General features: G+C 67.1%; 154 protein-coding genes, 1 tRNA gene, 8 pseudogenes and 1 riboswitch (1 of these 164 running past the window's edge). Of the genes and pseudogenes, 45 read left to right on the plus strand and 118 right to left on the minus strand.

The annotated features are described in order from the left end of the window. From tuf to secE, 13 genes are all read right to left on the minus strand, one after another. A protein-coding gene (gene tuf, locus EV657_RS06115; protein ID WP_113669937.1) for an elongation factor Tu crosses the window boundary here: on the minus strand, positions 1–751 show its 5' portion. Its footprint begins 425 nt before the window's first position; the window shows 751 of its 1,176 coding nt (coding positions 1–751); it begins with the start codon at positions 749–751; the stop codon falls past the left edge of the window. Between the two features lie 66 nt (positions 752–817). After that, positions 818–2,941, minus strand: a complete 2,124-nt coding sequence (gene fusA, locus EV657_RS06120; protein ID WP_113670825.1) for an elongation factor G — start codon at positions 2,939–2,941, stop codon at positions 818–820. A 28-nt stretch (positions 2,942–2,969) separates the two neighbouring features. Further along, the gene (rpsG, locus tag EV657_RS06125; RefSeq protein ID WP_075784657.1) at positions 2,970–3,440 is read right to left on the minus strand and encodes a 30S ribosomal protein S7; all 471 of its coding nucleotides are present in this window, start codon (positions 3,438–3,440) and stop codon (positions 2,970–2,972) included. Between the two features lie 12 nt (positions 3,441–3,452). Continuing rightward, positions 3,453–3,824: a 30S ribosomal protein S12 gene (gene rpsL, locus EV657_RS06130; RefSeq protein WP_042456862.1), complete on the minus strand. Its 372-nt coding sequence runs from the start codon at positions 3,822–3,824 to the stop codon at positions 3,453–3,455. A 277-nt stretch (positions 3,825–4,101) separates the two neighbouring features. Continuing rightward, positions 4,102–5,010 carry a DMT family transporter gene (locus tag EV657_RS06135; protein WP_113670826.1) on the minus strand — a complete coding sequence of 303 codons (909 nt, stop codon included), beginning with the start codon at positions 5,008–5,010 and terminating at the stop codon, positions 4,102–4,104. 264 nt (positions 5,011–5,274) lie between these two features. Continuing rightward, positions 5,275–9,522 (minus strand): DNA-directed RNA polymerase subunit beta', encoded by a 4,248-nt coding sequence (gene rpoC, locus EV657_RS06140; protein ID WP_134077408.1) that lies wholly within the window; start codon positions 9,520–9,522, stop codon positions 5,275–5,277. Positions 9,523–9,615: 93 nt separating this feature from the next. Next, the gene (gene rpoB, locus EV657_RS06145) at positions 9,616–13,752 is read right to left on the minus strand and encodes a DNA-directed RNA polymerase subunit beta (protein WP_134077409.1); all 4,137 of its coding nucleotides are present in this window, start codon (positions 13,750–13,752) and stop codon (positions 9,616–9,618) included. Positions 13,753–14,001: 249 nt separating this feature from the next. Further along, complete coding sequence (gene rplL / locus EV657_RS06150) at positions 14,002–14,382, minus strand: 50S ribosomal protein L7/L12 (RefSeq protein ID WP_075784653.1); 381 nt, start codon at positions 14,380–14,382, stop codon at positions 14,002–14,004. Positions 14,383–14,454: 72 nt separating this feature from the next. Then, complete coding sequence (rplJ, locus tag EV657_RS06155) at positions 14,455–14,973, minus strand: 50S ribosomal protein L10 (RefSeq protein WP_075784652.1); 519 nt, start codon at positions 14,971–14,973, stop codon at positions 14,455–14,457. A 266-nt stretch (positions 14,974–15,239) separates the two neighbouring features. Next, positions 15,240–15,938 (minus strand): 50S ribosomal protein L1, encoded by a 699-nt coding sequence (gene rplA / locus EV657_RS06160; protein ID WP_075784651.1) that lies wholly within the window; start codon positions 15,936–15,938, stop codon positions 15,240–15,242. Between the two features lie 5 nt (positions 15,939–15,943). After that, positions 15,944–16,396 carry a 50S ribosomal protein L11 gene (rplK, locus tag EV657_RS06165; protein WP_075784650.1) on the minus strand — a complete coding sequence of 151 codons (453 nt, stop codon included), beginning with the start codon at positions 16,394–16,396 and terminating at the stop codon, positions 15,944–15,946. A 104-nt stretch (positions 16,397–16,500) separates the two neighbouring features. After that, a complete protein-coding gene (gene nusG / locus EV657_RS06170; RefSeq protein ID WP_075784649.1) occupies positions 16,501–17,037 on the minus strand; it encodes a transcription termination/antitermination protein NusG in 537 nt (178 codons plus the stop codon). Positions 17,038–17,210: 173 nt separating this feature from the next. Continuing rightward, a complete protein-coding gene (gene secE / locus EV657_RS06175; RefSeq protein WP_075784648.1) occupies positions 17,211–17,402 on the minus strand; it encodes a preprotein translocase subunit SecE in 192 nt (63 codons plus the stop codon). A gap of 327 nt (positions 17,403–17,729) precedes the next feature. On the opposite strand from secE, the gene EV657_RS06180 reads away from it, so the two are divergent. After that, positions 17,730–19,880, plus strand: coding sequence for a methyl-accepting chemotaxis protein (locus EV657_RS06180; RefSeq protein WP_243837497.1), 2,151 nt, complete (start codon positions 17,730–17,732; stop codon positions 19,878–19,880). Positions 19,881–20,002: 122 nt separating this feature from the next. Here the strand turns inward: EV657_RS06180 and EV657_RS06185 are convergent. The 12 genes and pseudogenes from EV657_RS06185 to EV657_RS06240 form a co-directional block, all read right to left on the minus strand. Beyond that, a pseudogene (locus EV657_RS06185) lies at positions 20,003–21,469 on the minus strand (mannitol dehydrogenase family protein). Next, positions 21,469–22,241, minus strand: a pseudogene (locus tag EV657_RS06190) (L-iditol 2-dehydrogenase). Before EV657_RS06190 ends, EV657_RS06185 begins: the two co-directional pseudogenes overlap by 1 nt. Further along, positions 22,238–23,179 (minus strand): annotated as a pseudogene (locus tag EV657_RS06195) (ABC transporter ATP-binding protein); the annotation flags it as partial. The pseudogenes EV657_RS06190 and EV657_RS06195, both read right to left, overlap by 4 nt. Beyond that, positions 23,176–24,067: pseudogene (locus EV657_RS22135) on the minus strand (extracellular solute-binding protein); the annotation flags it as partial. The pseudogenes EV657_RS22135 and EV657_RS06195, both read right to left, overlap by 4 nt. 93 nt (positions 24,068–24,160) lie before the next feature. Next, positions 24,161–25,186, minus strand: coding sequence for a LacI family DNA-binding transcriptional regulator (locus tag EV657_RS06205; protein ID WP_134077411.1), 1,026 nt, complete (start codon positions 25,184–25,186; stop codon positions 24,161–24,163). Between the two features lie 190 nt (positions 25,187–25,376). Then, on the minus strand, positions 25,377–26,030 hold the full coding sequence (locus EV657_RS06210; protein ID WP_075784975.1) for a 3-oxoacid CoA-transferase subunit B: 654 nt from the start codon (positions 26,028–26,030) through the stop codon (positions 25,377–25,379). Further along, on the minus strand, positions 26,030–26,683 hold the full coding sequence (locus tag EV657_RS06215) for a CoA transferase subunit A (protein WP_075784974.1): 654 nt from the start codon (positions 26,681–26,683) through the stop codon (positions 26,030–26,032). The genes EV657_RS06210 and EV657_RS06215 overlap by 1 nt, the downstream gene beginning before the upstream one ends. Continuing rightward, positions 26,680–27,888 carry an acetate/propionate family kinase gene (locus EV657_RS06220; protein ID WP_134077412.1) on the minus strand — a complete coding sequence of 403 codons (1,209 nt, stop codon included), beginning with the start codon at positions 27,886–27,888 and terminating at the stop codon, positions 26,680–26,682. Before EV657_RS06220 ends, EV657_RS06215 begins: the two co-directional genes overlap by 4 nt. Before the next feature lie 4 nt (positions 27,889–27,892). Further along, entirely contained in the window at positions 27,893–29,302 is a 1,410-nt protein-coding gene (locus EV657_RS06225; RefSeq protein WP_075784972.1) for a bifunctional enoyl-CoA hydratase/phosphate acetyltransferase, read from the minus strand. Then, positions 29,299–31,833: a DUF3141 domain-containing protein gene (locus EV657_RS06230; RefSeq protein WP_243628161.1), complete on the minus strand. Its 2,535-nt coding sequence runs from the start codon at positions 31,831–31,833 to the stop codon at positions 29,299–29,301. Before EV657_RS06230 ends, EV657_RS06225 begins: the two co-directional genes overlap by 4 nt. A gap of 11 nt (positions 31,834–31,844) precedes the next feature. Then, positions 31,845–32,609, minus strand: coding sequence for an enoyl-ACP reductase FabI (fabI, locus tag EV657_RS06235; protein WP_075784970.1), 765 nt, complete (start codon positions 32,607–32,609; stop codon positions 31,845–31,847). A 175-nt stretch (positions 32,610–32,784) separates the two neighbouring features. Further along, complete coding sequence (locus tag EV657_RS06240) at positions 32,785–33,264, minus strand: autoinducer binding domain-containing protein (RefSeq protein ID WP_166673657.1); 480 nt, start codon at positions 33,262–33,264, stop codon at positions 32,785–32,787. A gap of 101 nt (positions 33,265–33,365) precedes the next feature. On the opposite strand from EV657_RS06240, the gene EV657_RS06245 reads away from it, so the two are divergent. From EV657_RS06245 to EV657_RS06265, 5 genes are all read left to right on the plus strand, one after another. Beyond that, on the plus strand, positions 33,366–33,977 hold the full coding sequence (locus EV657_RS06245) for a helix-turn-helix transcriptional regulator (protein ID WP_075784968.1): 612 nt from the start codon (positions 33,366–33,368) through the stop codon (positions 33,975–33,977). Between the two features lie 471 nt (positions 33,978–34,448). Then, positions 34,449–34,760: an H-NS histone family protein gene (locus tag EV657_RS06250; RefSeq protein WP_075784967.1), complete on the plus strand. Its 312-nt coding sequence runs from the start codon at positions 34,449–34,451 to the stop codon at positions 34,758–34,760. A gap of 183 nt (positions 34,761–34,943) precedes the next feature. Beyond that, positions 34,944–35,954: an NAD-dependent epimerase/dehydratase family protein gene (locus EV657_RS06255; protein ID WP_134077414.1), complete on the plus strand. Its 1,011-nt coding sequence runs from the start codon at positions 34,944–34,946 to the stop codon at positions 35,952–35,954. Positions 35,955–36,120: 166 nt separating this feature from the next. Beyond that, the gene (locus EV657_RS06260; protein WP_134077415.1) at positions 36,121–37,890 is read left to right on the plus strand and encodes a hypothetical protein; all 1,770 of its coding nucleotides are present in this window, start codon (positions 36,121–36,123) and stop codon (positions 37,888–37,890) included. Continuing rightward, positions 37,887–38,888, plus strand: coding sequence for a hypothetical protein (locus tag EV657_RS06265; protein ID WP_134077416.1), 1,002 nt, complete (start codon positions 37,887–37,889; stop codon positions 38,886–38,888). The genes EV657_RS06260 and EV657_RS06265 overlap by 4 nt, the downstream gene beginning before the upstream one ends. Positions 38,889–39,176: 288 nt before the next feature. Here the strand turns inward: EV657_RS06265 and EV657_RS06270 are convergent, their stop codons facing one another. Both EV657_RS06270 and EV657_RS06275 read right to left on the minus strand, forming a co-directional pair. Next, a complete protein-coding gene (locus EV657_RS06270) occupies positions 39,177–40,619 on the minus strand; it encodes an ArnT family glycosyltransferase (protein WP_113670834.1) in 1,443 nt (480 codons plus the stop codon). 218 nt (positions 40,620–40,837) lie between these two features. After that, positions 40,838–41,233: pseudogene (locus EV657_RS06275) on the minus strand (IS5 family transposase); the annotation flags it as partial. A 15-nt stretch (positions 41,234–41,248) separates the two neighbouring features. Between EV657_RS06275 and EV657_RS22680 the strand changes: the two are divergent. The 3 genes and pseudogenes from EV657_RS22680 to dusA form a co-directional block, all read left to right on the plus strand. Further along, positions 41,249–41,452 (plus strand): annotated as a pseudogene (locus EV657_RS22680) (hypothetical protein); the annotation flags it as partial. Continuing rightward, positions 41,440–41,926: pseudogene (locus EV657_RS06280) on the plus strand (integrase core domain-containing protein); the annotation flags it as partial. The pseudogenes EV657_RS22680 and EV657_RS06280, both read left to right, overlap by 13 nt. Before the next feature lie 192 nt (positions 41,927–42,118). Beyond that, positions 42,119–43,165 carry a tRNA dihydrouridine(20/20a) synthase DusA gene (gene dusA, locus EV657_RS06285; protein ID WP_113670835.1) on the plus strand — a complete coding sequence of 349 codons (1,047 nt, stop codon included), beginning with the start codon at positions 42,119–42,121 and terminating at the stop codon, positions 43,163–43,165. 723 nt (positions 43,166–43,888) lie between these two features. Here dusA and EV657_RS06290 read toward each other — a convergent pair. The 12 genes from EV657_RS06290 to EV657_RS06345 all read right to left on the minus strand — a co-directional run bounded on the left by EV657_RS06290 (position 43,889) and on the right by EV657_RS06345 (position 58,177). Then, positions 43,889–44,482 carry a class I SAM-dependent methyltransferase gene (locus EV657_RS06290; RefSeq protein ID WP_075784960.1) on the minus strand — a complete coding sequence of 198 codons (594 nt, stop codon included), beginning with the start codon at positions 44,480–44,482 and terminating at the stop codon, positions 43,889–43,891. A 15-nt stretch (positions 44,483–44,497) separates the two neighbouring features. Beyond that, positions 44,498–45,796: an HlyD family type I secretion periplasmic adaptor subunit gene (locus EV657_RS06295; RefSeq protein ID WP_075784959.1), complete on the minus strand. Its 1,299-nt coding sequence runs from the start codon at positions 45,794–45,796 to the stop codon at positions 44,498–44,500. Positions 45,797–45,806: 10 nt separating this feature from the next. Further along, positions 45,807–47,981, minus strand: coding sequence for a peptidase domain-containing ABC transporter (locus tag EV657_RS06300; RefSeq protein ID WP_134077417.1), 2,175 nt, complete (start codon positions 47,979–47,981; stop codon positions 45,807–45,809). A 97-nt stretch (positions 47,982–48,078) separates the two neighbouring features. Further along, the gene (locus EV657_RS06305) at positions 48,079–49,422 is read right to left on the minus strand and encodes an alanine/glycine:cation symporter family protein (protein ID WP_113670838.1); all 1,344 of its coding nucleotides are present in this window, start codon (positions 49,420–49,422) and stop codon (positions 48,079–48,081) included. A gap of 329 nt (positions 49,423–49,751) precedes the next feature. Next, entirely contained in the window at positions 49,752–50,675 is a 924-nt protein-coding gene (gene ubiV / locus EV657_RS06310) for a ubiquinone anaerobic biosynthesis protein UbiV (protein ID WP_243837500.1), read from the minus strand. A gap of 5 nt (positions 50,676–50,680) precedes the next feature. After that, entirely contained in the window at positions 50,681–51,679 is a 999-nt protein-coding gene (gene ubiU, locus EV657_RS06315) for a ubiquinone anaerobic biosynthesis protein UbiU (RefSeq protein ID WP_134077419.1), read from the minus strand. After that, the gene (gene ubiT / locus EV657_RS06320; protein WP_243837501.1) at positions 51,676–52,215 is read right to left on the minus strand and encodes a ubiquinone anaerobic biosynthesis accessory factor UbiT; all 540 of its coding nucleotides are present in this window, start codon (positions 52,213–52,215) and stop codon (positions 51,676–51,678) included. The genes ubiU and ubiT overlap by 4 nt, the downstream gene beginning before the upstream one ends. 199 nt (positions 52,216–52,414) lie before the next feature. Continuing rightward, positions 52,415–52,864 (minus strand): hypothetical protein, encoded by a 450-nt coding sequence (locus EV657_RS06325; protein WP_075784955.1) that lies wholly within the window; start codon positions 52,862–52,864, stop codon positions 52,415–52,417. A gap of 92 nt (positions 52,865–52,956) precedes the next feature. Continuing rightward, the gene (locus EV657_RS06330; RefSeq protein WP_134077420.1) at positions 52,957–53,505 is read right to left on the minus strand and encodes a mismatch-specific DNA-glycosylase; all 549 of its coding nucleotides are present in this window, start codon (positions 53,503–53,505) and stop codon (positions 52,957–52,959) included. A gap of 24 nt (positions 53,506–53,529) precedes the next feature. Further along, a complete protein-coding gene (gene rpoD, locus EV657_RS06335; RefSeq protein WP_075784953.1) occupies positions 53,530–55,518 on the minus strand; it encodes an RNA polymerase sigma factor RpoD in 1,989 nt (662 codons plus the stop codon). Positions 55,519–55,624: 106 nt separating this feature from the next. Next, entirely contained in the window at positions 55,625–57,598 is a 1,974-nt protein-coding gene (gene dnaG / locus EV657_RS06340) for a DNA primase (RefSeq protein ID WP_134077421.1), read from the minus strand. A gap of 99 nt (positions 57,599–57,697) precedes the next feature. Then, positions 57,698–58,177: a hypothetical protein gene (locus EV657_RS06345; RefSeq protein WP_075784951.1), complete on the minus strand. Its 480-nt coding sequence runs from the start codon at positions 58,175–58,177 to the stop codon at positions 57,698–57,700. A 239-nt stretch (positions 58,178–58,416) separates the two neighbouring features. Between EV657_RS06345 and EV657_RS06350 the strand changes: the two genes are divergently transcribed. Beyond that, positions 58,417–58,776 (plus strand): hypothetical protein, encoded by a 360-nt coding sequence (locus EV657_RS06350; protein ID WP_133260486.1) that lies wholly within the window; start codon positions 58,417–58,419, stop codon positions 58,774–58,776. 110 nt (positions 58,777–58,886) lie between these two features. On the opposite strand, the gene EV657_RS06355 is transcribed toward EV657_RS06350, so the two are convergent. Next, positions 58,887–59,474, minus strand: a complete 588-nt coding sequence (locus tag EV657_RS06355) for a TetR/AcrR family transcriptional regulator (protein ID WP_134077422.1) — start codon at positions 59,472–59,474, stop codon at positions 58,887–58,889. Positions 59,475–59,590: 116 nt separating this feature from the next. Here EV657_RS06355 and EV657_RS06360 point away from each other — a divergent pair, with 116 nt between their 5' ends. From EV657_RS06360 to EV657_RS06370, 3 genes are all read left to right on the plus strand, one after another. Next, positions 59,591–59,842 carry a hypothetical protein gene (locus EV657_RS06360; RefSeq protein ID WP_075784948.1) on the plus strand — a complete coding sequence of 84 codons (252 nt, stop codon included), beginning with the start codon at positions 59,591–59,593 and terminating at the stop codon, positions 59,840–59,842. Between the two features lie 94 nt (positions 59,843–59,936). After that, positions 59,937–61,223 carry a homoserine dehydrogenase gene (locus EV657_RS06365; protein WP_075784947.1) on the plus strand — a complete coding sequence of 429 codons (1,287 nt, stop codon included), beginning with the start codon at positions 59,937–59,939 and terminating at the stop codon, positions 61,221–61,223. Positions 61,224–61,406: 183 nt separating this feature from the next. Continuing rightward, complete coding sequence (locus EV657_RS06370; RefSeq protein WP_243628166.1) at positions 61,407–63,380, plus strand: glycosyltransferase family 2 protein; 1,974 nt, start codon at positions 61,407–61,409, stop codon at positions 63,378–63,380. Here EV657_RS06370 and EV657_RS06375 read toward each other — a convergent pair. Beyond that, positions 63,347–64,000 carry a GntR family transcriptional regulator gene (locus tag EV657_RS06375; protein ID WP_075784945.1) on the minus strand — a complete coding sequence of 218 codons (654 nt, stop codon included), beginning with the start codon at positions 63,998–64,000 and terminating at the stop codon, positions 63,347–63,349. The genes EV657_RS06370 and EV657_RS06375 overlap by 34 nt on opposite strands. Before the next feature lie 104 nt (positions 64,001–64,104). On the opposite strand from EV657_RS06375, the gene EV657_RS06380 reads away from it, so the two are divergent. From EV657_RS06380 to EV657_RS06390, 3 genes are all read left to right on the plus strand, one after another. Further along, the gene (locus EV657_RS06380) at positions 64,105–64,755 is read left to right on the plus strand and encodes a pyrimidine 5'-nucleotidase (protein WP_075784944.1); all 651 of its coding nucleotides are present in this window, start codon (positions 64,105–64,107) and stop codon (positions 64,753–64,755) included. Between the two features lie 94 nt (positions 64,756–64,849). Further along, positions 64,850–65,104 carry a hypothetical protein gene (locus EV657_RS06385; RefSeq protein ID WP_075784943.1) on the plus strand — a complete coding sequence of 85 codons (255 nt, stop codon included), beginning with the start codon at positions 64,850–64,852 and terminating at the stop codon, positions 65,102–65,104. A 73-nt stretch (positions 65,105–65,177) separates the two neighbouring features. Further along, the gene (locus EV657_RS06390) at positions 65,178–66,380 is read left to right on the plus strand and encodes a UbiH/UbiF family hydroxylase (RefSeq protein WP_134077423.1); all 1,203 of its coding nucleotides are present in this window, start codon (positions 65,178–65,180) and stop codon (positions 66,378–66,380) included. 13 nt (positions 66,381–66,393) lie between these two features. On the opposite strand, the gene EV657_RS06395 is transcribed toward EV657_RS06390, so the two are convergent. Continuing rightward, entirely contained in the window at positions 66,394–66,852 is a 459-nt protein-coding gene (locus EV657_RS06395) for an Lrp/AsnC family transcriptional regulator (protein WP_134077424.1), read from the minus strand. Further along, entirely contained in the window at positions 66,849–67,313 is a 465-nt protein-coding gene (locus tag EV657_RS06400; RefSeq protein WP_075784940.1) for an Lrp/AsnC family transcriptional regulator, read from the minus strand. The genes EV657_RS06395 and EV657_RS06400 overlap by 4 nt, the downstream gene beginning before the upstream one ends. Positions 67,314–67,439: 126 nt before the next feature. Here EV657_RS06400 and ilvC point away from each other — a divergent pair, with 126 nt between their 5' ends. Then, a complete protein-coding gene (gene ilvC / locus EV657_RS06405) occupies positions 67,440–68,462 on the plus strand; it encodes a ketol-acid reductoisomerase (RefSeq protein ID WP_075784939.1) in 1,023 nt (340 codons plus the stop codon). Positions 68,463–68,546: 84 nt separating this feature from the next. On the opposite strand, the gene EV657_RS06410 is transcribed toward ilvC, so the two are convergent. The 8 genes from EV657_RS06410 to EV657_RS06445 form a co-directional block, all read right to left on the minus strand. Further along, complete coding sequence (locus EV657_RS06410) at positions 68,547–68,738, minus strand: hypothetical protein (protein ID WP_113670844.1); 192 nt, start codon at positions 68,736–68,738, stop codon at positions 68,547–68,549. A gap of 119 nt (positions 68,739–68,857) precedes the next feature. Next, the gene (glmM, locus tag EV657_RS06415) at positions 68,858–70,231 is read right to left on the minus strand and encodes a phosphoglucosamine mutase (protein ID WP_134077425.1); all 1,374 of its coding nucleotides are present in this window, start codon (positions 70,229–70,231) and stop codon (positions 68,858–68,860) included. After that, entirely contained in the window at positions 70,224–71,243 is a 1,020-nt protein-coding gene (folP, locus tag EV657_RS06420; protein ID WP_075784936.1) for a dihydropteroate synthase, read from the minus strand. The genes glmM and folP overlap by 8 nt, the downstream gene beginning before the upstream one ends. 39 nt (positions 71,244–71,282) lie before the next feature. Beyond that, complete coding sequence (locus EV657_RS06425) at positions 71,283–72,233, minus strand: dihydroneopterin aldolase (RefSeq protein WP_134077426.1); 951 nt, start codon at positions 72,231–72,233, stop codon at positions 71,283–71,285. A 98-nt stretch (positions 72,234–72,331) separates the two neighbouring features. Then, positions 72,332–72,931 carry a cell wall hydrolase gene (locus EV657_RS06430; protein ID WP_243628167.1) on the minus strand — a complete coding sequence of 200 codons (600 nt, stop codon included), beginning with the start codon at positions 72,929–72,931 and terminating at the stop codon, positions 72,332–72,334. Positions 72,932–73,197: 266 nt separating this feature from the next. Continuing rightward, a complete protein-coding gene (locus EV657_RS06435; RefSeq protein WP_075784933.1) occupies positions 73,198–75,759 on the minus strand; it encodes a putative PEP-binding protein in 2,562 nt (853 codons plus the stop codon). Positions 75,760–75,833: 74 nt separating this feature from the next. After that, positions 75,834–77,996: a glycine--tRNA ligase subunit beta gene (gene glyS, locus EV657_RS06440; RefSeq protein ID WP_134077427.1), complete on the minus strand. Its 2,163-nt coding sequence runs from the start codon at positions 77,994–77,996 to the stop codon at positions 75,834–75,836. Positions 77,997–78,005: 9 nt separating this feature from the next. Continuing rightward, positions 78,006–78,950 (minus strand): glycine--tRNA ligase subunit alpha, encoded by a 945-nt coding sequence (locus EV657_RS06445; protein WP_075784931.1) that lies wholly within the window; start codon positions 78,948–78,950, stop codon positions 78,006–78,008. Positions 78,951–79,132: 182 nt separating this feature from the next. Here EV657_RS06445 and EV657_RS06450 point away from each other — a divergent pair, with 182 nt between their 5' ends. After that, complete coding sequence (locus EV657_RS06450) at positions 79,133–80,872, plus strand: serine protease (protein ID WP_134077428.1); 1,740 nt, start codon at positions 79,133–79,135, stop codon at positions 80,870–80,872. A 73-nt stretch (positions 80,873–80,945) separates the two neighbouring features. On the opposite strand, the gene EV657_RS06455 is transcribed toward EV657_RS06450, so the two are convergent. The 3 genes from EV657_RS06455 to metZ form a co-directional block, all read right to left on the minus strand. Then, positions 80,946–82,394 (minus strand): TrkH family potassium uptake protein, encoded by a 1,449-nt coding sequence (locus EV657_RS06455; RefSeq protein WP_081382059.1) that lies wholly within the window; start codon positions 82,392–82,394, stop codon positions 80,946–80,948. A 42-nt stretch (positions 82,395–82,436) separates the two neighbouring features. Continuing rightward, entirely contained in the window at positions 82,437–83,540 is a 1,104-nt protein-coding gene (gene folE2 / locus EV657_RS06460) for a GTP cyclohydrolase FolE2 (protein WP_113670850.1), read from the minus strand. A 112-nt stretch (positions 83,541–83,652) separates the two neighbouring features. Beyond that, positions 83,653–84,822, minus strand: coding sequence for an O-succinylhomoserine sulfhydrylase (metZ, locus tag EV657_RS06465; protein ID WP_134077429.1), 1,170 nt, complete (start codon positions 84,820–84,822; stop codon positions 83,653–83,655). A 47-nt stretch (positions 84,823–84,869) separates the two neighbouring features. Beyond that, positions 84,870–84,948, minus strand: a riboswitch (SAM riboswitch). A 118-nt stretch (positions 84,949–85,066) separates the two neighbouring features. Between metZ and EV657_RS06470 the strand changes: the two genes are divergently transcribed. Together EV657_RS06470 and EV657_RS06475 are read left to right on the plus strand one after the other, a co-directional pair. Further along, complete coding sequence (locus EV657_RS06470) at positions 85,067–86,011, plus strand: alpha/beta fold hydrolase (protein ID WP_166673658.1); 945 nt, start codon at positions 85,067–85,069, stop codon at positions 86,009–86,011. Positions 86,012–86,048: 37 nt separating this feature from the next. After that, positions 86,049–86,753, plus strand: coding sequence for a glutathione S-transferase N-terminal domain-containing protein (locus EV657_RS06475; RefSeq protein ID WP_113670852.1), 705 nt, complete (start codon positions 86,049–86,051; stop codon positions 86,751–86,753). Positions 86,754–86,824: 71 nt separating this feature from the next. Here EV657_RS06475 and EV657_RS06480 read toward each other — a convergent pair whose 3' ends face one another. The 3 genes from EV657_RS06480 to ftsY are packed head-to-tail and all read right to left on the minus strand — an operon-like array spanning position 86,825 to position 89,802. Further along, positions 86,825–87,436: an inner membrane-spanning protein YciB gene (locus EV657_RS06480; RefSeq protein ID WP_134077431.1), complete on the minus strand. Its 612-nt coding sequence runs from the start codon at positions 87,434–87,436 to the stop codon at positions 86,825–86,827. 5 nt (positions 87,437–87,441) lie between these two features. Then, the gene (locus EV657_RS06485; RefSeq protein ID WP_113670853.1) at positions 87,442–88,347 is read right to left on the minus strand and encodes an EamA family transporter; all 906 of its coding nucleotides are present in this window, start codon (positions 88,345–88,347) and stop codon (positions 87,442–87,444) included. 51 nt (positions 88,348–88,398) lie between these two features. After that, positions 88,399–89,802 (minus strand): signal recognition particle-docking protein FtsY, encoded by a 1,404-nt coding sequence (gene ftsY, locus EV657_RS06490; protein ID WP_208323239.1) that lies wholly within the window; start codon positions 89,800–89,802, stop codon positions 88,399–88,401. A 746-nt stretch (positions 89,803–90,548) separates the two neighbouring features. On the opposite strand from ftsY, the gene EV657_RS06495 reads away from it, so the two are divergent. Then, positions 90,549–90,971 carry a hypothetical protein gene (locus EV657_RS06495; RefSeq protein WP_134077433.1) on the plus strand — a complete coding sequence of 141 codons (423 nt, stop codon included), beginning with the start codon at positions 90,549–90,551 and terminating at the stop codon, positions 90,969–90,971. Between the two features lie 10 nt (positions 90,972–90,981). Here EV657_RS06495 and xseA read toward each other — a convergent pair whose 3' ends face one another. After that, positions 90,982–92,538: an exodeoxyribonuclease VII large subunit gene (xseA, locus tag EV657_RS06500; protein ID WP_134077434.1), complete on the minus strand. Its 1,557-nt coding sequence runs from the start codon at positions 92,536–92,538 to the stop codon at positions 90,982–90,984. A gap of 77 nt (positions 92,539–92,615) precedes the next feature. Next, positions 92,616–92,933, minus strand: a complete 318-nt coding sequence (locus EV657_RS06505) for a peptidoglycan-binding domain-containing protein (RefSeq protein ID WP_075784920.1) — start codon at positions 92,931–92,933, stop codon at positions 92,616–92,618. Positions 92,934–93,111: 178 nt separating this feature from the next. Here EV657_RS06505 and purD point away from each other — a divergent pair, with 178 nt between their 5' ends. Then, positions 93,112–94,374: a phosphoribosylamine--glycine ligase gene (purD, locus tag EV657_RS06510; protein WP_134077435.1), complete on the plus strand. Its 1,263-nt coding sequence runs from the start codon at positions 93,112–93,114 to the stop codon at positions 94,372–94,374. A gap of 10 nt (positions 94,375–94,384) precedes the next feature. Here the strand turns inward: purD and EV657_RS06515 are convergent, their stop codons facing one another. The 3 genes from EV657_RS06515 to EV657_RS06525 are packed head-to-tail and all read right to left on the minus strand — an operon-like array spanning position 94,385 to position 96,342. Further along, a complete protein-coding gene (locus tag EV657_RS06515; protein WP_134077436.1) occupies positions 94,385–95,281 on the minus strand; it encodes an EamA family transporter in 897 nt (298 codons plus the stop codon). A gap of 18 nt (positions 95,282–95,299) precedes the next feature. Next, positions 95,300–96,019, minus strand: coding sequence for an FG-GAP repeat domain-containing protein (locus EV657_RS06520; protein ID WP_243837502.1), 720 nt, complete (start codon positions 96,017–96,019; stop codon positions 95,300–95,302). Continuing rightward, entirely contained in the window at positions 96,019–96,342 is a 324-nt protein-coding gene (locus EV657_RS06525; RefSeq protein WP_134077437.1) for a 2Fe-2S iron-sulfur cluster-binding protein, read from the minus strand. Before EV657_RS06525 ends, EV657_RS06520 begins: the two co-directional genes overlap by 1 nt. A gap of 141 nt (positions 96,343–96,483) precedes the next feature. Between EV657_RS06525 and EV657_RS06530 the strand changes: the two genes are divergently transcribed. Further along, a complete protein-coding gene (locus EV657_RS06530) occupies positions 96,484–96,873 on the plus strand; it encodes an OB-fold nucleic acid binding domain-containing protein (protein ID WP_243837503.1) in 390 nt (129 codons plus the stop codon). Between the two features lie 71 nt (positions 96,874–96,944). Here EV657_RS06530 and EV657_RS06535 read toward each other — a convergent pair whose 3' ends face one another. The 7 genes from EV657_RS06535 to EV657_RS06565 all read right to left on the minus strand — a co-directional run bounded on the left by EV657_RS06535 (position 96,945) and on the right by EV657_RS06565 (position 103,644). Then, positions 96,945–98,423 (minus strand): Do family serine endopeptidase, encoded by a 1,479-nt coding sequence (locus tag EV657_RS06535; RefSeq protein WP_113670858.1) that lies wholly within the window; start codon positions 98,421–98,423, stop codon positions 96,945–96,947. 146 nt (positions 98,424–98,569) lie between these two features. After that, positions 98,570–98,764, minus strand: a complete 195-nt coding sequence (locus EV657_RS06540) for a DUF2065 domain-containing protein (RefSeq protein ID WP_075784913.1) — start codon at positions 98,762–98,764, stop codon at positions 98,570–98,572. A 2-nt stretch (positions 98,765–98,766) separates the two neighbouring features. Next, positions 98,767–99,675 carry a protease modulator HflC gene (gene hflC / locus EV657_RS06545; RefSeq protein WP_113670859.1) on the minus strand — a complete coding sequence of 303 codons (909 nt, stop codon included), beginning with the start codon at positions 99,673–99,675 and terminating at the stop codon, positions 98,767–98,769. Positions 99,676–99,678: 3 nt separating this feature from the next. Further along, positions 99,679–100,791 (minus strand): FtsH protease activity modulator HflK, encoded by a 1,113-nt coding sequence (gene hflK, locus EV657_RS06550; protein WP_113670860.1) that lies wholly within the window; start codon positions 100,789–100,791, stop codon positions 99,679–99,681. A gap of 81 nt (positions 100,792–100,872) precedes the next feature. Continuing rightward, positions 100,873–102,231 (minus strand): glutathione-disulfide reductase, encoded by a 1,359-nt coding sequence (gene gor, locus EV657_RS06555; RefSeq protein WP_134077438.1) that lies wholly within the window; start codon positions 102,229–102,231, stop codon positions 100,873–100,875. 10 nt (positions 102,232–102,241) lie between these two features. Continuing rightward, on the minus strand, positions 102,242–103,018 hold the full coding sequence (rpiA, locus tag EV657_RS06560; protein WP_134077439.1) for a ribose-5-phosphate isomerase RpiA: 777 nt from the start codon (positions 103,016–103,018) through the stop codon (positions 102,242–102,244). Positions 103,019–103,209: 191 nt separating this feature from the next. After that, positions 103,210–103,644 (minus strand): MarR family winged helix-turn-helix transcriptional regulator, encoded by a 435-nt coding sequence (locus tag EV657_RS06565; RefSeq protein WP_075784908.1) that lies wholly within the window; start codon positions 103,642–103,644, stop codon positions 103,210–103,212. Positions 103,645–103,720: 76 nt separating this feature from the next. Here EV657_RS06565 and EV657_RS06570 point away from each other — a divergent pair, with 76 nt between their 5' ends. Next, positions 103,721–104,191, plus strand: a complete 471-nt coding sequence (locus tag EV657_RS06570; RefSeq protein WP_113670863.1) for a hypothetical protein — start codon at positions 103,721–103,723, stop codon at positions 104,189–104,191. Positions 104,192–104,265: 74 nt separating this feature from the next. Next, complete coding sequence (locus EV657_RS06575) at positions 104,266–105,645, plus strand: L-serine ammonia-lyase (RefSeq protein ID WP_134077440.1); 1,380 nt, start codon at positions 104,266–104,268, stop codon at positions 105,643–105,645. A 33-nt stretch (positions 105,646–105,678) separates the two neighbouring features. On the opposite strand, the gene phaR is transcribed toward EV657_RS06575, so the two are convergent. From phaR to phaC, 3 genes are all read right to left on the minus strand, one after another. Beyond that, positions 105,679–106,224 carry a polyhydroxyalkanoate synthesis repressor PhaR gene (gene phaR / locus EV657_RS06580; protein WP_075784905.1) on the minus strand — a complete coding sequence of 182 codons (546 nt, stop codon included), beginning with the start codon at positions 106,222–106,224 and terminating at the stop codon, positions 105,679–105,681. A gap of 156 nt (positions 106,225–106,380) precedes the next feature. Next, entirely contained in the window at positions 106,381–106,842 is a 462-nt protein-coding gene (locus tag EV657_RS06585; protein ID WP_075784904.1) for a phasin family protein, read from the minus strand. Between the two features lie 128 nt (positions 106,843–106,970). After that, a complete protein-coding gene (gene phaC / locus EV657_RS06590) occupies positions 106,971–108,785 on the minus strand; it encodes a class I poly(R)-hydroxyalkanoic acid synthase (protein ID WP_425057247.1) in 1,815 nt (604 codons plus the stop codon). A gap of 96 nt (positions 108,786–108,881) precedes the next feature. Here phaC and phaZ point away from each other — a divergent pair, with 96 nt between their 5' ends. Beyond that, positions 108,882–110,150, plus strand: coding sequence for a polyhydroxyalkanoate depolymerase (phaZ, locus tag EV657_RS06595; protein WP_134077441.1), 1,269 nt, complete (start codon positions 108,882–108,884; stop codon positions 110,148–110,150). A gap of 76 nt (positions 110,151–110,226) precedes the next feature. Here phaZ and EV657_RS06600 read toward each other — a convergent pair whose 3' ends face one another. Then, positions 110,227–110,970 carry an alpha/beta fold hydrolase gene (locus EV657_RS06600; protein ID WP_113670867.1) on the minus strand — a complete coding sequence of 248 codons (744 nt, stop codon included), beginning with the start codon at positions 110,968–110,970 and terminating at the stop codon, positions 110,227–110,229. Positions 110,971–111,096: 126 nt separating this feature from the next. Between EV657_RS06600 and EV657_RS06605 the strand changes: the two genes are divergently transcribed. Continuing rightward, positions 111,097–112,203, plus strand: a complete 1,107-nt coding sequence (locus tag EV657_RS06605) for a pyridoxal phosphate-dependent aminotransferase (protein WP_134077442.1) — start codon at positions 111,097–111,099, stop codon at positions 112,201–112,203. A 46-nt stretch (positions 112,204–112,249) separates the two neighbouring features. Next, positions 112,250–112,420 (plus strand): hypothetical protein, encoded by a 171-nt coding sequence (locus EV657_RS21505; protein ID WP_166673659.1) that lies wholly within the window; start codon positions 112,250–112,252, stop codon positions 112,418–112,420. 4 nt (positions 112,421–112,424) lie between these two features. On the opposite strand, the gene EV657_RS06610 is transcribed toward EV657_RS21505, so the two are convergent. The 7 genes from EV657_RS06610 to EV657_RS06640 form a co-directional block, all read right to left on the minus strand. Continuing rightward, the gene (locus tag EV657_RS06610; protein WP_113670869.1) at positions 112,425–114,203 is read right to left on the minus strand and encodes an SLC13 family permease; all 1,779 of its coding nucleotides are present in this window, start codon (positions 114,201–114,203) and stop codon (positions 112,425–112,427) included. 174 nt (positions 114,204–114,377) lie between these two features. Then, on the minus strand, positions 114,378–115,190 hold the full coding sequence (locus tag EV657_RS06615) for a TIGR00282 family metallophosphoesterase (protein ID WP_113670870.1): 813 nt from the start codon (positions 115,188–115,190) through the stop codon (positions 114,378–114,380). A 42-nt stretch (positions 115,191–115,232) separates the two neighbouring features. After that, on the minus strand, positions 115,233–115,787 hold the full coding sequence (locus tag EV657_RS06620) for a 5-formyltetrahydrofolate cyclo-ligase (RefSeq protein ID WP_113670871.1): 555 nt from the start codon (positions 115,785–115,787) through the stop codon (positions 115,233–115,235). Further along, a complete protein-coding gene (gene mgtE, locus EV657_RS06625) occupies positions 115,784–117,169 on the minus strand; it encodes a magnesium transporter (protein ID WP_075784896.1) in 1,386 nt (461 codons plus the stop codon). The genes EV657_RS06620 and mgtE overlap by 4 nt, the downstream gene beginning before the upstream one ends. Before the next feature lie 152 nt (positions 117,170–117,321). Next, positions 117,322–118,662 (minus strand): 8-oxoguanine deaminase, encoded by a 1,341-nt coding sequence (locus EV657_RS06630; RefSeq protein WP_134077443.1) that lies wholly within the window; start codon positions 118,660–118,662, stop codon positions 117,322–117,324. A gap of 3 nt (positions 118,663–118,665) precedes the next feature. Next, complete coding sequence (hisN, locus tag EV657_RS06635; protein WP_134077444.1) at positions 118,666–119,463, minus strand: histidinol-phosphatase; 798 nt, start codon at positions 119,461–119,463, stop codon at positions 118,666–118,668. Positions 119,464–119,551: 88 nt separating this feature from the next. Beyond that, entirely contained in the window at positions 119,552–119,920 is a 369-nt protein-coding gene (locus EV657_RS06640) for a helix-turn-helix domain-containing protein (protein ID WP_075784893.1), read from the minus strand. A 334-nt stretch (positions 119,921–120,254) separates the two neighbouring features. On the opposite strand from EV657_RS06640, the gene EV657_RS06645 reads away from it, so the two are divergent. Beyond that, positions 120,255–121,217: an NADPH:quinone oxidoreductase family protein gene (locus EV657_RS06645; RefSeq protein ID WP_113670874.1), complete on the plus strand. Its 963-nt coding sequence runs from the start codon at positions 120,255–120,257 to the stop codon at positions 121,215–121,217. 8 nt (positions 121,218–121,225) lie between these two features. Here the strand turns inward: EV657_RS06645 and EV657_RS06650 are convergent, their stop codons facing one another. Then, complete coding sequence (locus EV657_RS06650; protein WP_075784891.1) at positions 121,226–122,080, minus strand: LysR family transcriptional regulator; 855 nt, start codon at positions 122,078–122,080, stop codon at positions 121,226–121,228. 124 nt (positions 122,081–122,204) lie between these two features. Here EV657_RS06650 and EV657_RS06655 point away from each other — a divergent pair, with 124 nt between their 5' ends. The 3 genes from EV657_RS06655 to EV657_RS06665 all read left to right on the plus strand — a co-directional run bounded on the left by EV657_RS06655 (position 122,205) and on the right by EV657_RS06665 (position 123,721). Then, positions 122,205–122,420 carry a DUF1127 domain-containing protein gene (locus EV657_RS06655; protein ID WP_075784890.1) on the plus strand — a complete coding sequence of 72 codons (216 nt, stop codon included), beginning with the start codon at positions 122,205–122,207 and terminating at the stop codon, positions 122,418–122,420. A gap of 152 nt (positions 122,421–122,572) precedes the next feature. After that, entirely contained in the window at positions 122,573–123,346 is a 774-nt protein-coding gene (locus EV657_RS06660; RefSeq protein ID WP_134077445.1) for a Bax inhibitor-1/YccA family protein, read from the plus strand. A 156-nt stretch (positions 123,347–123,502) separates the two neighbouring features. Continuing rightward, positions 123,503–123,721 (plus strand): hypothetical protein, encoded by a 219-nt coding sequence (locus tag EV657_RS06665; protein ID WP_075784888.1) that lies wholly within the window; start codon positions 123,503–123,505, stop codon positions 123,719–123,721. Positions 123,722–123,751: 30 nt separating this feature from the next. Here EV657_RS06665 and hypE read toward each other — a convergent pair whose 3' ends face one another. From hypE to EV657_RS06795, 26 genes are all read right to left on the minus strand, one after another. Further along, entirely contained in the window at positions 123,752–124,792 is a 1,041-nt protein-coding gene (gene hypE, locus EV657_RS06670) for a hydrogenase expression/formation protein HypE (RefSeq protein WP_075784887.1), read from the minus strand. Then, entirely contained in the window at positions 124,789–125,931 is a 1,143-nt protein-coding gene (gene hypD, locus EV657_RS06675; RefSeq protein WP_134077446.1) for a hydrogenase formation protein HypD, read from the minus strand. The genes hypE and hypD overlap by 4 nt, the downstream gene beginning before the upstream one ends. After that, positions 125,928–126,218 (minus strand): HypC/HybG/HupF family hydrogenase formation chaperone, encoded by a 291-nt coding sequence (gene hypC / locus EV657_RS06680; protein WP_075784885.1) that lies wholly within the window; start codon positions 126,216–126,218, stop codon positions 125,928–125,930. Before hypC ends, hypD begins: the two co-directional genes overlap by 4 nt. 1 nt (position 126,219) lies before the next feature. Next, positions 126,220–127,704: a sigma-54-dependent transcriptional regulator gene (locus tag EV657_RS06685; protein WP_113670878.1), complete on the minus strand. Its 1,485-nt coding sequence runs from the start codon at positions 127,702–127,704 to the stop codon at positions 126,220–126,222. After that, on the minus strand, positions 127,704–128,585 hold the full coding sequence (gene hypB / locus EV657_RS06690; RefSeq protein ID WP_134077447.1) for a hydrogenase nickel incorporation protein HypB: 882 nt from the start codon (positions 128,583–128,585) through the stop codon (positions 127,704–127,706). The genes EV657_RS06685 and hypB overlap by 1 nt, the downstream gene beginning before the upstream one ends. Continuing rightward, complete coding sequence (hypA, locus tag EV657_RS06695; RefSeq protein WP_075784882.1) at positions 128,585–128,926, minus strand: hydrogenase maturation nickel metallochaperone HypA; 342 nt, start codon at positions 128,924–128,926, stop codon at positions 128,585–128,587. Before hypA ends, hypB begins: the two co-directional genes overlap by 1 nt. After that, positions 128,919–129,803: a hydrogenase expression/formation protein HupK gene (locus tag EV657_RS06700; RefSeq protein ID WP_134077448.1), complete on the minus strand. Its 885-nt coding sequence runs from the start codon at positions 129,801–129,803 to the stop codon at positions 128,919–128,921. The genes hypA and EV657_RS06700 overlap by 8 nt, the downstream gene beginning before the upstream one ends. Beyond that, positions 129,800–130,618 (minus strand): [NiFe]-hydrogenase assembly chaperone HybE, encoded by an 819-nt coding sequence (hybE, locus tag EV657_RS06705; protein WP_113670880.1) that lies wholly within the window; start codon positions 130,616–130,618, stop codon positions 129,800–129,802. Before hybE ends, EV657_RS06700 begins: the two co-directional genes overlap by 4 nt. Then, positions 130,615–131,442, minus strand: coding sequence for a hydrogenase expression/formation protein (locus tag EV657_RS06710; RefSeq protein WP_113670881.1), 828 nt, complete (start codon positions 131,440–131,442; stop codon positions 130,615–130,617). Before EV657_RS06710 ends, hybE begins: the two co-directional genes overlap by 4 nt. Before the next feature lie 10 nt (positions 131,443–131,452). Next, entirely contained in the window at positions 131,453–131,830 is a 378-nt protein-coding gene (locus EV657_RS06715; RefSeq protein WP_166673660.1) for a thioredoxin domain-containing protein, read from the minus strand. Between the two features lie 5 nt (positions 131,831–131,835). Next, positions 131,836–132,147: a HypC/HybG/HupF family hydrogenase formation chaperone gene (locus EV657_RS06720; protein WP_113670883.1), complete on the minus strand. Its 312-nt coding sequence runs from the start codon at positions 132,145–132,147 to the stop codon at positions 131,836–131,838. Then, positions 132,147–132,788, minus strand: a complete 642-nt coding sequence (locus tag EV657_RS06725; protein WP_113670884.1) for a HyaD/HybD family hydrogenase maturation endopeptidase — start codon at positions 132,786–132,788, stop codon at positions 132,147–132,149. The genes EV657_RS06720 and EV657_RS06725 overlap by 1 nt, the downstream gene beginning before the upstream one ends. A 178-nt stretch (positions 132,789–132,966) precedes the next feature. Continuing rightward, complete coding sequence (gene cybH / locus EV657_RS06730; RefSeq protein WP_134077450.1) at positions 132,967–133,761, minus strand: Ni/Fe-hydrogenase, b-type cytochrome subunit; 795 nt, start codon at positions 133,759–133,761, stop codon at positions 132,967–132,969. A 10-nt stretch (positions 133,762–133,771) separates the two neighbouring features. Continuing rightward, the gene (locus tag EV657_RS06735; protein ID WP_113670885.1) at positions 133,772–134,353 is read right to left on the minus strand and encodes a HupE/UreJ family protein; all 582 of its coding nucleotides are present in this window, start codon (positions 134,351–134,353) and stop codon (positions 133,772–133,774) included. Positions 134,354–134,367: 14 nt separating this feature from the next. Then, positions 134,368–136,158, minus strand: a complete 1,791-nt coding sequence (locus EV657_RS06740) for a nickel-dependent hydrogenase large subunit (RefSeq protein ID WP_113670886.1) — start codon at positions 136,156–136,158, stop codon at positions 134,368–134,370. A gap of 3 nt (positions 136,159–136,161) precedes the next feature. Next, entirely contained in the window at positions 136,162–137,256 is a 1,095-nt protein-coding gene (locus EV657_RS06745; RefSeq protein ID WP_075784872.1) for a hydrogenase small subunit, read from the minus strand. 218 nt (positions 137,257–137,474) lie between these two features. Then, the gene (gene hypF / locus EV657_RS06750; RefSeq protein WP_134077451.1) at positions 137,475–139,706 is read right to left on the minus strand and encodes a carbamoyltransferase HypF; all 2,232 of its coding nucleotides are present in this window, start codon (positions 139,704–139,706) and stop codon (positions 137,475–137,477) included. 1 nt (position 139,707) lies between these two features. Beyond that, positions 139,708–141,135 carry a nickel-dependent hydrogenase large subunit gene (locus EV657_RS06755; RefSeq protein WP_134077452.1) on the minus strand — a complete coding sequence of 476 codons (1,428 nt, stop codon included), beginning with the start codon at positions 141,133–141,135 and terminating at the stop codon, positions 139,708–139,710. Next, positions 141,132–142,127 carry an NADH-quinone oxidoreductase subunit B family protein gene (locus EV657_RS06760; protein WP_075784869.1) on the minus strand — a complete coding sequence of 332 codons (996 nt, stop codon included), beginning with the start codon at positions 142,125–142,127 and terminating at the stop codon, positions 141,132–141,134. Before EV657_RS06760 ends, EV657_RS06755 begins: the two co-directional genes overlap by 4 nt. Then, positions 142,124–143,449, minus strand: coding sequence for a sensor histidine kinase (locus EV657_RS06765; protein WP_134077453.1), 1,326 nt, complete (start codon positions 143,447–143,449; stop codon positions 142,124–142,126). The genes EV657_RS06760 and EV657_RS06765 overlap by 4 nt, the downstream gene beginning before the upstream one ends. A gap of 47 nt (positions 143,450–143,496) precedes the next feature. Then, the gene (locus tag EV657_RS06770; RefSeq protein ID WP_134077454.1) at positions 143,497–144,783 is read right to left on the minus strand and encodes an amidohydrolase family protein; all 1,287 of its coding nucleotides are present in this window, start codon (positions 144,781–144,783) and stop codon (positions 143,497–143,499) included. Continuing rightward, positions 144,784–145,728 (minus strand): ABC transporter permease, encoded by a 945-nt coding sequence (locus tag EV657_RS06775; RefSeq protein WP_134077455.1) that lies wholly within the window; start codon positions 145,726–145,728, stop codon positions 144,784–144,786. Further along, complete coding sequence (locus tag EV657_RS06780; RefSeq protein ID WP_134077456.1) at positions 145,728–146,774, minus strand: ABC transporter permease; 1,047 nt, start codon at positions 146,772–146,774, stop codon at positions 145,728–145,730. The genes EV657_RS06775 and EV657_RS06780 overlap by 1 nt, the downstream gene beginning before the upstream one ends. Next, positions 146,764–148,293 (minus strand): ABC transporter ATP-binding protein, encoded by a 1,530-nt coding sequence (locus EV657_RS06785; protein WP_075784864.1) that lies wholly within the window; start codon positions 148,291–148,293, stop codon positions 146,764–146,766. Before EV657_RS06785 ends, EV657_RS06780 begins: the two co-directional genes overlap by 11 nt. After that, on the minus strand, positions 148,293–149,321 hold the full coding sequence (locus EV657_RS06790; RefSeq protein WP_113670893.1) for a BMP family protein: 1,029 nt from the start codon (positions 149,319–149,321) through the stop codon (positions 148,293–148,295). Before EV657_RS06790 ends, EV657_RS06785 begins: the two co-directional genes overlap by 1 nt. Positions 149,322–149,486: 165 nt before the next feature. Continuing rightward, positions 149,487–150,245: an SDR family NAD(P)-dependent oxidoreductase gene (locus EV657_RS06795; protein WP_134077457.1), complete on the minus strand. Its 759-nt coding sequence runs from the start codon at positions 150,243–150,245 to the stop codon at positions 149,487–149,489. A 280-nt stretch (positions 150,246–150,525) separates the two neighbouring features. Between EV657_RS06795 and EV657_RS06800 the strand changes: the two genes are divergently transcribed. From EV657_RS06800 to EV657_RS06850, 11 genes are all read left to right on the plus strand, one after another. Beyond that, positions 150,526–150,738, plus strand: a complete 213-nt coding sequence (locus EV657_RS06800) for a DUF1127 domain-containing protein (protein WP_113670895.1) — start codon at positions 150,526–150,528, stop codon at positions 150,736–150,738. Between the two features lie 115 nt (positions 150,739–150,853). Further along, positions 150,854–150,927, plus strand: a tRNA-Gly gene (locus tag EV657_RS06805). A 289-nt stretch (positions 150,928–151,216) separates the two neighbouring features. Then, a complete protein-coding gene (locus tag EV657_RS06810; protein WP_134077458.1) occupies positions 151,217–151,543 on the plus strand; it encodes a hypothetical protein in 327 nt (108 codons plus the stop codon). Between the two features lie 69 nt (positions 151,544–151,612). Continuing rightward, positions 151,613–152,965, plus strand: coding sequence for a sigma-54-dependent transcriptional regulator (locus EV657_RS06815; protein WP_134077459.1), 1,353 nt, complete (start codon positions 151,613–151,615; stop codon positions 152,963–152,965). A 3-nt stretch (positions 152,966–152,968) separates the two neighbouring features. Next, the gene (locus EV657_RS06820) at positions 152,969–154,921 is read left to right on the plus strand and encodes a sensor histidine kinase (protein ID WP_113670896.1); all 1,953 of its coding nucleotides are present in this window, start codon (positions 152,969–152,971) and stop codon (positions 154,919–154,921) included. 248 nt (positions 154,922–155,169) lie between these two features. Further along, on the plus strand, positions 155,170–156,891 hold the full coding sequence (locus EV657_RS06825) for an OFA family MFS transporter (RefSeq protein ID WP_113670897.1): 1,722 nt from the start codon (positions 155,170–155,172) through the stop codon (positions 156,889–156,891). Positions 156,892–157,102: 211 nt separating this feature from the next. After that, entirely contained in the window at positions 157,103–158,503 is a 1,401-nt protein-coding gene (hutW, locus tag EV657_RS06830; protein WP_134077460.1) for a heme anaerobic degradation radical SAM methyltransferase ChuW/HutW, read from the plus strand. A 168-nt stretch (positions 158,504–158,671) separates the two neighbouring features. Then, positions 158,672–159,187 carry an IS3 family transposase gene (locus EV657_RS06835; RefSeq protein WP_134077461.1) on the plus strand — a complete coding sequence of 172 codons (516 nt, stop codon included), beginning with the start codon at positions 158,672–158,674 and terminating at the stop codon, positions 159,185–159,187. 567 nt (positions 159,188–159,754) lie between these two features. Then, positions 159,755–160,408, plus strand: coding sequence for a cephalosporin hydroxylase family protein (locus EV657_RS06840; RefSeq protein WP_208323235.1), 654 nt, complete (start codon positions 159,755–159,757; stop codon positions 160,406–160,408). 2 nt (positions 160,409–160,410) lie between these two features. Continuing rightward, positions 160,411–161,097, plus strand: a complete 687-nt coding sequence (locus tag EV657_RS06845; RefSeq protein WP_134077463.1) for a formyltransferase family protein — start codon at positions 160,411–160,413, stop codon at positions 161,095–161,097. A gap of 114 nt (positions 161,098–161,211) precedes the next feature. Next, positions 161,212–162,492 (plus strand): glycosyltransferase family 2 protein, encoded by a 1,281-nt coding sequence (locus EV657_RS06850; RefSeq protein ID WP_134077464.1) that lies wholly within the window; start codon positions 161,212–161,214, stop codon positions 162,490–162,492. A 114-nt stretch (positions 162,493–162,606) separates the two neighbouring features. Here the strand turns inward: EV657_RS06850 and EV657_RS06855 are convergent, their stop codons facing one another. Both EV657_RS06855 and EV657_RS06860 read right to left on the minus strand, forming a co-directional pair. After that, positions 162,607–162,969 carry a hypothetical protein gene (locus tag EV657_RS06855; RefSeq protein ID WP_134077465.1) on the minus strand — a complete coding sequence of 121 codons (363 nt, stop codon included), beginning with the start codon at positions 162,967–162,969 and terminating at the stop codon, positions 162,607–162,609. Between the two features lie 35 nt (positions 162,970–163,004). Continuing rightward, positions 163,005–164,603: a tyrosinase family protein gene (locus EV657_RS06860; protein WP_134077466.1), complete on the minus strand. Its 1,599-nt coding sequence runs from the start codon at positions 164,601–164,603 to the stop codon at positions 163,005–163,007. Positions 164,604–164,969: 366 nt separating this feature from the next. On the opposite strand from EV657_RS06860, the gene EV657_RS06865 reads away from it, so the two are divergent. Together EV657_RS06865 and EV657_RS22685 are read left to right on the plus strand one after the other, a co-directional pair. Further along, a complete protein-coding gene (locus EV657_RS06865) occupies positions 164,970–165,407 on the plus strand; it encodes a hypothetical protein (RefSeq protein ID WP_134077467.1) in 438 nt (145 codons plus the stop codon). A 3-nt stretch (positions 165,408–165,410) separates the two neighbouring features. Beyond that, a complete protein-coding gene (locus EV657_RS22685) occupies positions 165,411–165,701 on the plus strand; it encodes a UvrD-helicase domain-containing protein (protein ID WP_425057249.1) in 291 nt (96 codons plus the stop codon). 155 nt (positions 165,702–165,856) lie between these two features. On the opposite strand, the gene cas2e is transcribed toward EV657_RS22685, so the two are convergent. The 9 genes and pseudogenes from cas2e to EV657_RS06910 form a co-directional block, all read right to left on the minus strand. Continuing rightward, complete coding sequence (gene cas2e, locus EV657_RS06870; protein ID WP_075784848.1) at positions 165,857–166,150, minus strand: type I-E CRISPR-associated endoribonuclease Cas2e; 294 nt, start codon at positions 166,148–166,150, stop codon at positions 165,857–165,859. Next, on the minus strand, positions 166,150–167,028 hold the full coding sequence (cas1e, locus tag EV657_RS06875) for a type I-E CRISPR-associated endonuclease Cas1e (RefSeq protein ID WP_134077468.1): 879 nt from the start codon (positions 167,026–167,028) through the stop codon (positions 166,150–166,152). Before cas1e ends, cas2e begins: the two co-directional genes overlap by 1 nt. Then, the gene (gene cas6e, locus EV657_RS06880; RefSeq protein ID WP_166673661.1) at positions 167,022–167,771 is read right to left on the minus strand and encodes a type I-E CRISPR-associated protein Cas6/Cse3/CasE; all 750 of its coding nucleotides are present in this window, start codon (positions 167,769–167,771) and stop codon (positions 167,022–167,024) included. The genes cas1e and cas6e overlap by 7 nt, the downstream gene beginning before the upstream one ends. After that, positions 167,768–168,457: a type I-E CRISPR-associated protein Cas5/CasD gene (gene cas5e / locus EV657_RS06885; RefSeq protein WP_134077469.1), complete on the minus strand. Its 690-nt coding sequence runs from the start codon at positions 168,455–168,457 to the stop codon at positions 167,768–167,770. Before cas5e ends, cas6e begins: the two co-directional genes overlap by 4 nt. Then, positions 168,454–169,590, minus strand: a complete 1,137-nt coding sequence (gene cas7e, locus EV657_RS06890; protein ID WP_134077470.1) for a type I-E CRISPR-associated protein Cas7/Cse4/CasC — start codon at positions 169,588–169,590, stop codon at positions 168,454–168,456. Before cas7e ends, cas5e begins: the two co-directional genes overlap by 4 nt. Further along, complete coding sequence (gene casB / locus EV657_RS06895) at positions 169,583–170,074, minus strand: type I-E CRISPR-associated protein Cse2/CasB (protein WP_134077471.1); 492 nt, start codon at positions 170,072–170,074, stop codon at positions 169,583–169,585. Before casB ends, cas7e begins: the two co-directional genes overlap by 8 nt. Continuing rightward, on the minus strand, positions 170,067–171,572 hold the full coding sequence (locus tag EV657_RS06900) for a hypothetical protein (protein ID WP_208323236.1): 1,506 nt from the start codon (positions 171,570–171,572) through the stop codon (positions 170,067–170,069). Before EV657_RS06900 ends, casB begins: the two co-directional genes overlap by 8 nt. Next, positions 171,562–174,099: a CRISPR-associated helicase Cas3' gene (gene cas3, locus EV657_RS06905; RefSeq protein WP_134077472.1), complete on the minus strand. Its 2,538-nt coding sequence runs from the start codon at positions 174,097–174,099 to the stop codon at positions 171,562–171,564. The genes EV657_RS06900 and cas3 overlap by 11 nt, the downstream gene beginning before the upstream one ends. A gap of 20 nt (positions 174,100–174,119) precedes the next feature. Next, positions 174,120–174,208: pseudogene (locus EV657_RS06910) on the minus strand (IS5/IS1182 family transposase); the annotation flags it as partial.

Below are 174,208 nucleotides of genomic sequence, written 5' to 3' on the forward strand. Positions count from 1 at the left end.
TCTTCTTGGTGTCGCGGATGCCGACGATTTCAAGCTCGTCGCCCACGTTCACAACGCCACGCTCGACACGGCCGGTCACAACCGTGCCACGGCCCGAGATCGAGAACACGTCCTCGATCGGCATCAGGAACGGCTGGTCGATCGGACGGTCCGGCGTCGGGATGTAGGCATCGACCGCAGCCATCAGTTCCTTGATCTTGGTCTCGCCGATTTCCGGATCGCGGCCTTCCATCGCCGCCAGCGCCGAGCCCGCAACGATCGGAATGTCATCGCCGGGGAAGTCGTAGGAGGACAGAAGTTCGCGCACTTCCATTTCCACGAGCTCCAGCAGCTCTTCGTCATCCACCTGGTCGACCTTGTTCAGGAACACCACCAGCGCGGGCACGCCCACCTGACGCGCCAGCAGGATGTGTTCGCGGGTCTGCGGCATCGGGCCGTCGGCCGCGTTCACCACCAGGATCGCGCCGTCCATCTGCGCAGCCCCCGTGATCATGTTCTTCACGTAGTCGGCGTGGCCGGGGCAGTCCACGTGCGCGTAGTGCCGCGCCTCGGTCTCGTATTCCACGTGCGCCGTCGAGATCGTGATCCCGCGCGCTTTCTCTTCCGGCGCCGCGTCGATCTGGTCGTAGGCCTTGAAGTCCCCGAAGTACTTCGTGATCGCAGCCGTCAGCGTCGTCTTCCCGTGGTCAACGTGGCCGATCGTGCCGATGTTAACGTGCGGTTTCGTCCGTTCGAACTTTGCCTTACCCATGGTGGCCTCCTCTAGTTCCTTGATGGCGGGCGCTGCCGAGGGGCGCGCGCCCGGCCCGTGTCACGTTCAGGCGTATTTCGCCTGGATCTCGTCGCTGATGTTCTGCGGGACCGGCTCGTAATGGTCGAACTGCATCGTGAACACGGCGCGGCCCGAGGACATCGAGCGCAGCGTGTTGATGTAGCCGAACATGTTGGCCAGCGGCACCATGGCGTTGATCACGTTGGCATTGCCGCGGGTATCCTGGCCCTGCACCATGCCGCGACGGCTGGTCAGGTCGCCGATGATCCCACCGGTATATTCCTCGGGCGTCACCACCTCGACCTTCATGATCGGCTCAAGCAGCCGGGCACCGGCCTTCTTGAGACCTTCGCGCATCCCTGCGCGGGTCGCGATTTCGAACGCCAGAACCGACGAGTCGACGTCGTGGAAGGCACCGTCGACAAGCGCGACCTTGAGGTCGATCACCGGGAAACCGGCCAGCGGGCCCGAATCCATGACCGACTTGATGCCCTTCTCGACGCCGGGGATGTATTCCTTCGGCACCGCACCGCCGACGATCCGGCTTTCGAACGAGTAGCCCTCGCCCGGTTCGGTCGGCATGATTTCCAGCTTGACGCGGGCGAACTGGCCCGTGCCGCCGGTCTGTTTCTTGTGCGTGTAGTCGACCTCGGCCTTGTGGCTGATGGTTTCGCGGTAGGCCACCTGCGGAGCGCCGATATTCGCCTCGACCTTGAACTCCCGCTTCATGCGGTCGACCAGGATGTCGAGGTGAAGTTCACCCATGCCCTTCATGATGGTCTGGCCGGACTCGATGTTGGTCTCGACGCGGAAGGACGGATCCTCGGCCGCGAGACGCTGCAGCGCCAGAGCCATCTTTTCCTGGTCGGCCTTCGATTTCGGCTCGACCGCGATCTCGATCACCGGATCGGGGAAGGTCATGGTTTCCAGAACCACCGGCTTGGAGACGTCGCAAAGCGTGTCGCCCGTGGTGGTTTCCTTCAGACCGGCCAGCGCGATGATGTCGCCCGCAAAGGCTTCATCGATTTCCTCGCGGTTGTTCGAGTGCATCATCATCATCCGACCGACGCGCTCTTTCTTGCCCTTGGTCGAGTTGAGGATCGACTCACCCTTCTTCATCACGCCGGAATAGATCCGGGTGAAGGTCAGCGAGCCGACAAAGGGGTCGTTCATGATCTTGAACGCCAACGCCGAGAAGGGCTCGTCATCGGCAGCATGACGGGCGATGTTGCGCTCTTCGGTCTCGTCATCGGGCAGGAAGCCCATATAGGCGGGCACGTCCAGCGGCGAGGGAAGATAGTCGATCACGGCGTTCAGCAGCGGCTGCACGCCCTTGTTCTTGAAGGCCGAGCCCGCGGTCACCGGCACGAAGGCCAGCGCCAGGGTGCCCTTGCGGATCAGCGCGTGTAGCGTTTCGGTGTCGGGCTCGTTGCCTTCCAGATAGGCCTCCATCGCGTCGTCGTCCTGTTCGACGGCGAGCTCGATGAGGTTCGAGCGCCATTCATCGGCCTCGTCCTTCAGCTCGGGACGGATCTCCTGACGGGTCCAAGACGCGCCCAGATCCTCGCCTTTCCAGGTCCATTCTTCCATCGTGACGAGGTCGATGATGCCTTCCAGCTTGTCCTCGGCGCCGATCGGCAGGGCGATCGGGCACGGGGTCGCGCCGGTGCGGTCCTTGATCATCTTCACGCAGTTGAAGAAGTCGGCACCGATCTTGTCCATCTTGTTGACGAAGACGATGCGCGGAACCTTGTAGCGGTCCGCCTGACGCCAGACGGTCTCGGTCTGCGGCTCGACGCCGGCATTGGCGTCGAGAAGGCAGATCGCACCGTCGAGCACGGCCAGCGAGCGTTCGACCTCGATGGTGAAGTCGACGTGGCCGGGGGTGTCGATGATGTTGAACCGGTACTTGGTGTCCGAGGTCCCTTCCGCGGACGGATCTTCCTGGCGCTGCCAGAAGGTCGTGGTCGCAGCCGAGGTGATGGTGATCCCCCGCTCTTGCTCCTGCTCCATCCAGTCCATGGTCGCGGCGCCGTCATGGACTTCGCCGAGCTTGTGGGACTTGCCGGTGTAAAAGAGGATGCGCTCGGTCGTCGTGGTCTTGCCCGCATCGATGTGGGCCATGATCCCGAAGTTCCGGTAGCGTTGAAGAGGATAAGCGCGGGCCATTGGAAGGGTCCTAGAGGCTAAAGGTCAGTTACCAGCGATAATGGCTGAACGCTTTGTTCGCGTCGGCCATCTTGTGGGTGTCTTCGCGTTTCTTGACGGCGGTGCCGCGGGACTGGACCGCGTCCATCAGTTCGCCGGCAAGCCGTTCTTCCATGGTGTTCTCGTTGCGCTTGCGGCTGGCATCGATCAGCCAGCGGATCGCAAGGGCCTCGCGGCGCTCGGGGCGCACTTCGACCGGAACCTGGTAGGTGGCACCGCCGACCCGGCGCGAGCGAACCTCGACGGCGGGTTTCACGTTGTCGAGCGCTTCGTGGAAGACCTCGACCGGAGCGCGTTTCAGGCGGGTCTCGACGCGGTCGAGCGCGCTGTAGACGATGCGTTCGGCGACCGATTTCTTGCCGTCGACCATCAGGTTGTTCATGAACTTCGTCAGCACGCGATCGCCAAACTTGGCGTCGGGCAGGATTTCGCGCTTCTCGGCAGCGTGACGGCGGGACATCTACGTCTCTCCTTACTTCGGACGCTTCGCGCCGTATTTCGAGCGGCGCTGCTTACGGTCTTTGACGCCCTGGGTGTCCAGCACACCGCGGAGGATGTGATAGCGGACACCGGGAAGGTCTTTCACCCGGCCGCCGCGGATCAGCACGACCGAGTGTTCCTGCAGGTTGTGGCTTTCGCCGGGGATGTAGCTGATGACCTCGAAGCCGTTGGTCAGACGCACTTTGGCGACTTTCCGCATGGCCGAGTTCGGCTTCTTCGGAGTGGTGGTGTAAACGCGCGTGCAGACGCCGCGTTTCTGCGGGCAGGCCTGCAGGTGCTGCGACTTCTGGCGTTTCACTTTCGGCTGCCGCGGCTTGCGGATCAGCTGTTGGATCGTCGGCATTCCGGTTCCCCGTATTGCAACCCGTTCAAATCTCGTCTTCGGTGCGCACCCGCCATTCTCAAACGGCAACGCGAAAACCGCATGCGTTCCCCTGTTCGCGGGAACGACGCGGTGTAGCTCCAGAGGATCGGGGCATGGGAGCCCGGATCATGACCACATCAGTTTCGGTATCAGGCGCGGCAGGTGGATCCACCAGCCCGAAGTGGGCGCGGTATAGGGCGAGTCGAACGGGGTGTCAACACCGCTTGGCCCGCCCGGGCCCCGCGCCCTGCCCCGGCTAGCGCATCCGAAGCGGTACCGGCCCCTGACGGATCGCCAGCCGCCGCTCGCGGTGGAAGGTGTAGACCCCCGTCGCGACCACGATCGAGGCACCGAGAATGGTGAGCCCCGACGGCCATTCGCCGAACACCGCCGCCCCCAGCAGCAGCGCCCAGAGAAGCGCGGTATAGCGGAATGGCGAGACCACGGCCACGTCGCCCACGCGCATCGCCGCGACCGAGGTGACATAGCCGAAGATCAGGAAAAGCGTCGCCCCGGTCAGCTGTGCCCAGGCCAGCGGCGCGATGGGCAGCCAGCGCGCGTCGCTGACGGCAAGCCCGGTCGCGGCGAACAGCATGACCCCCAGTGAGGCGGAGGTCGCGACCGCGGTCGAGGGCACCGCCCCCGACAGCCCTCGGGTCACGAGGTCGCGCAGCGTGACGCAGGCGACCGAGATCAGCGCATAGACCGAATAGAGGGTGAAGCCCTCGGTCCCCGGCCGGACGATCAGCAGGACGCCCGCGAATCCGACCAGGATCGCCAGCCAGCGCCGCCAGCCGACAGGGGCGCCCAGGAAGACCGCGCCCGCCAGCGTCACCGCCAGCGGGATCGCCTGGATGATGGCGGTCACATTGGCCAGCGGCGCGTGAAAGAGCGCGGTGATGTAGAAATAGGCCGCCCCGACCTCGGCCAGGGTCCGCAGCGCAATCCGGCCCTGATCGCGGCGCGGCAGGCGCAGCCTGAGGCCGCCCGTGGCCAGCCCGAAAACGATCAGAAGCGCCGAGGTGCCAAGCCCGCGCAGGAACACCGCCTGAAAGAACGGTACGCTGTCCGAAGCCGCCTTCATGCAGGCATCGTTGAAGGTGAAGGCGGCCATGCTGATCATCATCAGGACGGCGCCGCGCATGTTGTCGGAGAGGGTGGTCATGGAACTGCCTTAGCATCCCGGGCGCCCGGGCGAAGGTCTGTTTGCGGCATTCTCGACAAAGCGGCAAGAAACCTTTGTCGCCAATGCGCTATCCGCGCGGGACGGCCTGCCGAAAGACTGCCGAAAGCCGGTCTGGGGCCTGCACGGGGCCTGCACGGGGCCTGTCTGGGGCCTGTCTGGGGCCTGTCCCGGACGCGACCGGGGAAAGAAAAACGCCCCCGCCGGTACGGGCGGGGGCGTTCGATGGTCAGGCGGTCTGCCGGATTACTCTTCGCGGCTTTCCGGGGTCTCGACCAGACCCAGATCGTCGTCGTCCAGCGGGCCGAAGGGATCCATCGGCGCGGCCAGGGCGGCGGCTGCCACCGCATCGGCCTGACGTGCCTCGATCACCTTCTGGTCGCGCTCGGCCGCGATGCGGCGCACGCGCTGGCTGGCCCCGCCGGTGCCCGCCGGGATCAGCCGGCCGACGATGACGTTTTCCTTCAGGCCGACCAGCTTGTCGCGCTTGCCCTGAACGGCCGCCTCGGTCAGCACCCGCGTCGTTTCCTGGAACGAGGCCGCCGAGATGAAGGACCGGGTCTGCAGCGAGGCCTTGGTGATCCCCAGAAGGATCGGTTGGCCCTCGGCGGGACGTCCGCCGCGCGCCAGCACCTTGTCGTTGGCTTCGTCGAACTCGGACTTGTCGACATGTTCGCCCTTCAGAAGCGTCGTGTCGCCGGAGTCGGAGATCTCCCACTTCTGCAGCATCTGCCGGACAATGACCTCGATGTGCTTGTCGTTGATCTTCACGCCCTGCAGCCGGTAGACGTCCTGCACCTCGTCGATCATGTAGTTCGCCAGAGCCTCGACACCCATGATGGCGAGGATGTCATGCGGCGCCGGGTTGCCGTCCATGATGTAGTCGCCCTTCTGCACGAAGTCGCCTTCCTGCACCGGGATGTGCTTGCCCTTCGGCACCATGTACTCGACCGGCTGCAGCGTGTCGTCCGCAGGCTCGATCGTGATCCGCCGCTTGTTCTTGTAGTCGCGGCCGAACCGGACATAGCCGTCCACCTCGGCGATGATGGCGTGATCCTTCGGACGCCGCGCCTCGAACAGTTCCGCCACCCGCGGCAGACCGCCGGTGATGTCCTTGGTCTTGGCGCCCTCGCGCGGGATCCGCGCCACCACGTCACCGGCCCGGATGTCCTGCTGGTCCTCGACCGACAGAATGGCGTCGACCGACATCGGGTAGGTCACCGGGTTGCCCGCCTCGTTGCGCACGGGTTCGCCGGTTTCGGGATCGACGATGATGATCTCGGGCTTGAGCTCGTTGCCCTTGGGCGCGGTCCGCCAGTCCGACACGATCTTCTGGGTCATGCCGGTGGCATCGTCGGTGTCCTCGCGGACCGAGATCCCGGTCACGAGGTCCACGAACTTGGCGCGCCCGGCCTTCTCGGCGATGATCGGCAGGGTGTAGGGGTCCCATTCGAAGAGCTTGTCGCCCCGTTTCACCCGGGCCTCCTCGGCCACGAAGACCTTTGTGCCATAGCCCAGCTTGAAGCTCGCCCGCTCGACGTCGTTGTCGTCGACGATCGCCAGCTGCATGTTGCGGCCCATCACGATGTGTTCGCCCGCCGCATTGGTCAGCAAGTTCGGGTTGCGGAACTCGATCCGGCCCTCCTGGCTGGCCTCCTGGAAGGATTGCTGACCGCCCTGGGCGATGCCGCCGATGTGGAAGGTCCGCATCGTCAGCTGCGTGCCGGGCTCGCCGATCGACTGCGCGGCGATGATGCCGACAGCCTCGCCGATATTCACCTTGGTGCCGCGTGCCAAGTCACGGCCGTAGCAGGCCGCGCAGACGCCCTCTTCGGCCTCGCAGGTCAGCGGCGACCGGATCCGGACGGTGGCGACACCGGCCTTCTCGATCGCATCCGCCTTGCGTTCGTCGATCAGCTCGTTGCGGGTGACCAGCACCTCGTCGGTGCCGGGTTTCAGCACGTCATCAGCCGCGACACGGCCAAGCAGCCGCTCCGCCAGGGTCGCCACGACCTCGCCATCGTTGATCGCCGCCTCGCAGGTGATGGCGTTCTCGGTGCCGCAATCGTCGCTGCGCACGATGCAGTCCTGAGCGACGTCGACCAGACGCCGGGTCAGATACCCCGAGTTCGCCGTCTTCAGCGCGGTATCGGCCAGACCCTTCCGGGCACCGTGGGTCGAGTTGAAGTACTCGAGCACGGTCAGGCCTTCCTTGAAGTTCGAGATGATCGGCGTCTCGATGATCTCGCCCGAGGGCTTGGCCATCAGGCCGCGCATGCCGCCCAGCTGTTTCATCTGCGCGGGCGAGCCCCGGGCCCCCGAGTGGGACATCATGTAGACCGAGTTGGGTTCCATCTCGGCGCCCGCGTCATCGACGCGGACCGCAGAGATTTCCGCCATCATCGCGGTGGCCACCTCGTCGGAGCATTTCGACCAGGCATCGACGACCTTGTTGTACTTCTCACCCTGGGTGATCAGGCCGTCCATGTATTGCTGCTCGAACTCCTTGACCTGGTCGCGGACGCCCTCGACGATCTCCCACTTGGTATGCGGGATCACCATGTCGTCCTTGCCGAACGAGATCCCGGCCTTGAACGCCTCGCGGAAGCCCAGCCCCATGATCTGGTCGCAGAAGATGACCGACTCCTTCTGGCCGCAATAGCGGTAGACGGTGTCGATGACCTGCTGCACCTCTTTCTTGCGCAGCAGCCGGTTGACCAGCTCGAACGGCGCCTTGGCGTTCATCGGCAACAGCGCCCCCAGCCGGATCCGGCCGGGCGTGGTGTCGTACCGCTTGAAGACCTCGTTGCCATGCTCGTCGATCTGCTTGATCCGCGCCTTGACGCGGGCATGCAGATGCACCTCGCCCGCGTCCAGCGCATGCTGGACCTCGTCGACATCGGCGAAGGCCATGCCCTCGCCCTTCATGCCCTTGCGTTCCATCGTGATGTAGTAAAGCCCGAGGATCATGTCCTGGGACGGCACGATGATCGGCGCGCCGTTGGCGGGCGACAGCACGTTGTTGGTCGACATCATCAGGACCCGCGCTTCCAGCTGGGCCTCGAGGCTCAGCGGGACGTGCACGGCCATCTGGTCACCGTCGAAGTCGGCGTTGAAGGCCGAACAGACCAGCGGGTGCAGCTGGATCGCCTTGCCCTCGATCAGCGTGGGCTCGAACGCCTGGATACCCAGACGGTGCAGCGTCGGGGCCCGGTTCAACAGCACCGGGTGTTCGCGAATGACCTCGTCGAGGATATCCCAGACCTCGGGCCGTTCCTTCTCGACCAGCTTCTTGGCCTGCTTGACGGTCGAGGAAAGGCCCTTGGCCTCGAGCCGCGAATAGATGAACGGCTTGAACAGCTCGAGAGCCATCTTCTTCGGCAGCCCGCATTGGTGCAGCTTGAGTTCGGGACCGGTCACGATCACCGACCGGCCAGAGAAGTCGACCCGTTTCCCCAGAAGGTTCTGCCGGAACCGGCCCTGCTTGCCCTTCAGCATGTCGGACAGCGATTTCAGCGGCCGCTTGTTGGCGCCGGTGATGACCCGGCCGCGGCGGCCGTTGTCGAAGAGCGCATCGACCGCCTCTTGCAGCATCCGCTTTTCGTTCCGGACGATGATGTCGGGCGCGCGCAGCTCGATCAGCCGTTTCAGACGGTTGTTCCGGTTGATCACCCGACGGTAGAGGTCGTTCAGGTCCGAGGTCGCGAACCGGCCGCCATCGAGCGGCACCAGCGGCCGCAGTTCCGGCGGAATGACCGGAATGACCGTCAGCACCATCCATTCCGGACGGTTGCCGGATTCGATGAAGCTCTCGACAACCTTCAGACGCTTGATGATCTTCTTCGGCTTCAGTTCGCCGGTGGCTTCCTTCAGCTCCTCGCGCAGCTTCTCGGCCTCGGCCTCGAGGTCGATCTGAGACAGCATCTCGCGGATCGCCTCGGCCCCGATCCCGGCGGTGAAGGCATCGGTGCCGAACTGGTCCTGCGCGTCGAGATACTCTTCCTCGGTCAGCATCTGGCCGTAGCTCAGGTCGGTCAGACCGGGCTCGATCACCACATAGTTCTCGAAGTAAAGCACCCGTTCCAGATCGCGGAGCGTCATGTCCAGCATCAGGCCGATGCGGGAGGGCAGCGACTTCAGAAACCAGATATGCGCAACCGGGGCGGCCAGCTCGATATGGCCCATCCGTTCCCGGCGGACCTTCTGCAGCGTCACCTCGACGCCGCATTTCTCGCAGACGACGCCGCGATACTTCATGCGCTTGTACTTGCCGCAAAGGCACTCGTAGTCCTTGATCGGCCCGAAGATCCGCGCGCAGAAGAGACCGTCACGTTCGGGCTTGAACGTGCGGTAGTTGATGGTTTCGGGTTTCTTGATCTCGCCATAGGACCACGAAAGGATCCGTTCGGGCGAGGCCAGCGACACCTTGATCTCGTCGAACTGCTTGGGCGAGGCCAGCGGGTTGAACGGGTTGGTGGTCAGTTCCTGGTTCATATTGAAGTCCTCAAATCAGCGCAAAGAGATGGGCAAGGGCGCGATTTTTCGCAGAAAAATCGGGACGAATTTCCTGCGAAAATTCGGGCACCCTTATTCCTCATCCTCCAAGTCCAGGAGTTCCATGTTCAGCCCGAGGCCGCGGACTTCCTTCACCAGAACGTTGAAGGATTCCGGCACGCCGGCCTCGAAATTGTCCTCGCCCTTGACGATCGACTCGTAGACCTTGGTCCGGCCCGCCACGTCGTCCGACTTCACCGTCAGCATTTCCTGCAGGGTATAGGCGGCGCCATAGGCTTCGAGCGCCCAGACCTCCATCTCCCCGAACCGCTGACCGCCGAACTGCGCCTTTCCGCCCAGGGGCTGCTGGGTGACGAGGCTGTACGGACCGGTCGAGCGCGCGTGGATCTTGTCGTCGACCAGGTGGTGCAGCTTCAGCAGGTACTTGACGCCCACGGTAACTTTCCGGGCAAAGCGCTCGCCCGTCCGGCCATCGAAGAGTTCCGACTGGCCCGACGTGTCGAAGCCCGCGCGGGTCAGGGCGTCGTTGACGTCCTGTTCCTTGGCGCCGTCGAAGACCGGAGTCGCGATCGGAACGCCGCGGACCACTGTCGAGGCGGACTCGACCAGAGACCTCTCGTCCATGTCGCGCAGGATCTCCTCATAGGCCTCCTCGCCATAGGCAAGCCGCATCGCCTCGCGCACCGGGGTCAGATCGCCCGAGCGCTTGTACTCGCCAAGCGCGTCGTCGATCTTCAGCCCCAGACCGCGCGCGGCCCAGCCCATATGGGTCTCGAGGATCTGCCCCACGTTCATCCGCGACGGCACGCCGAGCGGGTTCAGTACCAGGTCGACGGGCGTGCCGTCGGCCAGGAAGGGCATGTCCTCCATCGGCACCACGCGGGAGACGACCCCCTTGTTGCCGTGCCGACCGGCCATCTTGTCGCCGGGCTGAAGCTTGCGTTTGACCGCGATGAAGACCTTGACCATCTTCATCACGCCCGGAGGCAGGTCGTCGCCGCGGCGGACCTTTTCGACCTTGTCCTCGAAGCGGTGCTCGAGCGCGCGTTTCTGGGCCTCGAACTGGGCGTTCAGCGCCTCGACCTGACCGGCATCGGCCTCGTCTTCCAGCGCCAGCTGCCACCATTGCCCCTTGGACAGGGTCTCGAGCAGCTCTTCGGTGATTTCCGAATTGGGCTTCACGCCCTTCGGACCCTTCACCGCGACCTTGCCGAGGATCATCGACTTCAGACGCGCGTAGATGTTGCGCTCGAGGATCGCCTGTTCGTCGTCCCGGTCGCGGGCCAGGCGTTCGACCTCTTCGCGCTCGATCTGCAGCGCACGCTCGTCCTTGTCGACGCCGTGCCGGTTGAACACCCGCACCTCGACGACAGTACCGTAATCGCCCGGCGGCAGACGCAGCGAGGTGTCGCGCACGTCCGAGGCCTTTTCGCCGAAGATCGCCCGCAGCAGTTTCTCTTCGGGCGTCATCGGGCTTTCGCCCTTCGGAGTGATCTTGCCGACAAGGATGTCGCCCGGCCCCACTTCGGCGCCGATATAGACGATGCCCGCCTCGTCGAGGTTGCGCAGGGCTTCCTCGCCGACGTTCGGGATGTCGCGGGTGATCTCTTCCGGCCCGAGCTTGGTGTCGCGGGCCGCGACCTCGAATTCCTCGATATGGATCGAGGTGAAGACGTCATCGCGCGCGATGCGTTCCGAGATCAGGATCGAGTCCTCGTAGTTGTAGCCGTTCCAGGGCATGAACGCGACGATCACGTTCTTGCCGAGCGCCAGTTCGCCCATGTCGGTCGAGGGACCGTCGGCGACGACCTCGCCCTTCAGGACGGTGTCGCCCACCTTCACCAGAGGCTTCTGGTTGATGCAGGTGTTCTGGTTCGACCGCTGGAACTTGCGCAGCCGGTAGATATCGACGCCCGGATCGCCGGGTTCAAGATCCTCGGTGGCCCGGATCACGATCCGCTGGGCATCGACCTGGTCGATGATCCCGCCGCGGCGCGCCATGATCGCGGCGCCCGAATCCTGCGCCACCACCTGCTCGATGCCGGTGCCCACGAAGGGCGCATCGGCCTGCAGAAGCGGCACCGCCTGACGCTGCATGTTCGCGCCCATCAGCGCGCGGTTGGCGTCGTCGTTTTCCAGGAACGGAATCAGCGAGGCCCCGACCGACACCAGCTGCTTCGGCGAAACGTCGATAAGGTCGACGCTTTCGCGCGGCGCCATGGTGTATTCGCCGGCCTGCCGGGTGTTCACCAGATCGTTGATGAACTTGCCCTCGCCATCGAGATTGGCGTTGGCCTGGGCCACGGTGTGCCGCATCTCTTCGGTCGCGGACATGTAGTGGACCTCATCGGTCACCTGCCCGTCGATCACCCGGCGATACGGGGTCTCAATGAAGCCGTACTTGTTCACCCGCGCATAGGTGGCAAGGCTGTTGATCAGACCGATGTTCGGCCCTTCCGGCGTCTCGATCGGGCACATCCGGCCATAATGGGTCGGGTGAACGTCGCGGACCTCGAAGCCCGCCCGCTCGCGGGTCAGACCGCCCGGCCCGAGCGCCGAGAGACGGCGCTTGTGGGTGACTTCCGACAGCGGGTTGGTCTGGTCCATGAACTGCGACAGCTGCGACGAGCCGAAGAACTCGCGCACGGCGGCAGCGGCCGGTTTGGCGTTGATCAGGTCCTGCGGCATCACCGTGTCGATTTCGACCGAGGACATCCGCTCCTTGATGGCGCGTTCCATCCGCAGCAGGCCGACGCGGTACTGGTTCTCCATCAGCTCGCCGACGGAGCGGACCCGGCGGTTGCCGAGGTGGTCGATGTCATCGACCTCGCCCTTGCCGTCGCGCAGTTCGACCAGCGCCTTGATGCAGGAAATGATGTCGTCGCGGCGCAGCGTCCGCTGGGTGTCGGGCGCGTCGAGATTCAGACGCATGTTCATCTTCACCCGGCCCACGGCCGACAGGTCGTAGCGTTCGGAGTCGAAGAAGAGCGACTCGAACAGCGTGGTCGCCGCCTCGACGGTCGGCGGCTCGCCCGGGCGCATGACGCGGTAGATGTCCATGAGCGCGGTGTCGCGGCCCATGTTCTTGTCCGCCGCCATGGTGTTGCGGATGTAGGGACCGACGTTGATGTTGTCGATGTCGAGCACCGGGATGTCGGTGATGCCCGCATCCAGCAGCTCTTTCAGCGTGCCGCCGGTGACGTCGCCGTCCTTGTCGACGGTCCAGGTCAGTTCGTCGCCGGCCTCGACATAGATCGCGCCGGTGTCTTCGTTGATGATGTCCTTGGCGACATAGCGGCCAACGATATGTTCGAACGGCACCATCAGTTCGGTGACCCGGGCCTCTTCGATCAACTTCTTGACCTGACGCGGCGTGACCTTGTCACCGGCCTTGCAGATCACCTCGCCGGTGTCGGCATCGACCAGGTCATAGGTCGGACGGGTGCCGCGCACGCGTTCGGGGAAGAACTTGGTGACCCAGCCGCGGTTGCGTTCCAGCCGGAACGTCACCGTGTCGTAATAGGCATCCATGATGCCTTCCTGATCGAGCCCCAGCGCGTAAAGCAGGGTCGTCACCGGCAGCTTCCGGCGACGGTCGATGCGCGCGAAGACGAGGTCCTTGGCGTCGAATTCGAAATCGAGCCAGGAGCCGCGATAGGGAATGATCCGGCAGGCGAACAGCAGCTTGCCCGAGGAATGGGTCTTGCCCTTGTCATGGTCGAAGAACACGCCCGGCGACCGGTGCATCTGGGACACGATCACCCGTTCGGTCCCGTTCACGATGAACGTGCCGTTGGCGGTCATGAGCGGCATGTCGCCCATGAACACGTCCTGCTCCTTGATGTCCTTCACCGACTTGGCGCCGGTATCCTCGTCGAAATCGAACACGATCAGGCGCAGCGTGACCTTCAGCGGGGCCGAAAAGGTCATGTCGCGCTGCTGGCATTCCTCGACGTCGTATTTCGGCCGCTCCAGCTCGTAGCGGACGAACTCAAGAACGGCGGTCTCGTTGAAATCCTTGATCGGGAAAACCGACTGGAACACCCCCTGGATGCCCTCGCCATCGGCGGGCGCGGGCCCCTCGCCGGAGTTCAGGAACAGGTCGTAGGAGGATTTCTGGACCTCGATGAGGTTCGGCATCTCCAGCACTTCGCGGATCTTGCCGTAATATTTGCGGAGTCGTTTCTGGCCAACGTAGCTCTGCGCCATCTGTGGTCTCGCCTTTCGTCTGTCGCGGGCGCATCCACCGTCGGGCCCCGGTGGCGCGCCGCTCGCGATGAGGGGGATAAGGTTCCATTCCTGCGGTCCGTCCCACCGGCCGCTCCCGAACCTCGAACCGCACCTTGGAAAGGGCTTTAGAAAGCAAGCCCTTTCCAAGACAGGTTCGGCTGGGCCCGGACAAACCGCCGGACCCAGCCAACATCTTTCAGGTCACGGGCGCTCGGCCCGCGATCCCGATCACTTGAGCTCGACTTCGGCGCCAGCCGCTTCGAGTTTGCCTTTGATGTCCTCGGCTTCGGCTTTGGAGACTTGCTCCTTGACGGCCTTGCCGCCGGCTTCGACCAGGTCCTTGGCTTCTTTCAGGCCAAGACCGGTGATCGCGCGGACTTCCTTGATGACGTTGATCTTGTTCGCGCCAGCCGATTTCAGGATGACGTCGAATTCGGTCTGCTCTTCGGCAGCGGCGGCTTCGCCACCGGCAGCCGGGCCGGCCATCATGACGGCGCCGCCGGCGGCGGGCTCGATGCCGTACTCGTCTTTCAGGATGGTTTTCAGTTCCTGGGCCTCGAGAAGCGTGAGGTTCACGATCTCTTCGGCAAGTTTCTTCAGATCAGCCATGTTCTGTTCCGTTCTTTCACATTGTCTGTTCCAACGCGAGGCATCTGCCCTTCACGCGGGATCACAAGTTGCTCAAGCGGCTTCCGCACGCTCCTCGATGGTCGAGAGGATGCTCGCGATGTTGGAAGCGGGCGCGCCAATCGCACCGGCGATGTTCGCGGCGGGTGCACCGATGCAGCCGACGATCGAGGCGATAAGCTCCTCGCGCGACGGCATTTCGGACACTGCCTTGACACCGGCCCGGTCCAGGGCCGTCTCGCCCATGGCACCGCCGAGGATCTCGAATTTCGAGTTGTCCTTGGCGAAGCCTTCCGCGACCTTGGCAGCAGCCACCGGGTCCTCGGAATAGGCAAGAACGGTCATGCCCGTCAGAAGAGTGGCCATGCTGGCGCAGGGCTTTCCTTCCAGGGCGATCTTGGCGAGCCTGTTCTTGGCGACGCGAACGGACCCACCCGCTTCGCGCATGCGTGCGCGCAGGTCCTGCATCTCGGCAACCGTGAGACCCGCGTAGTGGGCAACCACCACGACGCCAGAGCTTTCGAAGATCTGGCCGAGTTCGTCGACCACTTTCTCTTTCTGGGCTCTATCCACAGTTTCACTCCAATTTGGGGGTTTCCCCCCGGCTCTAGGTTTGCCGGCCTGACTGCCGGCTTTCGGGTCCGTATGGGTCCCGAGGCCAGGATCGCCCGAGGGTTTCCCCGCGGAAATCTGTCTCGTTTCCCCATCTCGGGAAGGACATTAAGCGAGGCTTGCGCCCTGCACCCTCCGTCTCGGACAGGACGGGGCGTTTCCGCCCCGCCATTCCCGGGCACGAGTCCCGGGAATTCTCGCGAAGATAGGAGTTAACCTATCTTAAATCAATTCCCGGTTGCCGAAGTCACGTCGACCGACACGCCCGGGCCCATGGTCGAACTGAGGCTGACCTTCTTCATGTAGGTGCCCTTGGCGCCGGCCGGCTTGGCCTTGACCACGGCATCGACGAAGGCGCGCACGTTCTCGGCCAGCTTGCCGGCGTCGAACGAGGTCTTGCCGATGCCGGCATGGATCACGCCCGCCTTCTCGACCCGGAACTGGACCTCACCGCCCTTGGCGGCCTGAACCGCCGTGGCAACGTCCATCGTCACGGTGCCGACCTTGGGGTTCGGCATCAGGTTGCGCGGGCCCAGGATCTTGCCGAGACGGCCGACGATCGGCATCATGTCCGGCGTGGCGATGCAGCGATCGAATTCGATCGTGCCGCCCTGGATGGTTTCCATCAGATCCTCGGCGCCGACGATATCGGCGCCCGCCGCCTTGGCTTCATCGGCCTTGGCGCCGCGGGCGAAGACCGCCACGCGCACGGTCTTGCCGGTGCCGTTCGGCAGGGTGACGACGCCACGGACCATCTGGTCGGCGTGACGCGGATCGACGCCGAGGTTCAGCGCGATTTCCAGCGTCTCGTCGAACTTGGCCGAGGCATTGTCCTTGACGAGGCTCACCGCCTCTTCGACCGACAGGTTGTCCTTGCCAGCGAAGGCTTCCCGCGCGGCGCGGACACGTTTCCCATGTTTCGCCATCGCGCTTACCCCTTCACCTCGATGCCCATCGAGCGGGCCGACCCCAGGATGATCTGCATCGCGCCCTCGACATCGCTGGCGTTCAGATCCTTCATCTTCGCCTCGGCGATCTCGCGCACCTGGGCCACGGTCACAGAGCCCGCGACCTCACGGCCGGGCTTTTCCGACCCTTTCGGACGGTTGCGCTTGCCGACCGGCTTTAGGCCCGCCGCCTTCTTGAGGAAGTAGGACGCCGGGGGCGTCTTGATGTCCATCGAGAAGGACTTGTCCTGGTAGTAGGTGATGACCGTCGGGCACGGGGCGCCGGGCTCCATGTCCTGGGTCTTGGCGTTGAACGCCTTGCAGAATTCCATGATGTTGATGCCGCGCTGACCGAGCGCGGGACCGACGGGCGGCGACGGGTTCGCCTGACCCGCCTTCACCTGAAGCTTGAGCTTCCCGATTACCTTCTTGGCCATCCGGCCATCTCCTTCTTGTCACCGCGCCGGTCCCTCGCGAGGGCGGCGCTTCGGTTTAGTGGTGCGGTCCGCGGGCGCGCCCGCTCGCCTCCCACAGATTCACGTCAGAGCTGCCCCTTGGACACCTGCGTGAATTCCAGCTCGACCGGGGTGGCCCGACCGAAGATCGACACCGTCACCTTGAGGCGCTGGTTGTCGTCGTCCACTTCCTCGACCATGCCCGAGAAGCCCTCGAACGGCCCGTCGGTCACACTTACGTTTTCGCCGATCTCGTAGGTGATCAGCGACCGCGGCTGGGCCTCGCCTTCTTCGACGCGGTTGAGGATCTGGTTCACCTCTTCGTCGCGCATCGGCATCGGCTTGCCCTGCGGCCCGAGGAACCCGGTCACCCGGTTGATCTGCGTCACCAGGTGATAGCCGCGGTCGGTCATCTCCATGCGCACCAGCACATAGCCGGGCATGAAGCGCCGCTCGGTCGTCACCTTCTTGCCGCGCCGGACCTCGATCACCTCTTCGGTCGGCACCAGGACTTCCTCGATCTCTTCCTCGAGACCGGCATCCGCCACGGCTTGCTTGATCTGTTCGGCAACCTTCTTCTCGAAGTTCGAGAGAACGCTCACCGAATACCACCGCTTCGCCATGTTGCCCCTTACCTCGTGTCCGACGGCCGTTCAGGCCGCGATGATCTTGCGTTGTCCGGAACAAAAAACAGCGCGCAACCCGAATCGATGCACGCCGGAGCCCAGAAAAGTAGCGATGCCCTACCGTTCCCACCGCCGGAATTCAAGCCCCGGGGAGATCGCGGCGCCGCATCTCAGCCGAAAAACCCAAGCAGAAGCTGCAATCCGCTTCGGATCAGCCAGTCGACAAAGAAGAAGAAGACCGCCGTCAGAGAGGCCATCACGAAGACCATGATGGTGGTCAGGAACACCTCGCGCCGGGTCGGCCAGACCACCTTCGAGATTTCCGAGCGGGTCTGCTGAATGAACTGGAGGGGGTTCGCCATGGGCCTGCGGGGTCCGTTCTGCCTGTCAACCGCGCCGAGATACGCGCTTGGGCGCCGCTTTGCAAGGGCAGCGCCCGCCGCGACCGCTGCCTGCCGCTTCCGCCTCTCCTGATCCCGGCCGCGGCGACCCGGCACACGGATCGAGGGCCGCGCCTTTCCTGGATCGGCAATCGCGTCGAGTTTTAGCCACTGCCTGTCCCGGGGTTCACCGGTTGTTCAGACACCGGGCGCAATGAACGGTTGAGATCACAAGGGGTCGGATTGGTGGAACATCCTTTCAGAACAGTATCCGGAAAGCTTCTTCTCGCGACTGGTGCGGCGGTGTCGGTGATTGTCGCCGGCTTTTCGGTCTACAGCGGCTGGCAATCCTCTCAGAGGGTCGACCGCGAGGTGATGGAGCTGGCCTCGGAAAAAGCCGCGCTCGTTGCCCAGAAGGTCGCCGTTCAGGTGACCGAGGCCACCTCGGCCGGCGCGGCGCTGGGCGGCGGGCTCGCGGGGTATCTGGGCACAGGCCATGCCGACCGGTCCGACATCATCGCGATGATCGAGGGCATTCCGGCCCAGTACGACAATATCTTCGGCGCCTGGATGGCCGGCATTCCCGGCGGCGGCACGAACGATCTGCTGACCGGCGAGGGCGGCATGAACGAGGACGGGGTGTTCGCGCCCTGGTGGCACAAGGGCGCGGATGGCGGGCTCGAATTCGCCACCTTCAACGTCGGTGCCGACGATGGATGGTTCAAGGTGCCGACCACGACCGGCAAGCCCAGCATCACCGAACCCTACATGGGCGAAGGCAACTTCATGATGACCAGCGTCGCGCTGCCCATCCGGGTCGGGGACGAGATCGTCGGCATCGCCGGTGTCGATATCGGGCTGGGCGATCTGACCGCGATGCTCGACGACCTGTCCGCGTTCGAGGGCGGGAAGAGCCTGCTGGTCAGCCAGGGCGGCAACTGGCTGACCGCCAGCGACCCGTCCAGGCTGAACAAGCCCTATGACGACACGGGCGCCGACGTCGTTTCAGCCGCACTTGCGGACGGCCGGATGCGCGTGATCCGCGACATGCCGGACCGGGCCACGCGGCTGGTCTATCCGTTCACGGCGCCAGGGATGAACACGACCTGGGCGGCGCTGGTCGACGTGCCGGCCGAAGTCTTCGCGGCCCCGGTGCGGGCCGAGATCGCCCGGACGATGGTCAGCGGCGCCCTGATCCTGGCGATGGCGCTGGGCACCATCTACCTTGCCTCGATGGCGATGGTGCGCCGCCCGCTGGCCCGGATGCTGGCGGCGGTCGACGAACTGGCCTCGGGCGATTATGCCAAACCCGTCCCGGGACGCGAGCGGGGCGACGAGATCGGCGCGATGGCGCGATCGGTCGAAGCGCTTCGCCAAGGGTTGCTGGACAAGGATGCGCTTGAAAAGGGCCAGGAACGGTCGAGGGCTGAACAGGCCAGCGTGGTCCAGAGCCTCGCGGCGGGGCTGAAAAGCCTGTCCGAAGGCGACCTGACGCGCTCGATCGAAGAGACCTTCGGGGCCGAATACGAACAGCTTCGTCAGGACTTCAACGCCACCATCGACACGCTGAACGCGCTGATGGGCGAGATCGTCGAGAACTCGACCGAGATCACCACCCGCGCCGAGGAAATCAGCGGCGCCTCGGACGACCTGTCCCGGCGGACCGAGAACCAGGCCGCCACCCTGGAAGAGACCGCCGCCGCCATGGACGAGATGACCGCCAGCGTGCGCGCCGCGGCCGATGGCGCGGCCCAGGTCGAGAACGTGGTGCGCGAGGCGCGCGGCAATGCCGAACAGTCGGGTCTGGTGGTCAAGGAAGCCATCGGCGCGATGTCCGAGATCAAGAAATCCTCCGACGGCATCAACCAGATCATCGGGGTGATCGACGACATCGCCTTCCAGACCAACCTTCTGGCGCTGAACGCGGGCGTCGAGGCGGCGCGGGCGGGCGAGGCGGGCCGGGGCTTTGCCGTTGTGGCCTCCGAGGTGCGGGCACTGGCCCAGCGGTCCTCCGAGGCCGCGAAAGAGATCAAGACGCTGATTTCGTCCAGTTCCGATCAGGTCGAATCCGGCGTGGCGCTGGTGAACCGGACCGGCGAGGCGCTGACCGACATCGTCGAGCGCGTCAGCAACATCGCTGAACTGATCGGCGACATCGCGACCGGCGCTCAGGAACAGTCGGTGGGCTTGGGCGAGATCAATGTCGGCATCAACGAGCTGGACAAGGTCACCCAGCAGAACGCCGCCATGGTCGAGGAGGCGAACGCCGCCGCGGTGACGATGAAGCAGGAGGCGGGCAATCTGCAAAGCCTCGTCGCCCGGTTCCGTCTGAAGGGCAGCGCCCCCGCCGTCGCTCGCCCGCGTAGCCCGTCGCCATCCGCCTATGCGGAAGCTGCGTCATCCGGCACGGGGAGCCAGCCGAAACGGGCCGTGAACGACGCTGGCTGGACGGACTTCTAGGCCGCCCTCCGCGACGCCCGGACAGAGGACCCATCGGCGGGCCCGGTGTCGCCGGAGCCGCCATCGCGTCCACTCCGCGCCCGGCCGCACGAGGACAGGCTTCGGTCCCTTCGCCGCGACGATCAGGCCGCCGCCGCCTGCCCCAGATAGGCCGTCAGGGTGGCACGGGTTCCCTCGGCCCAGAGGCGGCGCAGCCAGTCCGAAAAGGCCGGGGCTCGGGCGAGGCCCCCGTAGATCCGGGCCTGAGCCAGCCAGACGGCCGGGTCCTGCCGCGCGGCCAGCGCGGCCTCGGACAGGGACGGCCAGTGGGGGTCGTTGGGCCCGATGGCGCTGTCATCCTCGCGGGTTCCCGCGCACATCCGGGTCCAGAGCGCCTCGGTCAGGGCAAGCCCCTGCACCGAGCGACCCGCCGCCAGCCGTTCGCGCAACACCGGCAGCACGAAACCCGGATGCCGCGAAGACCCGTCGAAGGCGACGCGCCGGGTGGTGTCGTGGATCGCGGCATTGCCGAAGCGCCGCGCGATGAGGTCGAGACAGGCGGCCGGGGTCCTGCCGGGGACCGGCGCGACATGGGCCACGATTTCCTCGCTTTCGACCTTGCGAAAGAAGCCCGACAGGTCGGGGTCCTGCATGCAGGCGGCGATGGTCGGCAGGCTCAGCAATTCGCCCGCATTGGCCAGCACCCGATGGCCCGCATTCAGGATGCGGATCTTCGTCCGCTCATAGGCATGCACGTCGTCGGTCAGCGTGGCCCCCGCCTCTTCCCAAGGCGGCCGCCCGGCGCGGAAGCTGTCCTCGATCACCCATTGGCGGAAATTCTCATGCCTGACCGGGGTGCGATTCCCGATGCCGCGCGAGCAGACCAGGTCCAGTTCGCGCGGGCCGGTCGCGGGCACTAGGCAATCGACCATCGCATTGGGAAATGCTGATCTTTCGGTCGATCCAGTCCGCAAGATCCGGGTCCGACGGCCGGGCAAGCCCGACGACGGTCTGGCGCAGCATCGCGCCATTGTTCTGCAGGTTGTCGCAGCATTGCCCGGTGAAGGGCCCCTGCCCCGCCGCGCGGCGCACGCGGAGCGCCGCCACCATCGCGCCGAAAGCCGTCGCGGGACGGTCGGGATGGGCGGGATCGAGCCTGCCGCCCGCATCGGAGTAATAGCCGCCCTCGGTCACGGTCAGCGAGACGATGCGGATCGCGGCGTCGGACATGGCACGGATGAGAGCCCCATGGTCCTCCTCGACCGGCAGGAAATAGATCATCGCGCCCGTCACCTCGGCCAAGACGCCGTTCGGATCGAGATCTATCAAGGTCGTCAGACAGTCCTGCGCCAATAGCCGGTCGCGCATGTCCGCATCCTGCGGGCGCACCCCGCCCCGAGGATCGCCCAGTCGAGGGCCAGCCCTTGCTGCATCAGCCGGTGCAGATACCAGGCCTGATGCGCCCGGTGGAAATTGCCAAGGCCGATCTGCACGATGCCAGGGCGCAGCCGGGCGCGGTCATAGCGCGGCCGGGCGATCGCCTCGCGCAGATCGGAGAGGGAGCGCACGCTCAGCCGGATCGGGGACGTTTCGCCGGGAGCGTCGGCCATCAGCCCATCCAGTTCCCGCCATCGACATTACGGGTCTGGGCGACGATGTAGCCGGCCTCGCTGAAGGCCAGAGACACTGCCATTCCGGTCAGTTCCTCGGCCCGGCCCATGCGCCCGTAAGGCACCGCCGCGCCGACCTCGGCCTTCTTCTGGCCGGGCGCCTTGCCCTCGTGGCGCGCGAAGACGGCGTCGACCCCGTCCCAATGTTCGCCATCGACCACACCGGAGGCGATCGCGTTCACGTTGATGCCATGCCGGATCAGGTTCAGCCCGGCCGACTGGGTCAGGCTGATGACAGCGGCCTTGCTGGCGCAATAGACCGCGACCAGCGGTTCGCCGCGCCGTCCGGCCTGACTGGCCATGTCGATGATCCGGCCCCTGATCCCCGCCTCGATCATGTGGCGCGCGACCGCCTGCAGGGTGAAGAGCGTGCCCGCCACATTGACTGCAAAGGCCCGGGCGTAATCCCCGCGCGAGATCTCGGCGATGGGGGCGGCGGTGAAGAGGGCTTGCGTTGTTGATCAGGATGTCGATCCGGCCCAGCGCGGCCGCGGTTTTGGCGACGCCCGCCTCGATGCTGTCCTGCCGGGTCACGTCCATCCCCACGGCGATGGCGCCCTCGCTTAGTTGGGCGGCGGCGGCGCGGGCTCGACCGATGTCGAGATCGGCCAGCGCGACGCGCGTCCTCGCGCAGACAGGCACGGGCGAAGGCCGACCCGATGCCCCGCCCGGCGACGGTGATCAGCGCGGTCTTTCGCTCAAGCCGCCTCATCCGGTCCGAAGCCCCGCCGCGTCGAAGCGGTGCATCGCATCGGGCCGGGGCGTCATGTGGATACGGTCACCATGGTTGAAGCCGCCCTCGCCATCGGCGCGCACGGTAAAGGTTTCCGCCAGCCCGGTGCCATGGACATCGAACATGGTGTCCGAGCCCAGATGCTCCGACACGCCGACCGCGCCCGACCACTCGCCCCCGGATGTGGAAACAGCGATATGTTCGGGACGGACGCCCAGCGTCCGGGCCCCGACCCGGCGAGCCGCCTCGCCCTCGATGAAATTCATCCGCGGCGCGCCGATGAAGCCCGCGACGAAGAGGTTCCGCGGCGTGCGGTACAGTTCGAGCGGTCTGCCCACCTGTTCGATATGACCCGCGCGCAGCACCACGATCCTGTCGGCCTTGGTCATCGCATCGACCTGATCATGAGTCACGTAAACCTTCGTCGTGGTCAGCCTCTCGTGCAAGTCGCTGATCTCAAGGCGCTTGCCGACCCGCAGCGCCGCATCGAGATCGGATAACGGTGCGTCGAAGAAAAACGCCGCCGGTTCGCGCACGATGGCCCGGCCGATGGCGACGCGCTGGCGCTGACCGCCCGACAGTTGCCCCGGACGGCGGTCGAGAAAATGGGTGAGGTTCAGCACCGAGGCCGCAGCCTCGACCCGCCGCTCGATCTCGGCCCGGTTCATCTTCGCCATGCGCAGCGGAAAGGCGATTTTCTCGCGCACGCTCATATGCGGGTAAAGCGCATAGGACTGGAACACCATGGCAAGGCCGCGCCTGGCGGGCGGCACGTCGGTCGCGTCCTTGCTGTCGATGCGGATCTGGCCGCTGCTGACATCCTCGAGCCCCGCGATCAGGCGCAGCAATGTGGACTTGCCCCAGCCCGAAGGCCCGACGAAGACCGTGAACTCGCCATCCTCGATGGTCAGGTCCAGACCCAGTTGCCGCGCTTGCCCTTGCCCTCGCCGGGCGCAAGCGCAAAGTCCACATGATCGGCCACGGTCGACTCCGCAGGGTTCGTCACGAAAGAGGCCGCGACGGTCGCGTCGACCCACATCGCGCATTTGCCCCGCTTGAACAGCGACAGGTTCTCGTTGAAGCCGTTATTCGACGCACCCGGAGGCCCGGCCTCGTTCATCAGGTCCAGATAAAAGCTCAGCGTCTCCTTCCAGGCGCCGCTGTCGAACTGCGCCTTCCAGTCCTCGTCGAACCTGCGGGCGCCGAAGGAATTGCCTGTCGCCGTCAGAAGGGCCACGTTCTCGCCCCAGCCCGCCTTGCCGCGCAGGCAGATGCCGTAGACCTCGTTGTCCTTGTCGGTCGGCTGCAGCGCGGCCTCGGCCACGAAATCCCAGGGCGGCGCCTCGGGCATCGTCAGTCCGGCCTGCTCGAACAGGGCGGTGCGGTACATGATCATCAAGCTTTCGCCGTAGAAGGGCGCATAAAGTGTGCCGTCGTGCGAAAGCCCGTCGCGCATCGCGGGCAGGATGTCGTCGGCATCACAGGCGGCCGGCAGGTCGTCCAGCGGTACCAGCCAGCCATTCGCGCCCCCAGATCGGGGTTTCGTACATGCCGATGGTCATGATGTCGAACTGGCCGCCCTTTGCGGAGATGTCGGTCGTCACCCGCTGGCGCAGCACGTTTTCCTCAAGCGTCATCCATTCGATCTGATGGCCGGTCTTTTCGGCGAAGTCGCCGGTGAGCCCCTGCATGCGGATCATGTCGCCGTTATTGACGGTGGCGATCGTGATGACATCCGCCTGCGCGATGCCCGCTGCCGTCAGGTAACAGGCCATCCCCGCACGAAATGCGTGTTTCGCGTACATCCGTCTCCTCCCTGAATCTGGATGTGACGCAATAACGCTACAGGCGGCACTGCCGCTGCGCAGGTTTTTTTACGCGCGACTGGTTTTGGGATCTCAGGCCGAGTCCCGCATGACCAGCCGTCCCTCGAAAAGCGTCGCCTGCCCGGCCGACGCATCGCTTGCGATCCCGCGAAACAGCGTTTCGACCGCCAGCCTGGAAATCGCCTCGCAATCCTGCGCTACGGTGGTCAGCGGCGGGCAGGCATGGCGCAAGAACGGATGATCGTCCTGCCCCGCAACGCGCAGCGCGCAGCCGTCGCCATGCCCGACCCTCAGCCCCGCCTCGTAGCAGGCGGTCAGAAACCCGATGGCCAGCCGGTCGTTGCTGCAAAGAACGGTATCGGTCCGGACCCGCCCCTCGGCCAGCGCCCGCGCCCCGCCGTGCCGCCCGATTTCCTCGAAGTTCCAGCCCTCGCCCTTGACCCGGATGACATGGGGCGTCTGGCCGAGCCGCTCGATCGCCTGGAGGTAGCCCAGCCGCCGCTTGCAGGCATTGGGGTTCGAGGGGGTCTTCATCTCGAAAAGGCAGGGCGGCTCGCCGGTGCGGCACAGGTAGTTGACGATCAGCGTCGCGAATTGCGGGTTGTCCGACCCGACGAAGGTCAGACCCGCCACATCGACCATGCTGTCGAACAGCACCGTCGGGACATCGGCACAGAATTTCTCGATCGCGCGCAGGTTCGAGACCCGGCCCAGCGGCGCCAGCAGGACGCCCGCCGGCTTCAGCGCCCGCAGGCTGTCGAGGATGTCGTTTTCCAGCGCCGGATCATCATGGGCACCGTACAGCGCCGGCCGGTATCCGGCAGCAATGCAGCGCTGTTCAAGATCGCGCGCGATCTCGGCGAAGAAGGGATCGGCCAGACAGGGCACCACGATACCGAGATTCTTGGTCAGCTTGCGGTTCTGGTTCATCGCGAAGATGTTCGGGCGATAGTCATCCTTTTCCAGCGCGCCCTCGATCCGCACCCGGGTCGGGGGGCGCACGCTGGCCGGGTCATGAAAAAACTTCGAGACGGTGGGCCGCGACAGTCCGCTGGCCGCCGCGAATTCCTCCATGTTCCTGATCTTTCCGTCGCTCATCGGGCCCCGCAGCCGGAACGGACCCGCGCGACGCCCCCGGCCGCTGTCTTCCCAGATCGGTTTTTCTTGCCGCGCGGAAAGGTACAGGCCCATTCTGGCAGCACCGACAGACCCCACAGCGCCTATCTGTCGCCCGCCCCCCCTTTACGGGGACTCGCCGATCCGGTCTGTCAAAGCAGGATCCGGCCGGTCAGGCCAGGACCATTTCCGGCACCTCATCGGGCACGATCAGCCGGGCCGCAGTTGCCGCAACGATATCCTCGACCGCAACGCCCGGCCCCCGCTCGCGCAGGACAAGACCCTCGTCGGTGGGCTCGATCACCGCCATTTCGGTCACGATCAGGCTGACCCGGCGCAGCGCGGTCAGCGGCAGGGTGCATTCGGGCACGATCTTCGGATCGCCCTTGGCGGCATGGACCATCGCCACGATCACCCGGCGGGCGCCGGTGACCAGATCCATCGCGCCGCCCATGCCCGGCACCATCTTGCCCGGAACCATCCAGTTGGCCAGATGGCCCTTTTCGTCCACCTGCAGCCCGCCCAGCACGGTCATGTCCAGATGCCCGCCCCGGATCAGCCCGAAGCTCATCGCACTGTCGATCGAGGCGGCCCCCGGCACCGCGGTCACGAAACCGCCGCCCGCATCTGTGAGGTCGCGGTCCTCCATCCCGTCCGGCGGCCGCTGGCCCAACCCGATCACCCCGTTCTCGGCCTGAAAGAAAACACGCATGTCGTCGGGCACGAAATTCGCCACCATAGAGGGCAGGCCGATCCCCAGATTGACCAGCATCCCCTCGCGCACCTCCTGCGCCACGCGGCGGGCGATCACTTCCTTGGCGTCCATCAGATCAACCTTTCCAGAATATGGTCGACCAGCACCCCGGGCGTCTTGACCGCATCGGGCGGGATCATCCCCACGGGCATGATGTGATGCGGCTCGGCGATCACCGTGTCGGCGGCCATCGCCATCACCGGATTGAAATTATGCGCGGTCAGCGTGTATTCGAGATTGCCGACGTAATCGCATTGCCGCGCCCCGATCAGCGCGAAATCGCCCCGGATCGGCTTTTCCAGCAGATAGGTCTTGCCGTCGACCTCGACCGTCGGCTTGCCCTCGGCGACGACGGTGCCAAGCCCCGTGGCGGTCAGCACGCCGCCAAGCCCGACGCCGCCCGCGCGGATGCGTTCGACCAGCGTGCCCTGCGGCACCAGCTCGACCTCGAGATCGCCCGCGATCATCTGGCGCTGGGTTTCGGGGTTCAGGCCGATATGGCTGACGATGCACTTCGCCACCAGCCGGGCATCGATCAGCTTGCCGATGTCCTTGCCCGGCCGCGCTGTGTCGTTGGCGATCACGGTGAACCCGCCTACCCCACGTTCGACCAGCGCGTCGATCAGCCGGTGCGGCGAGCCCACCCCCATGAAGCCGCCGATCAGCAGCACCGCGCCCTCGGGGATCATCTCGGCGGCCTCGGCCGGTTTCAGCGCGCGCTTCATGCCGCGGCCTCCGCGCGCCGGGCCAGCATGTCGCGGGCCGCGCGGGCGATGACGATTTCCTCGTCGGTGGGAATGATCAGAATGCGCACCCGGCTGAAATCGGTCGAGATGATCCGTTCGCCCCGCATGTTGCGGGTCTCGTCCAGTTCCATCCCGATCCAGCCCATGCCCGCACAGACCTTTTCGCGGATCAGGGCCGAGTTCTCGCCGATGCCGCCGCAGAACACCATGGTGCTGATCCCGCCCAGCGCCGCAACCAGCCCTCCCAGTTCGCGGCGGATGCGGAAGACAAAATAGTCGATGGCCTGGCGCGCCTCTTCGGTGCCTGCGGCTTCCAGCGTGCGCATGTCGTTCGACAGGCCCGACAGGCCCAGAAGCCCCGACTTGCGGTACAGCTCGTCCTCGATCTCGGCCGGGGTCATGCCCTCGTTCATCAGCATGTAAAGCAGCACGCCCGGATCGAGCTGGCCGCAACGGGTGCCCATCGGCAGCCCGTCGAGCGCCGAGAAGCCCATGGTCGAGGCGATCGAGCGCCCCCCCATCAGCCCGCACATCGAGGCGCCGTTGCCCAGATGCGCGACCACGGTCCGGCCCATATGCAGATGCGGCGCGATCTGGTGCAGCGTTTCCGAGATGTACTGATAACTGAGCCCGTGGAACCCGTAGCGCCGCACGCCCTGGTCGTAATATTTGCGCGGGATCGCGAAAGTATCGTTGACCCAGGGGTGGTTGCGGTGGAAGGCGGTGTCGAAGCAGGCCAGTTGCACCGCCTCGGGGAACAGCTTCAGCGCCGCGCGCGCGCCCGCCAGATTGTGCGGCTGGTGCAGCGGCGCCAGCGGCTCGAACTGGGCAAGGCGGTCCATCACCGCCTGGGTCAGCTCGACCGGCTCGTCATAGTCGGGCCCGCCATGCACCACCCGGTGACCGACGGCGTCAAGCTTGGCCTGAGGGCGTTGTTCCTTCAGGAACTCGACCGCCCGGGCCAGGGCCGTGTCGTGATCGGGCACATGGTTGCGGCCGAATTCCTGGTCGATCAGCACGAACCCGTCCTGCCGCTTGGCCTTGATATGGGCGCGCTCGCCCGCTCCGATCCGCTCGATCGAGCCGACGATGCGCGGGTCGGGGTCCTCGACCGTGCCGTTCAGACGGAAAAAGCCGAATTTCAGCGAGGAGGACCCCGCATTCAGGGTCAGAACATGCGACATGGGTCTACTCCGCTGCCCGCCGGGCCGGCATCAGCCCGTGCAGCCGGGCATTGTGCAGCGTCGCCACGGCACAGGAGGCCAGCCGCGCCTTGTCGTCGTCCGACCGCGAATTGAGGATGATCGGCACGGTCGCCCCCATCACCACGCCCGCGCCCTCGGCGTGACTGATATAGGCCAGTTGCTTGGCCAGCATGTTGCCCGCATCGAGGTTCGGCACCACCAGCACCTCGGCCCGCCCCGCCACCTGCGAGGTGATGCCCTTGGTGCGCGCGGCCGCCAGATCGACCGCGTTGTCCATCGCCAGCGGCCCGTCGACCATGCCGCCCTTGATCTGGCCGCGCTCGGCCATCTTCGACAGAAGCGCCGCATCGAGCGACGAGGGAATGTCGGGGTTCACCGTCTCGACTGCGGACAGCACGCCGACCTTCGGCACCTCGATCCCGATGGAAATGGCCAAGTCGATGGCGTTCTGTACGATGTCGACCTTGGTGCGCAGATCGGGCGCGATGTTGATCGCGGCGTCGGTCACCAGCAGCGGATGCGGCACCCCCGGCACGTCCATCACGAAAACATGGGTGAAGCGCCGCCCGGCGCGCAGACCGTTCTCTTTGCGCAGCGCGGCCTTCAGCAGCACGTCGGTATGCAGATGCCCCTTCATCAGCGCCGCGGCCCGGCCGCCCGCCACCAGATCGACCGCAAGATGCGCGGCGCGGTCGTGATCCGTCGCCTCGACGATCTCGATCCCGGCCAGCGAGGCGCCGATCTCGGCCGCGGCCGCCGCGATCTTCGCGGGATCGCCGATCAGGATCGGCGCGATGATCGTGTGTCGCGCCCCCAGAAGCGCCCCGCCCAGCGAGCGCGCCTCTTCGGGGCAGACCACCGCCGTCGGCAGCGGCGCCAGCGGTTCGGCCTGCGCGATCAGCGCGTCGAAATGCCGGTGGCGCTCGATCACCAGACCGGGAATCTCCAGATCGTTGAACACAAGCTTCTTAGGCGGCGCCTTGACCTCGGCCTCGCCGTCCAGCACCAGCGCCCCGTCCGAACAGCGTTCGACCCGGGTTTCCAGAACGATCCGGTTCGGCGGGCGCTTCTCGACCACCCTCACCCGGGTCAGAAGCTCGTCCCCGGCATGAGCGCGTTCATGAAAGATCAGGCTCTGGCTCTGGTAAAGCGTTCCCGGACCGGGCAGGAGGTTGCCCAGCACCGCCGAGATCAGCGAGGCCTCCCACATCGCGGGCGCGACCGCCTCGGTCGCCCCGTCGCCGTCGCCATCGACCCGCCCCAGATGCATCGGGTTGTAGTTGCCAGAGGCGCTGGCGAAGACATAGAAGTCGTCTTCCGTGCAGATCCGGACGATCTCGGCGCTGTCACCCACCGAAATCTCGTCATAGGTGCGGTTTTCCGTAATCTTCATTCGGCCGTCTTTCCTTCTGCACCCGCCTTTGCCCGGCCCGAAGGCTTCGGGGTTTCGCTGACGCTGTCTTCGGGTCCGGGATGTTCGACCGCATCGCGGGTGGCCCGGGGGGCATCTGCGCCCGGAGGCGCCAGCGGGTCGTCGATGACATCGGCGGTCAGCGGCTTCAGGCCCAGCACAGACCGGAACCGTTGCAGCATTTCCAGCGTGTGCGGCGCCATCTCGTCGATGGGTCCCGGCACATATTGCACGACGCGCACCGCCAGCTCGCGTTCCTCGGGATCGCGCAGCAGCTTGGGCAGGGTTTCGATGGCGCCCTCGGGATCGTAGGTCGCGATCAGCGTCTGTTCGTGCAGGATGCGCGCCCGGCACTCGGCCGTCAGCGAGGCGAAGGGCTCGTCGCGGTTCAGCACCCGGGCCGAGCGTTCCAGCCGGTCGCGCCGCACCGACCCGCGGCTTTCGGCCAGCAGGATCAGCATGCGGATCACCGCCTCGACGAAGCCGCCCTGATCGACATGCGACAGCACCGTCTGCACGATCGGCAGGGCGCGCAGCTCGGCCGTCGACTTGCGGGTGCGCCGCAGCGCCTCGGGGGCACCGAAGGCCCGCGCCCAGGGCGTGTTCCAGAGCGCGAAGAAGCTCATCTCGTACCAGGCGTCGCGCATGTCGCGGCCGAAATCGATCCATTGTTCGGTCAGATCGGCGGCAAAGCGTTCGGCCCAGAGGAAGGGATTGTCGATGGCCGCCGGGTTGCGGTCGTCGCGCACCTTCTCGGCCGCGGTCGAGATCGGCGCGATCCAGGGGTTCATCGACGACATCATCGCCCGCTGCAGCCGCAGCGGATGCATCCGACGCGTGGCCTCGGCCGCCTGCGCGTTGACCGAGGCCCGGACGATCGGGCGGACCATCGCGTCATAGGCTTCGGACTGGATGTGACTCATCCGCGAGACCGCGGCAAAGGCCGCCTCTTCGTCGCGCCCGCCCGAGATCTTTTCCAGATCCGCGAAGGTCCGTTCGGCGAAGCTGACCAGGAACTTGCGGTTCTGACCCCGGCCTTCGGCGGCGTCGATCCTCATTTCGTAAAGACCGGGCGCCAGCGCCTCGATGGTCTTCAGCGTCGAGGACACCTCGGTATGTTCCTTCTTGGCGATCTTCGAGGACACGAAGATCCCCAGATGCCCGACCTCTTCATGCACCATATAGACGATGCGCTGGCCACGGATGCGGATCTCGTCGACCCCGGCATAGCCGTCGAGGATCCAGTTCAGCGCCTGCTGCGGCGGCGTGATGTTGTCGCCATGGCTGGTGAAGACGATGATCGGCGCCTGGATCATCTTGAGGTCGACCGGCCGGCCGGGTTCCAGCATCGCGGTGTTCTTGGTCAGCCGGTTGCCGACAAAAAGCTGTTCGACGACCCAGCGGATCTCGGGCTCGTTCAGCGTGAAGAAGCCGCCCCACCAGCGTTCGAATTCCAGAAAGCGCTGGCGCGCGCCGGGTTGGTCGATATCGCGGAAGATATCGTAATACTTGCGGAAATAGTTGCGGCTGGGGTTCAACAGCTCGAAATTCGTCACAAGGTTGGCGCCGTCGAAGCGGCCGCCCCCCAGATCGGACCACAGCATCGGCTGCACGGTGCCGCCGAGGATGCCGCCATTATAGCGCATCGGGTGCCGACCGACCTCGCCCGACCAGGTCGCGACCGGGGTGCCGTTCAGCACGATCGGCCCGGTCAGGTCGGGATTGGTCGCCGCCAGCAGAAGCGTCGCCCAGCCGCCCTGACAGTTGCCCATGACCACGGGCTTGGCGGCCTCGGGATGAAGCCGCGTCACCTCGCGCACGAATTCCGCCTCGGCCCGGCAGACATCGGCGATCGTCTGGCCCGGCTTCGGATCGCGCCCGAAGGCCACGAAATAGACCGGATGGCCCTCTTTCAGCGCCACACCGACCTGGCTGTCGGGCTTGAACCCGCCGATGCCGCCGCCATGGCCCGCGCGCGGGTCGATGATGATATAGGGCCGCTTGTCGTCCCACACCTCGATCCCGTCGCGCGGCAGGATCCGCAACAGCTGATAATTGCAGGGATGCGGCAGGTCGGCTCCGTCGATCACCACCTCGTAATCGTAGATCAGCACCGGCGGGCAGCCCGCCGCCTCGTGCTCGCGAAAGATGTCGCCGCGCTCGCGCAGCGTATCCATGGTCAGCACCCAGCGTTCGCCGGCATCGCGCAGATAGTCGCGATAAGAGGCGGCGAGGCTCGCGGGCGTCAGGTCGGTCCCCGAGCTTCGCGCCGCATCCATCAGCCGACGCATCTGCGCCAGCAGATCGCGCGCCCGGGTCGAATGGGTGTCGAGCATGCGGTTGCCGTGCCGCCCGGCCACCTCGCGCATCAGATCGGCGTTTTCCAGCGCGGCGCTGGCCACAGCCGTCATCAGCGCCAGCCGGTCCTGCGCCATCGCTCCCGAGCCCCCGATCAGGGCGTGCATCATCTCTGCGGCGTCGTCGGAGGAACTGCGTTCCACATGCATGTTCATGGTCGTCTCCTTCAGCCGATGATCGAATAGCCGCCGTCGATGGCGTGAACGCCCCCCGTCACGTTGGACGCCTCGCGGCTGGCGAGAAACGCGCAATAGGCTCCGACATCCTCGATCGTGGCCAGGTGATGGGTCGGCGCCCGCTCGGCCGCCGCATCGAGCAGTTCGTCGAATTCCGCGATCCCAGAGGCCGCGCGCGTCGCCAGCGGCCCGGGCGAGAGCGCATGCACAGAGATCCCCTTCGGCCCCAGTTCGGCGGCGGCATAGCGCACCGTCGATTCCAGCGCGGCCTTGACCGGCCCCATGACGTTATAGTGTTCGACCACGCGCGTCGCTCCGGCAAAGGACACGGTCATGCAGGTGCCCCCGGCGGGCATCAGCGCCTCCGCTCTCCGAATCATTCTAAGGAAAGAGTGTACCGAAATGTCCATCGCCAGCGAAAAGCCTTCGGCCGAACAGTCGACGACGCGGCCGTGCAGGTCATCGCGCGGGCAGAAGGCAATCGAATGCACCACCGTGTCGAGCCGCCCCCAGCGCGCCCCGATCTCGGCGAAGACGGCATCCATCTCGGCCTCGTTGCGCACATCGAGCGGCAGGAAAATCTCGGCGCCGATCTCCTCGGCCAGCGGCCGGACGAAAGGTTCTGCCTTCTCGTTAAGATAGGTGACCGCGATCCGGGCTCCCTGGGCGCGCAGCGCACGGGCGCAGCCCCAGGCGATGGACTTGTCGTTCGCGATCCCGACGATCAGTGCCGTCTGGCCTTCCAGTGAAAACATGCGTGCTCCCTAAACCGCTGCGGCCCTGCCCTTGCATCTGCAGCGTCTTTGCACCTGCAGCATAGCGCGCTTCGGATCTCTTTGCACCTGCAGCGTAAGCGGCGACGATGACAAAGCTGTGGCAGGGGGCGGAAAAGGCGCGGGCCGCACTGCGGCCTTCGCGAGCCGGGCGCTTTCAGGCGGCGGAACCGCCGAGCGCGCGGAGCGCCCGAAGCTCGGGGCCGTCCTCGCCCTCGATCCCGTCCAGCACCAGATGCAGGGTCTCGACCAGACGGACCATATGCTGCACCTCGGCCGCGCCGAACCGCCCCGACGCGCGCGAGAGCCCGGCCAGGCTGCGCGAGGTCGCGGGGCCGACCGAGACCGTCACGCCATTGGCCACGCCAAAGGACCGCGCGGCGGCGAACACGCCGACCGGGTCGTCAAGCGCGGGATCGTCCCAGTGGATGGCGCCGGTAGTGCAGAACCCCCAGCGGACCGACGGGTCGCTGACCACCAGCCCGTTCAGGTCGTAGTGATCGCACCACGCCTGCGGATAGGTCCGGTACATTACCAGCGGCCGGGTAAAGCGGATATGCAGCGCCACCACGAAACCGGTATCGCAGCCTTGCCGCAGCGCTTCCAGCAGTTCGGCGACCTTGTTTACCCTGTTCATTGACATCCGCCGCGCCCCGCAAACGCCCATGGAAATCCGGTGCCGCTCCTGCTACCAAAGCGCCGCATAGTTCAAGCCCTTCCCGACCAGATGTATAGCCGATGGATCTTCGCAAGAAACTGACCGACCGCCTCGCCACGCTTGCCCCTGCAGGGTTCTATGTCGGGCTGCGGCTCGGGTTCGCCTATCCCGCACAGGAAATCAACCGCCTGCCCGGAGACTGGACGGATCACTATGCGCGCAGCGGACTTATCGTGCAGGACCCCGTTTTTCGCTGGGTCTATGCGCGCACCGGCGTCGTGTCCTGGGCATCGCTGGCCCATGACGATCCTGCCGACGTCTTCGGGCAGGCGGCCGCCTTCGGACTGCGCTTTGGGGCCGTGGTCTCGGTGATGCGGCCGGGCGACTCGGGACGGCGCAGCTATGGCACCTTCGCCCGGTCGAATCGCGCCTTTGGCTCGACGGAAATGGCCGAACTTCTGGGCATCGTCACGCGCCTGCACGCGGCCGACTCCGGAGAACGGCCCCTGACCCGCGCCGAAACCGAGGCACTTCGGCTCCAGGCCGATGGCCTGCGCCTGAAGGAGATCTCGGCCGAGCTCGACATCTCGATGAGCGCGGTGAAGGCGCGGCTGGCCAATGCCAAGCGCAAGCTCGGCGCCGCCACCACCTCGCAGGCGACATCTCTGGCGCGCTGCCGCGGCGTGATCTGACGCCTGCGGCACGCCGCATTGTTCCGAATTTCGCAATCTTCCGGCGCCCCGACCTTTCCGGGCCGAGGCGCGCCACAGGACGCGGTGCCCGGCGCCTGGCAAGCCCGGTTCACCCCCAGAGGCTTGCAGATTTGCATCTGCGGCGCACCGGGCGCGTTCGTATTGCGGCCCGCTTTACTGAATTTCGCCCAACGACGGGCAGGAATGCGGAGGTCAATTCAATTCTTGCTGAGCGAGCCGGTTCCGCATGGTGGAACTTCGCATGTTCAATTAGTATATGTATCGCCGCAATCAATTTATTAATAGACGCCCGTGCACGAAAGCCCGCTTTTAAAGACGCCGAAAGCATGGCGCCGCTTAAAATGCGCTCCGGCCGCCATTTCGCTCTTGGCAAAGACAATTTCTCGGTACAAAGTCCCGCCATTGCAGACGACTAACAGTCGATCCCCACTCGATCGAAGGAAAACCGAGATGCCAAAAGACCTAGAAACCCTGACGCTGAAGGAGCTCAAGGAACTCCGCAAGGACGTCGATACCGCGATCTCTTCTTTTCACGAACGCGAGAAGGCAAAAGCCCGCGCAGTTCTTGAGGCAACCGCCAAGGAAATGGGTTTCTCTCTGGACGATATCCTGGGCAAGAAGGCGCGCCGGGTGAAACCCACGGCGAAATACCGCAATCCCGAAAATCCCGCCGAAACCTGGAGCGGTCGCGGACGCCGTCCGCGCTGGCTGGAAGAGGCTTTGTCGAACGGCGCAAGCCTCGAGGATTTCGCCATCGCCTGACCCCTCTCCCGGGGCCGGGCGCCACAGGGGAGGCGCCACCCCGGGACGTTCCTGATCTGCGCCTCCCGGGAACCGGTCCGGCGGGACGACCCCTGGCGGGCAAGACAAAACCCGCCCCCCCTTTTCCTTGCCCGTGCAGCGCTCTAGACAGGCGGCACAATCCTTGCACCGGGAAGGGCTCGCATGACCCGCGTCTTCATCACCGGCACGGCCGGATTCATCGGGTTCCACCTCGCCGATCTTCTGCTGTCAGAGGGCATGACCGTCCATGGCTATGACGGCATGACCGACTATTACGACGTGTCGCTCAAGCGCCGCCGCCTGGCGCAACTCGACGGCCGCGAAGGTTTCGCGATGACCGAGGCGATGCTCGAGGATGACGAGGCGCTGTCAAAGGCCGTCGACGGCTTTCGCCCCGACATCATCGTCCATCTCGCGGCCCAGGCCGGCGTCCGCTACAGCCTCGACAACCCGCGTGCCTATATCGATTCGAACCTCGTCGGCACCTTCAATGTGATGGAAGCCGCCCGGCGCCAGTCGGTCCGCCATCTGATGATGGCCTCCACCTCGTCGGTCTATGGCGCCAATACCCAGATGCCCTTCGCGGAAACCCAGAAGGCCGACCTGCCGCTGACGATCTATGCAGCCACGAAGAAGGCGACCGAGGCGATGGGCCATGCCTATGCGCATCTGCACGATCTGCCGACCACGATGTTCCGCTTCTTCACGGTCTACGGGCCCTGGGGTCGCCCCGACATGGCGCCGATCAAATTCGCCAGCCGCATCGTCCGGGGCGAGCCCATCGACATCTACAATCACGGCGACATGTATCGGGATTTCACCTATGTCACCGACCTGGTGCGCGGCATCCGCCTGTTGATGGATGCCGTCCCCGAACGGCCCGCCGATGGCTGCGTGCCCGAAGGCGACAGCCTGAGCCCGGTCGCCCCGTTCCGGGTGGTCAATATCGGCAATTCCGAAAAGGTGCGGCTGCTCGACTTTATCGACGCGCTCGAATCGGAGCTCGGAACGCCTGCGATCCGCAACTACATGGACATGCAGCCGGGGGACGTTCCGGCCACCTGGGCCGATGCCTCGCTGCTGCAACGCCTGACCGGGTATCGCCCGCAAACCCCCATGCCCGAGGGCGTCGCCCGGTTCGTTGCCTGGTTTCGGGCAAACGACGCCTCCTGAGGGACGCAATCCGCAGGAAAACAACGGAAAGCGGCACCGTCCCCGCCGTTGCCCCTTGCCGGGCGACGGCCTGCGTGGTTACGTGACAGGAGGAAGGGTTTCCTGCTTGGCGACAATCCCGTTTCGCGAATACTATTTGTTTAGAGCGGTTGCCTAAGACGACATCATGACCGCGTATTTTCAGATTGCTGCCCAGACGTTCCGCGCCCTTGCCTGCGCGGCCTTGGTGGCTGTTTCCCCGTCTGCAGTCTCGGGCCAGACCATTCCGCATCCAGGCGCCGTCCGGCTGGCGATCCAGAATGCCGACGCCCATGCCCCACGCGCGAAATCGGTGGTCGATCTGCAGGGGCTTCGCGCCTCGCAATCCGCGCTGTCGCGCGATGGCACCCGGGTTCGGCTGACCTCGCTCAATCCTAATGCCAACGGCTGGTTCCTGCTGGAAATCGACCGCCCCGGCCAGCGGAGCGAGGCTTATCACCTCGAAAATCCAGACCCGCTGACCCGCGATGTCGCGCTCAGCGACGATCCGGTTCCGGCGATCCTGCTGACCGAGAGCCAGACCCGGTACAAGTGCCGCCCCTGGACGGTGGCGACGCCCGAACTGTCCGACGCGCGCGCCTCGGGCCTGCCATTTGCGCCGATCTGCGACAGCCATCTTTACCTGCGCAACCCGGTGTCGGGCGCGCGCACCAATCTTGAACGGACGGCCGAATTCCTGCGCGACAATGTCTGGTTCGGGGAATCCCTCGTCGGCTTCGTCAAGGATACGCTTTACAAGGACCGCTATCTCGCCAGCGGCGAGGTTTTGACCGGCGCCGATCCGGGCGAGGTGAACCGCCTGCTCGGCCGGGCCGACCTGCGCGATTTTCCGGTCATGTATACGACCATGACCTTCGATCTTGTCGGCGCCAGCCCCGAACGCATGGAGATGGGCGCCTGGTATGCCGTGCGCGGCGCCCCCGGCATCTATGCCTCTGCCATGCAGCCGCGCATGATCAGCCCCGAAATCCTCGGGCACCGGGGCGAGACCAACGCGCTCGACGGGGTCGAGTCGCGGGCCGATGTCTATCTCGTGGCCTTCGACATGACGAATTTCGACATCGGCTACGAAACCGGAACCGAACATCCCCGGCTCGAATGGTCCTCGCGCCCCTCGCGTGGGGGCCAAAGCTGGAACCTGCCCGGCCCGGACGGGTTCAACACCGCGCGCCCGCTGGCAACGATGGGCATGGTCAATCCCGAAGAGGCCCGCCGGATCGCGGCCACCTTTACGGGTGGGTTCAAGCGCGACCATGGCGCCTTCCGGTTCGGGCCGATGGCCGGGTTCAACAACGGCCACCATTACGGCTTTATCGTGCACGGAACGGTGCTCAGCACGCTGCAGCCCGGGCTTTCGACGCTTTACGTGCTGGATGACGGCACCGTTCGCATGAAGACCTGGGCCGAGGCCGACGATGCGCTGCTGCCGCAGATCCGCTTTGCCCGGCAGAATGGCGTGCCGATCATCGAACGCGACCCCGCGACCGGAAACGGCATGGTCGGCCCGCTGGTCCGGCAATGGGGGGCGGGCAACTGGTCGGGCTCGGCCAATGCCGATCTCCGGACTCTTCGCGCCGGAGCCTGCATGAAGACCGCCGCAGGCCGCCAGTTCCTGATCTATGGCTGGTTCTCGACCGCGACGCCCTCGGCCATGGCCCGCACCTTCCAGGCCTATGGCTGCGATTATGCCATGCTGCTGGACATGAATGCCATCGAACACACCTATATGGCGCTTTACACGCCGGAAAAAGGTGGCGGCATCGACGCGCGCCATCTGGTCGCCGGCATGAGCCGGATCGACGAGAAAAGCCGCGACGGCCATGTCATTCCGCGCTTCATCGGCTTCCCGGACAACCGCGACTTCTTTTATCTGATGCGCAAGGAGCCGTTGCCATGACCCGCATTCTGGGCCTTCTCACGATCTGGCTCGCCCTTGCCGCAACGCCCGGCACCGCGCAAAGCCTGGCCGAGTCGAACGCCCAGCTCTTTCGCGAACTGCAATCGGTGCGCGGCGTCGACGGCGCCGCGATCGAGAGGATCCAGCAAATCTTCGCACGCTCGCGGGTTCTGGGGCAGGGCAATCCGGCGATCACCCGCCACGCCATGACCCGCGAAGAGTGCAACGCCCGCGCCGGCGGCAATGCGCTGGCCGCCTATGCCGACAAGCGGTTCGAACGGATCTGCGGCGCCAAATACATGGCTCCGCTTTACGATCCGCGGACCGAACGGCCCGAGGACGCGAAGGCCTGCATCGACCAGTTCGAATATCCCGATATTCCCTGCAGCTATCCGGTGGTCTGGGTGAAGGCCAAGGAAGCCGCCGAAATCTGCGCCGCCGAGGGCAAGCGACTGTGCGACGCGCATGAATGGGAAGGCGCCTGCGCCGGCGCGCTGGAGCCGCCGGACTACCGCTTCGACCTGGCGCGCGGCCAGTCGGACTCGGGGGCCGTCAACCGGATGCGCGCCGCGCATAACGCCAAATACCAAAGCTCCGCCAGCTGGAGCTATGGCCCTGCCTTCCGTACCGGGGTCTGTGCGCAGGACAGCGTGAAAAGCCCGACCTGCCCCGGCGGCGGGTTCGGCAATTGCGGGTCCAACACCTACCCGACCGGAAGCTTCAAGAGCTGCACCAGCCCGCTGAAGGTCTATGACATCAACGGCAACGCCGCCGAACACATGAACCTGCCGCTCGCCCCCGACCAGATGGCCAGCTCGGGCAGCACGCGGCTTGGTGTGACAGAGATGAAAGGGTCCTGGTTCATCTGGGACAAGTATCGCGCCCATCCCGACTGGTGCCGCTGGCGCGCGCCCTTCTGGCACGGCGCGCGGGTGATGAGCCCGGCAAGCCACGAGAATTACCACCTCGGCTTCCGCTGCTGCAAGACACTGGACTGATCGCCCCCGGCGCCGGCGGCGCTTGGGCCGCCAACCGCGCGGCACGGGCGGACGGCACATGAGATCAGCATGATGCCCGGGTGCGATCCCCCCCTCTCATGCGCGGACAGAAGCCTGTGCCCCCTGACTTCGGGATCTTGCCGCAAGGGTCTTGGTGCGCCCGACACTCCGGTCGCGCCGGTCGGCCTCCCCGCGAACCGTGCCGGAGACGCCTGCAGACCTGCGGATTTTCCAGTGTGCCGAAGCGAGAGGCACCGGCGCTGGTGGCACCGGCGCTCCCGCGACGCATCAGGGCCGCAGCACGAACATCACGTAGTCGGGGGCAAGGCGCTCGACGACTTGGGCCGCGCCAAAGATCTCGTTCAGCTCCGCAAAGGACGAGGACGAACAAATGCCCCGGATCGGCCGACCTGTCAGGGCGCGCAGCCTGGGCCCAAGGTCGTCCTTGTGAGCGAGATAAACGAACGGGCGTCCGTTCGAAGCATAGAATGACACGGCCCCTGGCGAGAAACGGGTCTTTCTGTCCCAGCCGCAGGCGACCAGTGTCTCGTCGTCCTGCAACTGCGCGCCCACGGTCGGCAGTACGGTCGATTGCGCGGCCTGGTCACGGGACGATTGCCCGGACAGCAGGATGGCGGGTTTCAGCGGCCCCAGCAGCAGCAGCGACATGATCCCGGTGACGATCCATTTCCGGCGCAAAGTGGCCTGCGACTGGAAGATCCAGACCGCCACGACTGCGCAGAACAGCGGCACGAGGTTCAGGGTATAGCGCGGATAGACCGGGCCACCGGCCAGGACGATGCTGGCGACATATCCCACCACCACGGCCGTGAAGCCAAAAAGCCGCGGGTCGCGCAAGAGCCAGGGCAGGACGAAAAGCCCGGCGATGGCACCGAGCCTCAGGAAAGGTTCGTCGCGGATCACGATCCCCCAGACATCCCCGAGACCGCGCATCCCGGAGGCGGCATCGGGGGAAAACCGGCCGATCAGTTCGTTGTCGACGGCCGATCGAATGGCCGCAGGGCCGTGCAACAGGATCTGCAAGAGCGGCCAGGCGGCCGCGAGGCACAGTGCCAGAAGACCCGCGGCCGGAAGGATCCGGGACCTCAGGCCGGGCAAGGCCACGCCCAGAAGCCGCGCGGCCAGCGCCGCCCCGGCGACGAAGACGGCCACGGCGGCAAGGGCGCCGGGCGATTTCTGCAAGGCACCAAGACCGACCGCCACCGCGGCCCACCACCAGTTCGACGGGCTCTGCACAGCGCGCCAGGCAAAAAGCAGGGCGAGCGTGACGAAGGCGGCCGACCCGGTCTCGAGCATGCCGGACATGGCATGGGACCAGAACTCGGTCGAACTGGCCAGCAGGATCACGGCGGCGGGCGCGGCATGGGGATGCGCGGGCGCGATGCTGCGCGCCAGAGAGGCCGTCGCGATCAGACAGACGACCGAAAAGATCCAGGACGGGATCCGGATCGCGACGGTTTCGTCGACCCCCGCGCCCAGAAAGACCGCGCCCATCCAGTATTGCAAAGGCGGCTTCTGGAAATTCGGAAGGTTCGAGGAATAGACGGTCGTCCAGTCTCCGAAGCGCAGAAAACCGCTCGTCCGGTCGAGGGTGAGAAATTCGTCAAAGCGGTAGAGCTGGCCGACCGGCAGTTGCGTGAGGTAGAAAAGTGCCAGACCCGAGATCAGGATCAGGCCAAGCTTCTGCGGATCGCGGAGCCAGGAGTTCATGAAATCCTCTTCTCTTCGGCCAGGAACGGATCGGGCGATGGGAGTACGGACAAGGACGGGTAGGCTGCCCGCAACGGGTCATGCCGGGTGATGGCGGAAAAGTCCATTCCGCAGTGGAGAGAGGCGCCGTCTCACCCACGCTGCGGGATTACCCTCCGCCATGCGCCGAAATCCGCGACAAGCGAGAAAATTCGCCCCAGGGTCAGGATCCACCCCCGGTAACTGACGGTTGCCGCGAGAGCGATGGCCGGGAGGAGGACCTTTGGGCAGCGGTCATAGCGGGTCGCTACGCGTCTTCACTCCTTGAGCCTGCCGACCATGATCTCGATCCGGTTGCGGCGCGTGTATCGGCGCTTATCGTATTTGACCGGGGTCTTGCGTTGCTTCCGGCCAGGGATGCAAGCGCGTATCCCTTTGTCTTGCAAAGCTTCTTGGAACCAATCGGCATCATGGCCGCGATCCCCGAGCAGCCAGTCGATTTTTGGGAGGCTGTTGAGCAACGCCCTTGCGCCGATGTAGTCACCGACCTGACCGGTGGTGACGAACAGGTCGAGCGGGCGCCCCTGGCTGTCGCAGATGACATGCCGTTTGGTATTCATGTGTCCACTTAACCTTCTTTCCATGCTAATTTGGGAAAGGCGGACCCCGCGACGGATGGAACAGCGAAAGCGACGAAACCCAAGGCTCGCGACGCGAAGACCAAGATCGCGCAAACCCGCATGAGCGTTCTGGAACTGGCAAAAGAACTCGGCAACGTCGCCGAAGCCTGTCGCCAGCGCGGCATGGACACCACCAGCTTCTACGAGTGGAAACGTCGGTTTCAACGCGGTGGGTCGCCGTCGCGCATCTACCCGACACAGACCGCGGCCAACGCGCGGAGGTTCCAGCGCGACCTCGAGCGCGCGGCCCCGATGAAGATCACCCGCGTGCTGACCGATAACGGCAAGGCCTTCACCGACCGGCTGTTCGGCCTGCGCAAGCGCAGCCCCACCGGACAGCACGAGTTCGACCGGCTAAGCGCGGACCTCGGCATCGAGCATCGTCTCGCGCCACCGATGCGGCCGCAGACCAACGGCAGGGTCGAGCGCTTCAACGGCCGGATCGAGGATGTCCTGCAGAGCCATCGCTTCCGGAGCGGCGAAGACCTGGAGCAGACCATCCTGCGCTACGTCCACCTCTACAACAGCCAGCTTCCACAATCAGCCCTGAAGGGTCGAACGCCCATCGACACCCTCAAGGACTGGCAACGTCAAAGGCCCGAGATGTTCAGGAAGCGCGTCTGCAATCACGCGGGATGTGACAGCTAAAGACAGTTGCGCCCTTGCGCTTGATGACAATCTGCGCCCTGTAACCTATGGTGCCGTCTTTCCGCGGCCGGGGGGTGATGGTGCCCATACAACCAGTCCTGCAAGAGTCGATTTTAGTCCGGCATTGTAGGACCGATCTCTGCAAACCGGGAAAAATAGAGCGGAACGAGGCGAGACGAAGGCAAACGAGCGATGGCGCAATACACAGAAAATAAAAGAAAATATAACGCTATCAACGCCGCCCGCCTTTCGGTCGCGCCGATGATGGACTGGACAGACCGACATTGCCGCTACTTCCACCGGCTGATGAGCCGCTCGGCCCTGCTTTATACCGAGATGGTGACGGCTCCCGCCCTGGTCCGGGGGGGCGCCCTGCATCTGCTGGACCACGCGCCAGCGGAACACCCGGTTGCCGTTCAGCTGGGCGGCTCGGACCCCGCGGAACTTGCCCGGGCCACGCGGCTGTGCTGCGAGGCCGGTTATGACGAGGTGAACCTGAATGTCGGCTGCCCCTCGGACAAGGTGCAGTCGGGCGCGTTTGGCGCCGTCCTGATGAAGACCCCCAGCCTTGTCGCTGAATGCGTTGCCGCAATGCGGGCGGCGGCGACGGTCGAGGTCACCGTCAAGTGCCGGATCGGAGTCGACGATCAGGACCCGCAAGAGGTGTTGCCGGCCTTTCTTCAGACGATCTCGGCCGCCGGAGCAACGCGGTTTACCATTCACGCGCGAAAGGCGTGGCTGCAGGGGCTCAGTCCGAAGGAAAACCGCGATGTGCCGCCACTTGACTACGATCTGGTGCACGAGATGAAACAGGCCTTCCCGGAATTGCACCTGTCGGTCAATGGCGGGATCGGCACACTGACCGAGGCCAAGGGATTTCTGGAAGACGGGCTCGACGGGGCGATGATCGGGCGCGCCGCCTATCACGATCCCGCCGGGATCCTGCTGGGCGCGGACGAAGAAATCTTTGGCCAGCCCGGACGCAAGACCGCGCGACAGGTGGCCGAAGAGATGCGTCCCTATATCGCGCGCCACCTGGGGGCCGGAGGCCGGTTGCACGCCGTCACCCGCCACATGCTGGGGCTTTTCGCCGGACGCCCCGGGGCGCGAACCTGGCGGCGTCTGCTGTCCGAAGGCGCGGCCGGACCGGGGGCGGGTCTCGACGTATTCGATGCGGCGCTTGAGGCGATGCCTCCGATGCCCGAGCCTCTGCCGGTGGATGCGGCACGGAACGCCTGACCGCTTGCTCGCCGGTCCTGGCTGTCGCAAGGCGCGCCGTCGGCGGTGCGGCGTACAGGGCTGACCGATGCCGACGCCGCCTCCGATGAGCGTCGTCTCTGTCACCCGCATCGCGCGCGAGCCGGAGCCAAGAAGCCTCTCGGGCCGCCCGCTGGACGTTTGCCCGTCTCTGTCAATGGGGAACGACCTTGTTACGGCCAACCCTATGGGGCGGCGTCAGCCGAGCCAGATCCTTCCGAAAGCCCCCCGCTCCGATGCCGAACCTTCATTGCCGGGCCAGAGGGCGCATGCGTCTCCGCTTTCTTTGAAGAGACCGACAAGCAAGCGGCGGGACAAGGGGCGCCCCGTCTCGACCATCCGGGTCGGCCAAGTCCGAAACTGAGGGCAAGATCGCATCGTTCCCGGCCCCCTCCCAAAGCAGCAGGATGCGCCCGGTTCCGCCGCGATCCAGCAGGTCCTGGAGCGTGGTAAAGGTTGCCCCTTTCCCGGAGCCGGGCCGTTTCCGGCGTCTGGCAATCCGCAGCCCGGGCCAGCTACCGCCGCCCCAGCCTGCGTGTATCGACCCGGCGGACTCTGCCTGGGTCTGGCCAATGCTCTGAATGCCTCGCCCAGCGTGGGGACCCTTCGCCGTCTGTCGCTTGATGCAGTCGTCCAACTGTACACCTTCGCCACGTTCTCCCGCGTGGCATAAGCAGGATTTCACCTCGCGTCGGGCCGAGGGCTTTAGGCGGGCCGCACCCCCCTGGCCCAAAGCGCAAACCGCCCGTCGGATTCGACCTGCACGTCGACGAAGCCCGCGCGCGTCATATGGGCACTGAGCGAGCCGATCGTGAACCCGGTCCGATGCGCCATGAAATCGTTCCCACCCTGGATCGAAGGCCTGTAGCCGTAAAGGATATCGATGGGCGAGATCGGCCCCGCAGCCGAGATATAGGCAGGCTCTTCGAGCAACCCCTGGGCCACCAGCATGGCGACGCGCTGCAGATCGGGCATCGTCATCAGCGCAAATCCGCCCGGCCGCAGCACCCGGCAGAACTCGGACAGCGCCAGCGGCACTTCATGGGCGCGCAAATGCTCGAGATTGTGGGACGACCAGACCGCGTCGACCGAGCCCTCGGCCAGCACCCGCATGTCAGTGATGCTGGCCACAATGTCGGGCATCACCGAGGGATCGATGTCCAGCCGAAGCTCGCGCCAGCCATCGGCCGGAAAGGCATCGGCCGGAAGCTTGGCGGGGTCGGCCATGCCGCAACCCACATGAAGTACGGTCTTGAGAGTGGCAGTCACGTCTTCCGGGTCGAGGGTGAGGGTGTCCATGAAGGAGCTCCGGTTTCAGGATCGGGGTTCGCGCAGGCTTTCGCTCAACCCGTTGAGAACCGGATCGAGGAAATAGGTCAGGAGGGTCCGGTGACCGGTGGCGATGTCGCTGGTCAGCGTCATGCCGGGCATCAGCCCGTCGGGCAAGGCGACGTCGCGGTCGAAGGCCACGCGCGCGGCATGGCGGGCCGGGCCGCCACCTGTCGGCACGCTGGAACTGGGCGCCACATCGGTCAGCCGCCCCGCGATCAGGCCATGGCGGCGCCAGGGAAAGGCATCCACCTTGATCCGCACCGGGTCACCGGGATGGACCAACCCCACATCACGGGACAGCAGCCCGATCTCGGCATGCATCGCACCGCTTGTGGGCGCGATCACCACCACCGGATCGGCGATGGTCATCAGCGAGCCCGGCCCCCCCTCGGCCACCGACAGCACGACACCGGCCTGCGGCGCGCGCAGATCGTAAAGCCGCGCGCGGTCGGTCGCCTGCGACAACTGGCGGTCGATCACCGCCAGCCGCGGCCGGAGCCCGGCCAGTTCCTCGAGACGGCTCTGGCGCAGGTCGCTGTCGAAGGCGGCAAGGCGGGCAGCGGCGGTTTCGCGTTCCTGGCGCAGGGACAGCAGCTGGGCCATGTTGTCCCGGCTGCTGGTCTCGGCATCGAGCCGCAGCAGCCGGGCCTGGTTGACCGCCAGGCGGGTGCCGCTTTGCCGCGCCAGCAGGGTTTCGTGCATGGTCTCGATCTCGCGCGCCGTCGCGACCGCCTCGGCCAGGGCAGGAACGCTTTCCAGCGCCGCGTCGATCCCGCCGTCGATCTGGGCAAGCGCCGTGACCAGCTGGTCGCGCTGGGCGGCCTCGGTTGCGGCGCGCTCGCTCTGGATCCGGGCCTGAAGGGCAAAGTCCTCGCCCTCACCCGTGACCGCGCGATTGTCGAGTTCGGCCTCGATCCGGGCGATCTGGGCCTCGATTGCCACGCGCTCGGCGGTCAGAACGGCAGCGTCGGTCGCAGGATCGCGCGCATCGAGCCGCGCCAGAAGCTGGCCCGGCTCGACCGCGTCGCCCGGGCGCACCAAAAGCCGGTCGAGCACCGCCGAGCCCAGAGGTTTCATCACCACAGGCGGATCGTCGGTCACGATGCGTCCCTCGGCAGTGACCACGACGTCGATCGGAACGAAAGCCGCCAGCGTGACCAGCGCGACCAGAAGCACAGCGGATCCGAACGGCCAGAGCCGCAGCAGCCAGGGCAGAGGTTCCTCGCGGACCTGTACCAACGGCGGCTGGAACGGAAGCGCGTCGCGCGCGACTTTGCTCATGGGCGGGCGCTCATGCCATATGCTCGGTCTGCTGGCGCCAGAGCATCGCATAGGTTTCGCAGCGCGACAGAAGGGTCTCGTGCGGAGCCATGTCGAGCAGTCGGCCCTGATCGAGCACTAGGATCTGATCTGCCCGGACCAGCGAGGACAGCCGGTGCGAGACCACGATCATGGTGCGGCCATGGGCGATGGCGGCGAGGTTGCGGTTGACCAATGCCTCGGATTCGGGGTCGAGCGCCGAGGTGGCCTCGTCCAGGATGAGGATACGCGGGTCGGCCAGCAGGGCGCGGGCGATGGCAATGCGCTGGCGCTGCCCGCCCGACAGGTTGGCGCCGCTTTCCTCGACCATGGTGTCGAAGCCCATCGGCAGGCGCCGGATGAATTCGTCGGCGCCCGCCAGCGTCGCCGCGCGCAGCACGGCCTCGAGCGGGGCACCGGGCACCGCGACCGCGATATTGTCGCGGATCGAGCCGCGAAACAGCAGGTTGTCCTGCAGCACGATGCCGACCTGACGGCGCAGCGACGACAGAGCGATGTTGCGGATATCGATGCCGTCGAAAAGGATCAGGCCCTGTTGCGGCGTCTCGATCCCCTGGATCAGCCGCGTCAGCGTGGTCTTTCCCGAGCCCGAGCGCCCGACGATGCCCACGACCTGCCCCGGCGCAACCGAAAGACTGACCCGGTCGAGCGCCGGGGTCGCGGCGCCGGGATAGGCAAAGCCCACCTCGCGCAGTTCGAGCGCCCCCGACAGCATCGGCTGCGCCAGCTGGGCGTCATCCTGCCGTTCGGGTGGGTGATCCATGATTTTGCGCAGCATGCGGATCGACAGCGCGGCCTCCTGCCATTCGTTGATCAGGCCCACGATCTGCACCAGCGGCCCCGAGACGCGACCAGACAGCAGCAGGATCGCGACCAGCGTGCCGACCGTGATCGTGCCCTGAAGCGCCAGCCCGACGCCGACCGCGACCACCGTGACCTGCATCATCCGTTCCAGAAGCCCGGTCAGGGTGCCGGTCAGCGCCGAGATCCGGCCCAGATCCCATTGCTTGCGCACAGACTGGGCAAGGCTGTCTTCCCACAACCGCTGGCGCGCGGGTTCCACCGCCAGCGACTTGACCGCGCGCATGTTGTGCAGCGTTTCGACCAACAACGCCTGACGTTCGGCCTCGACCCCGTAAAGCGCGTTCAGCCGGCTCTGCAGGATCGGCAGCATCAGCCCGATGCAGCCCGCGATGGCGATGGCGTAAAGCGCGATGATCAGCGTCAGCGTGCCCGACAAAAGCGCCAGCGTGGTCAGCAGAAGCGGCAGCAGGGCCGCATCCAGCATCGTCTGCAGAAGCCGCCCGGTCAGGAAATGGCGGATCTTGTCGGTCTGCTGGATGTTGCGGGTCATTACCCCGGCGGGCGTCGTCTCGAACACGGTCATCGGCAGGCGCAACAGATGGGCCACGCTTTGCGAGCCGATATCGGCATCGATCCGGCCGCCCGCGATCTGGCTGAGCCGCTGGCGCACATAGCCGAAGCCCGCATCGAAGAGTACCAGCAGCACATAGACCGCGGTCACCGACATCAGCGTGTACCAGGCCTGATGGGCGATCACCCGGTCGATCATCACCTGCAGCAGCAAGGGCAGCGAAAAGGCGATCAGGTTGCCGGTGACGACCGCCACGGCCACGCCGGCAAAAAGGCTGCGCTCGCGCCGAAGCGCGGGCAGGAACCAGCGCAGGCCGAAGGCCCGGGCCGCGTCGGCCTTGCCATCCGTTCGCCCGATCAGGATCAGTCGGCCGGTCCAGCGCAGTTCGAATTCCTCCCAGGGAACGCTGCGCACGCCATCGGCCTCGTGCCGTGGATCGAGCAGCGCCGCGGTGCGCGCCTTCTCGACCAGACCGGCATGGACCAGCACGATCCAGCGGCCCTGTTCGACCTCGGCCAGCACCGGCAGCCCCTGCCCCAGCCGCGAGGCCATGCGCCATCCGGCCTTGCCGATCAGGCGGCAGCGCAGGCCCTTGGCCGCGAACAGCGCCATCAGACCGGGCGCGAGGTCGTCCTGTCCCAGATCGGGCAGCTCGTCAGGGCTGAGGATGATGCCGTTATGGGCGGCGATCAGGAACGCGCCGCGCAGCGTCGACAGCTGCGGCGTATCGAGCGCGAGGGTTTCGGACAGTTGGGAATCGTGGACCGACATGCGCCATGTGTACGCAAGCCACCATTAACGGGCGGTTGTCGGGAAACGGCGCGGGACAGAACTCCCGGCGGGGGCGGACCCCGCCGGGAGCGACGGATCAGCCCGCCCGGTTGGCGCGCCAGTAGGCGCGGGACACGGCGAAGACGGTGCCGCTGAGCGCGATCAGCGCGATCAGGTTGGGAATGGCCATCAGGGCGTTCATGATGTCGGCCACGATCCAGATCACGCCCAGATTGGCGACCGCTCCGACGACCACGCCGGCCACCCAAAGCAGGCGGAACGGCAGGATCACCTTCGACCCGAACAGGTATTCGGCCGCCCGTTCGCCGTAATAGCTCCAGCCGAGGATGGTGGTGAAGGCGAAGACGATCAGCCCGAGGCTGACGATCAGTTCACCGCCCGGCAACCCGGTCTGGAAGGCCAGCGCCGACAGCGCGGCCCCGGTCTCGCCGCTGGTCCAGACCCCGGTGGTGATGATGACCAGAGCGGTCATCGAGCAGACAAGGATCGTGTCGATGAACGTGCCCAGCATCGCGACGTTGCCCTGGCGCACCGGATCGTCGGTCAGCGCCGCGGCATGGGCGATGGGCGCGGACCCGAGCCCCGCCTCGTTCGAGAAGACGCCGCGCGCCACCCCGAAGCGGATCGCGGCCATCACCGCCGCCCCGGCAAAGCCGCCGGTCGCTGCGGTGCCGGTGAAGGCATCCTCGAAGATCAGCGCCAGCGCGCCCGGCACGGCCTGGTAGTTGACGGCAAGAATGACCAGCGCGCCAAGGATGTACAGAACCGCCATCAGCGGCACCAGCCATTCGGCGACAGCCCCGATCCGCCGGACCCCGCCCACGATCACCACGAAGGTGACAACGGCCAGCGCGATCCCGGTCCACAGATGCGGGATGCCGAAGGTCGACTGGACCGCATCGGCCACCGAGTTGGCCTGCACCGTGTTGCCGATCCCGAAGGCGGCGATGGTGGCGAAGAAGGCGAAGATCCAGGCCAGCCAGGCAAAGCGCGGACCGAGCCCGTTCTTGATGTAATACATCGGCCCGCCGACATAGCGGCCATTGGCATCGACCTCGCGGTAATGCACGGCCAGCACCGCTTCGGCATATTTGGTGGCCATGCCGACCAGCGCGGTCAGCCACATCCAGAACACGGCGCCCGGACCGCCCAGGAAGATCGCGGTCGCAACGCCCGCGATGTTGCCGGTGCCGATCGTCGCCGAAAGCGCGGTGGTCAGCGCCTGAAACGGCGTGATCTCGCCTTCATGGCCTGCACCGCCCTTCTTGCGGCCCTCCAGCATCATCTTGAAGCCGTAGCCCAGCTTGCGCTGCGGCAGGAAACGAAGTCCCACGCACAGATAAAGCCCGGTGCCCAGCAGCAGCACCAGAACCGGCGGCCCCCAGACGAAAGAGTCGATCGAGTTGAGTATCTCCAACATTTACTTTTCCCTGTTAGTTGTCGGATGGTCCGCCACGGCCGGAACGGAGAGCGGGAATAGGGTCGGCCCCGGCGCGCTGACGCGGCCGGGGGACCGATCCGCAGGCGGCCGGCCGATCCGGTCGGCGAAAGGCACAAGACGCGGCGCGAAGCGGAAAAAGGGCGACCTCTGTCGGGCCCCGAGGCGGAGCCGGACAGCGGGACCGTCGCGACGACACGAACAGCCCCGCGGAGCGCAGGGCCATGACACGCGGCGCGGAAGGCGCTGGCGGGACAGAGGATAGCGTGGCAGAGCGCAGACCTGCGCTCCGCCGTCCGATCGTCATCGGCTCACGCCAGCTCGGCTGCCGCCCGGTCCGACCAGGTGTGGCCCGAGCGTCCGTGGTAGAAGCCGTTCACGAAGGGTGCCTCGATGCCAAGCTCGCGCAGTTTGGCATCGCCTTCGGCCGGGGCCATCCGGCCCTGCAGCACGTCGTCGAACAGGCGCGTCACCGCGATCATGTCGCAGGTATGGGGCATCACCCGGAAATGGGTCACGCCAATCGACTTCAGATCCTCGATATCCGGCATCAGATCGAGATAGCCATAGCTGAGCGTCTGGATGCCGTTGACCGTCAGGAAGGGCTTTTCGTCCATCGTCTTCAGCGTCATGCCGTCGAGATCCTCGCCGCAGACGAACTGGCAGTTGTCCTTGGTCCGGGCATGCGCCCGGGCATGGTAGCAGCGTGCCGACAGCGCCAGCGAGGCCCGGCCGAAGACCTGCACCTCAAGCCCGACGCCCAGCTCGGCCGCCTTCTCGCCCAGCTTGGCAACCGCGGCCCGCGGCAGCTCGGGCAGAAGCGCGAAATGGTTGGCGCCCTGCTCGTGCAGATAGGCCATCGTGTCTTCGTTATAGACGTTCAGCAGCGCGCCGATCCGGTGCGGCTTGTTCTTGAGGTACAGAAGTGCTGCGGTGTTGTTGACCTCGAGGTCGCGGCCCTCCTGCTCGGCCCATTCGCGCAGCAGGTTGCGTTCGCGCTTGATCACCACTTCCGAGAACGAGCAGAACACGACCTTCTTGCCCGCGCGTTCCAGCCGGTCGGCGACCTTGTCCAGATGGTGGTCGTCGAAGAACGGCGTCCGCTTGGAACAGATCACCTCGCCCAGATAGACGGTCGAGACCGGGCTTTCGTCGGCGATCCGGTTGTAGAAGTCGAGCTTCATCTCGGCGGGCCAGTGGAACAGGTTCGGGCCCAGCGTCAGTTCGGCAGCCATCGGGCTTACCTCCATTTCTTGGTCTTGAGCGCACCCTCGGTGTGTTTCTGACCCTCGGTCAGCGCCACCAGATCGGCCAGCTTGGGTTCCTGCCCCGCCATGATCGAATCGACGGCCTCGCGGAAGGCGGCGACCACTTTCTTGACATAGGCGCGGCTCCGCTGGCGGCCCTCGATCTTGAAGGCATGCACACCCGCATTGATCAGATCGGGCAGCATGGTCGAGGCGTTCAGGCTGATCGGCTCCTCGAAGGCATAATAGCCGTCATCGCGGGCATCGCATTTGTAGCGGCCCTTGCAGATCGTCGGATAGCCCGCGGTCTCGTCCGGCTTGAACCGGTCGATCATGTAATCGCCGAGGATCGTCGACATGCTGCCATCCTCGGCGCGTTCGTATTTCACGCAGGAGGCGGGCGAGCAGGCCCCGTCCATGTTGGTCGACTGGCCGGTGACGTAATTGGTCAGCGAGCAGCGGCCCTCGACCATCAGGCCATGGTTGCCGAAGATGAAGGTCTCGACCTCGCAGGGGATCTCTTCGACCAGGCCCTTGATCTCGGACACGGTCATGATCCGGGGCAGCACGATCCGCTTCACCCCGAATTCCTGCACGTAATACCGGATCGCCTCGGGGGACGAGGCCGCCGCCTGCACCGACAGGTGGATGCGCATCTGCGGATGGGTCTTCTGGATATAGGCCGCAACCGCGATATCGGCGACGATGCAGGCATCCGCGCCCAGCTTGGCCGACAGGTCGGCCGCGTCCTTCCACAGCTGCACATTGCCCGCGGGCGGGAAGGTGTTCAGCGTGATCAGCACCTTGGTGCCGCCGTCATGGGCGTATTTGATGGATTTCTCCATCTCTTCGGGGGTGAAGTTCAGCCCCACGAAGTTCCGCGCATTGGTGGCGTTCTGATAGCCGCAATAGACCGCATCGGCCCCGGCATCGACAGCCGAGCGCAGGGCGGCGGGCGTGCCCGCCGGGCAGATCAGTTCGGGTTTGATCATGAGTGCGACCCTTTCCGTTTCTGGGCGTTCTCGGCCGCCCGGCGCAGCATGTTCAGCGCCCCCCGGCCCGGCGCGCCGAACATGTCGGCCACGCTTTCGGCAATCGGATCTTCCACGTCGTCCAGCGCGTTCCGGAGGCAGACCACGGCCTCGGTGTCGCCGGTCACGATCAGATCGCGCGAGAAGAACAGCGCGTCGCCGTCCTGTTCGGTATCCATCAGCGTCAGCAGGTCGAGGAACTTGCCCGAGATCCGCGCGCAATGGGGCGGCAGGACGCGGCGCCGGTTCAGCGCCTTGAAGTCCAGCGCGTCCGGATCGGGCCGCAGGTACAGCATGAACGGCATGTCGACCGGGTCGATCAGGAAATAGGCGTGGCGGTGATGGCCCAGCCGGTCGAACATGTCCGGATTGTCGGCCGCGATCTTGGTGACGATACGCTTGAGGACCGGCTGCAGAAGAAATAGCGGCAGCGGCGGCAGGAAGGGAAACCCTCCGGGCGCGCCGGGCAGGCGTGGAGTTTGGGGTGCGGTTGTCATGGCTGGTCGATACCCGGATGTGGGAGAATCCGGATTGACTTAGGTCAAACCTGTCGCACTGTCCGGGGCACCAATTGCCGCAGGGATCGCGCGAACGCCTGTGCTGCAAGGCAAAGCGCCCGCCGGACCCGGCGGTTTCCGCTCTCACAACTGCGTGAAACGCACGGTTCGGACGGGGACATGCCCCTGCCCTGCGCGCTCAGTCCGGCACGTCGATCGGCGGGCGGCAGACCATATCGGCGTGGATCGTGCTGAAATTGGTTCCCACCTTGCGCACCCCCAGAAGCATCTGGCTGGACATGGCGTCGCCCCGTGCCTGAAGCTCGGGGCTGGGCATCACGGTGAAGACCGCCGAGGTCCGGCCGGGCCGGGTGGCGCTGGGACCGCGCGGGGTCACCAGATAGATCCGCCGGTCGGGGCTGGCGCGAAGCTGACTTTGCGCGAATTCGCCGGCCGCGCACCAGAGCTGGGCCCCGCCGTCGCCGGGCCTCGCCAGCACCTCGAATTCGCCGGGAGTGCCCGTCGGATCGACCCGGTTGCCATGGTCGGTCAGAATCGCGTGCGGCGCGCGGGTCGGTCCGCCTTGCGGAACGCAGGCAGCCAGGCTGGAGGCGGCGGCAAGAATGGCAAGGCAGGGCAGAAGGCGCATGGGGGTCATCTCCGTCCGGGCCGCGAAACTGGCATGCGGACCCGTTCTCCCTTGGATAGAACCGCGGCCCGGCCCCGGCAAGGGGGGTGCGATCACGGCTTCGGCACGGCTGCCATACCTGCGCCCCGGCCAGGCTGGCTATCAGGGTCCGCCCCCAGCGCCGCCCCGAAGTCCCGCCAGACGGCTTCGTCCCAGTATCGCGATGCAGCACCCGAGGTCGACGGCAGCACCCAGACCGGCAGCCCGTCATGATCGAACTGGCCATAGCCCAGCCGCTTGACCCCCAGAAAGACCTGCGCGGCGCGCTTGCCGTTGAAAGCCAGGCTGCGGGGCCGCCAGATCTCGACGAAGCGGGCCAGGCGGTCGGGGTCGTGGGCGGTGGCCGGGACGGCCGCGTCCATGCCCCAGGCGCCCTTGGCCAGATCGGTCAGCCCGATGCCCAGCGCCAGCAGCCGCGCCTCGCAGCCGACGGCCAGCGGTTCGGGCACCAGCCCCGCCCGGTAAAGCACGGGCCAGAAGCGGTTCCCCCGCCCGGCATAGTAAAGGCCCAGCTCTGCCGAGCGGGGCCCCGCGGCCATGCCGCAAAAGACGGTACGCAGATCGGGCGCGACATAATCGGGAAGGATGTCCTCCGATCCCATGGCCGCGCCCTCCCGGGGCGTCCGTTACTGGTCGAGGAAGCTTCTGAGCTTGCGCGACCGGCTGGGATGCTTGAGCTTTCTCAAAGCCTTGGCCTCGATCTGGCGGATCCGTTCGCGGGTCACGCTGAATTGCTGGCCGACCTCTTCCAGCGTGTGGTCGGTATTCATGCCGATGCCGAACCGCATCCGCAGCACCCGTTCCTCGCGCGGGGTCAGCGAGGCCAGAACCCGCGTCGTCGTCTCTTTCAGGTTCTCCTGAATGGCCGAATCGAGCGGCAGGACCGCGTTCTTGTCCTCGATGAAATCGCCAAGCTGGCTGTCTTCCTCGTCGCCGATGGGCGTTTCGAGAGAGATCGGCTCCTTGGCGATCTTCATCACCTTGCGGACCTTCTCCAGCGGCATCTGCAGCTTCTCGGCCAGCTCTTCCGGCGTCGGCTCGCGGCCGATCTCGTGCAGCATCTGGCGGCCGGTCCGGACCAGCTTGTTGATCGTCTCGATCATGTGCACCGGGATACGGATGGTGCGCGCCTGATCCGCGATGGACCGGGTGATCGCCTGCCGGATCCACCAGGTGGCATAGGTCGAGAACTTGTAGCCGCGGCGGTACTCGAACTTGTCGACCGCCTTCATCAGGCCGATATTGCCTTCCTGGATCAGGTCGAGGAATTGCAGCCCGCGGTTGGTGTATTTCTTGGCGATCGAGATCACCAGACGCAGGTTCGCCTCGACCATTTCCTTCTTGGCCTGGCGGGCTTCCTTCTCGCCCTTCTGGACCTGGCTCACGATGCGGCGGAATTCCTGGATGTCGACGCCGACATACTGGCCGACCTGGGCCATCTCGGCACGCAACTCGCTGACCTTGTGGCCCGATCGTTCGGTAAAGGCCGCCCAGCCGCGCCCGCCCTTGCGGGCCATGTGATCCATCCAGTTCGGGTCGAGCTCGTGGCCGCGATATTCGTCGATGAATTCGCGCCGGTTGATGCGGGCCTGGTCGGCCAGCTTCACCATGGCGCTGTCGATCGACATGATCTTGCGGTTGATCCCGTAAAGCTGGTCGATCAGCGCCTCGATCCGGTTGTTGTGCAGATGCAGCTCGTTGACCAGCAGCACGATCTCGGCGCGCAGCTTCTGGTATTCGGCCTCGTCCTTGTCGGAAAAGCGATGGGTCGTGCTCAGCGTGGCCTGGATCCGCTTGTCCTGGATCTCGGAAAGCTTGGAATAGTCCTCGGCGATCTGGTCGAGGGTTTCCAGCACGCGCGGTTTCAGCGCCGCCTCCATGGCCGCGAGGCTCATGTTGGCCTGTTCCTCGTCCTCGTCATCGTCGTCGCGGCGGATCGGGTTGCCGTCGGCGTCGAGTTCGGGGCTGTCTTCGTCCTTGCGGCTGTTGGGGTTCGCGGCCTCGACCTCGAGCCCGTCGACGACCGGCTCATCGCCCTCGTCCTCCTCGAGCGAGCGCCCGAAGGTGGCATCGAGGTCGATCACGTCACGCAGCAGGATATCTTCGTTCAGAAGCTCGTCGCGCCAGATGGTGATCGCCTGAAAGGTCAGCGGGCTTTCGCAAAGCCCCGCGATCATCGTGTTGCGGCCGGCCTCGATCCGCTTGGCGATGGCGATCTCGCCCTCGCGCGACAGCAGTTCGACCGAGCCCATCTCGCGAAGATACATCCGCACCGGATCGTCGGTGCGGTCCAGCGTTTCGGACGTACTGGTGGCCAGCGCAACCTCGCGCGAGGTGGAGGTCTCGACCACTTCGGTCGATTTCTCCTCGCCCTCTTCGGCCTCGTCTTCCTCGATGATGTTGATGCCCATCTCGGACAGCATCGACATCACATCCTCGATCTGTTCCGAAGACACCTGGTCGGGCGGCAGCACCTGGTTGAGCTGGTCATAGGTGATGTAGCCGCGCTCCTTGGCCTCGGCGATCATCTTCTTGACCGCAGCCTGGCTCATGTCGAGCGCGAGGTCGGCGTCCTGCTCGTCGGTCTTGCTGTCGTCCGTGTCCTTGGCGGCCATGAAGGTCTCCTTGCAGGATGGCTGATTCGTCCACCGGGTCAAACCGACTCAATAGCGCGAATCAACGGGAAGAACACCTGTGTACCCCCGATTCGTTGATAAAATCTCAACTTTCCGGGGCATTGCGGCGTGACGTTCTTCCTTTGCCATAGTCGATTCGGTCCAGAAGTTCGGCGAAGGCATCGCGTTCGTCCCGGTCCACATGCGCCCCGTTCGGGGCAAGCTCGAAGTCGGCCTCGTCCTCCTCCTCGGAGAGGCCGGCGCCGTGCCGCGCCCGGGCCGCCTGGCTCAGGCGCCAGGTCACCCCCTCGTCGGCAAAGCCTTCCAGGTCGCGCATGCCCTCCTCGATATCCCGTTCTGCCCCGCGAAGCCGGATCAGACGGTTGAACTCGTGCGAGATGCAAAGTGCGGCCTTTTCGGTGTCGCCCGGGGCATGAACCGGCGGCGCAATGCGCACATGGCTGAGCGAGAAGAGCTTTTCAAGGGGTTCGGGTCCGATGCGCCGTTCGACCGCGGCCAGCATGGCCTCGCGGTCGTCCTGCGGCGGCAGGCTCAGCAGCGCCTGTTGCAGCGCCGCATGGTCGGGCGCGGCGCAGACCAGCGCCTCGAGCTCGCCCGCGAATTGCGCGATCAACTCGGGATGGGTGATCAGCGCGGCCAGAATCACCGCCTCGCGCAGCTCTTCCTCGAAGCGCGGGATCGCCTGCACCAGCTCGGAACTTTTGGTGCTGGCAACAGGCCTTAGGCGCGGCTCGCGCGGCCAGCCGCCCTTGCGGAACCCGCCGCCGCTGCGCGCCGGACGGAACAGTTCCCAGCGCAGGCGCTTCAGATCTTCGGCGTAATGATGGCGCAGGGTCTGGTCGGGGATCCTGCCGATGGCGGCGGTAAGATCGCGTTCCAGCGCGGCGCGGCGTTCGGGGCTGTCGAAGACCCGGCCCTCGGTCGCCCGGTCCCAGAGGATCTGAACCATCGGCCGGGCCTCGTCGAGGATCTTGCGCATCGCCCCGGCGCCGCCCGCCCGGATCACCTCGTCGGGGTCCTGACCGGGCGGCAGGATCGCAAAGCGCAGCGCCTGCCCGGCCTCAAGCAGCGGCAGCGCCAGATCCATCACCCGCCGCGCCGCGCCGATCCCGGCCTTGTCGCCGTCGAGCGCGATCACCGGCTCGGGATGAATGCGCCACAACAGCCGCAGCTGATGCTCTGTGACGGCGGTGCCCAAAGGCGCCACGGCCGCACCGAACCCCGCCTCGGACAGCGCGATCACGTCCATATACCCCTCGGCCACGACCAGCGGCTGGCCCTTGCCCGCCGCCTCGCGCGCCCGGTCGAGGTTGAACAGCGTATGCCCCTTGTCGAAAAGCTCGGTCTGGGGCGAGTTCAGATATTTCGCATTGTCGTTCGGGTCCATCGCCCGGCCGCCGAAGGCGATGACCCGGCCGCGCCCGTCGCGGATTGGAAAGAGGATCCGGTTGCGGAAGACGTCATAGGGCTGACGCCCCTTGTCCGAGGGCCGCGCCAGACCGGCCGCGAGAATCAGGTCCGGGTCGAGCCCGCGCCCGGTCAGATGCGCCCACAGCCCCTGCCAGCCGGGTGGCGCAAAGCCGATCTCCCAGCGCGCCTGCGCCTCGGGACTCAGCCCGCGCCGCGCGAGATAAGCCCGCGCCTCGGCGCCCGCGCCGGTCTGCAACTGCATCCGGTAATGCCGCTGGGCAACCTCCATCACCTCCAGCAGGCGGGTCTGGCGGTCTGCCCTGACCTTGTCGGCGGGATCGCGCACCGGCATCGGCATCCCGGCCTCGCGGGCGAGGATCTCGACCGCCTCCATGAAGCCGACATTTTCGGTTTCCTGCACGAATTTGACCGCGTCGCCCTTCGCCTGGCAGCCGAAGCAGTAATAATAGCCCTTACGGTCGTCGACATGGAAACTGGCGGTCTTTTCCTGATGGAACGGGCACGGCGCCCAGAGATCGCCCTTGCCCTGGTTCGACTTCCGCGCGTCCCACATCACCTTGCGCCCCACCACCTGGGCGATGGAGGTCCGCGTCCGCAACTCGTCGAGGAATCCGGGGGGCAAGCTCATGCCGAACAATATCGGGCGCGGGGGGCGGCTGTCCATATCGGCCGGGCCTGCGGGCGGCAGCGAGTCGCCGCCAGACGCGGGACGGCGGCCGGTTTCGGCTCAGCCCCGCCCGGCCTTTTCCTGCAAAAGCGCGGTCAGGATCTCGGCCATCGCCTTGGCCTCGCCCGCCGAGGTCACGCCGCCCACGCCCACCCGGCGACCGAACCGCCACCAGACCCCCGGCGCCCAGGCGCGCGGCAGGGCCTCGGTCAGGCTCAGCGAAAACCCGTTCGAGGGCTTGAAGGCCAGCATGCCCCGGTCGAGCCCGGAAATCCGCTCGATCCGCGCCAGCTCGCGCCCGCGGTCGTCGAAAAGACCCTCGCGCGTCAGCACCAGCCGACGCGCCGTCGCCCGGCGCATCGCCTCGGCCAAAGCCAGCGCCCCCGCTCCCATCGCCAGCAGGAACGCACGGTATCCGATGCCAGCGGGCGGATGCACAAGCGCGATCTGCAACAGCAGCCCCGCCAGTGCCAGCAGCACGCCCAGACCGATCACCCGGCGCACGGCCGACACCCTGAGCGTTGCCAGTTCTTCCGTCATTTCCGCCCCTTTCGCCCCGCGCCAGACGCGGCCCGCATGAAATTCGTGCAGACGCGGCGATGCTGCCCTGTGATTCCGGCAGAGTATCGCGTAGGCTCGCCTCTTGTTGGGCGAGAGGGTCGGCGTCAACCCGCGACCGGACAGACGCGGCGAAAAAGCACCTTGCCCGAGGCGACGAAGTCGCCATCTTTGGGGGGAAGCCAATTCATTTTGGTGGACAGGATCAACACAGGTGGATCATGACTGACAAAACTTCGGAAAAGCCCGCGCAACTCCTGGAAGACCCGACTCCGTTCTCGAATCGGATGAACTGGCCTCTGCTCAGCGCGTCCAACTCGAAAACCGAGCTGAAAACGGACGATCCGACGCCGTTCTCCAGCCAGTTCAAGTGGCCGCTGCTGTCGGGCCGCAAGTCCCAGGTCGAGCTGACCACCGGGACGACCCCGCTTTCCGACATGATGAAATGGCCGCTGCTCAGCGACAAGGCGACCATGTTCGACACCGAGCTTCCCTCGGCCGAAGGTGGCAGCAAGGCCACCGGCGACAGCCCGGTCAGCAAGTTCATTCGCGGCATCATGACCGGCGAACCGCAGAAGTAAGCGGACCGGCCAAAGCCGTTTTTGGCGCGGAACCCGCCGGGATCTCCCGGCGGGTTTCGCGTTTTCGGCATTTGGGACGTTGGACGCCGCCGCACCGGACGGTCCGCGCGTCAGGCCGAGACGGCCTTCCGCACCATGCTCCAGTAAAGATCCTCGACCTCGGCGCGACTCAGCCGCCCCTCGTCGCGGTACCAGGTGGTGACCCCGGTCAGCATCGCGATCACCGCGAAGGCCGCATGCTTGCTGTCGGCCACATCGAACGCCCCCTCGGCCGCGCCCTGGCGCAGGATGTCCTCCAGCACGGTCTCGTAGCGGCGGCGAAGCGCCTCGATCGCCCGGAAATTCGCGGGATCGAGGTTCCGCAGTTCCATATAGGCGATGAAGACCGCATCGGGCCGGTCGAGGTGAAAGCGCACGTGAAAACGGGTGAAGGCCTCCAGCGCGTCGCGCGCGCCGACCCCCTTGGGCAGCGTCTCCCAGGCGGCCAGAAGCTCGTCGAGATGGCTTTTCATCAGCTCGAACAACAGCCCCTGCTTGTCGGGGATGTAGTTGTAAAGCGCGCCCGCCTGCACGCCCACCTCGGCCGCGATCCGGCGCATCGACACCGCGGCGTAGCCATGCCGGGCAAACAGCGCCTGCGCCGCCGCCCGCAACCGCGGGCCGGTGATTTCGGAATGGGACCCGGAGGTGCGTGCCATCACCCCAGAGTATCTGAACGCGCGTTCAGTTCAATCCCTGCCCCATCCGCGTCCTGCGCCGTCTTGCCGTCGCCCGGCCGCCCCGTCTATGGTGCGCGCGGTCAACGGAGGAGCCCATGGCGCGCCTGCCCCTATGCCTTGCCGCAGCGCTGCTGCCCGCGCTTGCCGCCTGCACCGATTTCCCCGAGATCGACGCGGCCGAACGCGCCGTGACGGGGCCGACCCTCGCCCCCGAAATCGCCCCGATCGACCCGCTTCTGGACCGGGCGCAGGCGGTTCGGGACCAGGCGCCGCCCGAACCCTCGCTGGAAGGCCGGGCCGCAGCGCTGAAGGCCCGCGCGGCCCGGCTGCGCGCCCGCGAGATCTGAGCCGACCCCGGGCGCGCCCCGGTCGCGTTGCATGCCCGGCGGCTTCGCGCTAACAACCCGCGAACCCTCAGCCTGTGATCCGGGAGCCGCCTTCATGACTACCCCCTTGCGTCTTGGCATCGCCGGTCTCGGCACGGTCGGAGCCGGCGTCCTCAAGATCGTCCAGTCCCGCGCCAATCTGCTGGCCCAGCGCGGCGGGCGGCCGGTGGTCGTCACGGCGGTTTCGGCCCGCAGCCGCGGCAAGGACCGCGGCGTCGATCTGTCGGGCTATGCCTGGGAGGACGATCCGGTGGCGCTGGCCCGGCGCGACGATGTCGATGTGCTGGTCGAGCTGATGGGCGGCTCGGATGGCCCCGCCAAGGCCGCGACCGAGGCCGCGCTGGCCGCGGGCAAGGACGTGGTGACCGCGAACAAGGCGATGCTGGCGATCCATGGCCAGACCCTGGCCGAGACCGCCGAGGCGGCGGGTCGGGTGATCCGGTTCGAGGCGGCCGTCGCGGGCGGCATCCCGGTCGTCAAGGCACTGACCGAGGGGCTTGCCGGCAACCAGATCGCCCGGATCATGGGGGTGATGAACGGCACCTGCAACTACATCCTGACCCGGATGGAACGCGAGGGCCTGCCCTATGAGACTGTCTTCGACGAGGCGCAGGCACTCGGCTATCTCGAGGCCGACCCGACGCTCGATGTGGGCGGCATCGATGCGGGTCACAAGCTGTCTCTGCTGACCGCCATCGCCTTCGGCACCCGGGTCGATTTCGACGCGGTCGAGCTGGAGGGGATCGAACGGATTTCCATCGTCGATATCCGCCACGCCGCCGATATGGGCTTCCGGATCAAGCTTCTGGGCGTCGCGCAGATGACCGGGCGCGGGCTCGAACAACGGATGTCGCCCTGCCTGGTGCCGGCGCAATCGCCGCTGGGTCAGCTTGAGGGCGCGACCAACATGGTGGTGCTGGAAGGCGATGCGGTCGGCCAGATCGTGCTGCGCGGCGCGGGCGCGGGCGAGGGTCCGACCGCCAGCGCGGTGATGTCGGACGTGATCGACATTGCCCGCGGCTACCGGGTCGCGACCTTCGGCCAGCCCGCCGCCGGGCTCGAAAGCGCCCGCCCGGCCCGGGCCACGGTCGCGGCGCCCTACTATCTGCGGATGGAACTGCAGGACAAGCCCGGCGCGCTTGCCAAGGTGGCGGCGGTGCTGGGCGAGGCCGGGGTCTCGATCAACCGCATGCGCCAGACCCGCCACAGCGAAACCACCGCCCCGGTTCTGGTCGTCACCCACAAGACCACCCGCGACGCGCTGGATCAGGCGCTGAAGGGCTTCGCCGCGACCGGCGTGGTGGTGGGCGACCCGGTCGCGATCCGGATCGAGGACGTCTGATCCGCCGGATCGTCTCGCCCGAAGCCGAGTCGCAGGGTCACACCCATTCGCTCGGTGCCGGGCGTGCGGGATGGTCACGAATTGTTTCCATCCACCCAAAAGTGACGTTGCGTCACCGGCAATTTACCGCCGATTAACCTTAACAGGGCATTAAGGCAGGGTTTCTCTCCAAACGGGAGCCCCATGCCGCAGGTCATTTCCCTGGCGTCGGCGCGCAGCCGCCGCGCGCCCACTCCCGAGTCCGTCGCCCCCGCCCGCCCGAGCGACCTGCGGCTGGGCGAGTTGCTGCTGGCCTCGGGCGCGCTGTCGCCCGAGGCGCTTGGCGGCGCGCTGGCCGGGCGGGCCCGGATGGAGATCCGGCTGGCCGATCTGCTGCTGGCCGAAGGTCTGGTACCGCCCGACGAGATCGACGCGACGCTGTGTCGGCTGCATGGCACCGGGCGCGCCGATTTTCAGTCCTGCCCGCCCGACCCCCGGCTGATCGACAGTCTCGGCCCGGCCCGCTGCCTGCGCGACGGGCTGCTGCCCTGGCGCCGGGTTGGCGGCGCCACGCTGATCGCCACCGCCCGGCCCGAACGGTTCGAGGATCACCGCGCCGACCTGCCCGCCGATCTGCAGCCCGCGGTGATGGTGATCTGCCGCGAGGGCGAATTGCAGGAGGCGCTGGCCGCGCGGCGCGCACCCGCTCTGGCGCGGGCGGCGGAAACCCGGGTCGGCGCCTGGGACAGCTGCCGGTTCTGGTATCGCGCAGGTCCGCGCGCCAGCGTGGTCCTGGGCCTCTCGGGCCTCGGGCTTGCAGCACTCATCTCGCCGCGGGCGGTGCTGACGCTGCTGACCCTCTGGACCGTGCTCTGGATGGTTCTGGGCACAGCGCTGAAGGCCGCGGCCGCGATCGCGCAGATCCGCGCCCTGCTGCGCGCCCGGCGCCATCCGCCGCCCCCCGAGCCGACCATCGCCCGGCTGCCCGCGGTGTCGATCCTGGTGCCGCTGTTTCGGGAAACCGAACTGGCGCCCAGGCTGATCGCCAGGCTCGCGCGGCTCGACTATCCCCGCGCGTTGCTCGACATCTGTCTTGTGACCGAGGCCGATGACAGTGCCACGCGCGGCATGCTCGACCGTACCCGCCTGCCGCCCTGGATGCGCTGCCTGACCGTGCCCAAGGGGCAGCTGAAAACCAAGCCGCGCGCGCTGAACTATGCGCTGGAATTCTGCCGCGGGTCGATCATCGGGGTCTACGACGCCGAGGACGCCCCCGCCCCCGACCAGATCCGCAGGATGGTCGCGCATTTCCACAGCCGCGGCCCCGAGGTCGCCTGCCTGCAAGGCGTGCTCGATTTCTACAACGCCCGGGCCAACTGGCTGGCGCGCTGTTTCACCGCCGAATATGCCGCCTGGTTCCGGGTGATTCTGCCCGGGCTTGCGCGGATGGGCGTACCGGTGCCGCTGGGCGGCACGACGCTGTTCTTCCGGCGCCCCGCGCTTGAAGCGCTGGGCGGCTGGGACGCCCATAACGTCACCGAGGATGCCGATCTGGGTATCCGTCTGGCCCGCCACGGCTACCGCACCGAATTTCTCGACAGCGTCACCGAGGAAGAGGCCAATTGCAGCGCCTGGCCCTGGGTGCGGCAACGGTCGCGCTGGCTCAAGGGCTATGCCATGACTTGGACGACCCACAGCCGCCGCCCCGGCCAGTTGCTGCGCCAGCTCGGCCCCTGGGGCACCTTCGGGATGCAGGTGATGTTCCTGGGCACACTCACGCAATTCGTCTTTGCGCCGCTCCTGTGGTCGTTCTGGCTGGTGCCGCTGGGGCTGCCGCATCCGCTGGCCGCGACGCTGACGCCGACCGGTCTTGCGGTCCTGTTCGCGCTTTTCATCGCCGCCGAGGTCATCAACCTGGCCATCGGTGCGCTGGGGCTGGCGCGGGCGGGCAAGCCCGGGCTCATCCCCTGGCTGCCGACGCTGCATCTTTACTTTCCGCTGGCCTCGATCGGGTCCTACAAGGCGCTCTGGGAAATGGCCGTGCGGCCGTTCTACTGGGACAAGACCCGGCATGGGCTGCATGAGGGCGAGACCCGCCGCGCCCCCGAAATCATCGCCGAGGCCCGGCCGCACAGCCCCGAGGATCAGCCCTCGGCCAGCATAGCATCGGCGTCGTGACGCAGCCGCGTTTCGAACGCGATCGAGATATGCCGCTTGAGCGCATCATAGGCGCCATCGCCGTCGCCCGCCTCGATGGCGCCGACGATGGCGTCATGCTCGGCCAGCGCATCGCGCCCCCGCCCCTCGACCGCCAGCGACGTCGTCGCCATCAGCGCCATGGTCCGATGCACCAGATCGAGCTGCTGCACCAGATAGCGGTTATGCGAGGCCAGATGGATCTGCTTGTGAAACCGCCGGTTCGCCCGTGCCAGCGCGGCGGGGTCGTTCAGAAGCTTGAAATCGTCCTCGACCATGCCGCGCAGCACCCGGGTTTCCTCGGCGGTGGCATGCCGCGCCGCCAGCCGCGCCGCCAGCCCCTCGAGTTCGGCCCGCACCACGTAAAGCTCGGCCATCTGATCATGGGTCAGCGAGGCCACGATCAGGCTGCGCCCGTCGCGCGACAGCAGCGACTGGGTCTCGAGCCGCTGCAGCGCCTCGCGGATCGGCGTGCGCGACACGCCGAAGCGTTCGGCAAGCTCGCTCTCGACAAGCCGGTCCCCGGGACGATAGACACCGACGTCGATCGCCTCGAGAATCAACTCGTAGGCATCCTTTTGTGCGGGTCTGACGTCCTTCATAACCATGGGCTCCTGCATACGATGGTAGACAATAGGACTCCGAGGCCTCGCAAATCAAGTCCTCCTCCTTGTGCCGATTGCCGCAGAGCCCTATCCAAAGGCGCATGATGCCTAAAGATTTCTCGAACCTGAGCGGCTGGGTCTTCGATCTGGACAACACATTGTATCCGCCCGAAGTCCGGTTGTTCGACCAGATCGAGGTCCGGATGACCGCCTTCGTCATGGAGACGCTGGGCGTGGCCGAGCCCGAGGCCAACCGTCTGCGCAAAAGCTACTGGGCCGAATTCGGGACGACTCTGGCCGGACTGATGGCGCTGCACGGGGTCGAGCCCGGCCCCTACATGACCCGCGTCCACGACATCTCGCTGGACCAGCTCACGCCCGACGCGGACCTGCGCGCGGGCATCGCCGCCCTGCCCGGGCGCAAGATCGTGCATACCAACGGCTCGGCCCCCTATGCCGAACGGGTCCTGGCGGCGCGCGGGCTCGATGGCGTCTTCGATGCGGTTTTCGGGGTCGAACATGCGGGCTATATTCCCAAACCCCGGCGCGAGGCCTTCGAAATCGTCGCGGCGCTTGGCGGCATCCTCCCGGGCGAGGCCGCGATTTTCGAGGACGACGCCCGCAACCTGGCCGAACCCTGCGCCATGGGCATGCGCACCGTGCATGTGGCCCCGGTCCGCGAGGACGCGGCCCATATCCACCACCATACCGACGACCTGACGGCCTTTCTCGGGCGCCTGTGCCGCCTTTAGTCGGCCTTGCCTTGAACACCGTTGTATGCGACGGGATGCCGCGTGGGGCGCCAGAGCGAGGCTCCCATATCGGGAGCATCAAAGGGAGAATCGCATGACTTCGGAAACGACCACCGAGCCCACGGAAACCCCGCGCTGGCTGCGCAGTTTCTATGCCATTCCGGTGATCGGCTGGATCGCCCGCGACTTGAACGAGGGCGACGAGGACAACGTCTGGTATCTGGTCGGCGGCGCGCTGTGCCTGTGGGTCCTCGCGATCCTGCAATGGGGCGTGCTGGGGCTGTATCTGCCCGCGGTCGTTGCCACCTGGGTGTGCCTCGGGATGCTGATCTGGATCAGCCGCGGCTGAGCCACGATCTCTTGGACCCCACCTCTTGGACCCCGGAGGCCGGCAGGCTATCTGAGGATCAGGAGGCACCCAGATGACGCGCATTTCCACCGATATCCTGATTTCCGGCGGCGGCGTCGCCGGACTGACCGCCGCGGCGCTGTTCGGCACCGAGGGCTATTCCGTGATCTGCGTGGACCCCGCGCCGCCGGTCACCGAGGAAACCGCCGAGGGCGCCGACCTGCGCAGCACGGCCTTCCTGCAACCCTCGCTTGCCGTGCTGAAGGCAGCCGGGCTCTGGGACCGGCTGGCCCCCTTCGCGACCGACCTGCAGGTGATGCGGATCGTCGATGCGGGTGGCAAGATCCCCTCGCCGCGCATCACCCGCGATTTCAACGCGACCGACGTGTCGGACCTGCCCTTCGGCTGGAACCTGCCGAACTGGCTCTTGCGGCGCGAGATGGTGCGGCGGCTCGAAGACCTGCCCAATGTCGATTTCCGCCCCGGCACCGCCACCACCGGGGTGCTGACCCGCGACGCGGAGGCGCTGGTCGATCTCAGCGACGGCACGAAGGTCTCGGCCCGGCTGCTGATCGGCGCCGACGGGCGCAATTCGCCCGTCCGCGAGGCGCTGGGGATCGGCGTGCGCACCATGCGCTATGGCCAGAAGGCGCTGGCCTTCGCCGTCACCCATTCCGAGCCCCATAGCAATGTCTCGACCGAGATCCACCGCTCGGGCGGACCGTTCACGCTGGTGCCGCTGCCCGATCGCGACGGCCGCCCCTGTTCGGCCATCGTCTGGATGGAACGCGGCCCCGAGGCGCTGCGCCTGGCCGCCCTGCCCGAGGCCGAGTTCAATGCCGAGATGACCGCGCGCTCGGGCGCGATCTACGGGCCGCTCCGGCTGGAAACCCGCCGCACCGTCTGGCCGATCATCAGCCAGGTCGCGCACCGCATGTCGGGCGAGCGGACCGCGCTGATCGCCGAGGCCGCCCATGTGATGCCGCCCATCGGCGCGCAGGGGCTGAACATGAGCCTCGCCGATCTGCGCGTGCTGCTGGATCTGTGCCGCGCCGCGCCGAACCGGATCGGCGAAGACCCGATGCTCGATCTCTATCACCGCCGCCGTCACCCCGAGGTGCTGGCCCGCGTGACCGGCATCGACCTGTTGAACCGCGCCTCGATGCAGTCCGCGCAACCGCTCCGCGACCTGCGCGCGGCGGGGGTGGCAAGCCTTTACGCGCTGAAACCGGTGCGCAGGACACTGATGCGGCTGGGCATGGGCGCGCGCGGCTGAGCGGCGAGCGCGCCTAGCCCAGCGGCCCGGGCAGGCGTTCCTCGCTGAGAATCACGTTGGCCTCGACATTTCCGACGCCGGGCAGGGTCATGATCCGGCGCCGCAGCACGCGCTCGAAATCGGGCAGGTCGCGGGCCACCACCTTCAGCCGGTAGTCGAACAGCCCCAGCACATGCTGCACCGTCTGCACTTCGGGGATCGCGGTCACCGCGCGTTCGAACTGTTCCAGCCCGACCCGCCCCTTGGTGGCCAGCTTGACGCCCAGAAACACGCTGACCGAAAAGCCCAGCGCCTCGGCATCCAGCACCGCCCGGCGCCCGGCGATGACACCCGACTCTTCCAGCCGCCGGATCCGCCGCCAGCAGGCCGGCTGGCTCAGCCCGAAGCGCCGCCCCAGCGCGCCCGCGCTTTGCGTCGCATCCTCGGCCAGCGCGCGCAGGATCTTGCGGTCGATCTCGTCCAGCTCGATCACAGCGGCAAAGCCTCGGCGCGCTTGATATCGGCCACATGCATCAGCGCCTCGATATCGGCGATATGCGGCAGGGTCAGGATGCGGGTGCGGTAGAGTTCCTGATAATGCGCCATGTCGCGCGCGAGGATGTTCAGCCGCACATCGACCCGGCCCAGAAAGGTCTGGATCTCGCGCACCTCGGGCACCTCGCGCGCCGCCGCGACGAATTCGTCGAAGGCGCGGGGATTGGTCTTGTCGAGCGAAAAGCGCAGGCTGACCTCGACCGAATAGCCCAGCGCCCGCCAGTCGATCACCGCCTGGATGGCCTTCAATGCCCCCTTGGCGCGCAGCTTTTCCAGCCGCCGCCAGCAGGTCGCGGTGGTCAGCCCGGCCCGATCCGCCAGATCGGCGGTCGAGAGTCCCGGCTCGGCCTGCAGATAGCGCAGCAGGCGGCGATCGGCATCGTCCAGTTGAATGATCATTGCGACTCTGCCAGGTCAGACGAATGCATTTTTCCGTTTCTGGCGAATTTCTTCAAGTAATGAAACCCGTCCCGTTCGGGATGCGCCTAAATTCGCGCCAACCGACCCTCATGAAGGACGAACGCGATGCGCGTGTATTACGACCGTGACTGCGACATCAACCTGATCAAGGACAAGAAGGTGGCGATCCTGGGCTACGGCTCCCAGGGCCATGCCCATGCGCTGAACCTGCGCGACTCGGGCGCCAAGAACGTCGTCGTCGCCCTGCGCGAAGGCTCGGCCTCGGCCAAGAAAGCCGAAGCCGAAGGCCTGGCCGTGATGGGCATCGCCGAAGCCGCCGCCTGGTGCGACCTGATCATGTTCACCATGCCCGACGAGCTGCAGGCCGAGACCTACAGGAAATACGTCCATGACAACCTGAAGGAAGGCGCCGCCATCGCCTTCGCCCACGGCCTGAACGTGCATTTCGGCCTGATCGAGCCGAAGCCCGGCGTCGACGTCATCATGATGGCCCCGAAGGGCCCCGGCCACACCGTGCGCGGCGAATACGTCAAGGGCGGCGGCGTGCCCTGCCTGGTGGCGGTCGCCAATGACGCGACCGGCAAGGCGCTGGAACTGGGGCTCAGCTACTGCTCGGCCATCGGCGGCGGCCGCTCGGGCATCATCGAGACGAGCTTCAAGGAAGAATGCGAAACCGACCTCTTCGGCGAACAGGCGGTCCTGTGCGGCGGCCTGGTCGAGCTGATCCGGATGGGCTTCGAGACCCTCGTCGAGGCGGGCTACGCCCCCGAGATGGCCTATTTCGAATGCCTGCACGAGGTGAAGCTGATCGTCGACCTGATCTATGAAGGCGGCATCGCCAACATGAACTACTCGATCTCGAACACCGCCGAATACGGCGAATACGTGTCGGGTCCGCGCATCCTGCCCTATGACGAGACCAAGGCGCGGATGAAGGCGGTTCTGAACGACATCCAGTCGGGCGTCTTCGTGCGCAACTGGATGCAGGAATGCGCCGTCGGCCAGCCCTCGTTCAAGGCCACCCGCCGCAACAACGACGCCCACCAGATCGAACAGGTCGGCGATAAACTGCGCGCCATGATGCCCTGGATCACCGCCGGCAAGATGGTCGACAAGTCGAAGAACTGAGCCCGTCCCTCTCGGATACGGCAAGAAGGGCCCCGGATTTCTCCGGGGCCCTTCGCGTTTCCCTGTCCCGACAGGCAGCCGGGGTCACGGCGCGCCCTTGCCGTCGCTCCGGGTGCTCGGCGCGTCCGCGGCCAGGGTGCTCTTGGGGGCATCCGGGTCGGCCTTGCGCGCCTCGGTCCGGCGCTTGCTGACCCAGGCGAAGACCACAACGGCGCACAGTGTACCGAGAGCGAGAGTTGCGATCAGGGACGTGGCGTCCATGGATGAAGCGTCCATACGGGCTCTCCTCGAAAACTGCGGGCGCATCTGATTGCGCCCACTTCCGAAGACCCAACGGTTCGGGGCTGAACGCGTTCCCTGCCGCTTTCTCCCTGGCGAACGGCCGCGCGGAAGGATCAGACCCCGGCCAGTCCCGCCGCGCCTTTCGCGGTCACCGCCTCGACCGCGTGCACCACTTCCTCGACAACGTCCGTCAGGAGCGTGTCATCCTCGCATTCGGCCATGACCCGGATCAGCGGCTCGGTCCCCGACTTGCGGATCAGAAGCCGCCCATGTCCGTTCAGCCGGTGCTCGGCCTCGGCGATGGCGGCCTTGACCGGCGCCGTGCCCAGCGGGTCGGCCCCGGCGGCATAGCGGACGTTCTTCAGCAATTGCGGCACCCGGTCGAAACGGCGCGCAAGATCCGAGGCCGGACGCCCGGTCTCGACCATCGCCGCGAGAAATTGCAGCCCCGCCAGCAGCCCGTCGCCGGTGGTGCAATAATCGGTCATCACGATGTGGCCCGACTGTTCGCCGCCAAGGTTCCAGCCGCCCTTGCGCATCGCCTCGACCACATAGCGATCGCCGACCGCAGTGCGTTCAAGCCGAAGCCCCTGCCCCGCCAGATGCCGCTCGAGCCCCAGATTGGACATCACCGTCGCGACCAGCGTGCCATCGCGCAGCCGCCCCTGCGCCGCCCAGCGTTCGGCGAACAACGCCATGATCTGGTCGCCGTCGGCGACGGCGCCGGTCTCGTCGATGATCATCACCCGGTCGGCATCGCCGTCGAGGCAGATCCCCAGATCGGCGCCATGGGCCACGACCGCAGCGGCCGCGGTATCGGGATGGGTCGAGCCGCATTTCTGGTTGATGTTGAACCCGTTCGGCTCGGTCCCCACGGGCACCACCTCGGCGCCCAGTTCCCACAGCACGGTCGGCGCCACCCGATAGGCCGCCCCGTTGGCGCAATCGACGACGACCTTCAGCCCGTCAAGCCGCAGCCCGCGCGGGAAGGTCGTCTTGAGAAATTCCGCATAGCGCCAGAGCCCGTCATCGATGCGCTTGGCGCTGCCGATATTGGCGGGCTGGCTCAGCGCGATCTCGCCTTGCAGGATCGCCTCGATATCGGCTTCGGCCTCGTCCGACAGCTTGAAACCCGAGGGGCCGAAGAACTTGATGCCGTTGTCTTCATGCGGGTTGTGGCTGGCCGAGATCATGATGCCCAGATCGGCCCGCATCGACTGGGTCAGAAAGCCCACGGCCGGCGTCGGCACCGGCCCCAGCAGCAGCACGTTCATGCCGGTCGAGGTCAGCCCGGCGGTCAGCGCGGTTTCCAGCATGTAGCCCGACCGGCGCGTGTCCTTGCCGATCACCACGCGGTGCCGGTTGAGCCCGTCGGTCCGGAAATAGCGCCCGGCCGCCTGGCCCAGCCGCAGCGCCATGTCGGGCGTCATCGGATGGCTGTTGGCGCGGCCGCGCACGCCGTCGGTGCCGAAGATCTGTCTACTCATGTCCCAGCTCCATGCCCTTGACCGCCGCGTCGAGCCGCATCGCCTGCCGCGTCTCGGCCGCGTCGTGCACCCGGAGGATCTGCACCCCCTGCCCGATGGCGGCCAGCGCCACCGCGACCGAGCCGGGTCCCCGCGCGGCCGCCAGCTCGGCGCCGCCGATGGTGCCGATGAACCGCTTGCGCGAGGCGCCCAGCAGCACCGGGCAGCCCAGTCCGTGAAAGAGGCTCAGCCCCCGCAGCAGCGCCAGATTATGGGCCAGCGTCTTGCCGAAGCCGATGCCGGGATCGACGACGATGCGCGAGGGCGGAATACCCGCCGCCAGCGCCGCCCGCACCCGCTCGACCAGAAAGTCGTAAACGTCGAGCAGCACGTGATCGTAATGCGGGTCCTTCTGCATGGTCGCAGGGTCGCCCTGGGCATGCATCAGGCAGACCGCCGCGCCCGCCCGCGCCGTCACCCCCGCCAGATCCGGATCGAAGCCCAGCGCCGCAACATCATTGACCATGTCGGCGCCTGCCGCCAGCGCCGCTTCGGCCACCGCGGCCTTGCGGGTGTCGATCGAGACCGGTCGCGCGACCCCGGCTGCGCGCAGGGCCGCGATGACGGGTGCGGTCCGCTCGATTTCCTCGGCGACCGGCACATCGGCCGCACCGGGCCGGGTCGACTCGCCGCCGATATCGAGAATGTCAGAATGTTCGGCCAGCGCGCGGCCATGGGCCAGTGCCGTCTCGGGCCGGTCGTGCTGCCCGCCATCGGAAAAGCTGTCAGGCGTGACATTGAGAATGCCCATCAGCCGCGGACGGTCCATGGTCAGCCCGGCGATGGCCGGGCGCGGCGCTGTCAGGGCGATGCGCCATTCCTCGGGGATTGCGCGCGCGGGCACCAGCCGCGGCGGCTCGGACCGGTCCAGAACCTCGGCCATCGCGAACCAGCCCCAGCCACCCGCCAGGGTCAGGGCGTCGGCGGGGCGGGCAGGATCGGTCTGGACGATAGGGCGAAAATAGCGTGTCATGGGCCGTTGATCTGCCAACGGGCGTCGCTTGGCAAGCCGTCAGATCCCGGTCGCGACCGCCGCGGGCGGGACATAGCGCACGTCAAGCCCGCGCGGGTCGTGTTCAGGCACATCCTCGCCGATCACCAGCATCTGTTCGGCATGAAGCCCCTCGGCAAACCACAAGGCCAGCGCCAGCGCGTCGCGCGGACTGGCCGAGGGGCTTTCGACCGCGTCGAGCACAATCTTCGAGGGCGCCCAGACGCTGATCTGGCGATGCTTCATTGCCCAGTCGATCTCGGTCCGGCTGCCGCGCACCACACAGCGCGGATCGCGCCCGGCCAGCACCCAGGCGTTCTGTTCGATGGCCAGCAGGTCGATCCGGCGTTGCGCAAGCGCCACCCCTGCGCGCGGCGCGGGCGCCTCGGCCGCGCCCACGCAAAGCACAAGCGGCCGTGGCCCAGCCTGCCAGCGGTCGAGCCAAAGGGGCAGATCGGGCGCGGCCAGCGCCTCATTGGTCAGATAGACGACCAGCGGCACCAGGGCCAGTTCCGGCTCGGGCGCAACGGGGACCGGACGCGGTTGATCGGGCGCGCGGTCGCGCACGATCTCGACGCCCAGCGCGCCCGGCCCGCGGTCGAGCTTTTCGATCCGCACGAAGGCCCGCATCGCCTGTGGCGCGGCAAGAATGCGCTCGGCGATCCGCCCGGCCAGCGTCTCAAGCAGGTTCAGCCGTTCCGAGGACAGCTCGGCCGCGATGGCATCGGCGATCAGGTCATAGGACAGCACCCGGTCGACGTCGTCCTCCAGCGGCGCGGGATTGGGCCGCACCTCGACCACGACGTTGAAGCGCACCCGCTGGGTCGAGCCGCGTTCGGCCTGAAAGGCGCCGATCTCGACCGCGACCACATGATCTCGCAGCGAGATCCGGTCGCGCGGCGGGCGCGCGGGGTCCATCGCTTCGGCCCGCGCGGACGGGTGGGCGAAGGCAAGGCGGATCTCATCGGTCATCGGGCTCTCCGGCAGGCTGCCCCTCGTCATAGGCGGAAACGGAGGGCTCGAACACCCCGGGGGCGTCTTCCTGCCAGACGGATGCGACGGCTCGGCGCTCAGTTCGCCGCAAGCGCGCCGGGCTGGCGATAGAACACATGCTGCCCGATCGAGGCCGTGCGGGCAAAGCGCCGCGCCCAGTTCGGATCGACGCTGTGATTGTGATAATGGGTCGCGCCGCCGGTCAGCACCCGCGGGCTGCCATCCAGCATCAGCCGCGCGACCTTGCCAAGCCGGGCATACAGCCGCTGGTCGGACACATGTTCGGCACGACCGTCGCAGGTATAGGAAAACTGGCAGCGGTTGCGCTGACCGGTGCCCTGATTGACCACGGCACAGACGTTGTCGGGATAAAGCGGCGAGGCCACGCGGTTCAGGATCACCTCGGCCACGGCGAACTGCCCCTTGACCGTCTCGCCCCGCGCCTCGAAGTAGAGCGCCTCGGTCAGGCATTTCCAAGGCGCAGCGCCATGGGCCTGCGGCAACGCGTCCAGCCATTTCGGGTCGTAGCGCACCGCCTCCCGGGCCTTCGAGGGCGCGGCCAGCCGCTTGATCCGGCGCTGGCCGACCCGCTGCAGACCGGCGCGTTCGGCCCCGAGAAGCCGGGCGAGATTGTCTCCCAAAACCGCCGTCGGATCGTTCGACTGCGATCCGGTCATCTCTGCCAGGACAGCCGACCCGGCCAATGTGAAAGCTGCGGCCGCCGCGAGACCCGCGACCCGAACGCTTACCCGACCCATTTGCCCCTCACCGCTGACCTACAGAACGCAGGACCTTGGTCGGCCCTGAGGCGGCCGTTTAAGTCAAAATGGCTCAAATGTCTATCAGGGGGGCTATTTTGCAACCCAGGGAAGATCGAATTTCGGCAGATACTTGCGCATGACACCTCGCCTGAAACCCGAAGAATGCCCCCTAACCCATTGATTCAATAACGCCCATGTTTTGGGCGGCGGGCTGCCCCCAAAGCCAGCTGCGCGGCGGCCAGTCGCGCAACCGGCACCCGGAACGGCGAGCACGAAACATAGTCGAATCCGGCGGTCCGGCAGAAGGCAATCGAATCTGCGTTGCCGCCATGTTCGCCGCAGATCGACAGCACGATTCCGGGCCGGGCCTTCCGGCCGCGTTCGGCGCCGATGCTCAGCAATTCGCCGACCCCTTCGGTATCGAGCACGTGGAACGGGTCCTCGGCAAACACGCCCTGCTTGACATAGGACCCCATGAAGCGCCCGGCATCGTCGCGCGACAGCCCATAGGTCATCTGCGTCAGATCGTTGGTGCCGAAGCTGAGGAAGGCCGCATGCTGGGCGATGTCGCCCGCCCGAAGCGCGGCCCTCGGCGTCTCGACCATCACGCCAAGACGAAAGGCGAAATCCACCCCCCGTTCGGTACGCACTGCGGCGGCCAGCGAGTCGATGCGGGTCTTGACCAGTTCGACCTCGCGCATCGCCGAAACCAGCGGGATCATGATCTCGGGCACGATGGACTGGCCCTTGCGCCGGGCCTCGATCGTGGCCTCGAAGATCGCCCTGGCCTGCATATCGTAGATCTCCGGCACGGCGATCCCAAGCCTGACCCCCCGCATCCCCAGCATCGGGTTGAATTCGGACAAGGCCTGAACCCGCCGGGTCACGTCGGACAGCGGCAGGTCCAGCGCTTCGGCCAGTTCCCGGATGCCCTCGCGCGATTGCGGCAAAAACTCGTGCAACGGCGGGTCGAACAGCCGGATGCAGACCGGAAGCCCCTGCATGATCTCGAAAAGCCGGATGAAATCGCTGCGCTGCATCGGCAGCAGGCGCTCCAGCACGGTGCCCCGGTCCTCAGGTCCGGCGGCAAAGATCATCTCATGCATGACCGTCAGTCGGTCATGTTCGAAAAACATATGTTCGGTGCGGCAAAGCCCGATCCCGTCCGCCCCGAACCGGCGCGCGGTCTCGGCATCGGCGGGGGTGTCGGCATTGGCACGGACGCCGATGTCGCAGGCCGCTTCGGCCCAGCCCATCAGCGCATGGAACGCATCGTCAAGCGCGGGCGGCAGCATCTTGGCCTCCCCCAGCAGCGCCTGCCCGTTGGTGCCGTCAAGCGTGACGACATCGCCCTCATGCAGCTTGCGCCCGTCCGAGGTGATCAGCACGCCGTCACGGCGGTTCAGCCGCATATCCGACACGCCGACGACGCAGGGAACACCCAGCCCGCGCGCGATCACCGCCGCGTGGCTGGTCATGCCGCCCCGTTCGGTCATCACGCCCGCCGCCACATGCATGCCGCGAATGTCTTCGGGCGTGGTCTCGCGCCGCACCAGAATGCAGGCCTCGCCCCGCGCCGCGCTGGCCTGCGCCGCGGCCGACCCGAACACAAGCCGTCCCACCGCCGCGCCGGGGCTGGCGGCGATGCCCTGCGCGATCACCGGCCGCCGCCCGGTCGGATCGACCTGGCTGTGCAGAAGTTCGCTGACCGCGCGCGGCTCGATCCGGGCCAGCGCCTCTTCACGGGCGATGATCCCCTCATCGGCCAGCATCACCGCGATCCGCACCGCGCTGCGGGCACTGCGCTGCACCCGCACCGCGTCCAGAACCCAGAGCCGCCCGGCCTCGATGGTGAATTCGATCTGCATCTCTTCGCGGAGATTGATCCGGCAGGTCTCGCCGAACCGTTTGAGCCGCGCGAAAAGATCGGGGCAGCGATCCTCCAGCGCCGGACCGCGCGGATCGCGGGTCAGAAACAGCGCCTGTTTCTGGCGGCTGACCGCATCGCGGCCCTGGCTTTGGCCCAGATACCGCCCGGTGATGCGCCGCTGTCCGGTGGTCCCGTCGACGAACTGGATCACCCCCGAGCCGCTTTCCTCGGGTCCGAGGCCCAGCGCCATCTGCTGCACCACAAGCCCCAGCCCGGCCTCGGCCGGTGCGCCCTTGGCCTGCCGCAAAAGCCGCGCCGTGGTCCCCTCCCAGGCCCGTGCCATGGATCGCAGGACTTCCTGCAACTGCCGCGCGGGATCCTGCGGAAACGGCTCTTCGGCCTCTTCGGCATAGGCCTCGAGGGCGGCGCGCAAGGTTTCGCCCGCATAGCCCTCGGCCTCGAAGAGATCGGGGTCGAGCCGCGCCACATGGACCGCATAGGCCTGGATGAAGCGCAGATACAGCGCGTTGGCCGCAGCCTCGCCATGGGTCTCGCACAGAGCCGTATGGCGTGCGTCGTTCATGCCGATATTGAGGATCGAGGCCGGTCCTCCCCAGTCGGGGTCCTGCGAGCTGGGCCGGACCGAAATCAGGGGCGCCGCGCCGAAAACCGCCAGAAGGGCCTCGGTATCGGGCATCTGGCCCAGCGCGATGCGGTGCACGGCCTCGAAGGACAGGGCGACGGTCCGCGGCACCGGCAGGTCGATGCGGATCAGGCGTTGCAGGCATTTCGCCCGCCCGCCATGGCGGTCCGCGGCGATGGCCGCGTCCGGCGTTATCTCGGTAAAGTCAACGATATCCGTGAGTTTCCGCACCGCAGCATCCTTCGCCCATGCTGCAGCATACGCCGATGGCGGAATCTGACAAGCAAAGCGTCACGCTGCGGCGTTCAGCCGTCGATGCGGGTCAGATCCGCCACGCTGCCGCAGGTCGCGCGGATGCGATGCAGCAGATTGAGCCGGTTGCGACGGATGATCTCATTGTCGGAATTGACCTGAACCGCCTCGAAGAAGGCGTCGATCGGAGCCCGAAGTGCGGCCATGGCGGCCATGGCTTTCGCGAAATCCTCGGCCTCCATCGCCGGGCCGATGGCCGCCTCGGCCGCGTCGAGCGCGTCGAACAGCGCGGCTTCGGCCGGGTCGTCGGCGAATTTCCGGTCGGCCCCGAACGAGTATTCGACCCTGTCCTTTTCCTCGGCCTGGGTCAGGATGTTGTTGGCGCGCTTGAAGCCCTGCACGAGGTTCTCGCCATCCTCGGTCGTCAGTACCGCGTTCAACGACTGCGCGCGATTCACCAGCAGCGTGAGGTCGTCGTTGCAGGGCATCGCAAGGCATGCGTCGATCACGTCGTGCCGAATGCCCTCCGCCCGCAGGTGCACCTTGAGACGATCGTGGAAGAAGGAGAGCAGGTCGGCGGACTTGGCTTGAGCTAGCCCCAAAAAATCGCCCTTATTTTTATTCAGCAGGGCTGCGAACAAAGCCGATTGAAACTCTGGACGTTCCTGATCGGTTGCTTCCATGATCATACGAGCTTGGAATATTGCAGTCACTGACGTGTTCAAAGCCACTCTAAGCCCATTCACCAGCACCAACCTGATCACCCCCAGCGCCGCACGGCGGAGCGCGAAGGGGTCCTTGGACCCGGTGGGTGTCTCGTCGATGGCCCAGAAGCCGGTCAGCGTGTCCAGCTTGTCGGCCAGCGCCACCGCGACCGACACCGGCGCGGTCGGGACCTCGTCGGACGGGCCAAGCGGCTTGTAATGCAGCGCACAGGCCTCGGCGACCTCGGCGGGCAGGCCCGCGGCCGCCGCGTAATAACGGCCCATCAGGCCCTGAAGCTCGGGGAATTCATAGACCATCTGCGAGGCCAGATCGAGCTTGGCGACCTTTGCGGCCTGCTCGGCCAGATCGGGATCGGCGCCCACCATCGGCGCGATCTCGCGGGCCAAGGCCGCGATCCGCGCGATCCGGTCGGCCTGGCTCCCAAGCGCGCTCTGGAAGGTCACATGGGTCAGCGCGTCGCGCCAGTCTTCCATGCCGGCCTTCGCCACGGCAAGGTCGTTGCCCCAGAAGAAGGCCGCGTCCGACAAGCGCGCGGATAGCACTTTTCCGTTGCCCTTGAGGATGGTTTCGCCGTTATCGGCGGTTTCCCGGTTCGCGACTGTCACAAATCGAACAATCCGCCCCGTCTTCGGATCCTTGACCGAGAAGAACTTCTGGTGCTCCTTCATCGAGGTCTGCAGCACCTCGGGCGGCAGGTCCAGGAAGGCCTCGCCGATGGCGCCCATCAGCACCACGGGCCATTCCACCAGCCCCGCGACCTCGGTCAGAAGGCCCTTGTCCTCGACCACCTCAAGACCTTGCGCAAAGGCCGCATTGGTGGCGTCATGCCAGATCTGTTCGGCGCGTTCGTCCTGGTCGAGCATCACCCTGGCGCGCTTGAGCCTGACCGCGTAATCCTCGAAGCCCGTCACCCGGAACGGCTCGGGCGCCATGAAGCGGTGGCCGCGGGTGGTATCGCCCGCGCGGATGCCGTCGATGTCGAGCGGCACCACCTCTGCCCCGGCCTCGGTCGTCAGCAGGCAAAGGATCGACTGCAGCGGCCGAACCCAGCGCAGGCTGCCCGCGCCCCAGCGCATGGATTTGGGCCAGGGGAAGCTGCGGATCACGCCCTCCAGCACCTCGGCCACGATCTCGGCCGCGTCCCGGCCGGGCTTGTCGATCACCGCGATCCAGACCTGACCCTTCTTGTCGTCGCGGGCCTCAAGCTGATCTTTCGTCAGCCCGGTCGAGCGCAGGAAGCCCTCAAGCGCCTTTTCCGGCGCATCGACGCGGGGGCCCTTGCGCTCTTCCTTCAGGTCGGGGCTGCGGGCCGAAAGCCCTTCGATGGCCAGCACCAGACGGCGCGGCGTCGACCAGGCGCGGGCATGGCCATAGGTCAGCCCCGCCTCGACCAGACCGTCGGTCACCCGCTGGCGCAGCGCCTCGCGTGCCCCGGCCTGCATGCGCGCCGGAATTTCCTCGGAGAAAAGTTCGATCAGAAGGTCGGGCATGGGGCGTCTCTAGTTCGCGGCCTCGGGCGCATTGCCCGTCCAGCCGCCGGCTTTCGTTTCGACGAAGGCGTCGGCGCAGCGCTTGGCCAGCGCCCGCACCCGCCCGATATAGGCCTGCCGCTCGGTGACCGAGATCACGCCGCGCGCGTCCAGCAGGTTGAAGAAATGGCTGGCCTTGATGCACTGGTCATAGGCCGGATGGACCATGACGATGCGCTTGCCGCTGCGCGGGTCCTCGGCCGGCTGATCGAGGATGCGGGCGCATTCGGCCTCGGCCGCCTCGAAGAACTGCAGAAGCTTGTCGGTGTCGGCCACGTCAAAGTTCCAGCGGCTGTATTCTTCCTCGGTCTGCCGGAACACGTCGCCATATTTCAGCGCGATCGGCGCATCGGGGTCGTTGAAGGGCATATCCATCACATGGTCGATGCCCAGCACATACATCGCCAGCCGCTCCAGCCCGTAGGTCAGCTCGCCCGAGACCGGATGGCAGTCATGGCCGCCGACCTGCTGGAAATAGGTGAACTGGCTGACTTCCATGCCGTCGCACCAGACCTCCCAGCCCAGCCCCCAGGCGCCCAGCGTCGGGCTTTCCCAGTCATCCTCGACGAAGCGGATGTCGTGATAGTCGAAATCGATGCCGATGGCGGCCAGCGATCCCAGATACAGTTCCTGCAGGTCCGGCGGGCTGGGTTTGATCAGCACCTGATACTGGTAGTAATGCTGCATCCGGTTGGGGTTCTCGCCATAGCGCCCGTCGGTCGGCCGCCGCGAGGGCTGGACATAGGCCGCCGCCCAGGGCCGCGTCCCGAGCGAGCGCAGCGTGGTCGCCGGATGGAAGGTGCCCGCGCCGACTTCCATGTCGTAAGGCTGCAGGATCGCGCAGCCCTTGGACGCCCAGTAGGTCTGGAGCCTGAGGATGATTTCCTGGAAACTGCGCGGTTTGCCGTCGCTCATGTCGCCCTAAATCCCCTGTGCCGGTGGATGACTGCGCCTCAATAGGCAAGCGATGCAACAGGGTCAATCAACCCGACACGAAAGGGGCTTGTTAGACGTGCATTAAACCCGGTTCCTGCTAGGGTCGCGACAGATTCGCCGCAGGGGCGATAGCAAAATACACGACAAGGTTTACAGGACTGATGAGAATTTTCGCAACGATCGCCTTCGTGCTGCTGGCGGCGCTGCCTGCCGCCGCGCAGGATCGCGCCTGGGTGCAGGTCGAGGCCCATCCGACGCTGGGCGAAGCCGAAGAGCGTGCCCGGGCCTATGCGGCCATCCTGCCCGATGTCGGGGCCTACCGTCTGAATTCGGGCTGGTACACCATTGCCGTGGGCCCCTTCTCCTCTGCCGTGGCCGAGGCCGAACTGGCGCGCTTCAAGGCTGGCGGGCTGGTGCCGACCGATACCTTCATCGCCGACGGCGCCAATTACGAACGGCGCGTCTGGCCGGTCGGCGCCGAGGCCGGCACGCCATCGACCGACGCCCCGGCGACCGAAGCGGCGGCCCCCGCCGCGGCCGAACCACAGCCGGTGGCGATGCCCGAGCTTCCCGACGAGACCCCGTTCGAGGCCCGCCAGTCCGAGGCGCGGCTCGACACCCAGGGCCGGATGGAGATCCAGACCGCGCTGAAATGGGAAGGGTTCTACACCTCGACCATCGACGCCGCCTTCGGCCCCGGCACGCGCAACGCCATGGCCAGTTGGCAGACCGCGCGGGGCTATGAGGCGACCGGCGTTCTGACCTCGCGCCAGCGGGCCGAACTGGTCGGCGGCTATCAGGCACAGATCGCGCGTCTGGGGATGACCCCGGTCGACGAGCCCGAGGCCGGCATTCGCCTCGAGATGCCGATGGGCCTGGTGCAGTTCGACCGCTACGAACCGCCCTTCGTGCATTACGCAAGCCGCGGCGACAGCGGGGTGAAGGCGCTTCTGATCAGCGAGCGGGGCGATCAGTCGACGCTTTACGGGCTTTACGACATCATGCAGACGCTGGAGATCGTGCCGCTGGAAGGCGCGCGCGAACGCAACTCGCAGAACTTCACCCTGACCGGACGCAACGACCGGCTGGAATCCTACAGCTACGCGGTGCTGACCGGCGGGATGATCAAGGGCTTTTCGCTGATCTGGACCCCGTCCGAGGATTCGCGGCTGATGCAGCGCGCGGTCGCGATGATGAAGGACAGCCTCGAATCCGTGCCGAACGTCGCCCTCGATGAGACGCTGGGCGAAGCCACGCCAGAGCAGCGCGCCGACATGCTGTCGGGGCTCGACGTGCGCAAGCCCGATGCGACCCATTCGGGGTTCTTCGTCGATCCCGAAGGCACGGTCCTGACCACGACCAACGGGCTCGACGCCTGCCGCCGGATCACCATCGGCCCGGAACTGGAAATGCGGCTGGCGGCGACCGACCCGGCCCAGGGCCTGGCCCTGCTGACTCCGACGCGGACGCTGGCCCCCATCGGCTTTGCGGAATTCGCGCCAGGCGTGCCGCGGCTGCGGTCGGACGTCGCGGTTGCGGGCTTTTCCTATGGCGAGGTGCTGGACCTGCCGGTGCTGACCTTCGGCGTGCTGGCCGATCTCAGGGGCCTCGGCGGCGAAGAGACGGTCGACCGGCTGGAAATCGACGCGCTGCCCGGCGACACCGGCGGCCCGGTGCTTGATGCGTCCGGCGCGGTTCTGGGCGTGCTTCTGGCCCCGGCCGGGGGCGCGCGCCAGTTGCCCGACTCGGTGCGTTACGCAGCCGATGCGGCGGCGGTGGGCGCGTTCCTGTCGGCCAACGGAGTCGATCCGCGGGCCTCGGCCGCGACCGGCGCGCTGCCGCCCGCCGTTCTGTCGCGCCGCGCGGCCGACATGACCGTTCCGGTGTCCTGCTGGAACTGAACCATTGCCCGGGGCGCTGACATCCGTCGGTGCCCCGGCCCGGCCCCTTCTGGCGCCCTTCCGGCCTGGCCGCTCAGGCCCGCCAGAACTGCACGGTGAAGATCGCGAAGACCACCAGCAGTTCCAGCCGCCCCACGAACATCGCCATCGACAGGATCCACTTGGCGATATCGTTCAGCCCCGCGAAATTGCCCGACGGCCCGATCTGATCGCCCAGCCCCGGCCCGATATTGCCCAGCGTCGTGGCGGCCCCCGACAGGGCCGTCGTTGCATCGAGCCCGGTGGCGCCCAGCAGGACCGACACGATGCCCAGCGCCACCACGAAATAGACGAAGAAGGACATGACCGAGGACAGAACGTCTTCGTCGACCCGCCGCCCGTCATAGCGCGGCTGGAAGATCCCGTGTGGCGCGTAGATCGACTTGATCTGCACCCGGATCGCCGAAAACAGCAACTGATAGCGGAAGATCTTGATCGAACAGGCGGTCGAGCCCGCACAGCCGCCGATCAGCCCGATGAAGAAGAACAGGATCACCGGCAGCGCCCCCCAAAGCTGGTAATCGGTGCTGGCGAACCCGGTGCCCGAGATGATCGAAGTGACGTTGAAGACGCCCTCGCGGAAGGCGTGTTCGTAATGGTCGCCATTGGCAAAGACCCGGAACGCGGCGATGATCAGCACGAAGGCCGCAATCACCGAGAGATAGGTCCAGATCTGGCTGTCGCGCAGGATCGGCCGCGCCTGCCCGGCCAGAAGCTGCACGTAGCGCACGAAGGGCAGGCTCGCCAGCACCATGAAGACCGAGGCCACGTATTCGGGCACCCCCTGATACAGCCCGAACGACGCGTCATGGGTCGAGAAGCCACCGGTCGACACCGTGGTCAGCGCATGGTTCAGCGCGTCGAAAAGCGGCATGCCCACGGCGGTGAAACACAGCATGCAGGCGATCGTCAGGAAGAGGTAGATCCCCGAGATCTGCGCCGCAATCTCGACCGCGCGCGGCAGCACCTTGCCGCCGGTCTCGAAGGCCTCGGACCGGAAGATCTGCATGCCGCCGACCTTGAGTTCGGGCAGGAAGACCATGGCAACCACGATAATCCCGATGCCCCCGAACCATTGCAGCATCGAGCGCCACATCAGCGTGCCCCGGGGGAGCGCGTCGAGCCCGGTGAAGACGGTGGCCCCGGTGGTGGTCAGCCCCGACATCGCCTCGAAGAAGGCATCGACCGGACGGGCCTCGGGCAGGCCCAGCACGAAGGGAAGGCCCGCGAAGACGGGCAGCGCCAGCCAGACCGCCGACGTCAGCAGAAAGGTCTGCCGGATCGACAGCCCGCCATCCGACCCGCTGGCGCAGGCCAGCGCCACCATCGCGCCGGTCAGCCCGGTCACCAGCGCCGATTCCAGAAAGGCGGACCAGTTGGGGTTGCCGTCCCAGAGATCGACCCCCATCGGGATCAGCATCGTGACACCGAGCACGGCCACGAGCAGACCGATCACATATCCGACAGGGCGCAGGTCCAGCATGAGCGCAGGCTTGGCGGCGCGGCCCCGGCCTGTCAAGCGCAGTCAGCGGGCGTGGATCAGGGTCGAGAACAGCTTGGGGTCGAGACTTTCGGCCGCAAAGGTTGGCCCCTCGGTGAGCACGCTGACCGCATCGTGGCTGTGCAGGCTTTCCTGATGGCTGGCGATCACCCGGAAATCGCCGATCCGCAGATCGGCCGACAGGGCTTCGGCAAAGAGCCGCGCCGCGTCCTCGACAAAGATCGGATTGGCGGCATTCAGCTCGGCAAAGGCCTGTTCGTCCTCGCGCTTGACCATCACCTGGGTCTCGGTCGGTACGGCGCTGCGGCACAGCTCGACCAGATCCTCGAACCAGAGGCAGTCGCCGCCGGGCTCGAGCGCCACCGAGATCCGTGCCACCGAGCGCTGGGAATGCGGCGTGGCCAGTTGCCCGCGTTCGCGCCGTGCATGTTCGGAAAGTTCAAGCGAGCAGGGGCAGGTCGAGCTGTAGACATAGTCCAGATGCATGATCTGACGGGTGTTTCCCGCCGTTTCGACCAGTTCGAGCCCGAAGTCGTAATATTGGAAACCGTCAAGCCCCGAGCGCAGCGAGCGCACAGACATCGGGAACGAGAAGCGCATCATGATGCGCGCGTCGAAGGCTTCGAGGTCGGTCTTGTAGCTGGCCAGCGCCGCCTCGATCACCTGAAAGCTGAAGGTTCGTTCGGCATGGGCATAGAAGCTCCGCATGATGCGGGACATGTTGATGCCCTTCTTCTCGGCCTCGAGGCTGACAGTGCCGGTGACCGCGGTTTCCAGCGTCAGATCGCCGTTGTCACGGGTATGGAACCGTATCGGCAGGCGGAAGTTGGAAATCCCGACATGCTGGATCGGACGCCGCGCGCCGCGGATCAGGCTCGCCGGACCGTTCTGCAGATCGGGCAGCGTCGCCTTGTAGGTGTCGTCGGCGACAAAAGCCTCGGGATAGGCGCGGCTCAGCGCCGGATAGTCCGAGACCGGCCGCCCGGGCAGAAGGCGGGCGAGCGCCGGATCGAGGGTCTCGATCTCGGCGTCAGAGGCCGATCCGGCCCAGTCGCGCAGCAGCGCAAGCGCGCGTTCGGCCTCGGCGCGGGTGGGCTCGCGGTCCAGGTCGCGGCTGAAAACGTTCATCGGGCTGTCCCCTTCTCGGCTTCGCCATGCCTTCAAGATGGGCGCGGAGGTCGGAAAGTCCATGACGATTTTCCAGATTTTGCAGGACCGCGCCCGCTGCCGGATATCCGGTTCAAAGCGTATCGAGCGCCGCGCGCAGATCGGCCAGCAGATCGGCCGGATCTTCCAGCCCGACGCTGAGCCGCAAGAGCCCCGGACCGATCCCCAGCACCGACCGCGTCTCTTCGGGCAGGTTCTGATGGGTCGTCGTCGCGGGATGGGTGATGATGCTCTTGGCATCGCCAAGATTGTTCGAGATGCGCCAGATATCGAGCGCGTTCAAGACCTTGAAAGCGGCCTCCTTGCCACCTGCGAGATCGAGCGCCAGCAGCGTCCCGCCCTCGGGGAAAAGCGCGTGCCCCGGATGGCTCGCGAGCCCCGGATAGATCACCCGGGCGAACCGAGGGTCGTCCTGCAGCGCTTCGGCGATCAGCCGCGCGCCCGCCGCCTGGGCGCGAACCCGAAGGTCGAGCGTTTCCAGACCCTTCAGCATGATCCAGGCGGTGAACGGGCTGATCGCGCCGCCCGAATGTTTCATGTAGGTCTGAACGGGCCCGCGGATCATCTCGCGCGGGCCGAGGATCGCGCCGCCCAGACAGCGCCCCTGCCCGTCGATATGCTTGGTCGCCGAATAGACCACCAGATCGGCGCCCTGCTCGAAGGCGCGCGAAAAGACCGGCGTCGCGAAGACGTTGTCGACGATCACCCTGGCTCCGGCCGCATGGGCAATTTCGGCCACCGCCGACAGGTCGACCACCTCGAGAACCGGGTTCGAGATCATCTCGAAGAAGACCGCCGCCGTGCCGGGCGTGACCGCGCGCCGCCAGGCCTCGAGATCGGTGCCGTCGACCAGCACCACCTCGACCCCGAAGCGGCCCAGCACCTCCTCGAGGATGTAAAGGCAGGACCCGAACAGCGCCCGGGCCGCCACCACCCGGTCGCCCGCCTTCAAAAGCGCCATCAACGCGCCGTTCACCGCCGCCATCCCCGAGGCGCAGGCAAAGGCATCCTCGGCGCCCTCGATCATCGCCAGCCGGTCCTCGAAGATCGCGACCGTCGGGTTGCCATAGCGGGCATAGATGAACTCGTCGCGCGCGGCTTTCTCGAACCGCGCCTCGGCGGCCTCGGCGCTGGGATAATCGAAGCCCTGGGTGAGGAAGATCGCCTCGGAAAGCTCTGCAAACTGGCTGCGGCGCGCGCCCTCGTGCACCGCCCGCGTGCGTTTCGTCCAGTCCCGGTCCATGGAGCGCGCCTCCTGCGCAAAACAAATCCCCGAATCGCCTCAGACGCCGGGGACAAGCTCCGACCTCTTTAGCGGAATGTTTAACGTGGCCCGCAATCCGGTGAACAAATCGCCACGTGAGGCATTGGGTAAGCGCTGCATGTCGGCACGTCAAGCATCGTCATGCACATGTAACAGCGGCTTCACGGGCTTGTTTCAAAGCTTTTCTATCGAACGGCCGCAAGAGATTTTCGGAGCGGTCGGGATGCCCCTCGTCCAGGTCAACGCCGCCGGAGAACGGCCCGAGCCCCAAGGCGGCGCGGCCGGACTCGGTCTGCTGCTCGACCGGGCGCTGGCCGGGCTGCCGCCCCGCGCGCCCGTTGCGGTGCTGATCCATGGGCTCAAATTCAGTCCGAGCGTCCCGGAGCTGAGCCCGCACCGGCACATCCTGGCCCTCGACCCCGACGAGCGCTGCTGGAAGGCGGTCTCCTGGCCGCGCGCGCTTGGCTTCACCGGTCAGAGCCGGTCCGAGGGCCTGTGCATCGCCTTCGGCTGGGAATCGGGCAGCAATGTCTGGCGCGCCTATGACGAGGCAGCGCGGGCGGGCGTGGCGCTGGCCCGGCTGATCGAGGCGATCCGGCTGCGCGCCCCCGACCGCCGGGTCGATCTTCTGGGCCATTCGCTGGGCGCGCGGGTGGCTTTGGCGGCCATGGCGGCGCTCGGTACAGAGGCGGTCGGCCATGCGGTGCTGATGGCGCCCGCCGAATTCGCGTCGCAGGCGCAGACCGCGCTGCGCTCGACGGCCGGGCGGCAGGCGCGGGTGCTGAACGTCACCAGCGGCGAGAACGACCTTTACGACTGGCTGCTGGAACGGTTCGTGGCGCGGCGCGGCGACGGCCCGACCCTGGGTCGGGGGCTGGGGACCGCGCAGGTCAACTGGGCGGATCTGCGGATCGACGATGCCCCGACGCTGGCGACCCTGGCGGGCCTCGGCCACAGGGTGGCACCGCCCGACCGGCGGATCTGCCACTGGAGCCCCTATGTGCGGCCCGGGATGCTGGCACTTTACGCCGCCCTGATCCGGGGCGACCTGCCCTACGAGCTGCTGCGAACCCGCTTGCCCGAAGCCCCCGTGGCCCGCTGGTCACGCCTTCTTGCGCTGCCTCGGGTCGAGTTGCCCTTGCCCTTCGCCGGGAACGCCCCATCCTGAGCGCAAAGCGGACCAGGAGACCCCCCAGGAGACCCCTATGACATCCGAGATCGAGCTTTACTACTGGCCCACCCCGAACGGCTGGAAGATCTCCATCGCGCTTGAGGAAATGGCGCTGCCCTATACCTTGCATCTCGTCGATATCGGCGCGGGCGACCAGTTCAAGCCCGACTTCCTGAAGATCGCGCCGAACAACCGGATGCCAGCGATCATCGACCCGGACGGACCCGATGGCGCGCCGGTCTCGATCTTCGAATCGGGCGCGATCCTGCAATATCTGGCGCGCAAGACCGGGCAGTTCTGCGGCCGGACCGAACGCGAGCGCATCGCGGTCGACCAGTGGCTGATGTGGCAGATGGGCGGGCTGGGGCCGATGGCGGGTCAGGCCCACCATTTCCTGAAATACGCGCCGAGCCTCGAGCCGCCGCAGGACCTGCCCTATGCCAAGGACCGCTACCGCAGCGAAGTGGCCCGGCTTTACGGCGTGCTCGACCGGCAGCTGGCAATCGCAGATTTCGTGGCCGGCGATTTCTTCTCGATCGCCGACATGGCGATCTGGCCCTGGGCCTCGAACTGGGAAGGCCAGCAGCAGACGCTGGACGACAAACCCAACATGGCGCGCTGGCTGGACCGCGTGGCCGCCCGGCCCGGGGTGCAGCGCGGTCGCGCGCTTGCCGCCGAGAAGCGGTCGGATCTCAGCACCGACCGCAAGGCCCAGGCGATGCTGTTCCGCAGAGGCTAGGCGGACCGGACTGACCGGAGCTGACGCCGGGACTGGACGAAAAATCTTCGCAGAAGATTTTTGGCCCCGGCTCAACCGTCGCGCTTGCCGTCCTCGAGACCATAGCGTTTGAAAAGCCGCCCCTGCGCCATGAAGAACGCAAAGATCGCGACGGTCAGTCCGAAGGTCTTGAAATTGACCCACATATCGGTCGACATCGTCCGCCAGATGACCTCGTTCAGCACCGCGAGCCCGACGAAGAACAGCATCAGCCGGCGGGTCAGGATCATCCAGCCCGCGCGTTCCAGCGGCACCGCTTCGTCCAGCACATATTGCAGATAGGACTTCCCGCGAAGAAGCCCCACCCCCAGCACCGCGGCAAAGAGCGTGTAGATCGCGGTCGGCTTCATCTTGAAGAACCGCTCGTCGTTCAGCCAGACCGTCAGCCCGCCGAACACCACGACCAGGACCGCCGTTGCGATCTGCATCTTCGAGACATGCCGCGTCAGGCCCCAGAGGATCGCCGTCGTGATCAAGAGAAGCGGAATGAACCCCGCCGTCGCCAGCACGAAGCCCTCGTATTCGGTGCCCGCGATGGTGAAGGTCCGGTCGCGCAGCCGCAGGTAGGCGACGAAGAAGGCCACGATCGGCCCCAGTTCCAGCGCCAGTTTCAGCCCTGCATTGATCTTGCGCTTTTCGGCCATCGGCCTCAGCCTCCCATCTCGACAATCACCGCCCCGGCCGCGATCAGCGTCATCAGCGCCAGCCGCCGCGGCCCCACCTTCTCGCCCAGGACCAGCCAGCCGATCAAGGCCGCAAACACGGTCGAGGTCTCGCGCAGCACGGCCGCCTCGCCCACCTTGTCGAGCCGGGTGGCCATCATCACCGCGCCGAAGCTCATGAAGGCCACAAGCCCGCCCGCCAGGCCCCGCAGCATCAGCGGTCCCGCCGCCGGCGGGTCGGGCATCTGCCGCCAGCGCATCAGCGCCAGCCAGGGCATCACCGTCAGACCGTCGATGAAGAAGAACCACGCGAGGAAGGTGAAGGGATCTGCCGTCGCCCGGATGCCGTAGGCGTCGAAGGTCGTGTAGGCCGCGACGAACCCGCCGGTCAGAACCGCCAGCGCCAGCGCAGGCTTCAGGGTCTCGCGATTCGTGGTCCAGTGCCGCAGGTTATAGATGGCCAGACCGTAGATCCCGGCCAGCAAGACCCCCACACCCAGCCATTGCATCGGCTGGAAGACCTCGCCGAACAGCGCCCAGGCGCCGATTACCGTGAACAGCGGCCCGGTGCCGCGCACCACCGGATAGACGACCGTATAGGCGCCCTTGGTATAGGTGTAGCCTTGGGCGATCTTGTAGGCCAGATGGATCGCAAAGGCGCCCGCGAAGATCGGCCACATATGGGGCTCGGGCCAGGGCACCACGAAAAGCGCCACCGGCGCGGCCATCGCCCCGTAGGAGAAGTCGATCGCGCCCCGCGACAGCCAGGGGTCGTGCCGCCCCTTCTGCAATGCCCCGAAAACCGCATGCAGCACCGCCGCCGACAGCGCCAGCACCAACGCCAGATCGTGCCCGGCCTCGGTTCCCTCGATGGCGGAAATCCAGTCGGTCATCGCCGCCAGCGCCTCCGCCGATCATCGCCGCGCCCGCGGTCGCGCCGGGGATCAGCCATCGAGACCCGCCAACGCGTTGGCGAAGTCCTCCGGTTCGAACGGCGCCAGATCGTCGATCTGCTCGCCCACGCCGATTGCATGGATCGGCAGGCCGAACTTGTCGGCCAGCGCCACCAGAACGCCGCCCTTGGCGGTGCCGTCAAGCTTGGTCATCACCAATCCCGAGACATCGGCAAGCTTCTGGAAGATCTCGACCTGGCTCAGCGCGTTCTGCCCCGTGGTCGCATCCAGCACCAGCAGCGTGTTATGCGGCGCGGTCTCGTCGCGCTTGCGGATCACCCGCACGATCTTGGCCAGTTCCTGCATCAGGTCCTGCCGGTTCTGCAGCCGCCCGGCGGTGTCGATCATCAGAAGGTCGGTGCCCTCGGCCTCGGCCCGGGCCATGGCGTCGAAGGCGAGGCTGGCCGGGTCGGCGCCCTGCGGCGCGGTCATCACCGGCACCCCCGCGCGCTGGCCCCAGACCTGAAGCTGTTCGACCGCCGCCGCGCGGAAAGTGTCGCCTGCGGCCACGATCACCGACTTGCCCGCGTCGCGGAACTGGCTGGCGAGCTTGCCGATGGTGGTGGTCTTGCCCGACCCGTTGACGCCGACCACCAGCACCACCTGCGGCTTCTTGGGATAAAGCGGCATCGGCCGCGCGACCGGCTCCATGATGCGGGTGATTTCCCGGGCCAGCAATTCCTTGATCTCGTCGACGGACAGCCGCTTGCCGAACCGGCCCTCGGCCATGTTGGCGGTCACCCGCAGCGCGGTATCGACCCCCATATCGGCCGAGATCAGAAGCTCTTCGAGGCTTTCCAGCATCGCATCGTCAAGCTCGCGGCGGATCACCGTCTTCTTCTGCTCGGTCCGCGAGAACATGCGCCCGAAGAAACCCCGGCGCGGGCCGCTCTCTTCGTCCTCCGGCGCGTCGCCGGTCTCGTGCCGGGCGTCGTCCGGCATCGCGTCGCGCGCGGCAAGGGGCGCCGCCCCCAGCTGGCCCGGCACCTCCGGCGGGCTGTCCGACGGGATCTCCTCCGGCGCGGCGGGCGGAACCTCCTCGGGCCAGCCGGGCAGTTCCTGCGGCGGCTCCGGCGGGATCTCGGACGGCCCCGGCGGGATGTTCAGAGGCTCGGGCTGCGGCTCCGGCCGGGACGGCGGGGTCGGTTCCGGCTCGCGCTCCGGTTCGGGCTCCGGTTCGGGCTCCGGCAGAGGGTCGGGCGCCGGAACCGGCTCTGGCTCGGGTTCCGGCGCGCGTTGGGGCTCGGGTTCAGGGTCCGTCTCAGGTTCCGGCGCGGGGGTCTCGGGCGGCAGGTCGGGGGACGGTGCGGGATCGGCCATCGTGAAGGCAGGCGCCTCGGCCGCACTGTCGATCCGGGCATCTTGCAGGGAGTCGGGTTCAGGCTCCGAAGGCATGCCAAAGGCAACCTCCGCGGTCTCGTCGGGTTCGGGCGCGCGGGCCATGGGCTCGTCCCTGCCCGGTTCCCGAGCCTCGGGCTCCGGCGCGCCCGTCTCGTCGGCCGCGACACTCGAGGGCTCCGGGATCTCCGGCGCGGACGCGGCGGGGTCGGACGCGCGCCCGGTCTCCGGCACGGTCTCCGGCGACGTCGCGGGCCGGGACAGGGCCTCGGCCGCGCCGAGGACCAGCGGGGCCGGGCGAACCGGCTCCTCTGCGGGTTCGGGCGCCTCGGGCTCGGCGGCCCATTCAGGTCTGGCCTGCCCGGCCTCCGGAGCTGGGGACAGCGGGTCCGTCGGATCGCCCGCAAGATCGACCGGTGCAGCCGCGCCGGACGTGGACGGGTCGAACGACGAAAGGTCGGACGAAGACGTCTCGGACGCGGAAGCATCCAGCTCTTCCTCGCGGCCGCCGTCGCGCACGATGTCTTCAAGCCCCTGCTCGATCTTCGAGGACGACTTGCCGAGCCGCTGCCTGAGCTTGCTGAAAAACGCCATGTCCCCTCCTGCCTGCCCCGTCCGGGGTCCAGATCTGACCTAAGCGGAAACGCCCCGATATGGAAGGGGGCGCGCCGGGTCCTATCTTTGACGCAGGGGCGCGCGGATGCCATGGCACCCGCAGACGCACCCGCGCCCCGGAGCGGGCAGGCTGGCGAAGGCCGGTGCGCTCTGGCAGACTGATACGGCCGACATCCCGGAGGACCCCGATGCGCCTTGCGCCTACCGCCCTGATCCTGGCAGCCACCCTGGCGGTTCCGGCCGCCGGGGCCCCGGCCGCGGACGCCGCCAAACCGATGTCGGCTACCGCCTTCGACCGCTATGCCACCGGCAAGACCCTGTTCTATGCCTCGGACGGCCATGCCTACGGGGCGGAACAATATCTCAGCGGGCGGCGGGTGATCTGGACCTTCCTCGATGGCGAGTGCTCGGAAGGGGTCTGGTACGAGTCCAACGGGCAGATCTGCTTTCGCTACGAGCACGACCCCGAAGACCCGCAATGCTGGAGCTTCTTCGAATCCGGCGGCGGGCTGATGGCGCGGTTCGAGAACGATCCCGCCCAGACCGAACTGGTCGAGGTCAACCAGAGCCGCGAACCGCTGATGTGCACCGGCCCGGACGTCGGCGCCTGAGCGCCCGGTCTCAGAGCAGCGAGCCCTGTTCGGGCGGCTCTTCGGCCTTGCGGGCGCGGCGCGGCGGACGGCCGCCGATGGCCAGACGCCCGTCCCGGAACTCGATCTCCAGCGCGCCTGCCTGTTCCGCCGAGGCCCGGGTGGTGACCACCTGGCCGCCCGACCGGATCACGGCGAAGCCCCGGCGCAGGGTGTCCTGATAGCTCAGTCCCGCGCGCATCCTCTCAAGCGCCTCAAGCCGCGCGCGGCGCCGGTCGAAATCGCTGGCAAGCGCTGCGCGAAGCCGCGCCTCAAGCCGGGCCAGTGCCTCCTGCCCCGAGACGGTGCGGCGGTCCAGAAGCTCCGGACGCCCCCGGCGGGACAGGGCCAAAACATCGGCGCGGCGCTGACGGACCAGCCGGTCGAGCGCAGGAGCGATGCGGGCGGCGCGATCCTCGGCGCGGCGGCGCTCGTCCGCGACCCGGCGGCGCAGCGCCGCGGGGCGCAGCACCGACGCGGCCTCGGACAGGCGCAGCCGCTCGCGCGCGACCCGAACCGACAGCGCCGCGGGCAGCCGGTCGGCCGCACGGTCCAGCCGCTGGGCCGCGAAACTCAGAAGCGTCTCGGGCCGGGGCAGCGCGCGGGCCAGATCCGCCAGCCGCTGGCGCCGCTGCGTCAACAGCCGCCCGAGTGCTGCCGAGCGCCGCGCCTCAAGGCCGTCGAGCGCGGCGATCAGATCGAGCCGCACCGGCACCGCCATCTCGGCCGCCGCCGTGGGCGTGGGCGCGCGCCGGTCGGCGGCATAGTCGATCAGCGTGGTGTCGGTCTCGTGGCCGACCGCCGAAATCAGCGGAATGTCCGACTCGGCCGCGGCGCGCACCACGATTTCCTCGTTGAAGCCCCAGAGATCCTCGAGGCTGCCGCCGCCGCGGGCCACGATCAGCAGATCGGGCCGCGGGATCGCGCCGCCCTCGGGCAGCGCGTTGAAGCCCTGAATGGCGCGGGCCACCTCGGAGGCGCAGGCCGCGCCCTGCACGGCGACGGGCCAGATCAGCACATGGCGCGGAAACCGGTCGCCGAGCCGGTGCAGGATGTCGCGGATCACCGCCCCCGAGGGCGAGGTCACGACCCCGATCACCCGCGGCAGATAGGGCAGCGCGCGCTTGCGCTCGGCCGCGAAAAGCCCCTCGGCCGCCAGCGCCGCCTTGCGCTTTTCCAGCATCGCCATCAGCGCGCCGACACCTGCGGGCGCGATGTCCTCGATCACCATCTGATAGCGCGACTGGCCGCCAAAGGTGGTCAGCCGCCCGGTGGCGATCACCTCCATGCCCTCTTCGGGCCGGGTCGCCAGGCGCTGCGCGGTGCCCTTCCAGATGACCGAGGCCAGCACGTTCCGGTCATCCTTGAGATCGAGATAGATATGCCCCGAGCGCGGCAGGCTGACCCGCCCGACCTCGCCGCGCACGCGCACATGCGAAAAGGCGCCCTCGACCGTGCGCTTCACCGCGCCGGAGATTTCCGACACGGTGTATTCCGGGGAATTGGGGGGCGGGCCGCCGGGGGCCTCGTCGTCGATGAGATCGGACATGGACCTTTCGTGCCGAAAATCCCCGGCGTGTTCAACTGTCCTTGTGTCCTTGTGCCTCTCCCGTCGCGCGGTGCAGCTTAGGCCGGCACCGGCCCCAGCGACAGCTCGCGCAGATAGACCGAGACACCGCGCGGCGTGTTCAGGTCGACCCGCATCGCGCCCCGCGTGGTCCAGGCCAGATAATCGGCGCCCTGCACCAGAGCCGCCTCGGTCGCCGGCCCGAAGGCGCCGTCGATCCGCGCCGCGTAAAGCCCGACCTCGCGCAGCTCGGCCTGAACCGCCGCGCGCTGGTCGGGGTCCAGCCGGCCGAACCCGGTTTCCAGCAGATCGGGGCGGTAGGCACCGGCCGTACGGCGGTGTGGCGCGGGGGCGAAGGCAATGGCGCGTCGGTTCATCGGATCACCTGGCATGGAGAAATCGGTCGAGAGATCGGTTAACAGAAGGTTTACTCCCCTCATTTGCCCCTGCCGCGGGGCATGGCTGGGGACAAACCAAGGCGATTTCGCGGTCGCTTGCCCGGGGCCGCCGCGCAGCCTACAAGGCGCCGGACGAGAGCTTGGCGAAAGGCGGCAGATGAACATCCTCATTCTCGGCGGCGGCGGGCGGGAACATGCGCTGGCCTGGGCGATCCTGCAGAACCCGAAATGCGACCGGCTGATCGTGGCGCCGGGCAATGCCGGGATCGCGGCAATCGCAGAATGCGCAGCGCTCGAAATCGAGGATGGCGGCGCGGTCGCGGCCTTCGCCGAGGAGAACGCGGTCGATTTCGTGGTAATCGGCCCCGAGGCGCCCTTGGCCGCGGGCGTGGCCGACAGGCTGGAGGCGGCGGGCCTTCTCTGCTTCGGGCCAAGCCAGGCGGCCGCGCAGCTCGAAAGCTCGAAAAGCTTCACCAAGGCCGTCTGCGATGCCTGCAACGCGCCGACCGCAAGCTATGGCCATTTCACCGATGCCGAGGCCGCGAAGGCCCATATCCGCGCCGCGGGCGCGCCCATCGTGGTCAAGGCCGACGGGCTGGCAGCCGGCAAGGGCGTGATCGTGGCCCAGACCCTGGCCGAGGCCGAGGCCGCCATCGACGACATGTTCGGCGGCGCCTTCGGCGGCGCGGGCGCCGAGGTGGTGATCGAGGAATTCATGGAGGGCGAGGAAGCCTCGTTCTTCGTCCTGTGCGACGGCACCGACGTGCTGGCCATCGGCACCGCGCAGGACCACAAGCGTGTGGGCGAGGGCGATACCGGCCCCAACACGGGCGGCATGGGCGCCTATTCCCCGGCCCCGGTCATGACCGAGGCGGTCTGCGCCAAGGCCCTGGAAGAGATCGTCAAGCCGACCGTGGCCGAGATGGCGCGGCGCGGTACACCCTACAAGGGCGTCCTCTATGCCGGGCTGATGGTCCGGGACGGCCAGCCCCGGCTGGTCGAATACAATGTCCGTTTTGGCGACCCGGAAGCCCAGGTGCTGATGATGCGGCTTGGCGGGCAGGCGCTCGACCTGATGCTGGCCTGCGCCGAGGGCCGTCTGGCCGAGGCCCGCGTCAACTGGGCCGACGACCATGCGATGACCGTGGTAATGGCGGCAAAGGGCTATCCCGGCGCCTATGAGAAGGGATCGGTCATCGGCGGGCTCGACGCCCTGCCCGCCGACAGCTTCCGGATGGTCTTCCATGCCGGCACCCGCACCGAGAACGGCAAGGTGACGGCGGCGGGGGGCCGGGTTTTGAACGTGACCGCGCGGGGGGCAAGCCTCGCCGAGGCGCGCGAGCGGGCCTATGCGATGATCGACCGGATCGACTGGCCCGAGGGGTTTTTCCGGCGCGACATCGGCTGGCGGGCGCTCTAGCGCCCCGCGCTCAGATCAGCAGCACCAGCATCAGGATCGACACCAGCAGAAGCGCCATGCCGAAGATCTCGGCCGCGCGCAGTTTTTCCTTGAAGACAAGCATCGAGGCGAGGATCGAGAAGATCAGCTCGACCTGGCCGAGGCTGCGGACATAGGCCGCGTTCTGCAGCGCGAAGGCGGTAAACCAGCCCGCGCTGCCCAGCACGCCCGCCACCCCCACCGGCAGCACAGATGTCCAGGTGCGGGCCACCCGGGCCAGCTCGCCCGGTTCGCGCCAGGCCATCCAGGCCGCCATGGCCAGGGTCTGCATTGCGGTCACGCAGCTCAGCGCCATCAGCGCCCGCAACAGCGGGTCGGCGTTGTCGACCTGCAGCGTCGCGCCGCGATAGCCGATGGCCGACAACCCGAACAGCCCGCCCGCCAGCAGCCCGAGCCCCAGCGCACGGTAGGAAACGCCCGCCCCGCGCCAGCCTCCCGGCGGGCGCGACAGCGCGATCACGCCCAGAACGCCGACCGCGATGGCCGCCATCCCCGGCGCCGAGACCGGCTCGCCCAGCAAAAGCGCCGAGAAGGCCGCAACCTGGATCGCCTCGGTCTTGGTGAAGGCCATCCCGACCGCGAATGACCGTTCCGAGAACAGCGCGACGGTCGCGAAGGTGGCGATGATCTGCGCCAGCCCGCCGGTCGCGGCATGGGCCCAGAAGGCGGGGGTCAGGCCGGGCAGCGCCTCGCCCCGGATCGCCAGCAGGGCGGCAAGCCCCGCCGCCGCCAGCGGCGCGGCGAAGACGAAACGGGAAAAGGTGGCCCCGGCGGTCGAAAGCCCAAGTCCCCTCAGCCGCTTTTGCAGCATGAAACGCACGGTCTGCACCGCCGCCGCCCCGAGGGTCACGATTACCCAAAGATCCACCTGGCTCTCCTCGTCGGCTCAGCGGCAGGCCGCCGCGGCGGCAAAGCCCGCCGGGCTGGCCGGATGCGGCAGCGCGCGGCGCGAGACCTGCCCGCCGCTCAGCCGCACCGCGATGACGCGCTGCCAGTCGGGATCGGCCAGCAGAAGCTCGGGCGTGCCGCCACAGGTCCGAAGGCCGCCCGAGATGACATCGTCGCCGATCCGGTGGTTGGTCAGCCCCTCGGCCACGGCCACCGGCACCAGACGCCCGGCCTCGAGCCGCCAGATCCGCAGCACCCGCGCCCGGTGCGGGCGGTCGACATAGGCAATCTCGACCCGGCCGTCGCCGTCGAGATCGGCCGCCCCGGCCGGGGCGAGCCAACGATAGGGCTGGCCGAGAAAGGGCGTCGCCGCGATCAGCCCGTCAGCGCCATAGACCGACAGACGCGCGCCCCGGGCGAGGTCGGTTTCGACCGCCAGAACCTCGGGAGCGCCATCGCCGTCGAGATCCGCGAGCCGGGGCGCCAGATCCTCGAAGACCCGGGTGTCGGGCAGGACGATCCGCCGGGTCCCGCCTTTCGACAGGCGCAGCACGAGGCTGCCCCATTCCAGACCGTCGCCCAGCACCCCGTGATCGTAGCGCGCTGTCGGGTCGGCATAGCGGGCCGCGGCGATCCGCGCCGAGGCCCCGTCGCGGGCGGAGGCAGGCAGGGCCCCCGCCAGCAGCAACGCGGCCACCAGCAGGGCCGCGCCGCGCATCAGATCTGCTTTTCGGGCATCTGCACGATCAGCCCGTCCAGGGCATCGGTGACCTTCAGCTGGCAGGTCAGGCGCGAGCGCTTGGGGTCGGTCGCATAGGCGAAGTCCAGCATGTCCGCCTCCATGTCCTCGATCGCCGGAAGCCGGTCGACCCAGTCGGGATGGACATAGGCATGGCAGGTCGAACAGGCGCAGGCGCCGCCGCAATCGGCGTCGATCCCGGGAATGCCGTTGTCGCGCGCGCCTTCCATCACGGTCAGCCCGCTGGCCACCTCGATGACATGCTCGGTGCCGTTATGTTCGATATAGGTGATCTTCGCCATCGCTGTCCCCTGCTCAAAGCCCTCTGTCGCGGCCGGGATAGTCGAGCCGTGCCGCTTTTTCCAGCGAAAGCGGAAAGGCTTGCGCGCACGCCCATATGTTCTATCTTTGTTCCTATGACCGCCCGACCCTACGACCCCGAAATGCCGCCCGCGCCGGACTGGCCCCGCCCGCCCCGGGCGATCCCGCACGGGCTGCTGGACCTGCCGCCCTCCGGGGCGCGGGTGACGGTGGCGGGGCTGGTGCTGGTGCGCCAGCGGCCGGGCACCGCCAAGGGCGTGATCTTCGTCACGCTGGAGGACGAAACCGGGGTCTGCAACGTGGTGGTCTGGGCCAAGGTGTTCGAGCGTTTCCGCCGGGCGGTGATCGCCGCGCGGCTGATGCGGGTAACGGGGCGCGTCCAGCGCGAGGCAGGCGTGACCCATGTGATCGCCGAGCATGTCGAGGACATCTCCGGGATGCTGGACGACCTGCTGCGCCCCGATCTGTACCGGGCGGGCGACCAGCCCTCCCAGGCCAGCCGCCCCGACTGATGCCGCAAAAGAAAGGGGCGCCCGTGCAAAGGCGCCCCCAGACGACCCGGAGGGGTCATATCCGAACCGGCCTATTCCCCGACCGACAGCGCCACGAAGCGCGGCTCGCCCTGACGGCGGACCAGCAGCAACAGCGACTTGCGCCCGGCATCGCGGGCCTCCTCGATCCGCTCTTGCAGATCGGCGGCGGTGGCCACCTTGCGTTGACCGGCCTCGGTGATGACATCGCCCGAACGGAGCCCCTTGGCATAGGCCTCGCCGGTTTCGTCGATATCGGTCACGGCCAGCCCGTCGGTCACGGTGCCGACACCCAGCTGGTCACGCAGCTCGTCGGTCAGCGGCACCAGCGTCATCCCGAGGACCTCGGCCGCTTCGGCTTCGGGCGCAGAGGGCGCGTCCGTGCCCGGGGCCGCCCCACCTTCGGCGGTCTCGCGCCGACCCAGCGTCACCAGCAAGGTCTGCGTCTTGCCCTGGCGGAAGACAATCACCCGCACCGCCTTGCCAACCGGCGCATTGCCCACCTGGCGCACCAGACCGTGGGTGTCCTGCACATCGATGCCGTCGAAGGACAGGATCACGTCACCCGACTGCATCCCGGCCTCGGCCGCCGGGCCTTCGGGCACATCGGTCACCACGGCGCCCCGCGCCTGATCGAGCCCCAGCGCCTCGGCCATGTCGGGGGTCACGTCCTGGATCCGCACGCCCAGCCAGCCGCGCCGGGTCTCGCCGAATTCCTTGAGCTGCGAGACCACATTGGCCACCACCTCGGAGGACATGGCAAACCCGATCCCGATCGAGCCGCCGGTGGGCGACAGGATCGCGGTGTTAACGCCGACGACCTCGCCCTCCATGTTGAAGAGCGGCCCGCCCGAATTGCCCTTGTTGATCGCGGCATCGGTCTGCAGGAAATCGTCATAGGTGCCGCTGAGCGCCCGGCCCCGGGCCGAGATGATCCCGGCCGAGACCGAGAACCCCTGCCCCAGCGGGTTGCCCATCGCCATCACCCAGTCGCCGACGCGCATCATCTCGCTTTTGCCGAAGGGCACGAAGGGCAGCGGCTTGTCGCTTTGCACCTTCAGAAGCGCGATGTCGGTATTGGGGTCGGTGCCGACCACCTTGGCCTCGAGCGTGCCGCCCTGAAAAAGCTCGATCTGGATCTCGTCGGCCTTCTCGATGACGTGGTTGTTGGTGACGATGTAGCCGTCTTCCGAAATCAGGAAGCCCGAGCCCAGCGCCTGGCTGCGTCGCGGCGGCATGTTGGGGCTGCCGTCGGGATTCATGAAATCGCGGAAGAAATCCTCGAAGGGCGAGCCCTCGGGCACCAGCGGATTCGACCCGGCATGGCCCTCGACGGTGGTCGAGGTGGTGATGTTGACCACCGCCGGGCTGACCTTGTCGGCAAGATCGGCAAAGCTCTCCGGCGCCGCGCGCGCCAGGGCCAGACTGGCCTGCGCCAGCAGCAGCGCCGCGCCCAGCAGCAGCGCCCAGACCGGACGCAGCCGTTCGGGCGACACGCCCCGGACCGAAAGGGAGATGGCCTGCGATGTCACCGATATGTCCTCCTGGAAGAAATGCCGACGGCCCCAGCGCAAGGGGCAGACGCTTGTGTCTTATGCGGCCTGGGGCGGCCTGCACGCAATACGGGTGCGGGTCCGCCCGCCTCAACAGGCCGTGAGCGGTCCCGGCCCCGAGTGTTTCATCCCCAGAGCGATCGGGCAAGCCAGACGATGGCGGTGCCCAGGGCCACCGCCCCCAGACCGATCGCCCGCCGCGTCTCGACCGGGATGCGGCGGATCAGCTCCAGCGCCTGTTCCAGACGCGAAGGGGCCAGTGCGAACACCAGCCCCTCGAAGACCAGGGCCATCCCAAGCCCCAGGACGATCATGTCCATCCTCAGTCGGACGCCGGAACCTGGGTCGGAGCCGGGGCGGCCGCGGGCCGGTTGGCCTGCTTGAGATACTCGAAGAACTCGCTGTCGGGCGACAGCACCATCGAGGCGTTCCCCTTGCCCAGCGCTTCCTTGTAGGCGTTGAGCGAGCGGTAGAATTCGAAGAATTCCTCGTCGGCGCCGAAGGCCTCGGCGAAGACCCGGTTCCGCTGGGCGTCGGCCTGACCGCGAATGATCTCGGATTCGCGCCGCGCGTCCGACACAAGCTCGACCACGGTCCGGTCGGATTGCGCCCGGATACGCTGCGCCGCCTCGTCGCCGCGGGCGATCTCGTCGGCGGCCTCGCGTTCGCGTTCGGCCCGCATCCGCGCGAAGGTCGCCTCGAGGTTCTGTTCCGGCAGGTCGGTACGCTTGAGCCGAACGTCCACGATCTCGAGCCCCAGCCCCTGCGCCTCCTCGGCGGCGGCGTTGCGGATCCGCATCATCAGCGCGGCCCGGTCGGAACTGAGAATGTCGTTGGACGAGACCGAGCCCAGCACCTCGCGGGTATTGGCGCGCAGCACGCTGTCGAGCCGGTCCTCGGCGGCACGGATGCCGCCCACGCCGACCGCCTGACGGAACCGGACCACATCGGCGATGCGGTACCGGGCGAAGGCGTCGACCACCAGGCGGCGGTCGTCCGAGGGCGTCACCTCCAGCGGGTCGATATCGCGGCTGAGGATGCGGTCGTCATATTTCACCACCTCCTGGATCAGCGGGACCTTGAAGGCGAGCCCGGGCTCGGCCTTGACCGCCCTGACCTGACCGAACTGCAGCACCAGTGCGCGTTCGCGTTCGTCGACGATGAAGACCGAGGACAGGGCCGTCGCCCCCACCAGGATCGCAAGAGGGATCAGGAATGCCGATTTCTTCATGGATCAGTTCCCCCCTCTGGCGGAATCGGTGCGGCGAAGATCGTTCAGGGGCAGGTAGGGAACCACGCCGCCCGTTCCGGTCAGGTCCTTGTCGAGCATGATCATGTCGACCTTGCCCAGCACCTCTTCCATGGTTTCCAGATAAAGCCGCTTGCGGGTGACCTCGGGCGCCTTGGTGTATTCGTCCAGAACGGCGCTGAAACGGCTGGCCTCGCCCTCGGCCTCGTTGACGACGCGGGCGCGATAGCCTTCGGCCTCTTCGAGGATCTGCGCCGCCTCGCCGCGCGCACCGGCGACGACGCGGTTGGCATAGGCATCGGCCTGTTTCTCGAGCCGGTCGCGTTCCTGTTCGGCGGCCTGCACCTCGCGGAAGCTGTCGATGACTTCCTTGGGCGGATCGGCCTTGTCGAAGTTGACGCGGACAACGTTCATGCCGGAATCGTAGCTGTCGAGCGTCTGCTGGATCAGGTCCGTCAGCCGCGAGGCAATCAGGCCGCGGTCGCGGTTCAGGATCGGCGCCAGTTCGGACTGGGCGATGATCTCGCGCATCGCCGATTCGGACACCGCACGGATGGTCTGGCGCGGGTCGCGCAGGTTGAACAGGAACTTCGCCGGATCGTTGATGTTCCACACCACCTGGAAGTCGATATCGACGATGTTCTCGTCGCCGGTCAGCATCAGCCCGGCATCGGCGCCGGCCCGGCCCACGCCCATGTCCTCGGTCTGTTCGCGGGTGACCGGGATCACCTCGGCGCTGACCACCGGCCAGGGCGCGAAGTTCAGACCCGGATTGCCGGTCTGCAGATAGCGGCCGAGGAAAAGCTCGACCGACTGTTCCTCGGGTTTCACGGTGTAGAACGACGCCCAGCCCCAGGCCACGCCCGCAGCCAGCACCGCAAGGGCGACGCCGCTTCGGGTCAGTTTCGGGCCGCCGCCGCGTCCGCCGCGCCCGCCCATCAGGACGCGCAGCTGTTCCTGGCCCCGGCGCATCAGCTCGTCGATTTCAGGGATCTGGGGCGGCTCGTCGCCCGGGCCGCGCCCTCCGCCGCCCCGGTTGCCTCCGCCGCCCTGTCCGGAGCCTCCGCTCCCCCAGGGACCGCCACTATTTCCAGCCATATGGGGTCTTACCTCTTGTCTTGCCCAATCTCGTTCTCGTGTTCGCGATGTCTGCTGTAACTGGTCACCGCGCGCCCGAATTCAACCCGTGCGGACCGGCGCCTTCAGCGTCACCAGCTCTTCGGCCATGGTCGGATGCACCGCGACCGTCCGGTCGAAGTCCTCTTTGGTGGCGCCCATCTTGATCGCCACCGCCGCCAGCTGGATCATTTCCGCCGCGTGATCGGCCACGATATGACAGCCCAGAACCTTGCGGCTGCCGGTCTCGACGATCAGTTTCATCATCACCCGGTCGGGTTGCCCGGCAAAGCCCGACTGCATCGGCCGGAAGGCGGTCGAATAGACCTCGATCGGGCCGTGGCTGCGCGCTTCTTCCTCGGTCATGCCGACCGCGCCGTATTCGGGCTGGGTGAAAACCGCGCCCGGCACCAGCTCGTGATCGGCACGGGTGGGGTTGGCCTTGAACACGGTCTCGACGAAGGCCGCGCCCTCGCGGATCGCGACCGGGGTCAGCGCGATCCGGTCGGTCACGTCGCCCACCGCATAGACCGAGGGCACCGAGCTTTGCGACCAGGCATCGACCTCGACCGCGCCGTTCTGCTTCAGCCGCACGCCCGCCTCTTCAAGCCCCATGCCGTCCGTATTGGGCCGCCGTCCGGTGGCGAACAGCACCGCGTCGAAGACCGCGTCGCGCCCGTCGGTGGCCTTGACCCAAAGCCCGTCCTCGACCCGGTCGATGCGCTGCACGTTGCAGCCCACGCGCAGGTCCACCCCCTGGGCGCACATCGCCCCGGCGATATGGCCGCGCGCCTCCTCGTCGAAGCCGCGCAGGATCTGCGCGCCGCGATAGAACTGCGTGACCTCGACCCCGAGTCCGTTGAGAATGCAGGCGAATTCGCAGGCGATATAGCCGCCGCCGACGATCAGGATGCGTTTCGGAAGGCTCTCGAACAGGAACACGTCATTCGAGGTGATCGCCAGATCGGATCCCGGAAATTCGGGCACGAAGGGCCGTCCGCCGGTCGCGATCAGGATATGGCGCGCGGTCTTCTCGATGCCATTGGCCAGCCGCACCGTATGCGGATCCGCCAGCACCGCGCGGCTGTCGAAGATCTCGACGCCCGCGCGCTCGAGATTGCCCCGGTAGACGCCTTCCAGCCGGGTCAGTTCGTCGTAGAGCCGCGCCCGGAAGACCGTCCAGTCGAACTCGCCCGCCTGCGCCTGCCAGCCATAGGCGCGCGCCTCTTCGAAGACGCGCGGATAGCCCGAGGCATAGACCATCAGTTTTTTCGGCACGCAGCCGCGGATCACGCAGGTGCCGCCCATCCGGTATTCCTCGGCCAGCCCGACCCGGGCGCCCGCCTCGGCCGCCGCCAGCCGCGCCGCGCGCACCCCGCCCGAGCCGCCGCCGATGACGAATAGATCGTAGTCGAAGCTCATGTCCCCTCCCTCAGAGATCGGCGAAGAGATTGTCGCTTTCGGCCAGCTCGACCCGGCCCTCCTCGCTGCCCTCGGCATCGCGCAGCTCGGCCCGTCCGTCGGGGTGGCCGATCACCACCGCGTCGCAGATGTCGATGAACAGCCCGTTCTCGACCACGCCCGGGATCTGGTTCAGCAGAAGCGCCAGCTGGCGCGGATTGCCGATCCGGCCCAGATGCAGGTCCAGAACCAGATTGCCCTCGTCGGTCCGGAACGGCGTCTCGCCCGCCATCCGAAGCGTGATATCGCGGCCCAGGACGTCAAGCCCTTCCAGCGCCTCGGCGATCAGCTTGCGGCTGGCCGTCCAGCCGAACCCGATGACCTCGACCGGCAGAGGAAATGCCCCGAGCTGGGCCACCGCCTTGGCGGGATCGGCGATCACCACCATCCGGTCGGACGCGGCCGCCACGATCTTTTCCTGCAGATGCGCGCCGCCGCCCCCCTTGATCAGGTTGAAGGCCGGATCGAATTCGTCGGCGCCGTCGATGGTCAGATCGAGCCAGCGCGCATCTTCAAGACTGACGACGTCGATGCCGACCTCGCGGGCCAGCGCCGCGGTCCGGCTCGAAGTCGGCACGGCGGTGATCGACAGCCCCTCGTTGCGGACCCGCGCGCCAAGGCTTTTCACCAGCCAGGCGGCGGTCGAGCCGGTGCCGAGCCCGACGCGCATGCCGTCCTCGACCAGATCGGCAGCGCGGCGCCCGGCGACGTATTTGGCCATTTCTATGGGGGAAAGCTCTGCGCCCATGGTCCCACTCCTCTTGCAGTCCCAGCCGTTATAGACGCCCACCGCCAGCGCGGCGAGGCCGAATTGCCCGACACGCTGGGCGGGTTGCGAGAGCGGGAAAGACAGGGAGAGGGTCGTCGGGGCCGCGGCCGTCCATTCCGGCGCCGACCGGACCCCGGGGACCAGACTGGCAGGGAAGACTTGCCGTCGGGTTACCGATCCGCGCGGAGCGCCGCGATCACCGCTTGCAACATCTCGGGAAACCGGGCGCGGTCGCCCGGGGAAAGGCGCGCCAGCGCGCGGGCATTGACCTCGGTCGCGGCCTCGGTCGCTGGCGCCTCCAGCGCGCGGGCCCGGGCGGTCAGCCGCACCCGGCGCGCGCGCCGGTCGGCCGCGTCGGGTTCTCGCATGATCAGCCCGTCGCGTTCCATCCGGTTCAGCGTGTTGGCCATGGTCGCCTGTTCCACATCCAGCCGTTCGACCAGGTCGCGCTGTGTCAGCCCGTCTTCGCGCCAGAGCTCCAGCAGCACCATGAACTGCCCCGGCATCAGGCCCAGAGGCGCGATCCGCCGGGTCAGCGCCGCCGCGAACAGCCGCGCCATGTGGTTGGCGAGATACCCCGCCGAGTCGTCCTTGTCGAAAACCATGGGCCGTTCTGGCATTGCATAGCCCGCTATTCAATGCCATATTGCATAGCAGGCTATCCATATAAGGGGAATCGTCATGGAACCGAAACCGACCGAAAGACTGCCTGCCCCAGGACTGCATGCCGCCGCCGGCACGCTGGGTCTTGTCCTCATCGCCGCCTTCTGGCTGTCGACGCTGGGCGCCGAGCTGTTCGGCACGCCCGCGCAGATCGCGGCGGTCAAAACCGCGATCCCCTACGGGCTTATTCTGCTGGTGCCCGCTCTGATCGCCGCCGGAGCGGGCGGAGCCCGGCTGGCGCAGCATCGTCGCGGCCCGCTTGTGGCCCGCAAGACCCGGCGGATGCGGATTGTCGCGATGAACGGCCTTCTGATCCTCGTGCCCTCGGCCCTGTTTCTGGCGCGCAAGGCAGCGGCGCAGGACTTCGACGCGGCCTTCGTCGTGATCCAACTGGCCGAGCTTGTCGCGGGCGCGGCCAACCTCATGCTTCTGGGCGCCAACCTGCGGGACGGCCTGGCGATGCGCGGTCTTCGCCCCGCTTTGCGCTGACTGCCCGCCGAAGGTCGCTTTCGGAATGGACTTGCGCCCGCCGCACGCCACCTTGAGCGGAAAGGGAGACGCGCATGTACCTGTCCGTTTTCGACATCTTCAAGATCGGCATCGGTCCCTCGTCGTCGCATACGATGGGGCCGATGGTGGCGGCCGCGCGGTTTCTGGAAACCCTGCGCGGATCGCCCTTTAACCCGGTGGGCCTCCGCGCCTCGCTGCACGGATCGCTGGCCTTCACCGGGGTCGGCCATGCCACCGACCGGGCGGTGATCCTTGGGCTCGACGGGGTCACGCCCGAGGCCTATGACGCCGCCGCCGCCGAAACCGCGCTGGCACGGATCCGGGCCACCGCCGAGGTGCGGCCCGACGGGCTGCCGCCTTTGCGCTTCGACCCGGCGACCGACCTTGTCTTCGATTACGACCGCCCCCTGCCCGGGCACGCCAACGGCATGACGCTTTCGGCCACCGACGCCCAGGGCGACGTTCTGGCGACCGAGACCTATTATTCGATCGGCGGCGGCTTCGTGCGCACCGAAGCCGAGCTTGCGGCGGGCGACCCGGCCGATCAGGGCGCCGAACGCCCGGTCCCCTACCCGTTCAGCAGCGCGGCCGAGATGCTTGAGATGGCGCGCGCCTCGGGCCGGTCCATTGCCGCGATGAAGCGCGCGAACGAACTGGCGCGAATGAGCCCTGCCGCGCTCGAGACCGGGCTTGCGCGGATCTGGTCGGCGATGTCGGACTGCATCGAGCGCGGGCTCGCCACCGATGGCGGCCTGCCGGGCGGGCTTGGCATTCGGCGCCGCGCCCATGCGATCCACAGCGCGCTGATGGCCGAGCGCGGCATGAACCTGACGCCGCCCCACACGATCAACGACTGGATGAGCGTCTATGCCATGGCCGTCAACGAAGAGAACGCCGCCGGCGGGCAGGTGGTGACGGCGCCCACCAACGGCGCGGCCGGGGTGGTGCCCGCCACGATCCGCTACTGGCTGAGCCATGTGCCCGCCGCACAGCCCTCGAAAATCGGGGATTTCCTGCTGACCGCCGCGGCCATCGGCGGGCTGATCAAGCATAACGCGTCGATCTCGGGGGCCGAATGCGGCTGTCAGGCCGAAGTGGGCTCAGCCTCGGCGATGGCGGCGGCGGGATTGGCGGCGGTGATGGGCGGCAGCCCCGAACAGGTCGAGAACGCGGCCGAGATTGCACTGGAACACCATCTGGGCATGACCTGCGACCCGGTGAAGGGGCTGGTGCAGGTGCCCTGTATCGAACGCAACGGGCTGGGCGCGATCAAGGCGGTTTCGGCGGCGTCGCTGGCGCTGCGCGGCGACGGACGGCATTTCGTGCCGCTCGACGCCTGCATCGAGACCATGCGCCAGACCGGCCGCGACATGAGCGAGAAGTACAAGGAAACCGCGCTGGGGGGGCTTGCGGTCAACGTGCCCAACTGCTGACCGGACGCAAAAGGCGCGCCCGGTCCCAATCGGCTATTCGTTCATCTTGGAGAGTTTCTGCTGCAATTCGGCAAGCTGGCGCTTGATCTCGTTCAGCTCATTCGGCCCGCCCTCGTCATCGTCCTCGCCAGGACCTGAACCGCCTGCCCAATTGCCGGTCATCGCCTTCAGAAACGCCTCCTGCTGGGCCTGAAGCGCCTCGAAGCCGGGCATTGCCATCGGATTGATGCGGCCGAAATTCTCGATCATCTTCGACTGGCCGTCGCGCAGCATCTCGAAGCTCGCAGCCAGGAATTGCGGCACCACGCTTTGCGCCGAGGTGGTGTAGCTGCGCACGAGATCGTTCAGCACGTTGATCGGCAGGACGCTTTCGCCCTTGCTTTCATGTTCGGCGATGATCTGCAGAAGGTATTGGCGCGTCAGGTCGTCGCCGCTTTTCAGATCGACGATCTTCACGTCCCGGCCCGACCGGATCACCTTGGCGATGTCCTCCAGCGTCACGTAATCGCTGGTTTCGGTGTTGTAGAGACGGCGGCTCGCATAGCGCTTGATCAGCAGCGGCTCTTTCGCGTCGGTCACGGACTGTCCTCCCCCCGGTGCCTGCAATGCCCATGTTGCAGCGCAGAGAGCTTAGGCGCGCCCGCAGCAAAAAGAAAGGGCGGGCACGCAGCGTGCCCGCCCTTCCGGAATTGGTCCGGCGACAGGGAGGAGTGGTCGGCCGGACGCTCCGGCCGATCAGGCCTTGTCGGCCGCCATGGTCGCGGTGGCCTTCTTGGCGGTCTTGGTCGCCGTCGCGGTGGCTTTCTTCATCGCCGAGGTCGCATCCTCGGAGAAGTCCTTGCCCGCGGCCAGCATCAGCTCGACGGTTTCCATCTGAACCTTCTTCGCCACTTCCGCGAAGGCGGCCATGTTCTCGGCAGCCATCTCGGCCGAGGACGACGCGAAGTCGGTCATGGCCTTGGTGTAATCGGTGGGCTCGTCCTTGACGGTGGTCATCTCGCCGACCTTGGACAGGGTGTCCTTGGTCCACTTGGCGGAAATCTCGGTCGATTTCTCGGCGGCCTCAAGCGCGACCTTCGACATCTTCTCGGCCAGGGCAGCCTGGGTCTTGAAGGCGTCCTGCATGGTGGTCGGGTCCATCGAGAACGCCGACATCATGTCCTGCATCATCTTGGTGAAATCTTGTGCGTCAGCCATGGGTCTCTCTCCTCTTACGGGCATCAAGCGCCCGAACTCTGCTGTGATCCAAGGATTAAGATACACGCTGCACTGCAGCATTTCAAGATGTTTATGCTGCACCGCAGCATTTCTGGCAAGCCCCTGATTCAGGGTGCCTTTTCACCCAGAACATAGGTTCCGGGGGCATCGCAGAGCGGCGCGCGCCCTCCGACTCCCGGATCTCGGGCGGGAATCTGCTTGCCCGAGCGGCGTTTCAGCCAGGCCTCCCAGCGCGGCCACCAGGACCCTTCCGTGAACTCGGCACTCTCGCGCCATGCCGCGGCCGCCAGATCCTTCATCGGGGCGTCGTTGACATAGTGGCCGTATTTCTTCTTGTCGGGCGGGTTCACGATGCCTGCGATATGCCCCGACTGCGACAGGATGAAGGTCTTGTTGGTCGACCCCATCTTGCGCACGCCCTCATAGCTTGACGCCCAGGCCGCGATATGGTCGGTCTCGCAGGCTACGGCGCAGAGCGGCAGCCGGACCTCCGAGATATGCACCCGCTCGCCGCAGATCTCGAACCCGTCGCTGGCGAACCGGTCCCCCTGACACAGCCCGCGCAGGTATTCGACCACCATCCGCGCCGGCAGATTGGTGGAATCCCCGTTCCAGTACAGCAGGTCGAAGGCGGGCGGAGCCTCGCCCATCATGTAATTGCGGATCGCGGGGCGGTAGATCAGGTCGTTCGAGCGCAGGAAGGAGAAGGTCCGCGACATGAAGAAACTGTCGAGAAATCCCTTCTGCGTCACCTCGCGCTCGATCCCGTCGACGAAATCGTTGTCGAGAAAGACCCCGACCTCGCCCTGGTCGGAAAAGTCGGTCAGCGTGGTGAAGAAGGTCGCCGACCGCACCGACGTATCGCCGCGCTTCTGCAGCAACGCCAGCGTCAGCGCCAGCGTCGTGCCCGCGATGCAATAGCCGACCGCGTTGACCTTGTCCTCGCCGGTGATCGCCTTCACCTCGGCGATCGCGGTCAGGTAGCCCTCCTCGACGTAGTCGTCCATGCCGACCTCGGCATAGCTGGCATCGGGATTGACCCAGGACACCACGAAGACGGTGTAGCCCTGCCCGACCAGCCAGCGGATCAACGATTTCGGCGGGGTCAGATCGAGGATGTAGAACTTGTTGATCCAGGGCGGGAAGATCAGAATCGGGGTGGCATAGACAGTCTCTGTCGTGGGCGCGTACTGGATCAGTTCCAGCATCCGGTTGCGGAACACGACCTTGCCCGGCGCGGTCGCCAGATTGCCGCCCACCTGAAAGGCCTCGCGATTGGCCAGCGTCACCAGAATTTCGCCGTCATTGGCCTCGATGTCGCGCACGAGGTTTTCCAGCCCGTCGACCAGCGACTGCCCGTCGGTCGCCACGGCGCGCTCCAGCGCCTCGGGATTGGTGCCGAGGAAATTCGCGGGCGACATCAGATCGACGATCTGCTGGGTGAAATATTCCAGCCGCTTGGCGTCGCGCGGCGCGAGCCCGTCGATATCCTTGACGGCGTTCGAGATCGCCTCGGCGCTCATCAGGTATTGCTGCTTGATGTAGTTGAAATAGGGGTGCGTCTGCCAGAGCGGATTGGAAAAGCGCGGGTCCTTCGGGGTGTTGTCGGTCGGCGCCTGCAGCTTGCCACGCGCCAGCGCCTCCTGCGCCTCGACGAAATGCTTCAGTGCCTTGCCCCAGTAGGACACCTGATGCTCGATCAGCTTCGACGGGTTCTGCATCATCTCGGCCATGTAGGCGGCGGCCGCCTTCATGTAGAGATCGTGCCCCGGCGCCTGCAGGTTCGGATCGATCCGCCGCTTTTTCGCCACCGCGGCGACCAGCCTTTCGGTCAGGTCCTCCATCTTGGCGATGTTCTCGTTCAGCCGTTCGAGATTGGTGGCCGACAGTTCAGCCTTCGTTGCATCTTCTTTTGTTGTCACGGCGTTGTTTCCCCCTTAACCTTCGCAGATGCAGCATGGGCGCCCAGCCGACCGTTGCGGCCGGCCCCCGATATACCATCGCAGATGGAGTGGCGAATGAAATTCATGACGACCTACGACCTGATGGAAACCGCGCGCAATACGAACCAGTGGTTCGGAGCTACCGCCCGCGCGCTGGGGTCCTATCCGGCCGTCGCCATGGTTCCCTCCCCGCTCTTCCGGATGGTGGCCGCCTGGGGCGAGGTCACCGAACGCACCTTCGCCCGCATGGTGGCAAAGCCCGACTGGAACATCAACACCGTGGTGGGTGCGGACGGGCGCGACCATATCGTTTCGGTCGAGAAATGCGTGACCCGGCCGTTCGGCGATCTGGTCCATTTCAAGGTGCATGGCCGCCCGCAGATGCGGCGCCGGGTGATGCTGGTGGCGCCGATGTCGGGACATTATGCCACCCTGCTGCGGTCGACCGTGGCAAGCCTTCTGCCCGATTGCGACGTCTACATCACCGACTGGCACAATGCCCGCGACATCCCGGTGTCGCAAGGCAAGTTCGATATCGAGGACTATACGCTTTATCTGGTCGATTTCCTCAAGCATCTCGGCCCCGACACCCATGTCATCGCGGTTTGCCAGCCCGCGCCCCTGGCGCTGGCCGCAACCGCCTATCTGGCCGGGGAAGACCCCGCGGCCCAGCCCCGCACACTGACCCTGATCGGCGGGCCGATCGACCCCGATGCGGCGGCCACCGACGTTACCGATTTCGGCCGCCGGGTGACCATGGGCCAGCTCGAACAACTCGTGATCCAGCGGGTCGGGTTCAAGTATGCGGGCGTCGGGCGGCTGGTCTATCCGGGCATGCTGCAGCTGGCCTCGTTCATGTCGATGAATGGCGACCGCCACACCCGCGCCTTCTCGGAACAGATCCTGCGCGCGGCCAAGGGCGAAGCGGGCGATCACGACAAGCACAACCGCTTTTATGACGAATATCTGGCGGTGATGGACATGACGGCCGAGTTCTATCTCTCGACGGTAGACCGGGTTTTCAAACGGCGCGAGATCGCGCGGAACGTCTTTTCGGTCGACGGGCGCAAGGTCGATATCGCGGCGATCACCGATGTCGCGGTCAAGACCGTCGAGGGCGCCAATGACGACATCTCGGCGCCCGGCCAGTGCATCGCGGCGCTCGACCTGCTGACCGGGCTGCCGGCGCACAAGAAGGCCAGCCATCTCGAAGCCGGGGCGGGCCATTACGGCATCTTCGCGGGCAAGAGCTGGCGCAACAACATCCGCCCGCTGGTGCTGGAATTCATCGACGCCAATTCGGGCGATCCGCAACCGGCGCGGGCCCATCTGAAATCGGTCTGACAAGGGGCCGCGCCCCGTGGGCGCGGGTATTTGGACCAAGAAGAAGACCCGAAGCGCCGATCCCGCGCGCGGACGGTCACGCAACCTCGAGGATGGCCGTCTCGATCAGGGCAAGCGTTTCGGGCGTCGAAAAGCGGTGATCGGCGCCCTTCACCAGCGTCAGTCGAAGATCGGGCGCCTCGATCCGGTCGAGCAGGCGCAGCGCGACGCTGAGGTCCACATCCTCGTCGGCGGTGCCTTGCAGGAGCCGCACCGGTACGTTGAACGCGAGGGGCGCGCGCAGCACGAGGTTCCGGCGTCCGTCCTCGATCAGGCGGCGGGTGATGACATAGGGGCTGTCGGCATAGGCCGAGGGGATCTCGACCCGGCCCGCCGTCATCAGCTCGGCCCGCTGGGCGTCCGAGAACCCGGCCCACATGCTGTCCTCGGTGAAATCGGGTGCGGCGGCGATGCCGACGAGGCCCGCCACGCGATGGGGCAGCGCGCGCGCCAGCAAAAGCGCGATCCAGCCGCCCATCGAGGACCCCACCAGCACCTGCGGCCCTTCGGTCAGCGCCCCAAGCGCGGCACGGGCATCGGCCGCCCAGTCGCCGATGGCCCCCTCGTCGAAGCGGCCCGAGCTCTGGCCGTGGCCGGAATAGTCGAACCGCAGGAAGGCGCGGCCCTGCGCCTTGGCCCAGGTCTCGAGATGGGTGGCCTTGGTGCCCTCCATGTCCGACATGAAGCCGCCGAGAAAGACGATGCCCGGCGCCCTGCCTTCGGTGCGGTGATAGGCCAGACGGCGGCCCTCGGGCGTGGTCAGCATCTGCGGTTCGGTCATCGGCCCCGGTCTCCTTCGCGGTCGTTCTTTTCTGCGCCGGGACGCTAGGCGCGCGGCCCGGCATCCGCAAGGCCCGGCGGGGCGGCTGGCCTTGCGGAGACCGCCGAATTGGAGTTTTCTCCGGCCATGACTGGACCCCGTTTCACCCCGCTCGTCGACAGCCTTCCCGCCACCGTGCCGTTCGTCGGCCCCGAAACGCTGGAACGCGGCCGCGGCCGGCCGTTCCGGGCGCGTCTTGGCGCGAATGAGAGCCTCTTCGGCCCCTCGCCGAAGGCGGTCGCCGCGATGCAGGCGGCGGTGCGCGAGGTCTGGAAATACGGCGACGCCCAGAACCACGCGCTGCGCCAAGCACTGGCCGAGGTGCATGGGGTCGCGCCCGACTGCATCATGGTCGGCGAAGGGATCGACGGGCTTCTGGGCTATCTGGTGCGGCTGGTGGTCGGGCCGGGCGACGCGGTGGTGACCTCCGAAGGGGCCTATCCGACCTTCAACTACCATGTCGTGGGCTTTGGCGGCGCGCTGCACAAGGTGCCCTATCGCGACGACCACGAGGACCCGGACGCGCTGATCGGGAAGGCCGCCGAACTGGGTGCCAAGCTGGTCTATCTGTCGAACCCCGACAACCCGATGGGCACCTGGCTTCCGGCCGGGCGGGTGCAGGCGATGATCGAGGCGGTGCCCGAGGGCACGCTGATGGTGCTGGACGAGGCCTATGTCGAATTCGCCCCCGACGGCACCGCGCCCGCCATCGACCCCGAAGATCCGCGGGTGATCCGGTTCCGGACGTTTTCCAAGATCCACGGGCTCGCCGGGGCGCGGGTGGGCTATGCCATCGCCGCGGCGCCGCTGATCGCTGCCTTCGAGAAGGTGCGCAACCATTTCGGCATGTGCCGGATCAGCCAGGCCGGGGCGCTGGCCTCGCTGGCCGACACCGCCTGGCTGGCCGAGGTCAAGGCGCAGGTGGCCGAAGGCCGTGCCATGATCGCCCGGATCGCCAAGGCCAACGGGCTTTCCCCCCTGCCCTCGGCCACCAATTTCGTGACGGTCGATTGCGGCGCGGACGGCGATTTCGCGCGCCGGGTGCTGGCTGAACTGACCCAGCGCGATGTCTTCGTGCGCATGCCGGGGGTGGCGCCGCTCGACCGCTGCATCCGGATCGCATCGGGCCCCGAGGATCAGCTGGCCGTGCTGGCCGAGGCATTGCCGAAGGCGCTGGAGGCCGCCCGGGCCTGAGCCCCGCGTTTACCCATCGTCCGGCGATTCGTGGCAGTCTGTCGTCATGTCAGACCGCCCCGATCATCCCGCCGACACGTTCTTCCGCGCCTTTCTGGTGTCGGGCTTCTTCGCCTTCTTCGTGTTGCTGGTCCTGGTCTGGGTGACGGCGGGTTACGGATGGGCGCTGGCGCTGGCCGGCGCGATCTGGTTCGCGCTGCATCTGGCCGCCGCCTGACCGGTCAAAGCGGCCACAGAAGCGGGATCAGCAACGCCGACAAAAGCCCCATGGACAGGTTCAGCGGGATCCCCACCCGCAGGAAATCGGTGAAGCGATAGCCGCCGGGGCCATAGACCATCATGTTGGTCTGATAGCCGATGGGCGTCGCGAAACTGGCTGAGGCCGCGATCATCACCGCCACCACCAGCGGCCGCGGATCGACGCCAAGCGCATGGCCCAGCCCCACCGCAATCGGGGTCACGACGACGGCGACCGCGTTGTTTGTGACCAGTTCGGTCAGCACCGAGGTCAGCAAGTACACCGCCCAGACCACGAAGAACGGCGGCAGTTCCGCCAGATAGGGCGCAAGCCCGTCGACGATCAGCTTGACCGCGCCCGAGGATTCCAGCGCCGCACCGACCGCCAGCATGGCGAAGATCAGCGCCAGCAACCGGCCCTCGACGAAGGTGAAGGCCTCTTCGGCGTCGATGCAGCGCGCCGCCAGCACCAGCGCCACCGCCGCCACCGCCAGCATCAGGATCGGCGCGACACCCAGCGCCGCCAGCACCACGATGCCCACCAGCGCGCCGATGGCGATGGGCGCCTGGGTCCGGCGATAGGCGCGGCCCGAGGGATGGGTGATGTCGACCAGCCCCATGTCGGCGGCCAGCCGCTTGATGTCGGCGGGCGCGCCCTCCAGCAGCAGGGTGTCGCCGACCCGCACCACCAGATCGTCAAGCTGGCGCCCGATATTCTGGTTCCGCCGGTGCGCGGCCAGCACATAGACCCCGAATTTCCGCCTCAGCCGCAGCGAGCCCAGCGTCTGTCCGATCATCTTGCAGCCGGGCGAGATCAGCACCTCGACCGTCGAGGTCTCGACCGCCGACAGCTGATCGACCCGGCGCAACGACTTGTTGCGCTGCAGCGACAGCAATTCGGTGACCTGGGTCCGCAACACCACCCGGTCGCCGGTCTGCAGCGTCACGCCGTTCAGATTGCGCCGGAGCGACTCGTCGCCCCGGATCACGTCGATCAGCCGGACGCCCTCGCGCTTGAACAGCTGCACGCCCGTAACCTCGCGGCCGATCAGGTTGCTGTCGGGCGGGATCACCGCCTCGGTGAAGAACTTCATCTTCGACTTGTCGGACAACAGATCGGCCATGCTGTCGCGGGCGGGCAGCAGCCGGCGCCCGAAGACGCGCAGATAGATCATCCCCCAGGCGACCAGCACCAGCGCCAGCGGCGTGACCTCGAAGATCGAGAAGGGCTCCAGCCCCTGGGTCCGCGCCACCCCGTCGACCAGCAGGTTGGTCGAGGTCCCGATCAGCGTCAGCGTGCCCCCGAGGATCGCGGCATAGCTGAGCGGGATCAGAAGCTTCGAGGCCGAGACCCCGAGGCTGCGCGCCAGCTGGACGAACACCGGCAGCATCACCACCACGACCGGCGTATTCGACACGAAGGCCGACGAGATCAGCACGAAGCCCATCAGCGTGGCAATGGCGCGCCGTGGCTTCTGCTTGCCGCCGCGCTCGGCGGCATGGATCACCCAGTCGAGCGCGCCGGTCCGGACCAGCGCCCCCATCACCAGGAACATCGCGGCGATGGTCCAGGGGGCGGGGTTCGACAGCACCCGCAGCGCGTCCTCATAGGGCAGGATGCCCAGAACCAGCATCACCGTGGCGCCGCAGATCGCGATCACCTCGGCAGGATAGCGTTCGCGCACGAAGGCCACGAACATCGCGGCCACGACCGCCAGCGCCAGCAGCGCCATGCCGGTGGGGGGGAGCGAAAGCGGGATCATCGACGGCCCTTCACTGGCTTCAGGACAAGTATGTGCGCCCGATCCGGCCTCGGCAAGCGATGCGGCCGGGTCCGGAAGGGTCGCGGCGGCCACCGCGGATTGCTCCGCCCGGCCGCGCGCCGTCGCAGGAAAGACCGTCCCGAGGACGTCCGGTCGGCCCGCAAGGGGCTCCGGTCATGGCGCGGCCTGCTCCAGCCGTCCGCCCTGGCGGATCATGCGCACGCGCATGGCGCGGCCGGTGCGGTCGTCGGTTTCGACATAGACGCCCGACAGGGTCGCCTCGCCCATCGCCGGAGTAAAGCGGGTCTTCGACATGCCGGTGATGAAGCGGCGCATCGGTTCGGCCTTGTCCATGCCGATGACCGAATCGTAATCGCCGCACATGCCGGCATCGGTCAGATAGGCGGTGCCGTCGGGCAGGATCTGGGCGTCGCCGGTCGGCACATGGGTATGGGTGCCGACGACAAGGCTGGCGCGGCCGTCGCAATAATGCCCCAGCGCCATCTTCTCGGAGGTCGCTTCGCAATGCACATCGACCACCGCCGCCTGGGCAAGCCCGCCCAGCGGATGCGCCTTCAAGACGGTCTCGATGGCCGAGAACGGATCGTCGAAGGGCCGCTTCATGAAGACCTGGCCAAGGATCTGCGCCACCAGCACCTTCCGCCCGCCCCGGGCGTTGAACAGCCGCGCACCCTTGCCCGGCGCCCCCTTGGCGAAGTTCAGCGGCCGCAGGATACGCGGCTCCTGCTCGATGAAACCCAGCATGTCCTTCTGGTCGAAGGCATGATCGCCCAGCGTCACGCAATCGGCCCCGGCCTCGAGCAGCCCCTTGGCATGGGCAGGCGTCAGCCCGGCGCCCGACGAGGCATTCTCGCCATTGACCACAACGAAATCGAGGCCCCAGGCCTCGCGCAGGGCCGGAAGGCGGTCGGCCACGGCCGACCGGCCCGAGCGGCCCATCACATCTCCGAGGAACAGCAATTTCATGGCCGTCAGCCCTAGGACGGAGCGGCCGCGCGCGCAAGTGTCTTAGGGCAGGATCACTTCCGCTTCGGTAACGATCAGATCGAGCGGCAGGTCGGTCGGCTCGGCCGGAAGGTCCGGCAGTTCCTGGCCCGCATAGGCCAGCCCGACCGCCAGAACAGGGCCGCGCGCGCGCAAAAGCGCCAGTGTCCGGTCGTAGTACCCGCCGCCATAGCCCAGCCGGATGCCCCGCCGGTCGAAGGCCAGAAGCGGCACGATCAGCACCTCCGGGACCATCGGCCGCGGCTCGGACGGGATCGAGACGCCGAACGGCCCCCGCTCCATCGCGCAATCAGGCGTCCAGAGCCGGAAGGACAGCGGTCGCGCCGCGCCCTCGATCACCGGCACGCCGACCGGCCCGGCCCGGCCCAGCGCCGCCATCGCGGGGCGCGGGTCAAGCTCGGACCGGATCGGCAGATAGCCGGCGGCCGGGCGGCCCAGATGAGGCGCCAGCACCGCGTCCAGCCGGGCCAGAGCCTCTGCGCCGCGGGCCGGGTCATGGACGGCGGCGCGCCGCGCCTGCGCCTCGGCCCGAAGCGCGGCCTTCGCCGCGACGATCACAACAGCACCACCGAGGCGAGCCCGAGAAACGCGAAGAAGCCGACGACATCGGTCACCGTGGTCACGAAGGTCCCCGAGGCCAGCGCCGGATCGACCCCGAGCCGGTCCAGCATGACCGGCACCAGGATACCGGCCAGCGCCGCAACCCCCAGATTGATGATCATCGCCGCCGCGATCACCATCGCCAGCGTGCCCGATCCGAACCAGAGGACGCCCACCGCCCCCATCACCAGCGCGAACAGCACCCCGTTGATCACGCCGACAGCCAGTTCGCGCCGCACGACGCGCCAGACGTTCGAGCCGGTCAGGTCCTTGGTCGCCAGCGCGCGCACCGCGACGGTCAGCGACTGGGTCCCGGCATTGCCGCCCATAGAGGCGACGATGGGCATCAGCACGGCCAGCGCGACCACCTGGGCGATCGCGGTCTCGAACTGGGCGATCACCAGCGAGGCGACGATGGCGGTGCCGAGGTTCACCAAGAGCCAGGGCACGCGCTGACGGCAGGTCTCGACCACCCGGTCGCTGAGGCTGCTGTCGCCGACCCCGGCCAGACGCAGGATGTCTTCTTCATGTTCCTCGTCGAGGACGGCCATCGCGTCGTCGATGGTGATGATCCCGACCAGCCGCCCGGCATCGTCGACAACGGGCGCCGAAATCAGGTGATACTGGTTGAAGGCATAGGCGACCTCGCCTTCCTCCTGGGTCGCGGGAATGGTGCGGAAGCTCTCCTCGAACAGCTCGGTCAGCTTGACCGACCGGCGCGAGGACAGAAGCTTGCCAAGCGTCACGTAGCCCACCGGCCGGATGCCGGGATCGACCACGATGACATGGTAGAACTGGTCGGGCAGCGTTTCCTTGTGGGCGCGCAGATGGTCGATGGTCTCGCCCACGGTCCAGTGTTCGGGCGCGCGCACCACCTCGCGCTGCATCAGGCGGCCGGCGGAGTATTCCGGATAGGTCAGCGCCTGCTCGACGGCCAGCCGGTCGGCATCTTCCAGCGCGTCCAGAATCGCCGCCTGCTGCGGCTCGTCGAGATCTTCCAGCAGATCGACGACGTCGTCGGATTCAAGCTCGCGGACGGCCTCGGACAGGACGTCGCGCGGCAGGAAGGCGATCACCTCCTCGCGCAGGCTTTCGTCGAGTTCGGACAGCACCTCGCCGTCGAAGAAGCTCGATCCCAACAGCAGGATCTCGCGCCGGTGGCCGCTGTCGACCTGTTCCAGAAGGTCGGCGATGTCGGCGGGGTGCAGCGGTTCCAGCAATTCGCCAAGGCGCACCCGGTCGCCTGCGGCCACGGCCAGGCGGATCGCGGCAACCGTCCGGTTGTCGAGACCGTAGCCCTCTTCCCCGGGCTCCGCCTGGTCGATGACCTCGTTTTCCATGCCTGCCCTTCCGCTGCCTTGTCCGCACCATAACCATTGCCCGTTGCAGGCAACAAGGTCGGATGCAGGCCGCGCGCGGCCGCAGGCCCGAGCATCGGCCAGAAACCTCTCCGGAGATGTCAGAAAGCCGAGGCGCGCAGCCGTCGCGCGGGTTAAAGCCCGGCCAGACGCCGCGCGATCCGGGTCTGGGCCGCCACGGCCGTGCCGAGATCGTGGGTGACGATGCGGCCGTCGCGCACCACCTGCCGCCCCTCGACGAACAGATCGCGCACCCGGTTCGGCCCGGCCAGCAAGATAGCGGCCCGATCCCAGAGCCCGGCCGCCTCGATCCCCGACATGTCCCAGATCGCCAGATCCGCACGCATGCCCGGGGCCAGCCGCCCGCAGTCGGGCCGCCCCAGCACATCGGCGCCGCCCCGGGTCGCGATTTCAAGCGCCTCGCGCGCGCTCATCGCATCGGCGCCCAGCACCACCCGCTGCAACAGCATCGCCTGCCGCGCCTCGCCGATCAGGCTGCCACCGTCATTGCTGGCCGACCCGTCGACGCCAAGGCCCACCCGCACCCCGGCATCGCGCATCGCGCGGACCGGCGCGATGCCGGACCCGAGCCAGCAGTTCGAACAGGGACAATGCGCGACCCCGGTGCCCGATTGCGCGAAAAGTGAAATTTCGCGACCGTCAAGCTTGACGCAATGGGCGTGCCAGACATCGTCGCCAGTCCAGCCCAGATCCTCGGCATATTGCCCGGGGCGACAGCCGAACCGGTCCAGCGAATAGGCGATATCCTCATCGTTTTCGGCCAGATGCGTGTGCAGCCGCACGCCCTTGTCGCGCGCCAGAAGGGCCGCGTCGCGCATCAGTTCGGGGCTGACGGTGAAGGGTGAACAGGGCGCGACGCCGACCCGGATCATGGCGCCCGGATCGGGATCGTGAAAGGCGTCGATCACCCGGATGCAGTCCTCGAGGATCGCGGGCTCGGCCTCGACCAGCCCGTCAGGCGGCAAACCGCCCTTCGACTCGCCGATGCTCATGGCGCCGCGGGTCGCATGGAACCTGATCCCGACCTCGCGCGCCGCGGCGATGGTATCGTCCAGCCGCGCCCCGTTCGGATAGAGGTACTGATGGTCCGAACTCATGGTGCAGCCCGAAAGCGCCAGTTCGGACAGGCCGACCAGGGCCGAAACCCGGAATTCCTCGGGGCCGAAGCGCGACCAGATCGGATAAAGCGTCTTCAGCCAGCCGAACAGCAGCGCATCCTGGGCGCCCGGCACCGCGCGGGTAAGGCATTGCGACAGGTGATGGTGGGTGTTCACAAGCCCCGGCGTCACCAGACACCCGTCGGCCCGGACGATCTCGGCCCCCTCGGGCGCGAGGCCCGTGCCAATCTCGGCCACGCAGCCGTCGCGCAGCCGCAGATCGGCCCCCGCCAGCTCGCGCCGCTCGTCGTCCATGGTGACGATCAGCTCGGCGCCCTGGATCAGCATATGGCCCATGGGTCAGGCCGCCGCCGAAAGGATCGCCAGCGCCTCGGCATGGATACTGGCATTGGCGGCCGCGACCACCCGGCCCCCGTCATGGGCCGGACCGCCCTTCCAGTCGGTGACGATGCCCCCCGCCGCCTCGATCACCGCGATCGGGGCCTGAATGTCATAGGCATGCAGTCCCGCCTCGACCACCAGATCGACATGGCCCATGGCCACCAGCGCATAGGCGTAGCAATCCATCCCGTAGCGCACCATCTGCGCCTGACCGGCCAGCGCGGCAAAGACGCGCCTCTCTTCCGGGGTGCCGACCTCGGGGAAGGTCGAAAAGACCGAGGCCTGAGAAAGAGGGCGCGGCGCGCGGGTCGCAAGCCTGCGCTGGCCATGGGGTCCTGAAAACTCGGCCCGTCCGAACCCGCCCAGGAGGCGTTCGCCGATATAGGGTTGGTCGATGATGCCGAGGATCGGTCCGTCCGCATCGGACAGCGCGACCAGGACGCCCCAGGTCGGCGTACCGCAGACGAACCCGCGGGTTCCGTCGATCGGGTCGAGCACCCAGGTCAGCCCGCTGCGGGACGAGGTGCCATCAAGCTCCTCGCCCAGAACGCCGTCTTCCGGGCGGCGGTCGGCGAGAATCGCGCGCATCGCCGCCTCGGACGCACGATCGGCGCGCGTGACAGGGTCGAAGCCCGTCCCGGCCTTGTTCTCGACCCCGAGGGCCGCCGTACGAAAATGCGACAGGGTCGCGGTTCGTGCAGCATCGGCCAGCGCATGCGCGATCTCGATCAGGGAGTCGGCTTCCGTATCTTTCATCCGGCCTCCGGTGGACTTGCGGACGGGGCGCTGATGCGCCTGCCACCTGGGCGCTAGCCTTGCTACGCTCGTCCGTCAAGCACCGGTTTCAGGCCACGTCGCTCAGCACGCGCGCCAGTTCGAAAAGCCGCCGCCTCTGGTTCTCGGGAATGGCATAGTAAGAGCGCACCAGTTCCAGCGCTTCCTTGTCCGACAAGAGATCGTCGGGCATGCCGGTGGTCGTCTGCTCGGCGTTGCGGCCATCAAGGCCTTCGAAGAAGAAGCTGACCGCGACGTCCAGCGCATCGGCGATGTCCCACAGACGGGAGGCGCTGACGCGGTTCATGCCGGTCTCATACTTCTGAATTTGCTGGAACTTGATACCGACCCGCTCGGCCAGTTGCTGTTGGGTCATGCCCACCATCCAGCGCCGGTGTCGGATACGTTTGCCCACATGGACATCTACAGGGTGTTTCATTGGTGAACTCCTCTACCGACAAACATATAGCAACACCTATGCCAAGCGAACGGGGAAACGCTCTTAACCCACCACTTCGCTAATAAACCCATAACAAAAAAGGTAATTTAAATTTGTACGATCCCTGGGGCAGTGCACGAAATTGGTTAAGTACCCCGACTCAAGCTCGCGTAATGGTTGCATGTCGCGAATCTGAAAGAGCGCCTTCGCATTTCGCAAACAACCTTTAGACAGGTGCCCTTTGCATTCTGCGAAAGCAGGGATCACTGGTCACACCACCCCGGCCCCACTAAGGTTACCGCCGTGTCAGTCTACACCATTCTACGGAGTTTCGATGCGCCTTTTCCAGCTTGACCGGATCGGAGAACAGCCGCGCCTGGCCGAGGCAGACTGTCCCGCCCCAGCCGCGGGCGAGGTCCGGGTGCGGATCGCGGCCTGCGGGCTCAATTTCGCCGACCTCCTGATCATCGAGGGCCGCTATCAGGAACACCCTCCCCTGCCCGCGACCCTGGGCATGGAGTTGGCCGGAACCGTCGAGGCGCTGGGCGAGGGAGTCGATCCGGGCCGTCTGGGCACACGCGTCGCGGTCTTTGCCGGATCGGGCGGGCTGGCCGAGGCCGGTTGCTTTCCCGCCGACCGCTGCCTGCCCCTGCCCGAGACCATGAGCTTCATCGAGGCCGCAGGGTTTCAGATCGCCTATGGAACCTCGCATGTGGCCCTGTCGCACAAGGCGCGGCTGGCCCCCGGCGAGACGCTGCTGGTCACCGGCGCGGCGGGCGGGGTCGGGCTGACCGCAGTCGAGATCGGCAAGGCGATGGGCGCGACCGTGATCGCCTGCGCGCGCGGCGCCGACCGGCTGGAGGTCGCGCGCGCTGCGGGCGCCGATCACCTGATCGACAGCGACACAGACGATCTGCGCGCGGCGGTGCTGGCGCTTGGCGGGGCGGATGTGGTCTATGACCCGGTCGGCGGGCCGCTCTTTGCCGAAGCGATGCGGGCCTGTCGGCCCGACGGGCGCCTGCTGGCGATCGGATTCGCCTCGGGCGAGGTGCCGCAGATCAAGGCCAACCACCTGCTGGTCAAGAACCTCTCGGTGATCGGGCTTTACTGGGGCGGCTATCTGGCCTTCCGCCCCCAGGTGCTGACCGCCAGTCTGGCGACGCTGTTCCGCTGGCATGCCGAAGGGCGGCTGCATCCCCATGTCAGCCATGTGCTGCCGCTCGAGCGCGCGGCCGAGGGGCTGGATCTGTTGCGCCAGCGCAAGGCGACCGGCAAGGTGGTGATCGCGATGCACTGACCGGCGCCTCAGGACGCCCGGTAGGCCTGCCGGATCAGCTCGGCCAGGGCGCCGATCACAGGCCCGTCGGCAAGGTCCGAGGCATAAAGGTTGATCTGGGTCGTCTTCAGGTCGGGCAGCGCGCCGCCGTGCTGGATACGCTCGACATAAGGCGGCAGCGCGCCGTCGACCGAGGTATGGACCGCGAGATCGGCGCTGACGCTGGCCTCGACGGTCCGGCTCGAATCGCTTTCGACCGTCATCACCCAGGGGATTCCCGCGCGGTCGAGCGCGGCCTGCACGCCCTGGCGGAAGATGCAGGTATGCTCGTAGGCAAGCCGCAGCGGGCGCTGGCGCCAGGCCGTCCCGCCGATGGCCCCCACCCAGACCAGCGGCAGTTCGGTGAGCGTCTCGCCGGTCGGGCCGCAGCGATCCTCGGTGGTCAGGATGATATCGACATCGCCGCGCCGGAACATCTCGCGCAAGCGCATCGTGTAGGACGAGATCAGCTGCACCTTGACCCGGGGAAAGTCGCGGGCAAACCGGTTCAGCACCAGCGGGATCGCCGGATAGACGATGTCATGGGGCACGCCCACCACCACCTCGCCCTCGTATTCCTGCGCGGTCATGCGCGCATAGACCTCGTCGTTGAGGCTGAGGATGCGCCGGGCATACCCCAGAAGCTGTTCGCCCGAGGCGGTCAGCTTGACCTTGCGTTCGGTCCGGTCGAGCAGTTGCAGGTCCAGCGCCTCTTCCAGCCGCTTGATCTGCATCGACACGGCCGATTGCGTGAGGTTCAGAAAGCCCGCCGCCCGCGTCACCCCGCCCGCATCCGATACAGCCACAAACGAGCGCAGGGCAGTCATGTCCAGATTGCGCGCCACATCAAGATTCCTGATTCAACCCATAACCATCATTCGTTTGAAGAATGGACCACAATCCGGCATAAGCATCAAGGATGGTGATGGAACAAGGCCGTTTCATCAAAGTTAACGAAGGTGCAACACCATGGCGCAAGTCAGCACGAACATCCGCGCGGCCCACGACGTCGGCGGTGCCGGCCTCGTGAAACGGATTCTTCTGGGGCTGAGCGCCGCGCGCCAGCGCCGTCAACTGGTCGAGCTGGACGACCGGCAATTGCGCGACATCGGCCTGACCGCCGAAGAGGCCCGTGCCGAAGCGCGCCGCCCGGCCTGGGACGTCCCGCAAAGCTGGCTGCGCTGAACCGTCGCTGCGTCCTGCCACGAACCTACGGCGAATGCCGCGCGTTTGACTGCCGGAAGGCTTGAAATGGGCCCCGCCCTTGCCGATATACCCCGGCAATGGCGGGGCTTTTGCGCTTGACCGCCGGTATTGGACCAAGGAGGAGGCTTTCAATGGCTGACTACAACACGATCCGCGCCGGGGCGACGGGCGTTCGCACCGCGCAGATCGACGAGGGTCTTCGCGCCCATATGAACAAGGTCTACGGCACCATGTCCGTAGGCATGCTGATCACCGCGCTGGCGTCCTGGTCGATTTCGGGGCTGGCCGTCACCGACATGCCGACCGCCGTGCAGATCGGGGCCGACAAGTACCTGACCGGCCTTGGCCAGGCGCTTTACACCTCGCCGCTGAAATGGCTGATCATGTTCGCGCCGCTGCTTTTCGTCTTCGGCTTCTCGGCGGGCATCAACCGGATGTCGGCCGCCACCGCGCAGGTCGTCTTCTACGCCTTCGCCGCCGTGATGGGCCTGTCGATCAGTTCGATCTTCCTGGTCTTCACCGGCATCTCGATCGTGCAGACCTTCCTCGTGACCGCGATCGCCTTCGCGGGCCTGTCGCTCTGGGGCTACACCACCAAGAAAGACATCTCGGGCTGGGGGTCGTTCCTGATCATGGGCGTGATCGGCCTTGTGGTCGCATCGATCGTCAACATCTTCCTGGCCTCGCCCGCGATCATGTTCGCGATTTCGGCGCTGGGCATCCTGATCTTCGCCGGACTGACCGCCTATGACACCCAGCGGATCAAGACCGAGTACATCCAGCACGCCCATGCGATGGACAGCGAGTGGCTGGGCAAGTCGGCGATCATGGGGGCGCTGAACCTCTATCTCGACTTCATCAACCTCTTCATGTTCCTGCTGCAGTTCCTCGGCAACCGCGAGTGACCTGACGCATCAGGACCTGACTTTTCCAGACCCGCCGGACCTCCCGTCCGGCGGGTTTCTTCTTGCGCCCGGGCCGCACAGCCAAAGGGGATTGCGCGGTCGCGGATATTAGTTGATAAAAACACTAAGGATTGAGTCTCGGAGGGAGAACTGCCGATGCGACATCATTTCGACCGCCGCGCCGGGCGCGCGGCCACGGCCCTCGCGGCCAGGACCGGCGCCTGTCTCGCAACGCTTCGGATCTTTGCCAGGGACTGGGACACGGCTTTCGCCGAGACCGCCGAAGGGGTCGTCTTCGACCTGTATCGAGGCGGACGGCACACCGCCCTGGTCGGCCGAAACGCGGCCCGCGCCCGGTCGTCGAACCCGTTCTGACGGGAACTACGGCGGGCGCAACGGCCGCAGTCAGCAAATGCGCGGCAGCTGCTCGCCCACCAGCATGTCGACGATGCGCGCCCCGCCGAAGGCGGTGCGCATCCGGACCTGACCGGGATGCTCTGCGGTCGCCCGGCCGACAATGACGGCATCGCGGCCTTCGGGCCGGGCGCGCATCGCGGCCAGCGCCGCCGCGGCCTCGGCCTCGGGGACGAAAAGAACCAGCGTTCCCTCATTCGCCAGATAAAGCGGGTCGAGCCCGAGGATCTCGCACATCCCCTTGACCTCGTCGCGCAAGGGAAGCGCCTCTTCCTCGATCTCGACACCAACGCCCGCCGCCTCGGCCATCTCGTTCAGCGCCGAGGCCAGCCCGCCCCGCGTCGCGTCCCGCGCGGCCCGGGTGCCGGGGGCGGCCGCGATCACCGCCTCCATCAGATGGCCCAGCGCCTGACAGTCGGACCGGATGTCGGTCGACAAGGCCAGATCGCCCCGCGCGGCCAGGATCGTCGCGCCGTGATCGCCAAGCACGCCATTCACCAGCGCCACGTCGCCGGGGCGGATGCGGCTGGCCGCCAGATCGCGCCCGGGCGGGATCGCGCCCACACCGGTCGTGGTCACGAAGACCCCGTCGGCGGCACCGCGCCCCACGACCTTGGTGTCGCCGGTCACGATCCGCACGCCTGCGGCCTCGGCCTCGGCCGCCATCGTCGCCACGATCCGGCGCAGAAGGGCGATCTCGGTGCCCTCCTCGATGATGAAGGCCGCCGACAGCCACAAGGGCCGTGCGCCCCCCACCGCCAGATCATTGACCGTGCCGCAGATCGCGAGCTTGCCGATATCGCCGCCGGGAAATTCCAGCGGCGTGACGACGAAACTGTCGGTGGTCATCGCGAGCCGCGCGCCGGGTTCGGTCAGCGCCGCATCCGACAACCGGGCCTGATCCTCCATCGCGTCGGGCCGGAAGGCCGCGGCGAAAACCTCGTCGATCAGATCGCGCATCGCCCGTCCGCCCCCGCCATGGGACAGCGTCACATGGGTATCGCGCAACCGCGCCCGGGTCGGGACATTCATTCAACCGCCTCCGGCGCCCGGGCGCCGCCATACTGCCAATAGGCCGCGCAGGCCCCTTCGGAACTGACCATCAACGCGCCCAGCGGCATCTCCGGCGTACAGCCGCAGCCGAATTGCGGGCAGGCCGTGGGTTTGATCCGGCCGGTCATCACCTGACCGCAGGCACAGCCCTCGGGCTCGGGCACCACACGCGGTCCGGCGGCATAGCCGACACCGAATTTCTCTTCGGCGTCAAAGGCGCGATATCTCGCCCGGATCCGCAGTCCCGACTGGTCGATCTCTCCGAGACCCCGCCATTCGAAGGAGGGACGTTTCTCATAGACATCGACGATGGCGGCAAGGCTGACCGGGTTCCCGTGCTCGGGCACCACGCGGGCATACTGGTTTTCCACCTCGGCCCGGCCATCCCGGATCTGGGTCAGCACCATCAGCACCGATTGCAGCAGATCCAGCGGCTCGAACCCCGCCACGACGATGGGCTTGCCGTAATCCCGCGCAATGAAATCGTAGGGGTGGATGCCGATCACCATCGAGACATGGCCCGGCCCCACGAAGCCGTCGAGCACCATGTGCGGATCGTCCAGCAGCGCCCTGATCGGCTCGGGCACGGTGATGTGGTTGCAGAAGACGCTGAAATTGCCCAACCCCTCGTGCGCGGCCTGCTGGATCGACAGCGCGGTCGACGGCGTCGTCGTCTCGAAGCCGAGGCCGAAGAACACCACCTCGCGCCCCGGATTGCGGCGCGCCAGTTCCAGCGCGTCGAGCGGCGAATAGACCATGCGGATATCGGCGCCCGCGGCCTTGGCCTGCATCAGCGACATCTTCGTGCCCGGCACCCGCATCGCGTCGCCGAAGGTGGTGAAGATGACGCCCGGGCGGTTCGCGATCTCGACGCATTCGTCGACCCGCGCCATCGGCAACACGCAGACCGGGCAGCCGGGGCCGTGGATGAACTCGACCCCCTCATGCACCAGCTTGTCGAGCCCGTAGCGGAAGATCGCATGGGTATGCCCGCCGCAGATCTCCATGATGTGGACCGGGGCCGCGCGCGTCGCGCCGATCTGATCGGCCAGCGCAGAGATACGGGCCAGAACGGCCTTCGCGGCCTTCGGGTCGCGGAATTCGGTCGCGTATTTCATCCCTGCCCCTCCAGCGCCTTCGCACCCTCGGCCATGGCCTCGGCCGCTTCCTGCGCCTCGCCCAGATCCTGCAGCGCCTGCAGCGTCTTCGCGGCCTCGTCCGCATCGATCCGGGCCATGGCGAAGCCCACATGGATCAACGCCCATTCGCCCACCAGGTCCTCGGCCGGGCCGTCGAGAATGCAGGCCACGTTCACCTCGCGCCGCACCCCCGAAACCTCGGCCAGCGCCATCATCCGCGCGGCATCGGTAACGGCCACGATACGGCCGGGAATTCCCAGACACATGTCAGTCCTCCTCGTCCTGAGAGACTCGCCCAGCGGGACCGGCGATCCCGTAGCGGTCGAGCTTCGCCCTCAGCCCCACCCGCGAGAGGCCCAGTTCGGCGGCCGCGCGGCTCTTGTTCCAGCGATGCCGGGTCAGCGTCTCGCGCAATATCCGCATCTCCATCAGCTCGACCCGGTCCTTCAGCGATCCGGTCCGCGCCAGCACCGCATCGGCCGAGCGGTCGGCGCCCTCGTCGCCGGGCGGTGCCTGCAGGATGTGGCGCGAGATCAGATCGGCCCCCAGCATCTTGTCCGGGGCCATTACCAGCATCCGCGCGATCTCGTTCTTCAGCTCGCGCAGGTTGCCCGGCCAGTCGTAGTTTTCCAGAAATTCCAGCGCCGCCTCGTCGAGCCCATGCACCGGCTTGCCATGGGCCTGGGACAGCTCGGCCAGCTTGGCCTGTGCCAGCAGCGCGATGTCGCCGCGCCGGGCGCGCAGCGGCGGCACCGCGATCTCGCCCGCCGCCAGCGCATAGTACAGATCGGCGCGGAACCGGCCTTCGGCGACCAGCGCCTTCAGATCGGTGCCCGCGCCGCAGATGAGCCTGAAATTGGTGCCAACCGTTTCCTGCCCGCCGACCGGCGTGAAAGCGCCCTCGGTCAGCACCCGCAACAGCGTCAGCTGCAGCCCTGGCGGCGCGGTCTCGATCCCGCCGAGGTAAAGCGTGCCGCGATCGGCCTTCTGCATCAGCCCGATCCGGGCGACGCCCCCGGCCAGCACGCCCCGTTTCGCGCCCATCAGTTCGATCGCGGTCAGATCCTCGGGCATACCGGCCAGATTGAGGTCATAGAACGGCTTGTCCGCCCGCAACGAGGCGTAATGCATCGCCCGCGCCAGCTGTGCCTTGCCGGTGCCGGGCTCGCCCGTCAGCACCACCGGCAGGTCGAACCCGGCAAAGCGGCGGGCCATCTGCACCACCTCGACCATGGGCGAGTTGGGCGCGCGCAGCACGGTTTCGAACCCCATGCCCTCGCGCAGCGCCTTGCGGCGCTTTTCGACCCGCGACTCGGCGGTCGAGGCCAGAAGCCGCATTTCCAGCGCCATCCGCTCGTTCTCGCGCGACAGCTGGAACAGCTGCGCCGCGTTGCGGGCCGCCACCAGAAGCTGGTCGGGATGCCAGGGCTTGGTCAGGATCTGGTGAATGCCGGCCTCGTTGATCGCGGCGACCATGGCCGAGCTGTCGGTATAGCCGGTCACGATCAGCCGCACCGTCTCGGGCCAGCGTTCGCGGACCTCGGACAGGAACGCGACCCCGGAGCGCCCGGGCATGCGCTGGTCGCACAGGATCACCTGCACCCATTCGTCGCGCAGCACCGCCATCGCGGCTTCGGCATCGGCGGCGGTCAGGACATCGAATTCGTCCTCCAGCGCCATCCGCATCGCGGCCAGCGAATGCGGCTCGTCATCGACAAGCAGGACCGCCGGGCGGGCGCTGGCAGGCGCCATCAATCCGCCGCCCCGGCAGCCTTCTCGGCCAGCCGCGCGGTCAGCCAGTCGATCCAGGCCTCCATCCCCTCGCCGGTACGGGCCGAGACGCGCAGGATCTCGATGCCGGGATTGACCCGCCGGAGATTGGCCTCGTAGAGGTCGAAATCGACATCGCAATGCGGGGCCAGATCGGTCTTGTTCAGGATCGCAAGCCGGGCGACGGTGAACATATCGGGGTATTTCAGCGGCTTGTCCTCGCCCTCGGTGACCGAGAGGATCGCGACCTTGGCATCCTCGCCCAGATCGAAGCCCGCCGGGCAGACCAGATTGCCGACATTCTCGATGAACAGCATCGCCCCCCGCGGCAGCGCCAGATGGTCCATCGCATGGCCCACCATATGGGCGTCGAGATGACAGCCCTTGCCGGTATTGACCTGAATGGCCGGGGCGCCGGTCGCGCGGATGCGGTCGGCATCGTTCGAGGTCTGCTGGTCGCCCTCGATCACCGCCAGCGGCTGCGCGCCCAGCTGCTCGATGGTGCGGCACAGCAGCGTCGTCTTGCCCGAGCCGGGCGACGAGACGAGGTTGACGGCAAAGGCGCCCAGCGCCCGCAGCACCCGGCGGTTGCCATCGGCAAAGGCATCGTTCTTCGACAGGATGCCGGCCTCGATCTCGATCAGCCGCGCCTGCGACATGCCTGGCACCGACACCCCGGCCGCACCCCCGCCGTAGTGCAGGTCGCCATGGTAGCCATGGTGGTGGTGCCCGTGAGCGTGCCCGTGGTCATGGGTGTGGTCATGATGGTGATGATGATGAGGGGCATCCTGCCCGTGATCCTGGGCCTGCCCCCTTGCCTGCCCTTCCAGCGTCGCGCCCCCGCACCCGCATACCGTGCACATCACACCACCTCCATGTCCTTGATCCGCATTTCGTCGCCCCCCACGGGCATCAGCCGGCCGCCGCCGCAGCGCGGACAGGGGTCGAGCCGGTTCTCGATTTCGACCTCGACGCCGCAATCGTAGCACAGCGCACGGCCGGGCAGGTCGATCATTTCAAGCCGGGCGCCCTCGGCCGGGCTGCCCCGCATCACCACGTCGAAGGCGAATTCCAGCGCCGGTTTCTCGACCCCGGCAAAGCGCCCGATTTCCAGCCGCAGAAGCCGCACCGCCGCGAACCCGTGGGCGCGCGCCTGATCCTCGACGATCCCGCGAATACCCTCGCACAGCGACATCTCATGCATGGGCGGCCTCGTCGAAGACGACCGGTACGCACGGGTCGAGGATGTCGACCACCAGCGGCGCCAGGTCGGCCCGGCCGCGCGGCAGGCTTTCCAGCGCCCTCTGCAGCACCCCGCCCCGCGCGCAAAGGTGATCGGTCGGCGTCAGGCGGCGAAAGGCCGCGACGCGCCCGTCCTCGACCCGCGCCGACAGGGAATAGGTCCCCCGTGCCGCGGGCACGCGAACGACCCCGCCCCGGGTGGCGGGGGTGGCGGGGAACTGACCGGACAGGCAGGCCTCGAGATCGACCAGCCGCGCCGCCGCGCGCCAGAGCGGGCCGCGCCCGTAGCGCGCTTCGATCTCGGCCAGCAGCGGCGATGTGCGGTGCCGCAGCCAGGGCGAGTTTTCCTCCGCTGCCGCGTCAAGCGCAGGTCCGGGGTCGGCCGGGGGCAGATCGGCAACCGCCTCGCCCGGCGCGAACCGTCCGGCGAGTGCTGCCAGAACCGGCGCCACGCCCGCCCCCGCCACCAGCCAGCGGTCAAACGCATCGGGCGCGGGGCATCGGCCCGGGGGGCCGAACACGGCTCGGGCGATATCGTCGCCCGGCAGCGGCGCGGGCGGCAGGCCCAAAGCGCGTGGCCAGAGCACGAAAAACCGCATCAGATGGTCGCGCAGGATCTCGTCGGCCAGCGCCGCGCGGTCCTCAGGCCGCGCGGGCAGCCCCAGCGCCACGCGGGCCCCCAGCGACTGGGCAGCCCGGCAAAGGTTGAAGATCCGCGGCACCAGCAGGGCGGCCTCCTCGACCCGGCGATGCAGCAGCAGGGCCTCGAGCGCGGGCGGGGCCGGCGGGGCGATCCGCGGCCCGGCGCCGGTCAGGGCGATATGCAAGGCCGCGCTCACGCGCCCGGCGCCTCCGCCGGACGGTCCTCGGCCCCGGCGGCCAGACCGCCCGAGATCACCGCGCGGCGGGTCGGGGCGCCCGTGCCCGAGGCCTCGCCTTCGGCGGCCTCGGCGTCCGCCAGATCCGTCTCGCGCGCGGCACGGATGTCGGCAGCGCGGTCGGTTTCGGCCCGGTTCTCGGCCTTGAACAGCTCGACCATGACCGCGCGGGCGACCTCGACCGCCTGCAGCTGGCTGGCGAAATCGTTCATCGGCGAGAACAGCGAACAGGCCTTGTAGCCGCCCGCCATCGGCCGGACATTGTGGATGAACTCGTAGTCGCCCGACGGAAAGCACAGGCTTTCCTTGGCGCCCGCAGTCAGACCGGACCAGTCCTCGCCCTCGGCGGGCAGCAGGATCAGGTTCATGAACCAGGGCGCCACCAGCACGCCCAGCGGGCGCCCCTCATAAAGCGCGAAGCCCACCGCTTCGACATGCAGCGAGGCGTTGACCAGGGGCACGTCGCGCATCTTCGAATGCCAGATCTCGCGGAACTCGGCCTCAAGCGCGGCGGTGCGGTCGGCGATCCAGGCCGCCGTCGCAGCCTCGGCCGCGCCGGGATCGTCCTTGACCATGAACTGGGCCTTCGGCGCGTCGCAGGTCGGGCAGGTCCAGTCCTCGGGCAGCGCGGCGAAAGGGGTGCCGGGCAGCACCTGGCGGAAGTCGTCGCCCTCGGCCGGGTCATAGACCGTCCAGCAGATCTTGCATTCCATCACCGCCGCCGCGCTGATCCGGTCGTCGCGGCCGCCATAGCTGCCCTCGAAGCGGGCGGTCATCGGATCGCCTCCAGCACGTCGCGGATGCGCCCGGCGCTGTCGGCCAGATCCTCGGGCGCGGCCAGCACCACCTCGGGCATGTCGGTGACCTCGAAGGTGTCGAGGATCAGCGTGTCCATCGAGTTGAAATACTGCACCCGCCAGACATTCGCCGTGGCGGTGGCGGTGATCCGGCAATTGCCATAGCCGCGCGACAGGACCGTCACAGCGCCTTCGCCAAGCGCCGCGTCCAGCCAGGCCAGATCGCCCTCGGTATGGGGCAGCAGGGTCAGGTTGACCACATGCGCGTCCTTGCCCTTGCGCCAGGCGGCCGACCGGTCGAGCAGCTCGACCAGCAGCGCCGGGGCGTTGAAGACATCGAGCCCCTTCGGCGCCTCAAGCCCCAGCGCCGCGCGCTGCGGTGCGAAGGCGATCCTGGCGCGCGCGGGCACCGCGCCGACCTCGACCCGGTCGACGCCCGCGCCCATCACCCGCCAGACCCCGGCAAAGACGCTTTCCTGCACCGCGACGGCGGGCACGCCCTGGATGCGGACCGACACCTCGCCCTGGCCCAGCGTCTCGGTCAGAAGGGCGCGCGCGTCGGGCGGCAGGTCGGCCAGCTGAAAGCTTTCGCCCTCGCCGGTCGCGGCGGCACGCTCGCAGGCGGCGGCGGCGCGCTCCAGCAGGGCAAGCGCCGGTGCGGCGGCATCGGTATCGTCGATCTCGGGCAGATGCGCGGCATAGGTCCGCATGCCCGAAGGCATCTGCATGTAGCCAAGCTCGTCATCGGCGGGTTGCGATCCGGGGCCGAAGCCGGTGGGGGGCAGATGAAAGCCGGAAACCATGATGTCCTCCTCAGGCGTCGGTCAGCGACAGGATATGCGCGGTGCGGGCCAGATAGTCGTCCCAGTCGCGGATCTTCTGGATATCGCCCAGCAGCTGCCCCTCGCGGTAGAAGATGAAGCCCGGGGTCTTCAGCGCCCGGGTCGTCTCGCGCAGTTCGGCCTCGATCGCGTCATCGACGAGGGCGCAGTCGAAGGCGCCCTGAAACGCCTGCCGCAGCTCGGGCAGGATCACCGCCGCATCGGCGGTCTCGAGGTTGCGCGCGGGATCGCCGGGCACGAACAGGCAATGCACCCCCGGCCGCGCGGTGAAGGCCGCGACATCCGCCATGTCGGTCAGCCTGGGCCAGCCGAGATCGGTTTCGAGACGGGCAATCAGCGGGTGGGTCATGGCGGTCATCCCTGGGTGTCGCCAGCCGCCAGCGCGGCCTGCAGGTGGGGGGGAAGGCTCGGTTCGCGGGCCTCGAGATCGGCGAAGGCATCGCCCGCCGAGCCACCCGCCATCACCGCGCGCAGCCCGTCCAGCGCGGCGCGGATCCTCTGCGCCTCGTCGGGGTCGAGCAGATCGCGCGCGGCGCCCAGAAAGGTCAGCACCCAGTCGCCCACCCGCGCCTCGGGCGTCAGCGACAGGTCGATCAGCGCGCCTTCGTCGGTGCGCCCGGCAATGCCGTCGATCCCGATCAGCCGCATCGGCTCGCCCACGCACATCAGCGCACCGGCCCGGCAAGATCGCCCTGCCCGGGGAAGAACCGGTCGTCGCCCGAGCGGCAGGCCGCCTCGGCCGAGGGCCGGCCGGATTCGTAGGCCTCGCGGCGGATCGAGGGATCGGCCAGATCGGGCGTGGCGGTGCGGCCCGGCCGCGCGGCGACGCCCCAGCGGGCGAGCTCGGCCAGCCCTTCGGCCAGCGCATCGGGCAGCCGCGCCGCCACGGTTGCGGTCAGCCCGCCGCCGTAATCCTCGATCTCGGCGGGCTGGCAGCCGATCAGGGTCATCCGTGCCGGGCTGCAGCCCTTGAAGGCGGCCGTGGCCAGCACATCCTGAAACCCGGTCTGGTGCAGGCTCATCTTCTTCGCGCCCATGAAGGCGGGCACGTCGCCGTCGCGGACGATCTTCAGCGTGCCGGGTGCCAGCCCGTAATCGACCGCATCGAAGATCAGAAGATCGTCGGCCTCTTCGAGAAAGGGCAGCAGATAAAGCCCCTGGGTGCCACCATCCAGAAGCCGCACCCCGGCGTCGAAGGCATGGGTCTCGGCCAGCGTCTCGACACAGCGGGGCCCGAAGCCCTCATCCGCCCAGAGGACGTTTCCGATACCGAGGATCAGGGTCAGGCGGTCAGTCGCGGCGGGCATGGGGTCCTCCCTCGGCCGGTGCCGACAGCGGGGGCCATCCTGCCCCGCCTCCGGCGGAAAATAGGGTCTTTCGGTACGGCGGGAAGGCCCTGCGGCCGGCGCAGATCGCCAGCGCGTCGGCCGCCCCGCCGCGCCGCGGGCAAAGCTGTGCCCGCGGCTTCGGGGTCTTCGCGTTGTTTTATTCCACCCGATTGTCCTTGAAGGTCCGCCAGCCGGAAATCATGGTGGTGATCATCGACTGACGCGACATGATATCTTCGCGGATCGCGGCATAGATGTGAAAGATCGCAAAGAGCGTGATCGCCCACATCCCCAGATGGTGCAGCGTGTGCAGCCGCTGGGAATTGCCGACAAGCCCCAGCATCCAGCCGAACCAGCTGTCGTAGAACGACCCCTGCCCCGCCCCTTCGGCATAAAGCGCGAAGCCGGTGACGATCATGAAGGTCATGCCCAGCGTGATGAAGGTGAACATCGCGAAATGGGCCAGCGGGTTGTGGCCGATATACTTCTTCGGCTCCTTTTCGAGGAAGGCGTACCAGCGTGCCTCGAAGATCATCTCTTTCCACCAGCGCTTGCGCCAGACCGGGATGTAGAACAGCTGCCGCGCATGCCGGTTGCCGACGAAGGCAAAGTAGATCCGGCCCAGGAAGGCGACCGTCAGCACCATGCCCGAGGCGAAATGGGCAAAGCGGATATAGCCGAACACGAACTGGTCGGTCGCCTCGGCGATTTCCATGGTGGGCGGCGGCGAGGCGATCAGGTAGCCCGTCACGATCAGGATCGTGATCGCCAGCGCGTTGACCCAGTGCCAGATCCGGACCGGCATTTCGTAGACATAGACGGCCGCGCGCAGCTGCAGGCTTTCGATATCCTCGGGACGGGCACCGCCGGTCAGCCGCGCGGCCTCGAGCGGGGTCGGCGCCTCGGGGTTCGGGATATGGATCGGGATGGAGGTTCTGTCTTCGACACTCATGGCGCGATCCTCATCCGGCAAGGAGCCAGGCGCCCGAGGCCACCAGCGCGCCTCCGGCAGTCCGGCGCAGGGTGCGGGCGGCGCGGGCCTCCGCGACCGCGCGGGCAACAAGAATGCCGGTCAGGTGCAGCGCCGCGGTCGAGATCAGGAACCCGCCCAGATAGGCCAGCGCCGCCCCGGTCGCCTCGGAGGCATGGGCATGGCCGTGGCAGATGCCGAAAAGCGCGATCGCCCCCAGCGAGGCGCCGGTGACCCAGCGCGCCTGCCCGCGATGGGCAAAGGCGGCCAGAACACCGAAGGCCAGGACCGAGGCCGCGATCATGCCCTCGACGCCCGGCAGCGGCACCCCCGCCCAGGACAGCGCGGCGCCTGCAACCATCGCCCCCATGAAGGCGGCGGCCCCCGCCCAGAGGCGCGCGCTCAGCGCAAAGCCCGACCAGAGCCCCACCGCCAGCATCGCCAGCAGGTGATCGGCCCCGGTCAGCGGGTGCAGCACCCCATGAACGAACCCGGTAGACGCCCCATGGCCGGTATGGGCCAGGGCCGGGCCCGCCACTGCGGCCAGAGCCGCGGCAAGCAGATATTTCCTCATCGTCGTCTCCTCCCTCAGCGCACCTTGACCCGGGTCAGTTCCTGTCCGTCCGGCGACATCACATGGGTCGAGCAGGCCAGGCACGGATCGAAGCTGTGCAGCGTCCTGAGGATCTCGACCGGCTCGTCGGGGCGTTCCATCTTGGTGTCCATCAGAGCCGCCTCGAAGGCGCCGATATTTCCGGCGGTGTCGCGCGGGCTGCCGTTCCAGGTGGTGGGCACAACGCATTGATAGTTCTCGATCCGCCCCCCCTTGATCTTGATCCAGTGGCCCAGCGCGCCGCGCGGCGCCTCGGTCATGCCGACGCCCTTGGCCTCTTTCGGCCAGGTCTTCGGGTCCCATTTCTCGACATTGGCGGTGGCGGTGTCGCCGTTCCGGCAGGTCGCGATCAGCTTGTCGAAGAAATACTTCTGCAACCGGGTACAGTATTCAGCCTCAAGCGCGCGGGCCGCGGTGCGCCCCAGCGTCGAGAACAACGCCTCGACCGGCAGGTCCATGGTCCGCAAAAGCCCCTCGACCTGGCCCTTGATGTCCTCATGGCCCTTGGCATAGCCGATGACATAGCGGGCCAGCGGCCCCACCTCCATCGCATGGCCCTTCCAGCGGGGCGCCTTGATCCAGGAATACTTGGCCGCCTCGTCCAGTTCCTCGATATTGGTCTTGGTCCCCTTGGCATTGGGCCCCAGCTCGAATTTCGGCTCGGTCACGCCGTCCCAGGGATGCAGGCCCTTGCCCGGCTCGCCATAGCTGTACCAGGAGTGATCGACGAATTCCTGCACCTGTTCGGGATCGCGCGGATCGACGTCGAGCACCTCGTTGAGGTTGCCGTTGATGATGGCGCCGCGCGGCAGGTGCAGCTGGTCCGCCGAGAAGTCGTTGGGGTTCTCGGGGATGTCGCCATAGGCCATGACCGCCTGGCCCGACAGCCCGCCGCCGTAAAGCCAGCTTTTGTAGAAGCCGCCAATGGCAACGACATCCGGGATATAGACGTTCTTCACGAAGGTCGTGCACTGGTCGATGATGGAGCTGACCATGTTCAGCCGCTCGATGTTGATCGCGCCGACCGCACCGGTGCCGTCGAGATTGATCGGACAGGGCACACCGCCCACCAGCCAGTTGGGGTGCGGGTTCTTGCCGCCGAAGATGGTGTGGATCTTCACCACTTCCTTCTGCAAATCCAGCGCCTCGAGGTAGTGGGTCGTGGCCATCAGATCGGCCTCGGGCGGCAGCAGATAGGCCGGATTGTCCCAATAGCCGTTCTTGAACAGCCCCAGCTGCCCAGATTCGACGAATTTCTTCAGCCGGTTCTGCACGTCGCGGAAATAGCCGGGCGAGGACAGCGGGTGGCTGGGCGAAACCGCCTGTTGCAGTTCCGACGTGGCCTTCGGATCGGCCTTCAGCGCGTTCACGGGGTTCACCCAGTCCAGCGCATGCAGGTGGTAGAAATGGACGATATGGTCGTGAATCTGAAGGTTCAGCTGCATGATGTTGCGGATCGAGTTGGCGTTCTGCGGGATGGTGATCCCCAGCGCGTCCTCGACCGCACGCACCGAGGTCAGCGCATGCGTCCCGGTGCAGACGCCGCAGATCCGTTCGGTGAAGGCCCAGGCATCGCGCGGGTCGCGGCCCTTGAGGATCACCTCGAGCCCCCGCCACATGGTCCCGGTCGAGACCGCGTTGCGAATGATGCCCTGATCGTCCACATTCACCTCGCAGCGCATGTGGCCCTCGATCCGGGTCACGGGATCGACGACGATGCGGCGGCCGGAATTGTCGAGGTCAAAGCCGTTCGGGGTCGCGACCATGGCTTACACCTCCTCTTTCTTCGCGGCGTCCTGGGACTTCTTCTGGGCCCGTTTCAGGGCCGAGGCGGCGACATGGGCGACGATGCCCGCGCCCACCGCCCCGGCGGCGGTAAAGCCGATCTGATCGGCGGTGGCCTCGATCCCGAACTGCTTGATCGTGGTCAGCCGGTCATAGAACGACCCCTGGTCCCAGAACCCGTCCTCGGAACAGCCGATGCAGCCATGGCCCGACTGGATCGGGAAGCTGACGCCCTCGTTCCAGCGCACGGTGGAACAGGCATTGTAGGTGGTCGGCCCCTTGCAGCCCATCTTGTAGAGGCAATAGCCCTTGCGCGCATAGTCGTCGTCCCAGTTCTCGACGAACTGGCCCGCGTCGAAATGCGGGCGGCGGTAGCACTTGTCGTGGATGCGCTGGGAATAGAACATCTTCGGCCGCCCCTGACGGTCGAGATCGGGCATGCGGTCGAAGGTCAGCATGTAGGTGATGACGCCGGTCATGACCTCGGCGATGGGCGGACAGCCCGGCACCTTGATGATCGGCTTGTCGGTGATGACCTTGTGCACCGGCGTCGCGCGGGTCGGGTTCGGGGCCGCCGCCTGCACGCAGCCATAGGAGGCGCAGGCCCCCCAGGAGATGATCGCCTTGGCGTGTTCGGCCGCATGGCGCAGCTGATCGACGAAGGGCTTGCCGCCGATGATGCAGTACATCCCGTCCTCGTTCAGCGGCGGGTTCCCTTCCACCGCAAGGATGTAGTTGCCCTTGTATTTCTCGATCGTGTCTTCCAGCGCCGCCTCGGCCGCATGGCCCGCCGCCGCCATCAGCGTGTCGTCGTAATCGAGCGAGATCATCGACAGCACCACATCCTTGGCCAGCGGATGGGCCGAGCGGATGAAGCTTTCCGAACAGCAGGTGCATTCGAGCCCGTGCACCCAGATCACGGGGGTCCGCGGCTTGGTTTCCATCGCATGGGCGATCTTCGGCACGAAGGCGGGTCCCAGCCCCAGCGCTGCCGCCGTGAGCGAACAATACTTCATGAAGCTGCGCCGGGTGATCCCCTGGCGGCGCATCACCTCATAGAATGTCTCGATTTCGGCCAAGTCGGTCCTCCCGTCCAATGACCCGGCGCCGCGGCGGCGCGCGGAAGGTTCAGTATGCCAGCGCATGCAAACAGAGCGCGGCCGGCACCAGCAAGGATTTCCTCAGGATGTTTAAGATCGTGTTAATTGCGTTATATTTCAGACGTTTACCCACCTTAATCCGAGACATTGCGGCGGATTGACCGGTAATCTCTTTACCGACAAAAACGCTTTCTGGATCAGCCGCTTTCCATCTGCGGCAATTTGCCGGATGCGGCAACAAGCGCCTGACCAAGCGCCAGCCCGCCGTCATTGGCCGGAGTTTCCCTATGGATCAACACCTTGACGCTACGTAAGCAGAAACGCACCTCGGACAGCAGCCGCGCGTTCTGAAAACAGCCGCCCGACAGCGCGACGGCGCGAGCGCGGCCGGATTCGACAAGGGCTTTCGCCGGATCGGCAAAGGCCCGCGCAAGACCCGCGTGGAATCGGGCGGCGATCAGCGGCTTCGGGCAACCCGCGTCGAAGTCTGCAACCACCGCACGAATCACTGGCGCCGGATCGAGCCCGTCGAAGGCGTAGGGCCGGTCGGCCGGAAGGTCGCCCGCCAGCGCCTCTAGCCGCATCGCCGCCTCGCCCTCGTAGCTCTGCCCCCCGGGACACAGCCCAAGCGCCGCCGCGACCGCATCGAACAGCCGCCCGGCCGAGGACGAGGCCGGGGCGTTCAACCCGGCCCGGACCGCCGCCCGCAGCGCCGCGCGCGGGGCGTCGGGCAGCATCCGGTCCGCGACGTCGGCCAGCCCGGCCGCATCGAGCCGCACAAGCAGGTTCCGCCAGGGCTCGTGCGCCGCAGCATCGCCGCCGGGCAAAGGCGCCGGAGCCAGATGCCCCACCCTCTCGACCGCGCGATAGTCGCCCAGCAGCAGCTCGCCCCCCCAGACCGTGCCGTCCGGGCCGTAACCCGTGCCGTCCAGCACGATGCCCGCCACCGGCCCGCCATCGCGCGGCCAGCCATTCTCGGCCAGACAGGCGGCCAGATGGGCGTGGTGGTGCTGAACCTCGACCACGGGCAGACCCAGCGTCCGGGCATGCTGCGTCGCGCGATAGCCGGGATGGGCGTCGCAGGCGACCCGGACCGGGCGGTGACCGAACAGCCTGCCGTAATCGGCGATGGCTGTCAGGAATTCCTCCCAGGTCAGCGCCTCGTCCAGGTCGCCCAGGTGATGCGACAAGAGCGCCTGCCCGCCCTTCACAAGGCAGATCGCCGATTTCATCTGCCCGCCCAGAGCCAGCACCTGCGGCGCCTCCTCGAACCCGGCAGGCAGGGGCAGTGTGCCCGGCACCCGTCCCCGCGCCCGGCGCAGGACCATCGGCGGATCGGCCCGCTCGACGCTGTCGTCGAGCCGCCGGGCAATGTCGCGGTCATGCATCAGGAAGGCATCGGCAAAGGCCCCCAGCTTGGCCCGCGCCTCGTCATTGCCGATGACCTGCGGCGCGCCCGACAGATTGCCCGAGGTCATCACCAGCGGCCGCCCCACCGCATCCAGCAACAGATGATGGAGCGGCGTATAGGGCAGCATCACACCCAGATCGCGCATGCCCGGCGCGACGGTCTCGGGCAGCGCACCGGTGCCGGGCACCAGAACGACGGGCGCCGCCGGATCGCCAAGCCGCTCCAGATCGGCGGGCGTCGGCGCGCAAAACCCCGCCAGATCGGCGGCGCGCGCCATCAGCGCAAAGGGCTTCGCGGGTCTGCGCTTGCGCGCGCGCAGCCGGTCCACCGCCGCCGCATTGCCCGCATCGCAGGCCAGATGAAACCCGCCCAGCCCTTTGACCGCCAGGATCGCGCCCTGTGCCAGCAGATCGGCCGCGCCCGCGACGGGATCGCCGGGCAGCTCCGCGCCCTCCCGCTCCAGCCAGAGCCGGGGGCCGCAATCGGGGCAGGCGATGGGCTGAGCATGGAACCGGCGGTCGGCGGGGGTGTCGTACTCGGCGCGGCAGGCCGGACACATCGGGAAGTCGGCCATGGTGGTCCGGGCGCGGTCATAGGGCAACTGCCGCAGGATCGTGAAGCGCGGGCCGAATTGGGTGCAGTTGGTGAAGGCATAGCCCCGCCTGCGCCCCGCGCCCCGGATCTCGGCCAGGCAGTCCGGACAGGTCGCGGCGTCGGGCGTGACGCGAGTTTCAGCCCCCTCGCCGCGGCTGGGGGCGATGGTGAAGGTTTCGGGCGCGGTGGCAAAGGCCCAGTCCCGCGCCTCGGCCGCATCGATGCGGGACAGCGCGGGCGCCCGCGCGGTCAGCGCCGCCTGAAACGCTGTGAGTTCCCCGCCCGCAACGCGGATCAGCACCCCTTCGGCATCGTTGAAGACCTCGCCGCGCAGGCCGAATTCCTGCGCAAGCTGCCAGACGAAGGGGCGAAAGCCCACACCCTGCACCTGACCCCGGACCCGGATCTCAAGGCCCGTTTCCACCCTAATGCACCGTGCAGACCATGCAGGGATCGAAGCTGCGCACGATATGCTGGACCGAAAGCGGCGTGTCGTCGCCCGGCGCGACCGGCGCGCCTTCCAGCGCGGCCTCCAGCGGACCGGGGGTGCCCGAGGCGTCGCGCGGGCTGAAATTCCAGGTGGTGGGCGCCACGATCTGATAGGCGGCGATGCGGCCGTTCTCGACCCTCAGCCAATGGCCCAGCGCGCCGCGCGCGGCCTCGACCAGACCTGCGCCCGCGCCATCGCGGATCTCGGGGGCCGGGTCCATGAAGGCGGCGCCGGTGTCGAGGTCGCGCACCAGATCCTCCATCAGGATCTGGGTCCGCGCAAGATCCAGAAGCCGCCCCGCCACCCGGGCCAGAACGCCGCCGCCCGCCAGATCGCAGGCCAGCGGATGGCCCGCCACGACCTGCCGCGCCAGCGCGCCCGTCTCGTAGCCAAGCCCGTCCAGCCTCGGCGCCTTGCACCAGCTATAGGCGGTCTCGCGCATCTCGTCGTCGGGCAGGGTCTGGCCCGCGGCCGGATGCGCGGCCCCGCCCAGCATCCAGGCATGCGAGACATCCTCGATGAGCCCGCCCAGATCGAGCGGCGACAGCCCGCCCGCGCGCCAGATGCCGGGGCCGAAACCGTATCCCTCGGCCAGCGGATAGGCCCCGAAGGACAGATACCGCCCCGATCCCCGGCCCAGCGCGTCGAGATCGAGATCGGCCGCGATCTCCAGAAACAGACCCGCATCGCCCTGCCCCCAGCGCAGCAGCGCGGCACGGGTTTCAAGGGCTGCGAAGGCTTCGAGCGGGGCGCCGAACAGCGTTCCTTCCAGATAGCGGCGGAAGGCGGTGAGCGTCGCCATGATCCGCACCTTGTCGCGCGGCCCAGGCGCGCGGGTGACGCCGCCGGGCTGGATCGCCAGCGTGTGGGGCCACTTGCCCGCAAGGGTACCGAGAATATGCATGAGCGCCGCCCGCGCCTCGATGGCCGCCCGCTGGGCAGCCCCCTCCACCGCCGTGAACCGCTCGACCGCGCGGGGATGCCAGGGACGGTCGGCATAGGCGGGCCGCGCGAAATCGGGCATGAAGAACAGGTTGAAATGAAAGAGATGGTCCGAGACATTCTCGACCGCATGGATCAGTGCCGCCATCGCCGCCCCCTGCGGCGCGGGCATGTGGCCGCCCGCCGCGGCCAGTGCCCGGGCCGCCGCCGCCGACTGGCTGATCGAGCAGATGCCGCAGATCCGCGGCGTCAGCGTCAGCGCGTCCGAGGCCGGGCGGCCCAGCAACATCCGTTCGAACCCGCGATAGAGCGGCGCGTTCACCCGCGCGCCACGTACCCGGCCGTCCTCGACATCGAGATGGACCTCGAGATCGCCCTCGACCCGGTTGAAGGGGCCGACGATCAGCCGCGTGCCGGTCATGCGCGGGGCTTCCTCGGTCCGGGCAGCACCTCGACCCGGTCGGCGACGGCGTTCCTCGACAGCCGCTCGGGCGTCGCGGCCTTCGACAGCGAGGCCAGCGCCATGAACCAGGCCTTGGGCATGTCGGCGGGCAGGCCCACGGGGATGCCCGCGACCTTGGGCGTCGCCGTGAAGGCGTGGCGCGGTTCCTCGAATTCGGGCGCGGTGCAAGAGATGCAGGGATAGCCCGCGCGGGTGCAGCTTCCCTGCCCGTTCCAGGGCCGGATGTTGCAATCGCCCACGGCCTGGGTGCCGACGCAGCCCAGATGCTCCATCATGCAGCCCATTTCGCACAGCGTGGTGGCGCTGGCCTTGTATTCGTAAAACTCGTTGCGCGGACAGCCATGGTGCACCAGATGCTCGGCGTAAAAGCGCGGCCGCGCGAAGCTGTCGAGACCGGAAGGCCCGAGCGCCCCCGCCGCCAGCAGCATCAGCGTCTCGCCGACCCAGTCGGGATGGGTCGGGCAGCCCGCCACATTGATCACCGGCAAGCCGCCCCGACCGCGGAAATCGGCCGCGAGGATGCCTCCCGGATGCGCGCCCTCGAATTGCAGCCCGGCTGCGTCCGAGGGGTTGCCGCCCGCGCTGGTCACGCCGCCGAAGGCCGCGCAGGAGCCCACCGCCACCACATGATCGGCCCGGGGCGCCAGCCGGTCGACCCAGTCGAGCATCGACCGCCCGGTCCCCGACAGCATCTGATAGCGCCCGGTGCCGTTCGGCCCGCGCGCAACCGCGCCCTCGACACAGAGGATGTCGAGCGGGATCTCGCCTTCGGCCGCCCGGTCCAGAAGCGCCCGCGCCTCGGCCCCGGTTTCGACCGAGAGCGAGGGATGCCAGAGAAACCGCAGCCCCGCACCCGCCATCAGATCGGGCAGCGAGGGGCTTTCGGCGCAAAGCAGCGACATGGTGCAGCCGCCGCACCCCGCCGCCTGAAGCCAGAGCACGTTCTTCATGCCGTGGCCTCGGCCAGCGGCAGGTCGATGCGAAAACAGGCGCCCCGGTCGGCGGGGCAAAGCCGCAGCTGGCCGCCATGCTCCTCGGCGATCTTGGCGCTGATCGCGAGACCAAGCCCGGTGCCCTGCCCGACCGCCTTGGTGGTGAAGAACGGATCGAAGATCAGCGTGCGGACGGCGTCGGGCACACCCGGGCCGTCATCGGCCACGCTCAGTACCGCGCGCCCGTTCTCGGCCGCGACCGACAGATCGACACGGCCGCCCTCCTCGACCGCGTCGAGCGCATTCTGCACGAGGTTCATCACCACCTGCTGGACATGCCCGGGACGGCCCAGCGCCATCACCGACGCGCTGCCGGGAAAGCCGATCCCGACCGCGCGTTTCGACCCGCGCATGACCCAGCTGGCGGCGATGCGGGCGGTCTCGGCCAGGTCGAAGGCCACCATCTCGCCCGCCCCGTCCGAAGACAGCCGTCGCAGGTCCTCGACGATGTCGCGCACCCGCTCGGCCCCGTCGCGCGCGCCCGCCACCGCCTCGCGCAGGTTGCGGATCTCGCGGTCGAGCCGCAGATCCTCGCGCAGCCGCACCAGATCGGCCCGGTCGGCCCCGGCCTGCACCTTGTCGAAATAGGTCTCGAACTTGGTGGCATAGCGGTCGAGCGCATGGGCATTGGCATAGACGAAACTGATCGGGTTGTTCAGCTCATGCGCCACCCCGGCCAGCAGTCGGCCCAGAGAGGCGAGCTTTTCGTTCCTGACCAGAAGGGTCTGCGCGGCCTTCAGCTCGTCATGGCTGGCGGCAAGCTGGGCATAGGCCTGGCGCAGTTCGCCCAGCGGGCGGCCGGTCAGGACATGCCCGGTGACCCGGCTGCGCTCGTCCAGCCGGGGCGACAGCGACAGTTCCAGCGGCGTGGTGTCCCCGGCCGCGATCAGCCCGGCCTCAAGCGTGACCGGACGGCGGTCGAGTGCCGCCCGCTGCATCGCCGCGACCAGCGCCGGGCGGTCGCTTTCGGCGAAGAGCTCGGCCACCGGCCGGCCGACAAAGCCCGCCGTCGACGCCCCGGTGCGCGCGGCGAGCGAGGCCGACACCTCCTCGACGCGGCCCGAGCGCGACACCACGATCAGCACGTCAGAGACCGAGGCGAGGATCGAGCCGAGGAAGGAACGCATGGTTTCCAGCTCTGCGTTCTTGGCCTCGAGCCGTTCCTGATAGTCGATGAGATCGGCATAGGTGCGGTCGACGGCGGACAGCACCTCGGCCCAGACCGCGTCCGAAAGCTCGCCCTCGCCAGAGACGAGGCCCCTGGTGATATCCCGCGCCATCGGCCCTCCTTCGGGCGGAGGATACAGGCCGCGGCGGCCGCCGCAAATCAATTCGCGTGGTGGTGGCGGCGACGCACGCCCGCCGGGCGTCCCGGCAGGTCGAGCCTCGCATCGGCCCGCGGCGTCTCGGACACCACCCTGCCTTTCGAGATCACCGCCAGCCGGGCGGGCCGCAGCCGGATCGCCTCGATCGCGTCGCCCGCATCGAGGATCACCAGCGAGGCCCGGGCGCCCTCGTAAAGCCCGTAGCCCTCCAGATGCAGGATCTTCGCGCTTTCGGTGGTGGCCATCTCGAAGCACTGCCGCATCTCGGCGGGCGAGGTCATCTGCGCCACGTGCAGCCCCATGAAGGCCACGTCCAGCATGTCGGCGGTGCCCAGCGGATACCACGGATCGCGCACGCAGTCCTGACCCCAGCCGACGGTGATGCCATGGGCCTGCATCTCCTTCACCCGGGTCAGGCCGCGCCGTTTGGGGAAGCTGTCATGGCGGCCCTGGATCACGATGTTGATCAGCGGGTTCGGCACGGCGGACAGGCCCGCCTCGGCCATCAGCGGCAGCAGTTTGGACACATAGTAATTGTCCATCGAGTGCATCGAGGTCAGGTGGCTGCCATTGACCCGGCCCTGAAGGCCCAGCCTTTGCGCCTCGTAAGCCAGCGTTTCCACATGGCGGCTGAGCGGATCGTCGGTCTCGTCGCAATGCATGTCGACCAGAAGCCCGCGTTCGGCGGCGATCTCGCACAGTTCTCGCACCGAGGCGCGGCCGTCTTCCATCGTGCGCTCGAAATGCGGGATGCCGCCGACCACATCGACGCCCATGTCGAGCGCGCGGAGCGTGTTGGCCTTTGCCGTCGGGTCGCGCAGGAAACCGTCCTGCGGGAAGGCCACCAGTTGCAGGTCGAGATAGGGTTTTACCGTCTCGCGCACCTGCAACATCGCCTCGACGCCCTTGAGGCTGTCATCGCAGGTATCGACATGACTGCGGATCGCCAGAAGCCCCTGGCTTACCGCCCAGTCGCAATAGGCCAGCGCCCGCTCGACCATCTGATCGACGGTCGCGATCTGTTTCAGCTCGCCCCAAAGCGCAATGCCTTCCAGAAGCGTGCCCGAGGCGTTGATCCGGGGCGTGCCGTAGCTCAGCGTCGCATCCATGTGGAAATGCGGATCGACAAAGGGCGGGCTGACCAGATCGCCCGCCGCGTCGATGACCCGCGCGGCCGTCGAGCCGGACAGATCGCCGATGGCGGCGATGCGGTCCTTCACGATCCCGATATCCCCCACCTGTCCGTCGGGAAGGTTGCCATCGGTGATCAGAAGGTCGAACTCGGCCATTTAGCGGTCTCCGCGATTATAGGGTGTCATCAGGGCGGCGGGCACCTCGGCCCGGCGCGACATCAGGACCAGCGCCAGGATCGACAGCACATAGGGCACCATCAGAAAGACCTGGTAGGGGATGTCGGCGCCCAGAGGCGTCTGCTGAAGCCTGATCTGAAGCGCGTCGAAACCCGCGAACAAGAGCGCGCCGATCAAAGCCTTGCCGGGACGCCACGCGCCGAAGACGACCAGAGCGATACAGATCCAGCCGCGCCCGTTCACCATCTCGAAAAAGAAGGACGAGAAGGCCGACATGGTCAGGAAGGCGCCGCCCACGGCCATCAGCCCCGACCCGGCCATCACCGCGCCGATGCGGATCGCGGTGACCGAAAGGCCCTGCGCCTCGACCGCCGAGGGGTTCTCGCCCGCGGCCCTCAGCGCCAGTCCCAGCGGCGTGCGATAGAGGATCAGCGCGACGGCGATCACGCAGGCGAAGGCCAGATAGGTCAGGGCGGTCTGGGAAAAGAGCGCCTCGCCGAAGAAGGGCAGGTCCGAGAGGCCGGGGATGTGGACGGGCTGAAACGGCTCGATCCGGGGCGGGCTTGTCACCTCGGGCAGCGACAGGCGGTAGGCGTAATAGGCGCTGGAGGTTGCAAGCAGCGTGATCCCCAGCCCCACCACGTGCTGCGACAGCCCGAAGGGCACGGTCAGCAGCCCGTGCAGCGCGCCGAAGGCCATGCCGGTCAGGAGCGCGACCAGCAGCCCCGGCCAGAGCCCGAGCCCCGCATAGACGGCCATCCAGCCCGCGAAGGCGCCCGCGACCATGATCCCCTCGATCCCGAGGTTCAGCACGCCCGCGCGTTCGCAGATCAGCTCGCCCATGGTGGCGAAGATCAGCGGCGAGGCGATGCGCAGGACCGCCGCCCAGAAGCTGGCGGACAGAAGGATGTCGAGGATCTCCATCAGCCCCTCACCACGCGGAATTTCGTCAGAAGGATCGCCAGCACCATCGACAGCAGCGCCACCGCGACCGAGATGTCGGCAATATAGGTGGGCACGTCGGCCGCGCGGCTCATGCTGTTGGCACCGACGAAGACGCCCGCCACAAAGATCGCCGAGGCGACGACGCCCAGCGGGTGCAGAAGCGCCAGCATCGCAACGACGATGCCGGTGTAGCCAAAGCCCGGGCTCAGATCCAGGGTCAGGTTGCCCTTGAGCCCAGCCACCTCGGAAAAGCCCGCCAGCGCCGCCAGCCCGCCCGACAGAAGCGCGGTCTTGACGATCACCCGGTTGACCGGGATGCCAGCAAAGCGCGCGGCCTGCGGGTTCAGCCCCACGGCGCGGATTTCATAGCCGAGCGTGGTGCGGATCTGGATCAGCCAGACCGAGACCGCCGCGATCAGCGCCAGCCCGAAGCCCCAGTGCAGCCGCAGCCCCTCGATCAGGCGCGGCAGCCGCGCATCGCGCGGGATGGGCGGCGATTTCGGCCAGCCCATGCCCATCGGGTCCTTCAGCGGGCCTTCCAGCAGCATCGAGATCAGCAGCAGCATGATGAAGTTCAGCAAAAGTGTCGTGACGACCTCGTCGACGCCGAGCCTCAGTTTCAGCACCGCAGGCCCCAGCAGCACCAGCGCCCCCGCAAGGATCGCCGCCAGCGCCATCGCGGGGATCGCGACCGGGCCTGGCAGGCCGAGTTGGGTCCCCACCAGCACCGTCAGCAGGGCGCCCGCGTAAAGCTGCGCCTCGGCGCCGATGTTCCATAGCTTCGCGCGGAAAGCGACGGCCACGGCGAGCCCGGTGAAGATCAGCGGGGTCGCACGGTTCAGCGTCTCGAGCAGCGCGAACTTGGACCCGGCCGCCCCTTTCAGGATCAGCCCCAGCGTTGCGAAGGGATCGGCCCCCGCCAGCCGTGCCAGGACCGAGGCCACGACCACGGTGAAGGCCAGGGCCAGAAGCGGCAGGCCAAGGCGGCGCGCCAGCGAGGCGTTCCGGACCGGTTCAAGCCGCATGATCGAACCCCTGCCCGGCCATCCAGACGCCCAGTTCCGCCGGGGTCTTCGTGCCCCTCGGGAACCCGGGCGACAGCCGCCCCTCGGACATCACATGAATCACGTCGGAAAGCGCCAGGATCTCGTCGAGATCCTCGGAAATCAGCAAAACGGCCGCGCCGCCGTCGCGGGCCGCGATCAGACGGTCCTGCACATAGGTCAGCGCGCCGATGTCGAGCCCGCGCACCGGCTGGTTCGCCAGGATGATCCGGGGCGCGGTTTCCAGCGCCCGGCCCAGGATCAGTTTCTGCATGTTGCCCCCGGACAGAAGGCGGATGCGGGCCTCGGGGCCCGGACAGCGGACGTCATAGTCTTTGATGATCTTCTCGGCATGGGCGCGCGCGGCGCGCCAGTTCATCCAGCCCCGGCGGCTGTAGGGCGGCCGGGCATAATCTTCCAGCACCGCGTTCTCGGTCAGGGTGAAATCGGCGATCGACCCGGTCGCGTGCCGGTCCTCGGGAATGCGGCCGACGCCCGCCTGCAAGGCGGCACGGGGCGACCAGCGCTCGACACGCGCGCCCGCGACTTCGAACCGCCCGGCAGACGGTGCGGCCAGCCCCGAGACAAGATCGGCCAGCGCGCCCTGCCCGTTGCCCGAAACCCCGGCAAGCCCGGTGATCTGCCCGGCCCGGAGCGCAAGGCTGACCGATTTCAGCCCGGGGCGCGTGCCCTCGGGGGGCGTCGAGACGGCGTCCAGTTCCATCAGCGCAGACCCCGGACGGGCCAGCGACGGCGCGGGCAGGCGCACCTCGGCGCCCACCATCATCTCGGCCAGCCGGTGGCGGTCGGTCTCGGCGGTGGCGACCTCGCCCGCCACGCGGCCATGGCGCAAGACGATCACCCGGTCCGAAACCGCCATCACCTCGTGCAGCTTGTGGGAAATGAAGATGATCGACAGGCCGCGATCCACGGCCTTCTTCAGGGTGGCGAAAAGCGCCTCGGTTTCCTGCGGCGTCAGCACGGCGGTCGGTTCATCCAGGATCAGCACCCGCGCCTCGCGGTAAAGCGCCTTCAGGATCTCGACCCGCTGGCATTCGCCCACGGACAGGGTCCGGACCTTCGCCTCGGGGTGGACCGCAAGGCCAAAATCGCGCGACAGCGCCGCGATCCGCGCCCGCGCCTCGGCCCGACCGAGCCCGCCACGCCAGAGCGGACGGGTCCCGATCAGGATATTCTCGGTCACGGTCAGATTGTCCGCCAGGGTGAAATGCTGGTGCACCATGCCGACGCCCGCGGCCAGCGCCGCGCCGGGCTGGCCGGGCGGCAGGGCCTGCCCCATCACCTCGACCGTGCCCGCATCGGCCGTGTAATGGCCGAAGAGGATGTTCATCAGCGTGGTCTTGCCCGCGCCGTTTTCGCCCAGCAGGGCAAGGACCTCGCCCTGGTGCAGGGCGAAGCCGATAGCGTCATTGGCGGTGAGTGTCCCGAAGCGCTTGGTGATCCCCTCAAGCTTCAGGACAACCGGTCGCGGGTCGGCCATCAGGACGACTTGGGCTCGGTATCGTTGATCTCGACGGTCAAGCTGCCAGCCTTGATCGCGGCCTCGCGCTCGGCCACAAGATCCAGCGCCGATTGCGGCACCTTGCCCGCGAAGGTCCCGAGCGGCGCCAGCGAACAGCCGCCTTCCTTCATGAAGGAATAGGCCCCGTAATCGGCGGCCTCGAACGTCCCCGCCGCGACGCGGTCGAGCGCGGCCTGCAGGGTCGGCCCGAAATGCCAGAGCGCCGAGGCGACCACGGTGTCGGGATAGTCGGCCTGGGTGTCGATGACATTGCCGATGGCCAGCACGCCCTTTTCCTGCGCCGCGTCCGACACGCCGAAGCGTTCGGCATATAGCAGGTCGGCGCCGTTCTCGATCATCGCAAAGGCGGTTTCCTTGGCCTTCGGCGGGTCGAACCAGGACCCGATGAAGCTGACCTGGAAAGTGGCGTCGGGCTTGACCTCGCGCACGCCCGCCATGAAGGCATGCATCAGCCGGTTCACCTCGGGGATCGGGAAGCCGCCCACCATGCCGATATTGCCGGTCTTGGTCATCGCCCCCGCGACGATGCCCGAGAGATACGAGGCGTCCTGGATATAGTTGTCGAACACCGCGAGATTCGGATAGGCGTCGTCCGGCGGGAAGGACGACCCCAGCAGGAACGCCGTCTCGGGATAGTCCAGCACGACCTCGCGGGCCTCCTGTTCGACCCCGAAGATCTCTCCCATGATCAGCTGAACGCCGGATTCGGCGTATTCACGCATCACCCGAGGATAGTCGGTATTGGCGGTGTTCTCGCTGAAGGTGTAGTCGATCAGCCCGGCTGCCTTTGCGGCCTCGGCGGCCTTGTGCAGCCGGCTCACCCATTGCTGTTCGACCGGAACCGTGTAGATGCCGGCCACGCTGATCGGCTCGGCCGCCAGTCCGCGCCGCGGCCAAAGACCCATCCCCGCCGCCGCAACCGCCCCGGCGCTGCCAAGCAGCATCCCACGCCGCCCGATCGCGATCCCGTCCCGCGTTTTCGCCATTCGATCTTCCCCTGTACCTGAATCCCCGTCACTGGCGGCATTCGGCGCCATCGGACGGGGTTTTTGAACGGGCCGAGAGTGGCACGGGCGCCCGGCGAAGGGAAGTCCGCTCGTTTCCCGGGCAGCCCTGCGCCGACTGCCCGCCGGATAGGCAGCGCCGGGCGGTCAGATCGACCCGGCCTCGACCATGTAATTGCTGGCGCTGCACATGGCGGCATCGTCCGAACTCAGGAACACGACCATCCGCGCCACATAGACCGGGTCGATCAGGTCGGGCAGGCACTGCCGCCTGCGATGCTGTTCCAGCTTCTCGGGCGTGACCCAAAGGGCCTTCTGCCGCTCGGTCATGATCCAGCCGGGGACCACTGTATTGACCCGGATGCGGTGCGGGCCGAGATCGCGCGCCAGGGTCCGGGTCAGCCCGTGCACCGCGGCCTTGGCGGTGGCATAGGCGGGAAAGCCGCCCACCGCCTCCATCCAGGAATTCGAGGCAAGGTTGACGATGGCCCCGCCGCCCGCCGCGATCATGTCCGGGGCCACGGCCTGGATCGCGAAGAACATGTGGCGCAGGTTGGTGGCCATGCGCTCGTCCCAGTAGTCGGGCGTGACCCCGGCCCAGTCGTGACGGTCGTCGCGGGCGGCATTGTTGACCAGCACCTCGGCCGGACCGATCCGGGTCTTCAGCGCGGCGAAAGCGTCCCTGAGCGCCGCGATGTCGCGCAGATCGCAGGTCTCGTGATGAACCTCGCCGCCCAACCGGTCGCAAAGCGCTCTGGCCGCCGCGCCGTCCAGATCGACAAATCCCACCCGCGCGCCCTGCGCCGCGAAGGCCGCGACGATCTCGGAGCCGATGCCCGAGGCGCCGCCGGTCACATAGACCCGGCGCCCCCTGAGACTGGGGTAGATGGCGAAATCGCGGGTCATGTCTGTCCTCCCTGCCCCTGCGCTTGGGCCGCCATTGTCGAAGCGCATGCGCCTGCGTCAAGCGGCCGATTCGGCATAGGGGAACGGGTCCGGCCGCGTCCGGCGGGTCAAAGCAGGGCATTTTCCGGGCACATGACAGGAATTGCGGCAGATCCGCAGCGACGACGCGGCGATCCGATGCGCCTGTTGCAAGGGCTGCATGGCGGCAATTCCGGGTCGTCGATTGCGCGCGCGCGGAATTTCCATAGATGTCGGGCGCGCACGAACAGAGGATATTCCCATGACCAGCCTGACCCGGGCCGCGCCGAATTCGGCCCTTTCCTTCCGCCTTTCGGCCCTCGCCGAGACCCTTCTGCGGATCGGCCGCCGCAGCAGCCTCCGCCGCCAGACCGTTCGCGAGCTTTCGGCCCTGTCCGACCGCGACCTGAAAGATCTGGGCATCTTCCGCTGCGACATCCGCACGATTGCCGCCGAGGCCGCCCGGAACGCCTGAGGCGCGTTTGGATCGGCGTGGCCCACCCCGCCCCGATCCAGCCCCCCCCGCGCGACGCGGGTCCACAAGCCGCTTGACCCGATGAAGGACCTGACATACCTCTGTCGGGCCTTTCGCGGGTATGGTGAAATGGTATCACACGAGCCTTCCAAGCTCTTGGCGCGGGTTCGATTCCCGCTACCCGCTCCAGGCAATTCCCCCGCTTGACGCAACAGGGCCATGCCTGGGACGGACGTGCGCTGTCGGCGCCTGCTTGCGGCACGAACCGGGTCCAGCCTTCGCGGCCCGCCAGCTCCTCGCCTCTTCCCCGACCTCACCGCGATACCCGGGGCACCGCAGGCCGACCGGCCGTCGGGTTCCTTGGGCGCTTGCGTCCGTGTCCTATCGCCTTTAGCCCTTTCGCTCAGGGAGAAAGACTGACCGCCCGGGATCGGGTCGGCAAGGTTTCGGCCATGGACAGCCACGAGAGGGGAGGCTCGTGCAGCAGATACTATTCCGCGAAGCATTCATCAGACGCCTGTCACGCTATCGGGTGACGGTTCCCAGGGGGTCAGAGGCCACCGGGGTCTCGAAAGGCATTCTCAAAAAGCTCAAACAGCGCGGCGTCGCGCCCACCAAAGTCGAGCCCACCGAAGCGGAAACCGCCGTGAAGATCGCCAGGTGTTTCGGCAAGACGGTCGAACAGTTTCTGGACAACGCTGACAGCCCGAAGGCCGAGGCCCTCCCTGGCAAGATCGGCCGGTTTGGCGATACAGGGAAAGAAAGGCTGGACGGGCTGCCGGCGCGGCGGCGCCGCTCTGGCTGAGGCATCCCGCTGGCCGGTCGGCGGCACGGGCATCGGCACATATGAAACGGGTTTCGAAAAGCGGATCGGATGTCAGAAAATCGGGAAGAAACCGCAAGCCTCCTGAGCACGGCCAGCATCCTGATCGTCGATGACGAACCCGGGATGCGGCACTTTCTGGTCAAGACGCTGCGCCCGCTTTGCCGCGCCGTGGACGAGGCGCCCGACACCGAGGCGGCCGAACGGCTGCTGGCCGCCCGGCAGTATGACGTGATGGTCCTCGACAACCTGATGCCCGGCAGAAAGGGCCTCGACTGGCTGCAGACCCAGCGCGACCGGGGCGGATTCACCGATACCATCATGATCACCGCCTATGCCGACCTGCAGACCGCCATCGAGGCCATGCGCGCCGGGGTTTCCAATTTTCTTCTGAAACCTTTCCGGTCGAACCAGATCCTGAACGCGGTCGGCCGCTGTCTGGAACTGGCAAGGCTGAAACGCGAGAATTTCCTTTTGCGCCGCGAGCTTGAAACCGGTGCCTCCGGGACCCGCCGCCGCGAGTTGATCGGCCAGTCGCCCGCCATCGCCGAGGTGCGCCAGATCCTCGAGCGCGTCGCGCCGCTTTCGACTCCGGTGCTGATCCTGGGCGCATCCGGGTCGGGCAAGGAGGTCGCGGCGCGGCATATCCATTGCCATTCCGGCCGCAGCGGCGCCCCTTTCGTGGCGATCCAGTGCGGCGCGATCCCCGCCGACATGATCGAATACGAACTGTTCGGCCATGCCGCGGGCGCCTTTCCCGGCGCACGGTCGGGGCGCGAGGGGCTGCTGGCCTCGGCCTCGGGGGGCACGGTCTTTCTGGACGATGTCAGCGAACTGGGCGCCAATGCCCAGACAGCGCTGCTTCGGGTTCTCGAAGACGGCGTCATCCGCCCCATCGGCACCGAGCGCGACATACAGCTTCAGCTGCGCTTCGTGATCGCCTCGACCAAACCGCTGCAAAAGGAAGTGCAGGAGGGGCGGTTCCGCGAGGATCTGCTGTTCCGCATCAATGTGGTCGAAGTCCGGATGCCCGCCCTGAAAGAGCGGAGCTCGGACATTCTGGAGCTGGCCGAGCTTTTTCAGTCCGAACTGTCGGCCGCGCTGAACCTGCCCCGGCTTGACATGACCTCGTCCGTGCGGTCGGCCATGCTGCGCCACGACTGGCCGGGCAACATCCGGGAATTGCAGAATTTCATCGAACGCGCGCTGATCTTCGGGCGCTTTCCGGTCGAAACCCTGGGGCCGCCGCAGACCGGCACCGAGATCACGCCCCTGGAAGACATCGAGCGGCGCGAGATCCTGCGGGCGCTCGAGGCGCTGGACGGCAACCGGTCCGAGGCGGCGCGCCGCCTGGGGGTCTCGCGCAAAACCATCGACCGGAAATGCGCGGCCTGGGGCCTTTAGCCGATGCCACGCCTGCCCGGCATCCTCCGTTCGGTCAGGGTCCGCCTGCTGGTGATCGCGCTCTTGCCGATGCTGGTGCTTCTGCCGGTCATGCTGGGCGGCGCGATGTGGCGCTGGTCGGCCAAGATCGACAACCTGCTCGTGACCAAGGTCACCGGCGATCTGACCATCGCCGACCAGTACCTTGCCCGGTTGATCGAGATGTCGGGAGAGCGGGTGGACGCGGTCGCCCGGTCGGTCGATCTGCGCGAGGCAATCGGGGCCGGGCGACAGGCGGTCTATCTGGAAGGCGAACGCCAGCGGCTGGGGCTCGACTTCCTGCGCATCGCCGCGCCGCGGCCCCGGGAACGGGCCTGGCCGGTGATTGCCGCAGCCCTCGACGGCCAGCGGCAAAGCGCGATCGACATTTTCGACGCAGATCAGCTTGAGGCCCTCGCGACCGGGCTGGCCGAGCGCGCGGAAATCGCCCTGGTGACGACCCGCGCGGCGGTTCCGACGGACCGCACCGACGAGACGCGCGGGATGATCATCCACTCGGCCGCGCCGCTGGTGCTGCCCGATGGCACGCGGGTCGCGCTGGTGGGGGGCCGGCTGCTGAACCGGAACCTCGATTTCATCGACACGATCAATGCGCTGGTCTATCGCGACCGGAGTCTGCCCGCTGGCAGCCAGGGCACCGCCACGCTGTTTCTCGACGATGTGCGCGTCTCGACCAATGTGCGTCTGTTCGAGGCTGTCCGCGCCCTTGGCACGCGGGTCTCGGCCGAGGTGCGCGCGCAGGTGCTGGACGAGGGGCGGATCTGGCTCGACCGCGCCTTTGTCGTCAACGAGTGGTATATCTCGGCCTACGAGCCGATCCTCGACAGCTTCGGACGCCGGGTGGGAATGCTCTATGTCGGCTTTCTCGAAACCCCGTTCCGCGAGGCCAAGCGCACCTCGATCCTGGCACTCGGCGCGGCCTTCGTGCTGATCGCGCTGGTGTCGGTCCCGGTCTTCCTGCGCTGGGCACGCCACATCTTCCGGCCCCTCGAGGGCATGACCCGCACCATCGCGCAGGTCGAGGCCGGAGACCTGGCGGCGCGCAACCACCCGCCTGAAGCGGGTGGCGAGATCGCCCAGCTCGCCCGCCATTTCGACAGCTTGCTCGACCGCCTGCAGGCGCGCGACCGCGAACTGCGCAGCTGGGCCGAAAGCCTCGAGACCCGGGTCGAGGAGCGCACGCGCGACCTGCGCGCCGCCAATCTGCGGCTCGAACGGACCACCGAACGGCTGATCATGTCCGAGAAGCTGGCCGCGGTGGGCGAGATCACCGCCTCGGTCGCGCATGAGATCAACAACCCGGTCGCGGTGATCCAGGGCAATCTGGACCTTGCGCGCAGCACACTGGGCGCCGAGGCCGACAAGGTCGCCGAGGAATTCGCGCTGATCGACGATCAGGTCTACCGGATCGGCGTCATCGTCTCGAAGCTGCTGCAATTCGCCCGTCCCGAGGATTATTCCGGTTCGGCCGATCTGATCGCACCCGCCGAGGTGGTGAAGGACTGTCTGGTGCTGACCCGCCATCAGGTTCAGGCAGCCGGGATCGTGTGCGAGGTCAGGGCCGAGGGCACGGGAACCGTCGCGGTGTCCCGCACCGAATTGCAGCAGGTCATCGTGAACCTCATCCTGAACGCGGTCCATGCCATGCCCGATGGCGGCAGCCTGAGGGTGGTCGCAAATGACTGCAAGGACGGGGTCGAGGTGACGGTAGAAGACAGCGGGACCGGTATCGCCCCCGAGGTCCTGCCCCGGATCTTCGATCCGTTCTTCACGACGAAACAGGCGCAGGGCACCGGGCTTGGCCTGTCGATCAGCCAGCAGATCGTGAGTCGGGCCGGCGGCCGGATCACCGCCGCGTCGATCCCCGGGCAGGGAAGCCGGTTCCGGGTTTTCCTGCCCTCCGCCCAGAAAACGTGACCGGTCCGGGTCCGGACAGGATGACGCAGTTTTCGGGTGCGATCGGGCAACCTCGGGACAAAATGTCCAACCGCAGGGGATGCGCCCCCTGCGAAAGCGACAAAAATTCCGACATCGCCTTGTTATAAATAAGAAATTCAGTTGACAGCACAAGCCCCTGGCTGGCTTTTTGCTGATGGCATGCGACAGCATGCTGCCGGGGTGGCCTGGAGGAGACCGCCCGCGGCGCCAATCAAGGGAGGAACATCATGAGCAACGCCTCAGGCGGCGCGCTTGGCTTCTTGCACAAGAGCCATATCGTGGCCGAACCCGGTTTCAACCGCTGGCGCGTCCCGCCGGCATCCATCGCGATCCATCTTTGCATCGGCTCGGTCTATGCCTGGTCGGTCTTCAACCCGCCGCTGACCCGCGAACTGGGCGTCGTGACCTCGGGGGCCGATGACTGGACGCTTGGGTCCGTGGTCTGGATCTTCTCGGTCGCCATCGTCTTTCTGGGCCTTGCGGCCGCCTTCGCAGGCAAATGGCTCGAAGAGGTCGGCCCGCGCATGGTCGGCGTCGTCGCCGCGATCCTCTGGGGCGGCGGGTTCATCATCGGCTCGTTCGGGATCTCGGCGCACCAGCTCTGGCTGGTCTATCTCGGCTATGGCGTGCTTGGCGGCTGCGGGCTGGGGCTGGGCTATGTCTCGCCGGTCTCGACCCTGATCCGCTGGTTCCCCGACCGGCGCGGCATGGCGACCGGCATGGCGATCATGGGCTTTGGCGGCGGCGCGATGATCGCGGCCCCGGTCAAGGGCTGGCTGCTCGACCTGTTCAAGCGGGCGCCAGACTATCTGGGGCCGCAGGACGCGGTGGCGACCGTCGTCGAGGGCGGCCGGATCTTCGCCGAAACCGCCGCCGGCAAGGTCGAGGTGGTCGCGGCCTCGGCCAAGCAGGCCGCCGAATTCGGGGGCGAGGCAGGCCTTTACGTGGTCGGTACCGGGGCTACGGGGGCCGCGCAGACCTTCCTGACGCTGGGCATCGTCTATCTGGTCGTGATGATCTTCGCCGCCTTCCAGTACCGCGTCCCGGCCGAGGACTGGAAACCGGCCGGCTGGTCGCCGAAACCGGTGGCCTCGGGCATGGTGTCCCAGAACAACGTGCATATCGACCAGGCCCTGAAGACCCCGCAATTCTGGCAGATGTGGGTCATGCTCTGCTTCAACGTGACGGCGGGAATCGGCGTGATCGGCGTCGCCAAGACGATGATGTCGGAGATCTTCGGCTCGGTGATGCCGCTGGTCGTCACCGCCGCCTTCGCCTCGACCTATGTGCTGATGATCTCGGTCTTCAACATGCTGGGGCGGTTCTTCTGGGCCTCGGCCTCGGACCATATCGGGCGCAAGGCGACCTACATGTGCTTCTTCGTGCTGGGCACCGCGCTGTACCTGTCGATCCCCTATTTCGCATCGGCCGTGGCGACCAACCCGGCGATGATCTATCTGATCGGCTTCTATGCCGCGACGATGATCATCTTCTCGATGTATGGCGGCGGCTTTGCCACCATCCCCGCCTATCTGGCCGACATGTTCGGCACCATGCATGTGGGCGGCATCCACGGTCGGCTGCTGACGGCCTGGTCCACCGCGGGCGTGCTGGGGCCGCTGGCCATCACCTCGCTGAGGCAGATGTCGGTGACCAACGCCATCCAGGATCTGGCCGGCCGGGTCGATCCGGCGGCCTTTGCCCAGAAGTTCGGGGCGCCGCTTGCGCAACTCGATCAACTGGTGGCGGCCAAGACCGTGACCATCGCGGGGCTGATGGAAATCGCGCCGGCAGGCACCATCGATCCGACGCCCTCGCTTTACAACACGACGATGTATTGCATGGCGGCGCTTCTGGTCGTGGCCTTCTTCGCCAATCTCTTCATGCGGCCGGTGCGCGAACATCACCATCACGACGAACCGGAACTGAGGGCGATCCCGGTCGAATAAGCGGAACGCCCCGGTCCGCCTGCGGGCGGGCCGGGGCGCGCGCGCCGCTGCCGGAACCTGCGACCGGATCTGGACGTGGGTCTTTCCACAGGCGCTGCTTTCTGATAATAACCGTCAGGAATTGGCTGGCCTCACGTCCGGCCGCGCCCTTATCCGTCAGGCCCAAGCCGTCCGCCCGGTCCCCTGCGCTCATTGCCCATCAGAGGTGCAGATGAACGTTCACAGACCGGCGGCAGAGCGCCGCGACGCAGACGCCTTCTTTGCCCGGATCTCGACCGACCCGCTGGCCGATGCGTTTTCCGGCCGGATGGGCGCGCATGCCCATGGCGGCGGAATGGCCGTACCCCCCGAGGAGGTGGCCGGTCTTTGGCACGGGCTGACAGCGGCGCCCCGCACCGGACCTTCAGTCGCCTATGTGCATGTGCCCTTCTGCGAAAACCGCTGCCTCTTCTGCGGTTTCTACCAGAACCCCTGGCGGCGCGAGCTGGGCGCGCCCTATGTGGACGCGGTGCTGGCGCAGCTTGAGGCGGGCGCCCGGACCGCGGCGCAGCAGGGCCACCCGCTGCGGGCGGTCTATCTGGGCGGAGGCACCCCGACGGCGCTGGCCGCGCGCGACATCGCGCGGCTGGTCGAGGGGGTGCACCGCCATCTGCCGCTGGCGCCCGATTGCGAGATCACTCTGGAAGGCCGGATCGTCAGCTTCGGGCTTGAAAAGGCGCGCGCGGCCTTCGACGCAGGCGTGAACCGCATCTCGCTTGGCGTTCAGACCTTCGATGACGGCGTGCGTCGCCGCATGGGCCGCAAATCGACCCGGGCCGAGACCGTGCGTTTTCTCGAGGGGCTGATGCGGCTGGACCGGGGGGCCGTGGTGATCGACCTGATCTACGGGCTGCCTGGCCAGGACCGGGCCACCTTCCAGGAGGATGTGCGTCTGGCCGCGGCGCTGGGGCTCGACGGGCTCGATCTCTATTCGCTGAAGTCGATCCCGGGCACCCCGCTGATGATGGCTCAGGACAAGGGCAAGCTTGCCGTCGCCGCACCCGGGGAACTCGGCCATTTCTATGCCGACGGCGCCGCCGAAATGGACCGCGCGGGCTGGGAGGCGATTTCGACGACCCATTGGCGGCAGGGCACGCGCGAACGCAGTCTTTATAATTTCGAGGTCAAGGCGGGGGCGCACTGCCTGGCCTTCGGCGCGGGCGCGGGCGGCAATCTGCAAGGCCACGGCTTTCGGATCGTGCCCGATCTCGACACATATCGCGAGCGGGCCGCGAACGGCGGCGCGGGGCTGGTCGCGGGACTGATACGGCCATCCCCGCTTGGCCCGGCCCATGCGGCCATCAAGGCTGGCATGGAACGGGGGCGGCTCGTGTTCGCCCCCGTGGACCGGGCCCTGGCGAGTTGCGGGGTCGGCGGCGGTTTCGAACCGCTTGCCGCGCCGCTGCTGGCGCAATGGCAGCGCGCCGGGTTGCTGACGGGGCATTCCATGTCGGTCGCACTGACGTTGGCCGGGCGGTTCTGGCAAGTCGCGATGACGGCCCGCCTGATCGCCTGGACCGATCTCCGCCTGAGCGAGGCCGAAAACGAAGCCCACAGGCGGGTGACAGCCTGACCTGCCCAAGAGCGGACGCCACTGCGACCGTCACCGCCCGGAACAATCCAAAGTCATGGCCATGGGTCGGCCCCTGTCCCAACAGAGGCGAACCTGACCTTCCCCCCGGAAACCGGGCCATTGCGAACTGGAATTTTCCACCTTTGACTGGACGAAGGAGGAAGACCCATGAAGCGGAAACGGTTCGTCGGCCCGGCACGGTCGGTCCAGCAATACCGACCTGTGCCGAAGGACGGCGCGGCGGTGGTCAAGCGCATGAAGGCGCTGGCGTCGGAGAACCGCCGATACGGCTATCCGCGGCTGCACGCCATGCTGCGGCGCGAGGGCCTGGTAGTGAACCACAAGCGGACCTACCGGCTTTACACCGACCAGGGTCTGCAAGTGAGAACGCGGAAGCGAAGGAGGCTGCCCCGCCGCGACCGGGTTGCCCCGCAGGTGCCGGAACGGCCGATGCAGCGGTGGTCGATGGATTTCGTTGGCGACCAGCTGGCCGATTGCCGACGGTTCCGCGTGCTCAATATTGTCGATGATCCCAGCCGGTTCTGTCCTGGCCAGATCGTGGACGTGTCGATCCCGGGCGCCAGGGTGGCGCGCTTCCTCGATGATCTGGCGCTGCGCTTCGGGTTGCCCGAGATGAAACCTCCGCGCGTCGGGCGATCGCTCAACCTGCGCCAATCGGCGTAAACATCAACCAAGCTCAAGTCCCAGCTGGATGAACGTTCAGTGGCAGGTCACCGGACCGCCATCATCAGCGCATCCATAACCAATGAGGCGTCCCGGTCCGCCTTCATGGACCATCCTGCCGAGAAAATTCCACGTTCGCGTCCCCCTAACCACGGGGAGGATTACCGCCGCCTTTGCCCCCTATCTTCCGGTTTCGCCCGAGCGAAATGATGCACTCTTCCTCGGCTTTGCCAACCGTTCTGGCCGGTGACCGGGGCAACCACAGGCTGCGGCCGATTGGCCCGGCTCCCCCCGGCCTGGAAGCGCCGCCCCCACTTTCGAAGCGCCGGACGCGACACGCCGCAGCGTCGGCATGTCAGCCAAGGCGCCGCAGTGCTCGATCACGCGGAAAATCGGCCGTCAGACGGCTTTCTTCGCGGCGGCAAGGCGTGTAAGAGCCGGGTTGGTTGATGTATCGGAAAGCTGAACATGTCACAACGAGACGATCGCGCGGAGTTCGAAGAAATTAAGCGGCGGCAGTCGTTGGCCCTCGGCAGAGACGAGGCGCTCCATGACAGGTCGTCGGCCATGTTCGAAGCCCTGAACGAGTACGATTTCAGCTATCTCTGGAGCTGGATGGGCGCCCCGATCATTCAGACGCCAACGGACATCATGGCGACGCAAGAGGTGATCTGGTCCTCGAAACCGGATGTCATCATCGAAACCGGGGTGGCGCGTGGCGGATCGGTTCTGTTCATGGCGTCGCTGCTGGACCTGATGGGCGCCGGCAAGGTGATCGGGGTCGACATAGACATTCGCGCTCATAACCGCGATACGATCGAAACCCATCCGATGTCGAAACGCGTGACCCTGATCGAGGGCGGCTCCGCCGATGCCGAGACCGTTGCCCGCGTCCGCGCCGAGATCCCCGATGGGGCCAGGGTCATGGTCGTTCTCGACAGTGACCACAGCCGCGACCACGTGCTGGCCGAATGTCGCGCCTATGGCCCGCTGGTGACCGAGGGATGTTACCTTGTCGTCGCGGATACGATCGTCGCGCACCTGCCAGAGGCGTCGAAGGCGCGCAACAGATCCCGTCGGCTCGAGCCCGGCAATGATCCGGCCGCGGCGGCCCTGGCCTATATGGCCGAGAACCCCGATTTCGAAGTCGACCCGGTCCTGAACGGCAAGCTGATCCTGTCGTCGTCACCCCGCGGCTATCTGCGGCGGAAGGCTGCCTGACCATGCGTCGGGCAGACAGCGTTGCGTTCTTCGGGCTACGTGACGACGCCTATTCCGAGATCGCCCTGACGCATCTGGAAACCCTGTTCGAGACCGTCATTCCGGTCCTGTCAACCAACGAGGTTCCCCCGACCTCGCCCGACCCCGGCGTTCTCGAAACGGACTGGTTGTTCTGCTTCAAATCCAAGACGATCTTCCGCGCCGCGACGCTTGAGGGGCTCGGAAAGGCTGCCATCAACTTTCACACTTCCTCGCCCGCCTATCCGGGCTCGGGGGGCGTGAACTGGGCCCTTTATAATGGCGACGAAAGCTCGGCGATCACGGTCCATCTGATAACCACGGATGTCGATGCGGGCCCCATTCTGGACGTTTCGGATTTCTCCTGCCGCGAGGCCCGGACCGTCGCGGATCTCCTGAAACTGACCTATCGCCATCATCTTCTGACCTTCCTGAGGGTCACTGCGGCGATTGCCCGCGACGGCATGGATTGGGTCGACCGCGCGCGTCTTGACAACAAGGCGCGGCACTGGGCGCCCAAAACCTATCGCTTGCGCGACCTTGAGGCCCTCAAGCGGCTGGATCCAGAGATGACGGAAGAGGAAGTCGCGCGTCGCATACGAGCCACCAGCTTCGGCCGTTACGGCCCGTTCGTCGAACTGCACGGCAAACGTTTCACTTTGTCCGAGTGACAAGAGGCCGATCATCCCCCGCCTCACGAACTTGCCTCTTCGCATCCCTGTGACTACGACAGGGGTCAGTTCTCCGCCGCCGCGGCGGCGCGATCTTCTGCCAGGGAGCCCTGCATGATCCCCGAGCCTCGCCCTGTCATCAGTCTCGTCATTCCGACGCGGGAGCGTGCACACTACCTCGACGCCGCCATCCGCTCGGCGCTCGTTGCAGCCGATGCGGCCGATGCCCCCGTCGAGATCGTCGTCTCCGACAATGCCAGCTCCGATGACACGCCCGCAGTGATCGCAGGCTTCGACGATCCGCGCATCGTCGCCCTGCGCACCGACCGGCGGCTGTCGATGCGCGAGAATTTCCAGTTTGCGCTGTCGCACACCACCGGGGACCATGTGCTGTTCATCGGCGATGACGACGCCGTGTTGCCCAACGGCCTGCGGCTGCTGGCCGATCTGATCGCGCGCCACGACCCCGATATCGTGAAATGGCGGGTGATGACCTATCTTTGGCCCGACCCGCGGACGGGGGCGGCGGGGACGCTTCGGGTGCGGCCGCAGGCGCTGGACGGTCGGCTGAAGCGGCTCGATCCCGCGGCGGTTCTGGACGGCTTTGCCCGGGCGAGGTTTCGCAGCTACCACGACGGCGGGATGATCTATCACGGCTGCATCTCGCGCCGTCTGATTGCGCGGGCCGAGGCGGCCTCGGGCGGCCCGTATTTCCGCGGGTCCTCGCCCGACGTGTTCACCTCGCTGCAGGCGCTGATGGTGACCGACCGGCCGATCCTGCGGATCAACCTTCCGATCACGCTCGGCGGGTCCTCGCCGCGCTCGAATGGGGCCGCGGGCCAGAAACTGGCGGTCTCGGGCGCGTCGGCGGAAGGCACCGAATTTGCCAGGTTCATCGCCGAGACGGGCACCGACCCCTATCAGTGTCGGCTGCCGGTGAGTTGCCCCTCGCTGACCATGATGACGCTCGACTGCCTGCAATGCGCGGCCGAGCTTCAGGGGTATCCGCTCAAGATCGACGCCGCCGCCTGGTCGGCCCGCATCGCCGCCGATATCGGCCGTTTCGCCGAGCCGACGCGCAGCACATGCGAGGCGCTGGCCCGCGTACTGCTGGGTCCGGACTTCCACCTGGACGACCCCGCGTCCGAAAGCGCCGTCCCCGTCGCTCCGTCGCCCGCGCCCGCGCCTGCGCCGCCCGACGGCCCGGCGCTGCGCCGGGTGTCGACCACGCTGCATTTCGAGGGCGGGCGGATGACGGCCGATGCGGCGGCGGCGGCCGACACGCTCGACGGCCTGGTGCGGCTCGGCCGCACCGACGCCCGCCCGCCCGGTGCCTTGGGTCGCGTGCGGAACGTGTTGGGCCAACACGCCCGGGCGCGGTGGATGCTGAGATAGGTTCTGCCAGATGTCGGTCTGGACCGCCTTGTCTGGCCGCTGAAGGAATCCTTGTTCTTCAAAGTTCTGAAGACAAGTCTCCCGCTCGGAACGGCACGGACGGGGACCGGCTGCCTAATTGTCGATGATCGCCGCGCCAAGGAACTCACGGGCGGTGGCGGCCCGCTCGGAGCCGTGAAGGATCAGCCTGGCGCGGATTTCGGTCCGGCCCTCCGGAAGCGTTCCCGCGGGGACCGGAACGAGGTGGATCTGCACAGGCGAAGACATGGCAGCGGTGGCGCCGAAAGGAGATACCGAGCCGATGCGCTGTCCTTCGGGCGTTTCGAGCACCAGTTCGGCGCCGGGTGGCAAGGGACCCGTGCGCACGGCAAGGACCAGCGCAGCGGCGCCCGGGGCGACCTCGATCGCCGCCCGGCCCGTGCCGGGTCCGCCGTCCTCTGCCTGAAGGGCCGGGGCGGCGGTCCAGAACAGGACCACCGCCGCCGGTCCGGCCCGAGTGCGGAGGAACCGGGTCAGAAGCTTTCGAAGACGACCGATTTGAGGACCCCCTGCAATGGCGCGGCTTCGAGTGTCTGGTCTTCCATCCCCGTTCCCGAAGCCGCCAGCGTCACATCGATCGAGCCGTCAGCCTGTAGCTTTCCGGCCTCGCGCAGGCGTGCCACCGCATCGGTCACGTCGATGACCGCCGTGAAGTCGTGGCCATGGCCCTTCAGCATGCCGAAGAACTCGAACGAGCCGGCGAAACCGGGACTGTCCTCGGACAGCTCTGGTGTCTCTCCGCCGGGAGACACGAAGACATCGAAGCTCAGCCCCTTCAGCATCCTCGGGGGCGTGAAGGTGACCTGGGCAACCTGCCGCGTTTCGTCCGGTCCGGCGGTTGCAGCGGCTTCGGGCAGCGAAAGACTGGCCGTGGCGCCTTCGTTCAGGCCGAAGGCTTCGTCTGCCCGGGCGATTGCATTGGGAGCAGTGCCGCGCCGCGACTGCAGCCCCGCGGCGGACGCGGACCCCGAGCCCGGCGTGTAGGCATAGCCCCAGGGCGCGATGTCCATCGAGGCGCCGGCGGTACTGGGAGCGGGCTGCCCGGCATCGCCGATGTAGAAGAGGAAGGGTTCCGGATCGAAGCGCGGGGCCTCCTCTGCGGTGGGCAAGGCGGTCCGGCCCGCAGTCCGTTCCTTCTTCGTCCAGACGTCCCAGAGCCGGTCGACATTGCAGTGATGCATGAAGAAGATCGGATCGACCGAGGACAGAAGCGATGGCATCCACCCGCCCGCGGCGCTGCCCAGATCGTTATGGACCTTGTTGTGCGGCTGCCCCTCGAGGATGGCGGCCCCCACGCCCTGGTGGTGGTTCTGGCTTTCGGGACTGTTGAACCCGGTGCGGGCCTGCCCGGTTCCGACCACGGTCGTGAAGAGCTCGGGCCTGAGACCGGCCTCGATGACCGACAGCATGACCGCATCCGAGGCGGGTGGGGTCAGATCCGGGGCGGCGGCCGTCTTCGAGCGCCCGTCGGCGGGATTGGCGTTGAAGTTGGGCTGCACGCCCGTGGTCCAGAAGCTGTCGAAATCGGGAAAGCCCCGCAGGGTCTCCTGTTGCTTCTGCGCGTCGCTGAGGCCGGTCCAAAACGCCTCGATCGGGTCGTGATAGGCGCTCTCGAAGCTGTCCCAGTCCGGGTAATGGCTGCTCGAGGGATCGAGGGCGTTGTCGGGATAGGTGCTGCTGGCGAAGAACGTGTCCGCGACGAAGGGATCGGCGGTCCAGTCCCAGTAGGGCATGGCAAAGGCTTCGTCCTCGCCGTAGATCCGGACGATCCGTTCCAGATGGGCGACATAGGGGCGGTGCCAGACGAAGAACCACCAGTTGCCATGCGGGCAGTCCATCAGGTGGATCATCGCATAGCGGAACCAGTTATGGGGGTCCGAAGGATCGAGCGCCCACATCGCGGCAACGGCCTTGCGGTAGGTCTGGAGATGGGCGACGCCCTCTTCGCTGGTCATGCTGACGCGCACATGGCTGGCCTGCCCGGCGGCGCTTCGGGCAAGGAAAGGCACGGCAAGAAGAGCCGCCCCGCCTTTCAGCAGGGTGCGGCGGTTCGTGGAAATCGCTTCGGTCATCTGACATGCTCCCGATGGCAATCAATGGTTGCTGTCCGGCCGCGCCTGCGGGATGTCGCCGGAGGAACTTGTCAAGATTGGCCGAAAACCGTCACGGTCCGGAGCATCCTGCCGTCTGAAGCGGCAGGCCAGGAAATGTGTCCGCATTAATACCACAGTTGACGTGTTGTGTCGGATAATTTTCCTGGCTTCGGTCGCACCGGCGTGGTCTTGCCTCCGTTTCACCGGACATTCGGGCGGTTGCGGTCAGGCCTGCAATGAACCCGCGCGGCGGCCGCATTTTCAACCCTGAATGGTGGTGGTTTTCGATGCAGCCCTCGATCCAGCCTCCGATCAATCCGAGAACGGTCCGGGACTCCGGCAACGGTGTCACCTGTCACCATCGACGGCGAGGATTGCTCTGTCGGCTACACCACGCTGGCCCGGTCAAGCGATCTGATCGGCGGCACGGTTTTTGCCGCGCTCACCGATCGCGCCGGAAAAGTGGTGAAATCCGAAGACGGTTCGGACCATGTCTCGGTCGACGCCGATTCCATCTCGCTACTGCATATCGGCGACAAGATCTTTTCGGTCACCCATCTCGAATCGCGGCCCCGCGCGATGTATGTCAGCGAATTGGCGCAGGATGCCGATGGAAATCTGACGCCGGTGTCGACCAGGCCGGTGGATTTCTCGGACTACGGCGGCCTCTGGGTCCCTTGCGCGGGCTCGGTGACGCCCCGGGAAACCCATCTCGGCTCGGAAGAATACCCCGCCGAGGGGTCCGCCAAACTCCGAGCGCTCACTGCCATCACCTGGCCCTGAATCATCTTCGATGAATTCCAAGATACGCGCCCGGGTCAGTGGCGCGTCGTAAAGGCGCTTGGCGAGCGTTGCACCTTGAACGCGCTGGCTGACCCCGAGCAACGCATTTCCGAGCTTATCGGCGCCGATCCCGCCCGCCTCGGCCATTTCAAGATCGAGCGGCGCACCCACTGGGGTCTATCCCCGCGGGTGCGGGGGAACCTACCGGCTGCCTGGCGGCGAAACCTATCTGGGGGGTCTATCCCCGCGGGTGCGGGGGAACCAGGTGGCGAAGATCGGCGACAATCTTCCTAGCGGGTCTATCCCCGCGGGTGCGGGGGAACCTGTTCAACCTGACGGCGGTGACCGTCAACTGGGGGTCTATCCCCGCGGGTGCGGGGGAACCTCTTGGGCTCAATATGTTGAAATACCAGCAATGTCAAAGAGCATACGGATGAGTGGACCGTCATTCACTTTCGTTTTACGAGCAATAAGCCGTCGGCATCCACGATTGTCTTGGGCGGTTCGCCGAGGGTCTCTATGCGCAAATTGCCGACCGAGGCCGGATCCCGCCATACCAGTACGAGAGAACCGCGCCGCAGCTGCGACCACCAGTCCTTCATTACGGACCAGACCCTCTGCCGGACACCCGCCGACATGTCCGGCGAGACATAGACACCGGGAGCGATTTCCAGCATTACCGACGTCAGGAACCCGCGGTAGCGCATCTCGACGTCACGGGTCACGATCATGGTCAGCGGCATCAGGCCCCGCGCCCTTCGATCAACGCCTTAATCCTTTCGATCATGTCCGGGATGATACCATCCCGTCTGAGCGCAGTACCGGTCATGCGACGGGTCACGCGTTCGATGTTTTCGGAAGGACGCTCGGACACTTGTCTGGCGGCCTTGAAGGCGCAGGGCACGGTGACGCTGTCGCGGTACAGGTCGGCCACATCTAGGACGAAGCTCTGCCCGGGATCCTCGTGGATGAAGCCAAGCTGAGGAATCGTGGCGGTCGCGCAAACGGCGATGGCTGCAGCAGCCTCGACGGCACTTGCGGCATGGTTCAACGCCTGGTTGGGCAGATCGGATGCCATGGGATTGGCCCGGTCATATCGGCGCCCCCGCCAGGAAATGCCGATCCTCTGGGCTTGCAGCGCGTAAGTCTCTTTCATTCGTGCGCCCTCGATGCCGCCCAGGACATCCAGGTCGGCATGCGGCAACACCTCGCCAAGGCGCATCGCGTACATTCGCCGTGCCGTCATCAGGCGGAGATCGTCATCGGCCCAGATCCGGGCCTGAAGCCGCGCAAGGCCGGAACGGTCAGGGATCATCGGCGGGGCGGTGTAAAGACGAACGCCGTCCTCGCCGACCGCCGCCAGCGCCGTGCGGGCATGGGCCAGAAGGCGCAGCGCGTCGTGGCTGACCGTTGATCCCGGGCCGAGCAGGATAATTGACACGCCCTGCAGGGGAATGGCGTAGTCCCCCTCGGAAAGCGCATCGGCCTCGGTCTGCGGTCCTTGCAGAAAGGCCAGCGTTCCGTCGCGTGCGGTCAATGCGCCGCGCGCCAGGTAAAGACAGCCAGCCCGGTCGGCATGGGGCACCTTGGCGCTGTCCAGCCCCAGCCGCCCCTTCAGCATATGCGCCTTCGCTGTGGCGGGCGCAGCAACAGCATGCCGAATCCATAGGCACGATGACGTCCGACCCCTCTGGCCAGAAGCCCGGTAAAGGCATCGGGGTCGGTGATGGTCAGGGTGCCATGAAGGGTGGCGTCGGGTCCTTCGATCCGCCGGCCGTTGCGCTGGACGATGCTCCTGCGGAAAGACGCAAGACGGCTCGTCTCGTGGTCGAGCTCGGCTGTCGGGGCCAGACGTTCGGCCAGCCAGTTCAGATAGACGGCCTCTCGCGTCGAACCGTCATCCAGCAGTGCCGCGGCCAGAAAGGCGTCTATCTCGGCCCCCTTGCGGAAACGGACCTTCGCACCGCTCTCGGTCCGTCCATCGCGTGCAGAGGCAAGCCGGATGACCGGCCTTATCCGCAAATCGAACCCAAGTCTTTGGCCAGCGGTCCAGCTTTCGGCCGCCCGTGGAAGGGATCGCAGGCGATCAAGCTGGACCACTTCTGCCAGGCCGGGGGTCAGGCTGCCTTTGCCGGTATCGCGCAGCTCGTCGGCGTCGCGCCGGGAATAGGCATAAAGGGTCCCCACCCGGGAGCGCGGCGCGACCATCAGGCGAAAGGGTTGCAACATGGCCGGTCCGAATGCCTCGCCCAGCACATGGTGCAAGGCCATGCCCTCGTCAGAAACGTCGGAAAGCCCCCGCTGTCCGGCCCACAGATGCAGGCTTCGCAACTGCATCGGGAGTTCGACAAGGTGGAGGCTCATTCGACGCCTCCCGGGATCTCGCCTTCGATCACGCGCCGGCTGCCCCCGTGCAGGCCAGAGCGCCAGTTACGCAGATCGGCCAGGTCGAGGATCGAGCCCTCGTCTTCATCTTCGGCGTCGGTCGCGGGCCACAGGGCGCGGCCCGAAAGTCCAAGGGCGCCGATTGCGGCACGGGGCGTCGGGGCGTTCAGCCACCCCTGAAACAGGCGCACCGATGGAAGACAGGGCCTCCGCCCGATGAAGAGCGGCCGCGCGGGCTGATCCAGTGCGCGGGCCAGCGTCCCTATATCCGGCTCGTCTTCAGGTGTCAGGCGCAACACTATCCGGCAATCGTGATCGGCCAGATAGTCCCGGCGCCGGCGGTGCGGGCTGTCATAGGTGCCGCCTGCGCGCTCGTCGGGCCGCCCCCGGGTCGTCCAGCCTCGGTCGTTGGCCTTTAGTTGAACGTTCTGGCTGTCGGTCAGGACCCGGCCCTGCCGGGCGATCAGCGCGCCGAAAACCAGACGGTCCTGTAAAGCCTGGTGTCTTTCGGTTTCTTCCCGCCGCCAGCCGAGGGCATTGGCAAAAAGCCCCGTCAGCATCGAGGCCGAGGGGAAATCGCGTGAGGGGCCGACATGGTCGATCGCGATCCCGCCAAAGGCCAGAAGCGGCCCCGTCAGGCGCAGGTGCATCCAGCGATATATCATGCGGTCCGATCCGCGATCCGTGCCGGCAGACCTTGCGCGAAACTGGCCAGATCGGCCAGCGTCCCGCGTTCTGCTTCCGGAACATCTGCATTGGCCAGCGACATGATACGACGGGTCTCGCCAGTCGCATAGGCTGCATCGAGCGCGGCGAGGTGGTTCGAAAGCGCCGCCACTGCCTGCCCTGTTTCTGCGGCGCAGGGGCTGCGGAAGGCCTCGGCGAGGGACCGGGGCTGGCGGTCGCCGGCCTCAAGCATCAGAAAGGACGCGCGGGAATAGGGAGCGGTCGAGCCCAGCTTGGCGCCCGGCGAGACCTCGGCGATCAGATAGACAAGATTGTGCAGCGCCGCACCGGCGAGGCGCGCATCGCCGCCCAGGTTGGACAGAAGACCGGGGATATCCACCACCACGTAACCGTAGAAAAGGCCCGAAGTGAGTTCGGTTTCCTGGATCGTATCCGCGCCCGTGTCCTCTTCGCGGGCCAGATCGTCGGCGGCGATGAAATAGTCGCTTTCGGCCTCTTCGGCATGCACCGTGAAGGCATGCGCGACATGGACGGGCGCTTCGATATTGGCCTTGGGGTCGGAGGTGACCATCCGCCCGAACAGAGCGCCCGTCAGGCCAGCGGGCAGGCGGGCGTTTTCACTCATGGCCTTGAAATTCGCCTTGTGGGCCTTGCCCCAGTCATTCGCGATCTCCTTGGCCTTCTGCACGTCGCCAGCTGCGTCCTCCACCAGCCGCTTTGCCTCTGCGGTCAGGTAGGAGACCTCGACCTCTCCGAGCAGCAGCGTCTGGCGGGATTTCTTGTCGGTGCCCTTGTCGCCATAGACCGCGGTCAGCATGGCCTCGCGGATCGGTTCAAGCACCGCCTCTTCCAGCCCCTCGGCCCAAGGGTAAAGAACCTTGTGACCGATGATTTCGCGTGACCGGTAAGCCGGCTCAGCGCCGTCGATCCGATCGAGGCCATGCGGGTCATCCGCCAGTCGCCAGTGCCGTTTCAGGCATTGCGAACTCACGCGGGTGCGCAGGTGCCCGCCATAGGGCAATCGTTTCGCCAGCCCGGCGTCGTCACGGTTCAGCAGCGCGGCCGTATAGGGGGCAAGGAAATGGATTTGCAGGAAACGGGGATCAGGCATCTTCACTCTTTTCGCTCGGGGCATGGTCGAGACGTTCATAATAGGTCCTAGCCAGTCGGTTGCGGTCGCACCCGAAGACCAGGCGGGCCAAGTCGACCACGTTCAGTTTCGGGCCCGCGGACGCGACCATGCGGATCGCGCGTTCCAGCGCCGCATCTCGCGCGGCCCCGCGTGCGGCCAGCAGTCGGGCCAGGCGATGCTCGCTGACCCCTGCAGCCGCCAGCACGGCGCCGAGAGACTGGTTGCTGTCATGGACGGTCTGCCGCGCGCTGGCTGGCGTCAGGATCGCCACCATCCGTGTAAAGCGCAGCCAGCCGGTTTCCTGCCAGCGGGGCAGCTTCAACCGTGCCACCTGCCGCCAGAAAACCGGCGCGCCGCCTTCGTCCATCCGCCGGGCCGCGGCCCTTTCGCCGGAATCGGCTGCGGCCAATGCGGCGGCGATGGCCACCGCGCATCGCGCCAGATCGTCGCTCGGTTCAGGCATTCATCTCCTCCGCCGCATGGAATTTCCTCATCGCCCGGAACAGCCCTGTCTCCAAGGCGCGCCTTGCCCGCACCTCGGCCCGTGGCCGCATGAGGCTTGCGCAGGGAATGGCCGGAAGCGCCGCCGCGAATTCGACGCGGGCCTGCCTGGCCAGGCTTTCCAGATAGCGCAACCTGGCGCCGCCGATCCCGGCATCGGTGGTCTCTGCCATCCGCGTCCAGAGTTCGGCAAAGAACGTCCGGTCCGCCTCGCGCCGCAGCGCCTCGCGCGCGGGTCGCGTGCGGGCGTAGTGGGCCTTGCCCACCTTGTCGCGATCGCCTTCGGCGGCGGCCAGTGCCAGGCCATTGCGCAGCGCCTGGTCCACGGCGGCGATATCCTCGAGGATTCCCTCGGCCAGGTCGCGCGGACGCGCGCCGAGCATGTGACCGACCATTGCCTTGGGCACCGGCACGATGCGCGAGCGGAACCCGTCGGTCTTGGAATTGCCCCGCGAGACGGCCTCGGCCACCAGCAACATGGGCGCGGCTTCTTCCTGCGGGTCCGGCCGGGCGAGCACCGGAACCTGCCACTCCCCGCCATAAATCAGTTCGACCAGCAGCTCGTGGGTCCAGTCGCGCTCGCCCAGGGTCAGGCTCTTGCTCTCGGTCAGATGGATCGGCGCCCAGGGATCGCCGGTATTTCCGCGGGCCTCCTTCGCGGCGACCCTTGGTCCCTTCGAGGTGCTGCGCTCTGCCGCCATTCGTCCGTCGTGAAGGGTCAGCCGGATGCGGCGACAGACCTCGATGAACAGCGGGTCGAGCGCGTGAAGATCCAGCGAGCGGCCATCGGGCCAGGGGTCGAGCCAAAGCAAGGCCTTGCCGACAAGCCCCTCGCGCCCGGCTCGCAGGCGGCGCACATCGCGGGCCCACCAGGCAGACGGGTCGATCTCGGCCGACCCTGCCCTGGCCGGGGCCAGGGTCAGCATGGCACGCGACGACGACCCACCGTTCATCCGGGCAATGCCGTAGTTTCCGGCCCCGCCAAACCCCTCCATCGTCTGCAGGCTGACCAGCGCGAACAGCCAGTCCTGTGGCGCCGCCTCAAAGGCGATTTCGCGCTTCAGGTCGTGGTTGCGCGAGGTGATCAGCATGTCGAGCGCATCGGGCGTCGCGACGAAGGACCATTTCAGCCCGCCGGGATCGGGCGGCTGCAGAAAGGCGGGGCAACTTCGGTCCCTGCCGACCAGATGCCACGGAGCGTCATCGGCGAATTCGGGCGTCAGCGCCCGAAATGCTGCACGCCACCTGTCCTCGGTATCCGGTAACGCGCGCTCATCCGATGCATCGAGCGCAAGCACTGCGAGTTGTACCAGAAACATGTGCCACGCGGGGCGCTGGTGCGGGCGCAGCGCCGGAAAGCCCGCCACCTCGCCCCGCTCCATCGCCGCCATCAGGCCCGGCAGGCTGTGCCACGCCCGGTCTGTCCGGATCAGCGGGTCGCGCAAAAGGTCATGCGCCATGACGGTCCCCCTGGTCCTGCATGAGCCCATAAGATCCGTAACTCATCGCCCTGTCAGAAACGGTCATCCTCATTGGTGGCCCCGGATCGACCTGCACCTCTTCCTCGCCGGTCAGCCCGCGCGACCAGTGGGCCGGCAGCGCCAGCCGGGTGATTGGCTGGCCGAAGGCCCCCCGCGTGCCCTCGGGCAGAGTCAGAATGACGCCGTCCTCGCCCAGCCGCGTCCGGATCCTCTCGTCATCGGGAAAGCTCCGGGGCAGCTGCGCAGTCCGGTCCAGCAGCACCAGACCGGCGGCACTCATTTCCGCAAGCGCCCTGCCGGACACGCGCTGGCGATAAGACTGCCAGCCCTGCGCCGTGGCAACGCGGTCGAGCGCATCGGGGTGCGTGGCCGCCTCGACCAGGGCGCGGTTCATCGTCGGGATCTGCCATACCGGGCGCGCCTCGATTTCGGCCAAAGTTGCGGCAAGGCCCGGAACATCGACATAGATCCCCGACAGGCTGGGCCCGTCCGCATATGCCCCCAAACCGTTTTCCGCGGTGCGGGTCAGCGGATCGAGCCCGTCAGGCGGGCACATCACAACGGCGCGCGCCGCTTCAAAACCCGATGGCCTGAGCCGACGATGCCGGTGCAGCCGCCCGATGCGCTGCAGCAGCACGTCCATCGGGCAAAGGTCGGTGATCAGCAGGTCGGCACAAAGGTCGAGCGACTGTTCCAGCGTCTGCGTGCCGATCACGATACGCCCGCGCTGAGGGCTGTCCTTGCCGATGGCCTCTTCGACCGCGATGTCCAGCAGCGCGCGATCCTCGACCGCGAAGCGGCTGTGATGGAGGGTCGGTTGCCCGTCGACGGCCAGCAGCAGGTCAGGGCGAGCGGCATTGCAAGCTGCAAAGGTCTCCTGGGCGCGCATCACCGTATTGCGGATCACCAGAACCCGCGCCCCCCGGTTCGCGGCTTCGAGAGCCAGGACCGCAGCGGCGTCGCCCGACCAGCCACGATGCACCTCGATATGCACCGCCTTGTCGGCGTCGTTGTCCGGGGCGACTGGCTGCGGACCGCGGGTGGTCCAGATCGCCGGGTAGGGCCGCGCGATATCGGTGGCAAGGTCGGCCACCGCCTCGTTCAACCACTTGCGCCGCGCGGCCGCCCCAAGCGTTGCGGACATCAGCATCGCGTGACCGCCCAGCGCAAGATGGCTGCGCACCATCGCAAGCTGCACCTCGGTCATGTAGGCATCCGACGCATGTACTTCGTCGATCACCACAAGCGCCCGGGACAGCGCGCTGCCGCGCAGATGCGCATATTTCGCCCGCAAGCCCCCGAGGGCCACCTGATCGACCGTCCCCACGGCCACTTGCGCTGCGAGGAATCGCGCAGCATGTTCGGCCGCCCAACGCGCGGGCCGGGCTGTGGTGTCGTCCCAAAGCACTGCGAAACCGGGCAGGGGCCTGCCTGCGGCCTCGCCCGACAGAAGCTGCCCCGGAACCGCCAGAATGGCCTCGGGGGTGGGGTCGAACATGCGTTGGAGCGCCGCATTTACCCTTCGCTGCAGTTGCCGCGCCGCTGCCCGCGTCGGCACGGCGAAGTAAAGCGCGTCGACCTCTCCGGCGGCCACCAGAGTGGCAAAGCGCCAAAGCGCGGCCTCGGTCTTACCCGATCCTGTCTCTGCCTCCAGCAAGACGAGGCGCTCGTTGACGGGCAAGTCTCCGACGGCCTCTTGCGCAGGGCGCGGCGATGGGTAGTCCGAAATCAAAGCCCAGCCGGGAGCGGCGCGCAGGTGCAAGCTGCCCTCGGCAAGCCCAATATCGGCCACCCGCTCGTTGGCGCGATCGCGCGCGGTTTCCCAATAGTCTGAACGGAAGCTGCCTTCAAATGGGAACGCTTTTCGGTCAGATCCAATCCAGTCCGCCAACGTGAGAAGGCCGCAGAAGAAATGCAAAAGTGCCGGTTTGGGGCTCGGCGCCGATGAACGTCCGATCTCGGGAAACCAATCCAGAAGCGCGCGGCCCATGACGGTCTCTTGAGCCCGCCAATCGTAGCCTGCAATCCGCCCCGGAGGGAACGCCGCTGCGGCTTTTCCAGGACTGGGCTCAGGCACCGGTCGCCCATGATGAGCGAAAAGCGCGAAAAACCAGTCTGTTAGGCCCGGCGCGCTTGGCCAGTGCAGTATCTGTGCGGCAGCGCCACAGAGAGATTCCGGCGATCCCTGCGTGAGCCAATACCAGCCGCACTCCAGATGACCTTGCGGGGCAATGTCGTACCCGGCCCCCACCGGCCATCCCTTTGCCTGAAATCCCGGCGCCAGCTTGCCGATGTCATGAAGGAAGACCAACGCCGCAATGCAGCGCACTTGTTCTTCGGTCAGGGCCTGCCCGTGTGCGGCATTCGCCCGTGCCCGGAATTTTGGTTGTTCAATCAGGCTCAAGAAAACTGCGGCGACATCGGCTGAATGATGGGCCAGATGATGAAATTCACCTGTTGCTCTGTCGAACTTTCCCCAAGCGTCTGCCGAAATTTCCGCAAGCATCTCCGAACACCAAACCTAGGTCATGTTGACAAATGGCGGACCCAGAGACGGATCGACGTGATGTCAATGAAGCCGAGGAAGCTCTCAGCGGTCTTGTCGTAGCGGGTCG

It is taken from the genome of Rhodovulum visakhapatnamense (genome assembly GCF_004365965.1).
GTDB classification, from domain to species: Bacteria; Pseudomonadota; Alphaproteobacteria; order Rhodobacterales; family Rhodobacteraceae; genus Rhodovulum; species Rhodovulum visakhapatnamense.

Coding starts and splice junctions, on each gene's coding strand:
- fusA (WP_113670825.1), bottom strand. CDS start 2,941: ATGGCCCGCGCTTATCCTCTTCAACGCTACCGGAACTTCGGGATCATG.
- rpsG (WP_075784657.1), bottom strand. CDS start 3,440: ATGTCCCGCCGTCACGCTGCCGAGAAGCGCGAAATCCTGCCCGACGCC.
- rpsL (WP_042456862.1), bottom strand. CDS start 3,824: ATGCCGACGATCCAACAGCTGATCCGCAAGCCGCGGCAGCCGAAAGTG.
- EV657_RS06135 (WP_113670826.1), bottom strand. CDS start 5,010: ATGACCACCCTCTCCGACAACATGCGCGGCGCCGTCCTGATGATGATC.
- rpoC (WP_134077408.1), bottom strand. CDS start 9,522: ATGAACCAGGAACTGACCACCAACCCGTTCAACCCGCTGGCCTCGCCC.
- rpoB (WP_134077409.1), bottom strand. CDS start 13,752: ATGGCGCAGAGCTACGTTGGCCAGAAACGACTCCGCAAATATTACGGC.
- rplL (WP_075784653.1), bottom strand. CDS start 14,382: ATGGCTGATCTGAAGAAACTTGCCGAAGAGATCGTGAACCTCACGCTT.
- rplA (WP_075784651.1), bottom strand. CDS start 15,938: ATGGCGAAACATGGGAAACGTGTCCGCGCCGCGCGGGAAGCCTTCGCT.
- rplK (WP_075784650.1), bottom strand. CDS start 16,396: ATGGCCAAGAAGGTAATCGGGAAGCTCAAGCTTCAGGTGAAGGCGGGT.
- nusG (WP_075784649.1), bottom strand. CDS start 17,037: ATGGCGAAGCGGTGGTATTCGGTGAGCGTTCTCTCGAACTTCGAGAAG.
- secE (WP_075784648.1), bottom strand. CDS start 17,402: ATGGCGAACCCCCTCCAGTTCATTCAGCAGACCCGCTCGGAAATCTCG.
- EV657_RS06205 (WP_134077411.1), bottom strand. CDS start 25,186: ATGAGCGACGGAAAGATCAGGAACATGGAGGAATTCGCGGCGGCCAGC.
- EV657_RS06210 (WP_075784975.1), bottom strand. CDS start 26,030: ATGGACGCCAAGGAAGTGATCGCCCGCCGCGTGGCGCAGGAGGTGCGC.
- EV657_RS06215 (WP_075784974.1), bottom strand. CDS start 26,683: ATGAAGCGCGCGCTGAAACCGGCCGAGGCCGCCGAGATGATCCCCGAG.
- EV657_RS06220 (WP_134077412.1), bottom strand. CDS start 27,888: ATGTCGCATGTTCTGACCCTGAATGCGGGGTCCTCCTCGCTGAAATTC.
- EV657_RS06225 (WP_075784972.1), bottom strand. CDS start 29,302: ATGAAGATTACGGAAAACCGCACCTATGACGAGATTTCGGTGGGTGAC.
- EV657_RS06230 (WP_243628161.1), bottom strand. CDS start 31,833: ATGAACATGCATGTGGAACGCAGTTCCTCCGACGACGCCGCAGAGATG.
- fabI (WP_075784970.1), bottom strand. CDS start 32,609: ATGTTTTCACTGGAAGGCCAGACGGCACTGATCGTCGGGATCGCGAAC.
- EV657_RS06240 (WP_166673657.1), bottom strand. CDS start 33,264: ATGAACAGGGTAAACAAGGTCGCCGAACTGCTGGAAGCGCTGCGGCAA.
- EV657_RS06245 (WP_075784968.1), top strand. CDS start 33,366: ATGGATCTTCGCAAGAAACTGACCGACCGCCTCGCCACGCTTGCCCCT.
- EV657_RS06250 (WP_075784967.1), top strand. CDS start 34,449: ATGCCAAAAGACCTAGAAACCCTGACGCTGAAGGAGCTCAAGGAACTC.
- EV657_RS06255 (WP_134077414.1), top strand. CDS start 34,944: ATGACCCGCGTCTTCATCACCGGCACGGCCGGATTCATCGGGTTCCAC.
- EV657_RS06260 (WP_134077415.1), top strand. CDS start 36,121: ATGACCGCGTATTTTCAGATTGCTGCCCAGACGTTCCGCGCCCTTGCC.
- EV657_RS06265 (WP_134077416.1), top strand. CDS start 37,887: ATGACCCGCATTCTGGGCCTTCTCACGATCTGGCTCGCCCTTGCCGCA.
- EV657_RS06270 (WP_113670834.1), bottom strand. CDS start 40,619: ATGAACTCCTGGCTCCGCGATCCGCAGAAGCTTGGCCTGATCCTGATC.
- dusA (WP_113670835.1), top strand. CDS start 42,119: ATGGCGCAATACACAGAAAATAAAAGAAAATATAACGCTATCAACGCC.
- EV657_RS06290 (WP_075784960.1), bottom strand. CDS start 44,482: ATGGACACCCTCACCCTCGACCCGGAAGACGTGACTGCCACTCTCAAG.
- EV657_RS06295 (WP_075784959.1), bottom strand. CDS start 45,796: ATGAGCAAAGTCGCGCGCGACGCGCTTCCGTTCCAGCCGCCGTTGGTA.
- EV657_RS06300 (WP_134077417.1), bottom strand. CDS start 47,981: ATGTCGGTCCACGATTCCCAACTGTCCGAAACCCTCGCGCTCGATACG.
- EV657_RS06305 (WP_113670838.1), bottom strand. CDS start 49,422: ATGTTGGAGATACTCAACTCGATCGACTCTTTCGTCTGGGGGCCGCCG.
- ubiV (WP_243837500.1), bottom strand. CDS start 50,675: ATGGCTGCCGAACTGACGCTGGGCCCGAACCTGTTCCACTGGCCCGCC.
- ubiU (WP_134077419.1), bottom strand. CDS start 51,679: ATGATCAAACCCGAACTGATCTGCCCGGCGGGCACGCCCGCCGCCCTG.
- ubiT (WP_243837501.1), bottom strand. CDS start 52,215: ATGACAACCGCACCCCAAACTCCACGCCTGCCCGGCGCGCCCGGAGGG.
- EV657_RS06325 (WP_075784955.1), bottom strand. CDS start 52,864: ATGCGCCTTCTGCCCTGCCTTGCCATTCTTGCCGCCGCCTCCAGCCTG.
- EV657_RS06330 (WP_134077420.1), bottom strand. CDS start 53,505: ATGGGATCGGAGGACATCCTTCCCGATTATGTCGCGCCCGATCTGCGT.
- rpoD (WP_075784953.1), bottom strand. CDS start 55,518: ATGGCCGCCAAGGACACGGACGACAGCAAGACCGACGAGCAGGACGCC.
- dnaG (WP_134077421.1), bottom strand. CDS start 57,598: ATGAGCTTGCCCCCCGGATTCCTCGACGAGTTGCGGACGCGGACCTCC.
- EV657_RS06345 (WP_075784951.1), bottom strand. CDS start 58,177: ATGACGGAAGAACTGGCAACGCTCAGGGTGTCGGCCGTGCGCCGGGTG.
- EV657_RS06350 (WP_133260486.1), top strand. CDS start 58,417: ATGACTGACAAAACTTCGGAAAAGCCCGCGCAACTCCTGGAAGACCCG.
- EV657_RS06355 (WP_134077422.1), bottom strand. CDS start 59,474: ATGGCACGCACCTCCGGGTCCCATTCCGAAATCACCGGCCCGCGGTTG.
- EV657_RS06360 (WP_075784948.1), top strand. CDS start 59,591: ATGGCGCGCCTGCCCCTATGCCTTGCCGCAGCGCTGCTGCCCGCGCTT.
- EV657_RS06365 (WP_075784947.1), top strand. CDS start 59,937: ATGACTACCCCCTTGCGTCTTGGCATCGCCGGTCTCGGCACGGTCGGA.
- EV657_RS06370 (WP_243628166.1), top strand. CDS start 61,407: ATGCCGCAGGTCATTTCCCTGGCGTCGGCGCGCAGCCGCCGCGCGCCC.
- EV657_RS06375 (WP_075784945.1), bottom strand. CDS start 64,000: ATGAAGGACGTCAGACCCGCACAAAAGGATGCCTACGAGTTGATTCTC.
- EV657_RS06380 (WP_075784944.1), top strand. CDS start 64,105: ATGATGCCTAAAGATTTCTCGAACCTGAGCGGCTGGGTCTTCGATCTG.
- EV657_RS06385 (WP_075784943.1), top strand. CDS start 64,850: ATGACTTCGGAAACGACCACCGAGCCCACGGAAACCCCGCGCTGGCTG.
- EV657_RS06390 (WP_134077423.1), top strand. CDS start 65,178: ATGACGCGCATTTCCACCGATATCCTGATTTCCGGCGGCGGCGTCGCC.
- EV657_RS06400 (WP_075784940.1), bottom strand. CDS start 67,313: ATGATCATTCAACTGGACGATGCCGATCGCCGCCTGCTGCGCTATCTG.
- ilvC (WP_075784939.1), top strand. CDS start 67,440: ATGCGCGTGTATTACGACCGTGACTGCGACATCAACCTGATCAAGGAC.
- EV657_RS06410 (WP_113670844.1), bottom strand. CDS start 68,738: ATGGACGCTTCATCCATGGACGCCACGTCCCTGATCGCAACTCTCGCT.
- glmM (WP_134077425.1), bottom strand. CDS start 70,231: ATGAGTAGACAGATCTTCGGCACCGACGGCGTGCGCGGCCGCGCCAAC.
- folP (WP_075784936.1), bottom strand. CDS start 71,243: ATGACACGCTATTTTCGCCCTATCGTCCAGACCGATCCTGCCCGCCCC.
- EV657_RS06425 (WP_134077426.1), bottom strand. CDS start 72,233: ATGACCGATGAGATCCGCCTTGCCTTCGCCCACCCGTCCGCGCGGGCC.
- EV657_RS06430 (WP_243628167.1), bottom strand. CDS start 72,931: ATGACCGGATCGCAGTCGAACGATCCGACGGCGGTTTTGGGAGACAAT.
- glyS (WP_134077427.1), bottom strand. CDS start 77,996: ATGCCCGACCTTCTGATCGAACTTTTCTCCGAGGAAATTCCGGCGCGC.
- EV657_RS06445 (WP_075784931.1), bottom strand. CDS start 78,950: ATGAGCGACGGCAAACCGCGCAGTTTCCAGGAAATCATCCTCAGGCTC.
- EV657_RS06450 (WP_134077428.1), top strand. CDS start 79,133: ATGAGAATTTTCGCAACGATCGCCTTCGTGCTGCTGGCGGCGCTGCCT.
- EV657_RS06455 (WP_081382059.1), bottom strand. CDS start 82,394: ATGCTGGACCTGCGCCCTGTCGGATATGTGATCGGTCTGCTCGTGGCC.
- folE2 (WP_113670850.1), bottom strand. CDS start 83,540: ATGAACGTTTTCAGCCGCGACCTGGACCGCGAGCCCACCCGCGCCGAG.
- metZ (WP_134077429.1), bottom strand. CDS start 84,822: ATGGACCGGGACTGGACGAAACGCACGCGGGCGGTGCACGAGGGCGCG.
- EV657_RS06470 (WP_166673658.1), top strand. CDS start 85,067: ATGCCCCTCGTCCAGGTCAACGCCGCCGGAGAACGGCCCGAGCCCCAA.
- EV657_RS06475 (WP_113670852.1), top strand. CDS start 86,049: ATGACATCCGAGATCGAGCTTTACTACTGGCCCACCCCGAACGGCTGG.
- EV657_RS06480 (WP_134077431.1), bottom strand. CDS start 87,436: ATGGCCGAAAAGCGCAAGATCAATGCAGGGCTGAAACTGGCGCTGGAA.
- EV657_RS06485 (WP_113670853.1), bottom strand. CDS start 88,347: ATGACCGACTGGATTTCCGCCATCGAGGGAACCGAGGCCGGGCACGAT.
- ftsY (WP_208323239.1), bottom strand. CDS start 89,802: ATGCCTTCGGAGCCTGAACCCGACTCCCTGCAAGATGCCCGGATCGAC.
- EV657_RS06495 (WP_134077433.1), top strand. CDS start 90,549: ATGCGCCTTGCGCCTACCGCCCTGATCCTGGCAGCCACCCTGGCGGTT.
- xseA (WP_134077434.1), bottom strand. CDS start 92,538: ATGTCCGATCTCATCGACGACGAGGCCCCCGGCGGCCCGCCCCCCAAT.
- EV657_RS06505 (WP_075784920.1), bottom strand. CDS start 92,933: ATGAACCGACGCGCCATTGCCTTCGCCCCCGCGCCACACCGCCGTACG.
- purD (WP_134077435.1), top strand. CDS start 93,112: ATGAACATCCTCATTCTCGGCGGCGGCGGGCGGGAACATGCGCTGGCC.
- EV657_RS06520 (WP_243837502.1), bottom strand. CDS start 96,019: ATGCGCGGCGCGGCCCTGCTGGTGGCCGCGTTGCTGCTGGCGGGGGCC.
- EV657_RS06525 (WP_134077437.1), bottom strand. CDS start 96,342: ATGGCGAAGATCACCTATATCGAACATAACGGCACCGAGCATGTCATC.
- EV657_RS06530 (WP_243837503.1), top strand. CDS start 96,484: ATGCCGCCCGCGCCGGACTGGCCCCGCCCGCCCCGGGCGATCCCGCAC.
- EV657_RS06540 (WP_075784913.1), bottom strand. CDS start 98,764: ATGGACATGATCGTCCTGGGGCTTGGGATGGCCCTGGTCTTCGAGGGG.
- hflC (WP_113670859.1), bottom strand. CDS start 99,675: ATGAAGAAATCGGCATTCCTGATCCCTCTTGCGATCCTGGTGGGGGCG.
- hflK (WP_113670860.1), bottom strand. CDS start 100,791: ATGGCTGGAAATAGTGGCGGTCCCTGGGGGAGCGGAGGCTCCGGACAG.
- gor (WP_134077438.1), bottom strand. CDS start 102,231: ATGAGCTTCGACTACGATCTATTCGTCATCGGCGGCGGCTCGGGCGGG.
- rpiA (WP_134077439.1), bottom strand. CDS start 103,018: ATGGGCGCAGAGCTTTCCCCCATAGAAATGGCCAAATACGTCGCCGGG.
- EV657_RS06565 (WP_075784908.1), bottom strand. CDS start 103,644: ATGGTTTTCGACAAGGACGACTCGGCGGGGTATCTCGCCAACCACATG.
- EV657_RS06570 (WP_113670863.1), top strand. CDS start 103,721: ATGGAACCGAAACCGACCGAAAGACTGCCTGCCCCAGGACTGCATGCC.
- EV657_RS06575 (WP_134077440.1), top strand. CDS start 104,266: ATGTACCTGTCCGTTTTCGACATCTTCAAGATCGGCATCGGTCCCTCG.
- EV657_RS06585 (WP_075784904.1), bottom strand. CDS start 106,842: ATGGCTGACGCACAAGATTTCACCAAGATGATGCAGGACATGATGTCG.
- phaZ (WP_134077441.1), top strand. CDS start 108,882: ATGAAATTCATGACGACCTACGACCTGATGGAAACCGCGCGCAATACG.
- EV657_RS06600 (WP_113670867.1), bottom strand. CDS start 110,970: ATGACCGAACCGCAGATGCTGACCACGCCCGAGGGCCGCCGTCTGGCC.
- EV657_RS06605 (WP_134077442.1), top strand. CDS start 111,097: ATGACTGGACCCCGTTTCACCCCGCTCGTCGACAGCCTTCCCGCCACC.
- EV657_RS21505 (WP_166673659.1), top strand. CDS start 112,250: ATGTCAGACCGCCCCGATCATCCCGCCGACACGTTCTTCCGCGCCTTT.
- EV657_RS06610 (WP_113670869.1), bottom strand. CDS start 114,203: ATGATCCCGCTTTCGCTCCCCCCCACCGGCATGGCGCTGCTGGCGCTG.
- EV657_RS06615 (WP_113670870.1), bottom strand. CDS start 115,190: ATGAAATTGCTGTTCCTCGGAGATGTGATGGGCCGCTCGGGCCGGTCG.
- mgtE (WP_075784896.1), bottom strand. CDS start 117,169: ATGGAAAACGAGGTCATCGACCAGGCGGAGCCCGGGGAAGAGGGCTAC.
- EV657_RS06630 (WP_134077443.1), bottom strand. CDS start 118,662: ATGGGCCATATGCTGATCCAGGGCGCCGAGCTGATCGTCACCATGGAC.
- hisN (WP_134077444.1), bottom strand. CDS start 119,463: ATGAAAGATACGGAAGCCGACTCCCTGATCGAGATCGCGCATGCGCTG.
- EV657_RS06640 (WP_075784893.1), bottom strand. CDS start 119,920: ATGAAACACCCTGTAGATGTCCATGTGGGCAAACGTATCCGACACCGG.
- EV657_RS06645 (WP_113670874.1), top strand. CDS start 120,255: ATGCGCCTTTTCCAGCTTGACCGGATCGGAGAACAGCCGCGCCTGGCC.
- EV657_RS06655 (WP_075784890.1), top strand. CDS start 122,205: ATGGCGCAAGTCAGCACGAACATCCGCGCGGCCCACGACGTCGGCGGT.
- EV657_RS06660 (WP_134077445.1), top strand. CDS start 122,573: ATGGCTGACTACAACACGATCCGCGCCGGGGCGACGGGCGTTCGCACC.
- EV657_RS06665 (WP_075784888.1), top strand. CDS start 123,503: ATGCGACATCATTTCGACCGCCGCGCCGGGCGCGCGGCCACGGCCCTC.
- hypE (WP_075784887.1), bottom strand. CDS start 124,792: ATGAATGTCCCGACCCGGGCGCGGTTGCGCGATACCCATGTGACGCTG.
- hypD (WP_134077446.1), bottom strand. CDS start 125,931: ATGAAATACGCGACCGAATTCCGCGACCCGAAGGCCGCGAAGGCCGTT.
- hypC (WP_075784885.1), bottom strand. CDS start 126,218: ATGTGTCTGGGAATTCCCGGCCGTATCGTGGCCGTTACCGATGCCGCG.
- EV657_RS06685 (WP_113670878.1), bottom strand. CDS start 127,704: ATGGCGCCTGCCAGCGCCCGCCCGGCGGTCCTGCTTGTCGATGACGAG.
- hypB (WP_134077447.1), bottom strand. CDS start 128,585: ATGTGCACGGTATGCGGGTGCGGGGGCGCGACGCTGGAAGGGCAGGCA.
- hypA (WP_075784882.1), bottom strand. CDS start 128,926: ATGCATGAGATGTCGCTGTGCGAGGGTATTCGCGGGATCGTCGAGGAT.
- hybE (WP_113670880.1), bottom strand. CDS start 130,618: ATGACCGCCCGCTTCGAGGGCAGCTATGGCGGCCGCGACGACCGGATC.
- EV657_RS06710 (WP_113670881.1), bottom strand. CDS start 131,442: ATGGTTTCCGGCTTTCATCTGCCCCCCACCGGCTTCGGCCCCGGATCG.
- EV657_RS06715 (WP_166673660.1), bottom strand. CDS start 131,830: ATGACCCACCCGCTGATTGCCCGTCTCGAAACCGATCTCGGCTGGCCC.
- EV657_RS06720 (WP_113670883.1), bottom strand. CDS start 132,147: ATGTGCGTGGGCGAGCCGATGCGGCTGATCGGGATCGACGGCATTGCC.
- EV657_RS06725 (WP_113670884.1), bottom strand. CDS start 132,788: ATGCCCGCCGCGACTGACCGCCTGACCCTGATCCTCGGTATCGGAAAC.
- cybH (WP_134077450.1), bottom strand. CDS start 133,761: ATGAGTGTCGAAGACAGAACCTCCATCCCGATCCATATCCCGAACCCC.
- EV657_RS06735 (WP_113670885.1), bottom strand. CDS start 134,353: ATGAGGAAATATCTGCTTGCCGCGGCTCTGGCCGCAGTGGCGGGCCCG.
- EV657_RS06740 (WP_113670886.1), bottom strand. CDS start 136,158: ATGGTCGCGACCCCGAACGGCTTTGACCTCGACAATTCCGGCCGCCGC.
- EV657_RS06755 (WP_134077452.1), bottom strand. CDS start 141,135: ATGACCGGCACGCGGCTGATCGTCGGCCCCTTCAACCGGGTCGAGGGC.
- EV657_RS06760 (WP_075784869.1), bottom strand. CDS start 142,127: ATGAAGAACGTGCTCTGGCTTCAGGCGGCGGGGTGCGGCGGCTGCACC.
- EV657_RS06765 (WP_134077453.1), bottom strand. CDS start 143,449: ATGGCGCGGGATATCACCAGGGGCCTCGTCTCTGGCGAGGGCGAGCTT.
- EV657_RS06770 (WP_134077454.1), bottom strand. CDS start 144,783: ATGGCCGAGTTCGACCTTCTGATCACCGATGGCAACCTTCCCGACGGA.
- EV657_RS06775 (WP_134077455.1), bottom strand. CDS start 145,728: ATGGAGATCCTCGACATCCTTCTGTCCGCCAGCTTCTGGGCGGCGGTC.
- EV657_RS06780 (WP_134077456.1), bottom strand. CDS start 146,774: ATGCGGCTTGAACCGGTCCGGAACGCCTCGCTGGCGCGCCGCCTTGGC.
- EV657_RS06785 (WP_075784864.1), bottom strand. CDS start 148,293: ATGGCCGACCCGCGACCGGTTGTCCTGAAGCTTGAGGGGATCACCAAG.
- EV657_RS06790 (WP_113670893.1), bottom strand. CDS start 149,321: ATGGCGAAAACGCGGGACGGGATCGCGATCGGGCGGCGTGGGATGCTG.
- EV657_RS06795 (WP_134077457.1), bottom strand. CDS start 150,245: ATGACCCGCGATTTCGCCATCTACCCCAGTCTCAGGGGGCGCCGGGTC.
- EV657_RS06800 (WP_113670895.1), top strand. CDS start 150,526: ATGACCAGCCTGACCCGGGCCGCGCCGAATTCGGCCCTTTCCTTCCGC.
- EV657_RS06815 (WP_134077459.1), top strand. CDS start 151,613: ATGTCAGAAAATCGGGAAGAAACCGCAAGCCTCCTGAGCACGGCCAGC.
- EV657_RS06820 (WP_113670896.1), top strand. CDS start 152,969: ATGCCACGCCTGCCCGGCATCCTCCGTTCGGTCAGGGTCCGCCTGCTG.
- EV657_RS06825 (WP_113670897.1), top strand. CDS start 155,170: ATGAGCAACGCCTCAGGCGGCGCGCTTGGCTTCTTGCACAAGAGCCAT.
- hutW (WP_134077460.1), top strand. CDS start 157,103: ATGAACGTTCACAGACCGGCGGCAGAGCGCCGCGACGCAGACGCCTTC.
- EV657_RS06835 (WP_134077461.1), top strand. CDS start 158,672: ATGAAGCGGAAACGGTTCGTCGGCCCGGCACGGTCGGTCCAGCAATAC.
- EV657_RS06840 (WP_208323235.1), top strand. CDS start 159,755: ATGTTCGAAGCCCTGAACGAGTACGATTTCAGCTATCTCTGGAGCTGG.
- EV657_RS06845 (WP_134077463.1), top strand. CDS start 160,411: ATGCGTCGGGCAGACAGCGTTGCGTTCTTCGGGCTACGTGACGACGCC.
- EV657_RS06850 (WP_134077464.1), top strand. CDS start 161,212: ATGATCCCCGAGCCTCGCCCTGTCATCAGTCTCGTCATTCCGACGCGG.
- EV657_RS06860 (WP_134077466.1), bottom strand. CDS start 164,603: ATGACCGAAGCGATTTCCACGAACCGCCGCACCCTGCTGAAAGGCGGG.
- cas2e (WP_075784848.1), bottom strand. CDS start 166,150: ATGCCGCTGACCATGATCGTGACCCGTGACGTCGAGATGCGCTACCGC.
- cas1e (WP_134077468.1), bottom strand. CDS start 167,028: ATGCTGAAGGGGCGGCTGGGGCTGGACAGCGCCAAGGTGCCCCATGCC.
- cas6e (WP_166673661.1), bottom strand. CDS start 167,771: ATGAGCCTCCACCTTGTCGAACTCCCGATGCAGTTGCGAAGCCTGCAT.
- cas5e (WP_134077469.1), bottom strand. CDS start 168,457: ATGATATATCGCTGGATGCACCTGCGCCTGACGGGGCCGCTTCTGGCC.
- cas7e (WP_134077470.1), bottom strand. CDS start 169,590: ATGCCTGATCCCCGTTTCCTGCAAATCCATTTCCTTGCCCCCTATACG.
- casB (WP_134077471.1), bottom strand. CDS start 170,074: ATGCCTGAACCGAGCGACGATCTGGCGCGATGCGCGGTGGCCATCGCC.
- EV657_RS06900 (WP_208323236.1), bottom strand. CDS start 171,572: ATGGCGCATGACCTTTTGCGCGACCCGCTGATCCGGACAGACCGGGCG.
- cas3 (WP_134077472.1), bottom strand. CDS start 174,099: ATGCTTGCGGAAATTTCGGCAGACGCTTGGGGAAAGTTCGACAGAGCA.